At 67.3% G+C, this 227,260-nt stretch carries 203 protein-coding genes, 1 tRNA gene and 1 pseudogene (2 of these 205 only partly in view); 95 read left to right on the forward strand and 110 right to left on the reverse strand.

The features are described from left to right. From GGR46_RS11725 to GGR46_RS11745, 5 genes are all read left to right on the forward strand, one after another. Window positions 1-160: the end of a histidine utilization transcriptional repressor HutC gene (locus GGR46_RS11725; protein ID WP_183997871.1), read on the forward strand. 533 nt of this gene lie to the left of the window's left edge; 160 of the gene's 693 nt are visible here — the last part of the coding sequence; its start codon lies beyond the left edge, outside the window; its stop codon occupies window positions 158-160. A gap of 70 nt (window positions 161-230) precedes the next feature. Then, window positions 231-1,112: a LysR family transcriptional regulator gene (locus GGR46_RS11730; RefSeq protein WP_183997873.1), complete on the forward strand. Its 882-nt coding sequence runs from the start codon at window positions 231-233 to the stop codon at window positions 1,110-1,112. Window positions 1,113-1,193: 81 nt separating this feature from the next. After that, window positions 1,194-2,228, forward strand: a complete 1,035-nt coding sequence (gene dgcN / locus GGR46_RS11735) for an N-acetyltransferase DgcN (protein ID WP_183997875.1) — start codon at window positions 1,194-1,196, stop codon at window positions 2,226-2,228. A gap of 209 nt (window positions 2,229-2,437) precedes the next feature. After that, on the forward strand, window positions 2,438-4,000 hold the full coding sequence (locus GGR46_RS11740) for an N-acyl-D-amino-acid deacylase family protein (protein ID WP_183997877.1): 1,563 nt from the start codon (window positions 2,438-2,440) through the stop codon (window positions 3,998-4,000). Next, a complete protein-coding gene (locus GGR46_RS11745; protein WP_343058121.1) occupies window positions 4,000-5,241 on the forward strand; it encodes a dicarboxylate/amino acid:cation symporter in 1,242 nt (413 codons plus the stop codon). The genes GGR46_RS11740 and GGR46_RS11745 overlap by 1 nt, the downstream gene beginning before the upstream one ends. A 130-nt stretch (window positions 5,242-5,371) precedes the next feature. Here the strand turns inward: GGR46_RS11745 and GGR46_RS11750 are convergent, their stop codons facing one another. After that, window positions 5,372-6,643, reverse strand: coding sequence for an amidohydrolase family protein (locus GGR46_RS11750; RefSeq protein WP_183997879.1), 1,272 nt, complete (start codon window positions 6,641-6,643; stop codon window positions 5,372-5,374). Then, the gene (locus tag GGR46_RS11755) at window positions 6,640-8,655 is read right to left on the reverse strand and encodes a S9 family peptidase (protein ID WP_246426043.1); all 2,016 of its coding nucleotides are present in this window, start codon (window positions 8,653-8,655) and stop codon (window positions 6,640-6,642) included. Before GGR46_RS11755 ends, GGR46_RS11750 begins: the two co-directional genes overlap by 4 nt. 122 nt (window positions 8,656-8,777) lie before the next feature. On the opposite strand from GGR46_RS11755, the gene dacB reads away from it, so the two are divergent. Then, window positions 8,778-10,232: a D-alanyl-D-alanine carboxypeptidase/D-alanyl-D-alanine endopeptidase gene (gene dacB, locus GGR46_RS11760; protein WP_183997881.1), complete on the forward strand. Its 1,455-nt coding sequence runs from the start codon at window positions 8,778-8,780 to the stop codon at window positions 10,230-10,232. A 170-nt stretch (window positions 10,233-10,402) separates the two neighbouring features. Here dacB and GGR46_RS11765 read toward each other — a convergent pair whose 3' ends face one another. Genes GGR46_RS11765 through GGR46_RS11775 form a run of 3 tightly spaced genes read right to left on the reverse strand, consistent with a single transcriptional unit; the run spans window position 10,403 to window position 14,120 of the window. Further along, window positions 10,403-11,584: a dipeptidase gene (locus GGR46_RS11765; protein ID WP_183997883.1), complete on the reverse strand. Its 1,182-nt coding sequence runs from the start codon at window positions 11,582-11,584 to the stop codon at window positions 10,403-10,405. Then, on the reverse strand, window positions 11,581-12,585 hold the full coding sequence (locus GGR46_RS11770) for a serine hydrolase domain-containing protein (RefSeq protein WP_183997885.1): 1,005 nt from the start codon (window positions 12,583-12,585) through the stop codon (window positions 11,581-11,583). Before GGR46_RS11770 ends, GGR46_RS11765 begins: the two co-directional genes overlap by 4 nt. Then, window positions 12,582-14,120: an MFS transporter gene (locus tag GGR46_RS11775; RefSeq protein WP_343058123.1), complete on the reverse strand. Its 1,539-nt coding sequence runs from the start codon at window positions 14,118-14,120 to the stop codon at window positions 12,582-12,584. Before GGR46_RS11775 ends, GGR46_RS11770 begins: the two co-directional genes overlap by 4 nt. Window positions 14,121-14,379: 259 nt before the next feature. Here GGR46_RS11775 and GGR46_RS11780 point away from each other — a divergent pair, with 259 nt between their 5' ends. Genes GGR46_RS11780 through GGR46_RS11790 form a run of 3 tightly spaced genes read left to right on the forward strand, consistent with a single transcriptional unit; the run spans window position 14,380 to window position 19,841 of the window. Beyond that, window positions 14,380-17,388 carry a TonB-dependent receptor plug domain-containing protein gene (locus GGR46_RS11780; RefSeq protein WP_183997887.1) on the forward strand — a complete coding sequence of 1,003 codons (3,009 nt, stop codon included), beginning with the start codon at window positions 14,380-14,382 and terminating at the stop codon, window positions 17,386-17,388. 37 nt (window positions 17,389-17,425) lie between these two features. Beyond that, a complete protein-coding gene (locus GGR46_RS11785; RefSeq protein WP_183997889.1) occupies window positions 17,426-18,595 on the forward strand; it encodes a serine hydrolase domain-containing protein in 1,170 nt (389 codons plus the stop codon). 4 nt (window positions 18,596-18,599) lie between these two features. Beyond that, entirely contained in the window at window positions 18,600-19,841 is a 1,242-nt protein-coding gene (locus tag GGR46_RS11790; protein ID WP_183997891.1) for a threonine synthase, read from the forward strand. A 145-nt stretch (window positions 19,842-19,986) separates the two neighbouring features. Here GGR46_RS11790 and GGR46_RS11795 read toward each other — a convergent pair whose 3' ends face one another. Then, on the reverse strand, window positions 19,987-20,556 hold the full coding sequence (locus tag GGR46_RS11795; protein WP_343058124.1) for an alpha-ketoglutarate-dependent dioxygenase AlkB: 570 nt from the start codon (window positions 20,554-20,556) through the stop codon (window positions 19,987-19,989). A 128-nt stretch (window positions 20,557-20,684) separates the two neighbouring features. Here GGR46_RS11795 and GGR46_RS11800 point away from each other — a divergent pair, with 128 nt between their 5' ends. Further along, window positions 20,685-21,020 carry an ArsR/SmtB family transcription factor gene (locus GGR46_RS11800; RefSeq protein ID WP_343058125.1) on the forward strand — a complete coding sequence of 112 codons (336 nt, stop codon included), beginning with the start codon at window positions 20,685-20,687 and terminating at the stop codon, window positions 21,018-21,020. On the opposite strand, the gene GGR46_RS11805 is transcribed toward GGR46_RS11800, so the two are convergent. The 4 genes from GGR46_RS11805 to manD all read right to left on the reverse strand — a co-directional run bounded on the left by GGR46_RS11805 (window position 20,999) and on the right by manD (window position 25,369). Then, on the reverse strand, window positions 20,999-21,922 hold the full coding sequence (locus GGR46_RS11805) for a 1-phosphofructokinase family hexose kinase (protein ID WP_221262708.1): 924 nt from the start codon (window positions 21,920-21,922) through the stop codon (window positions 20,999-21,001). The genes GGR46_RS11800 and GGR46_RS11805 overlap by 22 nt on opposite strands. After that, the gene (locus GGR46_RS11810) at window positions 21,922-22,923 is read right to left on the reverse strand and encodes a P-loop nucleotide/nucleoside kinase family protein (protein WP_183997895.1); all 1,002 of its coding nucleotides are present in this window, start codon (window positions 22,921-22,923) and stop codon (window positions 21,922-21,924) included. Before GGR46_RS11810 ends, GGR46_RS11805 begins: the two co-directional genes overlap by 1 nt. Before the next feature lie 76 nt (window positions 22,924-22,999). Beyond that, the gene (locus GGR46_RS11815) at window positions 23,000-24,139 is read right to left on the reverse strand and encodes an endo-1,4-beta-xylanase (RefSeq protein WP_183997896.1); all 1,140 of its coding nucleotides are present in this window, start codon (window positions 24,137-24,139) and stop codon (window positions 23,000-23,002) included. A gap of 18 nt (window positions 24,140-24,157) precedes the next feature. After that, window positions 24,158-25,369, reverse strand: coding sequence for a D-mannonate dehydratase ManD (gene manD, locus GGR46_RS11820; protein WP_183997899.1), 1,212 nt, complete (start codon window positions 25,367-25,369; stop codon window positions 24,158-24,160). Between the two features lie 166 nt (window positions 25,370-25,535). Here manD and GGR46_RS11825 point away from each other — a divergent pair, with 166 nt between their 5' ends. Next, a complete protein-coding gene (locus GGR46_RS11825) occupies window positions 25,536-27,650 on the forward strand; it encodes an alpha-glucuronidase family glycosyl hydrolase (RefSeq protein ID WP_246426044.1) in 2,115 nt (704 codons plus the stop codon). A 141-nt stretch (window positions 27,651-27,791) separates the two neighbouring features. Here GGR46_RS11825 and GGR46_RS11830 read toward each other — a convergent pair whose 3' ends face one another. Next, window positions 27,792-28,796: a cupin-like domain-containing protein gene (locus GGR46_RS11830; protein WP_183997902.1), complete on the reverse strand. Its 1,005-nt coding sequence runs from the start codon at window positions 28,794-28,796 to the stop codon at window positions 27,792-27,794. Between the two features lie 137 nt (window positions 28,797-28,933). Beyond that, window positions 28,934-32,299, reverse strand: a complete 3,366-nt coding sequence (locus GGR46_RS11835; protein WP_221262709.1) for a TonB-dependent receptor — start codon at window positions 32,297-32,299, stop codon at window positions 28,934-28,936. A 271-nt stretch (window positions 32,300-32,570) separates the two neighbouring features. Here GGR46_RS11835 and GGR46_RS11840 point away from each other — a divergent pair, with 271 nt between their 5' ends. Genes GGR46_RS11840 through GGR46_RS11865 form a run of 6 tightly spaced genes read left to right on the forward strand, consistent with a single transcriptional unit; the run spans window position 32,571 to window position 42,030 of the window. Then, entirely contained in the window at window positions 32,571-34,022 is a 1,452-nt protein-coding gene (locus GGR46_RS11840; RefSeq protein WP_183997904.1) for a tryptophan halogenase family protein, read from the forward strand. Next, entirely contained in the window at window positions 34,019-35,440 is a 1,422-nt protein-coding gene (locus GGR46_RS11845; protein WP_183997906.1) for a tryptophan halogenase family protein, read from the forward strand. Before GGR46_RS11840 ends, GGR46_RS11845 begins: the two co-directional genes overlap by 4 nt. Beyond that, complete coding sequence (locus tag GGR46_RS11850) at window positions 35,437-36,951, forward strand: tryptophan halogenase family protein (protein WP_183997908.1); 1,515 nt, start codon at window positions 35,437-35,439, stop codon at window positions 36,949-36,951. The genes GGR46_RS11845 and GGR46_RS11850 overlap by 4 nt, the downstream gene beginning before the upstream one ends. Continuing rightward, window positions 36,951-38,453 carry a tryptophan halogenase family protein gene (locus GGR46_RS11855; protein ID WP_183997910.1) on the forward strand — a complete coding sequence of 501 codons (1,503 nt, stop codon included), beginning with the start codon at window positions 36,951-36,953 and terminating at the stop codon, window positions 38,451-38,453. The genes GGR46_RS11850 and GGR46_RS11855 overlap by 1 nt, the downstream gene beginning before the upstream one ends. After that, window positions 38,450-40,114: a glycoside hydrolase family 43 protein gene (locus tag GGR46_RS11860; RefSeq protein WP_183997912.1), complete on the forward strand. Its 1,665-nt coding sequence runs from the start codon at window positions 38,450-38,452 to the stop codon at window positions 40,112-40,114. The genes GGR46_RS11855 and GGR46_RS11860 overlap by 4 nt, the downstream gene beginning before the upstream one ends. Continuing rightward, complete coding sequence (locus GGR46_RS11865) at window positions 40,111-42,030, forward strand: glycoside hydrolase family 9 protein (RefSeq protein ID WP_343058126.1); 1,920 nt, start codon at window positions 40,111-40,113, stop codon at window positions 42,028-42,030. Before GGR46_RS11860 ends, GGR46_RS11865 begins: the two co-directional genes overlap by 4 nt. A 156-nt stretch (window positions 42,031-42,186) precedes the next feature. On the opposite strand, the gene GGR46_RS11870 is transcribed toward GGR46_RS11865, so the two are convergent. Then, a complete protein-coding gene (locus GGR46_RS11870) occupies window positions 42,187-44,583 on the reverse strand; it encodes a glycoside hydrolase family 3 N-terminal domain-containing protein (protein WP_183997914.1) in 2,397 nt (798 codons plus the stop codon). Between the two features lie 147 nt (window positions 44,584-44,730). Here GGR46_RS11870 and GGR46_RS11875 point away from each other — a divergent pair, with 147 nt between their 5' ends. From GGR46_RS11875 to GGR46_RS11885, 3 genes are all read left to right on the forward strand, one after another. Next, a complete protein-coding gene (locus tag GGR46_RS11875) occupies window positions 44,731-45,819 on the forward strand; it encodes a LacI family DNA-binding transcriptional regulator (protein ID WP_183997916.1) in 1,089 nt (362 codons plus the stop codon). A 317-nt stretch (window positions 45,820-46,136) separates the two neighbouring features. After that, a complete protein-coding gene (locus GGR46_RS11880) occupies window positions 46,137-47,537 on the forward strand; it encodes a sugar porter family MFS transporter (protein WP_183997918.1) in 1,401 nt (466 codons plus the stop codon). 172 nt (window positions 47,538-47,709) lie between these two features. Continuing rightward, window positions 47,710-49,488: an IlvD/Edd family dehydratase gene (locus GGR46_RS11885; RefSeq protein ID WP_183997920.1), complete on the forward strand. Its 1,779-nt coding sequence runs from the start codon at window positions 47,710-47,712 to the stop codon at window positions 49,486-49,488. A 325-nt stretch (window positions 49,489-49,813) separates the two neighbouring features. On the opposite strand, the gene GGR46_RS11890 is transcribed toward GGR46_RS11885, so the two are convergent. The 12 genes from GGR46_RS11890 to GGR46_RS11945 all read right to left on the reverse strand — a co-directional run bounded on the left by GGR46_RS11890 (window position 49,814) and on the right by GGR46_RS11945 (window position 60,332). Then, window positions 49,814-50,275 carry a MarR family winged helix-turn-helix transcriptional regulator gene (locus GGR46_RS11890; RefSeq protein WP_183997922.1) on the reverse strand — a complete coding sequence of 154 codons (462 nt, stop codon included), beginning with the start codon at window positions 50,273-50,275 and terminating at the stop codon, window positions 49,814-49,816. 146 nt (window positions 50,276-50,421) lie between these two features. Next, the gene (locus GGR46_RS11895; protein WP_183997924.1) at window positions 50,422-51,309 is read right to left on the reverse strand and encodes an SMP-30/gluconolactonase/LRE family protein; all 888 of its coding nucleotides are present in this window, start codon (window positions 51,307-51,309) and stop codon (window positions 50,422-50,424) included. 3 nt (window positions 51,310-51,312) lie between these two features. Then, window positions 51,313-52,092, reverse strand: a complete 780-nt coding sequence (gene xylB, locus GGR46_RS11900; RefSeq protein WP_183997925.1) for a D-xylose 1-dehydrogenase — start codon at window positions 52,090-52,092, stop codon at window positions 51,313-51,315. A 66-nt stretch (window positions 52,093-52,158) separates the two neighbouring features. After that, window positions 52,159-53,262, reverse strand: a complete 1,104-nt coding sequence (locus GGR46_RS11905; protein WP_183997927.1) for a fumarylacetoacetate hydrolase family protein — start codon at window positions 53,260-53,262, stop codon at window positions 52,159-52,161. Window positions 53,263-53,371: 109 nt separating this feature from the next. Further along, window positions 53,372-54,043, reverse strand: a complete 672-nt coding sequence (locus GGR46_RS11910) for a dTMP kinase (protein WP_183997929.1) — start codon at window positions 54,041-54,043, stop codon at window positions 53,372-53,374. A 28-nt stretch (window positions 54,044-54,071) separates the two neighbouring features. Then, entirely contained in the window at window positions 54,072-55,127 is a 1,056-nt protein-coding gene (locus GGR46_RS11915; RefSeq protein ID WP_246426045.1) for a helix-turn-helix domain-containing protein, read from the reverse strand. Window positions 55,128-55,249: 122 nt separating this feature from the next. Further along, window positions 55,250-55,765 (reverse strand): hypothetical protein, encoded by a 516-nt coding sequence (locus GGR46_RS11920; RefSeq protein ID WP_183997931.1) that lies wholly within the window; start codon window positions 55,763-55,765, stop codon window positions 55,250-55,252. Between the two features lie 65 nt (window positions 55,766-55,830). Continuing rightward, window positions 55,831-56,886 (reverse strand): sigma factor-like helix-turn-helix DNA-binding protein, encoded by a 1,056-nt coding sequence (locus GGR46_RS11925; RefSeq protein WP_183997933.1) that lies wholly within the window; start codon window positions 56,884-56,886, stop codon window positions 55,831-55,833. Between the two features lie 227 nt (window positions 56,887-57,113). Next, window positions 57,114-58,169, reverse strand: coding sequence for a peptidoglycan-binding protein (locus GGR46_RS11930; protein ID WP_183997935.1), 1,056 nt, complete (start codon window positions 58,167-58,169; stop codon window positions 57,114-57,116). Beyond that, the gene (locus GGR46_RS11935; RefSeq protein ID WP_183997937.1) at window positions 58,166-58,591 is read right to left on the reverse strand and encodes a hypothetical protein; all 426 of its coding nucleotides are present in this window, start codon (window positions 58,589-58,591) and stop codon (window positions 58,166-58,168) included. Before GGR46_RS11935 ends, GGR46_RS11930 begins: the two co-directional genes overlap by 4 nt. Then, window positions 58,588-59,928, reverse strand: a complete 1,341-nt coding sequence (fliI, locus tag GGR46_RS11940) for a flagellar protein export ATPase FliI (protein ID WP_183997939.1) — start codon at window positions 59,926-59,928, stop codon at window positions 58,588-58,590. The genes GGR46_RS11935 and fliI overlap by 4 nt, the downstream gene beginning before the upstream one ends. A gap of 11 nt (window positions 59,929-59,939) precedes the next feature. Beyond that, the gene (locus tag GGR46_RS11945) at window positions 59,940-60,332 is read right to left on the reverse strand and encodes a flagellar biosynthesis repressor FlbT (RefSeq protein ID WP_183997941.1); all 393 of its coding nucleotides are present in this window, start codon (window positions 60,330-60,332) and stop codon (window positions 59,940-59,942) included. 184 nt (window positions 60,333-60,516) lie between these two features. On the opposite strand from GGR46_RS11945, the gene GGR46_RS11950 reads away from it, so the two are divergent. The 4 genes from GGR46_RS11950 to GGR46_RS11965 all read left to right on the forward strand — a co-directional run bounded on the left by GGR46_RS11950 (window position 60,517) and on the right by GGR46_RS11965 (window position 65,297). Continuing rightward, on the forward strand, window positions 60,517-61,875 hold the full coding sequence (locus GGR46_RS11950) for a flagellar hook protein FlgE (protein WP_183997943.1): 1,359 nt from the start codon (window positions 60,517-60,519) through the stop codon (window positions 61,873-61,875). A 24-nt stretch (window positions 61,876-61,899) separates the two neighbouring features. After that, entirely contained in the window at window positions 61,900-63,981 is a 2,082-nt protein-coding gene (flgK, locus tag GGR46_RS11955; protein ID WP_183997945.1) for a flagellar hook-associated protein FlgK, read from the forward strand. 23 nt (window positions 63,982-64,004) lie between these two features. Beyond that, window positions 64,005-64,913: a flagellin gene (locus tag GGR46_RS11960; RefSeq protein WP_183997947.1), complete on the forward strand. Its 909-nt coding sequence runs from the start codon at window positions 64,005-64,007 to the stop codon at window positions 64,911-64,913. 168 nt (window positions 64,914-65,081) lie between these two features. Next, window positions 65,082-65,297 carry a hypothetical protein gene (locus GGR46_RS11965; RefSeq protein ID WP_183997949.1) on the forward strand — a complete coding sequence of 72 codons (216 nt, stop codon included), beginning with the start codon at window positions 65,082-65,084 and terminating at the stop codon, window positions 65,295-65,297. A gap of 12 nt (window positions 65,298-65,309) precedes the next feature. Here GGR46_RS11965 and GGR46_RS11970 read toward each other — a convergent pair whose 3' ends face one another. Both GGR46_RS11970 and GGR46_RS11975 read right to left on the reverse strand, forming a co-directional pair. Beyond that, the gene (locus tag GGR46_RS11970) at window positions 65,310-67,124 is read right to left on the reverse strand and encodes a hypothetical protein (RefSeq protein ID WP_183997951.1); all 1,815 of its coding nucleotides are present in this window, start codon (window positions 67,122-67,124) and stop codon (window positions 65,310-65,312) included. After that, entirely contained in the window at window positions 67,124-67,324 is a 201-nt protein-coding gene (locus GGR46_RS11975) for a hypothetical protein (RefSeq protein WP_183997953.1), read from the reverse strand. The genes GGR46_RS11970 and GGR46_RS11975 overlap by 1 nt, the downstream gene beginning before the upstream one ends. Before the next feature lie 112 nt (window positions 67,325-67,436). Here GGR46_RS11975 and GGR46_RS11980 point away from each other — a divergent pair, with 112 nt between their 5' ends. Then, entirely contained in the window at window positions 67,437-67,844 is a 408-nt protein-coding gene (locus GGR46_RS11980) for a hypothetical protein (RefSeq protein WP_183997955.1), read from the forward strand. 80 nt (window positions 67,845-67,924) lie between these two features. Here GGR46_RS11980 and GGR46_RS11985 read toward each other — a convergent pair whose 3' ends face one another. Genes GGR46_RS11985 through GGR46_RS12000 form a run of 4 tightly spaced genes read right to left on the reverse strand, consistent with a single transcriptional unit; the run spans window position 67,925 to window position 70,495 of the window. After that, window positions 67,925-68,503, reverse strand: a complete 579-nt coding sequence (locus tag GGR46_RS11985) for a MotE family protein (RefSeq protein ID WP_343058129.1) — start codon at window positions 68,501-68,503, stop codon at window positions 67,925-67,927. 35 nt (window positions 68,504-68,538) lie between these two features. Next, complete coding sequence (locus GGR46_RS11990) at window positions 68,539-68,934, reverse strand: DUF6468 domain-containing protein (RefSeq protein ID WP_183997959.1); 396 nt, start codon at window positions 68,932-68,934, stop codon at window positions 68,539-68,541. Next, window positions 68,931-69,950, reverse strand: coding sequence for a flagellar motor switch protein FliM (fliM, locus tag GGR46_RS11995; RefSeq protein WP_183997961.1), 1,020 nt, complete (start codon window positions 69,948-69,950; stop codon window positions 68,931-68,933). Before fliM ends, GGR46_RS11990 begins: the two co-directional genes overlap by 4 nt. After that, window positions 69,947-70,495: a flagellar basal body-associated FliL family protein gene (locus GGR46_RS12000; RefSeq protein ID WP_183997964.1), complete on the reverse strand. Its 549-nt coding sequence runs from the start codon at window positions 70,493-70,495 to the stop codon at window positions 69,947-69,949. Before GGR46_RS12000 ends, fliM begins: the two co-directional genes overlap by 4 nt. A gap of 113 nt (window positions 70,496-70,608) precedes the next feature. Here GGR46_RS12000 and GGR46_RS12005 point away from each other — a divergent pair, with 113 nt between their 5' ends. From GGR46_RS12005 to GGR46_RS12035, 7 genes are all read left to right on the forward strand, one after another. Further along, window positions 70,609-71,346 carry a flagellar hook-basal body complex protein gene (locus GGR46_RS12005; RefSeq protein ID WP_183997966.1) on the forward strand — a complete coding sequence of 246 codons (738 nt, stop codon included), beginning with the start codon at window positions 70,609-70,611 and terminating at the stop codon, window positions 71,344-71,346. A gap of 30 nt (window positions 71,347-71,376) precedes the next feature. Further along, a complete protein-coding gene (gene flgG / locus GGR46_RS12010) occupies window positions 71,377-72,162 on the forward strand; it encodes a flagellar basal-body rod protein FlgG (RefSeq protein WP_183997968.1) in 786 nt (261 codons plus the stop codon). Further along, window positions 72,162-72,590, forward strand: coding sequence for a flagellar basal body P-ring formation chaperone FlgA (flgA, locus tag GGR46_RS12015; protein WP_183997970.1), 429 nt, complete (start codon window positions 72,162-72,164; stop codon window positions 72,588-72,590). Before flgG ends, flgA begins: the two co-directional genes overlap by 1 nt. A gap of 25 nt (window positions 72,591-72,615) precedes the next feature. Beyond that, window positions 72,616-73,383, forward strand: coding sequence for a flagellar basal body L-ring protein FlgH (gene flgH / locus GGR46_RS12020; protein WP_183997972.1), 768 nt, complete (start codon window positions 72,616-72,618; stop codon window positions 73,381-73,383). A gap of 520 nt (window positions 73,384-73,903) precedes the next feature. Then, entirely contained in the window at window positions 73,904-74,758 is an 855-nt protein-coding gene (locus tag GGR46_RS12025; RefSeq protein ID WP_183997974.1) for a flagellin, read from the forward strand. Between the two features lie 153 nt (window positions 74,759-74,911). Beyond that, window positions 74,912-75,313 carry a hypothetical protein gene (locus GGR46_RS12030; protein ID WP_183997976.1) on the forward strand — a complete coding sequence of 134 codons (402 nt, stop codon included), beginning with the start codon at window positions 74,912-74,914 and terminating at the stop codon, window positions 75,311-75,313. A gap of 97 nt (window positions 75,314-75,410) precedes the next feature. Further along, on the forward strand, window positions 75,411-75,743 hold the full coding sequence (locus tag GGR46_RS12035) for a hypothetical protein (protein ID WP_183997978.1): 333 nt from the start codon (window positions 75,411-75,413) through the stop codon (window positions 75,741-75,743). 295 nt (window positions 75,744-76,038) lie between these two features. Here GGR46_RS12035 and GGR46_RS12040 read toward each other — a convergent pair whose 3' ends face one another. The 9 genes from GGR46_RS12040 to GGR46_RS12080 all read right to left on the reverse strand — a co-directional run bounded on the left by GGR46_RS12040 (window position 76,039) and on the right by GGR46_RS12080 (window position 85,831). Beyond that, window positions 76,039-76,809 (reverse strand): flagellar hook assembly protein FlgD, encoded by a 771-nt coding sequence (locus GGR46_RS12040; RefSeq protein ID WP_183997980.1) that lies wholly within the window; start codon window positions 76,807-76,809, stop codon window positions 76,039-76,041. Window positions 76,810-76,821: 12 nt separating this feature from the next. Then, window positions 76,822-78,270: a flagellar hook-length control protein FliK gene (locus tag GGR46_RS25725; protein ID WP_183997982.1), complete on the reverse strand. Its 1,449-nt coding sequence runs from the start codon at window positions 78,268-78,270 to the stop codon at window positions 76,822-76,824. A gap of 75 nt (window positions 78,271-78,345) precedes the next feature. Further along, the gene (gene flhA, locus GGR46_RS12050) at window positions 78,346-80,427 is read right to left on the reverse strand and encodes a flagellar biosynthesis protein FlhA (RefSeq protein WP_183997984.1); all 2,082 of its coding nucleotides are present in this window, start codon (window positions 80,425-80,427) and stop codon (window positions 78,346-78,348) included. Further along, window positions 80,427-80,585, reverse strand: coding sequence for a hypothetical protein (locus GGR46_RS12055; RefSeq protein ID WP_183997986.1), 159 nt, complete (start codon window positions 80,583-80,585; stop codon window positions 80,427-80,429). The genes flhA and GGR46_RS12055 overlap by 1 nt, the downstream gene beginning before the upstream one ends. Further along, window positions 80,582-81,922, reverse strand: coding sequence for a sigma-54-dependent transcriptional regulator (locus GGR46_RS12060; RefSeq protein ID WP_183997988.1), 1,341 nt, complete (start codon window positions 81,920-81,922; stop codon window positions 80,582-80,584). Before GGR46_RS12060 ends, GGR46_RS12055 begins: the two co-directional genes overlap by 4 nt. Continuing rightward, window positions 81,922-82,272 (reverse strand): flagellar motor switch protein FliN, encoded by a 351-nt coding sequence (fliN, locus tag GGR46_RS12065; RefSeq protein WP_183997990.1) that lies wholly within the window; start codon window positions 82,270-82,272, stop codon window positions 81,922-81,924. The genes GGR46_RS12060 and fliN overlap by 1 nt, the downstream gene beginning before the upstream one ends. Window positions 82,273-82,282: 10 nt before the next feature. Beyond that, window positions 82,283-83,890 (reverse strand): flagellar basal-body MS-ring/collar protein FliF, encoded by a 1,608-nt coding sequence (gene fliF, locus GGR46_RS12070; protein WP_183997992.1) that lies wholly within the window; start codon window positions 83,888-83,890, stop codon window positions 82,283-82,285. Between the two features lie 231 nt (window positions 83,891-84,121). Further along, window positions 84,122-84,784, reverse strand: a complete 663-nt coding sequence (locus tag GGR46_RS12075) for a FliH/SctL family protein (RefSeq protein WP_183997994.1) — start codon at window positions 84,782-84,784, stop codon at window positions 84,122-84,124. Window positions 84,785-84,796: 12 nt separating this feature from the next. After that, entirely contained in the window at window positions 84,797-85,831 is a 1,035-nt protein-coding gene (locus tag GGR46_RS12080; protein ID WP_183997996.1) for a flagellar motor switch protein FliG, read from the reverse strand. A gap of 159 nt (window positions 85,832-85,990) precedes the next feature. Here GGR46_RS12080 and GGR46_RS12085 point away from each other — a divergent pair, with 159 nt between their 5' ends. Then, a complete protein-coding gene (locus tag GGR46_RS12085; RefSeq protein WP_246426046.1) occupies window positions 85,991-88,711 on the forward strand; it encodes an NHL repeat-containing protein in 2,721 nt (906 codons plus the stop codon). A 4-nt stretch (window positions 88,712-88,715) separates the two neighbouring features. Next, on the forward strand, window positions 88,716-89,126 hold the full coding sequence (locus tag GGR46_RS12090; protein ID WP_183998000.1) for a flagellar basal body protein: 411 nt from the start codon (window positions 88,716-88,718) through the stop codon (window positions 89,124-89,126). Window positions 89,127-89,201: 75 nt separating this feature from the next. On the opposite strand, the gene GGR46_RS25420 is transcribed toward GGR46_RS12090, so the two are convergent. From GGR46_RS25420 to GGR46_RS12110, 4 genes are read right to left on the reverse strand one after another with little or no spacing between them, the layout of a single operon-like run. Further along, complete coding sequence (locus tag GGR46_RS25420) at window positions 89,202-89,873, reverse strand: endonuclease domain-containing protein (protein ID WP_246426047.1); 672 nt, start codon at window positions 89,871-89,873, stop codon at window positions 89,202-89,204. Continuing rightward, window positions 89,806-90,231: a flagellar protein FlgN gene (locus tag GGR46_RS12100; RefSeq protein ID WP_183998002.1), complete on the reverse strand. Its 426-nt coding sequence runs from the start codon at window positions 90,229-90,231 to the stop codon at window positions 89,806-89,808. The genes GGR46_RS25420 and GGR46_RS12100 overlap by 68 nt, the downstream gene beginning before the upstream one ends. Then, the gene (locus GGR46_RS12105; RefSeq protein ID WP_183998004.1) at window positions 90,231-90,551 is read right to left on the reverse strand and encodes a rod-binding protein; all 321 of its coding nucleotides are present in this window, start codon (window positions 90,549-90,551) and stop codon (window positions 90,231-90,233) included. The genes GGR46_RS12100 and GGR46_RS12105 overlap by 1 nt, the downstream gene beginning before the upstream one ends. Next, entirely contained in the window at window positions 90,551-91,633 is a 1,083-nt protein-coding gene (locus GGR46_RS12110; protein WP_246426048.1) for a flagellar basal body P-ring protein FlgI, read from the reverse strand. Before GGR46_RS12110 ends, GGR46_RS12105 begins: the two co-directional genes overlap by 1 nt. A gap of 101 nt (window positions 91,634-91,734) precedes the next feature. On the opposite strand from GGR46_RS12110, the gene GGR46_RS12115 reads away from it, so the two are divergent. The 3 genes from GGR46_RS12115 (at window position 91,735) to GGR46_RS12125 (ending at window position 94,114) form a co-directional block, all read left to right on the forward strand. Beyond that, window positions 91,735-92,157, forward strand: coding sequence for a flagellar assembly protein FliX (locus GGR46_RS12115; protein ID WP_183998008.1), 423 nt, complete (start codon window positions 91,735-91,737; stop codon window positions 92,155-92,157). Between the two features lie 185 nt (window positions 92,158-92,342). Next, the gene (locus GGR46_RS12120; protein ID WP_183998010.1) at window positions 92,343-92,756 is read left to right on the forward strand and encodes a DUF2147 domain-containing protein; all 414 of its coding nucleotides are present in this window, start codon (window positions 92,343-92,345) and stop codon (window positions 92,754-92,756) included. Window positions 92,757-92,812: 56 nt separating this feature from the next. Beyond that, on the forward strand, window positions 92,813-94,114 hold the full coding sequence (locus tag GGR46_RS12125) for an OmpP1/FadL family transporter (protein ID WP_183998012.1): 1,302 nt from the start codon (window positions 92,813-92,815) through the stop codon (window positions 94,112-94,114). Window positions 94,115-94,145: 31 nt separating this feature from the next. Here the strand turns inward: GGR46_RS12125 and flhB are convergent, their stop codons facing one another. From flhB to flgC, 5 genes are read right to left on the reverse strand one after another with little or no spacing between them, the layout of a single operon-like run. Beyond that, entirely contained in the window at window positions 94,146-95,216 is a 1,071-nt protein-coding gene (gene flhB / locus GGR46_RS12130; RefSeq protein WP_183998014.1) for a flagellar biosynthesis protein FlhB, read from the reverse strand. Beyond that, on the reverse strand, window positions 95,216-95,974 hold the full coding sequence (fliR, locus tag GGR46_RS12135; protein ID WP_183998016.1) for a flagellar biosynthetic protein FliR: 759 nt from the start codon (window positions 95,972-95,974) through the stop codon (window positions 95,216-95,218). The genes flhB and fliR overlap by 1 nt, the downstream gene beginning before the upstream one ends. Next, on the reverse strand, window positions 95,971-96,219 hold the full coding sequence (locus tag GGR46_RS12140) for a flagellar biosynthetic protein FliQ (protein ID WP_425506551.1): 249 nt from the start codon (window positions 96,217-96,219) through the stop codon (window positions 95,971-95,973). Before GGR46_RS12140 ends, fliR begins: the two co-directional genes overlap by 4 nt. 23 nt (window positions 96,220-96,242) lie before the next feature. Further along, window positions 96,243-96,560: a flagellar hook-basal body complex protein FliE gene (gene fliE / locus GGR46_RS12145; RefSeq protein WP_183998021.1), complete on the reverse strand. Its 318-nt coding sequence runs from the start codon at window positions 96,558-96,560 to the stop codon at window positions 96,243-96,245. Between the two features lie 12 nt (window positions 96,561-96,572). Then, window positions 96,573-96,980 carry a flagellar basal body rod protein FlgC gene (flgC, locus tag GGR46_RS12150; RefSeq protein ID WP_183998023.1) on the reverse strand — a complete coding sequence of 136 codons (408 nt, stop codon included), beginning with the start codon at window positions 96,978-96,980 and terminating at the stop codon, window positions 96,573-96,575. A 116-nt stretch (window positions 96,981-97,096) separates the two neighbouring features. Here flgC and GGR46_RS12155 point away from each other — a divergent pair, with 116 nt between their 5' ends. From GGR46_RS12155 to fliP, 3 genes are read left to right on the forward strand one after another with little or no spacing between them, the layout of a single operon-like run. Continuing rightward, complete coding sequence (locus tag GGR46_RS12155; protein ID WP_183998025.1) at window positions 97,097-97,333, forward strand: FliM/FliN family flagellar motor switch protein; 237 nt, start codon at window positions 97,097-97,099, stop codon at window positions 97,331-97,333. Further along, complete coding sequence (locus tag GGR46_RS12160) at window positions 97,333-97,938, forward strand: FliO/MopB family protein (RefSeq protein ID WP_183998027.1); 606 nt, start codon at window positions 97,333-97,335, stop codon at window positions 97,936-97,938. The genes GGR46_RS12155 and GGR46_RS12160 overlap by 1 nt, the downstream gene beginning before the upstream one ends. Then, complete coding sequence (gene fliP / locus GGR46_RS12165) at window positions 97,931-98,677, forward strand: flagellar type III secretion system pore protein FliP (protein WP_183998029.1); 747 nt, start codon at window positions 97,931-97,933, stop codon at window positions 98,675-98,677. Before GGR46_RS12160 ends, fliP begins: the two co-directional genes overlap by 8 nt. A gap of 86 nt (window positions 98,678-98,763) precedes the next feature. Here fliP and GGR46_RS12170 read toward each other — a convergent pair whose 3' ends face one another. The 17 genes from GGR46_RS12170 to GGR46_RS12250 all read right to left on the reverse strand — a co-directional run bounded on the left by GGR46_RS12170 (window position 98,764) and on the right by GGR46_RS12250 (window position 112,719). After that, on the reverse strand, window positions 98,764-99,132 hold the full coding sequence (locus tag GGR46_RS12170; RefSeq protein ID WP_183998031.1) for a VOC family protein: 369 nt from the start codon (window positions 99,130-99,132) through the stop codon (window positions 98,764-98,766). Window positions 99,133-99,217: 85 nt separating this feature from the next. Continuing rightward, window positions 99,218-99,907 carry a helix-turn-helix transcriptional regulator gene (locus GGR46_RS12175; RefSeq protein ID WP_183998033.1) on the reverse strand — a complete coding sequence of 230 codons (690 nt, stop codon included), beginning with the start codon at window positions 99,905-99,907 and terminating at the stop codon, window positions 99,218-99,220. An 89-nt stretch (window positions 99,908-99,996) separates the two neighbouring features. Next, window positions 99,997-100,614 carry a PilZ domain-containing protein gene (locus tag GGR46_RS12180; protein WP_183998035.1) on the reverse strand — a complete coding sequence of 206 codons (618 nt, stop codon included), beginning with the start codon at window positions 100,612-100,614 and terminating at the stop codon, window positions 99,997-99,999. A gap of 88 nt (window positions 100,615-100,702) precedes the next feature. Further along, window positions 100,703-101,155, reverse strand: coding sequence for a hypothetical protein (locus GGR46_RS12185; RefSeq protein WP_183998037.1), 453 nt, complete (start codon window positions 101,153-101,155; stop codon window positions 100,703-100,705). Window positions 101,156-101,166: 11 nt separating this feature from the next. Further along, a complete protein-coding gene (locus GGR46_RS12190; RefSeq protein ID WP_183998039.1) occupies window positions 101,167-102,021 on the reverse strand; it encodes a flagellar motor protein MotB in 855 nt (284 codons plus the stop codon). Window positions 102,022-102,023: 2 nt separating this feature from the next. Beyond that, window positions 102,024-102,359 carry a hypothetical protein gene (locus GGR46_RS12195; protein WP_183998041.1) on the reverse strand — a complete coding sequence of 112 codons (336 nt, stop codon included), beginning with the start codon at window positions 102,357-102,359 and terminating at the stop codon, window positions 102,024-102,026. Further along, window positions 102,359-102,883 carry a chemotaxis protein CheD gene (locus GGR46_RS12200; RefSeq protein ID WP_183998043.1) on the reverse strand — a complete coding sequence of 175 codons (525 nt, stop codon included), beginning with the start codon at window positions 102,881-102,883 and terminating at the stop codon, window positions 102,359-102,361. Before GGR46_RS12200 ends, GGR46_RS12195 begins: the two co-directional genes overlap by 1 nt. Continuing rightward, window positions 102,883-103,272, reverse strand: coding sequence for a response regulator (locus tag GGR46_RS12205; RefSeq protein ID WP_183998045.1), 390 nt, complete (start codon window positions 103,270-103,272; stop codon window positions 102,883-102,885). Before GGR46_RS12205 ends, GGR46_RS12200 begins: the two co-directional genes overlap by 1 nt. Continuing rightward, window positions 103,272-104,309: a protein-glutamate methylesterase/protein-glutamine glutaminase gene (locus GGR46_RS12210; RefSeq protein WP_183998047.1), complete on the reverse strand. Its 1,038-nt coding sequence runs from the start codon at window positions 104,307-104,309 to the stop codon at window positions 103,272-103,274. Before GGR46_RS12210 ends, GGR46_RS12205 begins: the two co-directional genes overlap by 1 nt. Continuing rightward, the gene (locus tag GGR46_RS12215; protein ID WP_343058133.1) at window positions 104,309-105,190 is read right to left on the reverse strand and encodes a CheR family methyltransferase; all 882 of its coding nucleotides are present in this window, start codon (window positions 105,188-105,190) and stop codon (window positions 104,309-104,311) included. Before GGR46_RS12215 ends, GGR46_RS12210 begins: the two co-directional genes overlap by 1 nt. After that, window positions 105,187-105,684 (reverse strand): chemotaxis protein CheW, encoded by a 498-nt coding sequence (locus tag GGR46_RS12220; RefSeq protein WP_183998049.1) that lies wholly within the window; start codon window positions 105,682-105,684, stop codon window positions 105,187-105,189. Before GGR46_RS12220 ends, GGR46_RS12215 begins: the two co-directional genes overlap by 4 nt. Further along, window positions 105,681-107,882 carry a chemotaxis protein CheW gene (locus GGR46_RS12225; protein ID WP_183998051.1) on the reverse strand — a complete coding sequence of 734 codons (2,202 nt, stop codon included), beginning with the start codon at window positions 107,880-107,882 and terminating at the stop codon, window positions 105,681-105,683. Before GGR46_RS12225 ends, GGR46_RS12220 begins: the two co-directional genes overlap by 4 nt. Next, window positions 107,879-108,244 (reverse strand): response regulator, encoded by a 366-nt coding sequence (locus GGR46_RS12230; RefSeq protein WP_183998053.1) that lies wholly within the window; start codon window positions 108,242-108,244, stop codon window positions 107,879-107,881. The genes GGR46_RS12225 and GGR46_RS12230 overlap by 4 nt, the downstream gene beginning before the upstream one ends. Beyond that, a complete protein-coding gene (locus tag GGR46_RS12235; protein ID WP_183998055.1) occupies window positions 108,241-108,558 on the reverse strand; it encodes an STAS domain-containing protein in 318 nt (105 codons plus the stop codon). Before GGR46_RS12235 ends, GGR46_RS12230 begins: the two co-directional genes overlap by 4 nt. Further along, on the reverse strand, window positions 108,533-109,417 hold the full coding sequence (gene motA, locus GGR46_RS12240; RefSeq protein ID WP_183998057.1) for a flagellar motor stator protein MotA: 885 nt from the start codon (window positions 109,415-109,417) through the stop codon (window positions 108,533-108,535). Before motA ends, GGR46_RS12235 begins: the two co-directional genes overlap by 26 nt. A gap of 81 nt (window positions 109,418-109,498) precedes the next feature. Then, window positions 109,499-110,323, reverse strand: coding sequence for a class I SAM-dependent methyltransferase (locus GGR46_RS12245; RefSeq protein WP_183998059.1), 825 nt, complete (start codon window positions 110,321-110,323; stop codon window positions 109,499-109,501). After that, entirely contained in the window at window positions 110,320-112,719 is a 2,400-nt protein-coding gene (locus tag GGR46_RS12250) for an HAD family hydrolase (protein WP_183998062.1), read from the reverse strand. Before GGR46_RS12250 ends, GGR46_RS12245 begins: the two co-directional genes overlap by 4 nt. 117 nt (window positions 112,720-112,836) lie before the next feature. On the opposite strand from GGR46_RS12250, the gene flaF reads away from it, so the two are divergent. Then, window positions 112,837-113,199 (forward strand): flagellar biosynthesis regulator FlaF, encoded by a 363-nt coding sequence (gene flaF / locus GGR46_RS12255; RefSeq protein WP_183998064.1) that lies wholly within the window; start codon window positions 112,837-112,839, stop codon window positions 113,197-113,199. Between the two features lie 84 nt (window positions 113,200-113,283). Then, window positions 113,284-113,562, forward strand: coding sequence for a DUF1294 domain-containing protein (locus tag GGR46_RS12260; protein WP_183998066.1), 279 nt, complete (start codon window positions 113,284-113,286; stop codon window positions 113,560-113,562). 67 nt (window positions 113,563-113,629) lie between these two features. On the opposite strand, the gene GGR46_RS12265 is transcribed toward GGR46_RS12260, so the two are convergent. Continuing rightward, window positions 113,630-115,516: a methyl-accepting chemotaxis protein gene (locus GGR46_RS12265; RefSeq protein WP_183998068.1), complete on the reverse strand. Its 1,887-nt coding sequence runs from the start codon at window positions 115,514-115,516 to the stop codon at window positions 113,630-113,632. Window positions 115,517-115,590: 74 nt separating this feature from the next. Continuing rightward, window positions 115,591-117,480: a methyl-accepting chemotaxis protein gene (locus tag GGR46_RS12270; RefSeq protein ID WP_246426049.1), complete on the reverse strand. Its 1,890-nt coding sequence runs from the start codon at window positions 117,478-117,480 to the stop codon at window positions 115,591-115,593. Window positions 117,481-117,677: 197 nt separating this feature from the next. Here GGR46_RS12270 and GGR46_RS12275 point away from each other — a divergent pair, with 197 nt between their 5' ends. Both GGR46_RS12275 and GGR46_RS12280 read left to right on the forward strand, forming a co-directional pair. Further along, window positions 117,678-119,018: an alginate export family protein gene (locus GGR46_RS12275; protein WP_183998070.1), complete on the forward strand. Its 1,341-nt coding sequence runs from the start codon at window positions 117,678-117,680 to the stop codon at window positions 119,016-119,018. Between the two features lie 174 nt (window positions 119,019-119,192). Then, window positions 119,193-119,486, forward strand: a complete 294-nt coding sequence (locus GGR46_RS12280) for a hypothetical protein (RefSeq protein ID WP_183998072.1) — start codon at window positions 119,193-119,195, stop codon at window positions 119,484-119,486. A 35-nt stretch (window positions 119,487-119,521) separates the two neighbouring features. Here GGR46_RS12280 and GGR46_RS12285 read toward each other — a convergent pair whose 3' ends face one another. Both GGR46_RS12285 and GGR46_RS12290 read right to left on the reverse strand, forming a co-directional pair. Further along, window positions 119,522-120,136, reverse strand: a complete 615-nt coding sequence (locus GGR46_RS12285) for a response regulator transcription factor (protein ID WP_183998074.1) — start codon at window positions 120,134-120,136, stop codon at window positions 119,522-119,524. Continuing rightward, window positions 120,137-122,836 carry a PAS domain S-box protein gene (locus tag GGR46_RS12290; protein WP_183998076.1) on the reverse strand — a complete coding sequence of 900 codons (2,700 nt, stop codon included), beginning with the start codon at window positions 122,834-122,836 and terminating at the stop codon, window positions 120,137-120,139. A gap of 199 nt (window positions 122,837-123,035) precedes the next feature. Here GGR46_RS12290 and GGR46_RS12295 point away from each other — a divergent pair, with 199 nt between their 5' ends. From GGR46_RS12295 to GGR46_RS12305, 3 genes are all read left to right on the forward strand, one after another. Continuing rightward, window positions 123,036-124,457 (forward strand): amidohydrolase, encoded by a 1,422-nt coding sequence (locus GGR46_RS12295; protein WP_183998078.1) that lies wholly within the window; start codon window positions 123,036-123,038, stop codon window positions 124,455-124,457. Next, on the forward strand, window positions 124,457-125,764 hold the full coding sequence (locus GGR46_RS12300) for an amidohydrolase family protein (RefSeq protein ID WP_183998080.1): 1,308 nt from the start codon (window positions 124,457-124,459) through the stop codon (window positions 125,762-125,764). The genes GGR46_RS12295 and GGR46_RS12300 overlap by 1 nt, the downstream gene beginning before the upstream one ends. Window positions 125,765-125,826: 62 nt before the next feature. Beyond that, the gene (locus tag GGR46_RS12305) at window positions 125,827-126,201 is read left to right on the forward strand and encodes a hypothetical protein (protein ID WP_183998082.1); all 375 of its coding nucleotides are present in this window, start codon (window positions 125,827-125,829) and stop codon (window positions 126,199-126,201) included. 30 nt (window positions 126,202-126,231) lie between these two features. Here the strand turns inward: GGR46_RS12305 and GGR46_RS12310 are convergent, their stop codons facing one another. Genes GGR46_RS12310 through GGR46_RS12320 form a run of 3 tightly spaced genes read right to left on the reverse strand, consistent with a single transcriptional unit; the run spans window position 126,232 to window position 127,809 of the window. Beyond that, the gene (locus tag GGR46_RS12310; RefSeq protein WP_183998084.1) at window positions 126,232-126,615 is read right to left on the reverse strand and encodes a VOC family protein; all 384 of its coding nucleotides are present in this window, start codon (window positions 126,613-126,615) and stop codon (window positions 126,232-126,234) included. Between the two features lie 28 nt (window positions 126,616-126,643). Next, window positions 126,644-127,417, reverse strand: a complete 774-nt coding sequence (locus tag GGR46_RS12315; RefSeq protein ID WP_183998086.1) for an SDR family NAD(P)-dependent oxidoreductase — start codon at window positions 127,415-127,417, stop codon at window positions 126,644-126,646. Window positions 127,418-127,428: 11 nt separating this feature from the next. After that, window positions 127,429-127,809: a hypothetical protein gene (locus GGR46_RS12320; protein ID WP_183998088.1), complete on the reverse strand. Its 381-nt coding sequence runs from the start codon at window positions 127,807-127,809 to the stop codon at window positions 127,429-127,431. Between the two features lie 53 nt (window positions 127,810-127,862). Between GGR46_RS12320 and GGR46_RS12325 the strand changes: the two genes are divergently transcribed. Further along, window positions 127,863-128,495: a TetR family transcriptional regulator gene (locus GGR46_RS12325; RefSeq protein ID WP_221262710.1), complete on the forward strand. Its 633-nt coding sequence runs from the start codon at window positions 127,863-127,865 to the stop codon at window positions 128,493-128,495. Between the two features lie 84 nt (window positions 128,496-128,579). Here the strand turns inward: GGR46_RS12325 and GGR46_RS12330 are convergent, their stop codons facing one another. Beyond that, window positions 128,580-131,069: a PhoX family protein gene (locus GGR46_RS12330; RefSeq protein ID WP_183998090.1), complete on the reverse strand. Its 2,490-nt coding sequence runs from the start codon at window positions 131,067-131,069 to the stop codon at window positions 128,580-128,582. Window positions 131,070-131,184: 115 nt separating this feature from the next. On the opposite strand from GGR46_RS12330, the gene GGR46_RS12335 reads away from it, so the two are divergent. From GGR46_RS12335 to GGR46_RS12350, 4 genes are all read left to right on the forward strand, one after another. Continuing rightward, window positions 131,185-131,757 carry a hypothetical protein gene (locus GGR46_RS12335; RefSeq protein WP_183998092.1) on the forward strand — a complete coding sequence of 191 codons (573 nt, stop codon included), beginning with the start codon at window positions 131,185-131,187 and terminating at the stop codon, window positions 131,755-131,757. Further along, window positions 131,754-132,221 (forward strand): hypothetical protein, encoded by a 468-nt coding sequence (locus GGR46_RS12340; RefSeq protein ID WP_343058135.1) that lies wholly within the window; start codon window positions 131,754-131,756, stop codon window positions 132,219-132,221. The genes GGR46_RS12335 and GGR46_RS12340 overlap by 4 nt, the downstream gene beginning before the upstream one ends. Then, entirely contained in the window at window positions 132,212-132,664 is a 453-nt protein-coding gene (locus GGR46_RS12345; RefSeq protein ID WP_221262711.1) for a hypothetical protein, read from the forward strand. Before GGR46_RS12340 ends, GGR46_RS12345 begins: the two co-directional genes overlap by 10 nt. Before the next feature lie 71 nt (window positions 132,665-132,735). Then, window positions 132,736-133,608 (forward strand): helix-turn-helix domain-containing protein, encoded by an 873-nt coding sequence (locus GGR46_RS12350; protein WP_183998094.1) that lies wholly within the window; start codon window positions 132,736-132,738, stop codon window positions 133,606-133,608. A 97-nt stretch (window positions 133,609-133,705) separates the two neighbouring features. On the opposite strand, the gene GGR46_RS12355 is transcribed toward GGR46_RS12350, so the two are convergent. From GGR46_RS12355 to gspG, 6 genes are all read right to left on the reverse strand, one after another. Next, window positions 133,706-133,945, reverse strand: a complete 240-nt coding sequence (locus tag GGR46_RS12355) for a hypothetical protein (RefSeq protein WP_183998096.1) — start codon at window positions 133,943-133,945, stop codon at window positions 133,706-133,708. Between the two features lie 151 nt (window positions 133,946-134,096). Next, window positions 134,097-136,160, reverse strand: coding sequence for a type II secretion system secretin GspD (gene gspD / locus GGR46_RS12360; RefSeq protein ID WP_183998098.1), 2,064 nt, complete (start codon window positions 136,158-136,160; stop codon window positions 134,097-134,099). A gap of 11 nt (window positions 136,161-136,171) precedes the next feature. Then, window positions 136,172-137,002 (reverse strand): type II secretion system protein N, encoded by an 831-nt coding sequence (locus tag GGR46_RS12365; RefSeq protein WP_183998100.1) that lies wholly within the window; start codon window positions 137,000-137,002, stop codon window positions 136,172-136,174. Then, on the reverse strand, window positions 137,002-137,361 hold the full coding sequence (gene gspI / locus GGR46_RS12370) for a type II secretion system minor pseudopilin GspI (protein ID WP_183998101.1): 360 nt from the start codon (window positions 137,359-137,361) through the stop codon (window positions 137,002-137,004). Before gspI ends, GGR46_RS12365 begins: the two co-directional genes overlap by 1 nt. Further along, entirely contained in the window at window positions 137,358-137,846 is a 489-nt protein-coding gene (locus tag GGR46_RS12375; protein ID WP_246426050.1) for a prepilin-type N-terminal cleavage/methylation domain-containing protein, read from the reverse strand. Before GGR46_RS12375 ends, gspI begins: the two co-directional genes overlap by 4 nt. 5 nt (window positions 137,847-137,851) lie before the next feature. After that, entirely contained in the window at window positions 137,852-138,319 is a 468-nt protein-coding gene (gene gspG / locus GGR46_RS12380) for a type II secretion system major pseudopilin GspG (RefSeq protein ID WP_281396592.1), read from the reverse strand. 51 nt (window positions 138,320-138,370) lie between these two features. Between gspG and gspL the strand changes: the two genes are divergently transcribed. The 4 genes from gspL to GGR46_RS12400 all read left to right on the forward strand — a co-directional run bounded on the left by gspL (window position 138,371) and on the right by GGR46_RS12400 (window position 142,846). Then, window positions 138,371-139,483, forward strand: coding sequence for a type II secretion system protein GspL (gene gspL / locus GGR46_RS12385; protein WP_183998106.1), 1,113 nt, complete (start codon window positions 138,371-138,373; stop codon window positions 139,481-139,483). Next, window positions 139,480-139,977, forward strand: coding sequence for a type II secretion system protein GspM (gspM, locus tag GGR46_RS12390; RefSeq protein ID WP_183998107.1), 498 nt, complete (start codon window positions 139,480-139,482; stop codon window positions 139,975-139,977). The genes gspL and gspM overlap by 4 nt, the downstream gene beginning before the upstream one ends. After that, the gene (gspE, locus tag GGR46_RS12395) at window positions 139,974-141,458 is read left to right on the forward strand and encodes a type II secretion system ATPase GspE (RefSeq protein WP_246426051.1); all 1,485 of its coding nucleotides are present in this window, start codon (window positions 139,974-139,976) and stop codon (window positions 141,456-141,458) included. The genes gspM and gspE overlap by 4 nt, the downstream gene beginning before the upstream one ends. A 161-nt stretch (window positions 141,459-141,619) precedes the next feature. Further along, a complete protein-coding gene (locus GGR46_RS12400) occupies window positions 141,620-142,846 on the forward strand; it encodes a type II secretion system F family protein (RefSeq protein WP_183998109.1) in 1,227 nt (408 codons plus the stop codon). 157 nt (window positions 142,847-143,003) lie between these two features. Here GGR46_RS12400 and gspN read toward each other — a convergent pair whose 3' ends face one another. Then, a complete protein-coding gene (gene gspN / locus GGR46_RS12405) occupies window positions 143,004-143,717 on the reverse strand; it encodes a type II secretion system protein N (protein WP_246426052.1) in 714 nt (237 codons plus the stop codon). 77 nt (window positions 143,718-143,794) lie between these two features. Between gspN and GGR46_RS12410 the strand changes: the two genes are divergently transcribed. The 4 genes from GGR46_RS12410 to GGR46_RS12425 all read left to right on the forward strand — a co-directional run bounded on the left by GGR46_RS12410 (window position 143,795) and on the right by GGR46_RS12425 (window position 146,944). Then, window positions 143,795-144,760: an ABC transporter substrate-binding protein gene (locus GGR46_RS12410; RefSeq protein WP_343058136.1), complete on the forward strand. Its 966-nt coding sequence runs from the start codon at window positions 143,795-143,797 to the stop codon at window positions 144,758-144,760. Then, window positions 144,757-145,308 (forward strand): type II secretion system protein GspJ, encoded by a 552-nt coding sequence (locus tag GGR46_RS12415; protein WP_183998113.1) that lies wholly within the window; start codon window positions 144,757-144,759, stop codon window positions 145,306-145,308. Before GGR46_RS12410 ends, GGR46_RS12415 begins: the two co-directional genes overlap by 4 nt. Further along, the gene (locus GGR46_RS12420) at window positions 145,305-146,180 is read left to right on the forward strand and encodes a type II secretion system minor pseudopilin (RefSeq protein ID WP_183998115.1); all 876 of its coding nucleotides are present in this window, start codon (window positions 145,305-145,307) and stop codon (window positions 146,178-146,180) included. Before GGR46_RS12415 ends, GGR46_RS12420 begins: the two co-directional genes overlap by 4 nt. Before the next feature lie 83 nt (window positions 146,181-146,263). Continuing rightward, window positions 146,264-146,944: a hypothetical protein gene (locus GGR46_RS12425; RefSeq protein ID WP_183998117.1), complete on the forward strand. Its 681-nt coding sequence runs from the start codon at window positions 146,264-146,266 to the stop codon at window positions 146,942-146,944. A gap of 102 nt (window positions 146,945-147,046) precedes the next feature. Here GGR46_RS12425 and GGR46_RS12430 read toward each other — a convergent pair whose 3' ends face one another. The 4 genes from GGR46_RS12430 to GGR46_RS12445 all read right to left on the reverse strand — a co-directional run bounded on the left by GGR46_RS12430 (window position 147,047) and on the right by GGR46_RS12445 (window position 153,039). Then, entirely contained in the window at window positions 147,047-148,057 is a 1,011-nt protein-coding gene (locus GGR46_RS12430; protein ID WP_221262712.1) for a heme-binding protein, read from the reverse strand. A 41-nt stretch (window positions 148,058-148,098) separates the two neighbouring features. Continuing rightward, entirely contained in the window at window positions 148,099-150,009 is a 1,911-nt protein-coding gene (locus tag GGR46_RS12435) for a flavin monoamine oxidase family protein (protein WP_183998119.1), read from the reverse strand. A gap of 314 nt (window positions 150,010-150,323) precedes the next feature. After that, a complete protein-coding gene (locus tag GGR46_RS12440; RefSeq protein WP_183998121.1) occupies window positions 150,324-151,649 on the reverse strand; it encodes a sensor histidine kinase in 1,326 nt (441 codons plus the stop codon). Continuing rightward, window positions 151,639-153,039, reverse strand: coding sequence for a sigma-54-dependent transcriptional regulator (locus GGR46_RS12445; RefSeq protein WP_183998123.1), 1,401 nt, complete (start codon window positions 153,037-153,039; stop codon window positions 151,639-151,641). The genes GGR46_RS12440 and GGR46_RS12445 overlap by 11 nt, the downstream gene beginning before the upstream one ends. A 401-nt stretch (window positions 153,040-153,440) precedes the next feature. Between GGR46_RS12445 and GGR46_RS12450 the strand changes: the two genes are divergently transcribed. The 4 genes from GGR46_RS12450 (at window position 153,441) to pelA (ending at window position 159,628) form a co-directional block, all read left to right on the forward strand. Beyond that, window positions 153,441-154,748, forward strand: a complete 1,308-nt coding sequence (locus GGR46_RS12450; RefSeq protein WP_246426053.1) for an efflux RND transporter periplasmic adaptor subunit — start codon at window positions 153,441-153,443, stop codon at window positions 154,746-154,748. A gap of 20 nt (window positions 154,749-154,768) precedes the next feature. Further along, window positions 154,769-155,449, forward strand: a complete 681-nt coding sequence (locus tag GGR46_RS12455) for an ABC transporter ATP-binding protein (protein ID WP_183998125.1) — start codon at window positions 154,769-154,771, stop codon at window positions 155,447-155,449. Between the two features lie 121 nt (window positions 155,450-155,570). Beyond that, window positions 155,571-158,066 (forward strand): ABC transporter permease, encoded by a 2,496-nt coding sequence (locus GGR46_RS12460; protein ID WP_183998127.1) that lies wholly within the window; start codon window positions 155,571-155,573, stop codon window positions 158,064-158,066. Between the two features lie 275 nt (window positions 158,067-158,341). Continuing rightward, window positions 158,342-159,628: a pectate lyase gene (gene pelA / locus GGR46_RS12465; protein WP_183998129.1), complete on the forward strand. Its 1,287-nt coding sequence runs from the start codon at window positions 158,342-158,344 to the stop codon at window positions 159,626-159,628. A 360-nt stretch (window positions 159,629-159,988) separates the two neighbouring features. Here the strand turns inward: pelA and GGR46_RS12470 are convergent, their stop codons facing one another. From GGR46_RS12470 to GGR46_RS12480, 3 genes are all read right to left on the reverse strand, one after another. Beyond that, window positions 159,989-161,851, reverse strand: coding sequence for an ABC-F family ATP-binding cassette domain-containing protein (locus tag GGR46_RS12470; RefSeq protein WP_183998131.1), 1,863 nt, complete (start codon window positions 161,849-161,851; stop codon window positions 159,989-159,991). A gap of 95 nt (window positions 161,852-161,946) precedes the next feature. Beyond that, window positions 161,947-162,023, reverse strand: a tRNA-Pro gene (locus GGR46_RS12475). A 77-nt stretch (window positions 162,024-162,100) separates the two neighbouring features. Continuing rightward, on the reverse strand, window positions 162,101-163,396 hold the full coding sequence (locus GGR46_RS12480) for an FAD-dependent oxidoreductase (protein ID WP_183998133.1): 1,296 nt from the start codon (window positions 163,394-163,396) through the stop codon (window positions 162,101-162,103). A 99-nt stretch (window positions 163,397-163,495) separates the two neighbouring features. Here GGR46_RS12480 and pnuC point away from each other — a divergent pair, with 99 nt between their 5' ends. From pnuC to GGR46_RS12495, 3 genes are all read left to right on the forward strand, one after another. After that, window positions 163,496-164,050: a nicotinamide riboside transporter PnuC gene (gene pnuC / locus GGR46_RS12485; RefSeq protein ID WP_183998134.1), complete on the forward strand. Its 555-nt coding sequence runs from the start codon at window positions 163,496-163,498 to the stop codon at window positions 164,048-164,050. After that, complete coding sequence (locus GGR46_RS12490) at window positions 164,047-164,568, forward strand: AAA family ATPase (RefSeq protein ID WP_183998136.1); 522 nt, start codon at window positions 164,047-164,049, stop codon at window positions 164,566-164,568. The genes pnuC and GGR46_RS12490 overlap by 4 nt, the downstream gene beginning before the upstream one ends. Window positions 164,569-164,786: 218 nt before the next feature. After that, a complete protein-coding gene (locus GGR46_RS12495) occupies window positions 164,787-167,093 on the forward strand; it encodes a TonB-dependent receptor (RefSeq protein ID WP_221262713.1) in 2,307 nt (768 codons plus the stop codon). 130 nt (window positions 167,094-167,223) lie between these two features. Here GGR46_RS12495 and GGR46_RS12500 read toward each other — a convergent pair whose 3' ends face one another. Further along, on the reverse strand, window positions 167,224-168,201 hold the full coding sequence (locus GGR46_RS12500) for an SH3 domain-containing protein (protein WP_221262714.1): 978 nt from the start codon (window positions 168,199-168,201) through the stop codon (window positions 167,224-167,226). Window positions 168,202-168,331: 130 nt separating this feature from the next. On the opposite strand from GGR46_RS12500, the gene lepA reads away from it, so the two are divergent. Then, on the forward strand, window positions 168,332-170,125 hold the full coding sequence (gene lepA / locus GGR46_RS12505) for a translation elongation factor 4 (protein ID WP_183998141.1): 1,794 nt from the start codon (window positions 168,332-168,334) through the stop codon (window positions 170,123-170,125). Between the two features lie 24 nt (window positions 170,126-170,149). On the opposite strand, the gene GGR46_RS12510 is transcribed toward lepA, so the two are convergent. Beyond that, window positions 170,150-172,174 carry a beta-L-arabinofuranosidase domain-containing protein gene (locus tag GGR46_RS12510; protein WP_221262715.1) on the reverse strand — a complete coding sequence of 675 codons (2,025 nt, stop codon included), beginning with the start codon at window positions 172,172-172,174 and terminating at the stop codon, window positions 170,150-170,152. Window positions 172,175-172,373: 199 nt separating this feature from the next. Here GGR46_RS12510 and GGR46_RS12515 point away from each other — a divergent pair, with 199 nt between their 5' ends. Continuing rightward, window positions 172,374-173,387 carry a phytase gene (locus GGR46_RS12515; protein WP_183998148.1) on the forward strand — a complete coding sequence of 338 codons (1,014 nt, stop codon included), beginning with the start codon at window positions 172,374-172,376 and terminating at the stop codon, window positions 173,385-173,387. A 6-nt stretch (window positions 173,388-173,393) separates the two neighbouring features. On the opposite strand, the gene GGR46_RS12520 is transcribed toward GGR46_RS12515, so the two are convergent. Then, window positions 173,394-173,966, reverse strand: coding sequence for a hypothetical protein (locus tag GGR46_RS12520; protein ID WP_183998149.1), 573 nt, complete (start codon window positions 173,964-173,966; stop codon window positions 173,394-173,396). A gap of 84 nt (window positions 173,967-174,050) precedes the next feature. On the opposite strand from GGR46_RS12520, the gene modA reads away from it, so the two are divergent. The 4 genes from modA to GGR46_RS12540 all read left to right on the forward strand — a co-directional run bounded on the left by modA (window position 174,051) and on the right by GGR46_RS12540 (window position 176,363). Next, a complete protein-coding gene (gene modA, locus GGR46_RS12525) occupies window positions 174,051-174,809 on the forward strand; it encodes a molybdate ABC transporter substrate-binding protein (RefSeq protein ID WP_183998150.1) in 759 nt (252 codons plus the stop codon). Between the two features lie 89 nt (window positions 174,810-174,898). Further along, window positions 174,899-175,051, forward strand: coding sequence for a hypothetical protein (locus GGR46_RS12530; protein ID WP_183998151.1), 153 nt, complete (start codon window positions 174,899-174,901; stop codon window positions 175,049-175,051). Between the two features lie 27 nt (window positions 175,052-175,078). Then, window positions 175,079-175,765: a molybdate ABC transporter permease subunit gene (modB, locus tag GGR46_RS12535; RefSeq protein ID WP_183998153.1), complete on the forward strand. Its 687-nt coding sequence runs from the start codon at window positions 175,079-175,081 to the stop codon at window positions 175,763-175,765. Next, complete coding sequence (locus GGR46_RS12540) at window positions 175,755-176,363, forward strand: ATP-binding cassette domain-containing protein (RefSeq protein ID WP_183998162.1); 609 nt, start codon at window positions 175,755-175,757, stop codon at window positions 176,361-176,363. The genes modB and GGR46_RS12540 overlap by 11 nt, the downstream gene beginning before the upstream one ends. A gap of 578 nt (window positions 176,364-176,941) precedes the next feature. Here the strand turns inward: GGR46_RS12540 and GGR46_RS12545 are convergent. From GGR46_RS12545 to GGR46_RS12560, 4 genes are all read right to left on the reverse strand, one after another. Beyond that, on the reverse strand, window positions 176,942-177,709 hold the full coding sequence (locus GGR46_RS12545; protein ID WP_183998165.1) for a GGDEF domain-containing protein: 768 nt from the start codon (window positions 177,707-177,709) through the stop codon (window positions 176,942-176,944). A gap of 25 nt (window positions 177,710-177,734) precedes the next feature. After that, a complete protein-coding gene (locus tag GGR46_RS12550; protein WP_183998167.1) occupies window positions 177,735-178,604 on the reverse strand; it encodes a 2-dehydropantoate 2-reductase in 870 nt (289 codons plus the stop codon). Then, window positions 178,604-179,110, reverse strand: a complete 507-nt coding sequence (locus tag GGR46_RS12555; protein WP_183998169.1) for a DUF1993 domain-containing protein — start codon at window positions 179,108-179,110, stop codon at window positions 178,604-178,606. Before GGR46_RS12555 ends, GGR46_RS12550 begins: the two co-directional genes overlap by 1 nt. Before the next feature lie 122 nt (window positions 179,111-179,232). Next, window positions 179,233-180,996, reverse strand: coding sequence for a methyl-accepting chemotaxis protein (locus tag GGR46_RS12560; protein ID WP_343058138.1), 1,764 nt, complete (start codon window positions 180,994-180,996; stop codon window positions 179,233-179,235). Window positions 180,997-181,122: 126 nt separating this feature from the next. Here GGR46_RS12560 and GGR46_RS12565 point away from each other — a divergent pair, with 126 nt between their 5' ends. From GGR46_RS12565 to GGR46_RS12575, 3 genes are all read left to right on the forward strand, one after another. Further along, window positions 181,123-182,292, forward strand: coding sequence for a carbohydrate porin (locus GGR46_RS12565; RefSeq protein ID WP_246426054.1), 1,170 nt, complete (start codon window positions 181,123-181,125; stop codon window positions 182,290-182,292). Between the two features lie 219 nt (window positions 182,293-182,511). Further along, window positions 182,512-183,438: a sulfotransferase domain-containing protein gene (locus tag GGR46_RS12570; protein WP_183998171.1), complete on the forward strand. Its 927-nt coding sequence runs from the start codon at window positions 182,512-182,514 to the stop codon at window positions 183,436-183,438. Window positions 183,439-183,484: 46 nt separating this feature from the next. Then, window positions 183,485-183,748 (forward strand): hypothetical protein, encoded by a 264-nt coding sequence (locus tag GGR46_RS12575; protein ID WP_183998173.1) that lies wholly within the window; start codon window positions 183,485-183,487, stop codon window positions 183,746-183,748. A gap of 112 nt (window positions 183,749-183,860) precedes the next feature. Here GGR46_RS12575 and GGR46_RS12580 read toward each other — a convergent pair. The 4 genes and pseudogenes from GGR46_RS12580 to rpoB all read right to left on the reverse strand — a co-directional run. Continuing rightward, window positions 183,861-184,211: pseudogene (locus GGR46_RS12580) on the reverse strand (YciI family protein); the annotation flags it as partial. Between the two features lie 101 nt (window positions 184,212-184,312). Beyond that, entirely contained in the window at window positions 184,313-184,744 is a 432-nt protein-coding gene (locus GGR46_RS12585; protein ID WP_183998177.1) for a hypothetical protein, read from the reverse strand. A 139-nt stretch (window positions 184,745-184,883) separates the two neighbouring features. Continuing rightward, on the reverse strand, window positions 184,884-189,173 hold the full coding sequence (gene rpoC / locus GGR46_RS12590) for a DNA-directed RNA polymerase subunit beta' (protein ID WP_183998179.1): 4,290 nt from the start codon (window positions 189,171-189,173) through the stop codon (window positions 184,884-184,886). An 84-nt stretch (window positions 189,174-189,257) separates the two neighbouring features. Continuing rightward, window positions 189,258-193,415 (reverse strand): DNA-directed RNA polymerase subunit beta, encoded by a 4,158-nt coding sequence (gene rpoB / locus GGR46_RS12595; protein ID WP_183998181.1) that lies wholly within the window; start codon window positions 193,413-193,415, stop codon window positions 189,258-189,260. 293 nt (window positions 193,416-193,708) lie between these two features. Between rpoB and GGR46_RS12600 the strand changes: the two genes are divergently transcribed. From GGR46_RS12600 to GGR46_RS12620, 5 genes are all read left to right on the forward strand, one after another. Next, the gene (locus GGR46_RS12600; RefSeq protein WP_183998183.1) at window positions 193,709-194,965 is read left to right on the forward strand and encodes a phage tail sheath family protein; all 1,257 of its coding nucleotides are present in this window, start codon (window positions 193,709-193,711) and stop codon (window positions 194,963-194,965) included. Window positions 194,966-195,147: 182 nt separating this feature from the next. After that, the gene (locus GGR46_RS12605) at window positions 195,148-196,485 is read left to right on the forward strand and encodes a hypothetical protein (protein ID WP_183998185.1); all 1,338 of its coding nucleotides are present in this window, start codon (window positions 195,148-195,150) and stop codon (window positions 196,483-196,485) included. A 115-nt stretch (window positions 196,486-196,600) separates the two neighbouring features. Continuing rightward, a complete protein-coding gene (locus GGR46_RS12610) occupies window positions 196,601-198,547 on the forward strand; it encodes a CocE/NonD family hydrolase (RefSeq protein WP_183998187.1) in 1,947 nt (648 codons plus the stop codon). A gap of 268 nt (window positions 198,548-198,815) precedes the next feature. Beyond that, complete coding sequence (locus tag GGR46_RS12615) at window positions 198,816-200,207, forward strand: M16 family metallopeptidase (protein WP_183998189.1); 1,392 nt, start codon at window positions 198,816-198,818, stop codon at window positions 200,205-200,207. Beyond that, window positions 200,207-201,616 (forward strand): M16 family metallopeptidase, encoded by a 1,410-nt coding sequence (locus GGR46_RS12620; protein ID WP_183998191.1) that lies wholly within the window; start codon window positions 200,207-200,209, stop codon window positions 201,614-201,616. The genes GGR46_RS12615 and GGR46_RS12620 overlap by 1 nt, the downstream gene beginning before the upstream one ends. Before the next feature lie 352 nt (window positions 201,617-201,968). Here GGR46_RS12620 and GGR46_RS12625 read toward each other — a convergent pair whose 3' ends face one another. Then, window positions 201,969-203,969 carry an acyltransferase family protein gene (locus GGR46_RS12625; RefSeq protein WP_183998193.1) on the reverse strand — a complete coding sequence of 667 codons (2,001 nt, stop codon included), beginning with the start codon at window positions 203,967-203,969 and terminating at the stop codon, window positions 201,969-201,971. A gap of 176 nt (window positions 203,970-204,145) precedes the next feature. Here GGR46_RS12625 and GGR46_RS12630 point away from each other — a divergent pair, with 176 nt between their 5' ends. The 4 genes from GGR46_RS12630 (at window position 204,146) to GGR46_RS12645 (ending at window position 206,889) form a co-directional block, all read left to right on the forward strand. Continuing rightward, the gene (locus tag GGR46_RS12630) at window positions 204,146-205,249 is read left to right on the forward strand and encodes a hypothetical protein (protein WP_183998195.1); all 1,104 of its coding nucleotides are present in this window, start codon (window positions 204,146-204,148) and stop codon (window positions 205,247-205,249) included. A 74-nt stretch (window positions 205,250-205,323) separates the two neighbouring features. Further along, window positions 205,324-205,839 (forward strand): DUF2975 domain-containing protein, encoded by a 516-nt coding sequence (locus GGR46_RS12635; RefSeq protein ID WP_183998197.1) that lies wholly within the window; start codon window positions 205,324-205,326, stop codon window positions 205,837-205,839. Between the two features lie 3 nt (window positions 205,840-205,842). After that, window positions 205,843-206,073 carry a helix-turn-helix domain-containing protein gene (locus GGR46_RS12640; RefSeq protein WP_183998199.1) on the forward strand — a complete coding sequence of 77 codons (231 nt, stop codon included), beginning with the start codon at window positions 205,843-205,845 and terminating at the stop codon, window positions 206,071-206,073. A gap of 30 nt (window positions 206,074-206,103) precedes the next feature. Continuing rightward, window positions 206,104-206,889 (forward strand): hypothetical protein, encoded by a 786-nt coding sequence (locus tag GGR46_RS12645; RefSeq protein WP_183998201.1) that lies wholly within the window; start codon window positions 206,104-206,106, stop codon window positions 206,887-206,889. Window positions 206,890-206,964: 75 nt separating this feature from the next. Here the strand turns inward: GGR46_RS12645 and rplL are convergent, their stop codons facing one another. Both rplL and rplJ read right to left on the reverse strand, forming a co-directional pair. Then, on the reverse strand, window positions 206,965-207,342 hold the full coding sequence (gene rplL / locus GGR46_RS12650) for a 50S ribosomal protein L7/L12 (protein WP_116842077.1): 378 nt from the start codon (window positions 207,340-207,342) through the stop codon (window positions 206,965-206,967). Between the two features lie 53 nt (window positions 207,343-207,395). Next, on the reverse strand, window positions 207,396-207,911 hold the full coding sequence (gene rplJ / locus GGR46_RS12655; protein WP_183998203.1) for a 50S ribosomal protein L10: 516 nt from the start codon (window positions 207,909-207,911) through the stop codon (window positions 207,396-207,398). Window positions 207,912-208,374: 463 nt separating this feature from the next. Here rplJ and GGR46_RS12660 point away from each other — a divergent pair, with 463 nt between their 5' ends. Continuing rightward, complete coding sequence (locus GGR46_RS12660) at window positions 208,375-210,897, forward strand: TonB-dependent receptor (RefSeq protein WP_246426056.1); 2,523 nt, start codon at window positions 208,375-208,377, stop codon at window positions 210,895-210,897. Window positions 210,898-210,948: 51 nt separating this feature from the next. Here GGR46_RS12660 and GGR46_RS12665 read toward each other — a convergent pair whose 3' ends face one another. Next, the gene (locus GGR46_RS12665; protein WP_183998207.1) at window positions 210,949-212,724 is read right to left on the reverse strand and encodes a hypothetical protein; all 1,776 of its coding nucleotides are present in this window, start codon (window positions 212,722-212,724) and stop codon (window positions 210,949-210,951) included. Between the two features lie 264 nt (window positions 212,725-212,988). Here GGR46_RS12665 and GGR46_RS12670 point away from each other — a divergent pair, with 264 nt between their 5' ends. From GGR46_RS12670 to GGR46_RS12685, 4 genes are all read left to right on the forward strand, one after another. Further along, window positions 212,989-213,474: a helix-turn-helix domain-containing protein gene (locus GGR46_RS12670; protein ID WP_343058140.1), complete on the forward strand. Its 486-nt coding sequence runs from the start codon at window positions 212,989-212,991 to the stop codon at window positions 213,472-213,474. Window positions 213,475-213,541: 67 nt separating this feature from the next. After that, entirely contained in the window at window positions 213,542-213,892 is a 351-nt protein-coding gene (locus GGR46_RS12675) for a hypothetical protein (RefSeq protein ID WP_183998211.1), read from the forward strand. A 45-nt stretch (window positions 213,893-213,937) separates the two neighbouring features. Then, the gene (locus GGR46_RS12680; RefSeq protein WP_183998213.1) at window positions 213,938-214,369 is read left to right on the forward strand and encodes a hypothetical protein; all 432 of its coding nucleotides are present in this window, start codon (window positions 213,938-213,940) and stop codon (window positions 214,367-214,369) included. Window positions 214,370-214,384: 15 nt separating this feature from the next. Then, complete coding sequence (locus GGR46_RS12685) at window positions 214,385-214,846, forward strand: helix-turn-helix domain-containing protein (protein WP_183998215.1); 462 nt, start codon at window positions 214,385-214,387, stop codon at window positions 214,844-214,846. Between the two features lie 141 nt (window positions 214,847-214,987). On the opposite strand, the gene rplA is transcribed toward GGR46_RS12685, so the two are convergent. Further along, complete coding sequence (gene rplA / locus GGR46_RS12690; RefSeq protein ID WP_183998217.1) at window positions 214,988-215,680, reverse strand: 50S ribosomal protein L1; 693 nt, start codon at window positions 215,678-215,680, stop codon at window positions 214,988-214,990. A 4-nt stretch (window positions 215,681-215,684) separates the two neighbouring features. Further along, window positions 215,685-216,116: a 50S ribosomal protein L11 gene (gene rplK / locus GGR46_RS12695; protein ID WP_183998219.1), complete on the reverse strand. Its 432-nt coding sequence runs from the start codon at window positions 216,114-216,116 to the stop codon at window positions 215,685-215,687. 285 nt (window positions 216,117-216,401) lie between these two features. Between rplK and GGR46_RS12700 the strand changes: the two genes are divergently transcribed. The 3 genes from GGR46_RS12700 to GGR46_RS12710 all read left to right on the forward strand — a co-directional run bounded on the left by GGR46_RS12700 (window position 216,402) and on the right by GGR46_RS12710 (window position 220,985). Next, complete coding sequence (locus GGR46_RS12700) at window positions 216,402-218,927, forward strand: TonB-dependent receptor (RefSeq protein ID WP_183998221.1); 2,526 nt, start codon at window positions 216,402-216,404, stop codon at window positions 218,925-218,927. A gap of 34 nt (window positions 218,928-218,961) precedes the next feature. Continuing rightward, window positions 218,962-220,209: a histidine-type phosphatase gene (locus GGR46_RS12705; RefSeq protein ID WP_183998223.1), complete on the forward strand. Its 1,248-nt coding sequence runs from the start codon at window positions 218,962-218,964 to the stop codon at window positions 220,207-220,209. A 128-nt stretch (window positions 220,210-220,337) separates the two neighbouring features. Beyond that, window positions 220,338-220,985 carry a hypothetical protein gene (locus GGR46_RS12710; protein ID WP_183998224.1) on the forward strand — a complete coding sequence of 216 codons (648 nt, stop codon included), beginning with the start codon at window positions 220,338-220,340 and terminating at the stop codon, window positions 220,983-220,985. Window positions 220,986-221,042: 57 nt separating this feature from the next. Here GGR46_RS12710 and cyoD read toward each other — a convergent pair whose 3' ends face one another. Genes cyoD through cyoA form a run of 4 tightly spaced genes read right to left on the reverse strand, consistent with a single transcriptional unit; the run spans window position 221,043 to window position 225,023 of the window. Next, window positions 221,043-221,393 (reverse strand): cytochrome o ubiquinol oxidase subunit IV, encoded by a 351-nt coding sequence (gene cyoD / locus GGR46_RS12715; RefSeq protein ID WP_183998226.1) that lies wholly within the window; start codon window positions 221,391-221,393, stop codon window positions 221,043-221,045. Beyond that, on the reverse strand, window positions 221,390-222,025 hold the full coding sequence (gene cyoC / locus GGR46_RS12720; protein WP_183998230.1) for a cytochrome o ubiquinol oxidase subunit III: 636 nt from the start codon (window positions 222,023-222,025) through the stop codon (window positions 221,390-221,392). Before cyoC ends, cyoD begins: the two co-directional genes overlap by 4 nt. 1 nt (window position 222,026) lies before the next feature. Next, window positions 222,027-224,027, reverse strand: coding sequence for a cytochrome o ubiquinol oxidase subunit I (gene cyoB / locus GGR46_RS12725; RefSeq protein ID WP_183998232.1), 2,001 nt, complete (start codon window positions 224,025-224,027; stop codon window positions 222,027-222,029). Window positions 224,028-224,042: 15 nt separating this feature from the next. Further along, window positions 224,043-225,023, reverse strand: coding sequence for a ubiquinol oxidase subunit II (gene cyoA / locus GGR46_RS12730; RefSeq protein ID WP_246426057.1), 981 nt, complete (start codon window positions 225,021-225,023; stop codon window positions 224,043-224,045). Window positions 225,024-225,264: 241 nt separating this feature from the next. On the opposite strand from cyoA, the gene GGR46_RS12735 reads away from it, so the two are divergent. Both GGR46_RS12735 and GGR46_RS12740 read left to right on the forward strand, forming a co-directional pair. Further along, window positions 225,265-226,593, forward strand: coding sequence for an MFS transporter (locus GGR46_RS12735; protein WP_183998236.1), 1,329 nt, complete (start codon window positions 225,265-225,267; stop codon window positions 226,591-226,593). Between the two features lie 41 nt (window positions 226,594-226,634). Next, the gene (locus GGR46_RS12740) at window positions 226,635-227,075 is read left to right on the forward strand and encodes a hypothetical protein (RefSeq protein WP_183998239.1); all 441 of its coding nucleotides are present in this window, start codon (window positions 226,635-226,637) and stop codon (window positions 227,073-227,075) included. 79 nt (window positions 227,076-227,154) lie between these two features. Here the strand turns inward: GGR46_RS12740 and nusG are convergent, their stop codons facing one another. Continuing rightward, on the reverse strand, window positions 227,155-227,260 hold the final stretch of the coding sequence (gene nusG, locus GGR46_RS12745; RefSeq protein ID WP_183998241.1) for a transcription termination/antitermination protein NusG. It continues 434 nt past the right edge of the window; only the last 106 of its 540 coding nucleotides appear in the window; its start codon lies beyond the right edge, outside the window; its stop codon occupies window positions 227,155-227,157.

Here is a 227,260-nt window from a genome sequence, read left to right on the forward strand (position 1 = left end):
CGGCGGGGCGCTCGCCAAACGACTCAAGCTCGATGCACACGCCGCCTGCCTCCAGGTCGAGCGCTGGACCTGGCGCACGGGCCGGGCGGTGACTTTCGTCCGCCAGACCTTCCCCGGAGACCGCTACGATCTGGTCGCCGAGTTCACGCCGGGCGGGTAGTTCCCGCTACGAAACGAATAGCACCGAAGCGGGGCCTTCCCCTTTTCGCGCAGTTCGATAGGCTGGCGCGATGAATTTGCGGCACATCGAGATCTTCCACGCTGTCTATGTGAACGGCTCGGTCAGCGGGGCGGCGCGTGCGCTCAACGTGTCGCAGCCTTCGGTCTCCAAGATGCTGCGCCACGCCGAGAGCCTGCTCGGCTTCCAGCTCTTCCACCGCACCAATGGCCGGCTCGTCCCCACCGAGGACGCGCACACGCTGTTCACCGAAGTCTCGGAGATCCAGGACCGCGTCTATGCGCTGCGCGAGGCGGGGCGGAACCTGAAGCGCGGCGCGGGTGGGATGCTGAAGGTCTCGGCGCTGCCGAGCCTCGCGCTCAATGCGCTGCCCACCGCGGTGTCGCGTTTCATGCGCAATCACGACGGCGTGCGCTTCGACCTGCAGACCGTCCATCATGACGACCTGCTGCGCAAGCTCTACGAGCGCGAGACCGATGTCGCGATCGCCTATGAAGTGCCGCACGCGGCGCCGATCGGCCATCGCTGGCTCGGCGAGGGCGAACTGGTGGTGCTCTATCGCGAGGAGGACATGCCCGATGCACCGCCGCGGATCGAGCTGGACCGGCTGCGCGGCCGTCCGTTCATCAGCCTCGCGAACAGCGGCCCGATCGGCCAGCTGTTCAGCCAGGAATGCGCGCGGCTCGAGCTCGTCCTCGACGAGGTGATCTCGGCGCGGACCTTCTACATCGCCACCGCGCTGGTCGCGCAGGGGGTGGGGATGACGGTGGTGGACAGCTTCACGGCGCAGGCCTCGCTCGTCCCGGGCCTGTCGATGCGGCCCCTGAAGCCGCAGCTCACCTTCGACGTCCATGCGATGTTCCTGCTCAACCGGCCGCCCACTGCGCTGGCCACCGATTTCCTCAAGACGCTCGCCAAGGTGATCGACGCCTGAGCCTGCCATAACGGCTGGCTATGCCGAGCGGCGCACTCGCTATGCGCGGTGCCGGGTGCGGGGCGATAGCGTTATCACCCAATGATACCGGCACCTTACCTCCTTTACCTCGGTCACAGCACCGATTTCGTGGGCATCAAGACGTCGCGCGGCCTCGCCGAATTCCGGCGCGGCGATTGCGTGGGCGAGTTCCGCCACGATGATTCCACCCTCACGCTCGGCCTGCCGCGCATGACCATCGAAGAAGGCGCCGCCGCAGGAGCGAAGACGCTCGTGCTCGGCATCGCCAATTCGGGCGGGGTCATGGGCGGCGACCTGGTCCGCGACGCCGTGGCCGCGCTCAATGCGGGGATGAACATCGCCGCTGGCCTCCACCAGCGTCTGCGCGACGTGCCCGAGCTGGCCGCGCTGGCCAGGGAGAAGAACCTGCAGCTGTTCGACGTGCGCGATCCGCCGGCGGACATGAAGGTCGGCAACGGCTATGCCCGCGCCGGCCGCCGCATCCTCACCGTCGGCACCGATTGCTCGGTTGGCAAGATGTACACCACGATCGCCCTGGCCGATGCGCTGAAGGCGCGCGGGGAGAAGGCCGATTTCCGCGCGACGGGCCAGACCGGCATCCTGATCGCCGGATCGGGCGTGCCGATCGACGCGGTCGTCGCCGACTTCATCTCGGGCGGCATCGAGGCGCTGGCGCCCGAGCGCACCGATGGCGGCTGGGACGTGATCGAGGGCCAGGGCTCGCTGTTCCACCCGAGCTTCGCGGGTGTCTCCACCGGCCTGCTCCACGGCGCACAGCCCGAGGCGCTGGTGCTCTGCCATGATCCGAGCCGCAGCCATATGCGTGGCCTTCCGGGCCGTGCACTTCCGGGCCTGAAGGAATGCCTGGAGGCCAACCTCCAGACCGCGCGCCTGACCAGCCCGAACGTCCGTGCCGTCGGCGTCTGCCTCAACACCTCCCGCATGGCGAAGGACGAGGCCGAGGCGCTGTGCCGCCAGGTCGAGGCCGAGCTCGGCCTTCCCTGCACCGATCCGATCGCCTTCGGGGTCGAGGCGATCATCGACGAATTGCTGTGCAGCGAACCCTCGCGGCCTGCCACGACCGCCGCGCGCTGATCCCCCTTCGCTTCTCGCGCGGGGTGGAGGCCGAGGCAGGCATGGCCAGGGTCGCGTCGCATGTGGGAGATGTTGTGATGGTCGGTCGGCCGCATGTCCGATTTCGCCGATCTTGACGGTCCGCCCCGGCTCGCCAAGGATCGGCGGGGCGGGGTCGAGGATCGGAACGGCACGCTTTGTCCGCCACTTCCGGGATTCTGGGGAACATCATGAAGATCGCGCTGCTGCTGGGGATTGCCGCCATTTCGCTGGGCGCCGCCGCGCCGCTCCCGCCGCAGAAGGTCGATCTGCTGATCCGCGGCGGCACGATCTACACGGGTTCGGATGCGCCCTTCATCGGCGATGTCGCGATCAAGGGCGATCACATCGTCTCGGTCAGCCGGCATGCCAACGTCACGGCCACGCGCATCATCGATGCCAAGGGCATGATCGTCGCGCCCGGCTTCATCGATCCGCACACGCACATGGGCGAGGACCTCGCCTCGGACGACCAGGCCAAGCGCCTGATCCCCGCTTTCCTGATGCAGGGTGTCACCACTGCGTTCATCGGCAATGATGGGGGCGGCGATCCCGATGTCACCAAGGTGCTCGGCAGCGCTTCGATCAAGCCGGTGGGCATCAACTATGCCGCCTGGGTCGGCTTCGGCGCGATCCGCGAGAAGGTGGTCGGCGAGGACAATCGCGCGCCGACCTCGGAAGAGCTGGCGAAGATGAAGGGGCTGGTCGCCTCGGCGATGTGCCAGGGCGCGCTCGGCCTCTCCACCGGCCTGTTCTATGCGCCGCAGAGCTTCGCCAAGACCGAGGAAGTGATCGCGCTGGCCAAGGAGGCCGGCAAGCGCGGCGGCAGCTATGACAGCCATATCCGCGACGAGAGCAGCTATACCGTCGGCCTGGTGGCGGCGATCGACGAGGCGATCCGCATCGGCCGCGAAGGCGGGCTGCCCGCGCATATCAGCCATATCAAGGCGCTCGGCGTCGACGTGCAGGGCCAGGCGCCGAAGATCATCGCGATGGTCGAGGCCGCCCGCGCCCGCGGCGAGAAGGTGACGGCGAACCAGTACCCCTGGTCGGCATCGGGCACGAGCCTGGTCGCGTCGCTGGTACCGCTCTGGGCACAGGATGGCGGCCGGCCGGCCCTGCTCAAGCGCTTCGACGATCCGTCGCTCAGCGAGAAGATGCATGCCGGCATGGTCGAGAACCTCCGCAAGCGCGGTGGGGCGGACAAGCTGCTGGTCGTCGAGGGCAAGTACAGGAACCGCTATCTCGATGCGGTGGCGAAGGAACTGAACCTCTCGCCGGTCGACGCTGCGATCGCGGTGATCCGTATCGGCGATCCGGGCACCGTCTCGTTCAACCAGAGCGAGGCCGATATCGCCGCCTTCATGCGGCAGCCCTGGGTGATGACCGGATCGGACGCCTCGGGCGGCCATCCGCGCGTCTATGGCAGCTTTGCCCGCAAGTACGACAAGTACGTCAAGACCGACCATGTCATCACGCTGCGCCAGTTCATCGAACGCAGCTCGTCGCTGACCGCCGACACCTTCGGACTTACGGGCCGTGGGCATCTGCGCAGCGGTGCCTTCGCCGATGTCGTGGTGTTCGATCCGAAGACCTATGCCTCGCGCGCCACCTATGAGGATCCGGCACAGCTGGCCGCGGGCGTGCAGACGGTAGTGGTCAACGGCGTCGTCGCGGTCGACAAGGGCGCGATGACCGGCAAGGCCGCGGGCCGCGCGCTGGCGCACAAGCCGACCGCCGGGAGCTGCAACTGATGGGCTGGTGGTTCGGCATCGCGCTGTGGAAGCGCGTCCTCGCCTTCCTCGTCCTCGGCGTGGTCTTTGCGCTGCTGCTGCCGCAGGGCGCGCCCTATGTGCAGTTCATCGGCGACCTGTTCGTACGTGCGATCCGCATGCTGGTCGCGCCGATCGTGCTGGTGACGATCGCCTCGGGCATCACCTCGCTCGCCGATCCCAAGCGGCTGGGCAGCCTTGGCGGGCGGACGGTGGGCATGTTCGCGCTGACCACTTTCATCGCCGTCTCGGTCGGCATGCTGGTCGCCACGATCGTCCAGCCCGGCATCGGCGCGCCGCTCGGCACCGCCGAGGCGCATGTGCTGGGCAAGGCGGTGACGCCCTATGAGCAGCTGATCAACATCATCCCCACCAACATCTTCGACGCGCTGGCCAAGGGCGACATGCTCGCGCTGATCTTCACCTCGATCCTGATCGGCTGCGGCACGGTGGTGGCGGGGGAGGCGGGCAAGCCCTTCGCCAACCTGCTGCAATCGACATCGGCGGTCCTGTTGCGGGTCGTCGGGCTGGTGATGGAGGCGACGCCCTTCGGCGTGTTCGCGCTGATCGCCAATGCCGTGGCCGCGAACGGGGCGGCAGTGTTCGTCCATGTCGGCTGGCTAGCGCTGGCAGTGGTGCTCGGCTCGCTGATCCAGATGCTGGTGGTGCACAGCCTGCTCCTGCGCTTCGTCGCGCGCCTGCCGCTGCTGCCCTTCTTCCGCGGTATCGTCGATGCGCTGGCGATCGCCTTCTCCACCGCCTCGAGCGGCGCGACGCTGCCGGTGGCGATGCGCGTCTCCGAGCAGAATCTCGGCATCGGCCGCCCGGTCTTCTCGACCGTGCTGCCCCTCGGCGCGAGTATCGGCAAGGACGGCACGGCGATGTATGTCGGGCTGCTGAGCATGTTCGCCCTGCAGGCTTTCGGCGTCCACCTGACCCCGACCGTCTATGCGACCGTGCTGTTCACCGGCGCGCTCGCGGCGTTCGGCACGGCGCCGGTGCCCTCGGCCTCGCTGTTCATGCTGGCGGCGGTGCTGAGCGCCGTGGGCGTCTCGCCCGAGCAGACTGCGCTGGTTGTCGGCTTCGTCCTGCCCTTCGACCGGCTGCTCGACATGACCCGCACGGTACCCAGCGCCTCGGCGAACCTGACGGTGGCGACTTTGGTCGCGCGCTGGGAAGGGGAGCTGGACGAGGAAGTCTACAGGGCGCCGGATCTGGCCTGAGCCGATCTCCCTCCAGAGGGTGGCCGAGCGAAGCGAGGTCGGGCGAGGGTGCGTGGCGTGCCCCGAGCGGACCGCTTGCCTCCCGCTCGCACCCTCACCCCGGCCCTCTCCCGCAAGCGGGAGAGGGAGATCAGTCCAGGCTGACCTCGCGCCCGCTAACCCAGACCCGCTTCACCGAATACAGGTCCCGGAACGTCATGTCGGGCGCGCCGCCGGTGAGCACCAGGTCCGCACGCATGCCCTTGCGGATGACACCCTCGGACCGTTTCCTTCCCATGATGTCTGCGCTCACCCGTGATCCCGCCTCGATCGCCTCCGCAGGCGTGAAGCCCAGCTCGGTCAGGATGCGCATCTCGCGCAGCGCGCCGAAGCCCGGATAGACCCCTTCGATGCCGGTATCGGTGCCCACGCCGATGCGGATCCTGGCCGCCTTCAGCCGGCGGATATTCTCGCGCATGATCGACCAGCGCTTGCTGTCATAGGGCGCGATCGCCTCGGCCTTGCCCTGTCGCGCCGCTTCGCGCGCCTGCTGGTCTGGCGTGAGCAGGGCCAGCTCCTCCGGTGCCAGCACCCGCGCCTCGAGCGGCTCATAGGTCGCCAGCGTCGCCACATAGGCCATGTGGTGCTTCTTCATCAGGCCGATCAGCTCGGCATCGACCAGCCCGTCGCCCACGCCGTGCGCCACCGAGTCCACGCCGGCCCGTGCCGCGATCTTGGCGCCCTCCAGCGTCACCGTGTGGGTCATCACCTTGATGCCCGCCTTGTGCGCGTCCGCGACGATCGCGGCCAGGGTCGGCTCGTCCATGCTCGGCCGGTCGGGCCGATCCGGGTCGCCATAGCGCCAGCCGTCGTTGAACACCTTCACCATGTCGGGCCTGAACACCAGTGCCCCGGCCATCGCCGCATGCGCCTCGGCCGGGGTGGTGACCTGGATCGTGATCGAGTTGGTGAACTGGCTCTCGGTGCCATGCCCATCGGGCACGCCCAGCCGCACCGCCAGGGTGAGGTGCGGGGTATCGGCCTGGAGCGCCCGGATTCCGGCCATCATCGCGCCCGAGACCGAGAATTCGTTCACGCTCGTCACGCCCGCCCGCAGGTACGGCACGTAGAAGCGATGCAGCGACGCGGCGTCGGCGAACGCCTCGCGCCTTGTGTGGATGTGGAGGTCGTGCAGCCCGGGGATGAGCGTCATCCCGGTCGCGTCGATCACTTCGGTGCCCTCGGGCACGCGCAGTTTCTTCCCCACCCGCGCGACCTTGCCGTCTTCGATCAGCACGTCGGCGATCTTCGCCGGCTTGCCGGTACCGTCGAACACCCGCGCGCCATGGATCAGCGTCGCGCGCTCCTGCGCCTGCGCACTGCCCGCTCCGGCCATCGCCGCCACTGCCATCAGCCACCTCATTTCAGATGTCCGTCGAAGAAGGAGATGGTGCGGCGATAGGCAGTGAGCCAGTCGGCGTAGCGGAAGAATTCGTGGCGCTCATTGGGGAAGACCAGCTCCTCATGGGGGATGCGCCGGGCCGACAGCTCGCGGGCGAGCAGCAGCGACTGGGCGAAGTCGACATTGCGGTCGTCGTCACCGTGCACCAGCAGCACCGGCGAGCGCCATTTCTCGATCGATCCCATCGGCGAGCTCTCCCACTGCTTCTGCCGCACCGTCACCTGCCGGTCGGGCGCGATGCCATTGTCGACGTTGCGGAGCAGGGTGTGGACGCCGTGGAAGTCCGCGCCGGCCTTGAACAGGTCGCTGTTCCGGGCCAGCGCCAGCGCGGTCAGGTAGCCGCCCCAGCTGCCGCCCCAGATGCCGATCTTATCCGGCGCCACATCCTTCTGCGCCGCCAGCCAGCGCCCACCGGCGAGCACGTCGCGATATTCGCTGGCGCCGTCGCGGGCGATTTCGGGCGCGTCGCGGAACGCCTGCCCATAGCCGGTGCCGCTGCGGTAATTGACCGAGAGCACGGTATAGCCCTGCGCCGCCAGCGCCTGGTTCATCACATAGGCGTTCGAATAATATTGGCTGTGGTGGAAGCCGAGCACCATCTGCCGGCGCGGCCCGCCATGGACGAAGATCAATGCCGGGCGCTGACTCTTGCCCTTGCCTCGGAACAGCTGGCCATGGACGGTCACCCCGTCCTCGGCGGCATAGGTCACCGGCTCGGGCTGGATCGCGCCCTTCAGCTCGGCGACCTCGCCCAGCGGCGCCAGGTCCTTCACCAGCACCGGATGCGCCGGATGGCTGGCATCCGCGCCGATGCCGGCGAGCAGCCCACCCGCGAACATCGGCAGGCTCTCGCTGCCCTTGCCATTGGTGATGCGCTTCGCCGTGCCGCCCTTCGCCGGCACCTGCCAGAAATGCCGCCGGTCCGCCTCATCGGCATTGGCGGCGAAGGTCACCACATCGTCGGCGCCCAGGATGAAGGTCTCGACTTCGAACTTGCCGGGCGTCAGCTCGCGCGGCTCGCCGCCCTTGGCCGCGTCGATCGCATAGACATGGAGGAAGCCGCTGCGTTCCCAGGGGAAGAGCAGCTGGCCGCCCTTGCTCCACCAGAGATTGTGCTGGCGGGTGCCGTAGTAGCGGCCGCCCATGCCCTGCGGCGCGGTCCAGACCGTGCGCGCCTTGCCCGTCGCCGTATCGGCGACGCGGAGCGACCAATAGGGACCGCCGTCCCGCGCCGCGCCCGAAGGCGGATCGAGATACTGGATGTACGCGACCTGGGTGCCATCGGGCGAGAGCGCCGGCTCGACCGAATAGCCGAGCGCCGGCTCCATATAGGTCAGCTTGCCGCCATCCATGTCGAGCAGCGCGACGAATGCGTGATCGTTGCGATTGTCGACGAACAGCAGCTTGCGGCCGTCGGGCGTCCATTTCAGGTCGGTCACCTCGCCGGGTACCGTCGCGATCCGCGCGGCCTTGCCGGCCTGCCACAGCCACAGCTCGCCGCGCCGGGTGAAGGCGATGCGCTGCCCGTCGGGCGAGAAAATGGGCAGGTGTCCGTCTCCGATCGGTGTGGGATCGCCACCGTCTTCAACGACGAACACCTGCTGCCCCGGCGAAACCGTCGCCGAGGCGGTGTTGGGAAGCTTGCCGTCCGGGAACTCGTCGTCCCCGCCGCGTACGAACGCGATGCGTCGCCCGTCGGCGCTCAGCGCCAGCTCGTAGAGCATCATGCCGTCGTCCTCGGCATAGCGGGTCAGCTGTCGCGCCTTCTGCCCCGTGTCGGCCACCCAGAGATTGCGCGCCCCGGCGCGGTTCTCCACCCAGGCGAAGCGCGGCACGTCGCGCGCGCCCGCCATCTGGCTCGCGGTCGGCAAGGCGAGCGCCGCCGCCAGGTCGTCGGTCTGGGCGCGCGCCGGCGCGGCCAGGGCCAGCGTCACGGTGCAGCTAAGGGTGAGGGTGTTCCGCAGCATCTTCATTACGCCAGCGTGCCGGGCCTATGTTGCCCAAACAATGCTGGCATGCGCGCCGGTTATGCCCGGGCGACTCCTCTGAATGATCGCGGGTTTGCACTGTGTCCGGCGAGAGTTACGCTTGCGGCATGAAGCATATCGCACTTGGTCATATCGCACTGGGCATCGCCCTTACGCTCGCCACGCCGGCGCTCGCCCAGCAGACGCTGGAACAGCGCGTCGCCGCCAAGCTTGCCGAGGCGCCGCTCGGCACGCGCTTCGGCCTGGTGGTGGTCGACGATACGGGGAAGGATATCGTCGCGATCAACCCGGATGGCCGCTTCATCCCGGCTTCGAACACCAAGATCTATACGACCGCCGCCGCCTTCGCGAACCTGCCCGGGATCAACCAGCCCGACACCGTCGGTGGCGCCACCGTGGCGCTGCGGGGCGAGGACGTGGTGCTGCGCGGGCGCGGCGACGCGCGCCTGTCGAGCGCCGATGACTGCACGGTCGATTGCCTTGCCACGCTCGCCGACGCGATCGCCGCGAAGACCAGGCATGTCCGCAACGTGATCGGCGACGACACGCTCTTCCCCGATCAGCGTTGGGGCCCCGGCATGAGCTGGAACAACATCCCCAGCTCCTCGGGCACGGGCGCCTCGGCGCTCACCCTCGACGACAACGAGCTGAAGCTGACCATCACGCCGGGCAGGGCGGGGGAGCCTGCCCGTGTGGAGCTCTGGCCCTATTTCACGGTCGACAACCAGGCCAGGACGGTGCCCGGCGCCGAGACCGAGCTGGGCTGGGACCGCGATCCCAATGGCAAGCAGCTCCGCATCACCGGCACGATCGGCGCGGATGCCAAGCCCAGGACCTGGCAGCTCGGCATCGACGATCCCGCCGATTATGCCGCCTGGCGCCTCAAGGCGCTGCTCGAGGCGCGCGGGGTGAAGGTGAAGGGCCAGGTCCAGGTCCGCCACCGTGCACTGACGCCGCAGGACGATCCCGACTATCGCCAGAAGAAGGGGCTGCCGGTGGTCCAGGCGGCGCCGGGCGAGCCGGTCCTCGCCAGCCTGACCCCGCCGCCGTTCGCGGAGAATCTCAAGCATATCAACAAGGTCAGCCAGAACCTCCACGCCGAGCTGACCCTGCGCCGTGTCGCATCGCTCCAGGGCAGCGGCTCGATCGCGGACGGTGTGGCGCAGGTCGAGAAGATGCTCGATACCGCGGGCGTGCCGCGCACCGCCTGGGACTTCTCGGACGGGTCGGGCATGTCGAGCTACAACCGCGTTGCGCCGCGCGGCACGGTGAAGCTGCTGCGCTGGATCGCCGTCCAGCCCTGGGGCGCGCAATATCGCGAGACGCTGCCGATCGGTGGGGTCGACGGCACGCTGCGCAATCGCTTCAAGGGCACGCCGCTGGAGGGCAAGGTCTTCGCCAAGACCGGCACGCTCAACGCCACCAACGCGCTGGCCGGCTATTTCACCGGCGCAAGCGGCAAGACCTACACCTTTGCCTTCTACGCCAACGACGTGCCGCGCGACGCGAGCGGGACGAAGTACATGGACGACGCGCTGAACATCGTCGCGGCGGGGAATTGAGCCATTTCTCCCTCTACCGCTTTTGCGGGAGAGGGACGGCTCGCAACGCGAGCCAGGGTGAGGGTGTGTGCTGGCCGCGAAGACCTTGCTTGCCTCCCGCACTGACCCTCACCCGGTCTCGCTGAAGCTCGACCACCCTCTCCCGCGAAAGCGGGAGAGGGTTTTGAGGATCACTTCTTCGCCGCGCCGTCCTCCACGGCCTTCAGCACGCGCAGCACGTTGCCGCTCCAGATCTTCTCGATGTCCGCATCGGAGAAGCCTTCCTTGCGGAGGCGCGCGGTGACCTTGGGCAGCGCGGTGATGTCCTCCAACCCGCGCACGCCGCCGCCGCCGTCCCAGTCGGCGCCGATGCCGACATGGTCGACGCCCATCACGGCGATGCAGTGGAGCAGGCTCTTCATGAACAGCTCGAAGTCCGCGCCCTGATAGGGGTTGGTCGCGTCGGCCTTGGCCTTGTCGGCGATCAGCTTCTTCTGCTCGGCATCGGACAGCGCGTGCCAATTGTCCTGGCGGTCGGAGATCTTGTTGCGCTCGGCGTCATGGTCGCCTGCGACCAGATAGACGCTGTTCACCTGCAGCACGCCGCCCGCCTTGGCGAGCTTGCGCATGCGCTCGTCGTCCAGGTTGCGCGGGTGGTTGAAGATCGCCCTGGGACCGGAGTGCGAGGCGATGAACGGCACCTTGGACAGGGCCAGCACCTGGTCGAACACATCGTCCGACGAGTGGCTGACGTCGATGATCATGCCCAGCCGGTTCATCTCGGCGACCCATTGCTTGCCGAGTGGCGACAGGCCGTTCCATTTGGGCTTGTCGGTGGCGCTGTCGCCGAACTGGTTGTTGCGGAAATGGATCGGCCCGGCCATCCGCACGCCCTGGTCGTAGTACCATTTGAGCAGCGTCAGGTCCTCGCCCAGCGGATAGCTGTTCTCGATCGACTGGAAGACGATGCGCTTGCCGGCCTTGTTGATCCGATAGGCATCCTCGGGCGTGGTCGCGAATTCCATCTTGTCGGGGTTCGCCGCCACGACGCGCTGGATCCACATCTCGCGGGTCAGGGCGCCGTCGCGCGCCTTGGCATAGCCTTCGGGGGTCAGCGGGCCCTGGCCGGTATAGACCGCGAAGAAGCCGCCATCGAGCCCGCCCTGCTCCATGCGCGGCAGGTCGATCTGGCTCTTGTCGAAGTCGCGGTCGTGCCACTCGTCGAACTTCCAGCCGGGATGTTCGAACAGCTCGGGCGTGTCGATGTGCGTGTCGAGGACCAACATCTGCTGGTGCGCCAACCGGTCGGCGGGGGAGGGGGTGTCGCCATCGGGCCCGGACAGGGCGATGGCGAGGGCGAGTAGCGAGATCATAGGGCCTCCCAGGCGTTGATGACGGCATCCCCCGTCGCGGGGCGCAGCACGAAGATGCCGCTGTCGAAATGGCGCGTCGGGTGGACGCGGTTGGTGAGCAGGGTCCAGGCGAGGCCGCGCTCGAAGTCGATCCACAGGCCGGTGCCGGTGAAGCCCGTATGGCCGATCGTCTCGTCCGAACAGGCCTGGCCGCCCGACCAGCCGGCGAACTTGCGCTCCCAGCCGCAGGTGCGGTGGCTGTATTGCGGGGTGCGGATCGCCTCGAGCATGCCCGCCGAGAAGCTGCCGCCCAGCACCCCATGCGCGAAGTCGAGCACGCCGGCGACGGTGCCGAACAGCCCGGCATGGCCGGTCTGCCCGCCCATCGCCCGGCAATTCTCGTCATGCACCTCGCCCTTGAGCACGCGGTTCTGCCACATGCAGCGCTCGGTCGCGACGGCGGGACCGGGCGGCGGGCCATAGCTCAGCCCTTGGCCCAGCGGCCATTCGCCCAGCGGCTTGCCGGTGATCCGCTCGATCGCGATGCCGAGCAGCAGGAAGTTGATGTCCGAATAGACCGGCTCGGCGATGTGCTTCCATTCGCGCTGCAGCACGAAAGCCCTGAGACGGTCCGGATCGTCGCCATAGGTGTAGATCGGCTCGACCGCGGGGAAGAGCGTCCGGTGCGCTAGGCAGTCGCGGAAGGTGAGCGTGCGCTCATAGGCACCCGCCACGTCGTACTGGCGCAGGTCCGGGATCGCCGTGGTCAGCGGCGCGTCGAGATCGAGCCGCCCTTCGTCGGCAAGGCGCAGGATCATCGTCGTGGTCGCCACCACCTTGGAGACCGAGGCGAGGTCGAACCAGTGATCCAGCGTCAGTTCCTCGGGCTCGGGGACCAGCGCCGCCATGCCGGTGTGGGTCACCCAGCGCCGCCCGTCCGCGGCGACCACTCCCAGCGTCGCGCCCGGGATAAGGCCCGAGGCGACTGCCTCGGCTGCCGGTGCGAAAGCCGCCTCGATCATGCCGCCGCCTCGTCGGGACGCGCCTTCGCCCGCACGATGAAGGGCACGAAGATCAGCGCCGCGACGCTCATCGTGCCGGCCATGATGAAGAACCCGTCATAGCCGATCGCCTTCTGGAACACGCCGGACAGGCCCGCGAGCAGCCTGGGGATCAGGAAGGCGAGCCCCGAGAGCAGCGCATATTGCGTGCCCGGGAAGCGCGGGTTCACCAGCATCGACAGATAGACGACGAACACCGCCCCTTCGAAGCCATGCCCGAACTGATCGAGTGCCATCGCCAGGTAGAGGTCGAAATCGCCTGCCGTCACCTGCACGCCGAGCAGCGAGAACCACACCGGTCCGCCGGGGGTCTGGTATGCAAGCCAGGCGAAGATCCAGTTGCTCAGCGCCGACATGATCGCGCCGATCACCAGCGCCCAGCCCATCGGCGCCTTGGCCGCCAGCCAGCCGCCCAGCGCCACGCCGAACATGCTGGAGAGCAATGCCACCGCGCCATCCGCGACAGCGATTGCCTCCAGGCTATAGCCAAGCGCGTTGAACAGCGGGTGGGACAGGGTGAGCGCCATCACATCGCCCATCCGGTAGACCGAGACGAACAGCAGGATCGGGATCACCACCAGCCCGAAACGCCAGGCGACGTTGAGATAGGGGGCCAGTGGCGAACTGGTGAGCAGCCGGTGGTTGCCGGGCAGTCCCTTGATCCACGGCACTGCGACGCCGAGCGCGACGAACGGGAGCAGCGCCACCGCGAACACCCAATATTTGACGATGTCCGGGTTATCGAGCCCGACCGACCCCATCGCGGTCAGCAGCGTCCAGCCGACCGCCGCAGCGATCACCAGGCTCCCGCCGAGCACCACTGCGCTTGCCAGGATGCCGGTGACGAGCGCGGTGCCGCGCCCGCCGCCACGCTCCGCATCGGGGCGCATGCAGGCAAGGATCGGGAAGGGCAGGAAGGCGGCGGCCGCGATCACCAGATAGGCGGTGGTCCAGTCGCTCTTCGCCGCGATGTAGATCGCGCCGCTGCCTGCTGCGACCATCGCGCTGCGATAGCCCCACAGGTTCGCCGCCACCATCGGGCCCTGCTGCTCCGCGGTCGGCGCCAGCTCGATGCGCCACGCGTCGGCGGCGACTTCCAGCGTGGTGGTCCAGAAGGCGAGCAGCACCGCGAACAGCGCGGTCACCTGCAGATTGGCGTCGGACGAGGTGAACGCCATCGCCACGGTGGAAAGGAAGATGCCGAGCTGGGAGAGCATGATCCAGCCGCGGCGCTTGCCCCAGAAGCGCCCGAAGCCGGGCACGTCATATTTGTCGAGCAGGGGCGCCCAGGCGAACTTGAAGGTCGGCAGCAGCGCCACCCAGGCGAAGAAGCCGACCGTCACGATGTCCACGCCATGCTTGGCCAGGCGCAGCAGCAGCACCGCGTTGAACATGTAGAAGGGCAGGCCCGCGGCGAAGCCGAGCAGCAGGTACAGCGCGAGCCGTCCGAAGCCCGGGCGGACCGCCGGAACGGTGGGACTCGGGGCTTCAGTCACGCAGCATCACGGGATGAAAACGGGTCATGCAGGGCTTCCTCGTCCTGGTTTCGCCAACGGTCGGACGGGGCGCTCGCGCAGTCAATGGCGATGCTGACAGGCTTGTGTTGCAGTCGTGTCACGCTTTGACGCGTATTCGTCACATTTGATGCCGCCGGGTTATGGCGCGGGGAACAGAAACTATGGCGCGACGCAACATTCTTGGTACCTAATGCCCTCTCACCGCGCGGGATATTGCGGACTTCAGGGGGTTTGAGACATGATCGAAGCAAGGGCGTTCAAGAAGGTACTGGCCAGCAGCTCGGCGTTCGCGGCGATTGCGCTCGCGATGCCGGCCTGGGCGCAGACCACCGCTCCGACCACGCCGGAAGCCGCGCAGACGGCACCGGCCGCGGAAGGCGAAATTCTCGTCACCGGCACGCGCATTCGCCGCGATGGCTTCCAGGCGCCGACGCCGCTCACGGTGCTGACGCAGCAGGACATCCAGAACACGTCGCCGACGAACAACATCGCCGACTTCGTCAACCAGCTGCCGCAGCTCGCCGGCTCGACCAAGCCTGCCAACTCGCGCCTCAACCTGTCGAACGGCTCGGCCGGCATCAACGCGCTCAACATGCGCAACCTCGGTGAAGGCCGCGTCCTCGTCCTGCTCGATGGCCGCCGCTCGGTCGGCTCGACCATCTATGGCTGGGTCGACATCAACACGATCCCGCAGGCGCTGGTCGATCGCGTCGAAGTCGTCACCGGCGGTGCCTCTTCGGCCTATGGTTCGGACGCCGTCTCGGGCGTGGTCAACTTCATCCTCAACAAGAAGCTCGAAGGCCTCAAGATCGAAGCCGATACCGGCGTCACCACCTATGGCGATGGCGGCAATTATTCGGGCAGCATCGCGGGCGGCAAGTCGTTCGCCGGCGGCCGCGGCCACATCCTGCTGAGCGCCAATGTCGATCACCAGGACGGCATCTTCGAGGTCGGCCGCGAGCGCGAATGGAATCACACCGGCTATGTCCGCGCCGAGAACCCGGCCTGGGTGTCGGGCGTCAGCACCTTCAACCGCTACTTCACCACGCTGCGCAATGTCGGCGCGTCCAACTCGACCCCCGGCGGCCTGATCACCGGTTCGGCCGGCACCACCGCCAATGCGCTGCGCGGCCTGTATTTCGGCCAGGGCGGCGCGGTGAACACCTTCGACTATGGCTCGTTCACCTTCCCGGCGTTCACCCGCGCGTCCGGTTCCTCGGCGCCGAGCGTCACCCAGAACGGATCGTGGCAGGTCAATGATTCCGGCCGTCGCATCGGCCTGATGCCGAAGGACGATCGCTGGGGCGTGTTCGGCCGGCTGAGCTTCGAGGTCGCCGACGGCATCGAGCTGTTTGCCGAGGGTTCGTACAACAAGCAGAAGGTCTTCTTCAACGCGGGCCCGAACCTCTCGACCGGCATCACCTACAACACCACCGGCTGCACCACCGTGCCGGTTCCCGTGACCTGCAACGCCTTCGCGCTCCAGGCGCTCGGCGCGTCGCGGCTCGCCGGCGTCACCAGCGTGACGGTGGCGACCACCGCCGCCGACCTGCCGTTCCGCGCGATCGACAATGAGCGCAAGGTCCAGCGCTACGTCGTCGGTGCCAATGGCGACTTCGATGCGTTCGGCAAGCCGGGCCACTGGGAAATCTACGCCCAGTACGGCCGCTCCGACGTGCGCGAGCAGCTCCGCAACGTCATGCACAACACGCGCATGGCCAATGCGACCGCGGCGGCGTTCGCTCCGACCGGCAATGCCCGGGGCTATACGGTCGGCTCGATCCAGTGCCTGATCAACGTCGACGCGAGCACCACCAACGACGATCCGAACTGCGTGCCGCTCAACCGCCTCGGCGTCGGCGTCGCCGATCAGGCCGCGATCAACTATGTGCTCGGCAACCCGTATCGCGATCAGGTGCTCGAGCAATATGTCGCCGGCACCAACTGGTCGGTCACGCCCTTCGCCACCTGGGCCGGGGACGTCAGCGTCTCGGTCGGCGGCGAAGTCCGCAAGGAGAAGATCCGCGGCACCGTGCCGAAGGAATATCAGCCCGTCATCAACGCCAATGGCACCACCACCAATGCCTGGTCGGTGGGCAACTACCTGCCCTTCACCGGCGAATATAGCGTGAAGGAAGCCTATCTCGAGACGGTGGTCCCGCTCGGCCTGGGCCTGGAGTTCAACGGTGCGGTCCGCGCCACCGACTATTCCAACGCCGGCTATGTCACCACCTGGAAGCTGGGTGCGACCTGGGCGCCGATCCCGGACATCCGTTTCCGCGTGACCCGCTCGCGTGACATCCGCGCGCCCAACCTCAACGAGCTGTACCAGGCGGGTACCGCGAACAGCGACTCGGTCCGCAACCCGAAATATACGTCCGACGGCCTGAACGGGCCGCAGACCTTCGGCTATTCGGGTCTCGTCACCGGCAATCCGAACCTGCGTCCGGAAATCGCCAATTCGTGGAACATCGGCGCGGTCGTCTCGCCGCGCTTCCTGCCGGGCTTCACCGCTTCGGCGGATTACTTCCGCATCGATCTCGAAGGGGCGATCGACTCGATCAGCGCCCAGGAGATCATGAATCGCTGCGCCGAGGGCATTGCCGAATATTGCGCCGCGATCACTGACGATCCGGTCCGTTCGACGCCGACCGCGCCGTACAAGCTGATCCGCAGCCAGCCGTTCAACTTCGTGCGCAAGCTGGTGCGCGGCATCGACTTCGACGCGGCCTATCGGATCCCGGTGGGTGCGGGCAGTGCCTTCACCATCAAGGGCGTCGCGACCCGCTATATCGAGAACCTGTCGGATACCGGCATCGTCGGCCAGGTGGCGGTGAACACCGTCGGCGCCAATGGCGGCCAGGCCAGCACGCCGAAGTGGATCTTCCGCGGCAGCGCCACCTATGAGTCGGAGACCTTCTCGGCCACCATCACCGGCCGCGGCGTCAGCGCCGGCAAATATTCGGCGACCGGCATCGAGTGCACCACCAGCTGCCCGGTCACCACCACCACCTCGACGTTCCAGACCTATGACAACAACCGCGTCTCGGGCCTGTTCTACGTCGATCTCAACCTGAGCCAGACCGTGCCTTTCGGCGACAACAAGGCACAGTTCTTCATCAACGTGACCAACCTGTTCAACCGCTGGCCGCTGCTGGTGCCGGAAACCGGCCTTGCCGCGAACAGCACCTATTCGGACATGCTCGGCCGTCAGTTCCGCGCCGGCATCCGTATCAGCCTGAAGTGATCCTCGTGCCGGCTCCATCTCTCATGGTGGAGCCGGCATGATCGCCACCGCGCTCCTGCTGGCGGCGGCAGCGGACCCCGTCGCCGCGGTCCGCGTGACATTCGATAGGAGAGGGGAGACGTCGGTCAGCCTGAAAGGGCTGGCCGACGTCGCTTCGTCCAGGCCCGTCACCGCCGACGATCCGGTGCGCATCGCCTCCATCTCGAAGCTGGTCGTCGCGATCGGCGTGTTGCGGCTGGTCGAGCAGGGCAGGCTCGATCTCGATGCGGACGTCTCGCGCTATCTGGGCTGGAAGCTCCGCAACCCGGCTTTTCCCGATGCGCCGATCAGTCTGCGGCTGTTGCTTTCACACCGATCGAGCCTCACCGACCGGGTCGATTACGCCCTGCCGCTCGACGCCGACATGCGCGCCGTGCTCCAGGATCCCAAGGCCTGGGACGCGGGGCATGCGCCCGGCAGCTGGTGGGCCTATACCAACTTCAACTTCCCGGTGATCGCCGCAGTGATGGAGCGCGTCACCGGCGAGCGTTTCGACCGGTTGATGGATCGCCTGGTGATCCGGCCGATGAAGCTCGATGCCTGTTACAACTGGGCGAGCTGCGCGCCGGCGACTGCCGCCCGCGCGATCGTCCAGTATCGCGAGGGCCAGCCGGCCAAGGACGACAATCGCGACGCCGCGCCCGCCTGTCCGGTCACGCCGGCCGTGGATGGCAGCTGCGATCTCTCGACCTGGCGGCCCGGCAGGAACGGCGCGATCTTCTCGCCCCAGGGCGGCCTGCGCATCTCGGCGCGTGGCCTTGCCCGGGTCGGGCGGATGTTCCTCGGCAATGGCCGGCTCGACGGCGTGCGGATCCTGCGCCCGTCCTCGGTCCGCCTGATGGAGACGCCGCTCTGGACCTTTGACGGGCATAATGGCGATATCGGCGGCGACATCTCGGTCGCGGTGCCGACGGGAGGCGCGACCTGCGGCTATGGCCTCGCGGTGATGTTCACCGCCACCGGCGCGCCGGGGTGCCGCGACGATCCGGTCGGCGACGGCCGGCGGCGCTTCGGCCATTCGGGCGACGCCTATGGCCTCAAGTCGGGCCTGTGGATCGATCGGGCGGCGGGGAAGGGCATGGTCTATTTCGCCACCGATGTTCCGGATGTGCCGGGGAAACGTTCGGCCTATACGCCGGTGGAGGAATCGCTCGCCCGACCGGAGTAGTCACTTGCGCCACGACACCAATCTCAGCACCGACCGCCAGACCTTCGTCACCCATCTCGAATGCTCGATGACCGGAGAGCGCTATGAGGCGGACCAGCTGCACGGCCTGTCGCGCGTGGGACGGCCGCTGCTGGTGCGCTACGATCTCGAAGGCGTGAAGGCCGCGCTGCCGAGGGACGAACTCGCCCGCCGTCCCGCGGACCTGTGGAAGTATCGCGAGCTGCTGCCCGTCCGCCGGACGGAGAATATCGTCAGCCTCGGCGAGATCGCCACGCCGATCATCCCGCTCGATGCCGTGGCACGCGCGGCCGGCGCGAAGCATCTCTGGGTCAAGGACGAGGGGCGCCTGCCCACCGGCTCGTTCAAGGCGCGCGGGCTGGTCATGGCGATCGCCATGGCCAGGGAGCTGGGCGTCAAGACGATCGCGATGCCGACCAACGGCAATGCCGGCGCCGCCGCGGCCGCCTATGCCAGTCGGGTCGGCATCGAGTCCGTCATCTTCTGCCCGGCGGACACGCCCGAGGTGAACGTCCGCGAGATCGCGGCGCAGGGCGCGCGCGTCTACCGGGTGAACGGCTTGATCGACGATTGCGGCAAGCTGGTGGGGCAGGGCGCGAAGGAACGCGGCTGGTTCGACCTCTCCACCCTCAAGGAGCCCTACCGGATCGAGGGCAAGAAGACGATGGGCCTGGAACTTGCCGAGCAGCTCGATTGGGAGCTGCCCGACGTGATCTTCTATCCCACCGGCGGGGGCACCGGGCTGATCGGCATGTGGAAGGCGTTCGCCGAGATGGAGGCGCTGGGCTGGATCGGTGCCAGGCGCCCGCGGATGATCGCGGTCCAGGCCGAGGGCTGCGCCCCGATGGTCCGTGCCTTCGAGGCGGGCGAGCGCCACGCGACCCGCTGGGAGGATGCGCACACGATCGCGATGGGCATCCGCGTGCCCCAGGCGGTCGGCGACTTCCTGATCCTCGATGCGGTGCGCGAGAGCGGTGGCGTGGCGATGGCGGTGAGCGACGAGAGCATCGCCCGCGCGGTGGACGATGCCGCCCGGCAGGACGGGCTGCTGCTCTGCCCTGAAGGCGGCGCGACGCTCGCGGCCTGGCGCAAGGCGCTGGCCGAGGGGCTGGTCGCTCGGCACGAGAAGGTGGTGCTGTTCAACTGCGCGACCGGGCTGAAATACCCGCTCGCCGACCAGTCCCGGTTCCTCGACAAGGACGGACCGGTGGATTTCGCGGCTCTCTAAATTCCTCCCCGAGCTTTGTCCGGGGAGGGGGACCGCCGCCGACGGCGGTGGCGGAGGGGCCGGCGCAACGCGCCGGTGCCCGGCACGCCCCTCCACCATTCGCTTTGCGAATGGTCCCCCTCCCCCAGGCAAGCTGGGGGAGGAATTAGGAGGCCAAGCTCCGGAACGTCACCGACCAGCGCGCCGCATCCATTGGCGTGATGCTGTGTTCCCATGCATGCCGTGCCTCGCCGGAAAGGTGGTAGGCTCCGCGCGGCTCCAGCGGTAGCTCGGCCCGGTCGAACTTCCCGTCCGCCCGTCGCCTGCGAAGCCGCAGCACTGCCGGGGCGCCCAGCGACACGCCGACGACATGCTCGAACACCGGCCGGTCCCGGTGCCAGCCGATGCCGGCACCCGGATCGTACCGGATCACCAATGCCTGGACGAGCGCCTCCGCCGCCAGCCCGGCGAATTCCGCCGCTCTTTCGCGCAGCGGCAGCAGCCAGTCCGGAAGCGCCTCCACTTGCGCGAAACTTGAATCGGTGAAGTCGTAGCGCCAGCCGAAGCTGCGCGTCAGCCGCTTCCCCTCCCATTGCTGAAATCGGAACGGCTCCAGCCCGGCTATGTCGATGGCCCGAATCAGCTCGGCTTCTTCCATAGGCGAAATGATATTCTTGGCCTGTTCGATTCCGGGCGGAACGGCCTTTTCGAAAAGTATGGGAAACAGTGTGGACACGCCCCGGATATGGGAATGCCATCTATTCCCTTCCAGTCTAGGAAGACTTCACATTCGAATGGAATTCCTATGTCTTTCCCGCGAGATAGCGGTTGCAACCAGAGGCGTCCCTCCCTAGCTGTCCGCCCGTGAAGAATGAAATGATTGCAGTAGTCGATCGTGCCTCCGCGTTCCTGAAGGCACTATCGGGTCGAAGCCGTTTTCTGCTGTTGTGCCACCTTCTCGATGGCGAGAAGTCGGTGGGCGAGCTCGCGCGCCTTACCGAGGCACGTGACACCGCCGTGTCGCAGCAGCTTGCCCTGCTCCGCCGCGAAGGGATGGTCGCCGCACGCCGCGACGGCCAGATGATCTTCTATACGCTGGCGAGCGAAGAGGCGCGCCAGATGCTCGAGGCGATGTACGACCTGTTCTACAAGCAGGACGCGGCCGAGGTGCAGCAGGTTCAGGAAGCCATCCCGGCGTAAAGCCGTTCGACGTCCTCCCGGTCCACCAGTTCGGTCGCGGGAGTCATCAGCGTCGCCGCGCTGGCGGCGATGCCGTAGCGCAGCGCATCCTCGATCCCCTTGCCCTGCGAAGCGGCGAGGGTGATCGCGGCCACCATCGAGTCGCCGGCACCCACCGTGCCCTTGGCTTCCACTGGCACCGCCGCCACGCGCAATTCCTTGTCCTTGCCGACCAGCAGCGCCCCGCGCTCCGCGAGCGAGACCACCACCCATTCGGCAAAGCCGCGATCGCGCAATTCCTTCGCCGCCGCGGCTTCGTCCGCCTCGCCGGCGATCTCGCGGCCGAGCAGGTCGGCGGCTTCGCGCAGGCTCGGCTTGATCAGCCAGGCACCCGCGCCCTCGCAGGCGGCGAGCGCCGGCCCCGAGGTATCGATCACCAGCTTCGCCCCGGCGGCGTGGCAACGCTCCGCGATCCGCTTGAGGATCGCCGGATCGCAACCCGGCGGCAGGCTGCCGCTCACCACGATGTGGCTGACCTCCACTATTCCGAACAGCGCATCGACCAGTGCCGTCAGTTCGTCGTCATGCAGCTCGGGCCCGGGCAGCACGAAGCGATACTGGTCGCCTGGCCGATCCTCGTCGACGGTGAAGCTCTCGCGCACCGCACCGGCGATCGGCACCGGCAGGATCGGTATCTTCTTGTCCTCGAGCAGCTTGACGATCATCCCGCCCGCCGGCCCGCCATTGGGGAACACCGCCGTCGCCATGCCACCGAGATGCGTCACCACCCGCGCCACGTTGATCCCGCCGCCGCCCGGATCGAAGCGCGGATCCGAGCAGCGCAGCTTGTGGTGGGGGCGAACCTTCTCGGTGCAGGTCGTCACGTCGAGCGCCGGGTTGAGCGTCAGCGTGGCGATCGCCATCAGCGCGCGCGATCCAGCGCGGCACGCGCGGCGGCGACGATCAGCTCCTGCGGGCGGTTCACCCGGATGCGGTGCCAGTGGATCTCGCCGACCGAGCGGCGCGACTGCTCACGCACGACCTTCTCGGTCGCGTCCGACGCGTCGTTCTCGCGCGCCTTCACTCGGGCGATGCGATCCTTTTCCGGCGCTTCCAGCCAGATGCCGGTGAAGCTCGCCCGGTAGCGATCGGCCAGCGCCTCCACCACGTCGCGCTCGCTGCGCGCCATGAACACCGCGTCGAGGATCACGCTGTTGCCGCAGGCCAGGTGATCGTCGGCCGATTCGAACACTGCCTCATAGGTTTCGTCGTCATTGCGACGGGTATAATGCCTGGGCGGCAGCCGGGTTTCCGGGTTCACTCCTGCAAGGCGTTTCCGGAACACGTCGGAGCGCAGCACCCGCGCGCCGGGCAGGCGGCCGATCCGGCTGCCCAGCAGCCGTGCCAGCGTCGACTTGCCGGTGCCCGACAGCCCTCCGATCACCACCAGCCGTGGCCTGGCCGGGGCGAGCAGGCTCTCGGCCAGATCGGAATCCCCCTCGGCGCTCGCGCGCAGCGAAAGGTAGAGCGGCAGCAGCGCCCAGCCGGTCGCCCCCTGCGGGGCGATGTCGAGATAGCGGTTGGCCAGCGTGTTCGCCTCGCCAGCCATGCCGCCGCGCATCACGTCGAGCACGGGGCGGGCAAGGTCGTAGAGCAGGTCCATTGGCTCGCCCATCACCGCGCGGACGCGGCCGGCGGCGATGCGGCGGGCGATCGAGTCCTGGTGCGCGGCAAGCTCGGCCCGCTGCGCCTCGCTGGTCGCGGCGAGGGCAAGCGTCTTGCGGAAGGCGGCACCGTCGCCCTTGGGCGCGGCGACGTGGCCTGCGGCGATGCGGTCGGCAAGGGCGTGCAGCTGGCCCGTATCAAGGTCGCCGGACAACAGCGCCTCGAAGCTCGGTTCCTGGCTCGCGGCTGCCGCCGCCATCGTTCCACTCCCGCAATTAGGTCCGTCGAATCAGCCCCTAGCACGAGTTTTCTGAACGATCTTGGACAAGATCGACTTATCGCGCCGGGGCACCCGCAAAGGCATCCCGGATCACGCCGTACAGTGCCTTTGGCTGGTACAGGTCATTATAGGGCGTGGCGCGCTGCAGGGTCTTGTCCTTGCGCGGCTTGAAGCCGTTCAGCCAGGTGAAGCGGTCGCACATGCCCCAGGCCAGCACGTCCCTGAGCTGCGGATAGGAGACCATGATCTCCAGATAGGCCGCTGCATAATTGGCGACGATCCCGTCGCGCAGCTTGGCGTCGGTCGGCAGCAGATGGTCGTCCACGTCGAACTCGGTGATCGCCAACTTGTAGCCCATCTGCGTGGCGGTATCGAGGAAGGTCCGCCACGGCTTTTCCTGCCGGCTCACCAGCGCCCCCACCGTGCCGTCGCCGGTCAGCCCGATATGCGATTGCACGCCCAGCGTGTCGCAGGGCACGCCGCGCTTGCGGAACCCCTCGAGCAGCTTGAGCACGCCGTAGCGATGCCCCTCATTGCCCGGCTCCCAGCTCATATAGTCGTTGTAGACCAGCTCGACGCCCGGGGCGTGCTCGCGGGCGGTGTGATAGGCGAAGTCCAGCATCGCCTCGGTCCCGCCGAACGCCTTGGACAGCGACGAAGTGCGCAGCGCGCCCGTGCCTTCCTCCACCGTCTCGTTGACCACGTCGAAGCTCACGATCCGGTTGCCATAGAGCTTGCAGAGCGTGCGGATATGCGTGCCGAGGATCTTCTCGGCTTCCTTCACCGGGCTGGCGCCGAAATCATGGTCGTTCAGCCATTTCGGGAAATATTGCGTCTTGTGCCACAGCAGGGTGTGGCCGCGCATCGCCATGCCGTTGGCCTCGGCATAGTCGAGCATGTCGGAGAAATGATCGAGGTTGAAGGTCTTGGCGTCGGGCCGGATCGCCTGCCATTTGAACTCGTTCTCGGGCACCAGCACGCCGCAGTCGCGCTTGAGCAGTTCGGCGTACTTCGGATTGGTGAAGGAGCCGCGGTCGGCGCCCGGAGGACCCCAGGCGAGGCACGAGCCGAAGCGCATGCCCCTGGCTTTCGCCACGACGTTCAGCCCCTCGGCTGCCTGGGCGATCGAAGGAAAGGGCAGGGCGGCCATCGCGGCTCCTGCGCCCAGCAATCCACGGCGCGTAATCTCGGTCATCCGCAAGCCTCTCCCCGCTTACCAGTTGAACAAAGTTCCGTCCTCGAGCCGTGCGACGGGGAGATAGGCGCGCTTATATTCGTATTTCGCCGCCAGTGCCTCGTCGATCTCGACGCCCAGCCCGGGCGCGTCGCCCGGATGCATCATCCCGTCCTTGAAGGAATAGGCGTGCGGGAAGACTTCGTCGGTCTTCGCCGTGTGCGGCATCAACTCCTGGATGCCGAAATTGGGCACCGACAGGCCGAAGTGCAGCGCCGCGGCCATGCACACCGGCGACAGGTCGGTCGCGCCGTGGCAGCCGGTGCGCACCTGGTACAGGTCCGCGAAGGACGCGATCCGGCGCATGTGCGTGATCCCGCCCGCATGCACCATCGTCGCGCGGACATAGTCGATCAGCTGTTCCTCGATCAGCTGCTTGCAGTCCCAGATCGTGTTGAAGATCTCGCCCACCGCCAGCGGGGTGGTGGTGTGCTGGCGGATCAGGCGGAAGCCGGCCTGGTTCTCCGCCGGCGTCGCATCCTCCATCCAGAACAGGCGGTACGGCTCCAGCTCCTTGCCCAGCCGGCCTGCCTCGATCGGGGTCAGCCGGTGATGGACGTCGTGGAGCAGGTGCACGTCCCAGCCCAGCACTTCACGCGCCTTGTCGAACAGCGGCGCCACCGAGCGGAGATACTTCTCTGTAGACCACAGGCTCTCGGTCGGCAGCGCACCGTCGGCCGGCTCGTAGCGCTGGCCCGGCTTGGCGACGCCGTAGGTCGATTTGAGTCCCGGCACGCCCGCCTGGAGACGCACGGCCTTGTAGCCTTGCTCGACGTGGCGGATGGCTTCCTCGATCGTCTCCTCGATCGTCGCGCCGTTCGCATGGCCATAGACCATGCAGCCCTCACGGCTCGCGCCGCCGAGCAGCTGATAGAGCGGCAGGCCCGCCACCTTGGCCTTGATGTCCCACAGCGCCATGTCGACCGCGGCGATCGAGCACATGGTCACCGGGCCGCGCCGCCAATAGGCGCCCTTGTAGAGATACTGCCAGATGTCCTCGATCCGGTGCGCGTCGCGCCCGATCAGGCAGGGGATGACGTGATCCTGGAGATAGCTGACCACCGCCATCTCGCGCCCGTTCAGCGTGGCGTCGCCGATGCCGGTAATACCGTCCGCCGTCTCGATCTTGAGCGTCACGAAGTTGCGGTCGGGGCAGGTAACGATCACGCGCGCGGATACGATCTCGGCCATGAAGTCTCTGCTTCCCCATCCTGTTCCGGCGCATCGCTCGGCGCGCTTCTGTCCTTGGTAGCGCTACCATTGTTGCCCTGTTACAAGCTTGTCAACGGCGGCGTATGACCGTTTGCAGGTAGGAAGAGCGATGCTTCGGAAATTGCTGACTATTTTGTCTGCGTTTATGTGTTTCGGCCTTGCGAATCAAGCGCATGCCGAGGACGGATACGACCTCTGGCTGCGCTATCAGCCGCTCGAATCCGCGGCGAAAGCGCGCGTTGCGCCGGCGGTTCGCTACTTTGTCGCTTCCACGGATCGCCCGATCATCGCCGCGGCAGCGGACGAGCTGAAGCGCGGGCTGGCCGGGATGATCGGCGCTGCGCCGAGCCAGCGCGAGAAGATCGACCAGGCTGGCGGTATCCTGATCTCCACGGATGAGGTGGCCTTCGAAGTCGCCGGTCGTCCGTCGGGTCTGGGCGATGAAGGCTATGCGATCCGCACCCGGAACGTATCGGGCAAGCCCACGATCTTCATCGTCGCGCACAGCGATGTCGGTGTGCTCTACGGCGTCTTCCGCTTCCTCAGGCTGCTCCAGACCGGCCAGTCGATCGACAATCTCGACATCATCGATGCGCCCAAGCTCAAGGTCCGCGTCCTCAACCATTGGGACAATCTCGATCGCCATGTCGAGCGGGGCTATGCCGGCCTGTCGATCTGGGATTGGCAGAAGTTGCCGCTCCACAAGGACCCACGCTATGTCGACTATGCTCGCGCCAATGCCTCGATCGGCATCAACGGCACGGTGCTGACCAACGTCAACGCCAATGCCGATATCCTGCGCCCCGACTATCTCCAGAAGGTGAAGGCGCTGGCGGAGGTCTTCCGGCCCTATGGCATCAAGGTCTATCTCACCGCGCGTTTCTCGGCGCCGATCGAACTGGGCGGACTGAAGACCGCCGATCCGCTCGACCCTGCGGTTCAGGCCTGGTGGAAGGCCAAGATCGACGAGATCTACACGGTGATCCCCGATTTCGGCGGCTTGCTGGTCAAGGCCAATTCGGAAGGCCAGCCCGGCCCGGCCGATTACAAGCGCACCCATGCCGAGGGCGCCAACATGATGGCCGATGCGCTCGCCCCGCATCACGGCATCCTGATGTGGCGCGCCTTCGTCTATGCTGCCGAGAATGCCGAGGACCGGCACAAACAGGCCTATACCGAGTTCCAGCCGCTCGACGGCGAGTTCCGCGACAATGTCCTGGTCCAGGTCAAGAACGGCGCGATCGATTTCCAGCCGCGCGAGCCCTTTCATCCACTGTTCGGCGCGATGCCCCGGACGCCGCTGATGATGGAATTCCAGATCACCAAGGAATATCTCGGCTTCGCTACCCACCTCGCCTATCTCGGCACGATGTGGGAGGAAGCGCTGCAGAGCGATACCTTCCGCCCCGCCAGGGGCAGCACCGTTGCCAAGGTGATCGAGACGCCGATCGATGCCGGTGCCGCCACCGGCATGGCCGGGGTCGCCAATATCGGCAGCGACCGCAACTGGTCGGGCTCGCAGTTCGACCAGGCCAACTGGTACGCCTTTGGCCGTTTCGCCTGGGATCCGGATGCGAAGGCTGGGCCGATCGCGCGCGACTGGGCGCGGATGACCTGGGGCAATGATCCGGCGGTGGTCGAGCCGGTGGTCGGCATGATGATGGGCTCGCGCGAGGCGGTGGTCGACTACATGACGCCGCTCGGTCTCGGCCATCTGATGGCGACCGGGCATCACTATGGTCCGGGACCCTGGGTTTCCGACCTCGCCCGCCCCGAATGGAACCCGGTCTATTACCACAAGGCCGATGCTGCCGGCATCGGCTTCGACCGGACCGCCAGGGGCAGCGACGCGCTCGGGCAATATGCTCCCGAGGTCGTGGAGGCCTGGGGCAATCCAGAGACCATCCCCGAGAAGCTGCTGCTCTGGTTCCATCACGTGCCCTGGGACTATCGCACCAAATCCGGCCGCATCCTGTGGGACGAGCTCGTAACCCGCTACGACGCCGGCGTCGGCGCGGTTGGCAAGATGCAGGCCGACTGGGATGGTCTGCGCGGCAAGGTCGATACGGCACGCTGGGCCGAGGTACGCGATTTCCTGGCGATCCAGCACCAGGAAGCGACCTGGTGGCGCGATGCCTCGATCGCCTATTTCCAGTCGATCTCGAAGCGCCCGCTGCCAGCGGGCCACAAGCCGCCCGCGCACGACCTGGAATATTACAAGGCGATCACCAATCCCTACGCCCCGGGCCAGGCGAAGTGACCTTCGCCCCAATTCCCTCTCCCGCCTGCGGGAGAGGGTGTGTGGGGGCCGCTAAAGCGTCGCTTACGTCCCGCACTGACCCTCACCCGGCCTCGCTTCGCTCGGCCACCCTCTCCCGCAAGCGGTAGAGGGTTGATTGCCTCAAGGCCTCTGCAACCCCCGCATCAGATACTGCTTGATATACTGCCGCAGCTGCGGCGTCGGCTCGCCCAGCACGCTGCGATGCTCCAGCGCCAGATGCGCGGCCGGATCGCCATGTTCCTGGAACACGAAGGCGTCGAAATATTCCGACCAGGCCGCCCGCCGCTCCGCCGGCAGGCGGCTGAGCGTCAGCACCGCATAGACCATCGCGTCGAACCGCGCGTCCTGGTCGGGCGAGTCCGTCCACCAGAAGTTCACCAGCGCGTTGAAGTCCGACAGCGCCTCGACATGGTGCCACCAGAGCGCAGGGATGTAGATCGCGTCGCCCGGCTCCAGCTCCGCCGTCTGCGCCACTGCCAGTGCGTCGCGGAAGCGCGGGAAGCGCTCGAAGTCGGGCTCGGCGAGGTCGACCATGCTCAGCGGCTGGCCGGCGACATTATGGTCGAGCGGGCCGATATAGAGGTTCGCCGTCTGGTCGGGCGGGAAGATGGTGAAGCGCCGCCGCCCCGCCGCGACCACCGCGATATTGTCCGACGCATCGAAATGCGTGCTGATGCTCGTCCGGTTGCCCACCCAGATCCGTGGCTCCGCGCCCATCCCGAACAAGGCGGGCAGCTGGTTGGCGCCTGCGAACCCCGGCAGCGCCTGCGCCGTCTCGACCGCGCCGGCATAGACGGCGGGCATGTCCTCGCGCCCCTGCAGCTGCAGCAGATATTTGAGCAGGTCGGCGAACCGTCCCTTGCGCCGCTCGAAATTGAAGCCGCGCATGTCGTCCGAATAGAAGAAACGGCCCTTGATCGAGGGCGGGCCGACGAACGCCTCGGCTGCCGCGCCCTGGTCGAAGCCGAGCAGATAGTCGCACGCCGCCTGCGCCGATACCGCGCCGGCCTGCACCAGCGGCCAATCCTTCGCCACGCCGCGCAGCACGACCGGCGCATAACCCTGCACCAGAACCCGTAGCCCCGCCGCGTCGAGCGGCCCCTCGATCTCCCGCAGCGATGTCATTCGAAATTGTCCCGGCAATGCACGGGCCATGCTTCCCGCGGTTGATGTCCCTGGCATGTCCGGGTTTTCTCCGCACGCCATACAAAAAATGGCGCCGCCGGCGGGAACCGGCAGCGCCAGGCAGGGTGTTTTTCAGATCAGAAGTTGAAGCGCATGATCGCGGCGAAGCGCCGGTCGTTCATGTACCAGCCGCGCGGCACCTCGACATTCTTGCCGTTCGCATCGGTCACGATCGCGGTGGTGCGCACCACTTCGTTGAGCAGGTTCGACGCCTGCACGCCGATCTTCACCTGCGGCGAGAAGGAGTAGAAGATCGACGCGTCGAGCTGGCCGGTCGCCTTGTTGATGATCGGGTCGTTCGGCACGATCACGTCGCGGATGGTCAGCAGGAAGTCGGAGCGCCAGGAATAGGTCGCACGCAGCGACAGCGGGCCATAGTCGAAGAACGGCGTGATGTTCACTTGGTGCTTCGACAGGCCCTGCAGCGGTAGGTCCTGCAGCCGCACCGTCGTCACGCGGCCCGCGCCCACGTCCGGATCGGTTTCGGACAGCGTGCTCTGCGGCACGCCGCTCGATTCGATATAGGTGTAGTTGGCCTGCAGGCCGAGGCCCTTGAGCGGCCCCGGCAGGAAGTTGAAGGTCTGCTGATAGGCGACCTCCACGCCCTTGATCGTGCCGGTCGCCGAGGCATTTTCGGGCTTGGTGTAGACCGCGTCGAAGGTCTGGCTGTTGTTGCTCAGCTGGATGCGCTGGGTGCTGTTGGTCACCACGTTCTTCAGGCGCTTGTAGAAGCCCGAGACGGTCAGCTGGCCGACGCTGGAGAAATACCATTCCGCCGTCAGGTCGAAATTGTCGGCCTCGACCGGCATGAGGAAGGGGTTGCCGCGGTTGACGTCCGCCTGCAGGCGGAAGCTGCCCTGGATCGGCGTGCCATCGGGGTTGGTGTTCTGCACCGCGTTGACACGGATGTCGCCATAGTTGCGGATCAGGCCGGTCGACGGCAGCGAGATACCCTTGAAATAGGCCGCGCGGAACTGGAGCCCGCCGCCCACTTCGAGCTTCAGGTTCACGCTCGGCAGCCAGTAGCTGTACTTGGTCTTGCCCGGGTTCGGCACGATCGCGCCGTTCTGGAAGGCGCGCACGGTATCGCGGATCGCCTTGGGCTTGGCGCAGAAGCCCTGGACGATCGCCGATGCGTCTGCCGGCGGTGCAAGGCAGGTCGCCTCGGTCGGCAGATAGACGCTGTCATAGGTGTATTGCTGCACACCCTGCGAGTCGCGGTTGGTGGTGGTGTAGCGCACGCCGGCATTGCCGGTCAGGTGCAGGCCGCCGAGCTGCGTGTCGAAGCGCGCCATGATATAGGCGGCCTTGTTCGTCTCGCGGATCGGGTTGATCTCGCTCGGCAGGAACGGGGTGCCGGCAATCACGCCGCAGCGTGCGGCCAGCGCGTTCCAGCCGCCGTTGCGCACGACGCTGTTTGCCGGGCTATCCGACGGGCAGTTGGCGACGCCCGGCTGCCATTCGCGGCTCACCATGTTGGCATAGGCGATGTACGCGGCGTAGTCGGCGGTCGAGTTCGGCGCGTAGAACAGCCGGCCCTGGCCGGCGAGCGGGTTCGGCGCCTTGCCCTGGAAGAAGTTGCTGAAATAATAGGGCGCGTTGTAGTTGCCCAGCACCGCCGAGCCGCCATTGCCGCCGGTCGTGCCGTCGACATTGTCGCTCAGCCAGACCGGGCCGCCATTGCCCCACTGCTCGGAGAGCACGCCCCAGTTATAGGCCGAATAGCGCGAGATCTGGTCGCGGTCGGCATAGCGGCCGCCGACGCGGATCGACTTGAGGAAGCCGTTCTCGGGCAGCGTATATTCCAGGTCGAGGCGGAAGGCGTCGGAATTGCCGTCGCTGTCCTCGATATGGTCCATCGCCGCGCGCGGGAAGCTATTGTACGGATCGGTGAAGCTGGTGTGGCCCGCGCCGTAATAATTGGGCGAATATTGCGAGCCTGGCGCAGCCGCCGGGCGGCCGCCGAAGCCCGCGCAATCGTTATCGGTGCCCGGCGGGTCCTGCGAATTGGCGGCCGGGCCGCTGCACACCTGGGGCGGCAGGAACTGCACGTTCGGATAATCCTTGCCGCGCAGCTGGATCGAGGCGTTCTGATAGGTCGAGTTCCACAACCCGTTGTCCATCAGGTTGGTCTTCGAATCGACGTGCTGATAGTCGACGGTCACGCCCAGCCGGTCGCTGACGTCCCATTTGAAGTTGAAGCTGTAGTCGTCGGTCACCAGCCGCTCGTCATGCGCGCGGGCGATGATGTTCGATTGCAGGCCGAGCATCGGCACGCGGGCGTCGGTTCCGCTGTTCTGGTCGGCGCGCCAGCCGGTCGGGCCGGTGATCGTGCCGCTGGTGAACATGCCGTCGCTGTCGAAGTTGAGCGTGGTGCCCGGCACGCGCCGCGAGTCGCCGTTCGACGAGACGTTGTCGGTCGCGATCTCCATGGCGTGCTCGGTCCAGGCCTGGCGCGCGTCGGAGCGCAGGAACTGCGCCACCGCTTCCATCGACCCGTCATTGCTGCGCCACTGCGCCGCGGCCGAATAGCCGTAGCGGGTGCGGTCGAATTCCTGGCTGCCCAGTGCCGCGCCGCGCGGGAACAGCACGCGCTTGTTCACGGTGGTGCCGCCATTGGCGTTCACGTCGCCGTCCGAATAGAGGTTCCGCAGGCGGAAGCTCGAGATCTGCAGGCGGTCCGCACGGCTCTTAAGGTTCGAATAGGACGCGCTGGCCAGGAAGCCGAACTCGCCGATCGGGGTGTTCCAGCGATTGCTGATCACGGCCGACAGGTTGGCGCCCGGGTTCTTGGCGAAGTCGCCGTAATTTACCTCGGTCGAAGCGGCGATCACCAGGCCCTTGGAATCGAACGGCTTGCGGGTGCGCAGGTTGACCACGCCGGCGATGCCGCCCTCGATGCGGTCGGCCGAAGGCGATTTGAACACATCGACGCCGCCCATCATCTCGGCGGGGACGTCGGCGAAGCTCAGCGAGCGGCCGTTATTGGCGCTGAACGCCTCGCGGCCGTTGAACTCGGAGCGGACATAGGTGAGGCCGCGCACCACCACGCCCGAGCCTTCGACCGAGAAGTGGTCGGGGTCGACGCCGGCGGCGAAGCGGTTGATCGACACGCCCGGGATACGCTGCAGCGTTTCGGTCACCGAGCGGTCGGGAAGGGCGCCGATGTCCTCGGCGGTCACCGAGTCCACGATCACGTCCGAATTCTTCTTCAGCGCCTGCGCGTTCTGCAGCGACTGGCGATAGCCCTGGACGACGATCGTGTCCTCGGTGGGCGTGTCCTGCGTGTCGGTTTTGGCGGGCGCCGCCTGGCTATCCTGCGCCCAGGCAGGGGCTGCGACCGAAAGGCAGGCGAGTGCCGCCGCCGAGACGCCGGCCCGCAACGCCCCCGTGCGGAACCGTCCGGCCATGTCGACATGATGAATGGAATCGTGCTTGCGCATCGAGCTGTCCCCTCCTGTTGTTAGCGCTATCATTTGAATGCGCGTTTCTTGTTTGTGTCGAACCTAAAGTAGGAGTTATGAAAAGATCAAGCATCTTGTTGCAGTTATGCGAAAACCGCTGATTTCCTGCACTTTGCAATGATTTCGCTGCATTGCAGTATGATTTCTGCAAATGCGAAAGGGCCGATCCGGCCTCGAATCGCCCTGTCTTTCGATTGACCATTTCTCAACGGGAGCGCTAACATTCGTGTCGGAGAGGGGCATCGCAAGAATGCTGGTGGGGCGCATACTCGTGGTAGGCGGGGGCACCGCGGGGTGGATGGCCGCCGCCGCGCTCACGCATAAATTCGCCGGGACGAAGCTGGCGATCACGCTGATCGAATCGGCGGAGATCGGCACCGTCGGCGTGGGCGAGGCGACGATCCCGCACATCCGCCATTTCAACGCGACGCTTGGCATCGACGAGGCCGATTTCCTCGCCGCGACCAAAGGCACCTACAAGCTCGGCATCGAGTTCGTCGACTGGGGGCGCAAGGGCGACAGCTACATCCATCCCTTCGCCCAGTTCGGCGATCCAGTGGACGGCGTGCCCTTCCATCATCAATGGCTGGCGACCGAAGGGGCGGGGGCGTTCGAGGACTATTCGCTCCCCATCCAGGCCGCCCGCCGGGGCCGTTTCCGCCGGCCCGAGGGCGATCCCTACAACTATGCCTATCAGTTCGATGCCGGGCTCTACGCCAGGTATCTCCGCACCTATGCCGAGGCGCGCGGCGTCGTCCGGCGCGAGGGCAAGGTGGTCGATGTCGCGCTCGACGGCGAAAGCGGCTTTGTCCGTTCGGTCACGCTCGAAAGTGGCGAGACGATCGAAGCGGACCTGTTCGTCGATTGCTCGGGCTTTCGCGGGTTGCTGATCGAGCAGGCGCTGCACACCGGTTATGAGGAATGGACGCACTGGCTGCCTTGCGACCGCGCCATAGCCATTCCCTGCGCGAATAGCGGACCGCTCGCGCCGCTCACCCGCGCCGCCGCCAAGCAGGCGGGCTGGTGCTGGCGCATCCCGCTCCAGCACCGCACCGGCAACGGCCATGTCTATTCGAGCGGCTTCCTGGGCGACGATGAAGCGCTGGAGGTGCTGCTCGAACAGCTCCCGGCCGAACCGCTCGCCGATCCCAACAAGCTCCGCTTCGTCACCGGCAAGCGGCGCAAGCAATGGGTCGGCAACACCGTCGCGATCGGCCTGTCCTCGGGCTTTCTCGAGCCGCTGGAGTCAACCTCGATCCACTTGATCCAGGTCGCGATCGGCAAGCTGCTCGACCTGTTCCCGACCGGCGACTGGGATCCGCTCGACGCCGCCGAGTTCAACCGAGCGATGGCGCTCGAATATGAGCGCGTCCGCGACTTCCTGATCCTCCACTATCACGCCACCGAGCGCGACGATTCCGAGTTCTGGCGCCACTGCCGCAACATGATTCTGCCGGACTCGCTGGCCTACAAGCTCCAGCTGTTCCGCGAGCGCGGCGTGGTCGTCCAGTACCGTGAGGGCACCTTCCTCGAGCCGAGCTGGCTCGCCGTCTATCTCGGTCAGCACGTCACCCCGCGCCATCCCGATCCGCGGGCGGGCGGGCAGGGCGTCGCCGCCGCGCTCGCCGCGATGCGTGCGGAAATCGCCGCGGCGGCCGAGGCGATGCCGCGTCATGAAACGGCGCTGGGGATGGGCGCATGATCCGCAGCATCGGCATCGTCGGCGCGGGTGTCGCCGGCTGGATGGCGGCGCTTGCACTCCGCCGCGCGCTGCCCGGCGCACGTATCTCGGTGATCGAGACCGAAGGGCCGGACTGGAGCCTAGGTCCCTTCGGCCCGGGCGAAGCCAGCCTGCCGGGCCTCGAGAGCTGGCTCGCCGATCACGGCGTCGAGGAAGGCGCGCTTCTCCGCGCCGCACGTGGCGGCTTCTCGCTCGGCACCGCCTTTTCCGGCTGGGCGGGGCAGGAGGCGGACTGGTTCCTGCCTTTCGGCACGATCGGCGCGCCGATCGGCACGGTCGCCTTCCATCAGCTCGCCGCCCGCCTGCGCGCGGCCGGGCATCCACTCCGCCTCGCCGATTTCTCGCTCGCCGCCATCGCCGCCGCTTCGGGTCGCTTCGCCCGTCCGAGCCCCGATCCGCGCTCGGTGCTGTCGAGCTACGGATACGGCCTGCACTTCGCTCGCGCCGGCTTGGCTGAGGTGCTCCGCCTTGCCTCGGGTCTCGCAACCGCCGGCAGGTTCCGCCGCGCGCTCGGTGATGCCGGGATCACTGCCATCGAGATCGAGGACGGCGCCCAGGTCAGCGCCGATCTCTGGTTGGATTGCTCCGGCCCCGCCGCGCTGCTCGCCGGCCGGCTCGACAGCGGCTGGGAGAGCTGGTCCGAATGGCTCCCCTGCGACCGCGCGGTCGAGAGTTGGAACGAAGTGGAGGGCGTGCCGCCACCCTATGCCCATGCCGGCGCCTTCGAGGGCGGCTGGCAGCGCACCGTGCCGCTGGTCGGCGGGCAAAGCGGGGCGCTGCTCTACGCTTCGGCATTCCTCGCGGAGCAGCCCGGCGCCGTCCCCATCGCCCAGGGCCGCCGCACCCGCGCTTGGACCGGCAATGTCGTCGCCCTGGGCGCCGCCGCCGCGTTGGTCGAGCCGCTCCATGGCCATAACCTCGCTCTGCTCCAGAATGCGCTCACCCGCCTGATCAGCCTGCTTCCCACCGCGCCGGACGGTCCCGAGCCCGCCGAGTATAACCGCCTGACCGCCAGCGAAGCCGACCGCGTCCGCGACTTCGCGATCCTCCACTACAAGACCAATGGCCGGGCCGGCGATCCGCTCTGGGATCAGGCCCGGGCGATGCCCGTACCCGAGACGCTGGCCCACAAGCTCGACCTGTACGCCAGCCGCGGCCGCCTGCCGGTCTATGACGAGGAGCTGTTCGATCCGGAGGAGTGGATCGCGGTGCTCGACGGTCAGGGCGTCCGCCCGCGCCGCCACGATGCGCTCGCCGACGCCATCCCCGAGCCGCAGCTCCGCGCCCATGCCAGCCGCATCCGCGAAGTCATCGTCGACGCGGTCCGCGGGATGCCGCACCATGGTGCGACGCTCCGCGAGGAAGGATTGCTGGCATGACCGCCCCCGCGCCGATCCGCAGCATCGTCATCGTCGGCGGCGGCACCGCCGGCTGGATGGCCGCCGCCGCGCTCACCCGGCTGATCCCCGCCGGCGTCTCGGTGACCCTGGTCGAGTCCGACGAGATCGCCACCGTCGGCGTCGGCGAGGCGACGATCCCGCCGATCCGCAGCTTCAACGCACTGCTCGGCATCGACGAGAACGACTTCCTCGCGAAGACCCAGGGCACGATCAAGCTCGGCATCGAGTTCGTGAACTGGACCCGCGACCAGCATCGCTACGTCCACCCGTTTGGCGAGTTCGGCTTCGATATCGAGGGCGTGAAGTTCCACCAGGTCTGGCGCAAGCTGCGCGAGGCGGGCCGGGCCGAAGCGATCGACGCCTATAATGTCTGCGCGCTGGCCATGACCGCCGGGCGCTACCAGCCGCCGGTGACCGATCCCGGCTCGATCCTGTCGCGCATGGCGCATGCCTATCAGTTCGACGCCGGGCTCTACGCGAAGTACCTCCGCGGCTATGCCGAGGATCGCGGCGTCGTCCGCATCGAGGGCAAGGTCGCGCACGTCCCCCTGCGCGCCGCGGACGGCTTCATCGAGGCGGTGATCCTCGAAGGCGATCGCCGGATCGAAGGCGAGCTCTTCATCGACTGCACCGGCTTCCGCGCGCTGCTGATCGAGCAGACCCTCCACACCGGCTGGGAGAGCTGGGCGCACTGGCTGCAATGCGACCGCGCCGTAGCGGTCCCCAGCGCGAGCCCGGGCCCGGAGATCACCCCCTTCACCCGCGCGACCGCGCACAGCGCCGGCTGGCAATGGCGCATCCCGCTCCAGCACCGCGTCGGCAACGGCCATGTCTATTGCAGCGCCGACATCTCCGACGATGCGGCCCGCGAGACGCTCCTCGCCAATCTCGACGGCGCGCCCCTGCGCGATCCCTTCATCCTCCGCTTCGAGGCCGGCCGCCGCAAGCGCGCCTGGGAGAGGAACTGCATCGCGCTCGGCCTGTCCTCGGGCTTCCTCGAGCCGCTGGAGTCGACCAGCATCCACCTGATCCAGTCGGGCATCCACAAGCTGATGGCGCTGCTCCCCGACACGGGTTTCAGCGCCATCGAGCGCGACGAATATAACCGCCTGACCGATATCCAGCTCGAGCAGGTCCGCGACTTCATCATCCTCCACTACCACGCCAACCAGCGCAGCGATGGCGACCTCTGGCGCCGCATGCGCGAGATGGCGATCCCCGACACGCTCCGCCGCAAGCTCGACCTGTTCCGGAACCGCGGCCGCTTCTTCCGCTACGAGGACGAGCTGTTCGCCGAATCGAGCTGGATCGCGGTGCTGCTGGGGCAGGGGATCCTCCCCCAGGGCTGGGATCCGCTCGCCGACGCCTTCGACGACGACAAGCTCGCCTTCAGCCTTTCCCGCATCCACGAGATGTTCGCCCGCGCCGCCCAGGCGATGCCTCGCCACGAGGACTGGCTCGCCCGCAACGCGCCCGCAAGGACCCCCTGATGACAGACCGCAACATTCGCTCGATCCTCATCGTCGGCGGCGGCACCGCCGGCTGGATGACCGCCGCCACGCTCTCGCGCATCCTCGGCCCCGACTATGCGAAGATCACCCTGGTCGAGTCCGACGAGATCGGCATCATCGGCGTCGGCGAGGCGACCATCCCCCAGATGGCCACCTTCAACCGCATGCTCGGCCTCGACGAGGACCAGTTCGTCCGCGAGACCAAGGGCAGCTTCAAGCTCGGCATCCAGTTCGTGAACTGGGGCCGGGCCGGCCACCGCTATTTCCACCCGTTCGGCAAATACGGCCTCGACATGAAGGGGGTGTCCTTCCACGCCTATTATCTCCGCCTGCGCCAGCTCGGCGAGGCGCCCGACGTGGACGAATGGTCGCTCCAGGCGATGGCGGCGCGCGACGACAAGTTCATGCGGGCGATCGACGCGGGCAATTCGCCGCTGTCCGACATCGCCTATGCCTATCATTTCGACGCCGGACTCTATGCGAAATTCCTCCGCCGCTATGCCGAGGACAAGGGCGTCACTCGCCGCGAAGGCAAGATCGTCGACGTGAAGCTCCGCAGCGAGGACGGCTTCGTCCAGTCAGTCCAGCTCGAGGACGGCTCCCATCTCGAGGCCGACCTGTTCATCGATTGCTCGGGCTTTCGCGGCCTGATCATCGAACAGGCATTGAAGGCCGGCTATACCGACTGGTCGCAATATCTCCCCTGCAACCGCGCCATCGCCGTGCCCTGCGCCAGCGTAGATGCCTGGACGCCCTATACCCGCAGCACCGCGCACACCGCCGGCTGGCAATGGCGCATCCCGCTCCAGCACCGCATCGGCAACGGCCATGTCTTCTGCTCGGATTACATGTCCGACGACGAGGCGACCGCCATCCTGATGTCGAACCTCGACGGCGAGCCGCTCGCCGATCCGCGCACCGTTCCCTTCAAGACCGGCCACCGCAACCGCATGTGGGTCAAGAACTGCGTCGCCATGGGCCTGTCGGGCGGCTTCCTCGAGCCGCTCGAGAGCACCTCGATCTGGCTGATCCAGTCCGGCCTGTCGCGCTTCCTGACCATGTTCCCGGACCGTGACTTCAACCAGGCCGATATCGACCGGTACAACCGCATCATGCAGACCGATTACGAGGAGATCCGCGACTTCCTCGTCCTCCATTACCACGCGACCGAGCGCACCGATTCCCCCTTCTGGGACTATTGCCGCACGATGGAGATCCCCGAGCGGCTCGCCGAGAAGATGCGCGTGTTCCGCACACATGGCCGCGCCTTCCGCGAGAATGAGGAGCTGTTCAACGACACCAGCTGGTTCGCGGTGATGCTCGGCCAGTTGATGGAGCCGGCGTCCCACGATCCGGTGGCCGATGTGATGCCCCTCGCCGAGACCCGTGAGCGCCTGGCCCATATCCGCGAGGCGATCGCCAATTCCGCCGACTACATGCCCAAACACCGCGATTTCATCCGGGAGCACTGCGCAGCATGAACCGTTTCCTGACCATCGCCGCCACGCTGCTCGCCGCGGCTCCCGCCACCGCCCAGCCGGTCGCGACCTTCTCCAGCTTCACCTATAGCGGCAAGGACGCCTCCGATGTCCTCACCGCCGGCCCGAACGAGTATCGCAACCCGGTCCTCAAGGGCTTCTACCCCGATCCCAGCGTCACCCGCGTCGGCGACGACTTCTACCTGGTCAATTCCACCTTCAGCTGGTTCCCCGGCATCCCGGTCTTCCACAGCCGCGACCTCGTCCACTGGACCCAGATCGGCAATGCGATCGATCGTCCGGGCCAGCTCGATTTCAAGCAGCTCGGCCTTTCGCGCGGCGTGTTCGCGCCGTCGATCCAGGCGAAGGACGGCATCTTCTACCTGCTCAATACCTGCGTCGATTGCGGCGACAATTTCCTGCTTACCGCGAGGAACCCGGCAGGCCCCTGGTCAGATCCGATCTGGCTGCCCGATCTCAAGGGCGGCATCGATCCCTCGATGTTCTTCGACGATGACGGCCGGACCTGGGTGGTCAACAACGGCCCGCCCGAAGGCACCCCGCTCTACCAGGGCCACCGCGCGATCTGGGTCCAGGAGTTCGACCGCAAGACGAACAAGACCTTCGGCCCGCGCAAGGTGCTGGTGAACGGCGGCATCGACCTCTCGAAGAAGCCGATCTGGATCGAGGGGCCGCACATCTTCAAGAAGGACGGCTGGTATTATCTCAGCTGCGCAGAGGGCGGCACCGCCGAGGGCCATAGCCAGGTCATCCTGCGCTCGAAGAACGTCACCGGCCCGTACGAGGCGTGGAACGGCAATCCGATCCTCACCCAGCGCGATCTGCCGCGCGACCGGGCGATGCCGATCACCTCGGCCGGCCATGCCCAGCTCGTCACCACGCCGGACGGTAAATGGTGGGCGACCTTCCTCGCCGTGCGTCCGTACGAGGGCGATTTCTACACCACCGGCCGCGAGACCTTCCTGCTGCCGGTGGAATGGAAAGACGACTGGCCGGTGATCCTGCCGCCCGCCACGCCGATCCCCTGGACACACGCGAAGCCGGCGCTGCCCCAGGGCAAGGCGCCGATCCCCACCTCGGGTGCCTTCACGATCCGCGACGATTTCCGCGGCAAGCTCCCCAGCTACTGGATGATGCTGCGCAACCCGCAGGGCGACTGGTACCGCACCGGCGCCGCCGGCCTGATGCTCAAGGCGCGGCCGGCGGGGCTGGGCGACAACGCCAATCCGTCGTTCCTCGCCCGCCGCCAGCAGCACACCAATGCCGTTGCCGAGACCGTGGTGCAGTTCGCGCCGGAGAAGGACGGCGACCGCGCCGGCCTCGTCGTCCTCCAGAATGACGATTACTGGTTCTTTGTCGGCCGCAAGCGCATCGGCGGCAAGGATATGATCACCGTCGACCAGCGCGAGGGGCCAGCCAGCCCGAAGCTCGGCAAGACCCTGTTCACTGCCGCTGCCCCCACCGGCGCGCTTCGCCTCCGCATCGCCGTGCAGGGCCGCAGCTACAGCTTCAGCTATGCCGCCCCCGGCGCGAAGCCGGCCTGGAAGCCGCTCGGCAAGGTCGAGACCGACGGCCTGACGACGAAGGTGGCGGGCGGTTTCGTCGGCTCGGTGTTCGGGTTGTTCGCCGGGGCAGGGGAGTGAGGTTCTCTCCAAATCCTCCCCCGGAGGGGGAGGGGGACCAGCGAAGCTGGTGGAGGGGTATTATCCGCGAGCGTTCCGCCAGTGGCGCGCTACCCCTCCACCACCGCTTCGCGGCGGTCCCCCTCCCCCTCCGGGGGAGGGTTTGGGTTCTCGCCCCCTGGATATTCCTAACCGCCGCCGCCCCGCAGGGCCCGGCCATCAATCTCAACCAGCTCGGCTTCGAACCCGCCGACCCCAAGACCGCGATCGTCGAAGCCGAGGGCGGCCCGCTCGACTGGCAACTCCTCGACGCTGCCGGCAACACCGTCGCCAGCGGCAAGGCCCAGTCCTTCGGCCCGGACGCGGCATCCGGCGCCACGATCCAGCGCATCGACTTCTCCGGCTTCCGCGCGCCCGGCAACGGCTATCGGATCCGGATAGGTGCCAGCGAGAGCGCACCCTTCGACATCCGCCCGAACCTCTACCGCCCACTCGCCCGCGACGCGCTCGCCTTCTTCTACCACCAGCGCGCCGGCGTCCCGATCGAGGCCCGCATCGTCGGCGAGAAATGGGCACGTCCCGCCGGCCACCCGCACGAGATCGCCACCTGCTTTGCCGGCAAGGACGAGCGCGGTACCGAATGGGCGGGCTGCCCGTACAGCCTCGACGTCACCGGCGGCTGGTACGATGCCGGCGATCACGGCAAGTACCTCGTCAACGGCGGCATATCGCTATGGACGCTGCTCGACGTGGTCGAGCGCAATCCCAAGGCGCTGCCCCAGGCCGCCGGCGGTGCCCCGGGCGTGCTCGCGGAAGCCCGCTACGAGATGGAGTTCCTGCTCCGCATGCAGGTGCCCGAGGGCACGCAATTGAGCGTCCCGGTCGGCAAGCCCAAGCCGGTTCCGGGCAAGCCCGTCTGGGAAACCGCGCCGCCGCCCTTCGCCGCGATCGACGCATCGGGCATGGCGCATCAGAAGGTCGCCGATCGCTGGTGGACCGCGCTCCCCACGCCGCCGCACAAGGATGATCGCGAGCGCCGGCTCTATCCGCCCACCACTGCCGCGACGCTCAACCTCGCCGCCACCGCGGCCCAGTGCGCCCGGATCTGGCGGAAGGCGGACCCAGCCTTCGCCGCGCGGTGCCTCGCCGCCGCCGAACGCGCCTATGCCGCCGCGAAGCGCAACCCCGATGTCTATGCCACCAACAGCTTCACCGGTTCGGGCGGCTATGGCGACAATGACGTGTCCGACGAATTCTTCTGGGCCGCGGCCGAGCTGTTCACCACGACCGGCAAGGCGGCGTACCGCGCGGCGGTCGAGGCCTCGCCGCATTTCCGCGGCGAAGCCGGCGCACCCAGCTGGCCGCAGGTCGCGACGCTCGGCACGATCGTGCTGGCAACGCGCCCCTCGACACTGCCACCGGCCGAGGTGCAGCGCCTGCGGGCCAGTCTGGTCGCCGCCGCCGATCGCTTCCTCGCCGATGCGCCGGCTAATGGCTACCGGATCCCGTTCCCGAACCGCTATGACTGGGGCTCCAACTCGAACCTGCTCAACCGCGCGATGCTGCTCGGCCTGGCCTTCGACCTGACCGGGAACGAGAAATACCGGGCAGGGGTGATCGACGTCGCCGACTATCTGCTCGGCCGCAACCCGAACGGCGTGTCCTATGTCAGCGGCTATGGCACGCGTGCGATGCGCAACCCGCACCACCGCTTCTGGGCGCCGTCGCTCGACCCGAACCTGCCCGGCCCGCCGCCCGGCGTGCTGTCGGGCGGCCCCAATTCCACTGCCATGGTGGATCAGGTGGCAATGAAGCTGAAGGGCCACTGCGCGCCGCAACGCTGCTGGGCCGACGACGTCCACGCCTATGCGCTGAACGAAGTCGCGATCAACTGGAACGCCCCCCTGGTATGGGTGGCGGCGTGGTTGGCTGAGTAATTTCTAATTCCTCCCCCAGCTTGCTGGGGGAGGGGGACCGCTCGCGAAGCGAGGGGTGGAGGGGCGCGCCGGGCACCGGCGCGTTGCGCCGGCCCCTCCACCAAGCCGCTGCGCGACTTGGTCCCCCTCCCCGAAACAAGCTCGGGGAGGAATTGACTACCGCACAGTGAGAACAGTGCTCTTCAGATCCACCGAATTCGGCCCCGCCGAGATCGTGAACGTCCCCGGCTCCACGACCCGCTTCATCGCCACGTTCCACAGCGACAAATCCTTCGGGGTCAGCTCGAACGACACGGTCTTCTTCTCGCCCGGCTGCAGCGTCACCCGCTGGAAGCGCTTGAGCTCGATCAGCGGCCGGGTGACGCTCGCCTCGTCGTCGCGCACATAGAGCTGGACCACTTCGTCGCCGGCGCGCTTGCCGGTGTTGGTCACGTCCACCTTCACCGTGACGTTGTCGGCGATCCCGATCGTGCCCGTGCCGAGCACCGGCGCGCCAACCTCGAAGCTCGAATAGGACAGGCCATAGCCGAACGGATAGAGCGGGCTGGTGTCGCCGAACAGATAGCCGCGCCGCGCGGTCGGCTTCCTGTTGTAGTAGATCGGCAGCTGGCCGACGCTGCGTGCGATCGACACCGGCAGCTTGCCGCCCGGGTTGAACCGGCCGAACACGACGTCCGCCAGCGCGTTGCCGGTCTGCTCGCCCAGGTACCAGCCCTCGATCAGCGCCGGCGCCTTCTCGGCGAGATAGTTGACCGCATAGGGCCGGCCGTTGAGCAGGATCACCACCACCGGCTTGCCCAGCGCGAAGATCTCCTTCGCCAGCTGGTCCTGCGGCCCGGGCAGGTCGAGCGTGTCGCTGTCGCCGAGATGCTCGTCGGCCCAGGCCTCGCGGCTCAGCGCCTCGTTGCCGCCCAGCACCATCACCACGACATCGGCGTCCTTCGCCGCCGCCACCGCATCGGCGCGCAGCTTGTCGTTGGTCGCCGCGTCGGTGGGCACCACCTTGTCCTGCGCCCACACATGGCCTTCGGTCAGGCGCACACCCTCCGAATAGTCGACCTGGAACTTGCCCTTGCCCTCGGTCTGCATGGCCTCGAGCACCGAGACGACATGGTTCGGCACGTCCGAATAGCCGCCGATCGGGGTGTCGCGGGCGTGCGTGCCGATCACCGCCATCTTCCTGATGCCAGTCGCGTCCAAGGGAAGCAGCCCGGACGAATTCTTGAGCAGCACCACGCTCTCCCGCGCCGCCTGGCGGGCGAGGGCGATGGCTTCCGGCGTGTTGGTCTTCTTCGCCGCGGTCTTCACATCGGCATAGGGGTTCTCGAACAGCCCGCCCTCGAACTTCATCTCGAGCACGCGGCGCACCGCATTGTCGATCTGGCCCTGGCTCACCTTGCCCTCGCGGACCAGCTCGATCAGGTGGTTGAAACCCTCGCCGTCCGGCGTCTCGACATCGACGCCCGCGTCGATCGCCCGCGCGCCGGCGTCCTTGACGTCCTTGAACATCTTGTGGCGCGTCACGAGCTCGCGCACCGCGAAATAATCGCTGACCACCGCACCCTTGAAGCCCCATTCGCCGCGCAGCACGTCATGCAGCAGCCACTTGTTGGCATGGCTCGGGATGCCGTCGATCTCGTTGTAGCTCGCCATCACCGCGCGCACCGGCAGCTGGGTCACCGCGCTCTCGAACGGCGGGAAGAAGTCCTCGCGCAGCGTCCGCTCGCCCAGCGAGGCGGGGCCGATATTGGTGCCGTTCTCCGGCTGGCCGTGCCCGGTCATGTGCTTGAGCGTGACGAACACCTTGTCCCTGGCGAGGGGCAGCGTCGTGCCCTGGAAGCCGCGGATCGCCGCCAGCCCCATCTCGCTGACCAGATAGGGATCCTCGCCATAGGTCTCCTCGATCCGGCCCCAGCGCGGATCGCGCGCCACGTCGACCACCGGCGCCAGCACCAGGTTGGCGCCGCGCGCCCGCGCCTCGGACGCCGCGACGCCGAACACCTTCTCGAGCAGTCCCGGATCCCAGGTCGAGGCGAGCGCGATCGACTGCGGGAAGCTCGTCGCCCCCGGCGCCACCAGCCCGTGCAGCGCCTCCTCGTGCATGATCATCGGGATGCCGAGCCGGGTCTTCTCCAGCGCCCATTTCTGCGCCGCGTTGATATAGGTCGCGGTATCCGCCGGATTGCGGTTGCCGACGCCCACAGCCGCGCCCGCCGCGCCATTGGCCGCCGGCGTCACGCCGCGCCGGTCGGACGGGCGCGAGACCATGCCGAGGCCGTTCGGAAAGGCCTGGCTCGCCTTGGCCGGATCGAAATCGCCCGCCGCGGTCTGGATCCTGTCCTTGTGCTCCCAGATCGCCACCAGCTGCGCGACCTTCTCCTCCAGCGTCATCCGGGCGAGCAGGTCCTCGACCCGCGCGTCGACGGTCTGGCTGGCATCCTTGTAGAGCGGCCGATCCGCCCTGGCGGTCTGGGCCTGCGCCGCAGGTGCGATGACGGGTGTCAGCGCCGTGGCGGCGATGGCAAGCGCGACGATGCGGCGGAAATTACGCACGTTCCTCTCCCTCTTTGGATCGCGGCGCTCGGGCGCCGGCCTATTTCGAATTATGGTAGCGCTATCACTATCAGCGCCAGTCCGAACAGGTCAACCGGCACGCACGCGCGATTGCATTATTGCTAATCGCGGAATATCCCCAAAACGATGAGCAGACCCAGCCGCAGAAGCCGAGGCACAGTCACCGTACAGGATGTCGCGCGCGCCGCTGGCGTGTCGGCGATGACGGTATCGCGTGTCGTCAATGGCGGCTCCAATGTTAGGGAAACAACCCGCCAGGCCGTTCTCGAGGCGATCGCGAAGCTCAACTATTCGCCCAACAGCGCCGCGCGCAGCCTGGCGGCGGGCGAGGCGACCCAGATCGGCCTGCTCTATTCGAACCCGTCGGCGGCCTATCTCTCGCAATTTCTGATCGGCGCGCTCGCCGCCGCCCGCCGTGCCGGCTGCCACCTGGTGCTCGAGGCCTGTGAAGGCGAGCGGGCGGACGAGCAGGCCGAGGCGACCCGCCAGTTCGCCGCCACCAGCGTGGAGGGCGTGATCCTGCCGCCGCCGCTGTCCGAGGCCGCGCCGGTCCGCGCCGAGCTGGAGGCCGCCGGCATCCCCTGGGTGTCGGTCGCCATGGGCCTGCCGCCCGAGCGCAGCCTCAACGTCCGCATCGACGACGCCGCCGCCTCGGCCGCGATGACCAAGCACCTCATCGACATGGGCCACCGCAGCATCGGCTTCATCCGCGGCAATCCGAACCAGACCTCGTCCGCCGAGCGCCATCGCGGTTTCGTCGAGGCGATCGAGGCCGCCGGTCTCGACGTCAAGGCGATGCCGGTCGAGCAGGGCTATTTCACCTTCCGCTCGGGCATCGTCGCCGCCGAGCGGCTGCTCGATCGCAAGGAACCGCCCACCGCGATCTTCGCCTCGAACGACGACATGGCCGCCGCTGCGGTCGGCGTCGCGCATCGCCGCGGGCTGCACGTCCCGCAGGACATCAGCATCGTCGGCTTCGACGATACCTCGCTCGCCACCACCATGTGGCCCGAGCTGACCACGGTCCGCCAGCCGATCGCCGCCATGGCCGAGAGCGCGCTGGCGCTGCTGCTCGCCCGGCTGCGTGCGCACCGGGCGGGCACCACCGACAAGCTCGAGGAGCAGGTGCTCGATTTCGAGCTGATCCAGCGCGAATCCTGCGGCCCGCCTCCCGGCGCGGGCAAGCCGGCGCCGGCGAAGAAGAGCTGGCGTTAAGGCTCAAGCCCTCAGGCTCGAATACCAACGGATCGTCACCCCCGCGAAAGCGGGGCCCATCTCGTGGGCGATCGGCAAATACAACCGGTGCGTTACGGGATGGTCTGGGAGATGGGTCCCCGCTTTCGCGGGGATGACGGAGGCGCGGGTAGCGCAGGCGATCAAGGGGACTTGGCCCCCGGCCCAAACAGGTCCAGCATGACAACGCGGGACAGAGTCGCTCCTCCGGCGTAACCCCACTTGCTTTTCCCGTCGGATCGAGCCACCGTTACCGCTAACAATTCGCCCGACCGGGGCGTAATGGAGGGGATGAGTGCATGAATGATACGGCGCAGAAGGCCAATATCGGCCTGATCGGCGCCATCGTCGCGGTGGCGACGATCGGCGGCCTGCTTTTCGGCTATGACAGTGGCGCGGTGAACGGCACGCAGGAGGGCCTTAAGCACGCCTTCGCGCTCGACGAGGCGGGCCTCGGCTTCACCGTCGGCTCGCTGCTGATCGGCTGCGTGTTCGGCGCCTTCTTCGCCGGCACGCTTGCCGATGCGATGGGTCGCCGCAACGTCATGCGCCTCGCCGCCATCCTCTTCCTCGGCGGCGCGATCGTCCAGGGCATCGCGCACGATCACACCATCTTCGTCATTGCCCGCATCATCGGCGGCATCGCGGTCGGCGCGGCCTCGGTGCTGTCCCCCGCCTATATCTCCGAAGTCGCCCCCGCGAACATCCGCGGCCGGATGACCACGGTCCAGCAGATCATGATCATCACCGGCCTCACCGCCGCGTTCGTGGTCAACTATTATGTCGCCCAGGCCGCCGGCAGCTCGCTCGGCCAGCTTGGTGGGATCGAGGCCTGGCGCTGGATGTACCTGATGCAGGCGATCCCGGCCGCCGTCTTCCTCGTCGCCCTGTTCTTCATCCCGGAGAGCCCGCGCTACCTCGTCGCCAAGAAGCGCAACCCCGAAGCGCTCAAGGTGCTCACCAGCCTGTTCGGCGCCACCGAAGGCGGCCTCAAGCTCGCCGAGATCCAGGCCAGCTTCTCGACCGACCATCGTCCGCGCCTGGCCGACATCTTCGCGCCCGGCGGCTTCCTTGGCGTCCGCGCGATCGTCTGGGCGGGCCTGCTGCTCGCGGTGTTCCAGCAGCTCGTCGGCATCAACGTGATCTTCTATTACGGCGCCACCCTGTGGCAGCTCGCGGGCTTCACCGAGAATGACGCGCTGCTGATCAACATCGTCTCGGGCGCCGTCTCGATCGCCGCCTGCTTCGTCACCATTGCGGTGATCGACAAGATCGGCCGCAAGCCGCTCCTGCTGATCGGCTCGGCCGGCATGGCGGTCACCCTGTTCGTGATGGTCTATGCCTTCAGCCAGGGCGCGCTGGTCGACGGCAAGCTGGTCCTGACCCCCGAGCTGGGCATGGTCGCCGTCGTTGCCGCCAACCTCTATGTGATCTTCTTCAACGTCAGCTGGGGCCCGGTGATGTGGGTGATGCTCGGCGAGATGTTCCCCAACCAGATCCGCGGCTCCGCGCTGGCGGTCTGCGGCTTCGCGCAGTGGGGTGCCAATTACGTCATCGCCCAGACCTTCCCGAGCATGGCCAAGTGGAGCCTCACCGGCGCCTATACCTTCTACGGCGTCTGCGCGGTGATCAGCTTCTTCCTCGTCCAGAAGTTCATCCACGAGACCAAGGGCAAGGAACTGGAAGCGATGGAGGGGTGACCAATTCTCCCTCTCCCGCTTGCGGGAGAAGGAAGGGGCCCATCGCGCAGCGATGGGAAGGGTGAGGGTGAGAGCTGGCCGCGAGTAGTTCGCTTACGGCCAGCTCTCACCCTCACCCCAACCCTCTCCCGCAAGCGGGAGAGGGAGATTGCATGAGTAGAGGTTTGACTAGATGACCACCCGCACCCCCGTCCGCCCCTTCCGATCGCGCGAATGGTTCGCCGCGCCCGGCCGTGCCGACATGGCCGCGCTCTATCTCGAGCGCTTCATGAACTACGGCATCACGCCCGAGGAGCTGACGTCGGGCAAGCCGATCATCGGCATTGCGCAATCCGGCAGCGACATCGCGCCGTGCAACCGCATCCACCTCGAGACCGTGAAGCGCGCCCGCGCCGGCATCCTCGCGGCGGGCGGCGTGCCGATGGAGTTTCCGCTCCACCCGATCTTCGAGAATTGCCGCCGGCCGACGGCTGCGCTCGATCGCAACCTCGCCTATCTCGGCCTGGTCGAGATCCTCAACGGCTATCCGATCGACGCGGTCATCCTCACCACCGGCTGCGACAAGACCACGCCCAGCTCGCTGATGGCCGCCTCCACCGTCGATATCCCGGCGATCATCCTGTCGGGCGGCCCGATGCTCGACGGCTGGCACGAAGGCGAGCTGGTGGGTTCCGGCACCGTCATCTGGCGGTCGCGCCGCAAGATGGCCGCCGGCGAGATCGACGAGGCCGAATTCCTCAAGCGCGCGATGGAAAGCGCCCCCTCATCCGGGCACTGCAACACCATGGGCACCGCCTCGACGATGAACAGCATCGCCGAAGGGCTCGGCATGTCGCTCCCCGGCTGCGCGATGATCCCCGCGCCGTACCGCGAGCGCGGCCAGATCGCCTATGAGACCGGCAAGCGTATCGTCGAGATGGCCTATGAGGACCTGCGCCCATCGAAGATCCTGACCAAGGCGAACTTCCTCAACGCGATCAAGCTGCTCACGGCGATCGGCGGCTCGACCAACGCCCAGCCGCACTTGGTGGCGATGGCCCGCCATGCCGGCGTCGAGATCACCCCGGACGACTGGCGCTCAGGCTACGACCTGCCGCTGGTCGTCAACATGCAGCCGGCAGGCGAATTCCTCTCCGAGCGCTTCCATCGCGCCGGCGGCATCCCCGCCGTGCTCACCGAGATGCTCGCCAACGGCGCGCTCGACGGCGACGTGATGACCTGCACCGGCAGGACGCTTGCCGAGAATGTCTCCGGCCACGGCGTCACCGATCGCGCGGTGATCTTCGATTGGGACAAACCGCTCAAGGAGAAGGCCGGCTTCCTCGTCCTGTCGGGCAACCTGTTCGACATCGCGATCATGAAGACCAGCGTGATCGGCGAGGATTTCCGCGCCCGTTATCTCTCGCGCCCCGGCCATGAAGGCGTGTTCGAGGGCCGTGCGATCGTGTTCGACGGCTCGGACGACTATCACCACAACATCAACGATCCGGCACTGAACATCGACGAGAACTGCATCCTCGTCATCCGCGGCTCGGGCCCGATCGGCTGGCCCGGCTCGGCCGAGGTGGTCAACATGCAGCCGCCCGATCACTTGATCCAGAAGGGCATCATGAGCCTGCCGACGCTCGGCGACGGCCGCCAGTCGGGTACCTCGGACAGCCCGTCGATCCTCAACGCCTCGCCCGAAAGCGCGGCGGGTGGCGGGCTCGCCTGGCTGCGCACCGGCGACACCATCCGCGTCGATCTCAACAACGGCACCTGCGATGCGCTGGTGGATGCGGACGAGATCGCCCGCCGCAAGGCCGAACCGGCCCCGCCGATCCCGGAGAGCAACACCCCCTGGGAAGAGCTCTATCGCGAAAAGGTCGGCCAGCTGGGCGAGGGCGGCGTGCTCGACTTCGCGCTCAAGTACCGCAAGACCAGCGAAAAGGTGCCGCGGCACAACCACTGATCCTCCAAATTCCTCCCCCAGCTTGCTGGGGGAGGGGGACCGCCGCCGAAGGCGGTGGTGGAGGGGCCGCCGGCGCAGGCGGCGTCCCGCCAGCCCCTCCACCCCGACGCTTCGCGTCGCGGTCCCCCTCCCCGAGACAAGCTCGGGGAGGCATGATGCTCCAGCACCGCCCGCTCCAAACCCTCACCAGCCCCAAACCGTCATCCCGGCGAAAGCCGGGATCTCAGGCGAAGGCGCGAGACAGGAGCCGCACGAGATCCCGACTTTCGTCGGGGTGACGGTAAGAGGCCGGGCTGCGTGAGGGGCAGGCAGGACGGCAAAAGCCTCAGTCCTCCACCTCGCCACGCCCGATCTCGATCAACTCCGCCAGCACCTCGCGGGCGTGCAGCACCCGCGCGTCCCCCATCCGCACGAGCAGCTCGGCATCGATCGCCTCGCGCGCTGCCTTCTGGGTATCCGCCGCTGCCTGCCCGCGCTCGGTCAGCGTCACGGTCAGCCGGCGCCGGTCCTGCGCGTCGATCTGTCGGTCGAGATAGCCGCGCAGCACCAGCGCATCGACCAGCTGTCCGGCCGCCTGCTTGGAGACGCGCAGCTCGCGGACGATCTGGCTCAGCGGCGCCTCGCCCAGTGCCAGCGCGCCGATCACGTACAGCCCGTTGCCGGGGATATCATCATAGCCGCGCGCGGCCAGCGCCGTCCGCATCGCCGCGCCATAGGTGTGCCGGGCATGACGCAGCAGCGCGGGAAGCGCGACTTCGAGGAGTGGGGAGGGGGTATCGTCGGACATTGGACAAGCTTCCTTCCGTCATCCCCGCAAGGGCAGCGATGACGAGAAAGATTTACAGTCCCGAATATTGATAGTCAACTAAATTGACTAAAAATGCCCGCCCAAATACCCTTTCGGCGCAACCTTGGCCAACTTGGGCGTCCGCTTCAGACCCCTTCGCGGATCAGCGTCCCCGCCACGCCGGGCACCGAAACCTCGAAGCGGAACAGGTCCCCGGCCCGCGGGTTCGCCGCCCTGGCTTCGGCGCTCAGATGCTTGTTGGCGGTGGTGGCATAGACCGTCTTGAGCTCCGGCCCGCCAAAGGCGATCTTGGTGATCGCGTCGACGGGGAAGGGGACCACCTCCAGCAGCTCGCCGGCCGGCGAATAGCGCCGCACCGCCGATCCCATGTACAGCCCGATCCACACGCAACCCTCGGCATCCACCGTCGGCCCGTCGGGATAGCCTTCTTCATTGGGGATGCGGGCGAATTCGCGCCGGTTGGTCAGGCTGCGGTCCTCGGCGACGTCGCAGGCATGGATTACCCCGCCCAGCGTGTCGACATGGTAGAGCGTCCTGCCGTCGGGGCTCAGCGCCGGGCCGTTGGTGATCGAATAGGGCGGGCTGGAGGGCACGCAGACGCCGTCCGCGCCCAGTCGGTGGATCGCCCCGGTCTCGGCCGCCTCGGCATCGTCCATCGTCCCGAACCACAGCCGGCCGTCGGGGCAGACGGTGCCGTCGTTCAGCCGGTTGCCGGGCAGATGCGGCTCGGGATCGGTGAGGGGGGTGAAGCTGCCGGTCTCGGGGTCGAAATGGGCCAGGCCGGTCTGCAATCCGGCCACGAACCCGCCGCGCTCGGCCGGCAGTACGAATCCCACCTGCGCCGGCGCCTCCCAGCTGCTTTTGTCCCCGGTCTCGGGGTCATAGCGATGGACCTTGTGGCCCTTGATGTCGACGAACCACAGGGCGGCGTCCCGCGCCACCCAGACCGGCCCTTCGAGCAGTGGTGCGGCAAGCGACCAGACACTCTCCGGTGCCGACGTCACCACGCTCATATGTTACCTCCAGCCTGCGTCGACGAAATACTCGTGGCCCGTGATAAGCCGTGCGTCGTCAGAGGCAAGGAACAGTGCCATCGCCGCGATGTCGTCGGGCACGAGCCGGCCCTTGAGGCACTGGGCGGCGACGATCTCGGCCTCGCCCTCGGGCGTGTACCATTTCATCTGGCGCGGGGTCTTCACATTGCCCGGCACGATGCAGACCGAGCGGATATTGTCCGGGCCCAGGTCGCGGGCGAAGCTGCGGGTCATGCCCTCGATGCCGGCCTTGGCGGTCTGGTAGAGCGTCAGCCCTTCGAGCGCGAGGTGCCAGGAGATCGAGCCCAGGTTGATGATCACGCCCGCGCCCTTGGCCTTCATCCCCGGGATCACCGCCTGGGCGCAGAAGAACAGGTGGCGCAGGTTCACGTTGAGCCGGTTCTCCCAATAGTCTTCCGTCACTTCCTCGATGGTGTGGCGGTCGTCATTGGCAGCGTTGTTCACCAGGATATCGAAGCTGCCATGCTCCTCGATCAGCTGCGCGATCACCGCCTTGGCCGACTTGATGTCGGTCAGGTCGACGTTGCGATAGGTCGGCGCCTTGCCCACGGCCTCGAGGCTGGCGACCAGTTCCTGCGAATCCGCGTCGGCAATGTCGAAGAAAGTGACGTCCGCGCCCTGGCGGACGAAACCCTCGACAAGGCCGGCACCAATCCCGGAGCCGCCGCCGGTGACCAGCACGCGCTTGCCCTTCAGGCTGGGATAGATGGCACGCTGATCGCGAGTCTGGGTCACGTGCATGGGATCAGCTTCCGACATGAGAATGAATTACCTTGGAAAACATAGAGGAGTGGCCGCGCGCTGCGCTCACAGCAGGCCGCGGCCCGCCAGGTTGCGCACCAGTGCGCGGATGCCGAAGGTCCAGGGCGCGGCGGCCTTGGAGGTGGTGACCCGGTTGACCAGCGCGCCGAGCTTGGGGCTCGAGATGCGCACCACGTCGCCGTCCTTGTGCGTGAAGCCGCGGCCGGGGTGGTCGCGATCCTGGATCGGGGCGAACAGGGTGCCGAGGAACAGCGCGAAGCCGTCCGGATACTGGTGCTCGCTCAGCGTCTGGCGGACCAGGTCGGTCGGGTCGCGGCTGATCTGGCTCATCTTGTTGGTGCCCTCGAGGCGATAGCCTTCGGGCCCGTCGATGACCAGATCGACCTCGGCCGCGCGGACATCGTCCATCGTGAAGCCGGTATCGAACAGGCGGATGAACGGCCCGATCGAGGTCGAGGCGTTGTTGTCCTTGGCCTTGCCGAGCAGCAGCGCACTGCGTCCCTCGAAATCGCGCAGATTGACATCGTTGCCCAAAGTCGCGCCCCGCGGCGTGCCGGTCTTGTCGACGATCAGCACCACTTCGGGCTCGGGATTGTTCCAGTCGCTGTCCGAGCGGACGCCGATATCGGCACCCCAGCCCACCGCTGAGAGGACGGGTGCCTTGGTGAACACCTCGGCATCCGGGCCGATCGCGACTTCGAGGTACTGCGACCACATCCCCGCCTCGATCAGCGCGGCCTTGAGGTTCGCCGCCTCGGGCGTGCCCGGCACCACCGAGCGGATGCCCGATCCGACCTTGGCTTCCAGGTCGCCGCGGATCTCGTTCGCCTTGTCGGCATCGCCGCGCGCGCGCTCCTCGATCACCCGCTCGATCGCCGAGAGCGCGAAGGTCACGCCGCATGCCTTGACGCACTGCAGGTCGATCGGCGCGAGCAGGACAGGGCCGTTATCGCTACCAAGATCGGCCACGGCGCCGATGTCGGCGCCGGTCACGCTCGCCGGATCGGCAAGGTCGAGCAGGTCGGATACGGTCGCGGCGCTGGCCGAGACGTCGTAGATTCGTCCGCCGCGCAGGATCACGGGGCTTGGGCCCGCTTCCGTCAAGATACGGCCAACCAGAATTGCCTGCTCATGATCGACAGGCAGCATTTCCGCCGGGGACGCTTTCAAAATCCTCTCGCCTCGATATTTGATTGTGATAGCGCTACCATGCTGCGGCACGGGTGGCGCTGTCAAGCATATCGCGACGCTTTAGGGGTTATTTCGGAACCGCTTCCAGCAGGGCGACGATCTCGCCGACGATATCCGCGGGCGGGCGCATTGCCCCGTCGGTGCTGGCGTGCACCATCCGCCACGGCCCGAGTAGGCCGGCAGCTACGATCGACTCGTAATTGCCTCGTACGCGCTGCTGGAGTGCGACATCGGCTTCATATTCGTCGAAGCTCTTCGCGGTATAGCTGCGCTCGGCCTTCTGCAGGATCAACGCGCGGGCAAGCTCCCAGGGCGTGTTGAGATAGATCGACAGGGCGGGAGCGGGCAGGGCGAACTGGCCGGTCTCGAGCGCCAGAATCCATTCCATCAGCGCGCGGCTCTCGTCCGCCGGCACGCGGGCGCCCTGATAGGCCATGTTCGACGCGACATAGCGGTCGAAGATCAGCACGTCATGTGCCTCGACCGCGGCGAGGACCTGGTCGCGCCACTCGAACCGGTCGAGCGCATAGAGCGTCGCGGCGGCGTGGGGGCTCACCGGCACGGGCATGTCCCCGGCCAGGTAGCGACCGATCGTCACCCCGGCGACGGTCTCGCCATAGCGCGGGAAGCCGATCACCGTGGCGGTCTTGCCCGTGGCCTGGAGCGTCTCGCACAACAGCCTGGACGTGGTGTTCTTGCCGACGCCGTCGGCGCCTTCGATCGCGACAATGATCCCCATGGCCCGCGCCCTAGCACGGGCGCCGCGATCAGAGGAAGACGGCGGAGACGATCGCTGCGAGGCTCGACGGATCGCAATCGTCGAGCGGGACCTCCATGTCCGGGTTGACGCTGTAGCCGATCATCCGGCCGTCGCGATCCGAAGCGACCGAGAGCAGCCGCCAGCTTTCGCCTTCGCGCAGCGCCGCGAGCCCGCCGGGTAGCGGCAGGCGATCGGGATCGGCGACCACCGTCGCCTGGGCGGGCAGGCCGCCGCCCAGCGTCGCGCGGCAGACCTTGAGGCCGAAGGCGCGCGGCCCGGCGATGTGCGGCGCTTCCACCGTCTCGCCGGTCGGCTGGTGGCCGATCAGCCCCTGGGGCAGCGCCAGGCCGAAGATCGGCACCAGCCGGATCGCGCTCACCGGCGTGCCGGGCAGCGGCAGCGGCATCGATGCCAGCACGGGCGGCGCTTCCTCGTTCAGCGCAGTGACGAGCTCGGCCACGCGTTCGCGCGTGCGGGTGATGCGCGTCTCGGGATTGGCGATGGTGGCGAGGAAGGGCGCCAGTGTGCCGGCCTGGTGGCGCTGCTCCACCTCGGCGCGCAGTTCCGCTTCGTCGGCGACGTCGAACAGGGCGAACAGCGCGGTGTGGATCGCCGCGTTCCAGCGTCCGAACGGCTTCTGCGCATTCTCGACGCGGGAGAGGTTCACCGGGGGCAGGCCGAAGTCGCGTTCGATCACCGCGATGGTGAGCGCCGGATCGAGCGTGCGGCGGGCGCGGAGCGCGGCGCCGAGCAGTACCGCGAAGCGCTCCTCGTCCTGGTCGAGCACGGCGCCGTCGCTGAACGGCTCGGCCCAGACAGCGATGTCAAAATCGGATGCGTCGATATCCAATAACAATTCGGTCGGTGCCAGGTCGAGCGCCGCGGCGATGCGACGCAATTCGTCGGGCCGCGCCACGACTTCGCCGCGCTCGATCTTGGAAAGACGAATATAGGGTATCTCGGGAATCTTGGTCGAGAGACGGAGCAATTTGGCAAAGCCGCGCCGTTGACGCTGCTCACGCACGCGGTTCGGAAAGACAATTGCACGATAGAAGTCGATCATGGGTTCGCCTGCGGTCCCCGGCCGCATCTTACCCTTTCCGTTGGCGCTTGCCATGCTCAATCCCCAGAGACTCGGGGCATCTTGAAGCAATTCAAGGATAATACAAGGTAAACGACATTCCGTTAATGGAACGATCCTGCCGACTGGCTGCCCGAAAGCAGGCCACAGGAACCGGCCGGATCCAGGTCCAGGATCATCGCCAGCGTGCTCTCGCCGATGGCATGGCGCAGCAGCCAACCCTCGGCCGAAGGCGACGGATGATCGGGCGCGAAGGCCACCCCGGTGCCGTCGGTGATCACGCCGAGCGCCGCCGGCGGGCTCGGCCAGCGACCGGCAAGATAGTCGAGCAGCGCGGCGGCGGCGTCCTGCAGAGCGCCTTCGTCGCTGTCTTCCGGGCAGAAAGCGTCCGGTGCGGCCGAGATGGTGGCGACGCGCTTGAAGTCGCGCTGGCGCCACCAGATCAGGTGGATCTCGCCATCGGACGAGGCTTCCAGGCCCAGGATCAGATCATTGCCGGCGGGCAACAGCGGCTGGGCCAGTCGCGCCACGTCCTGCGCGAGGGCGGTCAGGTGGCGATTGGGGCGCGGCAGCGAGCCATGTGCTTCTCCGCTGCCGTTCCAGTCGAAATTGCGATGCATCGGTTCCTCCTACCCTCTCAGGGGCATTATAGGATGGGTTTGAAACGCGGGGCGTTCCGATGCGATCAGTGGAACGAAGCCGTCGACGGGGCAGGGGCCGCGATGAGCTGGACTGCCTCGACCTGCTGCACGGCAGGCGTGGTGATAACCGGCGAAAGCGTGGTCGGGTCCACGGCGCGGACGCTCGCCAGGCGGTTGTGCGGCAGGCTGGCGTCCGGAAGGATCGGCGCGGTGCGCGCAGCCGGGGCCGGGCGACGCTTCGGGGTGCCGGGCTGGCCATATTCGGCCATCACGGCGAAGCGCGGATCCTTGGCGGCGATATCGGCGATCGCCTTGGCGGCGCGCTTGGTGATCTGGCGGACGCGCTCCTTGGTCACGCCGGTCTCGAGCGACAGGTCGTCGAGCGTGGCGGTCTGGAACACGCGGCGCTCCACGATCTCGCGGTCGCGGCTGAGCTTGGCCTCGAGCTTCTCCAGCTCGGCGGGATCGATGCCATAGGTGGCGGTGCGCAGGCGCGGACCCTCGGCGCGGCGCAGCGCGGCTTCGGCGCGCTTCGGGCGGGGACGGCGACGCAGCGCCTCGACACCGACCTTGCGGAGCTGGTCGACATAGGCGTCGATGAGTTCGGAAACGGCGCCCTCGGCGAGATAGTCCGAAGCCGCGGCCTCGGTGCGCTCCAGGGCGAATTCGTCCTCGATCATCGCCTCGGGGCTGATCTCGTCGCCGTCGGGCGAGGTGGCGAGGGCGCTGAGCGAAACGGTGGTCGCCTCGACCTTCTTCGCCGACGGGCGCTGATCGGTCATCAGGCGGAAGCGCAGGCTCTGCAGCTCGCCGCGGATCTGCCAGTTCACGAAGGTGGTGAACTGCGCCTTGGTGGGGTCATAGCCCTCGATCGCGCGGTGCACGGCAATGGCGCAGCACTGCTCGGCATCTTCCCAATGGGCGGTCAGGCCGTACTGGCGGACGAAGTGGCGGATGCGCGGGGCGATCAGCTTGAGGATCTGGGCGAAGGCACGGTCGACATAGACGCGCTGGCGGTTCGTACGAGCGGCGCCGTCCTGCGGCGTATTCTCGATGACGGTGGCGACGGCTGCTTCCAGCGCGATCGTGATCTTCGACATTGCAAATCCCCTGTTTGTCCTGGCCAGCCGGGTCTCGGCCGCCGTTCACAGGGGCAACATGGTCTCTAATCCTTTAACAGAACCCTTAAATTCCTATATGTAGTCCTACCAATCGCACATTCCCCTACGGAAGGGGGAATATGGTTAAAACTCAGAAACTACGAGTTTTTATGCGGTTTCCGCCATTTCGGGTACCCGCGGACAATCCATTATAGGATAAAAATAATTTAGCCGGCGAATTGTTCCGGACGGATTCGACGATCGATGAATCCGAGCAACCACTGGCGGTGCGCCTGGGTTGCGTTGCCTGCCGCGGCGATTCGCTGTTCGGCCGCGCCGCCGCCGATCTGGGCGGCCAGCAGCATGCGGGCGCGGCCCGGATCGATGCCGCCGGCCAGGAACTTCTTGGCGTCGCCCAGCCCGAGATGGTGCGAGAGATAGGCCGACTTGGCCAGCGTCTCGGCATCGGTGTTCACCCGGATGCCCGATTGCTCGAGCTTGGTGAGGTTGACCTTGGCGAAGTCGGCGACGGCGAGGATCGAGGCCTGGCCGTCATAGCGCAGCGCCAGCAGCTCGCTGCGCGCGCCCGCCACGACCTTGCCGCGCCCGTCGAGCCAGCCGCGCTCGGAGGCGACCTGGTTCAGCCAGGTGCCCGAGGTCTCGGCGAGATGCTCCCAGGTGCCGCTCAGGAACTGGCCGAGGCCGGCAGCGCTGGAGCGCGGATTGCGCGACATGGTGTTCCAGCTGCCGTCGCGGCCCTTGGCCGCCTCGGCATCGACGATCGCGGCGAGCGCGGTCGCGGGAATGCCGGTGCGTGCCTCGGCCATGGCCAGGGCGGGGCCGAAGCGGCTGTTGGCGCCCAGCGCCAGGCCGGAATCCATCGCCCCCTTGGCGACCGAGACGGTCGCGTTGGTGCTCATCATCGCCGCCATCCGGCGGCTGCCCTGCTCGGCGGAATCGCCGATCGCATCACGCAGGTCCTCGACGCAGTCGTTGGCGAAGCTCGCGCTGGTGGGCTTCTGGTGGCACGAGCAGGCACAGGCGCAGTGGCAGCCCTGCTGCACGCCGCCCGGCTGCATGCCGTTCTGCTTGCCGAGCAGCTCGAGCAGCGAATCCCCGGCCAGGCCGTTCTGGCCGATGCCGCCATTCTTCTTGTCGTCGCGGTCGCCATCGCCCAGCGCTGCGCGCCACAGCCGGCTCGCCAGCTCGGTCTGCGCCTCGCTGTAGATCACCTTGGCGCGGTTGGCCGGGCTCAGCGATGCGAGTTCTGCGCGCGGGATCATGCGTTGCGCTCCGCAGTGCGGCGCGCGATGACCAGCTTCGCGGCGGCGATGTCGTCGATCATCGACTGCTCGGCGCCGGCGGCGATGCGCTCGGCCTCGTCCTTGAAGCGGCCGGCTGCGCCTTCGATGGCGCGCATCGTGCCATAGACCTCGACGGCCTGGGCACGCAGATGGGTGAGTCGCAGGTTCGCGATCTGGGACTGCTGGTCCAGCCGCGCACGCTCGGCCTTCATCCGCAGCCGCCAGGCATCGCTGGCGACCGGTACGGTGATGGCGAGCGCGCGTTCCTCGCGCATGCGGATCTCGTGCGCCCGGGTCTGGTGGTCGAGCGTGGTGATCGTCTCGATCTCGACGCTGATCGACACCTTCACGGCATCGACTTCGCGGCGCTTGACGCGCAGGGCGGTGTCGAACGGAGTCATTCGTCCATCATCTCCATGCTCAGCGCGACGATCTCGCCGAGTGCGGCGAAGGCGGCGTCGGCGCTGCCCTGGTCGTTCTTGCCCTGGTTGAGCATCGCCTCGATCTGCGGGGCGAGCGCCACGGCGCGGTCGACCTCGGGCGAGGAGCCGGCCTTGTAGGCGCCCAGGCGGACCATCTCTTCCATGTCCGAATAGGTCGACAGCAGCTTGCGCGCGCCGACGCGGATGTCGTTCTGCTCGTCGTTCATGCAATGCGGCAGGGTACGCGAGACCGACTTCAGGATGTCGATCGCCGGATAGCGGCCGCGCTCGGCGATCGCGCGGCGCATCACGACGTGGCCGTCGAGGATGCCGCGCACCGCGTCGGCGACCGGCTCGTTATGGTCGTCGCCGTCCACCAGCACGGTGAACAGCCCGGTGATCATGCCCTTGCCCGGCGCGCCGGGGCCGGCGCGCTCGAGCAGGCGGGGCAGCTCGGCGAAGACGGTGGGGGTATAGCCCTTGGTCGCCGGCGGCTCGCCACTGGCCAGGCCGATCTCGCGCTGCGCCATGGCGAAGCGGGTGACCGAGTCCATCAGGCACAGCACGTTGAGGCCCTGGTCGCGGAAATGCTCGGCGACGGCGAGGGTGGTCCAGGCGGCCTGGCGGCGCATCAGCGCCGGCTCGTCGGAGGTGGCGACGACGACGACCGAGCGGGCCATGCCCTCGGGACCCAGATCGTCCTCGATGAATTCCTGCACTTCGCGGCCGCGCTCGCCGATCAGGCCGATCACGGCAACGTCGCACTGGGTCCAGCGCGCGAGCATCGAGAGCAGCACCGACTTGCCGACGCCCGAGCCGGCGAACAGGCCGAGGCGCTGGCCGCGGCAAAGCGGCACGAACAGGTCAAGCGTGCGCACGCCGGTCTCGATCCGCTCGGCGACGCGGGCGCGATTGGCGGCGGCGGGGGGCGGGGCCTTGATCGGCTGCGGATCGGCGCCATTGGGCAGCGAGCCGAGCCCGTCCACCGGCTGGCCGAGGCCGTTGATCATCCGGCCTAGCCAGGCCTTGGAGGGGCGGACGCTGAACTGGCCGGCGCCGAGTTCGGCGCGCGCGCCCAGGCCGACGCCCTGCGGGTCGACGAACGGCAGGCACAAGGCGACTTCGCGATCGAGCGCGGTCACTTCGGCCTGGACGATGCCGTTGGGCGAGGTGATCTCGATGCGGCTGCCGATCTGGGCGGCACCGGCGAGCCCTTCCACTTCGATCAGCGCGCCGCGCACGGCGACGACCCGACCGAAGCGGCGATCGGGGATCATGTCCCGGATCGCACGGGCTGCGCTGGCGAGCGTCTGCACCTTATCGTTCCTCAGGCCGCCTGCTGGGCGACGACGGCGTCTTCGAACGCGATCACTTCGCGGGCGCTGCCGAGAGCCTTGTAGTATTCGCCCTGGGCGATCTCGCCGGCGAAGCGGATGCAGGCCGCCTTGGCCTCGGCCGTGCCGAGCGCGGCGATCAGCGCGCCGACCAGGCCGACCACGGCCTCGTGGTGGCTGTCGCGGCTGGCCGGGTCGATATAGGCGAGCATGGCGGCGAAATAGAGCTGGCGCGCCGGGGTGGTGGCTTCCTCGGGGCGCATGATCTCGCTCCCGCGCAGGATGGACACCTTATTCTCTATGGCGATCTGGGTGCGGCCCACCGCGCGGATCACCGCGCCGTTGACGATCGCCTTCTCGCCGTCGCGAAGCGTGATGCGGAGCATGGGGATACAGCCTTTCGTTCGTTTGGCTGCATTATAGGATGCCTTTCGCATCGCCGGCGGCGCACCCGGCAATTTTTGCCCAGCAGAATCTTATTTGAGGCTTTGTTGGGGTCTGTGCCGCGCTCATCCTACAATTGGGGCGTGGGCCCGTGCGCGTTTCGCGGGCATCGAGGGAGTATTCGTCTTGAGCCTCTATTCCGCTCTCTATGCCGGCGTTTCCGGTCTCAACGCGCAGTCCAGCGCGATGGCAGCGGTTGCCGACAACATCACCAACATCAACACCATCGGCTACAAGGGCGTCGAAGCCCAGTTCAAGACGATGGTCACGGACGGCCGAGCCCGTTCCAGCTACTCGGCCGGCGGCGTCGTCGCGGCGCCGACCGCAATGATCTCGAAGCAGGGCATGATGCAGGCTTCGAGCAGCAGCACCGACATCGCCATCGACGGCAAGGGCTTCTTCGTCACCCGCACCGCCTCGGGCGGCCAGGGTGAAGTCGCCTTCACCCGCGCCGGTTCGTTCCGCGCGGACGAGGAAGGCTTCCTGAAGAACCCGGCGACCGGCCTGTACCTCTATGGCTATCGCCTCGATGCCGAGGGCAAGTACAACAACACCGGCAACATCGACGATCTCGAAGCGATCCGCGTCAGCGACCTGACCGGCACCGCGGCGGCGACGTCGCGCATCCAGGCGCGCATCAACCTCAACACTGCGACCGACGTGTCGCCGGCCGCTGCCGGCTACACCAAGGGCGACCTGGCGAAGTATGCGGCGAACAACAGCTACACGCCGAAGACCGAGAACCAGTTCCAGCGCTCGTTCACCGTCTATGACCAGCAGGGCGGTTCGCACACGCTCAACATGGCCTTCATCAAGACCGGCCCGAACGCATGGAAGGCGGAAGTCTATTCGGTCCCGGCCAGCGACATCATGGACACCAGCGTGACTCCGGCGGTGCCGAGCACCAACGGCCTCATCGCCGGCGGCGACGTCAACTTCAAGCCGGACGGCAGCCTCGACCTCCCGTCGGGCAGCTGGCTGAACAGCGCGCTGAACATCACCTATGCCAACCAGGCGTCCTCGGTGCCGATCAAGCTCGAACTGGGCAGCGACGGCAAGATCGACGGTCTCACCCAGTTCGGCCAGCCGAGCTCGCTGATCTCGGGCAACACCGATGGCGGCACCCTGGGCAACCTGTCGCAGATCGAGATCACCAAGGAAGGCGTGGTCAATGCTGTGTTCGACGACGGCACCACCCGTGCGGTCTTCCAGCTCCCGCTGGCGACCTTCCAGAACCCGGACGGCCTCACCCGCGTGTCGGGCAACGCCTACACGGCCAGCCGCACCTCGGGCGGCTTCACGCTGAACGAGCCGGGTGAACTCGGCGCGGGCGCAATCGCGCCGAACTCGCTCGAAGCCTCGACGGTCGATCTCGCCAGCGAGTTCACCAACATGATCCGCTTCCAGCGTGCGTACAGCGCCTCGTCGAAGATCATCACGACGGTGGACGACATGCTGCGCGAAGTCAGCGACCTGAAGCGCTAAAACTCTAACTGAACGCAGGGGATCATGGCGCTCAACGACATTCTCGGTACCGCGATTTCCGGCCTGAACGCTGCTCAGGCCGGACTTCGCTCGGTTTCCAACAACATCGCGAATGTCGGGGTGGCCGGCTATGCGCGCGAGCGCGTCAGCCTCACCACGGGCGTCGTCGGGGGACAGGTCAGCGGCGTGGTGGTGGGCGAGCCCACCCGCGTCGCTGACAAGTTCCTCGAAGCGACGGTCTACAGCCGCGCGGGCGATTTCGGCCGCTCGGAAGTGGTCTCCAACTATCTCGATCGCATGCAGGCGCTGCTCGGCCAGCCCGGCAGCAAGTCCGGCCTGTCCGCGCGCCTCGACGACGTCTCGGCCTCGGCTGTGGCGATGACGGGCTCGCTCGCCTCCACGCAGACGGTGGCGCAGTTCACCAACGACGTGCAGGATGCGATCACCTCGATGCAGCAGATGGACAAGGACGTGTCCCAGCTGCGCTCCGACGTGGAGTCGGAAGTCGGCTTTTCGGTCGACAAGATCAACACGCTGCTCCAGCGTATCCACGACCTGAACGGCACGATCGCCCAGGCGACCGGCCTCGGCCGCAGCGCCGGCGGTGCCGCCGATCAGCGGATGAGCGCGCTCGAGGAGCTGAGCGGCCTGATGCAGGTCAACATCCGCGAGCAGCCGGATGGCCGCGTCTCGATCGAGACCGCCAATGGCCAGACCCTGCTCGACAAGCGCCTGCGCCAGCTCAACTATCCGAGCAGCGGCTCGGTCTCGCAGGCAACCTATCCCCCGATCGAGATCCGCCTGGCCCAGCCCGATGCGGCGACCGGCGACAAGATCGATTCCGCCGCGATCGGCGGCAAGCTCGGCGGCCTGCTCGATCTGCGCGATCGTGCGCTGCCGGCGGTCCAGGAGCAACTCGGCACGCTGTTCACCGGCCTGTCCCAGGCGTTGAACGCGGTTTCGAATGCCAGCAGCACCGTGCCGCCGCCCGCCAGCCTCACCGGCCGCAACAGCGGCCTGATCGGGGCCGACCGGCTCGGCTTCACCGGCGCGGCCACCTTTGCGGTGACCAAGGCGGACGGCACGCTCGTTGCCAGCACCAAGATCGATTTCGATGCGCTAGGTCCCACCGCGACGGTCGATGACATGGTCAACGCGATCAATACGGGCCTGGGCGGCGCCGGCACGGCGAGCTTCGTCGACGGCAAGCTCACCATCACCGCTGCGGGCGCGGGCAACGGCGTGGCCGTCGGCCAGGACGCGACCAAGCCCAGTGCGCGCGCCGGGCAGGGCGTCTCGCAATATTTCGGACTCAACGATCTCGTCCGCAGCGACAGCAGTTCGCTGGTCCCCTCGGGTCTCGCAAGCAGCGACCCTCACGGCTTTGCTGCGGGCGAGACCGCACAGATCGTGCTGCGTGACAGCTCGGGCCGGGCGCTGACCAGCTACACGCTGTCGCCCGCCGCCGGCGGCACCGTCGGCGACATGGTCAACGACCTCAACGCCAGCCCGCTCGCCAATTTCGGCACCTTCTCGCTCGACGATGCCGGCCGCATGCGCTTCCAGCCCTCGGCCAACGTCGCGGGCGCGACGCTGTCGATCCCGGCGGACTCGACCAATCGCTTCGGCACCGGCCGTTCCTTCTCGCAGATGATGAACCTCACCGGGGCATCGAGCGGGCTGGGCATGGCCCAGGTACGTCCGGACATCCTCGCCGATTCGTCCAAGCTCGGCCTGGCCCAGCTGCAGGACGTCGCGGTCGGCGCCAAGGCGCTCGGCTCGGGCGACACCCGCGGCGCGACTGCGTTCGTCAACAAGCTCGGCAGCGCGATCGATCTCGGCAAGGACGGCAAGTCCACGGTCGATGCCTTTGCCAGCAACCTGATGGGCCGCATCGGCCTCGACGCCAACCAGGCCCAGGGCAGGCTCGCCGATGCCTCGGCGCGCAGCGCCGATGCGATCAACCGCCGCGACAGCTTCGCCGGCGTCAACATCGACGAGGAACTCTCGCAGATGGTGGTGCTGCAGAACAGCTATTCGGCCGCCGCGCGCGTGATCTCCACCGCCAACGACATGTACGACACGCTCCTCGGCATGCTCCGCTAAGGGCCAGAAAGAAGGGAAGACCCATGACCCGCGTCGCCACCATTCCGCTCCAGAGCACCATGTCCAGCGCGATCATGCGCGCGCAGGAGAGGCTCGCGAACACGCAAACCCAGCTTTCGACCGGCAAGAAGGCCGCGACCTTCGCCGATCTCGGCACCGAGTCCGTGCGCAACCTGTCGGCGCACACGCTGCTCGCGCGCCAGGAAGCGCAGTCGACCGTCTCGAAGCGCGTCGGCACCACGCTCTCGCTCTACCAGGCGAACATGGAAGGTATCGAGGACGCTACCACGGACCTGCGCACCAGCCTGATGAACGCGGTCGGCACCGGCGATGCCGCCGGCCTGCAGGAAGCGATCCAGCAGGCGTTCGACCAGTTCCGCACCTCGCTCAACGCCTCGGAGGGCGGCACGCCGCTGTTCGGCGGCAGCCAGATCGACCAGGCGCCCTTCTCGGTGGACACGCTGGCCGATGCGGCCGCGACCCCGGGCAGCGCCGCCTTCCACAACGACACTGTGCGCGCCAATGCCCGTGTCGGGGAAGGCGTGGACGTGAAGTACGGCGTCGGCGCCAGCGAGATCGGCGCCAATCTCTATGAAGCGTTCCGCACGCTCGGCGGCGCAGGCGCGATCGGCACCAAGCTGACCAGCACCCAGCTCGACGCGGTCAAGCAGGCGGTGAGCCAGCTCGACACCGGCCTGGGCGACCTGCGCGCGGTCAACGCGGAGAATGGCCGCAAGCAGAACCAGGTCGACACGCTCGCCTCGCGCGGCGAGGAGCGCGGGCTGGTGCTCAAGAATGTGATCCAGGAGAATGAGGACGCCGATCTCGGTCAGGTCGCGATCGACCTCGCCCAGCAGAAGAGCGTGCTCGAGGCGAGCTACTCGGTGTTCGCCCAGCTCTCGGGCCTGAACCTGACCGCCTATCTGAAGTAAGACGCTTCTTCGGATGGAAGCATAATGGACCCCGGAGGCTAGCGCCTCCGGGGTTTTCCTTTGGCCGCTCCGGGGCCTGGGATGCCCCTCCAGGAGGTTGTTGCTGCCGATCGTCGTGCAGCCTCAGGCCCGTCGATCTGGGCTTTGCGAGGACGCACACCGACGTCGGTGCTGGTCTATTCGGATGCGCCGATCGCGCGTGAAGTGCAGGACGGGCTGTCGTACCACGCCACCTTTGGCGCGTCTTTTCCCAGGAGCCGGCGCGCGCTTCGCTTCGCGACGGACGTGCTCGGCCATGACCGCGACAGGCGGAGTCTAATCGTGCTGCTGGCACCCGACACGCCGATCGACTCGATCGCGTGCGAGGCATTCGTCACCGCATAGGACGGATCGGCCTCAGCCCCCTGCGTCGAGCAAGTCGCCGATCGATCCCGCCGGGCTCGCTTCGGGGATCGCGCCGATCGCGGCGTCGAGCTTGGCCGGATCGATCCTGTCGATGCTGGCGGTCAGCATGTCGAACGCGCCGGCGGTCGGCAGGCCCTTGAACGCGGTGGCATAGCGGCCGTGCAGGCCGCGCAGCTTGTCCTCGCGGTTGAGCATCGCCAGCGCCACGGCATAGCGCAGCACGGCGGCCTGTTGCGGCGCGGCCATGGCCGTCTTGGCGCCGGGCAGGCTCTTCTCGCTCTCGGTCACGAAGGCGCCCCAGTCCTGGGTGCGCCAATGGATCTCGGCGCGCACCGCCGCGCCGTCCGGCACGCCGTCCAGCGCTGCCGCAGCGGCTTCGTCCTTGCCGAGCCGATGGAGCGCCACGGCTTCCATCCGCTTGCGATCCCAGCGCATCTGCTCGGAATAGCTCGGCTGCTCGGTGGTCTGCAGCGCCTTAAGCGCCAGGTCCGGGCGGTTGGCCAGGATCTGCAGCATCGCCACGCGCACCGAAAGCGGGCCCTGCGCCACGTCCTGCGCGCGCTGGGTCAGCTGGTAGGAGAGCAGCTCGGCGGCGCGGGCATAGAGGCCGGCGGCCTGGAGCCGGTCGGCCAGGCGGTTGGCGAGTACGTCGCCGTCACCGCCGGCGGGAGCCAGCTCGCGGAAGTCCCAATAGAGGCCGGCCGCCTGGGGCAGCGGCACGCCGCTCTCCGGCGCCAGCACCGCGTTCAGCGTCTGCTGCAGCTCGGCGAACATCGGCCCCGCCTGGGCGCCCATCTTGAAATAGCGCAGCAGCGTGGCGCCGCTCTTCAGCTCGGCGCGCAGGTCCTGCGCTTCCTTGGCCAGGCCATATTCGATGGTCAGCGCGCGGCGCTCGACCGCGCCGCCGCGCCAGCCGAAGCGGAGCGCATCGAGCTGCTTGATCGCATCGGGCGGAGAGACGGAGTGGCCGGCGATCGCTACTTCGATCGCACCGAGCTTCGCGCCGGCCTTGACCTCGGGCGAGCCGGTGAGCGCGGCGCGCTCGAAGCGCAGGCGCGCGCCGGCCAGATCCTTCTGGGCCAGCAGCGCGCGGCCGCGCAGCAGGTTGGCGTCGGGATTGCGGTCGCTGAACAGCTGGAGCCATTGCAGCGCCGGCTGCGGCTGGCCGATATCGATGGCGGCGCCGGCGGCGGCGAGCATGAAGGGCACGCGGTCGCGCGGGACGCGGGCGTTGATCGCGCCGCGGGCGCATTCGATCTGGCCGACGGCCTCGGGCGCGGCACCCGAATGGGCGAGCGCGCGCATCCGCCAGGCACAGGCCTCGGCATTGCCGACCAGCTCGGCCGAGCTCAGCGATTCCACCGCCTCGGCATCGCGGCCGAGCAGGGTCAGCGCCGCGCCGCGGGCGAGCTGGAAGGGGGCGACCAGCGCCAGGTCGGGATCGGCGAGGCGCATCGCCTCGAGCACGCCCATTGCCTCGCCGCCGCGTTCGGTGCGGATCAGGCCCTTGGCATAGTTCCAGCGGATCGACTGGCGATTGTCCGGCGTCGCGGTGGCGAGCTGGTGCCAGGCCTCGGTGCCGGTCACGCCGCTCCAGCCGTCACCGCCGGTGATCATCGGCATCTGGGCGAGGGTGGCGGCGAAGCGGGGCAGGGCCACACTCGGGATCGTCGCGGCCGGCGTGGCGGCGGCATGCGGCGTGGCGGCAGCGCCCGGCGTCGCGGCGGGGGCGGGCGTGCCGTGCGGCGCGACGGTCGGCGCCGTGGTGGTCGCGCCGGCGGCAAGGGCAAGGAACAGGGTGCGCATCAGCCGAGCCCGAACGGACGGACCACGATGACGGCAACGCCGCCGCCGATGCACGCGAGCAGGAAGAGGATGGCCTGCATCATCGGCAGCGCGACCTTGACGGGCACGGCGGCCGGAGAGGCCTTCGGACGCACGACTTCGGCCGTGCCTTCGATGGTGGTCCGCACATTGGGGTGCCCCGCGTCACGGACGACACGCATCTTTCCCGGGCGTTGATCGTGGCTCAACTCATCACCTGCTCACTGATTCCATTCTATTATAGAGGAGTGGGTGCCGATGCGGCGCCGGTGCACCGATATCGGGAGACAGGATTTGCGACGCGAAACGCTGGTTGCGTTGGGTCTGGCGGCATTGCCGCTGGGAGGTGGTGCGCAGGCTTCGGGCGGGGGCGCTGGCGCCGCCGGCGAGGGACTGCACCTCGTGCCCATGGAAGAAGTCACCGTGCCGATCATCGATTCCGATCGGGTGAACGGCGCGCTGCGCTTCAAGGTGGTGATCGATGCCGGCTCGGCCGAGGTCGCCACCAAGCTGAACGGCCAGATGCCCGTGCTGCGCGCCGCGACGGTTGCCGCCGGGCTCGAATTCGCCCGCCTCAACGCCTCGGCACTGCGCGCGGTCGACGCCCAGCAGCTCGACCATGACCTCACCGCCGCGCTGAAGGTCGCCGAGCCGGGTCTGGTCCGCGTGCTGATCGTCGAGGTCGAAGCCCGCACCGGCTGACGAATTGCCCCGAAACGGATACGAAAAAGCCCATCCCGTCGCGGTGCCGGGATGGGCTTTTTCTTGACCTCGGTTCTGGCCTAGCGCCGCGCCGCCTGTGCCGGACCCATCTGCTGGCCGGCCTGCGGACGCGCTGCCGCGCCCTGGGGCTGAGGCTGTGCCTGGGGACGCGCGCCGGCGTTGCGCCGCGCCATCGCCATGCTCAGCGCCGCCGCGCCCTTGGGCGTCATCGCGGCCATGATCATCGCGGTCGAGCGCTCGCGCATGCGCTGCGCGACCTTCATCTGCACTTCCATGTCGAGCTGCTCGAAGACCACTGCGGCGGCCTTGGGCTTCATCGCCTGGTAGATGCGGGCGAGCCCGTCGAACTGCGAGTCCGCGGGGTTCGGCGCGCCAGGCATGCCGCCGCTCGGGCCGCCGGCCATCTGCTGCTGCGCCTCGTCCTGCTTCTTGCGCGCCTCCGCATCGGCGGCGAGCCGCGCCGAGGCTGCCTTGGCCGCCTGCTCGCGCAGGTCGAGCCCGCGCTTGCGGCGTGCAGCGGCAGCGTCGCGGGCGCTCATGTCCTGGGTGATCTCGTTGCCGAGCCGGGTCTGGTTGCCCGTGTCCTGCTGCCCGGTCGCGATCGTCGCCGCATTGGCGACCACCGCGAGCCCGGTCACGCCGGCCGTGAGGAGAAGAAGCGAGGGGCGGGCCATTACGCGGCCGCCGCCATCGGGGCGTCGCTCTCGACCTCGGCCTGCTCGGCCTCGATCTCGCCGTCGTCGTCGCGCTGGGCATTGGCCATGCCGACCGCGCTGACGATCCGCTCGGCGGCGGCGTCGGCGATGCCGGTCATCAGGCTCAGCTCGTCGCGCAGCTCACGGGCGCGCTCGACCAGCTGGGCATGGCGGGCGCAATCGGTGCCCAGCGTGTGCTTCATGTCCGACAGCACGGCACGGGCCTGGACGGTGGCGATCTGCAGCGCCTCGACCACCTGGGTCAGCGCGCCGTCCTTCACGGTGCGAAGGCTCTTCATCATCCGCACGCTCTGCACGAGCACGGCCATGCACAGGATGATCGTCAGCACATTGGCGAGTAGCGCGATGCTCATTGCTTCACCTTCTTGTCGGAGGAAACGTCGTTGACCAGGCGGACGGCGACCTTGCCGTTGCGCTGGCCGATCTGGCCCTGGGCGAGCTTGACGCCGCCACAGGCGATATCGAGGGAATCGTCGGGGCTCTTGTGGAGCGCGATGGTCTGGCCGATCTCGAGGCTGCGCAGCTCGGCGATCGACATCGCCTTTTCGCCCAGCAGCACGCTCATCGAGACATTGGTCTTGCGCACCTCGGCGGCCATGTGCGCCTCCCAGATGCTGTCGCGGCCGCTCTTCTCGCCCATGAAACGCTGGAGCAGCTTGTCGCGTACCGGCTCGAGCGTGGCGTAGGGAAACACCAGGGTGAACCGCCCGCCGCGCCCGTCCATGTCGACGCGGAAGGTCGCGGTGGCGCAGATGTTCGAGACACCGGCGATCGCGGCGAAGCGCGGATTGGTCTCGATGCGCTCGAGGTTCATGTTCACCGGCTCGATCGGCGCAAAGGCCTCCGAGAAGTCGTTCAGCGCCAGCGTCAGCATGCGCGAGACCAGGCCGGTCTCGATCGTGGTGAAGGCGCGGCCGTCGATCATCATCGGCGAACCGCCGCCGCGGCCGCCGAGCAGCGCGTCGACGACCGAGTAGATCAGGCTGGAATCGACCGTGACGATGCCATAGCTCTCCCATTCCTCGATCTTGAACACGCCCACCATCGCCGGCAGGGCGACGCGGTTCATGAACTCGCCGAAGCGGGTGGAGGTCACTTCCTCCAGGCTGACGTCGACGCCGTCCGAGGTGAGGTTGCGCATCGAGCTGGCGAAGGTGCGGACCACGCGGTCGCACACCACTTCGAGCATCGGCAGACGCTCGTGGCTGATGACCTTGGATTCGATGACGGCGCGCAGGCCCTTCTTGCCCACCGTGGGCCCGAAATCGCCGAACAGCGCATCGATGTCCGCCTGGTCGAAGCTGCCGCCGACCATGTCCCCGGGAGGGGCGGGCGGATCCGGAAGGTCGAAATCCTCGAGATCGATCATTGCTGCACCAGATCCTGGATCAGAATGTCCTTCACCTGGCCGTCGCCCAGCGTGGCGGTGGCGCGGACCATCATCTCTTCCTTGATGCGGAAGACGGCGGCCGAGCCGGCCAGGTCCTCGGGGCGCAGCTCGCGCAGGAAGGGCTGGAAGCTGTCGAGCACCAGCGGCAGCTTCTCCTTGAGCGCGTCCGGGGTGACGCCGTCGCCCGGCACGATCATGAAGTGCAGCTTCAGGAATCGCGTCTGGCCGTCGGGCGAGCGCAGGTTCACCATCATCGCAGGCACGTCGACGAACGCGTCCTTGCCGGCCTCGGCACCTTCGCCGTGACCGCCCTCGGCGCTCTTCTCTTCCGTCTTCGCGCCATGCGCGCCCTTGGCTTCCTCAGCCTTGGCGCTCGAGCCGGAGAACAGGAAGGCGGCACCACCGCCGCCGCCGAGCAGGAGCACGCCCGCCGCGGCACCGATGATGATGAGCTTCTTCTTCGACTTGGGCTTGGCTGCCTTCGCAGCCTCCGCGCCCTCCTCGATGATTTCCGGAGACGACATTCCCTGGTGACCTTCCGAAATCTGCACGCCGACACCGCGTCGGTGCATTTCCCTCTATTATAGGATCAGCGCCCGGCAATTGTTGCCTAGTGCGAATTTTTGAGGATGGTCCGGTGGACATTTCTTCCTACGTGCTGCTCAGCCAGGAAACGGCGCTTCGCCGTCGCATGGATGTGGCGGCGAACAACCTCGCCAACATGAACACGGTTGGCTTCAAGCGCGAGCAGCCGGTCTTCCGCGAATATGTGGAGAAGACGGACAGCGCGGTGAAGCCGGCGAACAAGACGGCGTTCGTGCTCGACTACGGCGCGGTCCATGATTTCAGCCAGGGTGGCTTCCAGGTCACCGGCAACCCGCTCGACGTGATGATCGAGGGGCAGGGCTATCTGTCGGTCGAGGCGCCGGACGGTTCGACCGCCTATACGCGCGCGGGCCAGCTCAAGATGCTGCCCTCGGGCGAACTCGCCACCTCGAGCGGCAATCGCATCCTGGGCGAGGGCGGCAAGCCCATCGTGATCCCGGCGGAAGCGGCCAACCAGGTGACCGTCGGCAAGGACGGCACGATCAACGGCCCGGGCGGGCCGTTCGGCCGCATCACCGTCACCCAGTTCGACGAAGCCGGCGTGGATCCGCGCGGCGACGGCCTGTTCGACGGCACCGGCGGCCGCGAGCTCCCTTCGGGCGAGACGCATCTGCAGACCGGCGGCCTGGAAGGCTCGAACGTCAACGCGATCCAGGAAACCACCGACATGGTGGAGATCCTGCGCGCCTATCAGACCAGCCAGAACCTCTCCCAGAGCATGAACGACATGCGCAAGTCCGCGATCGACAAGCTCAGCCGGGTCGGCTGACCCCACGCCATAAGCACAAGGAACTGATCCATGCGTACGCTTTCCATCGCCGCGACCGGCATGCTCGCGCAGCAGACCAATGTCGATGTGATCTCGAACAACATCGCCAACATGAACACCACGGGCTTCAAGCGCCAGCGCGCCGAGTTCCAGGACCTTCTCTACGAGCAGGTCGTGCGTCCCGGTTCGGCGACCAGCGCCCAGACCCGCAGCCCCACCGGCATCCAGATCGGCTCGGGCGTGAAGACCGGCGCGATCTACCGGATCAACGAGCAGGGTTCGACCCAGCAGACCGACAACCAATATGACCTGGCGATCCAGGGCCATGGCTATTTCCAGATCACGCTGCCCGACGGCTCGACCGGCTATACCCGCGACGGCTCGTTCGGCGTGTCGGACCAGGGCGAGCTGGTGAACTCGGACGGCTTCCCGGTCCAGCCGGGCATCACCGTGCCGCAGAACGCCGTGAGCGTCAGCGTCTCGAAGACCGGCCAGGTCGACGTCGTCCTGGGCGGCGCCGATCCCACCCCGCAGACCATCGGCCAGCTCCAGCTCGCCACCTTCGTCAACGAAGGCGGCCTGGAGGCCAAGGGCGGCAACCTGTTCCTCGAGACCGCCGCTTCGGGTGCGCCGATCGCCGGCACCCCGGGCGATCCGGGCTTCGGCACGCTGATGCAGGGCTTCGTCGAAGCCTCGAACGTCAACCCGGTGGCCGAAATCACCGCGCTGATCACCGCGCAGCGCGCCTATGAGATGAACAGCCGCGTCGTGAAGACCGCTGACGAGATGCTGGCCACCACCAGCCAGCTGCGCTGATGATCAGCATCCTCGGCCTCGCGCTGCTCGCCTTCGGCACGCCCGAAGAAGTGCCGGTCGCCGTGCTCGGCCATGCCGTGCAGAAGGGCGACCGCATCGAGGCGGGCGATTTCTCGGTCGAGCAACGTCCCGCCGCCGCGGCGCGCGGCGCGCTCACCGTCGATCAGGCCGCGGGCATGGAAGCCACGCGCAACCTGCCGGCGGGCACCGTGGTGCGCCAGGCCGACCTGATGCGTCCCCAGATGATCCGCCGCGGCGAGCCGGTGACGATCCGTATCGTCAGCGGCCCGCTGATCATCACCTCGGCGGGCCGTGCGCTCGCCGGCGGCTCGAAGGGCGATGCCGTGCGCGTCGTCGCCAATGCCACCAACCGCACGCTGGACGGGGTCGTCGAGGCCTCGGGCGTCGTGCGGATCGTCACGCCTTGAACTTGCAGCTTACAGGGAAAGTAGCATGCGTAAGATCATTCTGATTGCGGCGATGGCCGCCACGCTTTCGGGTTGCGGCGCCGTCGGGCGCCTGAAGCAGGTGGGCAAGGCCCCCAAGCTCTCGGAGATCCAGCCGGTCGAGGCGCCGGAGATCGAGCCGTCGCTGGCGATGCCGTCGGAGCGTATCCGGGGTGCGACGACCAACGGCACCGTGGCGATGCAGCAGCAGCCGCAATCGGGAGGCAGCGCCTCGCTGTTCCGCACCGGCGCCGGCGCGCTGTTCCGCGATCAGCGCGCGAACAAGCTGGGCGACATCCTGACGATCAAGATCAACATCGCCGACAAGGCGGACCTGGGCAACAACACCTCGCGCACCCGCGGCGGCAGCGAGAGCGGCGGCCTGGGCGGCCTGCTCGGCATCAGCCCGGTGAAGAAGCTGCTCGGCGCCGACGCCAATGCGGCGCTCGAGACCAATTCGGGCTCGAAATATGCCGGCGGCGGCACCACCGCGCGTTCGGAGAACATCAACATGACGATGGCCGCCATCGTCACCCAGGTGCTCCCCAACGGCAATCTGATGATCAAGGGCCGCCAGGAGGTCCGCGTGAACTTCGAGATGCGCGAGCTGATCATCACCGGCCTGATCCGGCCGGAGGACATCGCCCGCGACAATTCCATCCGCCACTCACAGATTGCCGAGGCACGCGTGATCTATGGCGGCAAGGGCCAGCTCACCGACGCGCAGCAGGCGCGCTGGGGCCAGCAGATCTACGACGCGCTCTTCCCCTTCTGAGCCGTCTAGCAACGCAAGAGGATCGCCTCGCAGCCCGTGCTGCGGGGCGATTTTCGTTTCTCGGTCTCTCCTGAAGCGGAGAGGGCAGGGAGAGGGGCTGTCGAGGACGCTTGCCCATGCTCCTCTCCCCGACCCTCTCCCCGCCAGCGGGGAGAGGGAGATGCAGCCTTCCTATCACCCCAAATCGTCATCCCGACGAAAGTCGGGATCTCGTGCGGCTCCCGTCCCGCGCCATCGCCTGAGATCCCGGCTTTCGCCGGGATGACGGGGTAGGGCTAACCCCTGAAATCCCGACTTAGCCGCGATGACGGGTGGCGCTAAGTGCCTGGAATGGCAGGGGCAACGGACCCGAAGCCTCCATTAACCTTTCGGTAACCATTTAAATTCGCAGGACAATTTTGGTCCTCCTATAATTCTTCCCACAATGGAAGTGCGGGGCATACCGATCATGCTCTCGTCGCGAACCGGCGTCTCCGGTTCGGGCCGCAGAAGCAGCCCTTGATCCAAGAAGGAATTTACAATGGCATTTTCGGTTAACACCAACGTCGGTGCGATGGCGGCTCTCCAGAGCCTCAACGAGACCAACAAGGGCCTGTCGCAGGTTCAGAGCCGCATCAACACCGGCCTGAAGGTTGCGTCGACCAAGGATGACTCGGCTTCGTACACGATTGCTCAGGGCCTGCGTGGCGACATGGGCGGCCTCAACGCCGTTTCCTCGTCGCTGAGCCGCGCCAAGAGCGTGACCGACGTGGCGGTGGCTGGCGCCGAGCAGATCTCGGACGTCGTGAACCAGATGAAGGCAAAGGCCTACCAGGCTGCTGACGCCGGCATCGACACGGCGACCCGTGACGCGCTCAACAGCGACTTCGTTGCGCTGCGCGACCAGATCACCACGATCGTGAAGTCGTCTGACTTCAACGGCACCAACCTGCTGAAGGCTGGTGGTGGCACCGTGACGGCTCTGCAGTCGCTGCAGGACTCGAACAGCGCCTCGACCACCTGGGATCCGGATTCGCTCAGCGTTGCGAACCAGGGCCTCGACCTCGGCGGTTCGACCGTGACGATCGCTTCGGGCGCCACCATCAGCACCCAGGCGACTGCTCAGGCGATGATCGACACGATCACCACCACCCAGGGCAACCTGAAGACCAGCCTGAGCACGCTCGGCGCTGCCTCGCGCAAGATCGACGCCCAGTCGACCTTCACGAGCAAGCTGTCGGACGTGATCGAAGGCGGCATCGGCAACCTCGTCGACGCCGACCTGGCGAAGGAATCTGCAAAGCTGCAGGCCCTTCAGGTCAAGCAGCAGCTCGGCGTGCAGGCTCTGTCGATCGCCAACCAGGCGCCGTCGACCATCACGTCGCTGTTCCGTTAAGGCCAGACTTTTCCCTGGAGTCTATGGCCCTGACGAGGAGGCCGGGACGCAAGTCCCGGCCTCCTTTTTTTGTGCCCATTGGGTCGGTTTCGGCGCGTTCGCACGTCTATCTTGGTTGATGCCTCTATAATGATCCTAAGAGGAGAATAGGTCTTGTTTCCCAGGATCAGAGAGATAACCGACGCATTCGGCGGCCGTCTGCAGGTGAGCGTGGAGGAACATCCCTCGGGCGCGCTCGTCGTGCTCGAGCGTCCGGACATCACCGGCCGGCCGCGCATCATGCTCGACGGCTACGGCGTGGACGTGCTGTCGGGCTATATCATGTCGGCGCGCCTGGCCGTGCCGCACGAGCTTCCGGACGAGCATATCGACGGCGTGTTCGCCACCCGCTTCCGCCTGGGGCTCGATCCCTGCGCGCAGCTCGCGCTCAACCAGTCGGGCGGTCCGGCGCTGGACATCCCCGCGCCCTTCTGGGACCGGCTCTATGCCGAGCTCTGCCTGGTCGCGGCGCATGCCCGCGAACTCGGGCGCCGCGCCGAAGCGCGAGTCCATTGATTCCGCAAAACCACATACGGGCTTGCCCGTACTACGCCGGGGGCCGCATTTGCGGCATCTAGATACGAGTTCACACGAACGGGTCAGGGGCAGACAAATGGTCGTTAGTGATATGGCGTACAGTTCGGGTGTTTCGAGCAGCTTCACGGTGTCGCTCACCCTCAAGGTGGAGGATGCACGCGCGCTCTGGGCGGCAGCTGCCGACCGCGCGCTGGCGGCTCCGGGAATGACGCTTGCCGACGTGCTCGACACGATCGGTCCGCGCGAGGATCCGTCGATCGCCGAGTGCATCGCGATGCTCACCGCGCCGGTCGCGCTGCCGGGCTGCGTGCTCGACGGCTATGACGTCGCCGAGAGCGATGTCGATCTGGCGCCGGTCCAGATCATCCAGCTGCCCACGCAGCCGGTACTGCGTGCCGCGCACGCCTGAATAATTCTTCCCCAGAACAGAACAACGAACGGGGCCTTTCGGGGCCCCGTTTTCATTTGCCCGGACGAGATCACTCCCTGCCGCCGCCGGCGCCGCGTCGCGCGCGCACGAAAAAAGACGGGCCGGTGGAGGAGGAACCGGCCCGTCTATTCTTAAGCGAAAGGAAAACAGGGCGCCGAGGCGCCGGCTGAGAGGCGAGCGGATCGCGAGGGGATTGATACGTCCGCCCGCCTCTCTTCTTTCATTATAGGAAAAGAGGGGAGGCGCCCCAAACGGACCCGCCTCAGGAAAACCCCTATGCCCCGGTCTCGGTCTGGCTGTTGGTGCCGCCACCGCTGGTGCCGCCGCTGTTGCTGCCGCCACCGGAGCTGCCGCCCGTGCCGCCATTGCCGGCGGCCGGCGCCACGCCGATGCGGATGAGCTTGCTCGAATCCACTTGGCTGCCGTTCACGGTCACCAGGACCGAGCCGTTGGCAAGCTGCACGTCGTTCACCACGCCGATGCTGTGCACGGTGGTGTTGGTGATCTCGGTGCCCGAGGCGTCGGTCGCCTTGATCGACAGCGAGTATTTGCCCGCGGGCATTTCCTTGCCGTCGGAGGTCAGCCCGTCCCAGGCCAGTGTGCCGGTGTCGCCCTTGACCTCGATGGTGCGGGTGTCGACCACCTTGCCCGAGGAGTCCTTGATCGTCGCGACGATCGAGGTGGCGTTGCGCGGCGCGGTCCAGCTCCACTGGGCCGCCTGGGTGTCGGTCATGCCCGCCACCGGCGAGTCCACTTCCACCGCGCGGCCGATCAGCGACGAGGCCTGGGTCAGGTTCTGCGTGCCGAGCGTCGACAGGATGTCCTTCAGCGTCGAGGTCTGCGCCATCGACTGCTCGACCTGCGAGTACTGGACCAGCTGCTGGGTGTACTGGCTGGTGTCCATCGGGCTCAGCGGGTCCTGGTTCTGCATCTGCGTGGTCAGCAGCTTCAGGAACATCGTGAAGTCGGCGTTCAGGCCCGTGCTGTTCGGATTGGCCGTGTTGTTCGCCGTGTTGGTGGTGTTGTTCGTATTGACGGTAGTCATGCTGAAGCGCTCCTAGGCGAGGAGATCGACCTGGCCGTCACCGCGGATCTCGCGATAGGCCGGCTGGGTGGTTTCGGGTTCGTCGTTGCCGGCGAGCTGGTCGCCGCGATGGTTCTGGCCCTGCTGGCTCTGCGCCTGGCCATTGCCGCCTTCGCTGCGGCTCTCGAAGCGGAAGCTCTGCGCGTCGGCGCGGATACCCGCCTGGTCGAGCGCGCGGTTGAGGTCCGGCGCGTCCTGGCGGAGCAGGTCGAGCGCATGCGCGCTTTCGGCGCGCACCGTGGCGTGCATCTTGCCGCTATCGTCGAACGACAGCGTGACCTCGACCTTGCCGAGATTTTCCGGGCTCAGCCGGACGCGAAGCGTATCCTCGCCAGCTTCCACCTTGCGCGCGATCTCGACGCCCATCTGCTGGCCGAGATGGCCCGGACGCGCGGCGATCACCGACTCCGCGGCGGCCGGCACGGCGGATGCCGTCTGGGTGCGGGCGGCTTCGGCGGCGTGATGCGTGGGCGTCGGCCCCGCAGTTGCATCCTGGCGCAGCGTGAACGCCGGTGCCTGGCCGCGCTCGTCGCCGGCTGCATTGTCGTTCTTCTGGCCGGACTTGCCGGCGATCGCCGAGGTCGCGGCGTCGATCTTGTCGTTGCCGGTCGCCGCTTCGGCACCCTGCGCGTTCGCCGAAGCCGTGCGGGCATCGGCCTTTCGGGTGCCGGTCGAGACTTCGCCGATCTGGCGGCCGGACGAAGGCTGCGGCTTGGCCGCGATTTCGGGCCGGACCGGCGCCTGGACGACGGCGACCGCGACCATGTCGGCGGCGGGCGCATCGGCCGGGATCACGGCCGGATCGGCTGCCGGCAGTTCGGCATTGTCGCCGGCGAGACGCGGGCCGCGCTTGACCGGCGCCTTGGGGCCTTCCGTCGGTGCCTCGGCCTTCACCTCGCCCGTCGGTTCGGCCGGGACATCGGGCGTGGCGATAGCGGGCTTCGCTTCCGCAACCGGCTTGCCCGGCTTGGCGGGCTTCGCGTCGACGGGCGGCTTCTCGACGACCGGCTTGTCCGGCGTCGCGGGAAGGGTGGCGGCAGGTTCCTCGGTCACCAGCGGCAAGGCGTCGGTCGGCGCCTGGGCGTTCGGCGCGGCGGGCCCCTCGGGCAGCGCATCGGCTGCCGGCGCGGGCATCGCCGTTGCAGGCGCATTTGCCGTCGCCGTCGCCGTAGCGGCCGGGGCTGCGGTAGTGAGCAGCTGTGCCATGCTCAGCGACGCGGCCGGAGCAAGCATGTCATTGGCTGCCTGTGGGGGCGTGGCCCCCATGGCGGGGACGGTGCCCGTGGCGAGGGGTGTCCCGGCGGGATTGGCCGGGGTGCCGAGCATCAGCCCGAGCGTCTGTGCAAAGCCGGTACCCACGGTGCCGGGGTTGGCACCGCCTGCACCGAGAAGACCCGCGAGCCCGATATTGTTTATCTGCATTCAGGCGCCTCATGGGCGGGCATCTGGGCCCGCAATATTCCTTATAGGACGGTCGCGACCAACCGGGTCAGGACCTCATCCAATTGTCCCGAGCGCACGGATGCGGGCGCGGGCATGGATCTCGTTCTGCGACAGCACCACCGTCGCCGGGCGCACGCGCTCGATGATCGAGCGGACGAACGGGCGGATCGCCGGGCTGGTCAGCATGCAGGGGATCTCGCCGTCCTGCGCCAGCCGGTCATAGGTCTCGCGGACGTGCTGGATGAACTTGTGGAGCGAGGAGGGCGCCATCGCCAGCTGGCGGTCGTCGCCCTGGCCCAGGATGCTCTCGGCGAACTCCATGTCCCATTCGGGCGACAGGGTGACCACCGGGATCGCCTCGCCGCGCACCTGCGACGCGCTGATCTGGCGGGCCAGGCGCGAGCGGACATGCTCGGTCATCTGGGTCAGGTTGCTGGTCAGCGGCGCGGCCTCGGCGATGCCTTCCAGGATCGTCGGGATGTCGCGGATCGAGATGCCTTCCGACAGCAGGTTCTGCAGGATGCGCTGCACGCTCGAGACCGAGACCTTGCTGGGGACGATGTCGGCGACCAGCTTCTCCGATTCCTTGTGGACTTCGGTGAGCAGCTTCTGCGTCTCGGTGTAGGAGAGCAGGTCGGCGATGTTCTCCTTGACCAGCTCGGTCAGGTGGGTGGTGATGATCGTGCCGCACTCGACCACGGTCAGGCCGCGGAAGCCGGCTTCGTCGCGCAGCTCGCGATCGATCCACAGCGCAGGGAGGCCGAACACGGGCTCCTTGGTCGGCTCGCCGGGCAGGCCGGCCGGGCCGCCGCCCGGATTGATCAGCAGCAGCTTGTCGATGCGGATCTCGCCGCGCGCCGCTTCGGTCTCCTTGATCGTGATGACGTACTCGTTGGGCTTCAAACCCATATTGTCGATGATGCGCACCGAGGGGAGTACGAATCCGAAATCAGTCGCCATCTGGCGGCGTAGCGCGCGGACCTGGTCGTCGAGGCGCGGCTCGCGCTCGGCCTCGTTGATCATCGGCAGCAGGGCATAGCCGATCTCGATCCGGACGGCGTCGATCGCCAGCGTCTGCGAGATGGGCTGCTCGACCACCGCGGCGGCAGCATGTTCCTGCGCCTCGGCGAGCTTCTCCATCGCGGCCTTGGCGGCGGCGTTGCGGCTCATCTTCCACGCGGCGAAGCCCGAGGCGGCCGAGAAGATGGCGAAGGGCAGGAAGGGCATGCCCGGCATGATCGCCAGCGCGCCCATCAGGAACGAGACCATCCCGAAGGCCTTGGGGTAACGGCCCATCTGCTCGCCGAGCGCGGTGCCGGTCTTGCCCTTCACGCCGCCCTTGGAGACGAGCAGGCCCGCGGCGATCGAGATGATCAGCGCCGGGATCTGGCTGACCAGGCCGTCGCCCGCGGTCAGCACGGTATAGGTGTGGAACGCCTCGCCGATCGGCACGCCGTGCGAGACGACGCCGATGGTCAGGCCGACGACGATGTTGACCGCGGTGATCAGCAGGCCGGCGATCGCGTCGCCCTTCACGAACTTCGAGGCACCGTCCATCGCGCCGTAGAAGCCGCTCTCGGCCTCCACTTCGGCGCGGCGGGCCTTGGCTTGGTCCTCGTTGATCATGCCGGCCGAGAGGTCGGCGTCGATCGCCATCTGCTTGCCGGGCATCGAGTCCAGGCTGAAGCGCGCGGCGACTTCGGCGATACGGCCGGCGCCCTTGGTGATGACGACGAAGTTGATGACGATCAGGATGATGAAGATGGTGAGGCCGATGATGACCTCGCCGCCCATCAGGAACTCGCCGAACGCCCCGATCACGCCGCCCGCCGCATCATGGCCTTCATGGCCGTGGGTCAGGATCAGGCGGGTGGAGGCGAGGTTGAGGCCGAGCCGCAGCATCGTCGCGACCAGCAGGATCGTCGGGAAGGCGCTGAGCTCCAGCGGCTTCTCGATGAAGAGCGCGGTCATCAGGATCATCACCGAGACGGTGATCGACAGGGCGAGGCCCAGGTCGAGCAGCCAGCCCGGGATGGGCAGGATGAGCATCGCGATGATCGCGATCACGCCGCCCGCGAGCGCCATGTCGCGGTTCGCACCGATCTTCTGCAGGAAGTTGACGATCACGGGAGGCATCAGGGGCGAGCTTTCCAAACAGCCTTGGCCGGCGCCGAGGGCGACTGGCCGAGCGTGAAGCGATGGCAGAGCGCTGCGTTGGGCAGGCCCTGCGGCAGGTCAGCCTCCGCCTGGGGCAGGCGGAGGCTCTGGATGGCGAAGAGCGGCCGCGGGCTCATGCCGCGGGCGGCACGGCGATGCCGCCTTCGATGAAGGTGCGCAGCTTGTTTCGCATCGTGCGCACCGAGATGCCCAGGATGTTCGAGGCCGAAGTGCGGTTGCCCTGGCAGCGCTCCAGCGTGCCGAGGATCAGCTCGCGCTCCACCTCTTCCACGGTGCGGCCGATCAGGCTGTCGACTTCGATCCGGCCGTCGGCCGCGGGCAGCGACACGATCGCTTCGAGCGGTGAGCCGTCGGCGCGGGTCAGGTCCTCGGCTTCGATGCGGTTCCCGCGCGCCAGCAGTGCGGCGCGGTGGATGCATTCCTTGAGCTCGCGGATGTTGCCCGGCCAGCCATAGGCGCGCAGCACGGCCATCGCGGCGGGCGAGAGCGGGCGGGCGGGGAGCCCGTCGGCCTCGGCGAACTGCTCGACGAAATGCTCGGCCAGCGCCGCGATGTCGTCGCCATGCTCGGTGAGCGGCGGCACTTCGATGCGCGCTAGGCTCAGGCGGACGAGCAGGTCCTCGCGGAAGCTGCCGGCTTCCACCGCCAGCTCCAGGTCCATGCTGGTCGAGGCGATCAGGCGCGCGCCGAAAACGACGTCCTCATTGCCGCCGACGCGGCGGAAGCGCTTCTCGATCAGCGCGGCGAGCAGCCGGGCCTGGGTGGCCGGCGACAGCGCGCCGACTTCGCGCAGGAAGATCGTGCCGGTGCGGGCGCTTTCGAGCCGGCCGACGCGGCGGGCGGCGGCGCCCGGAAAGGCGCCGGCCTCGTGCCCGAACAGCTCGGATTCCAGCACGTCGGCGGCGACGCCGGCGCATTCGACCGAGACGATCGGGTCCGTGCGGCCCGAGAGCCGGTGGATCTCGCGTGCCATCATTTCCTTGCCGCTGCCCTTGCCGCCGGTGACGAGCACCGGGGAGGCGCTCGGCGCGACCGCGGCGCCCAGCGCCATGGCCCGTTCGAGCACGGGATGGCCGCCGATGCGCACCTGGGCCTGGCGCTCCACCACCGAAGCGATGGCAGCGGCGATCAGCTCGCGTTGCGGGGGCAGGGGAACATAGTCGCGGGCGCCGGCGCGGATCGCCGCCACCGCGCGCTCGGCCGGGGCGGAGATGCCGCAGGCCAGCACGGGAACGACGAAGCGCTCGCGGCGCAGGTCGCCGAGGAAGCCGACAGCGTCTTCCAGCACGTCGATCATCACCAGGTCAGCACCCTGCTCGCGTAGCGTCTCGAGGGCGGGCGCGGGCGCGTCGGCCATGGTGACCTCGGCGCCGGCGCCCTGCGCCAGCTCGGCGGCGCGGCGAAATTCGCTGCCCGGCGCGCCGATCAGCAGCATCCGGATCGGTCCCATCATCAATGCTCGGCCCGCACGATCTCGGTGAGGGTCACGCCGAGGGCATTGTCGATCAGGACGACTTCGCCGCGGGCGATCAGGCGATCGTTGACGAAGATGTCCACCGGCTCGCCGACGCGGCGGTCGAGCTCGACCACGGTGCCGGAGCCCAGGTGCAGCAGCTCGCCGATCGGCATGCGGGCGCGGCCCAGCACTGCCTGTACGCGCACCGGCACGTCATGGACGGCCTCGAGGCCCTCGGTGCCCTGCGGTGCTTCGCCGCTCGGGTTGATGTCGAAATCCTCGAACACGGGCGCGGGCTGGTCCGCGGTGGTTTCGGTCGGGATGATGTCGTGGGGTTCGATATCCATGGTCACAGTCCTATGCGTTCATCCACTGACGGATCACCGAGGCCGCTTCGGGCGGGCTGGCGGAGATCGCGTCCCCGATGCGCTTGAGCGCGGAGAGTTTGATGCGGCCGTCGACCTGGGCGAGCGCGATCTCCTGATCGAGCTGCGGCACGTCCGGGGTCATCGCCTCGAGCTGGGCCATCGCCTCGGTATCGCCGTCCGCGGCGCGCTCGGCGAGCGCGAGCATCTCGGGCGAATGGGTCGGGGCAAGCGTGGCCTGGGCTTCGGTGGCGTCGAGCGGAGCGACGACCTTCGGCTTGAGCATGCGGATGGCGATAAGGCCGACCACACCGATCACGACGAGCTGGAGCAGGCCCCAGATCCGGTCCATCGGCAGCGAGGAGAGGAAGCTCGTCGTGGCGTCGGCAGGTGCCTCGCCGGTGTTGAACTTCATGCTCTCGACGACGACGCTGTCGCCACGCTGGGTGTCGGCGCCCACGGCATTCTCGACCAGGCGCTGCAGGCGGTCGATCTGCGGCTGGGGCAGGCCCTTGTCGCCGCCATCGACCATCACCGCGACGCTCAGGCGGGTTACCTTGCCCGGTGTGCGGACGGTGACCGTCTTGGTCGAGCTGTTGTCGTAGGTCGTGTCTTCAGACGTCTGGTTGCTGCCCGACTGGCGCGAGGTGCCCGGCGCATTGGCGGCTGCGGTCTGCGCGGCGGGCAGCTGGTTGCCGACCGAGGCAGTCTGCTGACCGGCGTCGGTCTCGCGGTTCTGCTCGCCGGTCTCCACGCTCACCTGGCGCGAGATCACCTGCTTGTCGGGATCGAAGACGTTCGATTCCTCGCGCGACTGGTCGCGGTCGATCTGGGCCGACACTTCGGCGCGGACCTTGCCCTGGCCGACGATTGGTTCGAGCAACGACTCGATCTCGTCGCGCAGCTTGCCTTCTACCGCCTGCTGGCGCTGGTCGGCATCGCCGGCGCTGGCCGTGCTGGGATCGCCGGCACGGGCGAGCAGCGCGCCGGTCTGGTCGACGACCGAGACGGCATCGGGCGAAAGCTCGGGGACCGAGGAGGAGACGAGGTAGCGGATCGAGGCGACGGTCTCGCTCGGGATGCGGCCGCGCGTCTTGACGGTGACCGCCGCGGTCGCCTTGCGGCTCTCCTCGGCGAACATCGCGCGCTCGGGCATCACGATATGGACGCGGGCGGCGCTGACGTTCTGGATCGTCTGGATCGACTTGGCCAGCTCGCCCTCGACCGCGCGGGTCTCGTTCATCTTGGCGCGGCTGGCGGAGACGCCGAAGGGCTGCTCCTCGTCGAGCACCTCATAGCCGATCTTGCCGCCCAGCTTCTCGCCGGCCATGCCCATGCGGAGCTCGGCCAGCTTGTCCTGCGGCGCCATGATCGAGGTGCCGTCGGCCGAGAGCTGGAACTCGACATTCTGCGCCTTGAGCTTCTCGGTGATCGCCGCAGCGGCCGAGGGATCGAGGTCGGTGTAGAGATAGCCCATGCTCGGGTTCGAGCCGCGGGTAGCGACGAAGGCCAGGGCAGCGAGCAGCGCGAGCGCCACTCCTCCCATCAGCATCAGCCGCTTGGGGCCGATCTGGCCCACCAGGTTTTTGATCGCTTCCAATGTCGCCCCGTTGGGTAGAACTGGTGAGGCGGATGCCCCTTGCGATCATTATAGAGGGGTGGGGGAGGCGGCAGTTTTTGCCGGGGGAAATTTTTGCCTAGTGGGTTCTACCCACGCGCTTTTCCTCAGAATCGTCATCCCGGCGAAAGCCGGGATCTCGTGCCGCGGGCCGTACGCCTGCCGCCTGAGATCCCGGCTTTCGCCGGGATGACGGATGTTCAGTTGGAGAGCTTACGCCGCCTTGAGCAGCGTCTCGAGCTCGCCGAGGACTGCCGCGCGGCGCGCGGTGGCGTCGAGGGCGAGGCCGCCTTCTTCCCAACCGATACGGGCATCGCCCACCGGGATCGTCTCGTCGGGCACCACCATCAGGTTGAGCTTGCGGCGATCGCGCGACTGGCGGTCGGCGATGCGCCCCTCGATATCGTCGAGCAGGTCGGGATGGACGCGGATCTGCAGCTCGGTGCCGCGCGCGACCTGGCCGAGCGCCCGGCCGATCGCCTCGTCGATCGCCAGGCCCGGCGCCACTTCGAGCGCGCGGCCGGCGATCAGCTCGGCGGCGGCGAGCGCCACTTCGGCAGCCTCGCCAGTCACCCGCTCGGAGACCTGGCCGAAATGGGCCTCGATGCCCTCGATCCCGGCCTGCAACGCATCGACCGCGCTCAGCAGCGCCACTTCGCGCTCGTTGCGCGCCTGGGCGAGCCCGGCCTCGTAGCCTTGAGCCCGCGCCAGCGCGAGCGACGATTCCTGCTCGGCGCGCAGCAGCGCCAGTTCGGCGCGCAGCGTCGCGACCTCGAGCGTGGCGTCGGGCCCGATCGGCCCGCCCTTGCCCGGCGGCACCGCGAAGATGCGGTCGAAACCGAAACGCTCGACATTCACATGGGCGTGCATGCTCATCGGCTATGTTCCTTAGATGATCATCGCATCGTCGGACTTGGGGTCGACGAGCAGAATCTCGCCGCGGTCCGCCAGGTCCTTGGCCAGGCGCACCAGCGCCGACTGTGCTTCCTCGCAATCGCGGGCACGCACCGGGCCCATGCCCGCCATGTCCTCGCGCAGCAGCTTGGCGGCACGCTCGGTCATTGCACCGAAGAACAGCTGCTTCAGGCTGTCCGGGGCACCCTTCAGGGCCAGCGCCATCTGGCGCTTGTCGGCGCTGCGGACGATCGCGGCGATCGCCGGCGGCAGCAGGTTGCCCAGGTCCTCGAAGGTGAACATGAGGGCGCGGATCCGCTCGGCGCTTTCCGGCGCCCTGTTGTCCAGCGCGTTGAGCATCGCTTCCTCGGTCGAGCGGTCGAGCGAGTTGAACAGCTCGGCCATCGCCTCGTGCGGATCGCGCTTCTGCGAGCGCGACAGGTTGGTCATGAACTCACTCTTCAGCGTCTGTTCGACCTGGTTGATCACGTCCTTCTGGACCGTCTCCATGCGCAGCATACGCATCACCACGTCGACCGAGAATTCACGCGGCAGCTCGGCGAGCACGCGGGCCGAATGGTCGGGGCGCAGCTTGGAGAGGATCACCGCCACGGTCTGCGGATATTCGTGCTTGAGCGCGCCGGCGAGGACGCTTTCCGAGACGTTGGACAGCTTGTCCCACATCGTGCGACCCGAGGGACCACGGATGTCCTCCATGATTTCCTTCACCTTCTCGCTCGGCAGGATGCCGGCGAGCAGGCGCTCGGTGGTCTCGTAGCTGCCGTGCATCGACGACATCGAGGCGATCTCACTGGTGAACTGGACGAGCAGATGCTCGACGACCGGCGCCGGAATCCGGCCGAGCCCGGCGATGGTCGAGGACAGTTCCTTCACCTCGTCGGTGGTCAGCTGCTCCCAGATCGGGGCGCCATGCTCCTTGCCAAGGGCCAGCATCAGCGCGGCTGCGCGCTGCGGGCCGCTGAAGCGCTTCAGTTCGGGCGGTTCGGCAATCGGCGCCATCACGGTCATTTTTTTCGTTTCCCTCGCGAAAAAATTGCGCCCGTACACACGGATGGGGGCGGCTTTCCCTCTATTATAGAACCGAGCAAAGCGAGGCGGAGCGCGATGACGGTTAATTTATCTGGTAGTCTGATCGGCTTAAGTATTCTGACGGGGTCGAGTTCGACGATGACCTCGGCGGTCTCCGCGATCACCTATGACAGCAAGGCCGTGCGCGCGGCCAAGGCGGCGTTCACCACCGCGGCCACCGTCGCGCCGTGGAAGAGCGGCACTGCGCTGCCGGTCAACGCCAGCCAGGTCGCCTCGATCACCGCGCTGCGCACGATCATCACGCCCGCGACCACCGACAGCAGCGGCAGCTATCTTCCCAAGGACATCCAGACCAGCTTCACCGCCTATCAGGCGCTCGACAAGCTGCGCGTGCTGGCCGAGACGGCGAGCTCCAAGACGACTTCGGATGCCCAGCGCGCCGCGCTGCAGAAGACCTTCCTCAAGGGGCTGGACGATCTCCAGACCTATCTGAGCACTGCGCCGTCGGACCTGGTCAAGCTCGCCTATGGCAAGCCGGCTTCGACCGCGACGTCGAACAAGCTCGCCGCGACCGACGTCTATGCGACCGAGGGCAAGGGCCTGGTCAAGGCGCGCACCGATGCGATCCCGGGCCTCACCGGCACCGAGACCTTCTCGATCACGCTGAGCAAGCCGGGCGCCGCTGCGCAGACGGTCAATGTCGATCTGTCGACCGGCCCGCAGCCGCCGACGCTCGATTCCGTCGCGGCCCAGTTCAACGCCGCGATCGGCGCGATCCCCAATCTCCAGGCCGACGGCACGCCGCAGCTCGATGCGAACGGCAATACCGTGCCGCGCTGGAAATCGACCTTCAAGGTCACCAACGAGAGCGGCAAGTGGGGCTTCAGCCTGTCGAACCCGACGGGCATCGAGCAGGTCACGCTCGACCAGACCAACGCCAAGGATGCGATCGTCGTCGCGACCGGCCAGACCGCGCTCGACGCGCCCAGCTCGACCCAGCTCTTCCGTCTCGACGATCCCACCGGCGCCAACACGCGCACTGCGATGGGCACGATCCAGGCGCTCGATCGCCAGGCGACCGCGCAGAATGTCGCGGCCAAGAAGACGACCACCGTCACCACGACCACGACCGATCTCGATGGCAAGGTAAAGACGGTCAAGACCGAGACGAGCAACGTCTACGCCAATACCGATGCCGCCTCGGTCGTCACCGATGCGCAGGGTAACAGCTATATCGTCGGCACCACCAAGGGCGACCTTGGCGCGAACCTGTCGGACGGCGACAACAACCTGTTCCTCACCAAGGTGGACGGCGCGGGCAATGTCGTGTGGCAGCGCAGCCTGGGCGCCACCGGCTCGTCGACCGGCGCGGCGGTCAGCCTCGGGGCCGATGGCAGCATCGTCGTGGCCGGCACCGTCACCGGCAGCTTCGGCGGCGCTTCCACCGATGGCGACATGGTCGTCGCCAAATATGCGGCGAACGGCGACGAGAAATTCTCCACCGTGGTCCGTTCCGGCGGCACCGACGTGGCCAAGTCGGTCGCGGTCGGTGCGGACGGCTCGATCTATGTCGGCGGCCGCATCGCCACCGGCAATGACGGCTTCATCGCCCGCATCGATACCAGCGGCAAGATCGCCGAGCGCCGCACCATCACCGGTGCGGGCAGCGACAGCGTCAACGCGCTGGCGGTCGACAATGACGGCAACGTCCTCGCGCTCGTCTCGCATGACGGCAATGCCGAGCTGATGAAGATGCAGGGCGGGGCGCTCGGCACCGATCTCGGCAGCATCAGCCTGGGCGCCGCCGATGCACGCGTGCTCGCCGTCGCCGATGACGGCACGATCGGCGTGGGTGGCGCGACCTCGAGCGCGCTCTCGGGCAGCCAGGTCAACGGGATCAGCGGCAACCGCGACGGCTTCGTCACGCGGATCGACGCCAATCTGTCGAACGCCAGCACCACCTATATCGGCTCCTCGGCCGACGATCAGGTTGACAGCATCGCCTTCATGAACGGCGAGCTCTATGCCGGCGGCCGCACCACCGGCGATCTGGCGACGACCCGTCGCGGCCCGACCGACGGCTTCGTCACCCGCATCGACGCGTCGACCGGCGCTGTCGAGAACACCACCCAGTTCGGCCAGGCGCTGCTGCGCACCGAGCCGGTCCGCATCTCTGCCGACACCGGCGGCGCCAGCGCGGTCTCGGCGCTGGGCTTCGGCCGCGGCACGATCAACGCCGTCGCCTCGAGCAAGGTGACCACGCAGACCGGGCTCAAGGCCGGCGACTATTTCTCGTTCAAGGCCGATGACGGCGCGGTCCGCAAGCTGACCATCCTCGCCGACGATACGCTCCAGTCGATCGCCACCCGCATGTCGGGCATGCTCGGCGCGTCGAAGGGCAGCGTCACTGCCACCACGGTCGATGGCGTCCAGCAGCTGCGCATCACGATGAAGGCGGGGCATTCGCTTCAGCTTCTGCCCGGTACCGGCGAAACCGACGCGCTGGCCAAGCTCGGCATCGATCCGCAGCGCATTGCCACCCAGGCTCCGGTCTCGAGCAACGCGCCCAAGGTCCGCCCGGGCGGCAGCTATGGCCTCGATCTCGGCGAAGGGCTCAGCCTGACCAACCTCGACATGGCCAAGGTCGCGCTCGGCAAGATCAACGACGCGATCTCGATGACCCAGACCGCCTATCGCTCGCTCTATTGGGACGATGCGAAGACGACTTTGGTCGATGGCACCAAGCGCAATACCGCCACCGGCACGCAGAGCACCGCGATCGTCAACGCGCAGCTCGCCAATTATCAGGCGGCGCTCGATCGCCTGACCAGCTCCACTCCTTCCTCTTACGGATTCTGATCGCATGGACATGCCTCCGATCCTCGCCGGCATCCGCCGCCAGATGGACAATCTCTCCGATCGCCAGCGCGTGATCGCCCAGAACATCGCCAACAGCGAGACGCCGGGCTTCAAGGCGCGCACGGTCGAGGACGCCGATTTCTCCGACCTGGTCGGCAGCAGCGGCGGCATCACGATCGCCAAGCCGCGCGTGCAGCTGACTGCGGGCATGAAGGGCCTGGGCGCGATCCAGCCGGCCGGCGCCGGCATCGTGCTCGACAAGGACATCAGCGAGACCAAGCCCGACGGCAACAACGTCACGCTCGAAGACCAGCTGCTCAAGCTCGGCCAGGTCCAGGCGGACTTCACCGCGATGACCAACCTGTACCGCAAGCAGATCAGCATGCTGAAGACCGCGGTGGGCAAGGGCGGCTAAGCGCTTCTTTCGGTTGAGGAAACGAGAAGGCCCGCGAGCGATCGCGGGCCTTTTCTTTGTCTTAGCCCTCTCTTCTTAGCCCTCTCCCGCTTGCGGGAGAGGGTTGGGTGAGGGTGAGAGCTGGGCGCCAGGCATTGCCGCTAGCTTGAGCCGAATGGCCTCCACCACCCCGTCTAAATTCTCGATCACATCGCTGTTCCAAAACCGCACCATCGAATAGCCGGCGCGTTCCAGATAGGTCGTCCGTTCCCGATCTACCTGTTCGCCATGCTGGCTACCGTCCAGCTCCACCACCAGCCGCTTCTCCACGCACAGGAAATCGACGACGAACGGACCGATCGTCGCCTGGAAGCGGAACTTGTGGCTATCGAGCTGGCGGTTGCGAAGCGCGGCCAGAGCAGGCGCTCGACATCGGTCGCCTCTTTTCGCAGGCGCCGGGCATGCGGATTGGTGGGCCGTATCGCGGGCACCTGGGCAGAGTAACCCAGCTTGCACCCTCACCCAACCATCATCAGGTAAACAGCGCCCCGCGCTGTTTAGGTCATGCCGGGGGCATGACCGACCTGATGATCCCGCAAGCGGGAGAGGGCTTTTAGTTGGCCGAAACGCCAGAAACCCACCGAAGCCCGTTTGTGGCGAGCCCGGTGGGTATCGCGACCCTTGGGAACTTTGGCGCCGCTTACAGCCGCGCGTTGATCGAGATCGGGGCGGGGGCCTCGCTCGCCGCCAGGCCGCCGCACGCGCCATAGACGGTGTTGCGGGTACCAGTCAGGCGCTGCGCCTCGGCGGCGATCGCGCCCATCATGTCGGTCGAGAGCTCGATCTGGCGCTTGAGAATCTGTGCGTTGACGCTCGAGGCGTCGCGCAGGCAGCGGCTCGCCTCGGCGAGCTGCTCGCGTGCCTCGGGTGCGAGCCGCTCGGCCCAGTCGTCCGGCGCCTCGCGCTTCATCCGCGCCACCTCGGCCTCGATCCGGCCGGTGAGGCGCAGCTTGACCTGGGCGATCTCGGGCATTTCGGGGAAATAGGGCGCCTTGGCCAGCTGCTCGCTTTCCTCCTCCATGATGTGGGTGAGGGACACCATCGCGTCGATGAGCTGCTCGGTCATTATTTGTTACCCTGCTGGAGCTTGATGATCTGGTCGAGCACGACCGGCGCCAGGCCGATCCCGCCCCGGTTGGCGATCGAGGCGCCGAGCTTCTCGGCCATGATGCCGCGGAACATCTCTTCGCCGTGACCGCCGGAGAATTCGCCATCGCCCTGCGGCACGCTCTCGAGCATGATCTGGGTCATCTGGCCGAGGAACACCGCCTCGAAATTCTTCGCGGTCTCGCGGTTCTTGGCGTCGGCCTTGGACTCGGGGGCCTTGGGACCGGTCGCCGCCTGCGGCGGGAGCTGCGGCCCCTGCACGGAAGTCACGTCGCGCATCACTGCACCTCGATATCGGCCTGGAGGGCGCCGGCGGTCTTGATCGCCTGAAGGATGGTGATCAGGTCGCGCGGGCTGACGCCCAGCGTGTTGAGCCCGCTCACCAGCGTCTGCAGGCTGGCGCCGTCGACCATGGCGAGGCTGGCGCCGTTGCCGTCGTTCACCTGCACGTTGGTGCGCGGCACCACCGTGGTCTGGCCGTTGGAGAAGGGCGCGGGCTGCGAGACCTGCGGGCTCTCGGTCACGGTGATGGTCAGGCCGCCCTGGGCGATCGCCACCGGGGTGATGCGGACATCGGCGTTCATCACGACGGTGCCCGAAGCCTCGTTGATCACCACACGGGCCGGCTGGTCGACCTTGATCTGCAGCTCGCCGATGCGAGTGACCAGATCGATCACGTTGCCGACGAAGTTCTGGCCCGGAGTCAGCTGCACCGTCGCCGGATCGAGCACCGTGGCGCTGCCGGGATATTTGGCGTTGATCGCCGCCGCGATGCGGTCGGCGGTGGCGAAGTCGGGGTTCTTGAGGGCGAGCTTCAGGCTGCTGGCGGAGAGCAGCGAATAGGGGACCTCGCGCTCGATGATCGCCCCGCCGGCGATGCGCGCCGAGGTGGTCACGCCGCGGCTGACATTGGCTGCCGCGCCCTGCGCCTTGAAGCCGGAAACGGCGACATTGCCCTGGGCGACCGCATAGATCTCGCCATCGAGGCCGCGCAGCGAGGAAACGATCAGCGTGCCTCCCTGCAGGCTGGTCGCGTCGCCCAGCGCCGAGACCTGGACGTCGATGTGCGAGCCGGCGCGCGAGAAGGGCGGCATCGTGGCGGTGATCGAGACGGCGGCGACGTTCAGCGTCTTCATCTCGGTGCCGCGGATGTTCACGCCCATGCGCTCGAGCATGGCCTGCATCGATTCCTCGGTGAACGGCGTGTTGCGCAGGCGATCGCCCGTGCCGGCGAGGCCGACGACGAGGCCATAGCCTACGAGCTGGTTGTCGCGGACGTTCTCGACATTGATCACGTCCTTGATGCGCGTCTGCGCCATTGCGGCGGGCGTGGTGCCCAGCATGGCAAGCAGGGCGATCATGGGAGCGGCGAAGCGCAGCATATAACCCCTGGAAGTGGAAAATTTCCGATAATTCTCTTATAGGATAGAGGTAGGCAAAAAGTGCCCGAGGACGAGATTTCGTGCGTATCGAGAACCTTCAAGCGCCCCTGCTGAACAGCCTGATGGCTGCGCTGCCCAAGGTCGCGTCCGGCTTCTCGGTGAAGGAGGGCGAACTGCCCGCCGCGCCGGCGCCCGTACCCCAGGGGACCAACGCCGCCCAGGCGCTCAACCCCTCGGTCGCGATGCTCGTCACGCTCGCCGCCGCCGATCCCGCGATCGAGCGCCGCCGCAAGCAGGCAGTCGACGCCCAGCGTGGCGTCGACATGCTCGACGGGCTCCACCGCGAGCTGGTCGCGGGCGTGGTCGCGCCGGAGCGGCTGCAGCAGATCGTCGAATGGTCGGAGAGCTTCCAGCATTCCGACGATCCCGTACTGGCCTCGATCCTGTCGGACATCGAGGTGCGTGTCCGAGTCGAGCTCGCCAAACTCGATCTTCAGGCCTGATCGGCGCGGCGGACTGCCGCTACGGCATCTGCGGCTTTTCCGTTTCAAATCAGAACCTAATTGCATACCCGGTTTTGGGAACCTAGGGAGTCTCCAGCGGTGTCGCGTTCGAAAGGGCGATACCGTTCCTTCCCATGACCGCCCGGCAGAGTGCGGCATGGAGACCCCTCGAGGAGAGTATGCCTATGTTGGCTTTGTTGTTGGGGCTCGCCGTCGCAGCCGCCCCTGCACCCCAGTCCGGCGACGCCGTGGTCGGCCGCTGGAAGACCCCCGTCCATAACGGTATCGTCGAGATCTCGCGTTGCGGCGCCTCGATCTGCGGCAAGATCGTCGGATCGGACAAGCTGCGCACCAATCCCAATCTCGCCGACGCCCGGAACAGCGACACCTCGCTGCGCAACCGCCGGCTGATGGGGCTGCAGATCCTGGGCGGCTTCAAGCTGCAGGGTGCCGGCTGGTACGGCGGCAAGATCTACAATGCCGAGGACGGCAAGACCTACAGCGCCGAGATCACCATGTCGGGCAACGACACGCTCAACCTGCGTGGCTGCGTGTTCAAGCCGTTCTGCCGTACCCAGACCTGGACCCGCGTGCGTTAACACGCGTTTCCGAGTTTCAGCGTTCGAGTTCAGTACCGCGTACAAGGATTACCCAAATGTCCCCCTACAAGACTTCGCTTGCCGCCGGCAGCGCGCTGTTCGCGCTTCTCGGCTTCTCTCAGGCTGCCCATGCCCAGGCCTTCTACCTCCAGGAACAGTCCGCCCGCGGCGCAGGCCGCGCCTTCTCGGGTGAGGCGGCCGACACCGGCTCGGCCTCGATCTGGTGGAACCCCGCCGCGATCGGCGGCCTCGAGGACGGGGACGCGACGATCTCCGCATCGGTGATCCTGCCGCGCGGCGAAGTCGTCGACAGCGGCACGCTGATCGTCCGCCCCGGCCAGCCGGCCGCGCCGATCGGCGGCAACGGCGTCACCCGCAATCCGATCAACAACGGCGTGCTCCCCTCGGGTGCCATCGCGATTCCGATCACCAACCGCATCGCCTTCGGCGTGTCGGTCACGTCGCCGTTCAGCTTCACCACCGATTATCCGGCCGACAGCTGGGCGCGCTACAGCGCCGACAAGACCCGGCTGCGCACGATCGACATCCAGCCCACCGTCGCCATCGCGCCGACCGACTGGCTGCGCCTCGGTATCGGCCTCAATGTCGAATACACCGAAGCGAGCCTCGGCAATGCGCTGCCCAACCTCGCGGCGACGCTGCCCGACGGGCACCAGGAGCTCAAGGGCCATGGCTGGGATACCGGCTGGAGCGCCGGTGCGCAGGTTCACACCGGTCCGATCACCCTGGGCCTGAGCTACAAGTCCTCGATCGAGCATAACCTGACCGGCGATCTCGCGATCACCGGCCTGGTCGGCCCGTTGGCCACCTCGAACCTCCAGCTTTCGAATGTCTCGGCGCGCTTCTTCACCCCGTCGCAGGCGATCGGTGCGGTGCGCTTTGCCGCGACGAACAAGCTGACGCTCAACGCCCAGGTGATCCGCTATGGCTGGGACAAGTTCGACGCGATCCGCCTCGGAGTGCCGCTCAACACCGCGATCCCGGAGAATTACCGCACGAGTTGGAGCTATGCGGGCGGCCTCGACTATGCGGTCTCGCCCAAGCTGACGGTGCGCGCCGGCGTCCAGCGTGCGCTGACCCCGACCCAGGACGGCGAGCGTGATGCCCGTGTGCCGGATTCCGATCGCTGGAATTTCGGTCTGGGCGGCAGCTACGCGGCGAGCCGGAAGCTCGCGTTCGATCTCGCGGCGAACTATGTGACCTTTGCCGATGCGCCGATCGACCGCGTGACGGCGGCCTATGCGGGCACTGCCGCGCAGACGCCGATCCTCACCAATGGCGAGCTGCGCAACGCCAGTGCGGTGGTGCTCACCGCCGGGGCGCGGCTGAAGTTCTGAACCGATCTGAAGGATCGCGGGGAAGCGGCGCTCAGGCGCGCTTCTTCGCGATCTTCAGGACGTAGCTGATCACTTCCGCCACCGCCGCATAATGCTCCACCGGGATCGGGCGATCCAGGTCGGCGCTGGCATAGAGGGCGCGGGCGAGGGGGCGGTTCTCGACGAGCGGGATGTTGTTCTCGGTCGCGATCTCGCGGATCTTGAGCGCGATCGCGTCGACGCCCTTCGCAACCACCACCGGGGCGGCCATCTGGCCGTGATCGTACTGCAGCGCGACGGCATAGTGGGTCGGGTTGGTGATCACCACGCTCGCCTTGGGCACGTTCTGCATCATGCGGTTGCGCGAGCGCTGCATCTGGATCTGGCGGACCTTCGCCTTGATGTGCGGATCGCCCTCGCTCTGCTTGTGCTCGTCCTTGATCTCCTGGAGGCTCATGCGCATCCGCTTCATGAAGGCGCGGCGCTGCCAGATGAAGTCGAACAGGGCGAGCGCACCCACCAGCATCGCGATCGGGCGCAGCATCGAATAGACGATGCCGTGCGCCGCGGTGCCCACCTGCTGCAGGTCGGCCCCCACCATGGAATCGATCGTGGCGGCATGGGGCCATGCCAGATATGCCGCCACGCCACCGATCAGGCAGAGCTTGGCGAGCGTCTTGGCGAACTCGACCATCGCCTGCTTGCCGAACAGGCGCTTGGCGCCGTTCACCGGATTGAGCTTCGACCATTTGGGCTTCACCCGGCTCCAGCTGAGCATCGGCCGGCCCTGCAGGATGCCTCCGATCAGCGCGATGCCGAACAGGGTGGCGAGGATCGGGAGCAGGGCATGGGCAACCGCGCTCATCACGCCGGTCGCGAAATCCTCCGCACCCTGCGGCTCCATCCGGAAATCGTCGGCACTGCCCCATAGCCGCACGAACAGCGTGCCCATCAGCTGGAGCGTATAGACGCCCATGCCGCCCATCACGACGAGCATGCCGATGAACATCGCGGCATGCTTCATCTCGGGGGCCATGGGTACGTCGCCCTTCTCGCGGGCGTCCTCCAGCTTCTTGTCTGTTGGGTCGTGTGTCTTGTCTTCCTGGTCGCCGCCGCCGGACATCACCAGCCTCCCTGCATCGCGTCACCCATCGCACCGGCGAAGAAGGTGAGCATGGTGCCGAGGGTGGCGGCGGTCAGGCTGAGGCCGAGCAGCAGGTTGAGCGGCTGGGCGATGAAGAAGACCTGGATGGCGGGAGCGACGCGTGCGGAGACGCCGAGCGCGACGTTGAAGACGATGCCGTAGATGAGGAGCGGCGCGGCCAGGCTGACGCCGAGCATCATCGAGCGGGTGATCGCCTCGACCGCGAGCATCGCGAAATCATGGGCCGGCGGCATGCCACCGACCGGGAAGCTCTGATAGCTGTGGACGATCGCGCCCAGCCAGAGATGATGGACCTGCATGCCCATGCAGACCAGCGCAGCCGCCATCGCGACGAACTTGGAGAGCATCGGCGCGCTGCCGCTCTGCGCGGGATCGAAGATCACTGCGGAGGTCAGGCCGATCTGGGTCGAGATGATCGAGCCCGCCATCGAGACGGCGAAGAAGAGGATCTTGACGATCATGCCCATCGCCAGGCCGGTCATCAGCTCGGCGACCAGTATGGCGGGCAGGGCCGCGCCGGATTCCACCACCGCGCGGGCAGGCGCGCCGACCAGGCCGTACATCGCCGACGAAAGCCCGAAGGCGATCAGCAGCCGGATGCGGCCGGGGATCGCCTCGTCGCCGAAGACGGGCAGCAGCATGAGCACTGCGCCGACCCGGGCGAAGACGATGAAGAAGGCCGAGGCCTGCAGGGCGAGATCGGGTGGAAGCGTCATCCGCCGGTCACGATCAGGCCGCTGATCTTGGTCATGAAGTCGTTCAGGGCCGCGCCGATCGTCGGCAGCATCAACAGCAGCACCAGCCCCATCGCCAGAAGCTTGGGGACGAAGGTGAGCGTGGTTTCCTGGATCTGCGTCAGCGCCTGGAGCAGGCCGATGATGGTGCCCACGATCAGCGAGGTCAGCAGCAGCGGACCCGCGACGGTGAGCACCAGCATCAGCGCGCTCTGCGCCAATTGCATGACCTGCGACGGCAGCATCGTGGTTAGATCTGCATCCGCATGATGTCGGAATACGCGTTCACCACGCGGTCGCGCACGGCGACCATCGTGTCGAGCGCGGTCTCGGCGGCGCCGATCGCGGTGACCACGTCGATCAGGTCGCCCTTGCCGGCAACCTGCTGGGCCGAGGCCTTTTCGGCGGTGCGAAGCTGGTCGGCAGTGCCGGTGACCATGTCCTCGACCATCGCGCCGAACCCGCCGGCGCTGCCGCCCGACTTGATCGGGTCGGTCTTGCTGTTGGTACCGCCAATGCCGGCGACGCGGCCATAGGCCGACATCGCATCAAGTGCTCCGATGGACATTCCCTGTATCCTTTACTTGAGGAGATCGATGGTGCGCATCGTCAGGCTCTTGGCGGCCTCGATGGCATTGAGATTGGCTTCGTAGCTGCGCTGCGCCGCCTTCATGTCGGCCGTTTCGATCAGGCCGTTGACGTTGGGCTTGAGGACGTAGCCGTCCTTGTCCGCGGCCGGGTGGCCGGGCTGATAGACCTTGGTGAAGTCCGACTTGTCGTTCTCGATCGCCTTGACCTTCACGCCCATGCCGCCGCTCGAGCGATCGACCTCGGCCTTGAAGCTGGCGACGCGGCGGCGATAGGGATCGCCGCCCGGCGTATCGGCAACCGAGTCCTGGTTGGCCAGATTCTCCGCGATCACGCGCATGCGCAGCGACTGCGCGCGCAGGCCCGAGGCAGAGATGCCGAGCGAGGTCTTGAGGTCCATGATCGTCCTTCCCGAAGGCCCCGCAGGGCCGTTTCCTCCATTGTAGGCAAAAATTGCCGGGGTGGTCGCAGGGCACGGAAAAAAGGTTCCTATAAGTCATCCAGAAAGGAACACGCATGTCAGTGCTCGAAGGAATTATGGTCGAGATGTCGATCGTGCTGGGCTCGGCCAATGTGCCGATCCGCCAGGTTCTGCAGATGAGCCGCGGCGCGATGATCCCGCTGGAAAGCAGCCAGGACGATCCCTCGCTCGTGTACGTGAATGACGAGCTGGTCGCGAAGGGCGTGGTCCTGGTCGATGGCGAAGTGATGTCGCTCGAGATCACCGAACTCGTGAAGAAGCAGCGCCACTAATGGATATCCTGTCGATGCTGCGCACCATCGGTGCGCTCGGAATGGTGCTCGGCATGCTCGCCGGCGCCCTGTGGTTCGTGAAGCGCTATGACGTGAAGCTGCCGGGCCGGGTGACCAACTCGCGCCGCAAGCGGATCGAGATCGTCGAGCGCCTGTCGGTCGATGCCAAGCGCTCGGTCGCGCTGATCCGCCGCGACGGCATGGAGCATCTCGTGATGTTCGGCCCCGAGGGACAGTCGACGATCGAGACCGGCATCGCCGCGCCCGTGCCCGTCGAGCCGGAGGTGGCAAAGGAGCCGGAGCCGGTCGCGAACCTCGCCGAGGATCTCGCGGCGCTGCGCGGCAACTTCGCCAAGCTGGTCGAGCTGCCCAGAAAGATCGACCTGCCCAAGATCGAGCTCCCCAAGATCGAGCTTCCGACGAAGTTCGAGCTGCCGGCCGCCGTGCGCCGCGCCGCCAAGACGCCGGTTGCCGCCAAGGTGCGCCCGGCCAATGTCGTCGCCGCAGCCGCCCAGCAGCCGCCGCGTGCCCCGAAGCGGGTTCGCGAGCAGCGCAACACCACGCGGTGGAACCGCGCAGCGGTCCGGGCCGCACTCGATGCGTAAGCTCCTCGCGGCGCTGGTCGTCGCACTCGTCCTCCTGCCGGCTGAGGCTTTCGCCCAGTCCAAGGGGACGACGATCAACATCGGCGGTGCCGGCACCGGCGCGGATGGCGCGCTGTCGGCCAAGGCCATCCAGCTGGTGCTGATGCTGACGGTGCTCAGCCTGGCCCCGGGCCTGCTGATGACCGTCACCAGCTTCACCCGCATGGTGGTGGCGCTGTCGCTGCTGCGCACCGGCATCGGCGCGCCCGGCGTGCCGCCCAACCCGGTGATCATCAGCCTGGCGCTGTTCCTCAGCTTCTTCGTGATGGCGCCGACCTTCAACAAGGCATGGGAACAGGGCGTCGATCCCTATACCAAGGGCAAGATCACCGAGCAGGTCGCCTTCGAGCGGACCGCCGAGCCCTTCAAGAAGTTCATGCTCAGCCAGGTGCGGGACAGCGATCTCAAGCTGTTCGCCGATCTGGGGGGCAAGCCGATCCAGAACCGTGCCGAGACGCCGCTGACCACGCTGGCGCCGGCCTTCATGATCTCGGAGCTGCGCCGCGCCTTCGAGATCGGCTTCCTGCTGCTGCTGCCGTTCCTGGTCATCGACCTGGCGGTGTCGGCGGTGCTGATGGCGATGGGCATGATGATGCTGCCGCCACCAACGATATCCCTGCCGATGAAGATCATCTTCTTCGTGCTGGTGGATGGCTGGGCGCTGGTCGCCGGGTCGCTGGTCAAGAGCTTCGCGACATAGCGCGGAGCGGCCAAAGTTCAGGGAAGAAGGGCGGGTGCCGGGGGGCGCCCGCCCTTTTTGCTATGCGGAAGGCGAGGGCGCCTCGATCATGCTGCCGGCGGTGCGAACACGCGCAGCCGATGCCCATCGGGATCGCTCGCGACGAAGGTAGTGCCGAAGTTCATTGCAGTCGGCGGCTGGAGGATGCGCAGGCCGCGCCCCGCCCAGTCGGCATGGGTTGCCTCGACCGCCGCCTTGTCGGCCACGGCAAAGGCGATCTCGCTGGCGCCGGATTGGCCGCTCGCCGGCTCGACGGTTTCCTTTCCCCACAGGCCCAGGGTGACGCCGTCGCGCAGGGGCAGCATGGTGAAACCCGGCCTCTGGTCGAGGATCGGGGTATCGAGCAGCGAGCTGTAGAAGGTTGCGCTCGCGGCAGCGTCTTCGACGTGCAGGAGCAGGAAGTTGAAATTCGGCATGGAAATTCTCCTCATATCGGCGGCACGCGGGAGCGGCGCCGGCAGGGGAGGCCTAGAAGAACATGCTGTCAGTTATTGTCAGTAGTCATTGCTCAGGGATGCCGCGAAGGATGCGCCATTCCTTGAGCAGCACGGCACGGCGGCGTGGATAGCGCTCTGACGACGTCTCCAGTGCCGCGATGCGGTCGCATCTGAAATGGCGATAGCCGTCGCGCAGCTCGCACCAGGCGACGATGACCCGCACGCGATCGAAAAAGGCCAGCGCAACCGGCCAGACCGTCCGCTGCGTCGCATTGCCATGCTCGTCGGCATAGTCGATCCGCAGCTTGCGCTCGGTGCGGATCGCCTGGCGGATCGCGGCGAGTTCGTGGTCGCCGACCGCGATGGGTTCGCCGGGGCCGATCAACAGGCCCGATGCATCGATTCCATATTTGAGGTCATCGGGCAGCACGGCGCCGATCTTGGCCAGCACGTTGCGGGCCGCCTTGCCCAGTATCCCGTCGGCTCTATCCGATACCCAGCGCGAGCCGAGCACGAGCGCCTCGATTTCTTCCTCGGAGAACATCAGCGGCGGCAGCATGAAGCCCGGACGCAGGACATAGCCGATGCCCGCTTCGCCATCGATGTGCGCGCCCTGCGCCTTCAGGGTCTCGATGTCGCGATAGAGGGTGCGCAGGGAGATGCCGAGTTCCTCGGCCAGCACCGCGCCCGCGACGGCCCGGCGGTGTCGGCGCAGCACCTGGATCAGGTCGAGAAGGCGCTGTGCACGGGACATGGCTTGCTCTCACGGGATGGCGGAGAGAAGCATGCTGCCATAAATTGGCAGCGGGCGATATCCATTCGGATCGCCGGTCGGCCGAACGCTCAGCCGCGCGCGGCGGGACTGTCGAGCCAGGCCGAGAGCTCGGTATAGGAAATCGGATCGTGGAAGGCGACGCCGGCGAATTCGTCGTTGCTCCAGCGTGTGGTGCAGCGGCGCGTCGGCAGGCCCGGGATCATCAGGATCACCTCGCTGTCGGCGCGCAGGGTGCGCTGCAGGCGCAGGCAGGCGCCGCCCTGGGAGAGGTCGACGACGACGACATCGATCGAGCGGCCCAGCGAGTTGATCCGTGCCGGGATCTCGGCGGCGAAGCGCGGCGAGCGCGGGCGGACCGTCGCCGCCTCGATCTGCGGCTTGCCGAGGATCGCGTTGACGTCGGCCGGGGTGTCGAAGCGCACGCCGGCGCGGCCGCCCTTGGTCCAGGCGATCGCGCCCGTAAGCGTCTGGCCGCCGCGCAGCTCCACGCTGATCCGCATCGCCGGCAGCAGCGACGCGATCGTGTCGATCTGCATGCCCTGCTCGGAGATGTTGCGGACGCGGCAGAGCTGGCCGGGATTGCCCTCGTGGCTGAGCTTGCCGACGAGGAGGGTGGCTACGGCCCGCGGGGCACGCTCGATCCACTCGTCGCGGGTCTCGGCTGCGCTGGCGGGGTTGGCTTCCACGTTGTCCTCGATCGAAGTTGCGGGGTTCTTCGTATACTATAGCAGCGCGACCGGCCGGGCCGGGCGTTAACCACATAAAATACGTAGTTTACGCCGGGGTAGCCTGAGTGATCGCGACCTTGCGGACGACGCCGGCGCCGAACGCCTCCGCGGCCGAAGCCTCGACGACCTGGCGGAACTGCTCGAGGCCGGGCAGCAGCCCGTCCTTGCCCGCCGCCATCGGGGTCTTGAAGGTGCGCATGTTGATCGCGTGCAGCAGCAGCGGCAGGCGCTGGGTCACCTCGGACGACTTGTCCCTGGGTACCTCGAGGTTGAACTGGAACTGGACATAGCCGGTCAGCCGCCCGTCATCGGCGGAGACCAAGGGCGCGAGCAACTTGTCCACCGGCACGAACGTCGTCTCCACCGATTCCTCCGCCGCGGGCGCCTTGGCGGCCTGGGCGGGACGGGGGCCGAGCACCATCAAGGTGGCGAGCGCGGCGCCGCCGCCCAGGCCGATGCCGGCCAGCACGACGACGATCAGGAACAGGATCTTCTTCATGGCGCGGCTACTCAGAACTTGAAGCTGCTGTCGCTGGGCAGCGACGAGGCCTCGGCCTTGAGGACGATGGTGATCCGCCGGTTCTCCGGCCTATCGGGCTGGCCCGGGAACACCGGGCGCGTGCCGCCCATCGCGACGACCTCGGCGAAGCGGTCGGGCGTCATGCCCGATGCGATCATCGCCCGGCGCGCGGAAAGGGCGCGGGCGCCCGAGAGCTGCCAGTTGGCATCGCTCTGGCCGCCGCCCGAGGCATCGGTGTGCCCCTCGATCGCGATCTGGCCGCCCTGCTGGGCGAGCTTGGTCGCCGTCTTGGCGAGCAGCGCGCGGGCGAAGGGGTTGAGCTCGGCGGTGCCGGGGCGGAACATCGACTGCTTGTCGGTGTCCATCAGCGTGATGCGCATGCCGTCCCGGTCGGACTCGACCGCGACGTTCTTGCGGCCCTGGTCCTGCGGCGTGCTGTCGAGCGCGACCATCAGCTCGCTGGCGAGGACGCGCATCGAAGTGTCGGGCACATTGGCGGTGCCGCCGCGCGAGGCGCCGTTGGTCGCCGCCTCGGTGGTCGGCGTGCCGTTGGCGCGGCTGCTGTCGTTCGACGAGCGGCGCGCCTGGCCACCGGCGCCCTCGGACGTGCCCATGACGGGGGTCGAGGGCGCGGTGTCCGACACGGTCGGCGAGAAATAGGCGGCAAGGCCCTTGAGCCGCTGCTTGTCCGGGTTGGCGATGAGCCACAGCAGCATGAAGAACGCCATCATCGCGGTCACGAAGTCGGCATATGCGACTTTCCAGGCGCCGCCGTGGTGGGCGCCGGCGACCTTCTTGATCCGCTTGATGACGATCGGGCGATCATTGCTGCCGGGCATGGGCATCGTCAGGCGCTCCCGAGCGCGTCGCGCATGCGCTGCTGCACGGCGCCGAGGCGGATATGGCTGATCGCCGAGAGCGAGTCCTCGCCGCCCGCGATCCGCTCGAGCAGGTTCACGCACTCATCCGCATGCTGGATGAGATAGTCGAAGTCCTGCAGCTGCTCGAGATAGGTGCTCGCGAAATGCTCGTCGCAGACGAGCACTTCGGCGAGCGCCTCGAGCTTCATGCGCATCTCGCGGATCTCGCCGGCGATCACGCTGTGCAGCGTCGACGAGAAAGGGTCGAAGCCGGGCATCGTCTCGGTGGCGGAGAGCTGCGAGGGGATGGGCATGCAGGACATCAGAACAGCTCCAAATCGCCACCGGAGACCGGGGCCTGAACAGGGACCGGCGGCCGTTCTGGCACGCGGTCCGTAACCTTGACGCAGCGGCTGCGACCTTCATGCGGCAGGAACTCGATCTTGCGCGCGCTCGTGCCACCCAGGTCGCTATGGGCGACCGTGATGCCTTCGGTGTCCATGAAGCGCCGCGCGAAGGCGGCGTTCGAGGAGCCGATCGAGCCGAGCCCGGAGACGATGTTGGCACCACCATAGAGATGGGCCATCAGCCGGCCGCGGATCGCGCCCTTCTTCATCATCTCGTTGATGATGACTTCCATTGCGTGCACGCCGTAACGCGCCATTTCGGTGGCACCGACGCGCTGGTCCGCGCTCGGTTCGCCCAGCAGGAAATGGTTCATCCCGCCGACCCGGGCAACCGGATCGAAGAGGCACGCGGAGACGCAGCTGCCGAGCAGGGTGGAAACGACCACCCCGGGCTCGGCCACCACGGCATGCTCGCCCTGGACGATGGCGAGCCGGCGCATCAGGTGAGCTCGCCGAAGACGCGCTCGATCTTCTCCTTCAGCGCCGCCGGCGCGAAGGGCTTCACGACATAGTTGTTCACCCCGAGGGCCGCGGCCTTCTGGACGATCTCCTTGTCCGACGAGCCGGTGAGCATGATGAACACCGTCTTGCCGATCACCGCGTCGGTGCGGACCGCTTCCAGGAACTGGAGGCCGTCCATTTCCGGCATGTTGTAATCGGAGATGATCAGATGGACGCGGTCAGCCTTGACCGCCGCCAGTGCCTCCGGGGCGCTGGGCTTGTCACGTACGTCCTTGAACCCGAGATCCTGCAACGCGCGACGGATCATCGCGCGCATGCTGGTCTGGTCATCGACCACCATCACCTTGATCGCTGCAGCAGCAGGCATCAGACGCTCCCAACTTTCTCGCGGCATGCCTTGAGGATCGCCTCAGGCATGCCAGACAAACCAACTTCATGTTCCACCGCACCCAGCTCCTTTGCCGAGCGCGGCATTCCCCAGACCACGCAGGTTTCCCTGCTCTGGCCCAGCGTGCGGGCCCCGGCCTGGCGCATGGCCAGAAGGCCCTGCGCGCCATCGGCACCCATGCCGGTCAGGATCACGCCGACCGCGGCTTTGCCGAGCGGCGCCACCGAGTTGAACAGCGTGTCCACCGAGGGCCGGTGGCCGGAGACGGGGTCGCCGTCCCGCAGCTTGATGTGGCCACGGATGCCGCCGCGCAGCTCCATGTGGCGCTGCCCCCCAGGAGCAATATAGACGGTTCCCGGCAGTACCGGCGCGCCATCCGTAGCTTCCACAACATGGACCCGGCATTCGCCGTTCAGCCGCTCTGCGAAATTGCGCGTGAACGCGGCCGGCATGTGCTGGACGACCAACACCGGCGGGCAGTTCTCCGGCAGCGCCGGCAGCAGCGAGAACAGCGCCTCGACGCCGCCGGTGGACGAACCGAGCGCGATGATGCGATCGCCGACCGCGCCGGCCGCGAGGGTCGGCTGGGCGGGCAGGCGCTGCGGCCCGGCGCGGGCGACCGAACGGGCGGCCGCCTTCACCTTCTCGCATAGCAATACCGCGTCGCGCTCGATGTCCTCGGGCGTGCCGCTGGGCTTGGTGACATAGTCGACCGCGCCCAGGCGGAGCGCCTCGATCGTCACTTCGGCGCCGCGGGCGGTCAGCGTCGAGCACATCACCACCGGCATCGGCCGGAGGCGCATGATGCGCTCGAGGAACGACAGCCCGTCCATCCCCGGCATCTCGACGTCGAGCGTCAGCACGTCGGGGTTGAGCGTCTTGATCATCTCCCGCGCCGCGAACGGCTCGGGGGCCATGCCGACGACCTCGATGGCCGGATCGGCGGAAAGCATGCGGTTGAGCGTCGCGCGCATCGAGGCGCTGTCATCGACGATCAGCGTGCGTACGGGTGCCATCAGTGCACCTCCGGCTTCTGGTAGATGGTGTGACCGCACGAGCGCATGTGGCGCGCCGCCGGCCCGATCAGCCGCTCGGAATGACCGATATACAGGTGGCCGCCCGGCATCAGCTGGTTGACGAAGCCCGCCTCCAGCTCTTCCTTCGCGGGATCCCCGAAATAGATCATCACGTTGCGGCAGAAGATCACGTCGTACGCGGCCTTGAGCGGCCAGGGCTCGAACAGGTTGAGCACCTTGGCTGTCACCAGCGACCGCGCTTCATCGGCCATCTGGTAGCCGCCCTGCACGGGCTTCATCCACAGGCTGCGATAGGGCTCGGGCACGGCTTCGGCGACATTGTCGGCATAGAAGCCGCGACGCACCGATTCCACCACATGCGGCGCGATGTCGGTCGCCAGCAGGCGGACATCGGCGTTGCGCAGCCAGGACGCGGACGAACGGTCCGTCCCCAGCAGGCACATGGCGATCGTATAGACCTCCTCGCCCGACGAGCATCCCGCCGACCAGATCCGCACCGGGCCCTGCTTGCGCTTCAGCACGGGCAGGACGGTCTCGCGGAAATGATCGAAGTGATGCGGCTCGCGGAAGAAATGCGTGTGGTTGGTGGTCAGGGCCACCACCATCGCATGGCGTTCCACCGGGTCGCTCTGCACGAGCGCGACATAGTCGGAGAACTTGGCCAGGCCATGCTCGCGCAGCCGGCGCCCCAGGCGCGACTGGACGAGCGTGGTCTTCGCCTCGCTCAACGCGATGCGCGCATCCTCGTGCATGATCGCGGCGATGGCGGCGAAGTCGCGGGGCGTGAGCTCCGCGTTGCTCGCTGCCGACATGGCCGATGCGGCGCCGGCAGGCGCCAGGGCGCCCCCGGCGGCGGTCACGCTGCGAGATCCAGGTGCTTGGTCAGGCTCAGCGCGTCGAGGTCGAGCAGCAGCACCATGGTGCCCTTCTCGTCCCGCGTGCCGTCCTTCTGGCGCGTGGCGATGCGGACCAGGCCGGCGATCACGCTCGGCTCGATCGTCTCGACCTCGGGGGCCGGCTGGATCTCGGTCTCGCCGATCGCGACGATGTCGTTGACTTCGTCGACCAGGAAGCCGGCCTGCTTGCCCGCGATGTTGACGACCAGCACGCAGGAGCGGGCATGGATCACGCTCGGCTCCCAGCCCAGGCGCTCGGCGAGGCCGACCACCGGGATCACGTTGCCGCGCAGGTTGGTCACGCCCTTGATGAAGCCCGGGACGTTGGGGAGCGGGGTCGGCTCGTCCCATTCACGGATCTCGATCAGCGCGCGCATGTCGATCCCGAAGGTCTGCTGGGCGAGCGAGAAGGTGACGATCTTGCGGTCGGTCCCGGCGTTGTCGTTGGTGTCGGTCATGCTGCCATTCCTTTGGGGGTGTAGCGGTTGGTGGAGGCGACGAGCGCCTCGATGTCGAGGATCAGTGCGATCGAGCCGTCGCCAAGGATGGTGGCGCCGCCCAGGCCGCGGATCGGGTGGAGGTTCTGGTCGAGGCTCTTGATCACCACTTCGCGGCGGTCATCGATGGTATCGACCACCAGGCCGACCTTGCCGTGCGCCTCGCTCTCGACGATCACGACGAGGCTGTCCTCGACCGCGCGGTCGTCGTTGAGGCCGAAGATCTCGGTCGCACGCTTCACCGGCACATATTCGCCGCGCATGTCGATCACTTCGCTGTCCGGCGAGGTGCGCTTCACCTGGCCCGCTTCCGGCTGGACCGTCTCGAGCACATGCGCGAGCGGCAGCACGAAACGCTGGCCGGCGAGGCGGACGATCATGCCGTCCAGGATCGCCAGGGTGAGCGGCAGGATCATCGTGAAGGTGGTGCCTTCACCCGGGACCGAGTGGATTTCCACGCGGCCGCCCAGCGCCTCGACGTTCGAGCGGACCACGTCCATGCCCACGCCGCGGCCCGAGATGTTCGAGATCGTCTCCGCGGTCGAGAAGCCCGGCGCGCAGATCAGCTGGTCGATTTCCTCGTTGGAGAGGACCGCGTCGGGCGAGATGATGCCCTTCTCGATCGCCTTGGCCTTGACGCGCTCGCGGTTGATGCCGCGGCCATTGTCCTGGACGCGCACGAAGATGCGCGCGCCGCGCTGCTCGGCCGAGAGCTTGATCGTACCGGCCGGATCCTTGCCCGCCGCGATGCGCTCTTCGGCGCTCTCGAGGCCATGGTCCGCGGCGTTGCGGATCATGTGGGTCAGCGGATCGCCGATCTTCTCGATCACGCCCTTGTCGACTTCGGTGGTCTCACCGTACGTCTCGAGGTTGATCGTCTTGCCGGTCTCGACCGAGAGGTCGCGCAGCATGCGCGGCACGCGGCTGAAGGCCTGCTTGATCGGCTGGGCGCGCAGCGACATGACATTGTCCTGGATCTGGCGCGTCAGGCGGGCCAGTTCCGGGAGTTCCACGCGCTGGCGATCGGCCGGCGAGAGCCGGTCGGCCAGGATCGAGTTGCGGATCACCAGCTCGCCGACCAGGTTGAGCAGCAGGTCGAGCTTGCCGAGATCCACGCGGATCGTCTGCTGGGCCGCGTCGCCGCCCGCCTTGGGGGCGATGGCGGGGGTCTCGACGCTGCCGACCGGCGGCGACGCCGCGGCGATCGTCTCGACGACGCGCTGCATCTCGGCGGCGAAGTCCTCGATCGGCGCGCTCACCGGCACGAAGCCGAACTCGTCGGCGCCGGTGTCGGCGGCGGGCGCCTCGGCCACCGGCGCGGCGGCCGGGGCAGGGGTCTCGTCACGGCGGACCTCGACGACCGAATCCGGCGCGACGAAGTCGAAGCAGTCGTTGATGTCGCCCTCGGTGACTTCGCCCGGAACGCGCAGCGTCCAGGTGAAATAGGCGTCCTCGGGATCGAGGTCGCGCAGCGACGGCACCGTCCCGGTATCGACCGCGACGATCTCGGCGCCGAGCGTCTCGAGCTCGCGGATGATCAGCAGCGGTTCGCCGGCATTGGCGAGCGCGGCGCGCGACGGCTTGAACGTCACGATCCAGGCCGCGTCGGCCGCGGCCGGAGCCTCGGCAGGCGCGTCGAAATCGTCGAGCGACACGGCCATCGGCAGGAAGCCATATTCGTCCGCTTCCTCGGCCGCGGGCGCGGCAGGAGCCTCCGCCACGACAGGGGCGGCCGGCGCCGGGGCGCTGGCGACAGGGGCGCCGTCATCGGCACCCTTGTTCGCAAGGACCTGCTCGAGCGCGGCCAGCGCGGCCTCGTCGGCCGGGCGCGGGGCCAGGCCCTTGGCGGATTCGACATGGTCCGTCAGGATGTCGAAGGCGCTCAGCATGACCTTGACCACGCCGGGGCTCGGCGGGATCTTGCCGCCGCGCACTTCGTCGAGGACGTTCTCGAACTTGTGCGCGAAGGCGGTCAGGTCGGCATGGCCGAACGCGCCGGCACCGCCCTTGATCGAGTGGACTGCGCGGAACACGCCCGCGATGACTTCGGCCGAGACGTCACCACCCTGCATGGCCGAAAGGCCCTGCTCGGCGGTGGTCAGACCTTCGGCGCATTCTTCGAAGAAGATCGCCTGGATTTCGTCGAGTTCGTCGCTCACGGGCACACCCGGCGGATGGCCGCCCCCAGCTTGGTGGCTTCGAAGGGCTTGGTGATCCAGCCGGTCGCGCCGGCCGAACGGGCACGCGACTTCTTCTCGTCCGAGAATTCGGTCGAAAGCACCAGGATCGGCGTGCCGCGGAACTCGTTCAGCGCACGCACCGCCTCGATCAGTTCGAATCCGTCCATCTTAGGCATGTTGATGTCGGTGATGAGCAGGTCGGGCTTCACTTCGTGCATGCGCTCGAGGCCGTGCTCGCCGTCATTGGCGCTCTCGATGCGAAAGCCCTGCGCGGTCAGCGACGTCTTGAGCAGCATGCGCATGCTCGCCGAATCGTCGACGGTAAGAATCAACTTGCTCACAGGACGTCTCCGGTCTCGAGGCCGATCGCCGCGCCGAGCTGGCAGCGGTTCACGCGATCGACGAATGCAGGGCTAGGGTTGGCGATGCGGAATTCCTGGCCGCCCGACACTGCCTCGGCGCGCGCGGCGACGAGGAGCTGGAGGACGGCCTGGCCGACGCTCTCGACTTCCGACGCATCGATCTCGATGGCGTCGTCGAGGTCCGCGGCGAGCACGAGGCGCACCCGCAGATCTTCGGCCGTAACGGTGGTGCCGTGGGCGGGGAGGCGCAGTGCGCGCTCCTCGGCGTCAGGCAGCTGCAGGGGCTGGTCCATTCTTGGCCTCGTCAAGTGCGGTTTCTAGTTGCTGGAAGCTCGGCGAATAGGCCGACGGCGTCATGCGGCGAGCGATCTCGATTGCCACCTGAACCGGCTGGTTCTGGGCATAGGCGACGATCGCGGTCTTCACGATCTGGAAGGGCTTGCAGTCGGCGTCGATCGTCTCGAGCAGCTTGGAGGCGAGCGGACCCACCACGCAGTAGCTGAGCAGAACGCCGAGGAAGGTGCCGACGAGCGCGCCGCCGATCATCGCGCCGAGGATCTCGGTCGGCTGGTCGATCGAGCCCATGGTCTTGATGACGCCCAGAACCGCGGCGACGATGCCGATCGCTGGCAGGCCGTCGGCCATGATCTGGAGCGCGTGCTGCGGGCCGGCCTCTTCGTGGTGATGCTTCTCGATGTCCGCGTCCATCGCGGCCTCGATCTGATGCGGGTCCTCGAAGTTGACCGTCATCATGCGGAGATAGTCGCAGATGAACTCGATCAGGTGATGGTCCTTGAGCAGGCGCGGATAGGGCGTGAAGAGATTGCTCTCCTCCGGCTTGTCCAAGTGCGGCTCGAGCGCCGTGGCGCCACCCTTCTTGAAGGTGGACAGCACGGTGAACATCAGGGTGAGCAGGTCCTTGTAGTCCTGCGCCTTCCACTTGCCGCCCTTGAACGAGCGCATGATGCCTGCACCGGCCTTCTTCACCGTCGACAGCGAGTTGGCGACGATGAAGGCCCCGACGGAGGCCCCCGCGATCGCCATCATCTCGTGCGGCAGCGCGTGCGCGATGATCTCGAACTTGCCGCCGGACATCATGAAGCTGCCGAACACGCAAACGAGAATGATGATGAAACCTACGCCGTTGAGCATGGCGGTTCGCCCGATGTCCCTGTTGTTTCCAGAATTATAGGAAGGATTTGCCGGGGCGGTGCGACCGCACCGGCAAATTGGTTAAGCGGCAGCGCGCCCGGCGGTGCGGTCCTGCCAGTCGATGACGGCGAGGTAGTTGCTCAGCCGGTTGGTCTCGAGCGCATGGAGCAGCTTGTTGTTGTGCCAGGGCATGATCATCTCGGCGAGCGCGGGCGCCCAGGGGGCCGCGCTGTCGAACAGGATGCCCAGGCCGAACACCGCGGGGACGTGCGCCCAGGCGAGCGGACGCTCTTCGGTGCGCGTCTCTTCAAGGAAGTCCTCGACCGCGGTCAGCACGCCGTTGCGCGGCCCGCCCTCGTGCAGCGCCCAGGCGAAGCTGCCGCAACCGCGGAAGCCGCGGCCCTCGTGCAGCTGCGGATCGCCAAGGGTCACGCCTGCTTCATAGCTATAGGGGTGGCGATGCTCGGCCGGGATGCGGTCGGGCGCATAATAGCAGTCGCGGCGGGCGCACGGCCAGGAGACGTCGTGCATGAGCGCGAACAGGTGCTTGCCGTCGCGGAGCGCCAGCCGGTTGGCGATGCGGAGCTCCTCGATCACGGTGTAGTAATTGTGATCGCCGTCGATCACCCAGGCGTCGATGTTCGACAGCTTGGGCATCGCGTCGTGGCTCGCCTCGGGCATGTGGCGCACCTCGGGGGTCTGCGCCACCCAGGCGAGGAATTCGTTCTTCGGTGCCGGATCGATGCTGGTCAGGCTGCCGCCGGTCACGCGCGCATAGGCGGCGAGCTGCTGCGAGGTGCCGCCGAACTCGGCGCCTACCTCGGCGATGTTGCGGACGCCGGCGATCTGCAGGGCGTGGAGGATGATGTCCGAGAATTCCGACATGGAATGGATCAGAAGAGTCATGCGTGGGCTCCTGCGAAGATATGCGGTGCGGTCTGGGTTGCCGCGGCCTGGCGGGCGGCGATCGGGCGGAATACGAGGGCGAGCATCATCGGCCGGCCGTCCTGCCGCTGCGGCGGCGGGACCATCATGAAGCCGAATTCGTTCTCGCAGCGGAAGAGGTGCGGGGCGACCTGCTCCATGCCCTCGAGCGAGGGCGCGGCATCGACTTCCTCGTTGCCATCGGGATGCGGCTCGTCGCTCAGGAAGCGTTCGACCGGCATGAAGCTGGCGCTTTCCACCTGCAGGTAGTCATAGAGCTGGCCGAACTGCACGCCGACCGAGAAGCGGCTGTCGCCGATCGGAATGGGCGCGAGGTAGTAGCCGTCATGCGTCGGCGTGGCGGTGACCGAGCCGGTCGAGACCTGGTTGCCGTCGGCGACGATCAGCGGCAGCGCGATCGTGTTGTCGACGAAGTCCTGGTACTTGAGCGGCAGCGAGAAGCGGCGCTGGGCCAGCAGGCTCAGCTTCACTGCCAGGCCTTCGCCGTGCAGCTCGGCCGGCAGGTACATCCGGTCGGCGCTCTTCATATAGCTCAGGCCGCGCTGGCGCAGGCCGCGGCGGGCGATGCTCTGGTCGAACAGCGAAACCGTGTTGTCCACGCCCATGTTGAGGTCGTGCTCGAACGCGCCGAGCACTGTCAGCTCGCTTTCGAGCGGCACGTACATCAGCCGGCCGAGCACGCCGGTGGCGGCGCGGCGCCACATGGTCGCGAGGTCCGCGGGCGGCACGGCGCGGATCACTGGGCTGCCCTCGTCGCGCACGAAGCGCAGGCAGCCTGCCTGGACGCGGTCGCGGACCGCCGACTGGAGCGACTTGATCGAGCTGCCGCGGCGGATCGAGGTGCCGTCCGGCTCGTAGTCGACGACCGAGCCCTGCGCCGCGGTGCAGAGCTGCTCGAGCACGGCGACGTTCGCGCACAGCGCCTCGAGCGCGGCGCAGTCATAATGATCGTCGCCGATGAAGCCCTTCTTGTCCAAGCCGCTCAGCGACTGTTCGCGGAACAGCAGATAGCGGCCGGCGACCTTCACGCCGAGTTCGCGGGCGAGCAGCGCCTCGACATCGTTCTGGACCGAGCCGTTATAGCCGAGATCGACCAGCATCAGCGTGTCGCCCGGTGCCGGGTTCACGGTCTTGCGGACATGCGCGATCATCCGCTCGCCAAAGGCGCGCGAGGCGGCGGTGATGCGGCGCATGCGCTGCGGCTCCTGGATCGCCTTCAGGAAGGCGCCGGGGCGGGGGAAGTCCTTGACCAGCTTGGCCGCCTCCGGGGCGGGCAGCATCAGCTGCTTCGCCACCGTGGCCAGATCGCCCATTATCTCGCGCTGCAGGTAGCGCTCGACTGCCTTGGTGTCGGTGAGCGAGACGGCGGTGCCGGTCGCGCGGCTGATCTCCACGGCGTGGCCGGTGCCGCCGCGCGCCTGGTGGACCAGCTGGGGCAGATAGCCGTCGCGCATCAGGAACACCGAATGGACAGTGCCGCCGTGCCGCGCCCGCAGCGCCTTGGCCTCGTCCTCCAGCCAGCGGTCGAAGCCGTTCAGCACCGGACCCAGCGTGACATAGCCCAGGGCCTCGGCGGGATCGGCCAGCTGCGGCTCGATCGCCGAGATCGTCGCGCGGTGCGGCTGGTGGGTGAGCGCCACGCCCGCCTCGGTCGGGTGGAAGAAGCTGCTGATCGCGCTCTCCAGCCGGATGCGCTGTTCGCTGTCCCGGGTGAACTGCTTCAGGTGCAGCGTGTTGACGCCGAACGGCGCCACGCCGTTCACGTCGGCATTGAAGTTGTCGCCGATGTGCAGGATCTTTTCCGGCGCGATCTTCAGCGCCTTGAGCACCGGCTCGTACAGGCCTTCGCCCTTGGCCTTGCCATAGTGCGACGAGCAGAAGATGCGGCCGATCAAGCCGGCGACTTCCTCGCCCGCCGCCTTGGCGATCAGGCCGCGCAGCTGCTTGTCGTCCAGATAGGTGTCGGAGACGATGATCGTCTCGATGCCGCGGGCCTTGGCCACGCGCATCAGCTCGACGGTGGGCTTGAAGGCGAAGCAGTGACGGGCTTCGGTGTCGATCTCGTTCTGCACGGCGGCGCGGCGCTCGGCGATGCTCGCATTGGGCATCAGCTCGGCATAGATCTCGTCGATATGGACTTCGTTGCGCTTGTGGCGGACTGCGGCGGTGCTCCGCGCGGTCTTCTCGGCCCAGCCGCGCTGGAGCAGGTTGGCGTCGCCCAGCGCGCCGAACAGGTCGCGCGGGGCGTGCACGTCGCGCCACAGCAGCGTGTCGAAACAGTCGAGCGACAACAGGGTCACGCCGGGATAGGCGTCCAGCGCAGTCGGCAGCGCGTGCGGAATTATGGTGTTGGCCAATGATTTTCCCCGGATGCGCGCCCACATTTTCGGGAGGGCGCACTAATCTTATAGGATGTTCGCACCCGGAACGGTCGAAACCGTCCTAGAATGAAGGGTCAAGCAAATGGAGCGAGCATGACCCTTAATGCCTATCAGGCAGCCCGTGCCCGGGCTGAAACGCCGCGCTCGGCAGAGCTCAGGCTGTTGGGCGAGATCACCGGCGAGATGATGGAAGCGGAAGAGCGTGGCCTGAAGGGCGCGCTGCTGATGCCGGCGCTGCACCGCAATCGCCAGATGTGGAACGCCTTCTCCAACGATTGCAACGATCCGAACAACGGCCTGCCGCGCGATCTGCGCGCCCAGATCGTCTCGATCGGCCTGTGGGTGGATCGCTTCACCAGCGACGTCATTGCCGGTCGCGAGCGGATCCGCGAGCTGATCGAAGTCAACCGCACGATCATGGAAGGTCTGCGCGTCCCGCAACGCGTCGCCGCCTGATCTCACGATCCTGCTCAAAAAGGGCGCCCGGCGAAAGCCGCGGCGCCCTTTTTCGTTGTGGTCGATAGCGGCTAGGAGCAGCCGATGCTCGTCGCCGCCTTCACCTGGATACTTCTCGTCAATTTCTGGACGATCCTGCGCTTCTGGCAGGACAAGAGGCGCGCGATCGCCGGTGCGCGGCGCATTCCCGAAGCCGATCTGCTCGGCCTCGCCCTGATCGGCGGATCGCCGGGGGCCCTCGCCGCGCGGCGGCTGTTCCGCCACAAGACCCGCAAGCAACCCTTCACCACCTGGCTCTGGCTGATCGCGCTGGCGCAGATGGGGTGCGGGGCAGGGTTGCTGGCCTTCATTCTGCGGGGCTGAGCCGCCAAGGAAAAGGGCGCCCCGGCCGAAGCCGGGACGCCCCCATTTCCTGCGTCGAGGACAGGGCTCAGAAGCTCGCCCAGTCGTCCCCGCCGTCCATCGCCGCGGCCGGAAGGGCCTTCACCGGCGAAACATAGCCACCGGCCTTCTTCGCGGCCGGCTTCGGCGCGCGCGTGGCGGGCGTCGGGGCCGGACGGGCCGCCGGGCGCACCGCCGTGGCGGCGCCGACGGTGAAGCGGCTGGCCTGTTCCGAAAGCGCATTCACTTCCGTGTTCAGGTTGCGCGCCGCCGCCGAGGTTTCCTCGACCATCGCCGCGTTCTGCTGCGTGGTCTGGTCCATCGTGCCGATCGCAGTGCTGATCTGGGTGATCGCAGCCGACTGGGCCTGGTTGTCCGCGGCCATCTCCGCGAGCAGCGTGTGCACTTCGCCCACGTCGCTCGAGATGTTGGCCAGGGCACCGTCGACCTTCTGCACCGCGTCCACGGCCGAGACGATGTCGGTCTGGGTGGCGGTCAGCTGATCACGGGCGCGACCAGCTTCTTCCTCGGCGCGCATGGCGAGCGCCGAGACGAGATCGGCGACCACCGCGAAGCCGCGGCCGGCTTCACCGGCACGGCCGGCTTCGACGGCGGCATTCATCGCGAGGACGCGGGTCTGGAAGGCGATCTTGTCGAGGCCTTCGATGACCGAGTCGATGCCCTTGGCGCTGTCGCTGACGCGGGTCATCGCCTGCATCGCCTCATCGGCGATCGCGCGGCCGCCCGAGACAGTGCTGATCGCGCCGTCCGCGCGCTCCACGGTGCGGCTGGACGAGCCCGCCATCACCTTCAGGCGCTCGTCCATCTGGCTGATCGCGGCCGAAGTCTCCTCGAGCGACGCCGCGTTGCTCTCGGTGCGGCGGGCGAGATCTTCCGAAGCCTGGGCGATCTCGGTCGAGCCGGTGTTGATCGTCGCGGCCGATTCCATCACCGAGCCGATCAGCGTGCGCAGGCTGCCGACAGCTTCGTTGAAGTTGGTCTTGAGCTGGATGTACTCGCCCGTGAACTCACGGCTGATCGTCGCGGTCAGGTCACCCTTGGCGAGCTCGCCGAGATTGTGGCCGAGCGTCTCGACGACCATCTTCTGCTCCGCATCGGCCTTGGCCTTGGCCGCTGCGGCAGCTTCCTGCGCCTGGGCGGTGTCACGGAAGACCAGCACGGTCTTGGCCATTTCGCCCAGCTCGTCGCCGCGATCGGTGCCCGGCACCTCGACGCGGTTGTTGCCGCCGGCAAGGGTGCGCATCGTGTCCTGCAGGCGTGCCAGCGGCTGGGTGATACCTGAGCGCGACACGACAAAGGCGATGCCGATCGCCAGCAGGGTCGAGATGATGCTGATCGTCAGCATCAGCGTCGAGGTCGCGTCCGCCGAGGCCGAAAGCTTGTCGGATTCGGTCTTGCTGTCGGCGATGATCGAGTCGTTGAACTTGACCATGTCCGTCGCGAGCGCTTCGACCAGCGGGTCCATCTCGGCCAGCGTTGCGCGTGCTTCGACGTCCTGGTTGCGCAGGCCGTACTGGATGGCGCGGGCGGCGAGTTCGTGAACCTTGGTCATCCGCGTGCGGAAGTCCTCGACCTGCGGCTTCAGGTCCGGCTGGAGCTGGATCGCGCTGTCGAACAGCTTGTTCGCCGATTCATAGTTGCTCTTCTCGATGCCAACCGTGTCGCGGGCGATCTGCGTGCTGCCGTCATAGGCGAGCGCGCGATAGGCGGTGTAGGCGATGTCCGTGCCGCGGCGATTGGCACGGGCCATCGCAGTGGAGACGGGCATGCGCTCCTCGACCAGCGCCGAATATTTGCCGGTGATCGTGTTGAGGGCGTTGGTGCCGAACAGCGACACGGCGAAACCCACCGCCGCGATCATGATCACGAGCGCGAGGATCTTGGTTGGAATCTTGAACTTCGCGAGAAGGTTCATGTCTTTACTCCTGCGAAGAAGCGGGCTCCGAAAAGCCCGCTTCCTCAGTTAACTAGGGTCGATGCGTCATGGCGTCAGAACGAGGTCCAGTCCTCGTCACCGCCACTGGCAACAGGCGTGGCGATGGGCAGGGCCTTCACCGGCGAAACATAAGTCGAGTTGTTCCTGGCGACCGGCTTGGCCGGCCGCGAAGGGGAGGGCGTGGGGGCAGGGCGCGCCGCCGGGCGAACCGCGGTAGCGGCGCCGACGGTGAAGCGGCTGGCCTGCTCGGCGAGCGAGCTGACTTCCGAGCTCAGGTTGCGCGCGGCGGCTGAGGTCTGCTCGACCATCGCGGCATTCTGCTGGGTGCCCTGGTCCATCGTGCCGATCGCGGCGCTGATCTGGGTGATCGCAGTCGACTGGGCCTGGTTGTCGGTCGCCATTTCGGCGAGCAGCGTGTGCACTTCGCTCACGTCGCCCGAGATGTTGGCGAGCGCGCCATCGACCTTCTCGACCATCTCCACCGCCGCGACGATGTCGGTCTGGGTGGCGGTCAGCTGATCGCGAGCGCGGCCGGCTTCTTCCTCGGCGCGCATCGCGAGGGCGGAAACCAGGTCGGCGACGACGGCGAAGCCGCGGCCCGCCTCGCCGGCACGGCCCGCTTCCACCGCGGCGTTCATCGCGAGGACGCGCGTCTGGAACGCGATCTTGTCGAGGCCCTCGATCACGCTGTCGATGCCCTTGGCGCTGTCGGCGACGCGGGTCATCGCCTGCACGGCTTCGTCGGCGATCGCGCGGCCGCCCGAGACGGTGCTGATCGCGCCGTCGGCACGCGCCACGGTGCGGTCGGCCGAACCGGCCATCGCCTTCAGGCGCTCGTCCATCTGGGCGATCGCGGCCGAGGTTTCCTCGAGGCTGGCGGCATTGGCTTCGGTGCGGCGCGCCAGGTCCTCGGAAGCCGAGGCGATCTCGCTCGAGCCGGTGTTGATCGCGGCGGTCGATTCCATCACCGATCCGATCAGCGTGCGCAGGCTGGTCACGGCTTCGTTGAAGTTGGTCTTCAGCTCGGCATAGGCGGCCGGATAGGCAGCAGTGATCTCGGCGGTCAGGTCGCCGCGGCTCAGCGCCTGCAGCGTCTCGCGCAGCGTATCCATCACTTCGCGCAGCTCGGCGGCCGAGCGCGCATCGGCTTCGGCGCGGGCCTTGGTGCCCAGGCGGAACTGCTCGACGGCATTGGCGATCTGGCCCAGCTCGTCCTTGCGGTCACGGCTCGGTACCTCGGCCTCGCCACCCTGGGCGAGCACGGTGGTGGCTTCGGTCAGCTTGGCCATCGGATTGGCGACGGTGCGGTTGATCGCGAGCCAGATGCCGATCAGGCCGCCGAAGGAGACGAGCGACAGCAGGATCGTCATGATCAGCGCCAGGGTCGTCTGGCTCTGGCCATATTCATTGTCCTTGGCCGAGCGATCGCGGGTGCGGGTCAGCAGGTTGTCGGCGGCCTCGATCGCGTCGTGCGACTTTTCCTTGCCGACGCCCTTGATCGCCTTGACCGAACCTTCGAGGTCGTTTGCGGCGCGCAGCTCGAAGATGATCTTGTTCGCGGCGATCAGCTCGGTCGCGCGAGCGCGCAGTCCATCGACGTCGGCGCTGAAGTCATCGCCTGCGACTTTGCGATAGGCGTCGATGTCGGCGAGCAGCTTGGCTTCGCCCTTGGCGCGGCGTTCGACCAGGCTCGCGGCGTCCTTAGGGGTCGCGGCGTTGTAATAGCTGTAAACGATGATGCGCAGCTCGCGGATGTCGGCGAGCACGTCGGTCAGGCCGGAAAGCCCGGTGATGCCGTTTTCGACGTGCCGGGTGGCTACGCCGCTCAGGGTCTTGTTCGACACATAGCCATTGATGCCCAGGCCGAGGACCAGGGTGCCGATCAGGGCGAAGGCCACCAGCATCTTCTTTGCGAGGGGCCAGCTGTTTATTGTGCCGAGCATTCTGAATTCCACTAGCTTCCGGCCCCCTTCGTGATGGGCGCCGCGATTGAGAGGGGAGCCCTGGCGGGCGCGAAAATACCCCCTCATTATAGGACGATCGGCGACCCCGTTCCCGGACTGCGTAGTTTCCACAGGGTGGTCTCTGTAGTTTACGGATCATCCTATAATTTCTCGGGTAACCATTTCCGGAGTTTCCCGTGGCCCGTTCTGTTCGCATTTCCCTCGCCTGCGCAGCGATCCTGCCTTTCGTTTCCGCCGCGCCGGCCCTTGCGCAGGACAAGGTCAAGGTCAGCCTGACCGGCAGCGTCCGTGCCCGCGCCGAGACGATCGCCGGCCAGTTCCGTCCCAACACGCCGGAGCATGACAGCTTCCTCTCGTTTCGCACCGTGGTGGCGGCGAAGGTCGATGTCGGCGCCTTCACGCTGATGGGCGAAGTCGTCGATGCGCGCGGCTATGGCGAGGATGACCGCAGCTCGGTGCGGACCAGCGAAATCAACGATCTCGAGCCGGTTCAGGCCTATCTCGCCTGGCGTCCGGTCAAGGGCGTGCAGGTCACCGGCGGCAAGTTCTCGATGGACATCGGCGCGAGCCGTCTGGTCGGCCGTACCGACTTCCCGAACGGGGTGCCGACCTATCTGGGCGCCAAGGTCGAGGCGAAGGACAAGAACAAGAACCAGTTGATCCTGTTCTGGACGCGCCCCTTCACCGCGCTGCCCGAAACGCCCGCGGATATCTACGACAACAAGGTCCAACTCGACCGCGCGGCGGAAAACATCGAGTTTTTCGGCGGAAATGCGATGCTCGCCAAGTTCTATGGCAACACCTCGCTCGAGACCTATGGCTTCCGCCTGATCGAGCATGACCGCACCACCCACCCGACGCGCAATCGCCGCCTTGTTACCTTCGGCGCGCGCCTGCGCCGGGCGCCCGCCAAGAATGCGCTCGATTACGAAGTGGAAGGGGCGCTGCAGCGCGGCCTGGTGCGCGCCACCGCCGCGGTCACCGATGTGCGCGATCTCAAGGTCCGCGCCGGCTTCGTCCATGCCGAGACCGGCTGGACCTTCGATGGCAAATGGGCGCCGCGCGTCGCTGCGTTGTTCGACTATGCGAGCGGCGAGACGGCCAACCCGAACACCTTCACCCGCTTCGACACGCTGTACGGCGCGCGCCGTGCCGATTTCGGCCCTCTCTCGCTCTATGGCGCGCTCGGCCGGGCCAACATCGTCTCGCCGGGCGTGCGCTTCGAGGCGCGCCCGTCGAAGCGGCTCGACCTCATGGCGTCGGTGCGCGGTGCCTGGCTCGCCTCGGCGATCGACAGCTTCGCCTCGACCGGCGTGATCGACCGGACCGGCAGGACCGACACCTTCGGCGGCGTCCAGTTCGAGCTGCGCGCGCGCCGCTGGCTGGTTCCCCAGAAGCTGCGCCTGGAACTGGGTTCGGCCTGGCTCGCCAAGGGGGCATTCCTGCGCGACGCGCCCAATGCGCCGCGCACCAGCGACACCAAGTTCGTCCACACCGACCTGACCCTCAGCTTCTGATCCGGCTTTGCGGCCAAACCTTTAGGTAGAAGCCCCGGATGGCCGGATATGCAGGATTTCGCATATTTCGGTCATCCCACGGGCATCAAGTCCGGGTCGCGAATGTCAGGAAGGCCAGGTGAGCCCGTGTTCCCATTGCTGGTGCTGATTGTGCGTGAGGCGGGCCTCCGCAGCATGTTGATCGCGCGTCTGTCGATGGCCGGCGCCGATCTCGTCACCCTCGACAATATCGACGATCCCAGTGTCGAACGCTGGCTCGCCAAGGCGCCCGTGCTGATCATCGACGAGGTCGCGCTGGCCGGACGAGAGGGCGGCGAGGCCGCGTTGCGCGCCGATCCGCGCTGGCGCGGGATCGCGGTGATCGGGGGAGCGGCGGCCGATCCGGCCATGCCTGCCCGCATAGCCCGTGAGGATGCTGCTGCCGCGATCGAGGCGATGCTGCCCGGCTGGGGCTATCCGGAGCCCTGACGGCCAGGGTCCGTGCGGACCCCGGCCCTGATTCTTCAGTTCTTGGGGAACATGCCCGCCGCAAAGGCGATGCGCAGCGCTTCGGAAAGGCTGCGCACTTCCAGCTTTTCCATCAGGTTGGCGCGGTAGATCTCCACCGTGCGCGGGCTGATGTCGAGTTCATAGGCGATGATCTTGTTCGATCGCCCTTCGATCAGCCCCTTGAGTACGTCCCTCTCGCGCGGGGAGAGCTTGCCGATCTTGGTTTCGGCGACATTGACCCGGCTTGCCGCCTCATTGCCTTCCTCGAGGCGCGAGAAGGCGAGGTCGATCGCCGTCATCAGGAATTCGGCCTCATAGGGCTTCTCGATGAAATCGAGCGCGCCGGCCTTCATCGCCTGCACCGCCAGCCCGACATTGCCCTGCCCGGTGAGGATGATCGCGACGAACTTGGGATCGTTGCCCACCGACTGAAGCACGTCCAGGCCGGTCGATCCCGGCATGTGGAAATCGAGCAGCAGCACGCCCGGATCGAGGTCCGGCAGCGATTCCAGGAAAATGTCGCCCGAGCGGAAGGCCCGGATCACCAGATCTGATCGGAGAGAAAGGAGGCTGTGCAGCGAGGCACGGACGGCATCGTCGTCGTCCACGATATAGACCGTTTTTGTCATCTACTCTCCACCCTGTTCCGTGGTGGGCAATGTGAAACGGAAAACCGCGCCACCCTCTGGCCGGTTCTCCGCACTCAACGTCCCACCATGCGCTTCGATGATACGCTTGCTGATGGAAAGTCCAATACCCATTCCTGCGCCTTCTTTTTTCGTCGTGGTGAAACGAGAAAAGAGTTGGTCGAGCATTGGTTCCGGTATGCCCGGGCCGCTATCGGCAATCTCTATTGCAATCATGTCTTCACTGGACTTGCGCGAACTTACCGTGATCCGGCGGTCGCTCGCGTCCTGTTTGCGAAGAACGTCTATAGAATTGCGCAGAAGATTGACTACGACTTGCTGCACCTGCACACGATCCGCGAAGACGCAGGGCACGTCGGGATCGAGATCGTAAGTCAGCCTGATATTGAACTGGCTGGTTCCTATAAGCACCAGATCGGCGGCATCTCTGATCGTTGGCGCCAGCGGTGTAACCCGCAGGTCGACATCGCCGCGCATCGTGAAGCTGCGTAGTCGCCGGATGATCTCGCCCGCCCGCAAAGTTTGCTCGTTGGCCATGCGGAGGAGTTCGGCGATGCGTTCGAAATCCTCTCCTTTGTCGAGCAACATACGCGCTGCGGCGAGGAAATTTGAGGTCGCGGCGAGCGGTTGGTTGAGTTCGTGCGCCATGTCCGCCGCCAGCTCGCTCATCGCCGACTGGCGGCCGACATGGGCGAGCTCGGCGTTGAGCTCGCTCAGCCGCTCCTCCGCCTCGAACTGGTTGGTCAGGTCGCGCGCGAACAGGGTGTAGAGCAGGTGCCCGTCGATCTGCGCGACGCCGGCCCGGACCTCCATCGGGAAGCGGTGGCCGCCGCGGTGCAGGCCGGCGGCGGCGATGGTCTGGCCGGGATCGAGCGGCTTGCCCTCCTTCAGGAAGGCGCTCAGCCGCGATTCCGCCCCGCCCTCTTCCCCCGCATCGTCGCGCGGATAGGGAGTGAGCATCGAGAAATTATGGCCCAGCACTTCATGGGCGCGATAGCCCCACAGCTCCTCCGCGGCGGTGCTGAACACCCGGATCGTGCCTTCCTCGTCCACGCCGAGCATCGCCTCGGGCACCGTCTCGATGATCGAGCGGAGCTGCGCCTCGCGCCGGCGCAGCGCGGACTCGCGCTCCTCGCGCTCGGTGACGTCGAGCATCGCGCCGATCGTCCGGGTGAGGTTGCCCTCGGTATCGTAGAAGGCGCGCGAGGACCCCTCCACGGCGCGGACCGTCCCGTTGCGCTCCTTGAACCGGTAGCGGAAGCTGAACCGCGGCGCGCGATCGGCAACCGCCAGCTCGATCGTCTCGATCACCGCCTCGGCATCCTCGGGCTCGATCTGGTCGCGCCAGCCGTTGAAGGTGGTGACGCTGCCCGGCACCAGCCCCAGCCGCTCCTCGGCGCCGGGCGCCCAGCTGAGCTTGCCCGAGGCGACGTCCCATTCGAACACGCCCACTTCGTGCGTGGCGGTGGCGATGGCGAGCCGCTCCTCGCTCTCGCGCAGCTCGGCCACGGTGTGGGCGCGGTCGGAGATGTCGGTCATCTTGTGGATGATCACCGGCTCGCGGCCGACGATCTCGACGCGGTGGACGCGCTCGAGAATGGCGATCTCCCGCCCGTCCCGGGTGAGCTCCACCAGCTCCTGCGCCTCGCCCTGGGGGCGGCGGGGCAGGCTGGTCTCGGCGCTTTCGCAGCGCGAGCGGAGCAGCTGGTATTTGTTCTGACCGCACGCCTCCTCGGCGCTCCAGCCGAACAGCTGGGCGGCGCCTTCGGACCAGTGGACGATCCGCCCGTCCGGCGCGGTGAGCGCCATGGTGGTCACGTCGATCGCCTCGCTGAGCTCGACCTGCACGGATTGCTCGCGCGCCACGCGGGTGACCGCCCAATAGGCAATGGTGCCGACGATCAGCACATTGCCGAGCATCGCCAGCAGCTGGCCGGGGGCGGCGGCGAACACCATGCGCCGCGCCAGCACCAGCTCCAGCGCGGCGGGCAGCACCGGCAGGATCAGCGCGGCGGGCAGCAGGATCTGCAACACGCGGCGATTGCCGGGATCGCGCGCCAGCTCGCGCATCCAGGTGAAGCCGCTGTTCCAGGCGATCGCCGAAAGGGCCAGCGAGATCGAGATCATCGCGGCGGGCAGCGACGTGGTGAGCAGCGGCACGCTGGGGCTGGAGCCGGGATGCGAGAACAGGATGATGATCGCCGCGGCGGCGGCAAGCCCCAGCGCGATCATCGCGACCAGGCTGCGCATCTCCTTGGCCACCAGGTCGCGCACGCACTGGCCGAGCCCGGCCAGGCCGAGCACCAGGAACACCGCTGCCGGGTTGATCCCCACCCGGCCCGGCGTGGGAAAGGCGAAATCGACGACCTGGTTCGGGAACAGCAGCCGGTCCACCCCGAGATCGATTTCCGTCCAGCGCTCGAACAGCGAGACGAAGGCGATCAGCAGCGGAATGGCGAGCAGATGCATCGCCACGCGGCGGCGATCGAGGAAGGAGGCGAGGAAGCCGAGCGACAGGCCGGCATAGCCGATCGCGGTCCAGGGCCAGATCGGGAAGTCGTTGAAGCCGAAGCCGCGCAGGTCTGGAATCGCGAAAATCCAGCCGGCGAAAGAGGTCAGGCTGCACGCCAGTCCGAAGCTGGCAAGCCCGATCGCGACCCGCCGGTTTCCGGGGGCCGTCACGCGAGACGGCTCGGCAGGGTCAATTGCTACGCGCAACGATGCACCTTCCCCTTCCAGGAACTGTCAATAACACCAATCAAGCCGAGGAGAAAATGGGGATAGTCCAGAGTGGTTCAGTTTCTTCCAAGCAAAGGAGTTACTTGCCAAGTGGCCTTCACCTGCGCGATCACCGGACCATTACGCAAGGGGGAGGAATCGCTTGATCCGCTCGTTAATCATCTTTGGGGCGCTGGCCGGGCTGACAGCCTGCGATTCCAGCAGCACCAGGGCGCAATCGGCATCGTCCGAGCCGGCCACGTCGACCAGCGGACCGGGCAAGGGCAAGGGCTATAGCCACGATCCCTATCCCTCGACCTATCATGCCTATCCCGGCGCGCCGACGCTGCTGACCAACGTCACCGTGCTCGATGGCGAGGGCGGGCGGATCGACAATGGCCAGGTGCTTTTCCGCGACGGCAAGATCGTCGCGGTCGGCCAGAACCTGGATGCTGCCGGCGCCACCGTGATCGACGGCAAGGGCAAGTACGTCACCCCCGGCGTGATCGACATCCACAGCCATCTCGGCGACTATCCCTCGCCCGGCGTGCAGGCCAATTCGGACGGCAACGAGATGACCGGGCCGGTGACCGCGGATGTATGGGCCGAGCACAGCGTCTGGCCGCAGGACCCCGGCTTCGGCCGCGCGCTCGCCAATGGCGGCGTCACCACGCTCCAGATCCTTCCCGGTTCGGCCAACCTGATGGGCGGCCGCTCGGTCGTGCTCAAGAACGTCTATGCCCGCACCATGCAGGGCATGAAGTTCCCCGGCGCGCCTTATGGCCTCAAGATGGCCTGCGGCGAGAACCCCAAGCGCGTCTATGGCTCGAAGGGCCGCATGCCCTCCACCCGGATGGGCAACATCGCGGTCGACCGCGCCACCTGGGCGCGCGCCGTCGAGTACAAGCGCCGCTGGGACCGGTATGAGGAGAAGGGCGGCGAGGCGCCGTCGCGCGACATCGCGATGGACACGCTGCGCGGCGTGCTGGACGGCGAGATCCTCGTCCAGAACCACTGCTACCGCGCCGACGAGATGGCCATCGTCATGGATATGGCCAAGGAGTTCGGCTACCACGTCTCGGCCTTCCACCACGCCGTGGAAGCCTACAAGATCGCCGACCTGCTCAAGGCGAACAACACCTGCGCCGCGGTCTGGGCCGATTGGTACGGCTTCAAGATGGAAGCCTATGACGCCGTCCCCGAGAACCTCGCCATCCTCGACAAGGAAGGCGCCTGCGCGATGATCCATTCGGATGACCAGAACGGCATCCAGCGCCTGAACCAGGAAGTCGCCAAGGCCCGCGCCTCGGGCATCAAGGCGGGCATGAACATCAGCGAGGAACATGCCTGGACCTGGCTGGCGATCAATCCGGCCAAGGCGCTGGGCATCGCCGACAAGACCGGCAGCCTCAAGCCCGGCAAGATGGCCGATGTGGTGCTGTGGAACGGCAATCCGTTCAGCATCTACACCCGGCCCGAGAAGGTCTGGGTCGATGGCGCCCTGATGTTCGACGCCCAGGATCCGAAGCGTCGCCCGGTTTCCGATTTCGAGCTCGGCCAGCCGGGCGAGGGGGATGTGAAGTGATGACGAAGCAGCTCCTTCTCGCCGCCACCGCGGCGCTCGCCTTCAGCACCCCCGCCCTGGCCCAGACCGTGGCGATCACCAATGCCAAGCTCGTCGTGGGCGACGGCGGCCAGCCGGTCGATGGCGGCACCGTCGTGATCCGTGACGGCAAGGTCGTCGCCGCCGGTCCGGGCGTCGCGGTGCCCGCCGGCATCCGCGTGATCGACGCGGGCGGCAAATGGGTCTCGCCCGGCATCTTCGCCGGCTTCACCCGCATGGGCATCGTCGAGGTCGACGGGGTCGACGAGACCAACGATACCGGCGCGAGCAGCGCACCCTTCCACGCGGCGATCGACGTGACCCCGGCGGTCAATCCCAAGTCGACGCCGATCGCGATCAACCGGGCCGAGGGCATCACCCGCGCCGTCGTCGCGCCGGACAATCGCGGCTCGATCTTCGCCGGCCAGGGCGCGATCATCGATCTGGGATCGGACATGGACGCGGTCAGCAAGCCGCGCGCCTTCCAGTTCATGGAATGGGGCGAGGCTGGCGCACGCGCCGCGGGCGGCAGCCGTCCGGCGGCCTATGCCACGCTGAAGAACGTGCTGTTCGAGGTCCGCGACTATATCCGCGCGCCGGGCAGCTACACCGATCGCGGCAAGGACGCCTTCCTCACCCGCGCCGATGCCGAGGCGCTGGTGCCGGTGGTGCAGGGGCGCATGCCGCTGGTCGTCCATGTCGAGCGCGCGTCGGACATCCTGGTGCTGCTGCAGCTCAAGAAGGAGCTTCCGTCGCTCAAGCTGGTGTTCGTCGGCGCGACCGAGGGGTGGACCGTCGCGCCGCAGATCGCGGCCGCCGGCGTGCCGGTGATCGCCACCGCGCTCAACGACCTGCCCGAGAGCTTCGAGCAGCTCGCCGCCAGCCAGTCGAACATCGGCCGCATGGCCGCGGCGGGCGTGCTGGTCGGCATCGGCACGATCAACCAGGACGAAGCCCGCCAGGCCCGCTGGGAGAAGCAGTATGCCGGCAACCTGGTCGCGCTGACCAAGGTGCCCGGTGCCACCGGGCTCGACTGGGGCGCGGCCTTCGCGGCGATCACCTCCAGGCCCGCCGAGGCACTGGGCCTGGGTGGCGAGTTCGGCTCGCTCAAGCCCGGCCGCCGCGGCGATGTGGTGATCTGGGACGGCGATCCGCTCGAGATCGGCACTTCGGTGGTCAACGTCTTCATCGACGGGGTCGAGCAGCCGCTCGAGAACCGCTGGACGCGCCTGCGCCAGCGCTATCTCGATCCCAAGGAAGGCGCGTTGCCCAAGGCCTATCAGCGCTGACAGGAACAATGGTTACGGTCCCGCATTGATTGCGGGACCGTCCTTTTTCGAAGGAAACCGTGATGCGGATTATCGTTCCGATGCTCGCCGCTCTTGCGCTCGCCGGCTGCGGAGGCGGGAGCCCGACCAACCTCACCGCCAATGACGCGGTGAACGCCGAGCCGCTCAACGCCGCCGACGAAGTCGCTGCGGACAACACTGCGGAGGTCAACTACAGCGCAGCCGTGCTCGCCCAGAATGATGCGCAGCGCGGCGCGACCTTCATCCGCGCGCTGCAGGATGCGCCCTTGCCCTGCGACCATGTCGACAGCTCGACCCGCATCGCCGACCAGGACGGCGTGCCGACCTGGCGCGTCACCTGCAAGGGCGGCACGAACTACATGATCGGCATCCCGAAGAACGGCGTGGCGAAGATCATCAGCCGCACGGATCGCTAAGGGCTGCGCTGATATCCCCGGAAGGGGCTTTTACGCGGCGCCTCCGCCCAGCGGATCGGCGGTGAAGAACTCATAGCTGTTGCCGTCACCGTCCCAGACATAGATGCCGCGCCCGCGATTGTGACGGTTGATCCTCTGGTCGCGGGCGAACGGCGCCGATCCGAATGGCAGGCCCCGGGCCAGGACGCGCGCCTGGATCGCGTCGAAGTCCCGGTCCGCGACCAGGAAGGCGAAATGGCCGAACACGAAGGCGCCTTCGTCATAGAAGTCGAGCGTCAGCCGATCGTTGACCCGTACCGCCGCGAAGGGGCCCGAAGCCTGCACGGGCGGGGCGTCGATCAGCTCGGCGAAGAACCGTGCTGCCCCGGCCTTGTCGGTGCAGCGGACGATGGCGTGGTTGAGTTCGAAACCCATGTCGCGAGTGCCTTTCGGGGATTGGCAGTCAGTGCATCAGCCGCCCGCCGGCGATGTCGAGCGTCGCGCCGGTGAGCCAGCCGGCGCTTTCCGACGCCAGGAACAGTGTTGCCGCCGCGACGTCGGCGGGAGTGCCGAGCCGGCGCAGCGGATGGGCATCGGCGATTTCCTGCCGCATGGCGGGCGGCATGCGCTCTTCGGTGCGGTCGGTGAGCACCGCGGAGGGCGATATGCAGTTCACCCGCACGCCGTCGGGCCCCAGGTCCTGGGCGAGCTGCTGCGTGAGCAGGATGATCCCCGCCTTCGCGACGCCGTACCCCAGTGGCGCTGCGGACGGCGCCCGGCCCGCGGTGGAGGCCATGGTCACCGCTGCACCGTGTCCGCTCTTCCGCAGGTCCGGAACGAACGTCCGCAACGTCAGGAAGGTGGCAGTGAGATTATGGTCCAGGCTCGAATGCCAGTCGCTCTCGGTCACCTGTTCGATCGGGGCGGGCCGGCTCGTACCCCCACCGGCAAAGGCGACCAGGATGTCGAGGCCACCCTGGCGCTCGATCAGCGTGGCGCGTGCTGCCTCGAGCTGGTCGGCGCTGGTGCAATCGAGCGCGATCGCAGCGTGCACCGGCGAGATGGCCGCGAGCGAGGCATGGACGCTGTCGAGCCGTGCCTGGTCGCGCCCGGCGATCGTCACTCGGGCGCCGTTATGCGCGAACCAGCGCGCCGTCTCGGCACCGATCCCGCCGGAGCCGCCGGTGATCAGCACGGTCTTGCCGATGAGGTCGAGAAAAAGGGGAATGGCGGACATCGCGGTTTCCTTCAGACGTAACGGGACACGGCCATGCAGATGATGGTGACGATGAGCAGCACGGCGGACGCGCGATAGCCGCCGGCAACGCGCCGCGACGCCTCGCCGGAGCGCAGGGCCGGGCGGACCAGCGCGAGCTGGAGCAGCAAGGCGAGGATCGCGGCCGCGGCGCCGGTCGCGAGGATCTGTTCGACCAGCTGGAAGCTTCCGCTGTGGAGCAGATGCCAGAGCAGCAGTCCCGACAGGACCGCGACGCCAGCGGCGCCGGTCTGCGGGCGGATCAGCCCGCTGGCGCCCCGGCCGCCATTGCGAGCGAGGACGAAGGTCGATCCCGCCCAGAAGATCGACGACAGGACATGGACAGCAATGGTGAGGATCAGCAAGACTTGCACGTGCACAGCTCCGGATCGACGGCTCAACTCAGATTCGATATACAGGTTGTATAGTGAATATTCCCGGCAAATCGTCAAGGCCCTATGCGACCGAAAAACGCGATGCGAAGGCGGCGGAGACGCGGGCGCGCCTGCTGGACGCCGCGCTGGTCATCCTGCGCGAGTCCGGCGGGCAGGCGCTGTCGCTCGATGCGACGGCCAGGGCCGCGGGGGTTACCCGGCTGACGGTCTACAACCAGTTCGGCTCGCGCAACGGGCTGCTCGAGGCCGCGTTCGATGCGGTTGCCGAGCAGGGCAATCTGGCCAGCCTGGCCGAGGCGATGGCCACACCCGATCCGCGCGCCGCGCTCGCCCGGGTCGTCGGCATCTTCTGCGATTTCTGGATGGCGCATGACGGACTGGGCGGCATCTTCGCCGCGGCGGCGATGGATGCCGAACTGGGTGCAGCCCTGGCCGCGCGGAACGAGCGGCGGCGCGCCCTGCTGGGTGTCCTGGTCGATCGCCAGGGTATTGCCGTGGGACGGGCGAGGGCGGACGCGGTCGATCTGCTGTTCACGCTCACCAGCTTCGCGACGTTCACCAGCCTGCGGGGCGATCAGCGGGATGGCGCGGCGGTGTGCACATTGCTGCTGCCACTCTGCGACCGGATCCTCGCAGGCCAGGCCGATCCCGCACAAGGCCGATAGCCCGCGACCGGCAGCGTGGGGGCTGCAACGAAAAAGGGAGGCCCCCTCGCGGGAGCCTCCCTCTCTGTTCCGCCGATCCGAAGATCAGAGGCCGACGATACCGCCGTCATTCTTGGTGATGATCACGATCGCCGAGCGCGGACGGACCGTGGCGCCGGCGGTGCCGGTCGCCTGGCTGTCCGGCCAGTGGCTGGTCGGGGCATTCGGATTGCCGCCCGGGAAGGTCGCGGCGCCTTCACCCGGGTGCTGGATGCCCACGAACAGCGTGCGGCCGTCCGGCGTCGAGTCCACGCCGGTGATCTCGCACTCGACCGGGCCGACCAGGAAGCGCTTCAGGTTCGCGCCCGGTGCCGCGCCGATGCGGGTCGCCTGGGTCGCGGTCGCGCCGCCCGCGCCGGTGTTGGTGATCGTGCGCGCGCCGCCATCGCCCACGCCGCCCGGCTGGCCGACCAGCATCATGCAGTTGGTGACGTCGGTATAGGCGCCGTCGTCGGTCTGGATCCACAGCAGCGGCTTGACCAGGCCCGAGGCGTTGCTCGAGCGGCCGAACCACAGGCCGTCGGGCGACGAGAAGTCGTTGTCCGCGGTCAGGCCCGACAGGTTGATGTTGGTCGCATCGAGATCGGCACCGGCACCAAAGGCATAGATGTCCCAGGTGAAGGTGAGCGACTCGGTGCTGGTTTCCTTGATGCGGATGATGTGGCCGTTCGGATTGCCGAACTGCGCGGTGCCGGCGGTGCCGAACGGATCGTTATAGTGGCGCGGATTGGCCGCATCGGTGCCGTTGAGCGGGCGCAGCGTCGCGTTGTTGTTGGTGAGGGTGAGGTAGACCTCGCCGGTCACCGGGTTCACCGCGGTCCATTCCGGACGGTCCATCGGGGTTGCGCCGACCACGTCCGCGGCGAGGCGGGCGTTGACGAGCACGTCCGCCTGGTCCGCGAAGGGATAGATCGCGCTGGCGGCGGTGATGCCGTTCTGGCCGAACACCAGCGCCACCCAGCTGCCGGTGCCGTCGGCGGCGAACTTGGCGACGTAGAGCGTGCCCGCGTCGAGATACTTGTCACCGATCGCGAGGCGGTCGGTCGCCGTGGCGTCGGCGGCGGCCCAAGCGGTGTTCGACACGAACTTGTACATGTACTCGCGGCGCGAATCGTCGCCCATGTACCAGGCGGGCTTGGTGCCGGCGACGAACTTGCCCGGCCAGCAGCCCTCATGGCCCAGACGGCCGAGCGCGGTGCGCTTCCGCGGCGCCTTGCTCTTGTCGTAGGGGTCGATCTCGACGACCCAGCCGAACTGGTTCGGCTCGTTGCGCCAGTCGGTCGTCGCGGTGCCGCCGGTGGTGGCGCGCGCGTCCCAGCGGCGGAAGGTGGTGTTGGTGCCGTCGGCCGGAACCACGGTCGACCAGCCATAGCTGCCCGAGCTGCTCGTCACGCCATAGCGGCTGAGCGAGGTCAGCTCCTTGGCGGTGCGGGCGGCATTGTCGCCCGAACGGCGGAAATAGCCGGCCCAGTTCTCTTCGCAGGTCAGCAGCGTGCCCCAGGGCGTGTAGCCGTTGGCGCAGTTGTTGATCGTGCCGCGGCCCGCGACGCCGGTCGTCGAATAGGGGGTCTTGATCAGGTCCGAACCGGCCACCGGGCCGTTGAACACCACCGGGGTGTTCGGCGTGATGCGGCGGTTGAAGGTCGAGGTGGACGAGAAGGTCCAGGCGCGGTTGGCGCCTTCCGAATATTCCACGACCGAAACGCCGTGGCACTCGATCTCCTTCAGCGCTTCCGTCTCGGGGCGGACGCCGCCGGGCTGGCTGGCGCCGGCAGCGTGGAGATACTGCTGATTGATGTTCTCGTGGTTCTGCACGATCAGGCCGCGGATCGAGCTGGTCTCGTCGCGGGTGCCGGTGCTGCTCAGGCCGAACCAGTAGAGCGCATCGCCATGGTCGCCGATGCGGTTGGCGAAGCCGGCGTCGGTGCCGTCATTCTTGTAGGCCGCGGCGCCGCCGGTGATCGGGTCTCCCAGGCGCGCGCCGATCTGCACGGTGTAGCCGGCAGGCACGGTCACCACGTCGTTCTTGTTCTTGGCGACGGCGGCGAAGCCGATCGCGGCCGGGCTGACGGTGATCGTGGTCTGCGCGACCGAGGGCTTGTTCGACGCGTCGGCGGCAGCGAACTGGAACACCAGCGGCGTGGCCGCGGCGACGCTCGGCGCGACGAAGGTCACGGTGTTGCCGGTGCCGGTCAGGGTCACGGTCGGGCCGCTGACCTGGCTCCAGGCGGTGGCCAGGCTCGCGCCGCCGGTGGCGGTGCCGGTAAGGGTGACGGTGCGGCCCGAATTGGTGGCCGCATTCGCGCCGGCGCTCACGGTCGGCGCCGGGCCGGTGTCCTCGACCTTGCTGTCGCAGGCCGCGAGGACCGAGCCGCCCATGGTTGCCGCGACGATCGCCGTGCCACCGCGCTGCAGCGTCTGGCGGCGCGAATAGCGCAGGTCGGCCAGCTCGTTCAGCGACGGGCCGGTGTTGTGGATGTTCTGATCGACGTCGCCGTCGGTATAGCCGAAGCCCGTCTCGGTGAGATTGGTCATGGAAACCCCCAAGCAGCCGAGTCACTGGCGACCCGGTCGCCCGGTCCTTGGAAGCGCGAAATGACGCCAGCATGCGATTGTCGTTTCGTTAACGTGACTTTTATGTTTCCGCCGCGTGACGCTTTGCGCGGAGCGGCGGCAGCGGCTAGGCAGGCGCGCGATGGACGCCGGCAAGCCCGATACCGACACGCTCACCCCCCAGGCGGACAGCCTGTCGCACCGCCTGTCCGCGGCGCTGGCCGGGCTGCGCCTGCCGGCGGGTGGCTGGAGCGTGGCGGCGGCGTTCGGTGCACTGCTCGCCGCCGGGCCGCTGCTCACCCTGGCCGGCGCGAACATGCTCGCCCAACATGAAAAACGCGCGACACTTCGGTTGCAGGCGCAAATCGCCCCGCGCCTCCAGGCCGAGGCCGCTGCCCGCGAGGCGCGCGCCGCGCTCGCCAATGCCGCCGGCCGCGCCGCGCCGGGCGTGGTGCTCGAGACGCTGGCCGGCACGCTGCCGCCCGAGGCGAAGCTTACCCGCGTGGAACGCACCGCCGATGGCGGGCTGGAGCTCGACGTGACCGGCGGCGACCCTGACGGACTGCGTGCCGCGATCCGCCGCGCCCCCGAATTCGCCGGCATGCGCAACACCAGCCAGCGCCGCACCGATTCGGCGATGATCGTCTCGATGCGCGAGGATGCGCAGTGAAGGTACCTGCGATGCTGGTGGGCGGGATCGCCGGCCTTGCGGTGGCGCTGCTGCTCGCGCCGGCCACCGGCACCGCGCTGGGCGACCTCGCCACGGCGCGTGCCGAGCGTGCGAAGCTTGCCGCGCTGGCGGCCAGCCCCGCGGCTCCGCCGCCCTTGCTCGCGCCGGGCCTTGGCCTGCACGTGGCGGATCCGGCGACGGGCCGCGCGGCGATCATGCAGCGCGTCCATGGTCTCGCCCAGCGGGGCGGCGTGCTGGTCGAGGAGATCGCCGCGGCCCCGGCGCCCGCCGGTGTGGTCGCGCTGCGCATCCGCATCTCCGGCGCCGAGAAGGCCGTGGTCGCGCTCACCGACGCGCTGGAGCGCGGCAAGCCGCTGATGCGCCTGCGCAGCTGGCGGATCGAGCCGATCCCGGAAGGCGGCGGCGTGCGGCTGATCGGCGAGGTTGTTGCGGCATGGCAGTGAAGCCGCGCCCCGAATGGATTGCGCTGGCCGTGGCCGGGGCGTTCGCCATCGGCATGCCGATCGCGCTGCTGCTGCCAGGCAAGGCGGGGAAGGGGGCTGCCCAGGCGCCGGTGCCTGCCCCGATCGGCGCCGGCACGATGCCCGATCTCGCCCGTGCCTATGAGCGCCCGCTGTTCGGCGGCACCGAGCCGGCCGAGGCGCCCGCCGACGCCCCGCAACTGGTCGGCATCGTCGGCAGGCTGAACGTCGATGCGGTCGCGCTGGTCAAGGCCAGCGACGGCGCTACCCGCACGCTGAGGATTGGGGAAAGCATCGACGGCTGGAGCCTCGCCAGCCTGGCGATCGACGCGGCCTTCTTCACCCGGGGCGCCGAACGCGTCCGCGTGCCGTTGCCGATCGGGCCGGACGGGGGCGAGGCGGCACCGGGCGAAGCGGGCCAATAGCTTCCCGGCGCATGACGGCGTTCCAAATAAATTGGCGTGCGCGCCCCGCGGAATGCGGCGAAGAAACGCACATGGAACAACGGCTCCAAACCGAATCCGCCAGCCCGCGCATTTCCGCCAATCTCTCGGAAATGGAGCGCCGCATTCTCGAGCTGCTGGCGCGCGGCCACACCGTGAAGAGCATTGCCAGCGAGACCGGCTGGACGGTCGTCTCCATCAACGAAAGATTGCGGAACGCGCGCCGCAAGACCGGCGCGGCGAGCAGCCGGGAGCTTGCCCGCCTGTTCGTCGAAAGCAGCGACCCCGAAAAAATCGATCTGGCGCCACCGGCGGCCCTCCCTTCCGATATCGCCACCTCCTCGTCATCCGAGAAGGCAAGTCGATATGCGAAAGGTCTTGCGATGCTGGCTCTGTTTCTACTGACGATTACCGGTGTTGGCGGCGTGCTCGTTCAGGGCAATGCGGTGGAGTCCGCCGAAAGCACGATGTCCCTTCACGATCCGCTGATCGACGACATGCTCGCCACCCTGGACCGTCGGCCCGAACTGCCCAATTCCCCCGAGCATGCCGGGCAGCTGCTCGAGCGGGAGGGCGCCGTCGCGCTGGTGCGCAAGCTCCATGGCATCGCCCGGGCGAAGGGCGGGGAGGACGCGCGGCATGCTGCCAGGGCATTCGGTGCCATCCTCACCGATCTCGCGCATCGCGGCGGTGCCACCGGGCAGGCGCGGGTGACCTGCTCGGCGAGCGTGTGCGAGCTTGCGATGAAGACCAGTGCGCCGCTTCCTTCCGCCGGGATCGTTCCCGGTGACGCCCGGGCGGACGACGCCGAACTTCGGCGCGCTCTGGCAGGCGCCGGCTTTTCGGAGGTCATTACGCTGCGGGGCAGGGTGGGCGGCGGCAATAGCGGCTATGCGGGATACTGGATGAAGAAGGCCGCTTCCTGAGGCGTCTTCGGCCCGCATCTCCCTGCGCGCGGTCGATGACTGTCGCGCAGGGACTGCGGCCGATGCCCGGCTTGGCGATCCGATGGTTGGGGCCTGGCTAATATTCCATCCGCAGAGCAGCCCGGAGCGTGCAGACTATCTGGAGCAAAGCCACGCATCCGAACACGGCGAACGCAGTCATCAGATAGCTGCTGCCGAAATCGCCGCGAAGCATGCCGGCCACGCACACCAGCCAGGCCGGCAACCCTATCAGCACCGTTACCGCCTTCACCCAGTGGGGTAGCAGGCGCCAGTGGCTGTCACGGCCAGTGGGGAAATCCTCGTCTTCGGTTGGCATCCCGAGAGGGTCGCACAGCATGAAGGATGCCCACAACCCGCTGCATCAGCGGAGCTCCGCCGGGAGTGGTGACTAGACGCCGTCCGTGCGCGGATAGGGCAGCGTCAGGTCTTCGCGTTCCAACGCAGCTCCACCTCGGCCATGGTTCCCCTCAGTAGATCCCGTCGATCTCCACCGTCAGGCGCGGCGTCGGCGGGGCGAGGAGGAGGCTGCCGCGCTTGGCGTTGGCGATCTCGTCCGCCCGGAGCCGGTTGTAGCGGTCCTTCGCCGCGGCGGCGGCATCGGCGCCGTCGCGCAGGATCGTCGGCTTGAGGAAGATGAACAGCGTGCGCTTCTGGTGCTGCTCGCGCCGGCTCTTGAACAGCTCGCCGACGATCGGGATGTCGCCCAGGATCGGCACCTGCTGGCGGGTGTCGATGTAATCGTCCGCGGTCAGGCCGCCGAGCACGATCGTCTGGCCGTTGTCCGCCAACACCGTGGTGGTGATCGCGCGGCGATTGGTGACCAGGTCCGATGCCGCGGCGGTCTGCGCGGCGGCGATCGACGAGGCCTCCTGGTTGACCTGCAGCCGGATCGTGTCGCCGGCATTGACCCGCGGCAGCACGCGCAGGGTGATGCCCACGTCCTTGCGCTCGATCGTCGTGTACGGGTTCACCGTCGAGCTGTCGGTCAGGATCGAGCCGGTCAGGAACGGCACGTTCTGGCCCGAGACGAACTCGCCCGCGACATTGTCGAGCACGGTGATCTGCGGGGTGGAGAGCAGGTTGGCCCGGGTCGAGCTGCCCAGCGCCTGCACCAGGATCGAGAAATCGTCGCCGATCGTGACATTGGCGCTGAGCCCGGTGCCGAGCACCTTGCCCGCCGGCACGCCCAGCGCGGTGAGGATCGTGCCGAGCGACGGCCCGGCGGCGTCGAACGAAGTGCCGCCGCCCTTCACCCGGTCGAGCACGGCGCCGCTGGTGCCCAGCTGCACGCCCAGCTGCTCGGCATCGTCGCCGGTGATCTCGGCGATGGCGGCCTCGATCAGGACCTGGGGGCGGCGCACGTCGAGATCGGTGATCAGCGGCTCGATCGCGGTGATGGCGGCAGCGGTGCCGCGCACCACCACGGCGTTCAGCTCCGGCGCCGGCTGCACGTTCAGTTCGGGCGTCGAGAAGCCCCTGGGCGTCGGCGTCTGCACGTTCTGCATCGTCGTGCCGGTGGTCTGTGCGCTCTGCATCGCGCTGCCGATCCCGCCGCTGGTCGAGGCGGCGCTGTTGGGCAGGGCCGAGAGGTTCTGGTTGCCCTGGCTCAGCCGGGCGAAGGGATTGGAGCTGCCGCTGCCCAGGCTGCGCGCCACCGGATTGTCGGCGCTCTCGCCCTGGCCGAGCACGCCGCGCAGCACGTCGGTCACCGTCTCGGCATCGGCATAGTTGAGGCGGAACATGCGGGTGATCGGCGTCGCGCCGCCCGGCTGGTCGAGCGAGACCAGCATCTTGCGCGCCTCGGCGACCGAGGCGGGGGTGCCGCGCACGATCACCGTGTTGCTGCGCCCGTCGGCAGCCACCCGCGTGCCTTCGCCCAGCACCGCCTGGAGCGACTGCGCCACGTCGGTCGCATTGCCGTTCTTCAGCGAGAAGGTGATGAAGGTCGCGCCGCTGCCGCCGTCGAGCTGGCGGGCGATCGCCTCCACCCGGCGGACATTGTCGGCATAGTCGGTGATGACCACGGCGTTGGGCGTGCTCAGCGGCTCGACGCTGCCGAAGGTGGCGACCAGCGGGCGCACCACGCGGGCGACATCGGCGGCGGGCACGTTCTGCAGGCGGACCATACGGGTCACCAGCTCCTGGCCGGATACGCCGCGGCTCGGGATGCCGCCGTCGCGCACCGCATTGGCCGCCGGCACGATCCGCCAGGCCCGGCCCGAGCGCACCGCCGCGAAGCCGTTTGCCCGGAGGACCGACTGGAACAGCTCCCACACGCCCGAGGGCGACAGCGGGCTCGACGAGGTGACAGTCACCACGCCCTTCACCGCCGGATCGAGGATCAGCGTGCGCCCGGTGATGCGCGAGATCTGGTCGGCGACGTCGGAGATTTCGATGCCGCGCATGTTCACCACCACATCGCCGGTGCCGGCATCCTGCGGCGCAGGAGCGGGCGCCGTCTGGGCGATGGCAACCGTGTCCAGGGCGATCCCGGCGAGCGCGAGTGCGGCGATGGCGGAGCGAATCTTCACGGGAGCACTTTCTAACGGAGCGGCACGGTAAGCGTCAGCCGCTTCCCGTCGCGCAGGACCTGGATCTGGGCGGAGCCGCTCGACTGGGCCGCCGCAAGGGCGCCCTGGGCGGCAGCGGGGTCGGACAGCGAGGTGCCGTTGACCGACTGGATCACGTCGCCCGCCACCATGCCGGGCGGGCCGTTCTCGCCGATGCGGTAGCCGCCCTGCACGGGCGACGCGTCGAAGCGCTGGAGGATGCCGGCCATGCTCGCCTGGGGCGGTGCCGGCGGAGGGGCGGGCGGGGCGCCCGGCGTGCGCGAGGGCGGTGCTCCCACCGGCGCGGTCACCGGATTGGCCGGCGCGGCGACGGGCTGGCCCGAAGCCGCGGCCTGGCGCTGCTCGGGCGTCAGGGTCGGGTCGGGGAAGGCGAGGAACTCGTTGCGGCCGCCATTGGCCAGGATCACCCGGTCGCGCAGGATCGCCTGGATCGTCGCGCCGTTGAGGTTGTCGCCGACCTTGTACGCCTTGGCCGGCTGGCCGCTCACCGAGATGAACGCACTGGAGAGCTCGGCCGGGCTGGCGGCGATCACGCCCTTCAGCTCCAGGGGAAGCGCGGTCGCCTGGCCCGCTTCGGAGACCGAGGACTTGCCGAACGGCGCCAGCGCCACCGCCGCGCCGATATCGGGCGCCACCGCCGGGCCGCTGGTGCCCGACGGGACGGTGATCGCGCCGGTGCCGGCATGGCCGGCGATCCGCCAGGTGAGTCCGGCGAGCGCCACCGCCACCGAGACGACGACCGCGCCGGTGAACAGGTTGAGCCCGATGCGCGCCTGGCGCGGCGTGAGGGTGAGCGCGGTCATTACAGCTTCCGTCCGTCCACGAAGCCGTCGAGCGATGCAAGCGCGCTCTTCTCGGCGCCGGGGAACACCTGGATGCGGACACGCTCGATCTCGGGATCGTCGGTCCGCCTCTTCTCCACCGCGATGCGCCATTGCTGGCCCATCATCTCGACCTGGTCGCTGCCCGGCGCATTGGCCTGCAACTCGGCCATCCGGTTCTCGGCGACCCACATGGCAGTGGTGCGGCGCTCCATCGCCCGGGTCGAATCGATATGCGATTCGACGGTGCGCATCAGTCCGACCGTCGCGATGGCGAGGACGGCGAGCGCGACGAGCGCTTCGATCAGGGAAAATCCGTCATCCCGGCCACGATCCGTCACAGCTTCAGCGCTCCCACCGGAAACGCCCGCACGGTCATCCCGTCATAGACGACCGTCCAGCGCCGCGGGCCGCTCTCGATCACCGCCTGCATCGGCTTGCCCGCGCCGTCGACGCCCAGCACCACCGGCGGCTTGACGCTCAGCGTCATCACCATGCCGCCGGGCAGCTTGTGGAAGCCGAGCGCATCGTCGGTACGCGCCACCGCCTTGCCGTCGCTGCCGATCGTCGCGAAGCCATATCCGTTCTTCTGCACGGTGAAGGCGATCGTCCGGTCGCCGAGCATCGCATCGTCTGCCGCCGCCTGGAGCCGGGTCGCGAGGCGCCGCGCCTCGGTCTCCACGCTCGGCGCGCGCGTCACCGATCCCATGCCCAGCGCCACGGCGCCCGCCATCACGCCGATGATGACCAGCACGATCATCATCTCGATCAGCGTCATGCCGTCCTCCGAGGGGCGACGACGCATCGCGATGTCGGCCCCCCGCATGCGGATCAGCCCTTGCCGTCGATATCGGCGTCCACGCCTTCGCCGCCCACCTTGCCGTCCTTGCCGAGCGAGCGGATCGTGAAGCTGCCACCTTGCGAGGTATATTCGTAAGGCTTGCCCCAGGCATCGAGCGCGGGGGCGGAGAGATAGCCGCCCTGCGGGAAGGTTGCCGGCAATGGCGGCGTCGTGGTCTTCTCGACCAGCGCCTTCAGTCCCTGCTCGGTGGTGGGATAGTCGCCATTGTCGAGCCGGTACATCTTGAGCGCGCCGGAAATGGCGGCGATGTTGCTCTTGGTTGCGGTGGCCTTCGCCTCGTCCGGACGGCCCATCACGTTCATCGCGACAAGGCCCGCGACGATCGCGATGATCACCAGCACGATCATCATTTCGATGAGGGTCAGACCGGCCTCGCCCTCGGGCACGGCGTGCTTGCGGTTATGCACCTGAGGTGCGATGTCATGGAACTGTTTCAAAACTATGCGCATCCCCGCCCCATGCGTCCTGCCCATGAAGCAAATGTGACAATGAGCCCAAACGCCCCGGGTGCGCCCGACCCTTATGAACCGCCCGCCGCGGGCGTCTGGACGCTGACGGGGGATCGCCTGATCATAACCGTGCGCGACTGGCCCGCAACCATTCTCGTCCCGACCGACCAGGTGCGCCTGCTCGCGGTCGACCTGCCGCTCCCCAGCCACGCCAAGCGGGTCGCGGCCTTGCCCTTCGCGATCGAGGATCGAATCGCCGAGCCGGTCGATTCGGTGCATCTCGCGCTCGGCGAGCAGGTCGCGCCGAACCGCTATCTGGTCGGCGTGGTCCGGCACGAGGTGATGGCCCGCTGGGTCGCCCAGGCGGAGGAAGCCGGGATCGGCAACGCCGCGATGGTCCCCGATGTGCTGACCATGCCGCGCCCTGCCGAGGGCTGGGCGGTGTCGCAGTCCGCCGGCCGTGCCGCTGTCCGCGATGCCGAGGGGACCGGTTTCGAGGTGCCCGCCGCGCTGCTGCGCCCCGCCTGGGAAGCCGCCGGGCGCCCCGCGGTCACCAGCTATGGCGAGACGCTGCCCGACGACATGCAGAAGGGATCGGCAACGCTCGATCCCGCTGCGGTGGGCCCCGCCGCCGGTGCCGCGATCGCCACGCTCAACCTCCGCCAGGGTGCCTATGCCGTCCGCAAGACCGGCGGTTCCGGCCTGTGGCGCAAGTTCGCCTGGGTCGCCGCGTTCGGCGTCGCCGCACATGTCGTGATCGGGCTCGGCGATGTGATAATGCTACGCAATATCGCGGATCGGCGCGAGGCGGAGACCCGCGCGACCGCCGCGCTCGCGGCGCCCGGCGTGGCGCTGGGCGACGATCTTGCCAATTCGATCGCCGGCATGCTGCCGAGCGGCGGGGGAGGGCAGGTGCCGCAGGTCTTCCTGCCGCTGGTCAACCGCGTCTCGGGTGCGCTCGGGCCGCTTTCCGGCTCGATCGCGGTCCGCGCGATGACCTTCGAGGGCCGGCTGCTCACCCTCGATCTCGATGCTTCGAGCGACGCGGGCCTGCCCGGCCAGATCGAAGCCGCCCTGAAGGGCGCCGGGGTGGGGGCGCAGGTCGTGCGCTCGCCCGAAGGCGCGATCCGTATTACGGCGAGTGCCGCATGAGACTGATTCTCGCCCGCATGCCGGCGCTCGACGCCGCGCTGATCCGCTTCGATAGCTGGTGGAGCGGCCGCAGCCGCCGCGAGCAGGTGATGCTCGGCGGCCTCGCCCTGTTCCTTGCCGCGCTGGTGCTGATCTTCGGCATCGTAAAACCGCTTCAGTCCGCCCGCGCCGCCGCGCTGCAGGACATCCGCACCTATGAGACGCTCACCGCGCGCATTCGTGCCGCGGGCACGCTGAGCGCCGGCCAGCCCCAGCGCCGCCAGGGCTCGCCCAACGACGTGATCACCGGCTCGGCGCCGGGCTTCGGCCTCACCGCCACCGTCTCCGCGATCCCCGGTGGCGCCCGCGCGACGATCGCGGACGGCAGCTATGACAGCGTCATGGCGTGGCTCGCCGACCTGTCCGCAACCTCCAGCCTGCGGATCAAGCGCGTCGATCTCCAGAAGGCCGCCGCGCCCGGCCATGTGGGCGCCACCGTGGATTTCGGCGGATGAACGAGATGCTGATCCTCACCGACGATGCGCCCACCGCGCTGCCCTATGGCTTCGCGCGCCGCAACGGCGTGCTGCTGCGCGTCACCGATGCCGGCGTCGAATGCGTCCACAAGGCTGGCGCCGCGCTCGACGGCCTGCTCGAAGTCCAGCGCCTCGCCCCCGCCGCGCGCTTCGTCACCGTGCCCGACGACCAGTTCGAGGCCGCGCTCAGCGCCGCCTATTCGGGTGCCGGTGCCGCCGCGGACATCGACCTGGGCGACATGGACCTGGCCGCCCTCGCCGACAGTGCCGCGAGCGTCGACGACCTGCTCGACACGCGCGACGACGCGCCGGTCATCCGCCTGATCAATGCGCTGCTGCTCGAGGCGGTGCGCGAAGGCGCGTCGGACGTGCACATCGAGACGCAGGAAAAGCGCCTGGTCGTCCGCTTCCGCATCGACGGCGTGCTGCGCGACATGATCGAGCCGCCGCGCGCGCTCGCGCCGCTCCTCGTCAGCCGCATCAAGGTGATGGCCAAGCTCGATATCGCCGAGCGCCGGATCCCGCAGGACGGCCGCGTCACCCTCCGCATCGGCGGCCACGACGTCGACGCCCGCGTCTCGACCATCCCGACCCAGCATGGCGAGCGCGTCGTGATGCGTCTGCTGGAGAAGGGCTCGCTCCGTCTCGACATGGAAGTGCTCGGGATGAGCGAGCGCGACCGTAACGTCTTCACCCGCCTGCTCGAGCGCCCGCACGGCATGCTGCTGGTCACCGGCCCGACCGGTTCGGGCAAGACGACTACGCTCTACGCCGCGCTCAACAAGCTCAACGACCGCAAGCGCAACATCATGACGGTCGAGGATCCGATCGAGTACGAGCTGGCCGGCATCGGCCAGACCCAGGTCAATCCGCGCACCGACATGACGTTCGCGAGGGGCCTGCGCGCGATCCTCCGCCAGGATCCCGACGTGATCATGGTCGGTGAGATCCGCGACCAGGAAACCGCCCAGGTCGCCGTCCGCTCGTCTATGACCGGCCATTTCGTGCTCTCGACGCTCCACACCAACAGCGCGGTCGGCTCGGTGACGCGCCTGATCGACATGGGCGTCGAGCGCTATCTGCTCGCCCCGATGGTGGTCGGCCTCTGCGCCCAGCGCCTGGTCCGCAAGCTCTGCCGGAACTGCGCGAAGCAGGACGACGCGACCGAGGCGGATTCGCTCCTGCTCGGCGGGGCGATCAAGCCGGGCAAGAAGGTCTGGCGGGCGGTAGGCTGCGCGGAATGCCACGGCGAAGGCTATCGCGGCCGCGCCGGCCTCTATGAAGTCGTCGCGGTGGACGACAAGTTCCAGAAGCTGATCCACGACGGTGCGTCCGAGGCCGAGCTCGAAGTCCATGCCCGCAAGGAAAACCCCAGCCTGCTCGACGACGGCATCGCCAAGGTGAAGGCCGGGGTGACGACGGTCGAGGAAGTGGCGCGGGTGGTCCGCGATGAGGGCTGAGCCAACCCAAATCCTCCCCCAGCTTGCTGGGGGAGGGGGACCGCTCGCGCAGCGAGTGGTGGAGGGGCCGCCGTCGCAGACGGCGGTGTTCCACCGCCGCCCCTCCACCACCGCTTCGCGGCGGTCCCCCTCCCCGAGACAAGCTCGGGGAGGATTTTAGGATGCCCGCCTATGCCTACCGCGCCGCCGACAAGGCCGGGGCCGCCAGGAAGGGCATCATCGAGGCCTCCAGCCCCGCTGCCGCCCGCGCGCTGCTGCGCGAGCAGGCGCTGCTGCCGCTATCGGTCGAAGTCGCCGCCGAGAAGGGCGCCAGCCTCGGCAGCATCCAGCTTCCCAAATTCCGTCGTGGCACGATCTCGTCCAAGGCGCTCGCCACCGTCACCCGCCAGATCGCCACGCTGGTCGGATCGGACATCGCGATCGAGGAATCGCTGCGCCTCGTCGCCACCCAGTCCGAACAGGCGGCGACCAGCTCGCTCCTGCTCGACGTCCGCTCCGCGATCCTCGATGGCCGCAGTTTCGCCGCCGCGCTGTCCCAGCACCCCAAGGCCTTCCCCGAATTCTACCGCGCCTCGGTCGCGGCGGGCGAGGCGTCGGGCAAGCTGCCGAGCGTGCTCGAGCATCTCGCCGAGTTCGTCGAGAACCGGCAGGCGAACGGCCAGAAGCTCCAGCTCGCCCTGATGTACCCCGCGCTGCTCGCCTTGGTGTCGATTGGCATGATGGCGCTGCTGCTCGTCTATATCGTGCCGGACATCGTGAAGGTGTTCGTCTCGCGCGGCGCCGACCTGCCGTTCCTCACTCGCCTGCTGATCGCGGTGAGCTGGTTCCTCCAGAATTTCGGGTTGTACCTGATGCTCGGCATCGCGGTGATCGGCCTGGTCTTCGGCCGCTGGGCACGCGTGCCGGCCAATCGCCTCCGCATCGATCGTTTCTTTTCCGAGCGTCGCCCGTTCCGCCGCTTCAGCCGCCAGCTCAGCGCCGCCCGCTTCGCCGGCAGCCTCGCCACGCTGGTGGGCAGCGCGGTGCCGCTGGTCGATGCGCTTCACGCTGCCGCCGCCGTCACCCCCAATCGCTGGGTCCGCGAAAAGGCGCTCGGCGTCGCGACGCGGGTGCGGGAAGGCATCAGCCTGCGCGCCGCGATGAGCGAGGCGGGGGTCTTCCCCTCGATGCTGGTGGCGATCGTCGCCTCGGGCGAGAGCTCGGGCCGCCTGGCCCCCGCGCTCGGCCGCGCCTCGGACGAGCTGCAGCGCGAGCTCGACGCGCTGGTCGGTACCCTGGTCGCGCTGGTCGAGCCGCTGGTGCTGCTGGTGATGGGCGGGCTGGTGCTGATGATGGTGCTGGCGATCCTGCTGCCGATCATCAATCTGAACAATCTGGTGGGGCTGTAAGCCAATAAATCCTCCCCCAGCTTGCTGGGGGAGGGGGACCGCTCGCAAAGCGAGTGGTGGAGGGGCCGCCGTCGAAGACGGCGGACTGCGTCCGCCGCCCCTCCACCGGCCTGCGGCCGGTCCCCCTCCCCGAGACAAGCTCGGGGAGGATTTGAAACTACATCTGCCCCTGCACCGTCGCCCCGCCGGGCAGCCCGACGAACGGCAGCACCGCCGCGCCCTCCGGCGTCATCGAGATGTCCAGCGCCCCGTCCTCGCGCAGCACCGCGGTCATCAGCGTCTTGAGCCGCTGGGCCGAGGGCGCCACGCGGAACGTCGTGCGGTCGCCGACATGCTCGGCGGTGATCAGCAGGGCGGGGACCGCCACCGGCGCGCCGGTCTTCGCCCGGCAGCTGCCCGGATCGGTGGTCACCTTGCCGTCCGCCATCCGCGCGCCGCCCCCCGAAGCGATCCGCTGCATCTCGATCTGCATCGTCAGGTTGCAGGTGAAGGGCAGGTTCGGCTGCAGCGCCTTGAGCAGGTTCGCATCCGCCGATCCGCTGACATGGTCGAGCACCGTCCGCCCGCCGAGATGCTGGACCATCTGTCCGCCCAGATCGGTGTCCGGCCCCGTCGCCTTCCAGTCCGCGGCAAAGGCCAGGCTGGTCAGCGAGCGCAAAGGCGCCATGTGCCATGCGAAGGTCGCGCCGCCGGCGATGCCGACTTCGCCGTTCCACACCGTTCCCGCCACGCCGGTGCGCCAGCTGGTGTTCTTGAAGATCACGCTCGCCGGCATCGTCACCAGCAGGGCGAGCAGATATGCCGCTATGCCGATCAGGGCGAAGAGGATAATAGACCGCCGTGCCCCGCTACCCCCTTCGAGAGTCGGCAATGGATCGACGGACCCTGCTGAAGTCACTGCAATCAGGCCTGGTCGCGTCAGCGGCATCGGTCGTGCTTCCCTCTGTCGTGTTCGCAGCCGACAAGAAGAAGGACAAGCGCCCGATCGCCCTGCTGCTGCCGCTCACGGGCCCGCGAGCGCGGCTGGGGCTTAGCATGCGGCAGGCGGCGTTGCTCGCGGAAAACAGCGCCTTCGTCCAGAGCTTCGACACCGGCGGTACCGCCGCCGGCGCCGCCGCCGCCGCGGCCCAGGCGTTCAAGATCAAGCCCGCGCTCATCCTCGGCCCGCTCAGCGCCGAGGAGGTTCCCGCCGTCTCCAGCACCGTCGCCGGCCGCGTCCCCGTCATCGCGTTCAGCAACGACAGCGTGCTGCGCGCGCCCGGCACCTGGATCTTCGGGATCACCGCCGGCCAGGTGACTACCGCGATCCTGCGCTATGCCCGCACCCGCGGCGTGAAGACCGTCACGATGATCGATGACGGCTCGCCCTGGAGCGCCGCCGCCACGATCGCCGCCGGCAAGAGCGAGAGCGAGATCGGCATCACCGTCAACATCCTCCAGGTGAAGCCCGGCCAGCCCCTGCCCAGCCCGGGCGAGGCGCCCGACGCGGTGCTGCTCCCCGGCGCCGGGGAGACCGTCCTCGCCGCCGCCCGCGCGCTCAAGGAGACCGGCGTCCAGCTGCTCGGCACCTTCCAGGCGCTGGACAGTCGCCCACAGGCGCTGGCCGCGCTCGACGGCGCCTGGCTCGCCAGCCCCGATCCCAACGCCTTCGGCACCTTCGCCAGCGCCTTCCAGGCGCGCAACGGCGGCGATCCCGGCACGATCGCCGCGCTCGCCTATGATGCCGCCGGCATCGCCAACACGCTGCGCGCCGACAACCGGCTCGGCATGGAGGGGCTGATGGACGCCAAGGGCTTCCACGGCGTCACCGGCCCCGTCCGCTTCCGCACCGACGGCTCGGTCGCCCGCGATTTCGCCATCCTGGTCGCCGGTCCCACCGGCTATACTCCGGTGGCATCGAGCTCGGGCTCGTGAAACCGCGCTCCGAAGCCGGCGAAACCGGCTTCACCCTGATCGAGCTGATGATCTCGATGGGCCTGTTCGCGCTGATCGCGGTGGCGGGGCTCGCGCTGGTCGACGGCATCATCAAGGTGCAGGGGCGCACCGAGAAGCGCATGGACCGCCTCGCCGATCTCCAGCGCGCGATGTTCGTCGTGTCGAGCGACATCGACCAGATCTCGTTCGGCCAGGTCTCGGGCGGCGGCGAGAAATTGAACTTCACCCGCGCCGCGCCCGGCTTTGGCGGACCGGCGGTGCCGCTGCAATATTCGGTGGCCAACGGGAACCTGGTCCGCGGATCGGGCGCGATGGTGCAGACCGTGGTCGGCGGCGTCGCCAATGTCCGCTGGCGCTTCTTCGACGGCAGCGCCTGGCTCGATCGCTGGCCGGCCCGAGACGAGGACAAGGACAAATGGCCCCGCGCCATCGCGGTCGACCTGCAGGCGGTCGGCCCGGGCGGCACGCCGGGGGCGCTGCGCCGCGTCGTCACGCTGCCCGACCAGGCGGAGTATCCCAAGCAATGAGCCGCCGCGAAGACGAAGCGGGGATGATCCTCGTCAACGTGCTGATGTTCGTCGCGATCGCGTCCGGACTTGTGCTATTGCTAATCAATCGCGAAGAATTGGCGCTCGATCGGGCCCTGCGGACGCGCGAGGCGGCGCGTGCGCTGTCGGTGGTCCGCGGCGGCGAATTGTCGGCGGTGGTCGCGCTCCGCCGCGACATGGTCACCGCGCCCAACGAGGACAATCTCACCGAGCCCTGGGCCAAATTGTCGGAGAAGGGTGCGCCGATCGAGGGCGGCACCTTCGATCTCGCCATCGCCGATGCCGAAGGCCGGTTCAACCTCAACAGCCTGCGCGCGGGCGATGCCGGCGCGATCGTGCTGTTCCAGACGATCGCCAAGGAAGTCGGCCTGTCGAACGACGATGCGATCAAGGCGGTCACCTATGTCCGCCTCTATGGCCCGCTCACCGATGTCCGCCCGATCCGACTGGCCGGCTTCGAGCCCGAGGCGGCGGCGCGAATGGAGCGGCTGGTGACGGCGCTGCCCGGCACCACCACGATCAACCTCAATGCCGCCGACCCCGAGATGCTGCGGGTTCTGTTCCGCGATCCGCTCGTCGCGCAGCGCCTCGTCGAGATCCGCCAGCGCAACGGCAAGCTCACGCTCAAGGACCTGAGCGACCAGAACCTGTCGCAGCCCTGGGGCACCGGTTTCCGCTCCGGCACCTTCTGGGTGCGCACCCGGGTGACCATCGGCAGTACCAGCCAGCAGGCCGCGGTGCTGATCCAGCGGGTGCAGCGTCCCGACGGCAAGATCGCGGTCGGCGTGGTCGAGCGCTGGCGCGGGGCGTCGGTACCGCCCGAGGCGCCGGCCTTCCCCGCATCGCGATAGTCGGACCGCCCCGGCGCCGAAATATTTGTACAAGTCAGGTTATAACTTATACGTTTCCTTTCGCTGAATGGGAGGAGGCGCGCATGAATTTCTCACGGTTCCATATGCTTGGAACGCTCGCCTGCTTCGCGTTCGGCACCGTCGCGCTTGCTGCTTATGCCCGACAGCAGGAGAAACCACAGGACAGCGACGGTGCGCTGGTGGTCACCGGCAAGCGGGACGAGCGGCGCCTGCGGGGCGGGGAGTGGAACATCAGCCTCTCCCGCGCCTATCGTTCGGGCCATCTTGGTGACACGTCGCCGGTGGGCAGAGACAGGACCTGGAAATTCTGCCTCGGTGACGCGGATGTCGAGCCGCTGATGCGGATACTGGTGGGGGAGGGGCGCACCGCATCGTCGGCCACGACGACCTGCTCGCCGCTCACCATCCGGCTCGGCGATGGCCGGCTCCGCGGTTCGCAATCCTGCCGTGGCGGATCGATGCAGCCAGTGGAAGTCGAGACGCACCAGGGCGTTGGCTCGCTCGCGTCGCGGAGCGGGGGCGGGGGTGGTGGTGGATCGGCCAGCAGTGCGACGGTTCCTGCCAAGAGCAGCTTGACGGTCACCGGCCGCTATGGACGCGACAAGCTCGTGATCGATTTCCACGACGTCCAGGAACCGGTTTTCCCGGACAAGTCCTATCTCACCCGGCCGGACGTGCTGCGCTGGTCCATCAAGGGCCAGCGCGTCGGCGACTGCCAGCTCGAGCCTGCGCCCGGCAAATAGCCGGGCTTCGCGCACCGCTGCCGCCCTTCTGGTCGGGGCGGAGTGGATGGAGCGTGTCACGATGGATCGCGACACGCCCCGATCCTTGCACGCCGCCGGCGCTCACATGCTCGCGAACAGTTCGATCTTGTCGTCGGGGGCGCTCTCGACCTTGCGCATCGTATTGATCGAGATGTGCGGCCAGATGATCCGGCCGGGCAGGCCGCTCGTCCGCGGATCGAAATCGAGCATCACGATCTGGAGATATTGCAGGCGCAGCTTCGGCCTGCCCTGGCTGTCGGTCTCCGCGAGCTCCTGGATCCAGAAGGTCGAGCGCATCGAAGAGGCGTTGGCCTGCTTCACGACGAAGGGGATGTTGTGGATCCCCCCGGTCTCCGCCTCGGTATCGACCGAGAGCGTCGTCGTGCGCAGGATGTCGACCCCTTCATTGGCCCGCTTGAGCAGCTCGGCCGGGTGGACTGGATCGAACACGCCTTCGAACAGGTTCTCGTGGAAATGCTTGTAGGGGGCGAGGTAGGGGCTATCGAGGTCCTGCTTCACCTTCAGCGGCAGGCCGCTGACATCGGGGATGACCGGCGCGCCGGGCGTGACCGGAACGCTGCGGCCGAGCGCGAGCAGGGCATCGCCGTGCGGAACGCTGCCCAGCCGCGCGATGTCGTACCCGTCGGTGATCTGGTCGAGCATGTTGAGCCACAGGCCGGGCTCGTGATGGATCGTGTTCCCCGGCGGGCTGGTCGGCCCCAGCACCGTGCTCTGGGGGAAATCGGCCGTCGCGATCTGGTCGGTGACCTGCTCGTAATCCATCGCCATCAGCGACTGGTCGGCCTGAATCCCCGCGGTCAGCCCGCGATTGGGCACGCCCTTGTCGACCAGGTCGAAGACGAGCGTCTCGTTATACTGGTTGAGCAGCAGGCGATAATCGAGCGTCGAGCCCGGGCGCGTCTCGAAGGGCAGGGCGATCATGTTCCAGCCATGGCCCTCGAGCCCGTCCTCGTTCCGCCAGACGCCCGGCAACAGGGCGAGCGGACCGAGAAGCTTCTCCCCCCGCTTGGCCGCCTGAAGGACACGGCCGCCGTCCTTCAGGGCCATGAGCGTTGCTCGACTGAATGCCATCACTGCCTCCCCTTGCTGTTCCGGTCGGAATTGCTTCGCGCCTAGACGCCTTCGACCAGCAGCCTGGTGTCCGGCAGCTTGTCGAGATACGGAATCTCGAGGTCCGGCCGGGCCATGCGGGTCAGGGCGTTGAGCGCCGCGGCGATCGCGCCCTCCTGCCAGCCCGGCAGCGAGGACAGCTGGTCGCCGATCACGAAGAACACCGGATCGGACAGCTTGCCCTTTGCATCATGGACGCCGGTGCCCTGGCTCAGGATGTTGAAGTGCTTCACGGCATCCTTGCCGACCGACTGCCAATAGGCCCAGCCGCCCTTGATATAGGGCATGTTCTGCCAAGCGATCGCGAGCCCGTCGTGCAGCCCGTTGCCGAAGCGCTTGCCGAATTGCCGCGCGCCCTCGCGCGCCAGGTCGAGCCGCTGGCCTACCGGCTTGTTGCCCCACTCATAGGCGGTCTGGCTGAAATTATACGCGCCGGTCAGCACGCCCTTGCGGTCGTGATAGCCATTGGAGGGATACCAGATCTGGACGATGGGATGCGAGGTCCAGCTGATCCCGCCGAAGATCGGCACGACGCCCTCCTCGCTGTCGGGCGCGACCAGCGTGTTGAGCTTGAGGTCGTCCTCATGGTCATGGGTGATGAGCTTGCCCTGCCACAGCGTGCGGTCGCCCTGCCAGCCGACCTTGGTCGTCACGGCCAGGAACTTGTCCTGATACTTGCCCTCGGCGGTGATGCGCGGCCGGGCTTGCGCGGCATAGACTGCCTTGAGCCCCTTCTTGAACGGGAGCGCGAAGCCTTCCTTGTCGCCGCCGCCCTGCAATCCCTTGGACAGCAGCTTCTCGAGGAACGGCATCGCGATGTTCGAGAAGCAATAGTCGGCGCGATACTCGGTCGTCTCCTTGCTGCCGATCTTGGCGACCTGCACGACGAACTCGCGCTTCTTCGGATCCCAGTCGATCGAGGTCACCGGGCTGTTGAGATGGACCGTCCCGCCCAGCGTCGCAATCTGGCGGGCAAAGGCACGCTGGACCTGGTCCATGCCGCCGACCGGCTGGAAGATCGTCTGCTGCCAGAGAAAGTCGACCGGCTGATAGAACCGGGTCTGCGCCCAATATTCCGACGCGAGCAGGTCCTGGAGCTTGATCGCCTCGGCAATCTCGCCCACCGCCACGCCGGGCAGCACGTCGAACCCGGCGCGCGAGATCGCATTCTCGAAGCCCGCATTCCCGGCGGTGGGCGCATAGCGGCCTTCATCATCCAGCTCGCCGAAGCTCACCATCAGCGACTTGAGCTTCTCGGCCAGCGCCTCTTGCTGGTTCTTGGGGATCGCCACGCTGGGCGTTTTGATCAGTTCGGCCGCATGCTCGTGCACCAGTTGCGCGATCCAGCCGCGCAGATTGTGGTCGATCTGCCGATAGATCTGAGGCTTACCCTTGAGCGGCCCCGTGTCCATGTGGACGAGGTTCGACATCGAATTCATCACATAGACTTCGACCGCGACCCCGAATTCGCGAAGATAGTTGAGCAGCCGCTTGTGCGCCGAAGGGATACGGCCGGGGCCTGCGTTCAGATAGGGCTCGGAATCGCCGACCGGCCATTCGAAGCGGACGACCTGGGTCTCGCCTGGCTCCGACCCGAACAGCGCATCGTCCTTGTCCTCGGTCAGCGTGTCGCCGGTGCGCAGCGAGAGACACCGCCCGCCGGTGCGGCTCTGCGCCTCGAGGATCGTGACTTCCATGCCGGTTTTGTGGAACAGCAGCTCATAGGCCGTGGTCAGCCCGCCGACGCCGGCGCCGAGGATGAGCGCGCGCTTGCCCTTGAAGCTGCCTTCCTCCAGCTCGATCGGACCCGGCGTGATCCGCATCTGCGCGTTGGTCGCGTCCGCGAGCTCGGCCCATGCGGATGCCTTGGGGTGCGACCGCAGATAGTCCGCGCGGCTGATCCTGATCGTCATGTCGTTCCCCCATCTGGCCGTAAGGACCCTAGGTCGAACGCCATCCGCCCGATCGGACATCATCCGCTGGTCACTACGTCATTACTGCGATTCGTGGAGTGAACATGCCCTATCGGGCGTGGAGTGCAAAAGTAGTTATGTCGGCAAATAGTCCAAAATGAACCAGAATGATGACTTAATGTGCAAGTATCCGAATGATGAACTTCGCGTTCTGGTGGTGTGTTTTTGGATAATCGTTCGTATACTGCCAAATCGGTGGAAATTACTGCCCTGTCAAACCGAAGTCCGACGAGCCTGGCCGCCGGCAGCTGGTCCTAGAGCAGGATCCGGAAGAGTGCTCCGCCTTCGGGCGCGTCCGAGATTGTGATCGTGCCGCCATGCGCCACCACGATCTGCCGGGCGAGGTTCAGTCCGACGCCGGTGCCCGTCGCGCGGGTGGTGAAGAAGGGCAGGAACACGTCCTGGCGCAGCCCCTCGGGCACGCCGGGGCCATTGTCCTCCACTTCGATCACCAGCGCTTCGTGATCCTCGAACAGCCGTAGCGCCAGCGCCGGCGGGCGTTCCTGCCCGGCCATGGCCTGGGCGGCGTTCTGCAGCAGGTTGATCAGCACCTGGGCGAGCAGGTCGGGATCGGCGTCGATCGCCAGCCGCGCCGGCACCACGTCGATCGCCAGCGGCACGTCGGGCTGGCGGGTGGCGAAGATGCGGCCCAGCTCCTCGGCCCAGGGCTGGGCGGCAAAGGCCTGGCGCTTGATCTCGGGCGTGTGCGCCACCGCGCGATAGGCCTCGATGAAATGCCCCAGCCCATGCGCGCGCCGGGCAAGGGTGGAGACCGCCGCCCGGGCGTCGCCGATCCGCGGATTGCCCGCCAGCTCGGGATCGTCGAGCAGGTCCGCTGCCGTCGCCGCCAGCGACGTCACCGGGGTCAGCGAGTTGAGGATCTCATGGGTCAGCACGCGCACCAGGTCGGTCTGCGCGGCCATCTCGACGGCGTCGAGCGTGCCCTGGATCGGCTGCACCGTCACCGCGCGGATGCTGCGCCCGAGCCGCTCCAGCGTGCCCGAGCGGACCAGCACGCGCTGGGTGCGTCCCTCGATCGCCAGCAGCAGGATTTCCTCGGCCGCGTCGCCGCCCGCCAGCCTCTTGGCCAGCGTCGCGCCATAGACGGCATAGTCCTCGGCCCGGGTGCCGCCGACGCCACGGAACAGCCGCCGCGCCGCCTTGTTGGCCGGCTCGACATGGCCTTCGCCGTCGATGGTGAGCAGCGCGACCGGCATGTCGTCGACCAGCGCCTCGAGGAAGCGCGCCTCGGAGGCGGCCTTGGCCTGGCGCTCGCGCATCCGGTCCATCGCGCCGTCGAGCGCGGTGCCCAGCGCCTCGAACCCGCCGCCGCTCGATCCACCGAAGCGCGCGGCACTATCGCCGAAGTGCAAAGCCTCGACGAAGCGCGCGATCACCGCATTGGTGCGCGAGACGTGCTGCCACAGGCCCCAGATCGCGCCGGCGACGAGCAGCAGCGCGACGATCCGCGCGGCGCCAAGTCCCGGGGAGAAGGACGCCAGCACCGCGCCGGTCAGCGCGATCGCCAGCGCGACCACCCAGGCGATCAGGCCCTGCGTGAAGCGCCGGTCAAAGCCCATGCTTCTCCATCCGGCGATAGAGCGCGGCGCGCGACAGGCCGAGTTCGCTGGCGGCGAGCGAGATGTTGTAGCCGTGCTTCTTCAACGCCTCCTCGACCAGCCGGCGCTCGACCCGCTCGAGGTTGAGGTCGTCGCTCTGCCGGGGCTGGGGCGGCGCCACCGCGGCGACGGGCACGATGCGGGGCATCGCCTGGACCAGCGCGAAGTCCTCGGGCTCCAGCGCCGCGTCGCGCGCCAGGATCACCGCGCGTTCCAGCGCATGGCGCAGCGCACGGACATTGCCCGGCCAGTCATGGTCGAGCAGCGCCATCCGCGCGGCAGGGCTCAGGCTCGGCACCGGCCGGCCATAGCGCTTGGCGTAATGCTCCAGATAATGCTCGATCAGCTGCGGCACATCCTCGCGGCGGTCCCTCAAGGGGGGAAGGTCGATCTCCACCGTGTTGAGGCGGAACAGCAGGTCCTGGCGGAAATGGCTCTCGTCGCGCAGCTTCTCGGGGGGCAGGTTGGTCGCGGCGATCACCCGGATGTTGACCGGCACCGGCTTGTTGGCGCCCACCGGAGTCACCTGGCGCTGCTCGAGCACGGTGAGCAATTTGGGCTGCAACCGCAGCGGCAGATTGCCGATTTCGTCGAGGAACAGGGTTCCCCCGTCCGCAGCCTGGATGCGGCCGACCCGGTCCGTACGCGCATCGGTGAAGGCGCCCTTCACATGGCCGAAGAGTTCCGAATCGATCAGCTCCTCGCTCACCGCACCCAGGTCGACGGTCAGCATCACCTGGTTCGCCCGCAGCGACTGGCGGTGCAGCTCGCGTGCGACCAGTTCCTTGCCCGTGCCGTTTTCGCCGAGCACCAGCACGTTCGCATCGGTCGGCGCCGCGCGGCTGATCAGCGAGTGCACCCGCGCCATCACCGGCGAGTTGCCGAGCAGGGGAGAGGACCCGGCCTGGATCGCCGGGGCAGGGACTGCGCCGGTGCCCCCTGAAACCGCCCGGCGCGAGCGGCGCAGCGAGGCGGCGGTGCGCACCGTCGCCAGCAGTTTCTCGTTCGACCAGGGCTTGGAGACGAAGTCGGTCGCCCCGCGCTTCATCGCCGAGACCGCCACCTGCACCCCGCCATGCGCGGTGATCATCACGACCACCATCTCGGGATCGATGCCGAGCAGCTTGTCGAGCCAGGCCAGGCCCTCCGCCGCATTGGTCGCCCCGCGCGCGAAATTGGCGTCGAGCAGCACCGCGTCGGGCGCGCGCGCCTGGATCAGCGGCAGCGCCTCTTCGGGGCTGCGCACCGCCTCCACATCCTTGAACAGCCGTCGCAGCAGCAGCCGCGAGGCCATCAGGATGTCGTCGTCGTCGTCGATCACGACGCAGAAATCGAATTCCGGATCCCCCATAATGGCCACTCCCGTACATGCACTGTGCGGAACCGGACAATCAAATTGCGTGCCAAGCCCTGGTCCCCCCTGAAGCCGCAATTGGCACGGCTCATGCTGACACTCCGATGAACGGCGCGGGTGCCGGAGGAGGAAATCGTGCAGCTTCGGGGGAGCCTGGTTCGGAAGGGAGCGGTCGTCGCGGCGGCGCTTCTCCTCCTGTGCCTGCCCCGCGGGCCTGTCGGTTTCGACCTGCGGATGGACGCTGCCGGCAGCCAGGCCGTGCTTCGGCTCGGCATCATATCGTTACGGGTGGCGTTCGATTCCGGACGCCTCTGTCCGAAATCGAACACTTGCCGCGCCGCCAGCGCCACGCCGCCCGAGGAAGCGCGGCTGGCACGGCAATTGCGAGGATAGGGGGCATGACAGTGCTACGGATGCAGAAGGACAGGGGGGCAGGCGCCGTCTCGGGCAGCGGGATGGACCTGGTCGTCGAGAAGCGCAGCCTGTCGCTGCGCGTGAAGATCGCGCTCGGCGTCGCCGCGGCGCTGCTGGCTGCATTCGGCTTCTGGTGGTTCGCCCCCACCGGCGCCAGCCAGACCGTGACCATGGACCGGGTGACCGTCTCCACCGTCACCAAGGGCACGTTCGACGATTTCATGCCGCTGCGCGCCCGCGTCACGCCGCTGCTCACCGTCTATATCGATGCGGTCGAGGGCGGCCGGGTGGAGAAGATGCTGGTCGAGGACGGCGCCACCGTCGCCGCCGGCCAGCCGATCGCGCTGCTGTCGAACGCCGAGCTCCAGCTCTCCACCCTCGCCCGCCAGACCGAGGTCGAGCAGCAGATCAACAACATGCGCAGCCAGGAGCTGTCGCTCGCCCAGACCCAGCTCTCCAACGAGCGCGCCGTGCTCGCCGCCCAGACCACTTATGAGAAGGCCCGCCGCCAGTATGAGCGCGAGAAGCCGCTCGCCGATCGCGGCTTCGTCTCGGGCAAGCAGTTCGCCGACACCCAGGCGGATTACGAGCTCAGCCAGCGCAACCTCGCCGCGCTCAAGCGCAGCCAGAGCACCGATGCGCGCCTTCAGGGCAGCCAGCTCACCCAGCAGCAACAGGCTGCCAGGTCGATGCAGTCCGGCCTCGCCATCGCCCGCGCCAATCTCGACGCGCTCCAGCTGCGCGCGCCGGTCGCCGGCCAGCTCTCCGGCTTCTCGGTCCAGGTCGGCCAGTCGCTCTCCCGCGGCGAGCGCGTCGGCCAGATCGACAGCCCGGGCCGCAACAAGCTGATCGCCGGCGTCGACGAATTCTACCTCGGCCGCGTCCAGCTGGGCCAGCAGGCCGCGCTCGACTGGGGCGGCAAGCGCTACGCGGCCAAGGTCACCAAGATCTATCCGCAGGTGCAGAACGGCCAGTTCCAGGTCGACCTGCAGTTCGCCGGCGCCGAGCCGCCCCAGCTCCAGCGCGGCCAGACCATGCAGGCGCGCCTCACCCTCGGCGATCCGGCGCCCGCGCTGCTGATCCCGAACGGCGCCTTCTACAACGACACCGGCGGCGCCTGGGTGTTCGTCGTCGCCCCGGGCGGCGGCAGCGCCGAGAAGCGCACCGTTCGCCTCGGCCGCCGCAACACCGATTTCGTCGAGGTGCTCGAAGGGCTCGAGCCCGGCGAGAAGGTGATCACCTCGCCCTATACCGGCCTCACCGACAAGACGCGCCTGGACCTGACCAAGTGACCGAAAAGAAAGGGAATCCGATGCTGCATATGCGCGAACTCTCCAAGGTCTACCGCACCGACACTGTGCAGACGACGGCGCTCGACGCGATCGACCTCGAAATCGCCCAGGGCGAATTCGTCGCGATCATGGGCCCGTCCGGCTGCGGCAAGTCGACCCTGCTCAACATGATCGGCATGCTCGATAGCCCGTCCTCGGGATCGTACATGTTCAACGGCCAGGAAGTCGCCGGGCTCAGCGAGAGCAGGCTCGCCGATGTCCGCAAGGAGAATATCGGCTTCATCTTCCAGAGCTTCAATCTGGTCGACGAGCTGAGCGTCCGCGACAATGTCGAACTCGCTTTGCTCTACCACAATGTCCCCGCCGCGGAGCGCAAGCGCCGCGTCGACGAAGTGATGGACCGCACCGGGATCGCGCACCGTGCCCGCCACCGGCCCAGTCAGCTCTCGGGTGGCCAGCAGCAGCGCGTCGCGGTCGCCCGCGCGCTCGTCGCCTCTCCGAAGCTGATCCTCGCCGACGAGCCTACCGGCAATCTCGACACCCAGCATGGCGAGGAGGTGATGCACATGCTGCAGACGCTCAACGCCGAGGGTTCGACGATCGTGATGGTCACCCACTCGCCCGCGCACGCCGACTATGCCGGCCGCATCGTCTCGATGCTCGACGGCCGCGTCCTCCAGGAACGCCGCCGCGCGGCATGATGCAACGCCTTCTCCCCGCTTGCGGGGAGAAGGCAGGGGAGAGGGGGATTGATCCCTAGCGCCCCTCTCCCCGATCCCCTCCCTGTCCGCGGGGAGGGGGAGAACGAGAAGGAAGAAGCCCATGTGGCGCAACTATCTCACGGTCGGCCTGCGCGCGCTCGCGAAGAACCGCACCTATGCCTTCATCAACCTGTTCGGCCTGGCGATCGGCCTCGCGGCGTGCCTGCTGATCCTGCTCTACGTCCAGTATGAGCGCAGCTACGACCGCTGGCTGCCCGACAGCGACCGCACCTATCAGCTCCAGGTCTATTATCAGAGCAAGACCAACGGCGATAAGTACGACAACCAGGGCGCGCCCTATGTGACCAAGGCGGCGCTGCTCAAGGATTTCCCGCAGATCGAGAGCGCCACCTATTTCGGCGGCCCGCGCCTCACCCTGCTCAAGGACGGCCAGGCGACCGAGGTCGAGGACGGCCGGCTGGTCGACAGCGCCTTTCTCGATACGATCGGGCTGCCGATGGTGCAGGGGGACCACAAGGCGCTCTCGGCCCCCGGCACGGTGGCGCTGAGCGAGACCGAGGCGACCCGGCTGTTCGGCACCACCAGCGTGGTCGGCCGCACCCTGACCCTGCTCGTCGCGGGCAAGAAGGCCGATTACCGGATCACCGGCGTGTTCAAGGACCTGCCGAAGAACTCGCACATGGCGATGCGCATGCTCGCCCGTGCCGATTTCCCCAGCATGTTCCCCGAGGATGACGGCTATCTCACCAGCTGGGGTTGGACCTCGGGCTATGTCTATGTGAAGCTGCGCCCGGGCGTCGATGTGAAGACGATCAATTCCCAGATGCCGGCCTGGGAAAAGCGCAACATCCCCGACGAGAATTTCAACGGCAATCGCTACAATGCCGGCGACGAACGCACCTTCAAGCTGGTCGCCGCGCCCGACGTGCACCTCGGCATCGCCAGCAATTCGGGCATGACGCCGGGCAATGACCTGCAGACGATCACCACCTTCGCGGTGATCGCCCTGCTGATCCTGGCCATGGCCTGCATCAACTTCACCAACCTCGCCACTGCCCGCGCCAGCCAGCGCGCCCGCGAAGTGGCGCTGCGCAAGGTGCTGGGCGCCACCCGCCGCCAGCTGATGACCCAGTTCCTGGGAGAGTCGGTCCTGCTCGCCACGATCGCGATGCTCCTCGCGCTCGCGGTGGTCGAGATCGTGCTGCCCTGGTTCGGCAACTTCCTCGATGCCGATCTGGAGCTCCATTATTTCGGGCAGGACGGGCTGATCCTGCCGATGATCGCACTGGTGCTGCTCGTCGGCGCGGCGGGCGGCCTCTATCCCGCCTTCTACCTGTCCCGCTTCCAGCCCGCCCGCGTGCTCAAGGCGAACAAGTCGGCGGCGGACGCCGAGGGCTCGGGCCGGCTGCGCAGCGCGCTCGTCGTCATCCAGTTCGCGGTATCGATCGGGCTGATCATCTGCACCGCGGTGGTCTATTCGCAGAATGTCTACGCCCGCACCGTCGATCCGGGATACAAGCGGGCCGGGCTGCTCCAGCTCCAGGGCATCGGCTCGAAGACGCTCGAGCCCCAGGCCGATGCACTGACTCGCGAGATCGCCAAGGTGCCGGGCGTCGAATCCGCCGGCCGCACGATGATCGGCGTCGTCACCGGCCAGACCTCGACCACCTCGGTGGTGCTGCCCGGTCGCCCCGATCCGGTGGATCTCGGCGTCTACTCGGTCGATGCCGGCTTCTTCCCCACCATGGGCATCCGCACCACCGCAGGCCGCGTGTTCGACGAGCGCGCCGCCGACGACATGACCACCCCGCGCCCAGAGGATCCGGCGGCGGAGCGGGTGCTGGTCGCGCGCGGCGGCCATGTCGTGCTCAACGCGGCGGGCGTGAAGCGCCTCGGCTTCAAGAGCGCGCAGGAAGCGATCGGCAAGACGATCCGCTACGGCGTGAAGGACGAATATGGGGGCATCATGGACCTCACCATCATCGGTGTCGTCGCCGATGCGCGCTTCCGCACGGTGAAGACCGCGATCGAGCCGACGATGTTCCTGCTCGACAAGCACAACGTCAACTGGCTGGTCGCCCGCTTCCACGGCGATCCGCGCCCGGTGCGCGAGGGGATCGAGCGGGTCTGGCGCCGCCATGCCCCCGACGTGCCGTTCGACGCGATCCTTGCCGACGAGGTGATCGCCAAGGCCTATGAGCGGCTCGATGCCCGTGCCCAGATGTTCGGCCTGTTCGCGGTGCTCGCGGTGGTGATCGGCTGTCTCGGCCTGTTCGGCCTCGCCGCCTTCACGGCGGAGCGGCGGACCAAGGAGATCGGCATCCGCAAGGTGTTGGGCGCCCGTACGATCGACATCGCGCGGCTGCTGGTCTGGCAGTTCACCCGCCCGGTGGTGCTCGCCAACATCATCGCCTGGCCGGTCGCCTGGTGGCTGATGCGCGAGTTCCTCAACGCCTATGACGCGCGCATCTCGCTCACCCCGGTGCCGTTCCTCGCCGCGAGCCTGCTCGCGCTGGCGATCGCGGTCCTCACCATCGGCGCCCACGCCTTCCGTGTCGCGCGCACCAATCCGGTTCATGCCCTGCGCTACGAGTAGGCGCGTCAGTTCAGGGTCATGGGAGCGGGCGGGGAGGCAACTCCCCGCCCGTTTTTCGTATTAATTCCTCCCCGAGCTTGTCTCGGGGAGGGGGACCGCGCGACGAAGTCGCGTGGTGGAGGGGCCGGCGCCACGCGCCGGTACCCGGCGCGCCCCTCCACCACCCGCTTCGCGGGCGGTCCCCCTCCCCCAGCAAGCTCGGGGAGGAATTTGAGGGGGATGGACGCAAACCGCCACCGCGCTATCCTCCGCCAACACCAAAATCGGGAGGGGATATGATTCGTATCGCAAAGATCGCTCTGTTCGCAGCTGCAGCGATGACACCGGTGGCATATGCGGCGATCGAAGTGATCGGCCAGATGACGCCCGCCGAACCGATCACCCATGCCCGGATCGCCACGCTTCCCATCGGACAGCAGCGCGCCTGGAACGTCTATCTCGACAAGTCGGCCGAGCTGAAGCAGGCCGACAAGGCTGCGCTCGCCGCGGAGCGCCAGGGCCTCGCCACCATCCCCGCGCCGCCGCCCTCGGGCAAGTCGGGCGGCAGCGGCATGGAGGCCAACAAGGCCGCCGCCTTCTACGCCACGCCCGAGGCGCGCCGCGTCGCCGACAACATCGTCAGCTTCCAGACTCCGGCAGGCGGCTGGGGCAAGAATGTCGATCGCGACGGTCCGGCCCGGGTGAAGGGCCAGCATTATGTCCCGGTCGAGCATCTCGCCGCCAATGCGCGCACCGCCGGCGACGACGAGGAGTGGAGCTATGTCGGCACGATCGACAACAACGCCACCACCTCCGAGCTGCGCTTCCTCGCGCGCTTCCAGGCCGGGCTGCCGGGCGCGGAGGGCGATCCCTATCGTGCCGCCTTCCTCAAGGGCGTGCGTTATCTCCTGAATGCGCAGTTCCCCAACGGCGGCTGGCCCCAGATCTACCCGCTCCAGGGCGGCTATCACGATGCGCTCACGTTCAACGATGATGCGCTCTCTTCGGTGGCGGGTGTGCTCGCCGACGTCGCCCGTCGGCAGAACGATTATGGCTTCGTGCCCGAAGCGCTCGCAGCGGAAGCGAAGATTGCCTGCAACCGCGCGATCCAGCTGATCCTGAAGACCCAGGTCCTCGTCGACGGCAAGCGCACCATCTGGGGCCAGCAGCATGACGCGCTCACCCTTGCGCCGGTGGGTGCCCGCAACTTCGAACCGGCCGCACTGTCCTCGGATGAGAGCGCCGACCTTCTGATCTTCCTGATGAAGCAGGCGGGCCGCTCGCCCTCGGTCGATGCGGCGGTGCAGGACGGGGTGGCCTGGCTCAAGGCGCATGCCTTTCACGGCGTGATCTTCACGGACGGCGCCGATGGTCGCAGGCTGCGCGACAAGCCCGGTGCCGGCCCGATCTGGTCGCGCTACTATGACATCAAGACCGGCAAGCCGATCTTCGGCGACCGCGACCGGTCGATCCACACCGACGTCAACGAGATCAGCGCCGAGCGCCGCAACGGCTATAGCTGGTACAATGCCGGCCCCGCCAAGGCACTGGCGACCTATGACAAATGGGTGGCGAAGAAATAGCGCCCAGGCGTCATCCAAGCCTCAAACTGTCACCCACCCCAAACCGTCATCCCGGCGAAAGCCGGGATCTCAGGCGGAGGCGCGGGGAAGGAGCCGCACGAGATCCCGGCTTTCGCCGGGATGACGGATGGGCGTGCGGGATGCAGCTCAAGCCTGTCCTACAGGCAAATGTTCTGCTAATGTTCCAAGAGGCTGCCGCAAGGCCGCTCTTTGAACCGTAAGCTCAGCGCATCCGCGCCAACATCCGCGTGCGAAACCGTCCGTTCGTGCGTCACGCCGCTCTCGCGGAACTGTATCGCGGAGCGCTTCGGCAAGCGTGTGCTCCGCGTAACCTGTGCCAATATCCGCGTCCGCAGGTGTCTAGTTCGCCGATTCCAGCGTCTCGGTCGCCCGCAGCCAGGTCGCCTCGGCCTCCTCCAGCTCCGACTCGACCTCGCCGCGCCGCTTCATCAGGTCGCCCATCGACAGCGCCTTGAGCCATTTGGGCGGCTTGCCGGCCAGGGCTGCGTCGATTTCCGCTAGCGATTTCTGTGCCTTGGAGATGCGGTCCTCGGCATCGCTCACTGCCTTGCGCAGTCCGGACGAGCCTTCGCGCGCCTGGGCCGCGGCGCGGCGCTCTTCCTTCTTGTCGGCAGGGGCGGGGGCGCTGCCGGGTGCCGGCTTCCCCGATACGACGAAGGCGGCATATTCCTCGATCGTCCCGTCGAACTCGCGGGCGGTGCCGCCATCGACCAGGAACAGCCGGTCGGCGACCAGTTCGAGCATGTGGCGGTCGTGGCTGACCAGCACCACCGCGCCCTTGAACTCGGCCAGCGCCTGGACCAGCGCCTCGCGGGTATCGACGTCGAGGTGGTTGGTCGGCTCGTCGAGGATCAGCAGGTGCGGCGCGTTATGGGTGACCAGCGCCAGCGCCAGCCGCGCCCGCTCGCCGCCCGAAAGCTTGCCGACCTTGGTCAGCGCCTTGTCGCCCGAAAAGCCGAAGCGGCCGAGCTGGCTGCGCACCTGCACCGGCGTCGCGCCCTTCATCACCCGGCCCATCGTCTCCACCGGGGTGGCGTCGGGATCGAGCTCTTCGACCTGGTACTGGGTGAAATAGCCGACCGTCAGCTTGGTGGCGGTGGTCATCTCGCCGGCCATCACCGGAAGCTCGCCGGCGATCATCCGGGCGAGCGTGGTCTTGCCGTTGCCGTTGCGGCCGAGCAGCGCGATGCGATCATCGGGATCGAGCCGCAGCCCCAGCCGCGAGAGGATCGGCTTGCCTTCCTCATAGCCGACGGCGGCGTGATCGAGCGTCAGCAGCGGCGGACGCAGGCCCTGCGGATTGGGGAAGTCGAAGCGCATGCTCGGATCCTCGGCCACCGCCGCGATCGGCTGCATCCGCTCCAGCGCCTTGACGCGGCTCTGCGCCTGCTTGGCCTTGCTCGCCTTGGCCCGCCAGCGATCGACGAATGCCTGCAGCTTCTCGCGCTCGGCCACCTGCTTCTCGCGCGCTGCCGCCTGCTGCGCCATCCGCTCGGCCCGCTGCCGCTCGAACGCGTCGTATCCGCCGACATAGAGCGTGGTCTGGCCGCGATCGAGGTGGAGGATATGGTCCGCCACGTTGTTGAGCAGGTCGCGCTCATGGCTGATCAGCAGGATCGTGCCGCGATAGGCGCGCAGGAACCCCTCGAGCCACATCACCGCTTCCAGGTCGAGGTGGTTCGAAGGCTCGTCGAGCAGCAGGATGTCGGGGTTGAGGAACAGCAGCGAGGCCAGGGCGACGCGCATGCGCCAGCCGCCCGAGAAGCTGTCCATCGGCCGCGCCTGCATCGCCTCGTCGAAGCCCAGGCCCTTGAGGATGCGGCCCGCACGGGCAGGGGCCTCATATGCGTCGATCTGGTCGAGCCGTTCATAGATATGGCCCAGCCGGTCGGGGTCGGTCTGCGTCTCGGCTTCGGTGAGCAGTTCGGCGCGCTCGATATCGGCCTCCAGCACCGTATCGAAGGCGCTGGTCTGGCCGCTCGGCGCATCCTGGCGGAGATAGCCGAATCGAGCGCTGCGGGGAATGTCGACCGAACCATTGTCGGGCTCGATCATCCCGGCGATCGCCTTCATCAGCGTCGATTTGCCGGCGCCATTGCGCCCGATGAAGCCGACGCGCGCGCGCTGCGGGATCGCCGCAGAGGCGCCCTCGATGATCGCGCGGCCGCCAAGCCGGATGGTGATGTCACGGAAAGAAAGCATATGCGGGCGCCTAGCAGCACTCAGGCGGGCGCCCAAGTGCCCTGTGACCCCTGGCGGTCACTTTACCTAAAGTGTTGAAATAAGCGGGAATAAATTGGTCGGGGAAAGAGGATTCGAACCTCCGGCCCCTGCCTCCCGAAGACAGTGCTCTACCAGGCTGAGCTATTCCCCGACCGGCGCCTCCGGGGCGAACCCCGACTGCGAGGGGGCGCCTATAACCACGCTATTTGAGTCACGCAAGCCACTGAATCAGCTTTTCCGCGCACCCAGCATCGCATCGACCGAAACGAACTTCTCGCGCGGGGCCCCGATACGGGCCGCGGCGATCTCCGCCGCGTCGATCTTCAGCCAGTCGCGGAAGGTCACCGCCTCCACCCCGCGCTCTTCCAGCAGCGCATCCAGCCCCGGTCGCCCGGGCTTGCCCGCACCCTCGCCAATGTCCTCGGAAATCTTCTCGGCGATGTGGAAACCGTCGGGCCGGTTGGTGCCGATCGTCCCCGTCGGCCCGCGCCGCGCCCAGCCGACCGCGTAGAGGCCGGGCAGCACCCGCCCGTCGAGATTCGCGAATCGGCCCGCCTTGTCGTCATAGGGCACGCCCTCGATCGGCGGCGTGCGATAGCCGATGCAGCTCACCACCAGGCTCGCCGGCACCGCATAGGTCTCGCCCGTGCCGTGCGCATTGCCGTCCAGCCCCAAGGCGGTACGCTCCACGATCACCCGCTCGACCCTGCCGTCGCCCTCGATCGCCACCGGCATGGCGAAGAAGTCGAAGACGATGCGAATCGGCTTGTCGGGCATGCCCTGGGCATAGCGGCGCAGATGCCCGACCGACTTGCGCTGGCCGGGATCGAGGACGCCATCGTCCTCCACCGGCGGGAAGTCATGGGGATCGACCACCGGAGTCGCGTGGGCCAGATCGCCCAGCTCGCCCAGCTCCTTGGGCGTCATCGCGATCTGGTGCGGTCCACGCCGCCCGAGCAGGGTGATGCTGTGCACCTTCGAGCCGTGCAGCGAATCGAGCGCATGCGCGACGACATCGGAGGCTTCCAGCTCGTCCTCGGCCTTGGCGAGCACCCGCGCGACGTCGAGCGCGACATTGCCGTTGCCGATCACCACCGCCGGCCCGTCGAGCGGCGGGTTGAGCGCGGCATAGTCGGGATGGCCATTGTACCAGCCGACGAACGCCGCCGATCCGACCACGCCGGGCAGTCCGGCACCGGGGATCTCCAGCTTGCGGTCATGTGGCGCGCCGGTGGCCAGGACGACCGCGTCGTACAGCTCGCGCAACTCGTCGATCGTGACGTCCTTGCCAAGCGTGACATTGCCGACGAACCGGACATTGTCGGTCTGCGCCACTGCCTCGTAGCGCCGCGAGACGCCCTTGATCGACTGGTGATCGGGGGCAACCCCAGTGCGGATCAGCCCGAAGGGGACCGGCATCCGGTCGATGATGTCGACTCGAACCTGGTCGCCGAACACCTTCTGGCACGCTTCGGCGGTGTAATATCCCGCCGGACCCGAACCGATCACCGCGACATGACGCATGGGCCTCTCCTCCCGCGATCCTAGGCCGTTACCGTAGCGGCAAGTGGGGGGAGGGCAAGCCTCTCGACGGCCCGGCCAAGTTGTTGCTAGGCCGTAACCGTGAGCCCGATCGAAGCGACTGCGAGCCTGCTCGGCCTGATCAACATCCTGCTGGTGGTCCGGCGCAGCATCTGGAACTACCCCTTCGCGCTGGCGATGGTCTCGCTCTACGCGTGGATCTTCTTCCACGAGAAACTCTACAGCGACGCGCTGCTCCAGCTCTTCTTCTTCGCGGTCAATCTCTATGGCTGGTGGAACTGGGCGCGTTCGCGGGCCGAGAGCGGAGAGGTCCGCGTCCGCACGCTGGGCCGGTCCGAGCGCGCAGGCTGGGCGGCGGGCAGCATCGCGGTGATCGCGCTGTGGGGCTATGTGATGCACCGGCTGACCGATGCGGCCTATCCCTGGTGGGACGGCAGCATCGCGGTGCTGAGCATCGCCGGGCAGATCCTCCAGTCGCGCCGCAACTGGGAGTGCTGGCTGCTGTGGATCCTGGTCGATCTGCTCGCAATCCCCCTGTTCGCCGTGAAGGAATTGTGGCTTACGGCGGGCCTGTACTGCGTATTCCTGGCCCTTTCGATCTGGGGGCTGTTCGATTGGCTGAAGGCACGGGAATGAAGCTGCGCACCATCTGTCTCCACGGACCCGAGAGCACCGGCAAGTCCACGCTGGCGCCGCGCATCGCCGAGTATCTCGGTGGCGAGGTGGTCGACGAATATGGCCGCGAATATGCCGAGGCGCGCGGCATCGACTTCACGATGCGCGACCTGCTCGAGATCGCCAAGACGCACGATGCCGGTACCCGCACGATGGTCGCTGCCGGGCTCAAGCCGCTGGTGCTCGACACCGATCCGCTGATGACCGCGGTCTGGGCCGACATGCTGTTCGGCGATCGCGATCCCTGGTTCGACGAATGGCAGGGCTATGCCGACTTCTACCTGCTGTTCGACATCGACATGGCCTGGCGCGCCGATGGCACGCGCATGTTCGGCACGCCGGAGCTGCGGCAGAGGTTCTTCGACCTGTCCAAGGCCGAGCTGAAGCGCCGCGGGGTGCGCTGGGCGCTGGTTTCGGGGCAAGGCGAGGAGCGCTACGCCAATGCGATCGCGGCTATCGAGGCAGTGCAGGCGGGCTGAGTCCTGCGCCTTTTCGCAATTGCGCCTGGTGCATGCTGCATTGCGAAAATTTAATGTTCTCTGTCATAGTTCGTACACAATCCGATCCTACCCGCCCTGCGCAGGGGGCACCGAAAAGCCCTCCGATAACTAGAATGCCTGGCGTGCCGAGAGCGCGATTCCGCCGTTGTGGAATCGTGGCCAATTTCGTGCGCGGGCAAACGACAGGGAACAACCACATGAAGATTCGGATGACCAAGTCCGTCCTTTTCCTGGGCGCCGCGTTCAGCGCGCTCGTGATCGGCGGTACCGCCCAGGCGCAGGACAGCGCCGCCGCGACCGCCACTGCCGACGAGCCTACGGCCGAGATCGTCGTCACCGCCGAGCGTCGCCCCGAAACGCTGCGCAACACCCCGGTTTCGGTCGCGGTGATCGGCGGCCAGGACGCGCGCGACTTCACCGCCTCGGGCGATGACACGCTGCTCTCGCTCTCGGGCAAGGTGCCGAGCTTCTATGCCGAGACGACCACCGGCCGCATCTTCCCGCGCTTCTACATCCGCGGCCTGGGCAATATCGACTTCTACCTCGGCGCTTCGCAGCCGGTGTCGATCGTCCAGGACGACGTGGTCCTCGAGCATGTCGTGCTCAAGTCGAACCCGGTCTATGACCTCGATCACGTCGAAGTGCTGCGCGGCCCGCAGGGCTCGCTGTTCGGCCGCAACACCACTGCCGGCATCGTCAAGTTCGACACCGTCCGCCCGACGCTCGATCGCCTCGATGCGCGCGGCACGCTGAGCTATGGCAGCTACAACAGCATCAACCTGGACGCCGGCATCGGCGGTCCGCTGGGCGACAACATCGCGGTTCGCGTCTCGGGCCTGATCCAGCACCGCGACAATTATGTCGACAACGCCTATGCCGGCGTGAGCCAGGACGGCACCAACGGCCCGCGCAAGAACGCCATGGGCGGCTTCGACGAGCGCGATGCCCGCATCCAGGTGCTGGTGAAGCCGACCGAAGGCTGGACCTCGCTGTTCTCGGCGCACATGCGCAACTATAACGGCACCTCGACCCTGTTCCTGCGCCAGGCGCTGAAGAAGGGCTCGAACGACGTCAGCAACGTCTCGCGCACCACGGTCCGCTACGACGAGGCGATGGACAATCCGCAGGACTACGACACCTACGGCATGTCGTGGAACAACAGCTTCGATTTCGGGCCGGTCACGCTGACCTCGATCACCGCCTATGAGACCTCGTCGGGCTACAGCCGCGGCGACACCGATGGCGGTGCAGCGGCCGACTATCCGGTCGGTGGCGTGCCCAATGGCTTCGGCCAGTCGATGGGCCGTCTGGCCGATCTCGACCAGTGGACCCAGGAAGTCCGCCTTGCCAGCAACGGCGACGGCCCGTTCAAGTGGCAGGTTGGCGGCATGTACTTCGACAGCCGCGACATCACCGAGTTCTATCAGCGCGCCTGGTTCCTGACGACCGCAGCCCGCAACCCGAACAACTGGGTTCGCCTGCACGACGTCAACACCAGCTGGGCGCTGTTCGGCCAGGCGAGCTACCAGCTCACCCCGAAGTTCCGCCTCACCGCCGGCGTGCGCGTGACCGAGGACACCAAGACCACCGACCTGCTCAAGACCGCCAACACCGTGGCGAATGTGTCGACCTATACCGGCCGCCGCCACGTCCGCCTGTCGGACACCCAGCCCAGCTGGGACGTGAGCGCGCTCTATGAGGTGAACGACGATCTGAGCCTCTACGCCCGTGTCGCCCGCGGCTTCCGCGGCCCGACCATCCAGGGCCGCTCGGCGGTGTTCAACTCGGACTTCACCACTGCCAACTCGGAGACGATCGTGTCGTACGAGGCCGGCCTCAAGTCGAGCCTGTTCGACAACAAGGTCCGCTTCAACCTGACCGGCTTCTACTACACGGTCGACGACATCCAGCTGAACGGCAATGACTCGAACGGCAACGGCGTCCTGTTCAACGCCGACAAGGCCGAGGCATACGGCGTCGAAGCGGAGCTGAACGTGCGTCCGGTGCGCAACCTTGCCCTCTCCTTCGGTGCCAGCTGGCTCCACAGCGAGATCAAGGACAAGCGCGTCTACGCCCAGGTCTGCGCGCTCAACGGCATCGTGGTCTGCACGGTCAACGATCCGGTGAAGCAGGTCGGCGCCAACTATTTCGCGCAGATCGACGGCAACCCGCTGCCGAACGCGCCGAAGTACAACCTGAACGCGACGGCACGCTATGACATCCCGGTCAGCGACAGCGGCCGGGCGTTCATCTCGACCGACTGGAACATCCAAGGCTACACCAACTACGTCCTCTACAAGACCAACGAGTTCTACTCGGACGGCAACTTCGAGGGCGGCCTGAAGGTCGGCTACACGGGTGGCAACGGCACCTGGGAAATCGCCGCCTTTGCCCGCAACATCACGAACGAGAAGAACCTCAAGGGCGTGATCGAGAACTACATGGCCGCCGTGCTCAACGAGCCGCGCGTCATCGGCATCTCGCTGACGGGCCGTACCCGCTAAGCGGCATCAGCCTCTCGGCAAGTCATTCGGGCCCGGTGGAGTCAGCTCCGCCGGGCCCGTTTCTTTCCAGGACAAGAAAAAGGGCGGGTGCCGATGGCGCCCGCCCTTTTTCGTCAACGATGCCGGGGCGTCAGTTCGACGGCGCCAGCTTGGTGTTCAGCACCCAGCCGACATTGTCGTTCTCGTCGGCGACTTCCCACCACAGGCCGTTCTTGTTGCCCGTGGGATAGACGATCGAGCCGACCGGCAAGGTGCGGATGACCTTGCCCGTGGCGGCCGGCGTGGTGCGCATCGCGACCGGCGCCTGGGCGGTGAAGGTCTTGGCGGGTGCAGCCTGGGCGGTGCCGGCATCGCCCGGCTGGACCAGGCCTAGCTCGGTGACCATCTTGGCATAGGCCTGGATGAACGACAGCGTCACGATCCGGCCGATATCGGTGTTCTCATAGCCGCCGCCGACCGCACCGAGCGCGCCGCCGAAGACGCCGACGCCCGCGCCGGCGCCGAAGCCGATGTCGTTCTTGGCGGCATAGCCTTCCTGCACGGCGATCGTCTCGGTCGTGCGGACATTGGTCAGCGAGAGCACGGTGTTCGCTTCGAGCTTGCGCGACTTGACGCCGCCGATCAGCCCGCCGACGCGTCCACCGACCAGACCACCGACGATGCCGCCCACGGCGTTGCCGCTGGCATTGCTGTTGGCGCCCTGCACCTCGGCGACGAGGACATAGTCGGCGGCCTTGATCTGGCCCTGGCCAACGTTCGAGCCGCGCTGCAGACCCAGATTGCCGCCGATCGCGCGCTCACGCGACGCGGCCTGCAGGCCCGAGCCGCGATCGACGAGGTTGAAGCAGCCCGAACGCTGCACCAGTACCTTCAGCAGCTTGGCGGGCGGTGCGAGCTGGTATTGCGTCCAGCCGATGGGATCGTCGCCATCGACGATCGAGAGGGTGCCGAGCTTGCGCGAACAATGCGGCACGTCGTTGACTGCAGCCTGTTGCAGCTTCTGCCCCTTGGTCGGCTTGGCCTGCTTTTGAGCATAGGCCTGAGTCGCGCCGAACAGCGCGGCCGAGGCCATTAGAATCTTTGCGATCGACGCGGTCTTCGAGGTCATGACTTTCCCCACGTTACTGAACCCGCGCGTCGGATAACCCCAAAAGCGTTTCGGAGGAACAACAGAAGTCGCGAAAGGGATGCTGCGAGTGCTTTGGCTTTTGCGTGCAAGCTGCTAACGCGCGCCGATCATGGCGACCGAACTTTCCAAGATCCGCAACTTTTCCATCATCGCGCACATCGACCACGGCAAGTCGACCCTGGCCGATCGGCTCATCCAGCGCACCGGCGGGCTCTCCGACCGCGAGATGTCCGCGCAGGTGCTCGACAACATGGACATCGAGAAGGAGCGCGGCATCACCATCAAGGCGCAGACCGTGCGCCTGGAATGGAAGGGCCATATCCTCAACCTGATGGACACGCCGGGGCACGTCGACTTCGCCTATGAGGTGAGCCGCAGCCTCGCCGCCTGCGAAGGCGCGCTGCTGGTGGTGGACGCCGCGCAGGGCGTCGAGGCGCAGACCCTGGCGAACGTCTACCAGTCGATCGAGCACGACCACGAGATCATCCCGGTGATCAACAAGATCGATCTCCCCTCGGCCGAGCCCGAGAAGGTGAAGAACGAGATCGAGGAGATCATCGGCATCGACGCGTCGAACGCGGTGCTCGCCAGTGCCAAGTCGGGCATCGGCATCGAGGAGATCCTGGACGCCGTCGTCGAGCGTATCCCGGCGCCCAAGGGCGATGCCGATGCGCCGCTCAAGGCGATGCTGGTCGATAGCTGGTACGACCCCTATCTCGGCGTCGTGATCCTGGTCCGCGTGATCGACGGCACGATCAAGAAGGGCCAGCAGATCAAGTTCATGGCGGCCGGGACGACCCATCTGGTCGACCGCGTCGGCGCGTTCACGCCCAAGATCGAGCAGCTGCCCGACCTGGGGCCGGGCGAGATCGGCTTCATCACCGCGCAGATCAAGGAAGTGGCCCAGGCCCGCGTCGGCGACACGCTGACCGACGCCAAGCGGCCCGCGCTCGAACCGCTGCCGGGCTTCAAGGAAGTCCAGTCGGTGGTGTTCTGCGGCCTCTTCCCGGTCGACGCCAACGACTTCGAGAAGCTGCGCGAGAGCATCTCGAAGCTGCGGCTCAACGACGCCAGCTTCTCGTTCGAGATGGAGACGTCCGCTGCGCTGGGCTTCGGCTTCCGCTGCGGCTTCTTGGGCCTGCTCCACCTGGAGATCATCCAGGAGCGGCTGATGCGCGAATATGATCTCGATCTGATCACCACCGCGCCGTCCGTGGTCTATCAGATCGAGCTGACGCATGGCGGCGGGCATATCGAGCTGCACAATCCGGCCGACATGCCGGATCCGAACAAGATCGAGAGCATCGCGGAACCCTGGATCCAGGCCGTGATCTATGTGCCGGACGAGTATCTCGGTTCGGTGCTGAAGCTGTGCCAGGACCGGCGCGGCATCCAGAAGAACCTGACCTATGTCGGCGGCCGTGCGCAGGCGACCTATGAGCTGCCGCTCAACGAGGTCGTGTTCGATTTCTACGACCGGCTGAAGTCGCTGTCCAAGGGCTATGCCAGCTTCGACTATGAGCAGATCGGTTATCGCGAGGGCGACCTCGTCAAGATGGGCATCCTGGTCAATGAGGAGCCGGTCGATGCGCTCAGCATGATCGTCCACCGGTCGACCGCCGAGGTGCGTGGCCGCGGCATGGTCGAGCGGCTGAAGGAGCTCATCCCGAGGCACCTGTTCAAGATCCCGATCCAGGCGGCAATCGGCGGCAAGGTGATCGCCCGCGAGACGATCAGCGCGATGCGCAAGGACGTGACCGCCAAATGCTATGGCGGCGACGCGACGCGTAAGCGGAAACTTCTGGAGAAGCAGAAGAAGGGCAAGGCGAAGATGCGCGAGTACGGCTCGGTCAGCATCCCGCAGGAAGCCTTCATCGCGGCGCTGCGGATGGGCGAGGAGTAACGACGCCGCTCGAAGCGGCGCCGGCTAGGTCTTCTTCGCCACCGGAAAACTCGTGATCCTGAGCTTCGGCGCGGCATAGGGCATCAGCACCAGCTTCTCCGGCTCGCCTTTCACCACTGCCGTCGCCGGGGGCGGGGCGGCGGCATTGTCCTGCTCGTCCCAGTCGGCGGCGGTCAGGCGATAGCCTTGCGTCACCAGCACCACCGGCGGGCTGCGGCGCGAGAAGGGCACCGGCCCGATCGCGCGCTCGACCCGCTCGATCGGCGCATCTCCGGCCAGCGCATAGCGCCACTCGCCCTCGGGCAGCACCGCCCAGTCCGCGGTCAGCCCGCGGTCGCGCAGCTTCTGCCATTTCTCGGGGATCGGCAGCGAGAACACCAACGGCCCCTGCTCGACGAAGCTGCCATGGGGCGAGGCGACACGGCGCGGCTCGGCGGTGAAGCGCAGTTCGATCCTGTCTCCGGCCTTCCATTCGCGATCGACCCTGGCGAATTGCCCCGCGGTGGCGCCGGCGATTGCCTTGCCATTGACTCGGATGCTCGCCGTCCTCGCCCAGCCGGGCACGCGCAGCGCCACCGGGAAGCGGGTCGGCCGGGCCGGATCGACACGGATCGTCACCCGGTCGCGGAACGGATAGTCGGTCTCTTCGCGCAACGTCACAGGCACGCCGCCGACAGCGGTGGAGACTTCGCACGGGCCGTAGATCGTCTTCGCCAGCCCGCCCTCGGCGCTCGCCATCCACAGGCTCGCGACCAGCTTGGGCCAGCCCTGATGGAAATTGGCGGTGCAGCAGCCGAAATTGGGCTCCAGCCCGAACAGGTTCGATTCAGAGCCGTTGGTCGTCCACGGGCCCTTCTCGTGCGCGCAGCGGATCTGGTTGGGCTGCTGGTCGTACTGGTGCGCCCACATGTCGTCGGTGAAGGTCGCCTGCAGCGCATTGTAGGCGATGCGCTCGATCCGATCGCCCAGCACGGCGTCACCGGTGATGGCGAGGCCGAGCTCGAGCGAGTACATCGCCTCGACGATCGCGCACAGCTCAACGCCCTGGCTCGGGCTCCGCCCGGCAAGATGCTCGTCGGCCGAATAGATGCCGATCGGCAGGCCGTGATAGCGGTCGAGGATCGCCAGCTGGTTGTGGATCGCCTTGCGATCCTCGGCGCTGCCCGAAACCACCGCCCATACCGGCGACGCCTTCAGCGCCTGCGCATTGTTGACGCCGTGCAGCGTCTGCGCATGGTCCGCGAGCCCGTTGGCGGTGCCCTCCGCGCCGGTCTTGTCGAGGCCGACCTCCGCCTTGATCGTCTTGGTGCGATAGGGATAGTCCGGCCCGAACAGCCCTTGCCAGTCGGTGCCCTGCCGCTTGAGCAGCTGGGCCAGTTCGAGCAGCTTCGCATCGCCGGTGCGGTTGTAGAGCCAGATCACCGACACGACTTCGTCCTGCCAGCGCGACCGGCCCCAGTCGCGCAGCGGCCGGCCCGGCATCTCCGCCAGCTGGTGATGGAAATAGCGGGTCATCACCGGGATGACCCGCGGATCCTGGGTCAGCTCATGATATTGGGTGAGCACCTTCAGCATCACCATGCGCGGCCACCAGTCGTTGTTGCTGCGCGGGCCGATCATCCCGTTGGGGGCGGGGTTGTCGAGCGTCCAGTCGATGAACTTCATCGCCTTGGCCTTGAGCGGTGCGGAGTCGAGCATCCATGCCAGCGGCACCAGCCCGTCGAGGAAATAGGGGCCGCGCTCCCAGCTCTCGCCCTTGCCGCCCAGCCAGCCGCTGTCGGGGCCGAGATCGGGCCAGGTCTCGTCGATCCGCCCGCCCATGCCATCGGCCTGGATCTGCAACTGCTTGCGCAGCCATCCGCCCGGCCGGACCGCGCCGGTCGGCAACGGATAGAAGGGCTGGGGCGCGAGTGGCGCGCGATTGGGTGGTGGCGACGCGGCGATCAAGGGGGCAGCAGGCCGCGCGGCGGCCGGTACGCCAGCTGCCGTGGCCGCGACGGCGGCGGTGCTGCCGAGGAACTGGCGGCGATTGGTGTGATGGCTGCGCAAGGCGTCGCTCTCCCGGCTTATCTGACTTATATGATTCGTTGGGGAGAATGGCCGCTGCTCTGCTGCCGTTCAAGTATCTGCGGCTTTTCGATTGCGAACCCGATGGGAGAACCACCGGCGCAGGTGGGCGCTTGTCGCGCGACTGTCATCGATCCGTCGCACTGCGTTTATAGGGGCGGTTCGAAACGAAGGGGATCCCATGCTGCTTGCCACGCTGATGCTGCTCCAGACCGCGCCCGTCGCTGCTGCCGTGCAGGAGGTGCCGACGGCCGAGGTGAAGGCGGTCGGCGAGACGACAGCGGTGGCGAGCCTGGAGGATGCGGCGGACGATCCCGCGATCTGGCGCAACCCGCGCGATCCCCGGCAGAGCCTGATCGTCGCGACCGACAAGAAGGCCGGGCTCAACGTCTACGACCTGTCGGGCAAGCTGCGCTCGACGCTACCGGCGGGGCGGGTGAACAATGTCGACCTGCGCCTATGGGGCGGGCAGGTGATCGTCGCGGCGAGCGATCGCAACGACAAGGCGGCGGCCAAGCTGGCGCTCTACGCGCTGGATACGAAAGCGGCGACGCTGCGCGAGATCGGGCGCTTCGATGCGGGGGCGGGCGAGGCGTACGGCCTGTGCATGTACGCGCCGCGCGGGGGCAGGCTCTATGCGTTCGTCGTGCACAAGGCGGGCACGATCGTGCAGATGGAAGTGCTGCGCGAAGGCGGCGCGATCAAGGCGGATCGGGTGCGGACGATGAAGCTGGCGACCCAGTCCGAGGGCTGTGTGGCGGACGACCGTACCGGCCAGCTGTTCGTCGGCGAGGAGGATGTCGGCGTGTGGCGCTTCGGCGCGGGCGCCAGGGACGCGGTTGCCGGCGAGAAGGTGATCGTGGCGGACGGCAAGCGCCTGGTGGCGGACGTCGAGGGCGTGGCGATCGCGGCCGAAGGCGCGCGGGGCGGCTATCTGGTCGTGTCGAGCCAGGGCGACAGCGCCTATGGGCTGTGGCGCCTGAGCGACATGGCCTATGCCGGGCGCTTCCGGATCGCTGCGGGCAAGTTCGGGGCGACGAGCGAGACCGACGGGATCGAGGTTTCGACTGCAAGCTTCGGGCCGGGGCTCGCAGGTGGGATCATGCTGGCGCAGGACGGCGACAATGCTCCGGCCGCGCAGAACTTCAAGCTGGTCCGCTGGGCCGATGTGCGCAAGGCGCTGAAGCTGCGCTGACGCGTCCTATCCTGCCCGCATGATCGCAAGCAGATCGGCCATGCGGGCATCGATCGGGGCAAGGCGCTGCTGGTCCTCGGGCGCGAACAGCGGCAGCATTTCGATGCCGGGCCGCCAATAGCGATCGGTGATGTCGCGCCGGGCGGCGGCGAGCGCGATATATTCGCGCGCGGCGGCGTTGCCGGCATCGGGCGCCATGATGTTGCGGCGATAGGTCGCCGGATCATAGACCGCATCGGGTTGGGACAGGAACAGGATTCGGGGCGGCGCGCCGGTCTGCGGGGTGACGTCGACCAGCGTGCCATCGGGCGATCGCCAGACGGCATGATGCTCGGCTTCGAAATAGCGGCCGGGCCAGCGCCAGATCGCCCAGCCATAGGCCGCCGATCCGCCGTGGCGGCTGGCCTGCGTCTCCGAATTCTCGAAGCAATGGATGAATTTCGCACCGGGCGCCGGCTGCACCGGCACATAGACGGGCTCGGCCGGCGAGATCGCCGCGCAGAAGGCGCGCGTTTCGGCGTCGATCTGCTCGGGCGGACCGAGGATGAGCGCGTCATCGGAGGCGGGGGACTGGTCCATGGCCCAAGGGCTAGGCGTTCGCCGGGGGCGGTGCAACGACTGGTTCGCCTTGTGCGGCGGCGCCCATGTCCGCATACCCCGGCCATGACCAACCGGCGTGAACTGCTCTTCGGCATCCTGGCAACTTCGCTGGCCGGGCCGCGCATGGCGCTGGCGAGTGCGAAGGCGCCGCTGGTGCTGGCCGCGGCGAGCCTGCAGGAATCGATGACCGCGGCGGCAGATGCCTGGGCGGCGAAGGGCCGCGCGCGGCCGGTCTGCTCCTTCGCGGCCTCCTCGGCGCTGGCGCGGCAGATCGCGGCGGGGGCGGCGGCGGACCTGTTCGTCTCGGCCGACGAGCCCTGGATGGACGATATCGAGAAGCGCGGGCTGATCGTGCCGGGCACGCGCGCGCCCTTTCTCGGCAACCGGCTGGTGATCGTCGGGCCCGCCGGCGCTCCGCGCGCACGGCCCCAGGACGAGTTTCGCGGGCTCGGGACGACGCGGGTGGCGATCGCCGATCCGGATGCGGTGCCGGCCGGGCGCTATGCCAGGGCCGCGCTCGAATATGGCGGGCGCTGGGCGGCGGTGGCGCCGCAGCTGGTGCGGGCGGAGAGCGTGCGCGCCGCCCTGGCGCTGGTCGAGCGCGGGGCGGTGCCGCGCGGTATCGTCTATGCGACGGACGCCCAGGCATCGAAGCAGGTGCAGGTGGTGGCGGTCTTCTCCGAGCGGAGCCATCCGCCGATCCGCTATCCGCTCGCCCGGCTCAAGGCAGCGACCAGCCCGGACGCCGAGCCCTTCCGCCGCTTCCTGCTGAGCGGCGAGGGGAAGGCGATCTTCCGGCGTTTCGGGTTCCGGACGCTCTAGGAGGCTGCGCGGCGGCGCGGTTGACCCGGACCGTCGCCTCGCCTCTAGTGCGGCATCGTCGGTTAGACGCCGATAATCGGGGGCATGGCATGAGCAAGAACGGTTCGATCGGGTTCGCTGCGGGCGTGTTTGGCGGGATCATCCTGGGCGCGCTGATCCACAATATGGCGATCGGCCTGCTGATCGGGTTCGCAGTCGGCTTCGGCCTGCTGAAGTTCCCGGTGAAGCGCGGCGACGCCTGACCGACCGCAGGCGGGAGACGAGGAGCCGTGACTCCCGAGCTTTGGGGCATCGTCTGGCTGTCGCTCAAGGTGGGCGGCGTGGCGGTGCTCGGCTGCCTGCCGGTGGCGTTCGCGCTGGCCTGGCTGCTGGCGCGGGGGCGGTTTCCGGGGAAGCTGCTGCTCGACGGGCTGGTGCACCTGCCGCTGGTGGTGCCGCCGGTGGTGACCGGTTGGCTGCTGCTGCTCGCCTTCGCACCTGCGGGGCCGATCGGTAGCTGGCTGGAGAGCTGGTTCGGGGTGAGCGTGCTGTTCCGCTGGACCGGCGCGGCGATTGCGAGCGCCGTGATGGCGCTGCCGCTGATGGTGCGGGCGATGCGGCTGTCGATCGAGGCGGTGGACCGCCGGCTCGAACAGGCGGCGGCGACGCTCGGTGCGGGGCGCTGGCGCGTCTTCGCCAGCGTGACTCTGCCGCTGAGCCTACCGGGTGTCCTTGCCGGCACGGTGCTCGGCTTCGCGAGGGCGCTGGGCGAGTTCGGCGCGACGATCACCTTCGTCTCGAGCGTGCCCGGCGAGACGCAGACGCTGCCGCTCGCCATCTATGCCGCGCTGCAGATTCCGGGCGGAGAGGCGCAGGTGCTGCGGCTGGCGGGCATCTCGGTGCTGCTCTCGCTGGCGGCGCTGCTGGTTTCCGAGCTGATCGCCCGGCGCGCGGGCAGGGGGCTGCATGTCCTTTGACGTCGACCTGACCAAGCGGCTGGGCGAGGCGGAGATCGCGTGCCGGATCGAGGCAGGCGAGGGGCTCACCGTGCTGTTCGGTCCTTCAGGGGCCGGGAAGACCAGCGTGCTCAACATGGTCGCCGGGCTGGTCGAGCCCGATGCCGGGCATGTGCGGGTGGCGGGCGAGACGCTGTTCGACGGCGGCGCCGGGCTCGACGTACCGGTGGCCGAGCGTCGCGCCGGCTATGTGTTCCAGGAGCCGCGACTGTTCCCGCACCTGCGGGTACGGTCGAACCTGCTCTATGGCCGGCGCGCGGATGACGGGCTCGATGTGGACGAGACGATCGCGCTGCTCGGCATCGCGCATCTGCTCGATCGCTGGCCGCGCACCCTGTCGGGCGGCGAGGCGCGGCGGGTGGCGATCGGGCGGGCGCTGCTCTCCGACCCGCGTTTCCTGCTGCTCGACGAGCCGCTCTCTTCGCTCGATAGGGCGCGGCGCGAGGAGATCATGACGCTGATCGAGCGGCTGCGCGACACGATGAAGCTGCCGATCCTGATGGTGACGCACGACCGTGAGGAGGCGGCGCGGCTGGGAACGCGGATCGTGGAGATCTAGGGGGCGGCTTTCGCCCTGAAATCAGGCACCAGGGCGAGTGCCTGGTCGTTGTCCCGTGGAGTGAGGCGCGACCGAGCGGCTACCCGTTTCTTGCCTGGTCCAATCGCGGTGCGCCGGATTGCACCGTTTCAGATCATATAATCTGCGTACATATTGTGCGCAGGCGCGAAAAATGGTGCCCTTTCGACCGGCGAATTGTTCGCCGAAGCTGGAGACTGCCTATGTTATTCATGGCCGTTGCACTGATGCTTGCAGGAGATGACCTGCCGAATTGCCTTGATGAACTGGTTCCTCCCGAGCTCGTGGGCAGCCCCGACTTCCCCGGTGGCCATTGCGATCCCATGGGGGTTCCTCCTCCCCCGACGTCCCCTATCGATCCGCTCGATCCGCGTGTGAACCCGCCGGCACCACCGCCGCCGCCTCCTCCCCCGCCGCGGCCCTACGATCCCAGCTACACCTGACACTTTCAACGACAGCGCGGGCTCCATGGGCTCGCGCTGCCACAACAGGCACGCCACAATTCCCGGAGCGGAATTGTGGAGCCGTGGTTCCTCCCTTCCGGGAAGGGGCTCCAGCCGTCAGCCTTCCAGCTCCGGCCCGTAGACGCGGAAGGATACGCCTTCGCTGCGCTTGGCGGCGTAGAGGGCGAGATCGGCGCGGCGGGTCAGCTCCACGGGGGTGAGCTTCTCGGCGCGGGACAGGGCGATGCCGATGCCGGTGCCCACGTGGAGCGTGCGTCCCTCGACGAAGACCGGGCGGGCGATGCTCTCCGCGAGCCGGCCGGCGATCAGCTTGACGATCTCGGGATTGGCGAGACCGGGGGTGATCACCGCGAACTCGTCGCCGCCCAGCCGCGCGGCGGTGTCACCCTCGCGCACGGCGCCGGCGATACGATCGGCGACCACGCGCAGCAGTGCGTCTCCCATGCCATGGCCATGGGTGTCGTTGATCGCCTTGAAGCCATTGAGATCGAGCATCAGCACTGCATGCAGGCCGCTGGGGCTGAGCTTGGCCAGTGCCTCGTCAAAGGCGCGGCGATTGGGCATGCCGGTGAGCGCGTCGTGATAGCCGAGGTCGCGCGCGCTGCGCTCAGCGGCGATCCGCCGGTCCCGCTCGCGTCCCCGGGCGCGGTGCTGGTTCAGGCCGTAGCTGAACAGCAGCAGGATCAGTGCCGAGGCGAAGAGCAGGAATTCGTCCAGCTCGATGCGCAGCTTGCGGTCGGTTACCGAGGAGGTCTCGTCCCGGAAGATGTCGAACGCGAAGATGCCGTAGAGCCCGGCCATCGCCAGCAGGACGACGAACCAGACGCTCCGATTGGATAGCAGCGCACGAATCCCGGGTTCCATGCGCCGGAATCTGCACCCGTAACGGTTAACGTGGGGTAGAGGCGGCGCTCAGTAGAGATGCGAGTGCGCGATTCATCGGCGCGTCGATCCCGTGCTTCTCGCCCAGGCGCACGATCACCCGGTTCCGGGCGTCGACCTCGGTCGTGCGGCCGGCGACGTAATCGGCGTGGAGCGAATTGACCGACTCCGGATGCGCCAGGGTGGTCCATTTCACCACCTGGTCGGCGAGCTTGTCGGGCAGGTCGGCGCCTTCGGCCCGGCCCACCGCGATGCATTCGCGGACCAGCGCGCGCATCACCTCGGCGACGCCTTCGTCATTGGCCACTTCGGCGGGGCGCAGGGTGAGCGCGCTGACGATGCCCGAGCAGTTGATCGCCAGCTTGCGCCAGGCGGCGGTGAGGAAGTCGGGGGTGGTCTGCGCGTCGATCGGCGTGTCGGCGAACAGCGCGACCAGTGCCTCGCCGGCTTCGCCCTCGGGCACATGGATGGTGCCGTTGCGGCGCTGGACGATGCGGCCGGGGGCGCCGCGCTCCGCGGGGAGGTCGATGATCACCGGTACGGTGCGCTGGGCCGGCACCTGCGGGAAGCGATCGCGCTGCTCGACGCCGTTCTGGATCACCGCGAGCCGGGTGCTGGCGCCCATCAGCCCGGGCAGCCAGGCGGCCGCGGCGGCGCAGTCATAGGTCTTGGTGGTGCAGAGCACCCAATCGACTTCGGTCGCTTCGGCCGGATCGGTGAGGATGCGCGGCGTGGCGCGGATCAGGCCCTCGGGCGTCTCGACCTCGAGATCTTCGAGCGGCGAGCGTGCGCAGACCGTTACTTCGTGACTCTGGGCCAGCCAGGCGGCGAGGGTGCCGCCAATGGCACCCGCGCCGATCACCGCGACACGGACCATCAGATGCCGCCCAGATAGTCCATCTTGCCGAGCGGCGCGCCCTTGTGGCGCAGGATCGCGTAGGCGGTGGTCATGTGGAAATAGAAGTTCGGCAGCGCGAAGGCGGTGACGTAGGGCAGGCCCTTGAAGTGGAAGCTGCGGTTGGGGGTCTTCACTTCGATATCGGCATCCTCGCGCCCGTCGACCGCCTCGCGCGGGACCGACTTGAGGAACTCGACCGTCGCGGCGATGCGCGCCTGGAGCTCGTCGAAGCTCGTCTCGGTGTCGGGCATCGCCGGGGCGTCGAGCTGGCCGAGGCGGGCCAGGGCGAACTTGGCGCCATCGCTGACGCGCTGGATCTGCGAGCTGAGCGGGGCCATGTCGTCCGCGAGCCGCGCTTCGAGCAGCTCGGCATGCGGGACGCCATTCTCGTCGGCCCAGGCACGCGCCTTGTCGAGGAAACTGGCCATCGACTTGAAGCCGCGGAGGAAGGCGGGGACGGTGAGGTCGTAGAGTTCAGTCGTCATGGCCGCGGAAATAGGCGCTGGCCGGGCATGGCGCAACGGTCCTTGCGGTTTCGCAATGGACCGAAACGGGAAGAGCCGGCGAGGTGTGTGTCCCGCCGGCTCTTCTTGTTCGGGGACTGGGCTCAGTGCACCGTGGTGCCGTGCAGCGCCGGGCGCTGCGGGGCGGGGCGATGGCCGCCCTGTGGCGCGTCGATGGTGAAGGTCGCGGTGCTCTCGGCGAGCGAATTCACCTCGAGGGTGAGGTTGCGCGCGGCGGCCGAGGTTTCCTCGACCATCGCGGCGTTCTGCTGGGTGCCGCGATCCATGTCGCCGATCGCCTCGCTGACCTGGCTGATCGCGTGGCTCTGGGCATTGTTGTCCTCGGCCATGGTGCCGATCAGGGCATGGACCTGGCCGACATCGCCCGAGATGTCGGCGAGCGCGCCATCGACCTTCATCACGGCTTCCACCGCGGTGACGACTTCGGCCTGGGTGTGGGTGAGCTGGTCGCGGGCGCGGCCGGCTTCTTCCTCGGCCCGCATGGCGAGGGCGGAGACCAGGTCGGCGACGACGGCGAAGCCGCGGCCCGCCTCGCCGGCGCGGCCCGCTTCCACCGCCGCGTTCATCGCGAGGACGCGGGTCTGGAACGCGATCTTGTCGAGGCCCTCGATCACGCTGTCGATGCCCTTGGCGGATTCGCTGACGCGGTTCATCGCCTGCACGGCTTCGTCGGCGATAGCACGGCCATTGCCGACCACGGCGATGGCGCCATCGGCGCGCGACAGCGTCTCGTTGGCCGAGAGCGCGACCGACTTGAGCCGGTGATCGATGGCGTTGACCGCGGCGTTGGTCTCCTCGAGCGTCGCGGCGTTGCGTTCGGTGCGGCGGGCGAGATCCTCGGAGGCCGAGGCGATCTCATTGGCGCCGGTGCGGATATTCTCGGTGCCGGTAACGACGGTGCCGATCAGCGACCGCAGGCCGCCTGCCGCATCGTTGAAGCTGCGCTTGAGCGCGGCGAAGGGGCCGGTGAGATCGGCGTCGATCTCGACGCTGAGATCGCCGCGCGCCATCGCGTCGAGGCTGGTGCCGATCGTATCGACGATCAGGCGGGTCTGCGTCTCCTTGGCTTCCTCGGCGGCCTTGAGCTTGTCGCGGAAGGCGTCGATCGCCTGGGCCATGCCGCCCAGCTCGTCCTCGCGGTTCGCATGCGGCACCTTCACCGACAGGTCGCCGCCGTCCAGCGCGCGCATCGTGCCGGCAAGGTCGAGCAGCGGGCGGATGAGCAGGCGGCGCGCGGTCTGGGCGAGCAGCAGCGCGGCGGCCAGGCCGGCGAGCAGGGTGAGGAACAGGATCACCATCGCGATGGTGCCGAGCGTCGCCGAGCTGGCCGCGACCTGCTTGGCGTGATTCTCGATCGCTTCCGAAGCTGCGGCCATCGATTCCTCCAGCGCACGGAACTGCTGGAGGAAGGTGGGAAGCTGGTTGCGTGCCGCTGCCGGATCGGCGCCGGCGGCATCGACGATCTTCTGCGCGGCGGCGGCATAGCTGACCACCGGCGCCTTGAGCTTGCTGGTTGTCGCGACGATGCTGTCGACACCCTGGAAGGCGGCATCCTCGTCGATCGCCTTCGACAGCGTGTCGAGGTGGTCCTTGAGGTCGGCGAGGGTTTCGCGCCGGGCGGCATCGTCGCCGCCGACCAGTGCGGCGAGCACGTCGGCGCGGACCGCGTCGTGCATCATGTCCGCTTCCATATGGTTCTGGAGCAGGCTCGCCGCAGCGGCCTGTTCGGCGATCGCGGCATTTTCCTTGGCAACGATGAACAGACCGGTGCCGCCCGAAAGCGCGGTAATGCCGATCAGGACGGCGGCGGCTTGCGTCGTCGCCTTGTTGAGTGACGTGATCTTCACGGAAGTCTCCCGCACGGAAGCCTCCGCGGCTCCGTCCCCGAAGCCAATTATAGGGTGAATCGAACCGCTATGGTCTGAACCGTCTATTATTGTGTCCGGGGATGTCGCGAACTGGGGTTTTTGGACATGCGTGGGACTTTCGGCGGGGCCTCGACGGCGCTCGCCCTGCTTTTCTCGACTTCGGCCTATGCTCAGGACTCCGAAGATCCCGCGCTCGATATCGGCGCGACCTATCGGGCGGACCTGGCGGGCGTGGCTGCCGACGGGCGCAAGATGCGCAGCTTCGGCCTCGACGATCTGAACATCGAGGCGAATGGCGATCTGGAGCGGCTGGTCGGCTGGAAGGGCGCGAGCTTCCATGTGGACGTGCTCAACAACCTTGGTGACCGGCCCAACGACGTGGCGGGCACGCTGCAGGGCGTCGACAATATCGAAGTCGCCTCGCCCAAGCTGCGCCTGTACGAGCTCTGGCTCGAGCAGAAGGTCGGCGCCGCCACCACGCTGCGCGCCGGTCTCTACGACCTCAACAGCGAATTCTATGCGAGCGATGCCTCGGGCCTGCTCATTGCGCCGGCCTTTGGCGTGGGATCGGAGATCGCCGCGACGGGTCCGAACGGCCCCTCGATCTTCCCGACCACCGCGCTGGCGGTGCGCGTCGAGCAGCGCTTCGGCGGCGCCGGCTTCGCGCGTGTCGCGGTGCTCAACGCCACGGCCGGTGCGCTGGGCGACGATCGCGGCTCGGCGCTCGACTTCCATCACGGCGCGCTGCTCATCGGTGAAGCCGGTGTGGAGAAGGACGGCAACAAGCTCGCCGTCGGCGCCTGGGGCTATAGTCAGAAGCAGGACGACATCGTCGAGACGGACGGCGCAGGCGATCCGATCCGCCGCAAGGCACGCGGTGCCTATGTGATCGCGGAGAAGGCGCTCGGCGACCAGGACGGCCCCTTCGCCACCAGCCTGTTCGTCCGGGCCGGCATCTCCGACGGCAAGACCACGCCCTACAAGGGTGGCTGGCAGGCGGGGGTGCTCGCGGCGCACGTCGTGCCGGGCCGCGACGACAGCCAGGTCTCGATCGGCGTGAACCAGGCCTATCTGTCGAAGGGCTATCGCGATCTGCTGCGCGGGGACGGGATCCACACTGCCGCGGCGGAGAACGCAGTGGAGTTCACCTTCTCGGACAAGATCACCAAGTTCCTGACTTTGCAGCCGGATCTGCAGTTCATCTGGAATCGTGGAGGCGATGCCGACGCCCGGCGCGTCACCGTGGCCATATTGCGCGCGACACTGGAGTTCTGACTTCCGGATAGCTCCAATATGGTGTGAGTATATCCGTAAAACTGGGGAGTTGAGTGGAGAGGATGCTCTCCCTAGGATTCGACGGATATTGATGCATGCGGGCATGGCACTTGGTTATGCCTTGCATGCATCTCGATAAGACTTGGCGTGAATTGCCAATTGACGCTGGTGTGTTGCGTTAATAGTTCACCTCGCCTCGGCCATGTAGGACCTGTCGAAATGCCCGTTACCTTTGCGCCGGCGTCTGCGTCGGCGACGTCCCCGCGCAAGCTGCGCGAGATGCACAATCATCATTTCGATTCGACCGTTTGGAACGATGTGGCCTTCCGCCGGGACGATGTGGTGGTCGCCACCTATGCCAAGGCGGGCACGACCTGGACGCAGCAGATCGTCGCGCAGCTGATCTTCAACGGCGATCCTGAAGTGTCGATCGCCGAGATCTCGCCCTGGGTCGATCTGCGCGTGCCGCCGGCGCTGGCCAAGCTCGCCACGCTGGAGGAGCAGACCCACCGGCGGATCATGAAGACGCACTTGCCGGTCGACGCGCTGCGCTTCAGCCCCCAGGCGAAATATCTCTATGTCGCGCGCGACGGGCGTGACATCGCGTGGAGCCTGCACAACCATCATTTCCACGCGACCGACGACTGGTACGCGGTCCTCAACGACACGCCCGGCCGGGTCGGCCCGCCGATCCCCCGCGCCAATCCGGACGTGGCGGCCTATTTCCGTGAATGGCTCGACGCCGACGGCGCGCCGTTCTGGCCGTTCTGGGAGAATGTCCGCAGCTGGTGGGCGGTGCGCAACCTGCCCAATGTCCATCTCGTCCATTTCGAGGCGCTGAAGCGCGACATGGCCGGCGAGATCCGCAAGATCGCCCGGTTCCTGGAGATCGACGTGGCGGCCGGGACCTGGCCGCGCGTGCTGCGCCACTGCAGCTTCGACTGGATGAAGGCCAATGCCGGCCAGGTCGCCCCGCTGGGCGGGGTGTTCTGGGACGGCGGCGCCGAGACCTTCATCAACAAGGGCACCAATGGCCGCTGGCGCGATGTCCTCACCGCCGAGGACATTGCCCGCTACGAGGCGACCGCGCTGGCCGAGCTCGGCCCGGAATGCGCCGCATGGCTTGCGAGCGGCGAGGCGGCGTAACTGCCACCCGCTTGCAGATCGAGGTCCATGCGCCGAAGTAGGGCGCATGGACCTTGATGCACTGCTCGCCCATTATTTCGGCACCGACGAACCCGAAGCGCTGGACGCAACCGTCCGCGAACGCGGCGAGGAGCGGCTGCGGATCGATTTCGGCGTCGAGCAGGAACCCTCGCGCAAGTTCGCGCTCTGGGTGGTGATGGAAGGGCTCGGCATTGCTCCGTTGCCCGCCGAAGCGTTCGACGAGGAGCCTGCGCTCAAGACGGCGGCCGAGAAGTATCTGGACGCCGCCTGGAAGCTGGAGCGGGACTAGCGCCTGTTTCGATCCTCCCCCGCCAGGGGGAGGATTATAGGAGTCAGCCCTCGCTCTGCGCGCGCAGCCGGGCCTCGCGCTCGGCGATCTCCGGGGTGAGCTCCGGGCCGAAATCGGTCATCTCGTAGAAGGGACGGATCTCGAGTTCGCTCGGGCCGGGCATCGGATTGGGGCAGCGCTTCGCCCAGGCGATCGCCTCGTCCATGTCCTCGACCTCCCACAGCCAATAGCCGGCGACGAGCTCGCGGATCTCGGCGAAGGGGCCGTCGATCACGGTGCGGCCCGGCCCGTCGAATGCGATCCGCTTGCCCGCCGAGGAGGGCTTGAGCCCGTCGCCGCCCTTCATGATGCCGGCCTGCACCAGCGCCTCGTTATACTGCATCATCGCATCGAGCAGCTCGGTGGAGGGCATCAGGCCCGCTTCGCTGTCCTCGGTCGCCTTCACCAGCACCATTACCCGCATCGTTCCTCTCCTCATGGTTCGCGCGCAGCGCCATTGCCTCGCATCCTGACGGCGAACGGTCCGAAGGGAAATCGGCGGGGCGGAATTATCTTCCTGGCCCGTCAATCCTTGCAGACCTGCACCAGCGCCAGGCGCATCGGCTCGCCGCCAAAGCCGGGGAAGAGCTGGTTCTCCACTATGATGTTGCGGCACGGCTTGCCCTGCCTGTCGAGGATAACCTTCCTGGCCGTGCGAGCAGGAGCGGGGGCCTTCGCGGCGGTCCCTGGTGCGGTTGCGCGGGTGGCAGGGCAGTCGCCCTGGGCGACGAGCCGGCGGTAGCTCGCCTCTTCCTGTGACTTCGCCCAAGCATTGGCAGCCGCCTTGCCCTGGCGCTTGTACCGGGCGGTGTAGCCGTCGATCAGCCGGCGCTTCTCGGGCTCGGGCAGCGAGTCGATCGAGCAGCGCCCGGCCTTTAGCGCCTGAGGGGCAGGAAGGGCTTCGGCGGACGGCGTCGGGCCGAAGAACAGCAACGCGATCGGCATATGTCGAAGCATGGAGTCTCCCCTCGAAACGGCGGCTGCACAACGCGCATTGGCCGCCGGGCGTTTCCCGGAACTCCAAAAGAAAACCGCCGCCCGGTTGCCCGGACGGCGGTGTTTCTAGTCAGCGCTGAGAGCGGCTGAACTCAGGCGATCACTCGCCCGCGTTCAGATAGTCGCCGGCGTCCGCATCGGTGCCGTGGCCGCTCTGGACGACCGAGGCGAGCGGATCGCTGCCGGTGCCTTCGGCGTCACGTGCCGAGCGGGCGTGCTCAGCGGCGCGCTCCTCGGCGGCCGAGTTCGGCGCCACCAGCGCGTTCTGCAGCGCACGCTGCTGGACGCGGAGGGCGGCGTCGCGGCTCGTCGCGGCGACACGCAGACGGTTCATGCCCGCGCCGGTGCCGGCGGGGATGAGACGGCCGACGATCACGTTCTCCTTGAGGCCGATCAGCGTGTCCTGCTTGCCCTGGACCGCCGCCTCGGTGAGGACGCGGGTGGTCTCCTGGAACGACGCCGCCGAGATGAAGCTGCGGGTCTGCAGCGACGCCTTGGTGATGCCGAGCAGGATCGGCTTGCCCTGTGCGGGGGCCTGACCCGGAGCCAGCTTCTCGTTGGTCTCGTCCATCTCGGTACGGTCCACCTGCTCGCCGGGGAGCAGGGTGGTGTCGCCGGCTTCGGTGATCTCGACCTTCTGCAGCATCTGGCGAACGATCACCTCGATGTGCTTGTCGTTGATCTTCACGCCCTGCAGTCGATAGACTTCCTGGATTTCCGACACGAGATATTCCGCGAGCGGCTCGATGCCGAGCACCTCGAGAATGTCGTGCGGATCGGGCGAGCCGCCGATCAGGTTGTCGCCACGCTTGACGTAGTCGCCTTCCTGGACGTCGATCACCTTCGACTTCGGAACCAGATACTCGACCACATCGCCGCCGTCCTCGGGCATGATGCCGATCTTGCGCTTGGCCTTGTAGTCCTTGCCGAACACGACACGGCCCGAGACCTTGGCGATGATCGCATTCTCCTTCGGCTTGCGGGCCTCGAAGAGCTCGGCGACGCGCGGCAGACCGCCGGTGATGTCGCGGGTCTTGGCGGACTCGCGAGCGACACGGGCGAGAACGTCACCGGCCTGCACGGTCGCACCGTCCTCGACCGAGAGCACCGCGCCCGGCGCCAGCATGTAGCGGGCGGCTTCGGCGGCACCTTCGCCGGTCAGGGTCAGGCGAGGACGCAGATCCTCCTTCGACTTGCTGGCCGCGCGATACTCGGTGACGACGCGCTGGGCGATACCCGTCGCTTCGTCGACCTGCTCGGTCAGCGTCTTGTTGTCGAGCAGGTCCTGGTACTTCACGACACCGCCGGTTTCCGTGATCACCGGCATGGTGAACGGATCCCACTCGGCCATGCGATCGCCCTTCGAGATGATATGGCCGTCGTCGAACAGCACATACGCACCGTACGGGATGCGATCGACCGCAAGCTCGCGACCATCCATGTCGAGGATGGCGATCTCGCCCGAGCGGCTCAGCACCACGCGGCGGCCACGCTGGTCCTCGATGAGGCGCAGGTCGCGGAACTCGACGGTACCGTCGACAGCCGCCTCGAGGTTCGAGGTTTCGTTCAGCTGCGCCGCACCACCGATGTGGAAGGTACGCATGGTCAGCTGCGTGCCCGGTTCACCGATCGACTGCGCCGCGATGACGCCGACGGCTTCGCCGATGTTCACCGGGGTACCGCGGGCGAGGTCACGCCCGTAGCACTTGCCGCAGACACCGATCTTGGCTTCGCAGACCAGCGGCGAACGGATCTTCATGCCCGGAATCTTCAGGGCTTCGATCTTCGCCACGGCCGGCTCGTCCAGCAGGGTGCCGGTCGGGATCACCACATTGCCGTCCTTGTCGACCACGTCCTCGGCCGTGGTGCGGCCCAGGATACGCTCGCCAAGCGAAGCGATGGTCGAGCCGCCCTGCACGATCGCGCGCATTTCCAGCGCCCGCTCGGTGCCGCAGTCCAGCTCCATGATCACGCAGTCCTGCGACACGTCGACCAGACGGCGGGTCAGGTAACCCGAGTTCGCCGTCTTGAGCGCGGTGTCGGCAAGGCCCTTACGGGCGCCGTGGGTGGAGTTGAAGTACTCGAGGACGGTCAGGCCTTCCTTGAAGTTCGAGATGATCGGCGTTTCGATGATCTCGCCCGACGGCTTGGCCATGAGCCCGCGCATGCCGGCAAGCTGCTTGATCTGCGCCTGCGAACCACGCGCACCCGAGTGGGCCATCATGTAGATCGCGTTGATCGGCTTCTCGCGGCCCTTGTTGGGGCCGTCTTCGTAGCGCTTCACAGCCTTGATCTCGTCCATCATGGCGCCCGCCACCTGGTCGCCGCAACGGCTCCAGGCGTCGATCACCTTGTTGTACTTCTCCTGCTGCGTGATCAGGCCGTCCTGATACTGCTGCTCATAGTCCTTCACCAGGGCGCGGGTCTCGTCGACCATCGCGGTCTTGGCGTCCGGGATGATCATGTCGTCCTTGCCGAACGAGATGCCCGCCTTGAACGCGTGACGGAAGCCGAGCGCCATGATCGCGTCGGCGAACAGCACGGTCTCCTTCTGGCCGGTGTGGCGATAGACCTCGTCGATCACGTCGCCCACGTCCTTCTTGGTGAGCAGGCGGTTGACGGTGTCGAACGGCACCTTGTGGCTCTTCGGGAGGCACTCGCCGAGCAGCATGCGGCCCGGGGTGGTCTCGAAGCGCTTCAGGTACTGCTGGCCCTGCTCGTCGGTCTGCGGGACGCGGCTGATCACCTTGGTGTGCAGGGTGACGGCACCGGCCTCGAGCGCCTGGTGCACTTCGGCCATGTCGCCGAGGAGCATGCCCTCGCCGGGCTCGCCTTCCTTGAGCATCGACAGATAGTAGAGACCCAGCACCATGTCCTGCGACGGCACGATGATCGGCTTGCCGTTCGCGGGCGACAGGATGTTGTTGGTCGACATCATCAGGACGCGCGCTTCCAGCTGGGCCTCGAGGCTCAGCGGAACGTGCACGGCCATCTGGTCACCGTCGAAGTCGGCGTTGAAGGCCGAGCAGACCAGCGGGTGGAGCTGGATCGCCTTGCCTTCGATCAGCACCGGCTCGAACGCCTGGATGCCCAGACGGTGGAGCGTCGGCGCGCGGTTCAGCAGAACCGGGTGCTCGCGGATCACTTCGTCCAGGATGTCCCAGACTTCCTTGCGCTCCTTCTCGACCCACTTCTTGGCCTGCTTGAGGGTCATCGAGAGACCCTTGGCGTCCAGACGGGCGTAGATGAACGGCTTGAACAGCTCGAGCGCCATCTTCTTCGGCAGGCCGCACTGGTGCAGCTTGAGTTCCGGACCGGTCACGATGACCGAACGGCCCGAATAGTCGACGCGCTTGCCGAGCAGGTTCTGACGGAAGCGGCCCTGCTTGCCCTTGAGCATGTCGGACAGCGACTTGAGCGGACGCTTGTTCGCACCCGTGATGGTGCGGCCGCGGCGGCCGTTGTCGAACAGTGCGTCGACGGCTTCCTGCAGCATGCGCTTTTCGTTGCGGACGATGATGTCCGGCGCACGCAGCTCCATCAGGCGCTTCAGGCGGTTGTTACGGTTGATCACGCGGCGATACAGATCGTTCAGATCCGAAGTCGCGAAGCGGCCGCCGTCCAGCGGCACCAGCGGGCGCAGCTCGGGCGGGATGACCGGAACGACGTCCAGGATCATCCACTCGGGGCGGTTGCCCGAATCGATGAAGCTCTCGACGACCTTCAGGCGCTTGATGATCTTCTTCGGCTTCAGTTCCGACTTGGTGACCGCCAGCTCCTCGAGGAGCTCCTTGCGCTCGCCTTCCAGGTCGAGATCCATGAGCATGATCTTGACCGCCTCGGCGCCGATGCCGGCCGAGAACGCGTCTTCGCCATACTCATCCTGCGCGTCGAGCAGTTCGTCCTCGGTGAGGAGCTGGAACTTCTCGAGCGGGGTGAGGCCCGGCTCGGTGACGATGTACGACTCGAAGTACAGCACGCGCTCGAGCTGCTTCAGCTGCATGTCGAGCAGCAGGCCGATGCGCGACGGCAGGCTCTTCAGGAACCAGATGTGCGCGACCGGGGCGGCCAGCTCGATATGGCCCATGCGCTCGCGGCGGACCTTCGAGACGGTGACTTCGACACCGCACTTCTCGCAGACGATGCCCTTGTACTTCATGCGCTTGTACTTGCCGCACAGGCACTCGTAGTCCTTGATCGGACCGAAGATGCGCGCGCAGAACAGGCCGTCACGCTCGGGCTTGAACGTGCGATAGTTGATGGTTTCCGGCTTCTTGATCTCGCCGAACGACCACGAACGGATCCGATCCGGCGATGCGATGCCGATCTGGATCTGGTCGAAGGTTTCCGGCTTGGCGAGCGGGTTCGCGAAGTTGGTAAGTTCGTTCATATTCTTTCGTCCCTCAGGAGGGTCAAATCTTCTGGGCGGGGAGGGGAGGGCCCCTGTCTTCGGGAGACAGGGGCCGAAGGTTCCTTACTCCGCCGCCTCCGCCAGCTTGTTGCCGTCCTCGTCCACCTCATCGATGGCCTTGAGTTCGACGTTGAGGCCGAGCGAGCGCATTTCCTTGACGAGCACGTTGAAGCTCTCGGGGATGCCGGCCTCGAAGGTGTCGTCGCCCTTGACGATCGCTTCGTAGACCTTGGTGCGGCCGACCACGTCGTCCGACTTCACCGTCAGCATCTCCTGCAGCGTGTAGGCAGCGCCATACGCCTGCAGGGCCCAGACCTCCATTTCACCGAAGCGCTGGCCACCGAACTGCGCCTTGCCGCCCAGCGGCTGCTGGGTGACGAGCGAGTACGGCCCGATCGAACGCGCGTGGATCTTGTCGTCCACGAGGTGGTGGAGCTTCAGCATGTAGATGATGCCCACGGTCACCTGGCGATCGAACTTGTCGCCCGTGCGTCCGTCGAACAGGTCCGACTGGCCCGAGGTGTTGAGACCCGCCAGCTCCAGCATGTCCGAAACGTCCGCCTCACGCGCGCCGTCGAACACCGGAGTGCCCATCGGGATGCCCGTGCGGATGTTGTGGATCAGCTCGTTGACCTGCTCGGGGCTGCGCGCCTCGATCTCGTCGGCATAGTGATCGCCATAGACCGTCTTGAGACGATCCTTGACCGCGTCGGGCATCACGCCCGGCTGCGCGTCCGGATTGTTCTCGCGCCACTCCTCGAGCTGCTTGGCGACCTGCATGCCCAGGTTGCGGGCAGCCCAGCCAAGGTGGGTCTCGAAGATCTGACCGACGTTCATGCGCGAAGGCACGCCGAGCGGGTTCAGCACCAGGTCGACCGGGGTGCCGTCCTCGAGGAACGGCATGTCTTCCTGCGGCAGGATCCGCGAGATGACGCCCTTGTTGCCGTGACGGCCGGCCATCTTGTCGCCCGGCTGCAGCTTGCGCTTCACCGCGACGAAGACCTTGACCATCTTGAGCACGCCCGGCGGCAGCTCGTCGCCCCGCTCCAGCTTCTCGCGGCGGTCCTCGAACTTGTCCTTGATGCGCTTCACGGCCTCGTCATACTGGCCCTTCACCGCCTCGAGGTCGCCCTGGACCTTGTCGTCGGCGACGGCGAACTTCCACCATTCGTGACGATCCACGCTGTCGAGCAGGTCGCCGTCGATCTCGGCACCCTTCTTCAGGCCCTTCGGCGTCGCCGTGGCGACCTGGCCCAGCAGCATCTCGCGCAGACGCGACCAGGTCGCGCGGTTGAGGATGTTGCGCTCGTCGTCCGAATCCTTCTTCAGACGCTCGATTTCCTCGCGCTCGATGGCCAGGGCACGCTCGTCCTTGTCGATGCCGTGACGGTTGAACACGCGGACGTCGACGATCGTCCCGGCCACGCCCGGGGGCAGGCGGAGCGAGGTGTCGCGGACGTCCGAGGCCTTCTCGCCGAAGATGGCGCGGAGGAGCTTCTCTTCCGGCGTCATCGGCGATTCACCCTTCGGGGTGATCTTGCCGACCAGGATGTCGCCCGGCTCCACTTCGGCGCCGACATAGACGATGCCGGCCTCGTCGAGGTTGCGCAGCGCTTCCTCGCCGACGTTCGGGATGTCGCGGGTGATGTCCTCCGGCCCGAGCTTGGTGTCGCGGGCCATCACTTCGAACTCGTCGATGTGGATCGACGTGAACACGTCGTCCTTCACGATGCGCTCGGAGATCAGGATCGAGTCTTCGTAGTTGTAGCCGTTCCAGGGCATGAACGCGACGAGCGCGTTGCGACCCAGGGCCAGCTCGCCGAACTCGGTCGACGGACCGTCGGCGATGGTGTCGCCGGCGTTCACGATTTCGCCCACCTTCACCAGCGGACGCTGGTTGATGCAGGTCGACTGGTTCGAGCGCTCGAACTTCATCAGCGTGTAGATGTCGACGCCGCTCTCTTCCGCCGAGACCTCACCGGTCGCGCGGATGACGATACGGGTCGCGTCGACCTGGTCGACGATGCCCGCACGCTTGGCGGCGATCGCCGCACCCGAGTCACGCGCAACCGTCTCTTCCATGCCGGTGCCGACGAAGGGCGCTTCCGCCTTCACCAGCGGCACGGCCTGGCGCTGCATGTTCGAGCCCATCAGTGCGCGGTTCGCGTCGTCGTTTTCCAGGAACGGAATGAGCGACGCTGCGACCGAGACCAGCTGCTTGGGGCTGACGTCCATCAGCGTCACCGTCTCCGGCAGCGCCATCAGGAATTCGCCGGCCTGGCGGGCCGAGATCAGGTCCTCGGTGAAGCGGTGATCGGCATCGACCTCGGCCGAGGCCTGCGCGATCGTGTGCTTCGCCTCTTCCATCGCCGACAGATAGACCACGTCGTTGGTCACCTGGCCGTTGTTCACCTTGCGGTACGGCGTCTCGATGAAGCCGTACTTGTTCACGCGGCTGAACGACGCGAGCGAGTTGATCAGACCGATGTTCGGGCCTTCCGGCGTTTCGATCGGGCAGATACGGCCATAGTGGGTCGGGTGAACGTCGCGGACTTCGAAGCCCGCGCGCTCACGCGTGAGACCACCCGGCCCGAGCGCCGAGACGCGACGCTTGTGCGTCACTTCGGAGAGCGGGTTGGTCTGGTCCATGAACTGCGAGAGCTGCGACGAGCCGAAGAACTCGCGAACCGCGGCAACCGCCGGCTTCGCGTTGATCAGGTCGTTCGGCATCACGGTCGACACGTCGACCGAGCTCATGCGCTCCTTCACGGCGCGCTCCATGCGGAGCAGGCCGACGCGGTACTGGTTCTCAAGCAGCTCGCCCACCGAACGCACGCGACGGTTGCCGAGATTGTCGATGTCGTCGACTTCACCCTTGCCGTCCTTCAGGTCGACCAGGGTCTTCACCACGGCGAGGATGTCCTCGGTGCGCAGCGTCGTGACCGTGTCCTCGGCGTCGAGGTCGAGGCGCATGTTGAGCTTCACGCGGCCGACGGCCGAGAGGTCATAGCGCTCCGGATCGAAGAACAGGCCGGCGAACAGCGACTCTGCCGTCTCGAGCGTCGGCGGCTCGCCGGGGCGCATGACGCGGTAGATGTCGGCCAGCGCCTGCTGACGCTCCTCGGCCTTGTCGGCGGCGAGGGTGTTGCGGATCCACGGACCCGTCGAGATGTGATCGATGTCGAGCAGCTCGAGCTTCTCGATGCCGGCCTTGTCCAGCTTCTCGAGGTTCTCGGCCGAGACTTCGTCACCGGCTTCGATGTAGATTTCGCCGGTCTTCTCGTTGATCAGGTCGAACGCGCTGTAGCGGCCGAAGATTTCCTCGGTCGGGATCAGCAGCGTCTCGAGACCGTCCTTCTGCGCCTTGTTGGCGGCGCGCGGGCTGATCTTCTGGCCGGCCGGGAAGATCACTTCACCCGACTTGGCATCGACGATGTCGAACGACGGCTTGGCGCTGCGCCAGTTCTCGGGCGCGAACGGGATCTGCCAGCCGTTCGGACCGCGGACGAAGGTCACGCGGTTGTAGAAATAGTTGAGGATGTCCTCGCCGTTCAGGCCGAGGGCATAGAGCAGCGTCGTCACCGGCAGCTTGCGCTTGCGGTCGATACGGACGTTGACGATGTCCTTGGCGTCGAACTCGAAGTCCAGCCACGAGCCGCGATACGGGATCACGCGCGCGGCGAAGAGATACTTGCCGCTGGCATGGGTCTTGCCGCGGTCATGGTCGAACAGCACGCCCGGCGAACGGTGCATCTGCGACACGATCACGCGCTCGGTGCCGTTGATGAAGAAGGTGCCGTTGCCCGTCATCAGGGGCATGTCGCCCATGTAGACGTCCTGCTCCTTGATATCGAGGACCGAACGGGCTTCGGTATCGGGATCCACCTCGAACACGATGAGGCGCAGGGTAACGCGCATCGGGGCCGCGTAGGTGATGCCGCGCTGACGGCACTCTTCCACGTCGAACTTCGGATTCTCGAGCTCGTAGTTCACGAAGTCGAGCTCGGCGGTGCCGGCGAAGTCGCGGATCGGGAAGACCGAGCGCAGGGTCTTCTCGAGGCCGGAGACGTAGCCGATCGAGGGATTGGACCGCAGGAACTGCTCGTAGGATTCGCGCTGAACCTCGATCAGGTTCGGCATCTGCACCACTTCGTGGATGTCGCCGAACACCTTGCGGATGCGGCGCTTGAACGTGCCGCCCTCGATTGCCTTGGTTGCCATGGGTGTTTTTGCCTCGTCAGCAGTAAATTCGGTGCCCCTGATCCGGGGCCGGGACGTGCGGAAAGACGCAGAAAAAGCCGCGCGACTCCCATTTCGGGTTTCGGCAGCTTTCAGCGTCTTATGAGACCACGAAACCAATTCGACCGATGCGCTGCGCGACGACGCATCATTTCCCGGAACCGTGGTGAGGAGCGGGATATAGGGTTCGTGTTGGATTCTGTCAAACCGGTGCAACCTCAGGTTGGTCGCGCCGGGACGGCGGGCTAGCATCGGCGCACATCAGGGAGTGGTACATGGCCGAGGTGACAGCCAGCTATCTCAATCGCGCAACGCCCGGCGTCCATGTCACCGAGATTGATGCGTTCGGCACTGGCGTCGTCGGGGTCGAAACCGCGGTGCCGCTGTTCGTCGGCTATACCGAGTTCGCCGGCGACCCGGTTTCCGGCACCTCCATGTACGACATGCCGGTGCAGATTGCGTCCGCCGCCGACTATGCCGGCTATTTCGGTGGCGCGGCGCCGGGTGGTGGCTTCAATCTGGCTGCGCAGATCCAGCTCTTCTACGCCAATGGCGGGGCGAACTGCTACATCCTGTCCGTTGGAAGCTATTGGCGCGATCGGCGGCCTTTCTCGTCGCCGGCGCCGGCGGACTGGGCGCTCGATGCGATTGCCGCCGATGCGCTGGTCGCCGGACTTGCCAAGGCCGCGCTCTTCACCGGGCCTACACTGCTCGTCGTGCCGGAGGCGTGCCTGCTCGACCAGGCCGGCTATGCGCAGGTCATCCAGGCAATGCTGCGCCAGGCGGGCAGCCTGAAGGACCGGATGGCGATCCTCGATCTGCCGGGCTGTATCGGTGCAGCCGACATCGCCGCGCTCGAGACCTGCCAGCAGAATCTTTGGAATGCGGTCGGGCCGGAGATCGCGCATGCAAGCTATGGCGCGGTCTATGCCCCGGCGCTTGTGCTGCCCGACGGCACGATTCAGCCGCCAAGCGGCGCGATAGCAGGCATCTATACCGAGAACGATGCGATGCAGGGAGTGTGGACGGCGCCGGCCAACATCCCGGTCGCTGGCATTGCCGGGCTGCGCTTCAATATGAACGATGCCGAACAGGCCGGCTTCAACGTGCCTGTCAACGGCCAGGCGATCAACGTCCTGCGGGTCCAGCCCGTTCGCGGGGCGGTGGTCTGGGGCGCGCGGACGCTCGACGGCAACAGCAACGACTATCGCTATATCCAGGTGCGCCGCACGCTCATCTATGTCGATCAGTCAATCAGGCAAGGGCTCGCCACCTTTACCTTCGCCGCCAACGACGGGGGCACCTGGCAGGCGGTGATCGGATCGATTTCGACTTTCCTCCTCGGGCTCTGGCAGCAGGGCGGGCTGATGGGCAGCAAGGCTGCCGATGCCTTTACCGTGTCCTGCGGGATCGGCACGACGATGACGGAGCTGGACGTGCTGAACGGGTATATGATCGTCAGCGTGAACCTGCAGCTGGCGCATCCGGCGGAGTTCGTGGAGCTGAGCTTCACGCAAAAGATGCAAGGCTGACCATTTCGCAGCCGAATTGACAGTCGCGCTTAAATATAACGTAGCCGTTCCAATTGCCTGAACGCTGAATTAACGGCGTTGTTCGTCGTTTCCGACAAACAATTCATCGCAGTTTCGAGCCTCCTTCGCGACGGAATCCGGGTTCCATTCATTGAACCTGCGACATGAAGGAGAGACCTGTAATGCGTACCATCCGTGCCGCGCTGTTCGTCAGCGCCGCTTTCCTTGCCCTGCCCGCCCAGGCGCAGGACACTCCCCAGCAGGTGACGCCGCCGCCGATCATGACGACGCCGGCGCAGGAGGCTCCCGCGCCCGCGCCGCAGGCGCAGGTGGTGATCCAGCCTTCCGCGCCGGTCGTGCAGTCGGTTCCCTCGGTAGAGGAGCAGCAGCGCGGTGCCGCCGCGGCCGACGCTCCGGCCCCGGCCGAGCGTCGTGCTGTCCGCACCACCACGACGCGGACTACCGCAACCCGCGCGGCTCCGGCGCCGGCTCGCGAGGCCGCGCCGGCCCGCCAGGCTGCCCCGGCGCCCGCCGCCGAGACGCCGACTGCCCCGCCGTCGCCGCCGATCGACACCTCGGCCCCGGCGCCCGCGCCCTTGCCCCAGGCCGAGACCGCTCCGGCCCCGGAAGCCGCGGCGCCGGTGGCCACGGAAACCACCACCACGCAGAGCAGCGACACCAGTATCGCCTGGCCCTGGCTGATCGGCGGCCTCGCGCTGTTGGCGCTGGGCGCGATCGCGTTCCTGTTCACGCGCCGCCGCCGCAATGATGAGGCGACGACCACCGACGCGACCTATGTCGAGCCGGCCTATGTCGCCCCCGCAGTTGCTCCCGTTGCCGCTGCGCCGGTAGTGATCGAGCCGGTCGTCGCGCCGCATGCCGCCGTCATCGCCGAGGTGCCGCCCGCCGACGAGCGGATCGTGCGCCGCGAGCCCAGCCCGGTGATCGCGCCGGTTGCCGCTGCCGAGCAGGTCGAGGAAGCCGAGATCGCCGATGCCAGCAAGGACGACCTCGCCGGTGTCGCCGATGCCGCAGCGCCGGTTGCGCATCGTCCCTGGATCGAGCTCGGCCTGCGCCCGGTAAGCGCCGGCACCACCGAGGAAGAGGCGGTGGTAGATTTCGAGCTGACCGTCGGCAATTCGGGCGACACCCAGGCGCGCAACGTCCGCATCTCGAGCTTCATGCTCGCCGATGAGGCGGAGGGCACCGAGATGGAACGGATGCTCACCGAGCGCCGCGCCGACACGATCGTCCCGCCGGTCTCGATCGAGCCGGGCGACGGCGCCCGTGTCGATGCGCACCTTGCGGTGCCCAAGGGCGACCTGGGCCGTGTGTTCAATCCGGTCGTCGTCGCCGAGGCCCGCTACACTCTGCCGGACGGTAGCGAGGCGCGCACCGCTGCGGCGTTCAGGATCGGCCGCCCGGCCTATGAAGGCGGCATCGGTGCGATCGGCGCGTCGCGTCCGCACGTGACCGACGATCTCGCTGCCGAGCTTTACGGCGAGCCCGAGCACGCCTGATTCCTGACATATCGGGGACACAGGAGCCCGCTTCTTCCGAAAGGGAGGGGCGGGCTCTTTCCTTGCGGATGGATTTGGGCTTATCGAACGCCATTCCTCAGGGAGATAACATCACATGAAGAAGTCGTTGCTCGCACTGGCCGCCGGGACCGCGATCCTCGCCGCCACCGCCGTCCAGGCCCAGGAAAACCCGGCCCCGGCCCAGGCGCCCGCCGCGTTCAACGACATTCCGCCGAACTTCAATCCGCCTTCGCTGCCGGCCGATTACATCAAGCGCGAAGTGATGATCCCGATGCGCGACGGGGTGAAGCTCTACACGGTGATGATCATCCCGAAGGGCGCGAAGAACGCGCCGATCCTGTTCACCCGCACACCCTACAACGCCGCGGGCCGCGTCGTCCGCACCGAGAGCGGCAAGATGATCAACACCCTGCCCGAGGGCGACGAGGTGTTCGTCAAGGCGGGTTACATCCGCGTGTTCCAGGACATCCGCGGCAAGTACAAGTCGGAGGGCGATTACGTCATCACCCGCCCGCCGGTCGGCCCGCTCAACCCGACCAAGGTCGATCACATCACCGACGCCTATGATTCGATCGACTGGATGGTGAAGAACGTCCCCGAGACCAACGGCAAGGTCGGCATGCTCGGCTCGTCCTACGAGGGCTTCACCGTGGTGATGGCGCTGATGGGCCCGCACCCGGCGCTCAAGGTCGCCGCGCCCGAAAGCCCGATGATCGACGGCTGGATGGGCGACGACTGGTTCCACCACGGCGCGTTCCGTCTCGCCAATATCGGCTGGATCGGCTCGCAGACCGGCTACAAGGGCGCCGGCAAGGCCCCGCCGCGCCCGGACTGGGACGATTACGAGACCTTCCGCAAGGTCGGCTCGGCCGGCGACTGGGCCAAGCAGTTCGGTTACGACCAGCTGCCCGCCTGGAACAAGATGAGCCAGCACGTCTCCTACGACAAGTTCTGGCAGGGCCAGGCGCTCGACAAGCTGCTCGCCGCCAACCCCTCGAACATCCCGACGCTCTGGGAGCAGGGCATCTGGGATCACGAGGACATGTACGGCGCGATCCACGCCTGGGAGGAGTTGCAGAAGACCCCGCAGGCCAGCAAGAATTTCCTGCTGATGGGGCCGTGGCGCCATTCGGGCTTCAACTATAACGGCTCGACCCTCGGCCAGCTCAACTTCGAGGGCGACACCGCGCTCCAGGCTCGCCGCGACATCCTGCTGCCCTTCTTCAACGCGTACCTCAAGGACGGCGCGCCGCCCTTCACCCCGGCCAAGGCAAGCTTCTACAACACCGGCGAGAACCGCTGGGAATTCCTCAACAAGTGGCCGCTCGCCTGCGAGACCGGCTGCGACGCCAAGCTGACCCCTATCTACCTCAAGCCCGCCGAGGGCCTGGGCTTCGAGAAGCCCGGCGCCGGGTCTGACAGCTATGTCGCCGATCCCGCCAAGCCGGTGCCGCATCTGCCGCGCCCGGTGAACTTCCAGGACGGCCGCTGGTCGACCTATCTCGTCACCGACCAGCGCTTCGTCGATGGCCGGCCGGACGTGATGACCTATGTCACCGACGTGCTGACCGCGCCGGTCCGCGTCTCGGGCGCGCCGCTGGCGGACATCTTCGCCAAGACCACCGGCACCGATGGCGACTTCGTGGTCAAGGTGATCGACGTCTATCCGGACGATTACGTCACCAAGAAGGAAATGGGCGGGTTCCAGCTGCCGATCGCGATGGACATCTTCCGCGGCCGCTATCGCAACTCGTTCGAGCACCCGACGGCGATCCCGGCGAACAAGGTCCAGGAATACAAGTTCCGCCTGCCGACGGTGAACCACGTCTTCCAGCCGGGCCACCGGATCATGGTGCAGGTACAGTCGAGCCTGTTCCCGGTCTATGACCGCAACCCGCAGAAGTTCGTGCCCAACATCTTCTTCGCCAAGCCGGAAGACTATCAGAAGGCGACGGTGACGCTGATGTATGGCGGCGCGAATTCGAGCAGCGTGCTGCTGCCGGTCGTCCCGCTCGACCAGTCGGCCAACCAGCAGAAGTGAGGCGAAGCGGGGAAGGGGGCGCCCTGCCTCCTCCCCCGCACCCCGCGCCATCGTCATCCCGCATCCACCGTCGTCATCCCGGCGAAAGCCGGGTTCTCATGCGGCTCTCGTCCAACCTTCCGCGCCATCGCCCGAGATCCCGGCTTTCGCCGGGATGACGGGGTGCGGCGCGGCCCAAGGATCGGCCGTTTCGGATGCGCAAGCCTCTTCCCATCACGGTGTGCCGATGGAATAACTCACCTGCGACTCATCCTTCGGGGAGGAATTGATGCCTAAATGGAGCCTCGCGCTCGCTCTGGCCGCGACCGCGCTTCCGGCGCTCGCCCATGCCCAGGCCGCCGCACCCGCCGCGGCGAGCAAGCTGCATGTCGACACGCAATATTTCACCCTGCCCAACGGCCTGCGCGTCGTCCTGACCAGGGACACGATCGCGCCCACGGTGACGGTCGGCGTCTATTACGGCATCGGCTTCCGCGTGGAGCCCAAGGATCGCACCGGCTTCGCCCACCTGTTCGAGCATCTGATGTTCCAGGGATCGAAGCACGCGCCCAAGGGCGTGTTCGACACCACGATCACCAATTCGGGCGGCATCAACAACGGCTCAACCCGCTTCGACTTCACCAATTATTTCGAGATCGTCCCTTCGGGTGCGCTCGAGCGGATGCTGTGGCTCGAGGCTGACCGGATGGAAAATCCGGTGATCGACGATGTCGTGCTGAAGAACCAGCAGGGCGTGGTCGGCAACGAGGTCAAGGTCAACGTCCTCAACCAGCCCTACAGCACCTGGCCGTGGATCGACCTGCCGATGCTGGCCAACACCAACTGGTACAACAGCCACAATTTCTACGGCGATCTGAAGGAGATCGAGGCGGCGACGGTGCCTGATGCCCAGGCCTTCTCCAAGGAGTTCTACCGGCCGAACAACGCCGTGCTCGTGATCGCCGGCGACATCGATTACGCCGCCACCCGGGCGATGGTGGAGAAGTATTTCACCCCGATCGCGTCCGCGGCGCCCGTCGCCCAGCCCGACATCTCCGAGCCGCGCCAGACCGCCGAGAAGTTCAAGAGCCGGGTCGATGCGCTTGCCCCCAAGCCGGGCTATGCCGCCGGCTATCACGTGCCCGATCGCGGCACGCCCGAATGGTACGCAATGGGGCTGATCGATCAGATCCTGCTTCAGGGCGACGACAGCCGGCTGTTCAAGAAGCTGGTGTCCGACACCGGCATCGCCGGCGAGCTGTCGGGCGGGATCAACGGCGATCTCGGCAACATGTTCAACTATCGCGGGCCGATGCTGTGGAGCTTCAGCTTCACCCATGATCCGACCCACACCACCGCTCAGATCACCAAGGCGGTGGACGAGGTGATCGAGGAATTGCGGACGAAGCCGGTGACCGCCGCCGAGCTGCAGCGTGCCCGCACCAAGATGCGCTCGGACCTGTACGGCACGATCGACGGGGGAGGGCGGGTCGGCCTGATCGACCTGCTCGCCGTCTATGCGCTGTTCGACAATGATCCCGCCGCGGTGAACCGGATCGAGGAGGGCTTCGCCAAGGTGACGCCCGCGCTGATCCAGAAGACCGCCCAGGAATATCTCCGCAAGACCAATCGCTCGGTCTACGTCATCGAGCCGGGTGCCCAGCCCAAGGGAGGCAAGTGATGAAGCGCATGCTCCTCGCATCGGTGGCGTTGCTCGCCGCCACGCCGGCCCTGGCCCAGGACAATTTCCCGCCCGCGCCGCCGATCGCCGATCCCAAGCCGTTCACGCTCCCGGCGACCGAGACCTATACGCTGCCCAACGGACTGCAGGTCACGCTGATCCCCTATGGCATCGCCCCCAAGACGGTCGTGTCGCTGCGCGTGCGCGCCGGCGCGGTCAATGAAGGCGACGCGGTGTGGCTCTCCGACGTCACCGGCGCGCTGATGAAGGAAGGGGCGGCGGGCAAGACCGCAGCCGGTCTCGCCGCCGCGGCGGCGGGGATGGGCGGCCAGCTCAACGTCAGCGCCGGCATGCAGTCGACCACGGTCGGCACCAATGTCCTGTCCGAATATGCGCCCGAGGCGATCCAGCTGGTCAGCGACGTCGCGGTCCGCCCGACCCTGCCGGCGAGCGAGCTGGCGCGGGTGAAGGCCAATCTCGGCCGCCAGCTCTCGGTCGCACTGTCGCAGCCGGGCACGCTGGCGGACGTGGCGCTGGGCCGCACCATCTACGGCGCGGACCATCCCTATGGCCGGCAGATCCCGAGCGCGGCCCAGCTCCAGGCCTATACGATCGCCCAGGTCCAGGCCTTCCACGCCGGCCAATTCGGCGCGAAGCGGGCGCATCTCTATGTCGCCGGCCGGTTCGACACGGTGGCGGTGAAGGCGGCGATCGACAAGGCGTTCGCCAGCTGGAAGGGCGGTCCCGATCCGGTGGTGCTGCAGAGCCCGCACAATCCGGGCCCGCGGATCGTGCTGGTCGACCGTCCCGGCGCGCCGCAGACCACGCTGCGCCTGAGCTTCGACGCCAGCCGCGCGGGGACCGAGGGGGATATCCCGCAGCGCGTCACCAATGCGCTGCTCGGCGGCGCGTTCAGCTCGCGGATCACCCGCAACATCCGCGAGGACAAGGGCTATACCTATTCGCCCGATTCCGATGTGGAGTTCACGCCCGAACAGGCGCTGTGGACCTTCCAGGCGGACGTCACCACCGAGCACACCGGCGACTCGCTCAAGGAAGTGTTCAAGGAAATCCGCCGGATGCAGACCGAGCCGGTTGCGCCGGACGAGGCCAAGGGCATCCGCACCTATCTGGCCGGTCTATTCGCGATCCAGAATTCCACTTCGGGCTCGGTGATCGGCACGCTGGCGACGCGCGACATCCTCGGTCTGCCAGGCGACTGGACCGAGCGCTACGTGCCTGCGGTGCTGGCGGTGACGCCGGAGCAGATGCGCGCCTCGGCGAACAGCGGCTATCCGCTGGGCAAGCTCACCCTGGTGGTGGTCGGCGATCTCAAGACCGTCGTCCCCCAGCTCAAGGCCCAGCCCGAACTGGCCAATGTGCCGACGACCACGGTGACGGTGCCCTGAGCATCCAATTCCTCCCCCAGCTTCGCTGGGGGAGGGGGACCATTCGCGCAGCGAATGGTGGAGGGGCCGCCGCGAAACGCGGCGATAGCCCGCCGCCGGCCCCTCCCTTCAGGGAGGGGAGCCGGTGCGCTTGCAATGTAGGATTTCGCCTGCTTGGCTGGAGCGGTCGGACCCCGGCGTCCGGCCGCTCTTTGTCTTGTTGGAAGAATAGGATCACACGCTCGCAAGGATATTGCGAGATGCGGTGGGTTTGCGGGAACTTGGTCAACCTAAGACGCGACGAAATCCGTGCTGGGCACGAACTTAGTGAACTTCCGCGAGTCGCCCGCCGCGGCGCTGTTGGAGCGGCGGGTCAGCGAACGCCCAATATGGTCCGCTTCAGATCGGCATAGATCAGGTCGTTGCCCAGGCCGCTCGGATGGTCGCCGTCGAAGAACAGTGGCCGCCCGCCGGGCAGCGCCTCGCAGGTCTGGCCGGGGCAGAAGATCGGCAGCGGGTCCCACAGGATCGTCGGCTTCTCGCTGGCGACCAGCGCGCTCATCGCGCGCATCACGTGGCGGCGACGCTCGAGCATCGTCTCGCGCCCGATCGTCAGGCCGTGGCAGGCCGGATTGGTGCGGTTGAACCAGTCGGCGCAGCGGAAGGTCGGGCTGGGAAAGGTCGGCTTGGGCGCCTCGAGCACCAGCCGCGCGCCGCCGGCGGCAAGCTGCTGGGTGATCCCCTGCGCCTCGGCGAGCGCGGCGTCGGACACCGTGTCCGCACGGGCACCGACCAGGTCGCGGTCATTCTCGAACTGGTTGGCCAGGCGGGTGACGCGCAGCCCGGGCAGGAACACGACATCGCCCGGCTTCGAGCGGGCGGCGATGTCCTTCTCCACCCCCTGGTACCAGCCCGCGCATTTCGGGCGGGAGGCATGGGTCTGGATCAGCTTGAGATAGGGGCAACCCGGCTTGAAATAGAGGCGCACGCTCGCGCCTGTCTCGGCGGCCAGCCGGCGCAGCGCCGGGGTATAGGCCAGGCCGTGCGAGTCCGCCGGCACGAACAGGGTGAAGCCTTCCGGCCGCGCGCAACGCGGGGTCCACAGCGCGACCTTGCCGCCCGCCACCCATTCCTCGCCATCGATCGGCACGCAGCCGGTCAGGTCGAGGGGGAGCGGCCGGCCGGGCTCGGCGTACCAGGCGAAGCGGTCGCGGGTGACGCTCAGCGTGATGCGGTTGTGCGCCGCGATCAGCAGCTGCCCGCCCAGCATCGCGACCAGCACCCCGGCCAGCGCGACCGCGACGACCCGTCCGCGCGGCCAGCCGGCGAGCAGGCGGCTGGCGCGCGGCGGCTTCTCGACGAGGAAATAGGAGAAGATCGCCAGGGCGACGGCGATGACCAGGGCGGCAAGCTGGAGCTTCAGCGCGTGCAGCCCGACGGTCCAGCGGAACAGCACGAACACCGGCCAGTGCCAGAGATAGAGCGAGTAGGAGAGCAGTCCCACCGCGACCATCGGCCGGCTGCCCAGCGCGCGCGGTGCGGTGCCGCCCAGGATCGCCATGATCACCAGCGCGGTGCCCGCCACGGGCAACAGAGCGCCGGGGAAGGGGAAGAGCGGTCCTTCGGGAAGTGCGAAGCCGGCGGCCACAAGCAGCGCGCCCAGCGGCGCCAGCCAGTTTTTGCCCGCCGCCCAGGGCTGCCAGCGCTCGCGGGTGAGGCAGAGCAGCATACCGGTGCCCAGCTCCCAGAAGCGGGGGAAGATCAGGTAGAAGGCGAACTTGGTCGCGAACAGGCCGAGCACTGCGCAGAGCAGCAGCGAAAGCCCGGAGAGGATCGCCACCAGCCGCACCGCCCTGGCGCCCGATTGCAGCTTGTGGTGCCACCAGAGGAGGAAGGGGAAGAACAGGTAGAATTGCTCCTCCACCCCCAGCGACCAGCTGTGGGTGAAGGGGTTGTAGGCAGCCTGGGGGCCGAAATAGCTGTCGGTATCCGTCGCCAGCACCACGTTGCTGAGGCCGAGAAAGGCGAAGCGGCCGACCTGGGGCAGGCTGTTGCTCAACCAGGAATCGGGGATGAACAGCTGTGTGGCGAGCAGGGTGACGAGCAGCATCGCCACCAGTGCCGGCATGATCCGCATCAGGCGGCGGGCATAGAAATAGCCGGCAAGCTGTCCCAGGCTGGCGAACTCGCGGCCCATCAGCGATCCGGTCACGACGAAGCCGGAGATCACGAAGAAGACGTCCACCCCGGTGAAGCCACCGGGCAGCGTCCGGGGCCAAAGGTGGAAGAGGATGACCGAAGTGACGGCAATGGCGCGCAGCCCGTCAATCGCCGGAATGTAACCGGAGCCCTGCCCCGCTCGCTCGCCCGCCACCAAAATCTCCCCAGTGTTTCGCCGCTGTAAGGGACGGAGACGGCAGGGACAATCCGCCCTCGACATGCGGCGAACGGCGCGCAATGTGCAGCCATTGTTCAGCTTCGAAGCGTCAGGAAAAGGCCGTGAACGCAGGGAGGCTCAGGACTGGTTGGCTGTGTGGCCTGGCCGCGGCGATGCTCGCTGCGCCGCTGGCCCGCGCCCAGGATGCGCCGACGTCGAGTCCGAGCCCCGTGGTAGTGCCCTCGCAGCGCCCGCAGACGCTGCCGGGGGTGATCCCCGAGCGCTTCAACCTCGCGCCGTCGCCGACTCCGACGGCCACGCCGCTGCCGCCGCCAACCCCGCTCCCGACTGCACGGGCGACCCCGGCGGCGCAGCGTCCGGTGCCGGCGGCGCGGCCTGTCCAGACGCCGCGCGGTGCCGCGCCGGTCGTGGCCACCCCGACGCCTTCGGCTTCCCCGACTGCTGCTCCGGTCGCCACGCCGGCTCCAGCGCCGGTCACGACTGTACCTCGGCCCGTCGCGCCCGCTGAGCCCGCCGGCGAGCCGGCGTCGTCCGTGCCGCCCTGGCTCTGGGCCGCGGCGGGGGCGGGCGGCACTGCGTTGCTCGGGCTGGCCGGCTGGCTGCTGCTTCGCAGGCGGCGCCGTGAGGACGATGCGGAGGAGCGCTTCGAGAGCGTGCCCGTCGAGGCCGTGCCTCCGCCGCCTCCGATCCAGCCACCGCCCGGCCTGACGTCCGCGGTGGCCCCGGCTCCGGAGCCCGTAAAGCCCATCGTACAAGCCGGCGAGCCCTTCGAACTGGCGCTCCACCCGCGTCGCATTGCCTTTGGCGAGGAAGACGTGCTGCTCGAGTTCGAGCTGCTGATCGGCAACCTCTCGGGTGCCTCGGCGGACAATATCCGCGTCGCCTTTGCGGCGATGAGCGCGCATGCCCAGCAGGATGCGGTGATCGCCGGCTTCCATGGCGGGCCGCCGGGCGAGCCGGGCGGGGCGCCCTTCGACCTGCCGGCGGGCGGAGGCGGGCGGATGCCCGTGCGCCTGGCGATCCCGCGCAGCGGGGTGAACGTGGTGCAGGTCTCCGGGCGCCCGATGTTCGTCCCGATCGTGCTGATCGACCTGCGCTGGCGTGGCGGGCTCAGCATCCGCCGGTTCGGCGCGGACTTCATGCTGGGCACGGCGGGACAGGGCGACAAGCTGGGCCCGATCTGGCTCGACCGACCGGCACCGAGCAGCACGCTGGCCGCGCACCGCTATCACGCCAAGGCCGCGGTTGCCGCCTAGGCATATCGAAATTCGATAAATATATTGCCGTTTATCGCAAATAGCCTTATCGAATTTCGATAAGGAGGCGGAACATGCGCGACTCGATGATCGGCGGAACGCGGTTGCTGGTCCAGGCACTGAAGCTGCTGAACCTGCTCGTCGGCATCGGCTTCGGCATCACGCTGCTGGTCAGCTTCTGGGAGCACGGCCCGCTGGTGGCGCAGCTGGTCCTCAAATATGGCGCGGCGCATGCGGGCCCGATCCTGACCGGCATGCGGGTTATGCTCGCCGCCGGTATCCTCGCCGTCGGAGTCGCCTATGTCTTCCTGCGCCTGCTCGCCGAGATCCTCGCGACCGTGGCCGCCGGCGACCCCTTCATTGCCGAGAATGGCGTGCGGCTGCGGCGCATGGGCTTCGCGCTGCTCATCTACCAGCTCGGCGACCTCGCGCTCGGCGTGATCGACCACTGGCTCGACCTGCTCGGGGCGGACACCGTGCCCTGGTTCCCGTCGCTGGGCGGCTGGCTGGTCGTGCTGCTGCTCTTCGTGCTCGCCCGCGTCTTCGCGGTCGGTGCCGCGATGCGCGACGATCTCGAAGGGACGGTCTGAGCGATGCCGCTGCTCGTCCGCCTCGATGACCAGCTGCATGCCCGGCGCATGACGCTGACCGAGCTTTCCGATGCGGTGGGCATCACGCTCGCCAACCTCTCGATCCTCAAGACCGGCAAGGCCAAGGCGATCCGCTTCTCGACGCTCGAGGCGATCTGCCGGGTGCTCGAATGCCAGCCGGGCGACATCCTCGCCTATGACCCCGAGGGGGAGGCGCAAGACCCCGCGCCCTGACGATCCGGGCGCCGACGAAGGAGTGACAGGATGACGACATTGGTGGACGCCGGCGCACGCGCGCCCGGCGAACGGCTCGACGCGCGCCCGGCACGGAGCCCCCTGTATCGGTTCGCCGGACTGTGCCTCGACCTGTACCGCCGCGGCGGACGCGCATTGTGGATCGCCACGCCCCTGGCGGCGCTGGTGGTGGTGCCGGAGTTCCTCCAGCACATCGTCGAGATCAAGATCGGCATGTTCGCGTCCACCGAGGCGTTCCGCGCCCATGCCCTGGATCCGCTGCGCATGGGCTTCGGCGTGGCCAAGGTTGCCGGGCTGGTGCTGGCGATGCTGGCGATCGCGCGCTTCTGGTGGACCGGCTCGATCGGCGCCGCCCTTCGCATGCCGCCACGGGCATTGCTGCGAACCGCATTCGCCGTCGCCCTGGTGTTCGCGCTGGAACTACCGTTCGACCTGCTGCGCCGGGTCGTGCCGGCCGGCCCCGGCATGGCGCTCGCGGTGGCGGCATTCCTGATCCAGGCCTTCGCGTTCGTCTATCTGGTTGCCGCCCTGCTCGACGACCGGACGATGACGCTGCGCCGCACGCCCGCCCAGTGGCGGGCCGCCCTGCTGATGATGGTCCTGCTCGTGCTCGCCTATGGCCCGTGCTTCGCGCTCCACATGGCGACGCACAAGCTGGCGCTCGGCCTGCCGGAGCTGGCGGTCTGGGCGATCATGACCTTCGACGCGCTCGTCGTCGGCCTGCTCGCCGCGCTCGCCGGCACGGCGCTGGCGCTCGGCTATGCGGCGGGCACGGGGCAGCGGCTCGCGCGCTGAACGGCCAAAAGAAAAGGGCGGCCCGTTGCCGGACCGCCCTGATCTGTTTCGCTGAGTAGCGAGAAGCTAAGAAGCTTACTTGACCTCGACGGTCGCGCCAGCTTCCTCGAGCTGCTTCTTGATCTTCTCGGCCTCGTCCTTGTTGACGCCTTCCTTGACAGCCTTCGGAGCCGACTCGACGAGAGTCTTGGCTTCGGTCAGGCCCAGGCCGGTGATGGCGCGGACTTCCTTGATGACGTTGATCTTCTTGCCACCGTCGCCGGTGAGGATCACGTCGAACTCGGTCTTCTCTTCGACAGCCGGGCCGGCGCCAGCGCCACCAGCCGGAGCTGCAACGGCGACGGCAGCGGCGGCCGAGACGCCCCACTTCTCTTCGAGAAGCTTCGAGAGCTCAGCGGCCTCGAGGACGGTCAGTTCCGAAAGCTGGTCAACAAGCGCGTTAAGGTCAGCCATGATAAACTCCAATCAATTCAGATGTTTAGGGATAAATAAACTGCAAGATCCGCTTACGCGGCGTCCTTGTCCGCATAGGCGGCGAAGACGCGCGCGAGCTGCGCTGCCGGAGCCTGGGTAATCGTCGCCAGCTTGGTAGCCGGTGCAACGATGAGGCCCACGAGCTTGCCACGCAGTTCGTCCAGCGACGGCAGCGAGGCGAGCGCCTTGATGCCTTCCTGGTCGAGCACCTGCGTGCCCATTGCGCCGCCGACGATCTCGAGCTTGTCGTTCGTCTTGGCGAACTCGACCGCCACCTTGGCCGCAGCCACGGGGTCGATCGAGGTGGCGAGCGCCGTCGGACCCGTAAGCAGGTCGGCGATCGCCGCGTAATCGGTGCCGTCGGCAGCGATCTTGGCAAGCTTGTTCTTCGAGACCTTGTAGCTCGCGCCGGCCTCACGCATCTTGTTCCGGAGGTCCGTCGACTGCTTGACGGTCATCCCGAGGTTGCGGGTGACAACCACCACGCCAACCTCGCCAAAGGTGCGGTTCAGCTCGGCAACGGCATCAGCCTTCTGGGAACGATCCATGCCGGTCTCCTCGTTATGAGCATCTCCCTTTCGGGAAGCGCCCGGTTACAAAATGTCCGAGGGGAAGGATCGTCCTGCCCGGTTATCCCTGGGCATGACCCGAACGCTCCGCTTGGCGGAACGCCGGTGAAAATCTGTCCCCGTCTAGGCAAGAGATTAAGCGGGGCAAATTCCCCGCACTTGCTGTCTCGGACGGTCTCCTCCCGAAGGAGGAAGGCGCGCCAATAGCGATATTCGTGGATAAGTCAATCGTCGCGCGGGTAAGACAGGGGCTGGCGCTCCGCGATTGTCTTCAAGGTTTCACATTTGTGTCCCGTAGATTTCGCGCAAGCACAACAGCATTGCCACAAGCGCCTCCTAGGGCCCGTGCTGCGGCGCAACGAAGCCGCGATCCCAGGGGGAATGAATGATCGTTCGTCACGCGCTTCGCGCAACCGTTTGCGCTGCAGTTCTCGCCACCGCCATGTTGGCGACTCCGGCACTTGCCCAGGACCAGACCCAGGCCGCGCCTGCCGCCGATGAAGGCGCCCCGGAAAATGCCGGCGACGGCACGATCCTGGTCACCGCGAAGCAGACCCGCTCGGCCACCGCGATCCCGGCGAGCGAGATCCAGAAGATCCTGCCGGGCGTCTCGCCGCTCAAGGCGATCCAGACCCTGCCCGGCGTGCTCTATGTGACGGCCGATCCCTGGGGCAACAACGAGCAGAACGCCCAGATCTTCATCCATGGCTTCGCCGGCAACCAGCTCGGCTACACGATGGACGGCATTCCGCTCGGCGACCAGAGCTACGGCAACTACAACGGCCTGTCGCCGCAGCGCGCGGTGATCTCGGAGAACGTCGCCCGCGTCGTCGTGTCGGCCGGCGCCGGCGATCTCGCCACGCCGTCGAACAGCAACTTGGGCGGCACGATCGAGACCTATTCGTCCGATCCCACCCCGGCGTTCGGCCTGACCGCCAACCAGACGATCGGCAGCTACAACACCTCGCGCACCTTCCTGCGCGTCGACACCGGCAATTTCGGCGGCGATGGCAGCACCAATGCCGGCTATCTCTCGGTCGCGCGCCAGAAGGCCAAGGCCTGGGACTTCAACGGCTGGCAGGGCGGCTGGCAGGCCAATGCCAAGTTCGTCCATGACGATTCGGTCGGCAAGCTGACGCTGTACTTCGACTATAACGACATGACGCAGCCGAACGAGGACGCGACCGTCTTCTTCAAGCCGACCCCGCCCGCCACGGCCAGCGCGGTGCAGCTCTACACGCCGTACACCAAGCCGTTCTTCTATTCGGACTTCGCCGGCTATCGCAGCTATATCAACGCGCTGGGCAATTCGCCCGCGGCGCAGGGCGGCAACTACCGCAACTATTATTCGGATGCGCAGCGCACCGACTATCTCACCTATGCGCGCTATGACGCGAAGATCGCCGACAATGTCACGCTGTCGAACACGATCTACTTCCATCACAATGACGGCGCCGGCGTCGTCGCTGGCCCGCTCGGCCAGTCGATCACGACCGCACAGCCCTATCTCGATCCGAACTATGCCAGCCTGCCGACCAATTGCCGCTTCGGCGCCAATGGCAATGGCGTGCGTCCGACTGCCTGCACCGGGCTGACCGACGCCCAGGCAGCGGCGGCCGGTGCGGCGCTGGTCGCGGCGACCGGCGGCTCGGGGCTGATCACCCGCACCACCGAATATCGCATCGACCGCGGCGGCGCGATTGCCGCGCTCAACGTTGACCTTGGTGACCACAAGATCGAGCTGGGCGGCTGGTTCGAGCACAACAGCACGACCCAGTGGCGTCGCTGGTACGCCGTGCCGGTCGGCAATCCGCGCCTGAGCACCCCGTACATCCGCCCGCTCGAAGTGATGCAGCCGCTGTTCACCCAGTATCAGGGCGAGGCGCGGATCAACGAGCTGCAGCTCCATGTCCAGGACACCTGGCAGGTGTTCGAGCCGCTGCTCGTCCAGTTCGGGTTCAAGACCAGCGCGCAATGGGCCAATGGCTGGTTCCCGGTGCAGCCCAAGCTCGGCTCGCTCTCGGGCCTGACCGGCAAGCTGCCCGAGGGCAAGATCAACACGCTCAAGTGGTTCCTGCCGGCGATCGGCGCGACCTATGACTTCAACGGCCATGAGCAGGCCTATTTCAACGTCCAGAAGAACCTGCGCCAGTATCAGGCATATCTGGCCGGTGGCGGCGGTCCGTGGTTCACGGGCAGCCAGACCGCGTTCAACGCCTTCGCCAATGACGGCAAGCCGGAGAGCAGCTGGACCTATGAGGCCGGCCTGCGCACCCATCGCAGCTTCGGCGGCGGCATCGGGCTGGACGCGCAGATCAACTATTATCACGTCGACTTCAGCGATCGCCTGCTGGCGATCTCCACCAACCCGGGCGGCATTGCCGGCGGCCAGATCGCCGGCGGCACCTCGATCCTGGTGAACGTGGGCGATGTGCGCACCAACGGCGTCGATGCGGCCTTCACCCTGCGCTTCGGCCGCGCCTTCTCCTTCTACAATGCCGCGTCCTACAATCTCTCCAAGTACCGGAGCGACTATAGCTCGGCGGCGACCGGCATCGGCGCGGCGACCAACAGCTGCATCGGCGGCTATGTGGTCTCGGGCGGCGTGGTCCCGACCTGCGGCAAACAGCTGCCCGGCACGCCGAAGTGGATGAACAAGAGCGTCGCGACGCTCAACATCGGCCCGGTCGAGGCGCAGCTGGTCGGCGACTATGTCGGCAAGCGCTATGCGACCTTCTCCAACGACGCCAGCGTCGGTTCGTACTTCCTCACCTCGCTCAGCGTCGGTGTGGACCTGCCGGCCGAGCGGCTGGGGATGAAGAAGGCGAAGCTCAGCCTGAACGTCACCAACCTCGGCGACATCAAGGGCGTGTCGACGCTCTCGGTGGGCTCGGCGACGAACAGCTACTCGGCCTATCCGATCCCGCCGCGCCAATGGTTCCTGACCTACGCCTCGCAGTTCTGATCGGCGTTCGATGAAAGGGAAGGGGCCGGGGCATCGCCCCCGGCCCCTTTTCTATTGCCCGAGGCTGGCGAGCAGCGCGCGGGCCGGGGCCGTCTCGGGCGAATCATAGGCGCCCTTCGCCACCGGGATCAGCGCCGCGCGTGCCGCACCGGGGTTGCCGCGGCCGGCCAGTGCCTCGCCAAGCAGCAGCCGGGGTGCTGGAGCCGCGGGGACGGCATCGGCCGCCTTCATCAGTCCCTCCAGCGCGACATCGGGCGCCATCTCACCGGCATCGGCGAAGCTGCGGTAGAATGCGAGCAACGGCACCGGGTTCTCGGTATCGGCGCGATTGGCCTGGGCGATCGTCTGGCGGGCGGCCTTGAGCAGGGCGGTACGCTCGCCCGCCGGCGCGGCCCGTGCCAGCCGGGCCTGGCCGCTGCCCTTCCAGGCGAGCGCGTCGCTGTCTCCGGGCGCGAGGGTGAGCGCCCGGTCCGCGACCGTCACGCATTCGGTGCCGTTGCCGCTGCGGCATTCGGCCTCGGCGAGCAGCAGCTGTGCCTGGACATTGGCGGGGTAGCGGCCGGCATCCTTGCGCAGGTTCTCCAGCCAGCGGTTCCGCGTGGTGATCGCATCCTCGCGCGCCGTGTCGCCGGGCGGGGGCAGGTCGATCTGCGCGCCGAGCTCCAGCCGGCCCTTCACGAACGCGGCTTCGCCCAGTGTCAGCTGGCGGACGATCGGTCCTTCGGCGCGGCCGGCCGGATAGGTCATCTGCTCATAGGGGATCTTGCTGGCGCCATAGGCGGCCAGCTCGCGCTGGAACCTGTCCAGGTCGCCGAACGCTTCCGCGGCCTTCTCCATCGATCCGCCTGCCGCGATCGTGGCGAGATAGGCGTGGAGCTGGCCCCTTCGCTCGTTCGAGAAGAACAGCATGTGGGTGAGCGCCCAGGCGTGATAGGGCGTCCAGCGTTCCCGGGCCTTGCGATCCTTTAGATAGCGGCCGGTGAGGATGTCGGCGATCGGCAGGCGGGCATAGCGGTCGAGCACCTTGCGATAGCCGTCCGGTGCCCGACCATATTCGATTCGGGCATCGCCCTCGATCGCCAGGGTCGCGAATATCTCGCCGAAGCCGTCGACATACCAGCGCGGATAGGCGTGCGGGAAATAGGTGGTGAGGAAGTGGCGGGCGTAGCCGGCATAGATGCGCCCTTCCGCCGATTGCGGCACCGATTGTTCGTTGACCGAGAGGGCCAGAGGATCGTCGCGGCCGAAACGTGCGATCGAGCCGGCATAGCTGGCGGCGAGAGCGGTGGTGGTGCCGGGATTCTCGCCGGTCACGCCGGGTGCGCCGACGGTCTCGGGCGTGGTCGCGCGCACCAGGTCGGGCAGCAGGCCGGCGAGCGACTGGCCGCGCTCGAGCAGGATCTTGCGGTCGAAGCGACTCGCGGCGAACACGGCGCCGTCCTCGCGCGGGTCGTAATAGGCCGGTTCGGGAAAGGCGCGGGCAAAGGGGCCGGGCGAGTAGCGCAGGTTCCTGAGGTCTATCGCGTCGAATTCGGCGCCGTCGCCGACCAGCGTGACTCGCAGCTTGCGGGTATTGTCGGGCCGATCGATTCGGTTGAGCAGCACCGAAAGGAGGAAATGGAGCCGCTCCAGGTTGTGGGCGATCCGCACCAGCTCCTTTTCGCTGCCGTCGCTGATCACCACGATATGATCGGTCTCGGCCTGGCGCCAGTTGCTGGGCCGATCTCGCGTGCCCTGAACGACGATTGCCGATTCCCGCGCCGGGAGATTCGATTCTTGCGCTTGGACGGATGCGGGAAGTCCGAAGAGCGCAAGTACCAAAATCATTCGGGTACTATGCATATCGCCTATCCCCCATCGTTATACGTGCGTTACTATGCGTGTTACGTCGGGGGGAAGGAAGCGCGCTATGGCGGTTCGGCTGAGCCCGGAATCGCAAGGGGGCAGGGAGTGGAATGGGAAGCCATTTTGGCTGGATTCTCATTCATCTGTGGCCAGTTTCTTCTATACGCGGCCTGTGATCGCGCTTGCTGAAAATAACACCAACTCGGTTGGATTCGCGCGCGCGTCAGCTAAAAGCAGGCGGCGATGGTGACCGGGACGATCGAGCAACTCACAGCACGTGAACGCGACTGCCTGCGGCTAGTCGCGCGTGGAATGTCGTCCAAGGAGATCGCCCTTGCCCTGGGCCTCTCCCCGCTGACGGTCGACGGATATCTCAAGGAAGCGGTGCGCACGCTCGGGGTTTCGAGCCGGCGCGAGGCCGCGCGGGTCCTTGCCTCGCACGAGCAGCACGGCCCGAACGGCGCTTTGCCGGAGGCGGAAATGCCCCCCCAAAATTTGGGGGGCGAGCCGCAGGACCTTGCCGAAACGGTGCATTCGGAGGTTCCATTGCCACCGAAACGGTCTGAAGCCGAACCGCGGTTTCGGGTTCCGTTTCTGAGGCAGGGGAAGCAAGTAAATGATCTGGACCCGCTCCACCGGTTGATGTGGATCTTTGGTCTCGCGCTGCTGATGCTGATCGCGGTGGCCAATTTCCTCAACGGTCTGGGCGCGCTCTGGCGCATCACCGGCTAACTCAGCTTCTCTCGACCAAATGACACTGAACCCCGTCGCAGCCCCCTGGCTGCGCGAAGGAGGACCTATGACGTCTCCGAAGAAGATCGCCGCCGTCCGTATCGCCCGTTCGCTCCAGCCCGCCGAGGTCGCCATGAACGAGGCGGCGCTCAAGGTGCTCGCCATGGGCACCGCCGTGCTCACCGCGCGTGCCGATGGTACCTTCCACCCGCTCGAGGCGCAGGGCGCCGTCGATTATGTCGGCGCGGCCACCGCCAAGGTCTTCGGCGCGATGTCGGACATCAAGCGGGCGCATGGCGAACTGCGCGGTGTGGGCATCCGCCACCAGGTGCTGGGCGCCGGCGACATTTTCGAAACGCCCGAACATGACACCCCTCGCGGCGAAGCGGAAATCACGCCGTTCGTGATAGCGGCATGAAAGGGCCGTTGACTTGGCCTGGGTTCGCTGGTGCGATCATGCGTCATGAACGTAGTGATCTATCTCGCCTTGCTGCTGGTTTGTTGTCTCTACGCTTCGGCGAGGGGCGGCACGCCGGAGCGCCTGGCCGTCGCAATCCTGATTGCGGCGATCGTCGCCTCTCACTTCGTGCCTCCCGCCGGTCCGGTGCGCTTCCAGCAGATGGAGCCCGGCCTGCTGATGGTCGATGCGGGAATGTTCCTCAGCACCATGCTGCTCTCGCTCAAGGCGCAACGCTATTGGACGATCTGGCTGTCCGCGGTGTATCTCAACATCGTGCTGACGCATCTGCTGATGCTCACGCCTTCGCTGATGCCCTGGTCCTATGCGGTGGCAAACGCCGCCTGGAACTGGCCGGTGCCTTTGCTGATCGCGATCGGCGCGGCACGGCATCGCCAGCGAATCGCGCGCTACGGAGCGGATCCCGCCTGGTCCTGACGGGGGAGGTGCGTCATGGCTGACGCGGATAACTCCTATCGCCTGCGCGAGCGGCCCACGCTCCCGCCGCGCCCGGCCGGCGGCGGCGTGGCCTTCACCGGAAAGGCGGCGGACCTGGTCGAGGGCATCTATCGTTCCCGCAGGCTGCGCGACGATGCGTTCGGGGAGATTGCGGGCCAGTTCCGCGAGCCGACCTGGGACATATTGCTCGATCTCTACCTCGCTGCCGCCAAGGGCCGCCCGGTATCGGTGAGCAGTGCCTGTATCGGCAGCGGCGCTCCGCAGACCACGGCGATCCGCCACCTCGCGCTGCTCGAAAGCGCGGGTCTGGTGGTTCGCTCGCCCAATCCGATGGACAATCGGGCGGGCATCGTCACGCTCACCGAGGACGCGATCCGCAAGGTCGATGACTGGGCGCGGCGCGTACGCAGCGTATGGAAGGCGGAAACGCCTTTGCCGGGCGATCCGGCGATCTGAGGCGCCCCTTTCTTCGGGGGAGGCAGAAAGGGGCCGGGAGCAGCGTTTCCGGCCCTTTTTCACGCCCGGGTGGGGCGGGCAAAAGAAAAGGGCCGAAGGATCGCTCCTCCGGCCCCTGTTCTGTTCAGCGAGGACGCTGGATCAGACGGTCGCGACTTCCGCGACGTCGACCTTCACGCCCGGGCCCATCGACGAGCTCAGGGCGACCTTCTTCAGGTACTTGCCCTTGGCGCCCGACGGCTTGGCCTTGACCACTGCGTCGACCAGCGCGTCGAAGTTCGCGCGCAGGTCTTCCGCCGGGAACGACGCCTTGCCGATGCCCGAGTGGATGATGCCGGCCTTCTCGACGCGGTACTCGACCTGACCGCCCTTGGCGGCCTTGACGGCCTCGGCGACGTTCATGGTCACGGTGCCGAGCTTCGGGTTCGGCATCAGGCCCTTCGGACCCAGCACCTTGCCGAGACGGCCGACCAGGCCCATCATGTCCGGGGTCGCGATGCAGCGATCGAACTCGATCTTGCCGCCCTGGACGATCTCGAGCAGGTCCTCGGCGCCAACGACGTCCGCACCAGCTTCGCGAGCTTCGTCAGCCTTCGCGCCCTTGGCGAACACGCCGACGCGCACGGTCTTGCCGGTGCCCTTCGGCAGCGTGACGACGCCGCGGACCATCTGGTCGGCGTGACGCGGATCGACGCCCAGGTTCAGCGCGACTTCGATCGACTCGTCGAACTTGGCGGTGGCGTTGGCCTTCACCAGGGCGATCGCCTCGTCCACACCGTGCAGCTTCTCTGCGTCGATGGTCCAGGTCTTCTGCTTCTTGGTCAGCTTTGCCATGTCGTTAGCCCTCCACAACCTGGAGGCCCATCGCGCGGGCCGAGCCCTCGATGATGCGGGTGGCCGCCTCGATATCGTTAGCGTTGAGGTCCTTCATCTTGACCTCGGCGATCTTGCTCAGCTCCGAACGGGCGATCTTGCCCGCCGAGACCTTGCCCGGCTCCTTCGAGCCCGACTTCAGGTTCGCGGCCTTCTTGATCAGATAGGTCGCCGGCGGGGTCTTGGTCTCGAACGAGAACGAGCGGTCCGCATAGACGGTGATGACGGTGGGGAGCGGGGTGCCCTTTTCCACGTCGCCGGTCTGGGCGTTGAACGCCTTGCAGAATTCCATGATGTTCACGCCGCGCTGACCCAGGGCCGGGCCGATCGGAGGCGAGGGGTTTGCAGAGCCGGCCGGCACCTGCAGCTTGATATAGCCGGTAATCTTCTTTGCCATGTCACTCTCTTTCGCGGGGCCTTCGCGCGAAGGCTCTGGCCCCTGATCAAGTCGAGCGGTGTAGCGGCCGTGCGAACACGACCTCCCGCGGATTTCCGTAGCTGTTGCTTTGGAAGGGCGCGCGCCTAGCGCAAATCGGGTTGCAGTGCAATTGCTTCCGTGCGGATCTGCCTCAAACCGGCGTCTTCGATCCCGAAATCGTCGGACATTAACTTTTGGTAATGTCCGTTAACTGTCATTTCCGCGTCGCAACGGGCGGCCTTCCATCCCAGGGGGGACCACCAAATGCGCACCGCGAAGATCCATTTCCTCGCGCGTCCGGCGCTTACCGCGCTGGTATTGAGCATTGCCGCGCCTGCCTTCGCGCAGGAGCAGGCTGCGACCGCGGCCGAGGCGCAGGAGATCGTCGTCACCGGTCAGCGCGCCGCCCAGCGCGCCGCGAATCTCGAGAAGCGCGATGCCGACAACACGGTCGAGACGTTGCACGCCAATGACGTGGGCAAGCTGCCCGACCAGAACGTCGCCGAGGCGATCAAGCGCCTTCCGGGCCTGTCGGTCGCCAACGACCAGGGCGAGGGGCGCTACGTCATCATCCGCGGCATCGATCCCAACCTGATCAACGTCACGCTGAACGGCCAGACGCTGCCGGCGCCCGAGCCCGCCGGCCGCCAGGTCAAGCTCGACGATCTGCCCTCGGGCATGATCCAGTCGGTCACCGTCAGCAAGTCGCTGCTTGCCAGCCAGGACGCCAATGCAGTGGGCGGCGAGATCAACATCAAGACCAAGACCGGCTTCGACAGCCGCAACCCCTTCTTCTTCGACGCGCGCGGCGCCATTGGCCGCTACGACATGAACCACAAGGCGCCGTGGGAACTCGACGCCACCGTCGGCGGCCACACGGACACGCTCGGCGCAGTCGTCTCGGTCAATTATTCGCGCCGCCCGATCGAGACGGAGAACTATCAGGGCTCGTCGGCCTGGAACGCCGCCGGCACGCCCGACGGCAACGGCCTGCGTGACTATAACCTCACCCGCACCCGCCTGGGCGTGGTCGGCAATTTCGACTGGCATCCGAGCGACGGAGTGAAGCTGTACCTGCGCACCAGCTACTCCAAGTTCCAGGACCACGAGACCCGCGACCAGAACCGCCTGGCGATCACCACCTTCACCCCCGGCGCGCTCAAGGCGACCGGCACGATCCTGGTCCGCCACCGCGAGGAGGACGACAACACCAAGTCGGCCACGCTGGGCGGCGAGTTCGACCTGGGCGGCGGCAAGCTCGAGGCGTCGGGCGGCTGGACCCGCGCAGTGAAGATCGATCCGATCCGCAGCGAATTCACCTTCGGCACAACCAAGGGCGCGGTGTTCGCGACCTTCGACAACAGCACCGACCCCTATACGCTGGTGCCCAGCGGCACCTCGACCGGTCTGTTCGGCGATCCCAGCCAGTTCAAGCTGACCAAGTTCAACTACGAGACCCGCCAGGCCAGCGAGGATCTGTGGCAGGGCCGGCTCGACTACACGCTGCCGATCTCGGTGGGCGAGGACAGCGCGATCAAGGTCGGCTTCAAATATCTCGACCGCCGCAAGAAGAACAATCAGGACAAGCGGAACTACAAGAACGGCGCCACGGCCTGGGCGGTGACCAACGTCGCCTATGCCGCCGATCCGAGCTTCTATGACGGCCAGTTCCACTTCGGCGAGCGGATCGATTACGGCGCCGCGCTTGCCTATGCAAACGCCAATCCGGGCGTCCTGGCGATCGACAATGCAGGCACGCTCGCGGACTCGCTGTCGAGCGACTATGACGTGCACGAGAAGATCACCGCCGGCTACGCGATGGCGACGCTGCGCTTCGGCGCGCTGACCCTGATCCCCGGCGTCCGCGTCGAGCATACCGACGACGACACCGGGGCGAAGATCGTCCGCCCCGGATCGACGCTGGCGGACGGCTACAACAGCCATGGCGAGAATGGCTATACCGACTTCTTCCCGGGCCTGAACGCCAAGTTCGAGATCGCGCACAACCTGTTCCTGCGCGGCGCGGTGACCACGGCGATCGGCCGGCCGAATTATGCCGATCTCGCGCCCTACATCACCGTCGACAGCGGCGCGTCGCCGACCGCGATCGCGCTCGGCAATCCGGATCTGAAGCCCTATCGCGCGGTCAGCTACGACGCCTCGATCGAATATTATCCGACGCCGGACAGCCTGTTCGTCGCCGGCTTCTTCCACAAGGACATCGACAACCCGATCTACAAGACCGGCAACGTGGTGGCCAACGGCGTCTATGGCGGGGTGACCTATGCCAGCGCGCTCGTCACCAAGCCGATCAACGTCGACAGCGAGACGCTGAGCGGCGTCGAGTTCAACCTCCAGACCCAGTTCACCTTCCTGCCGGGCGCGCTGAGCGGCTTCGGCGTCTCGGCGAACTTCACCCATGTCTGGGGCCATGCGAACGGCCTGCCGGGCCGCGCCGGTGACATTCCGCTCGGCTTCCAGTCGAAGAATGTCGGCAACGTCCAGCTCTTCTACGAGAAGTATGGCTTCGCCGCGCGCCTGGCCTTCAACTATCGCTCATCGTATCTCGATACGCTGGCGGCCACCGCCGCGGCCGACCAGTTCACCGATGGCAATGGCCAGCTCGACCTGCACGTCAGCTACCAGATCATGCCGGAAGTGACGGTGTTCGGCGACGCGGTTAACCTGACCAACGCGCCGTGGCGCCGCTATATCGGCACCAAGCCGTTCCTGGTCGAGCGCGAGCAATATGGCGCGCTGCTGCGTGGCGGTGTGCAGCTGCATTTCTAGGACGAGAGGACTGGTAGGTCGGGAGGACTGGGTGATGCGCAAGGCGATGATGTTCCGCACGCTGCTGGGCGGTATCGCCCTTGTGGTCAGCCTGGGCGGCAATGGGCCCGCCGGGCCTGCCGCCGACGCCCCGCCGCCAGGGCTTGGCGTGGACCGCGTCGTGCTGCTGATGCGACACGGCGTGCGCCCGCCGACCAAGGCGCAGCCCATGCCCGCGGGCGCGGCCGCCGATGCCTGGCCGAGCTGGCCGGTCGCGCCGGGCTGGCTCACCCCGCATGGGGGCGAGGCGGTCGGCCGGCTCGGCAGCTGGGATGGCGCGCGGCTGCGCCGGCTGGGTGTGTTGCCCGCCACCGGTTGTCCGGCGCCCGGCGCGGTTGCCGTGGTCGCCGACAGCGATCAGCGGACCATCGCCACTGCCGATGCCTGGCTCGCCGCGCTCGCGCCGGGCTGCTCCATCCCCAACCGGCACCGGCCGCAGGGCGAGGACGATCCGATCTTCTCGGCGATCGAGCAGGGGCAGGGCGGCTATGATCCCGCCGCGGCCGATGCCGGTGTCGCCGCGGAAGTCGGGCCGGGCGGCATCGCTGCGGTAGAGGCGCGCCACCACGCATTGCTGGTTTCGCTCGACAGGATCCTGTGCGGTGCCGCGAAGAACGGCTGCGGCGTGTCGGGCGAGGCTTCGAGCATCGCGCCCGCCGCTGCCGGCAAGCGGCCGAAGCTCGGCGGTGCGCTCGACCGTGCCTCCACCGCCGCGCAGATCCTGCTGCTCGAATATGGCGAGGGCAAGCCGATGGCCGAGGTCGGCTGGGGTCGCGCCACCGCGCGCGACATCGCCGCGCTCTCGGCCTTCCATGCGCTCGAATTCCGCCTGCTCGCCCGGCCCAGGGCGGTGGCTGCGGCGAACTTGAGCGGCATCGCACCGATCCTGCGGGCGGGGCTGACCGGCAGCGCGCCGGTCACACTCGTCTCGGGGCACGACACCAATGTCGCCAATCTGGGCGGGCTGCTCGACGTCCACTGGCAGGTGCCGGGTATCGCCGCCGACGATCCCGCGCCGGGCGGGGCGATCGTGCTGGAACGACTGCGCGACGCGAAGGGCGCGCTCTATGTCCGCGCGCTCTATCGTTCGCAGACGCTCGACCAGATCCGGAGCGCGACGGCGCTGGGCGCGGACGCGCCCTATCGCGCGGTGCTGGCGATCCCGGGCTGCGATGCGCGGGGGATCAAGGGCCTGTGCACGCTCGCCCAGTTCGAGGCGAAGCTGGCGCCGGCGATGCGCTGACACCTTTTCCGATCAATTGTGCCTTGCCAATTGGCCTGACCATGCTCAGTCTGGCCCAACCGGCGGCATGAGCAAAAGCTCCCACGAGACCAGCCGGGGCAACCCAGGAGGCACCTGGAGAAGATGCCATGTTCAAGCATAATCGCACGGCTGCGCTCGCGGCCACCGGTCTGATCCTCGCCACCGCCGGGGTCGCCTGGGCCTACACGACTGACGTCGATGCCCGCGGCAGCATTACCAATATCGGCGGCGGCAAGCGGTTCACCATCCAGCAGCGGACCGACAGCACCCCCGGCAGGGCCGAGCTGCGCGGCACGTCGAGCACAACCGGCGTCTCGGCGAGCGGGCGGTTCAAGCTGGTGAGCGGCGGGAAATATGTGAGCGTGATGCAGGTGCTCAACGTCGTCGCGGCGGGCGCTACCTCGGGTCCCTCCGAGCCTATCACCCAGCTCGCGGTGCGGCCCAAGTCGGGCGGCAATTTCGAATTCTACGTGGTGCAGGGCGGGCAGGTGTGCAGCGGCGCGCCGACCGTGATGATCGGCAGCTCGTACGACGTCAGCGTATCGGTGAGCACCGGGCAGACGCCGGAATATCGGATCAACGGCGTGGTCTGCAAAAAGACGAACCCGGACGGGGACAAGGCGGGAACCGTCTTTGACGGCAGCCTGAAGAGCGGGCGCCATTTCTACCCGAAGATGGGCGCCTACAACACGAGCAGCAACCAGTCCCAGAGCGGCGGCAACTCGACGATCGAGTGGACCGAGATCGCGATCTGAAGGGGTAGGGGGATCGGCCGAGCCTAGATGGTCGATCCCCCATAAGGAACGGCCTCCCTAGTGGCCGTTCCCCATATCCGGCATCGGCATCATGTTGGCGTTGAGGTGGTACATCACCCACACCGAGCCGCCGATCGTCAGGATGACGATCACCGCCGTGAACAGGAAGGCGAGCAGCGTCCATCCGCCCTCGGACCGTGTGTCGAGGTGCAGGAAGAAGACGACATGGACGATGATCTGGACGATCGCGAAGGCGAAGATCGTCGCCACGGTCCAGCCGGGCGAGAGCGGCGAGCCGTTCATCACCAGCCAGAACGGGATCACCGTCAGGACGATGGCGAGCAGCGAGCCGATGCGGTGGCCATTGCCGTGCCCGCGCGTGTCGGGCGTTTCGTGCGGGGTGCTCAACGGATCACTCCATACAGATAGACGAAGGTGAAGACGCCGATCCAGATGATGTCCAGGAAGTGCCAGAACATCGAAAGGCAGATCAGGCGGCGCCTGGTCGCGGCGTTCAGGCCGTGCTGGCCGAGCTGGATCAGCATGGTGACGATCCACACCAGGCCGATGGTCACATGGGCGCCGTGGGTGCCGACCAGGGTGAAGAAGGCCGACAGGAAGGCGCTGCGGTCCGGCCCGGCATTCTCGGCGATCAGGTGCGCAAACTCGTAGAGCTCGATCCCGACAAAGCCCGCGCCGAGCAGCCCGGTGAGCGCCAGCCAGAAGCGGACGGGGCCGACCCGCCCGGCTTCCATGTGCGGCATCGCTTCCCCGAAGGTGATCGACGAGGCGAGCAGCAGGCCGGTGTTGAGCGCGACCAGCTTCAGGTCGAAGATCTCGCGCGGGACCGGGCCGCCGGCATAGGCGCTGGCCACCACCCCGAACATCGCGAAGAGCGAGGCGAAGATGAGCGCGTCGCTCATCAGGTAGATCCAGAAGCCCAGGATCGTGGGACCGGCGGCCCCGTGATCGTGATGCCCCTCTTCCTCGGTCAGGTACCAGGTCGGCTCGGCCTGGGGTTCCAGTGCGTGGTCGGTCATGTCAGGCCCCCTGCGCAAGCAGCGTGGTGCGCTTGTCCTCGGTTGCGGCGACTTCCTCGGCGGGAATGTAATAGTCGCGCTTGAAGTTGAAGGTGTGGCCGACGGCGACCGCGAACAGGCCGGCGAAGCTGAGGGCGGCGAGCCACCAGATGTACCAGATCATCGCGAAGCCGAAGACCAGCGCCAGGCCAGACAGGATCACGCCCGCGCCGGTGTTCTTCGGCATGTGGATCGGGCGGAAGCCGCTGGTCGGGCGCGCATAGCCGCGGCTCTTCATGTCGTACCAGGCATCCAGGTCGTGGATGACGGGGGTGAACGCGAAGTTGTAGGCGGGCGGGGGCGACGAAGTCGACCATTCGAGCGTGCGGCCCTCCCACGGATCGCCGGTGGTGTCCTTGAGCTGGTCGCGCTTCAGGAAGCCGACGAGGATGCTCATCACGAAGCCGAGGATGCCGACCAGGATGATCACCGCGCCGATCGCCGCGATCACGAAGTATGGCTGGAAGCTCGGGTCGTCGAAATGGTTCACGCGGCGCGTGGTGCCCATCAGGCCGACGACGTAGATCGGCGTCCAGGCGACCCAATAGCCGATCACCCAGCCCCAGAAGGCGACCTTGCCCCAGAAGTCGTCGAGCTTGAAGCCGAAGGCCTTGGGGAACCAGTAGACCATGCCGGCGAACAGCGCGAACACGACGCCGCCGATGATCACATTGTGGAAGTGCGCCACTAGGAACAGCGAGTTGTGCAGCACGAAGTCGGCCGGCGGGATGGCGAGCAACACGCCGGTCATACCGCCCACGGTGAAGGTGAGCATGAAGGCGACCACCCACATCATCGGCAGCTCGAAGCGGATGTTGCCGCGGTACATCGTGAACAGCCAGTTGAAGATCTTCGCGCCGGTCGGGATCGAGATCACCATGGTGGCGATGCCGAAGAAGCTGTTGACCGTCGGGCCGGCGCCCATGGTGAAGAAGTGGTGCAGCCAGACCAGGTAGCTGAGGATGGTGATGACCACCGTGGCGTAGACCATCGACGAATAGCCGAACAGGCGCTTGCCGGTGAAGGTGGAGGTGATTTCGGAATAGATGCCGAATGCGGGTAGGACGAGGACATAGACCTCCGGGTGACCCCAGATCCACACCATGTTCCAGTACATCATCGGCGCGCCGCCGAGCTCGTTGGTGAAGAAGTGCGTGCCGGCATAGCGATCGAGCAGCAGTAGGAAGAAGGCCGCGGTCAGCGCCGGGAAGATGGCGATTGCGAGGACGTTCGAGCAGAGCGCGGTCCAGGTGAAGACCGGCATCTTCATCATCGTCATGCCGGGCGCGCGCATCTTGATGACGGTGGCGACCATGTTGATCGCCGAGAGTGTCGTGCCGACGCCGGCTATCTGCAGGGACCAGAGATAATAGTCCACGCCCGTGTCTGGGCTGTACTGCAATCCGGCCAGCGGTGCGTAGCTCAGCCAGCCGGTCCGCGCGAACTCGCCGACGAACAGTGAGAGCATCACCAGCAACGCGCCCGCGACCGTCAGCCAGAAGCTGAGGTTGTTGAGGAACGGAAAGGCGACGTCGCGCGCGCCGATCTGGAGCGGCATCACGAAGTTGACGATGCCGACGACCAGCGGGATCGCCACGAAGAAGATCATGATCGTCCCGTGGGCAGTGAAGATCTGATCATAATGGTGTGGCGGCAGGTAGCCGGGGTTGTCCCCGAACGCGATCGCCTGCTGGGCACGCATCATCAGGGCGTCGGAGAAGCCGCGCAGCAGCATCACGATGCCCAGGATGATGTACATGATGCCGATCTTCTTGTGATCGACGCTGGTGAACCACTCCTTCCAGAGATAGCCCCAGAGCTTGTATTTGGTCACCACGCCGACCAGGCCGAGGCCGAGCAGCGCGACGACGATGAAGGTTCCGAGCAGGATCGGCTCGTGCAGGAAGGGTAGGGACTCCAGGGACAGGCGTCCGAACACCGTCTTTGTCAGGGTGTCAGTCATGGCGGTTCCGATCGCTCAGGCCTGGGCGGCGCGCGGTGCGCCGGGCGTGCGGATGGGGGTGAGGGCGGACATACCCGGGTGGTGCTTGTCCGTGGGCTGGGCCTGGGGCTGGCCGGGCGGCTGCCCCTCCGCCGGCCGGGCGTGGCCGGGCTTGGCGCCGCGCATCATGTCGCCGCGCATCACGTCGACCATGCAGGGCTTGCCGGGCTCGGCGCACTGGTTGACGATCCTGTCGAACAGGCCCGGCGCCACGGTGGAGAAGCGCATCACCGGCACCTTCTCGCTGGGCTTGGCCAGTTCGAGATAGGCGGCGGTATCGAGATTGCCGCCGGCCTTCACGCCCGCGACCCAGGCGTCGAACTCGGCCTTGTCCACGCCGCGCAGCTTAAAGCGCATGTCCGAATAGCCGCGGCCGGTATAGTTGCCCGAATAGCCCCAGCTGTCACCGGCCTTGTTGAGCACCGCGTGCAGCTCCGACTTCATCGTCGGCATCGCATAGATCATGCCGGCGAGGGTGGGGGCGTAGAAGGTGTTGAACTGGTCGGTCGAGGTGATCGAGAAGTGCACCGGCTGGTCGACCGGCAGCGCCAGCTCGTTGACCGTGGCGATGCCGAGTTCCGGATAGATGAACAGCCATTTCCAATCCATGCCCACCGCCTGGACCTCGAGCGGCTTGGTCCCCACGGGAACCGGCTTGCCCGGCGCGATGCGCTCGAGCGGGCGGAAGGGATCGAGCAGATGGGTGCTCGTCCAGGTCACCGCGCTCAGCGCGATGATGATCAGCAGCGGGCAGGTCCAGATGATCAGCTCGAGCGTGGTCGAGTGATCGAAGTTCGGATCATAGGTCTTGTTCGGGTTGCTGCGCCGGTATTTCCAGGCGAACCAGATAGTCAGCGCCATCACCGGCACGATGATCAGCAGCATCACGCCTGTAGAGAACAGGATGAGATTGCGCTGTTGAACGGCGATGTCGCCGGTCGGGTTCATGACGACCATCTTGTCGCATCCACCCAGAATCAAGGGCAGGGCAAGAATGGAAAGGCCCCCAAAGGCCCGGCGAAGCAGCTTGGATCCTGGTCTCAGCATGCGCCCCAGCTATCCTCCCGATGCTCTTCTGCCTTTGACCGATGTCAAAGGCACGCGACTGACCATGAGCTAGGCGGGAAACTATCATGGAACTACACCGTTGCGCATCCGTGCCCGTGCAATGCGCATTGCAATGGAAGAGGACTGAGGGATGGTGGCCACGCTGAGCACCACGAATTCGACGACGCTCGAACGCGACGCCCGCCTGATCAATGCCCGCGGGCACGAAGTACGTCCGTCCGACATCGCGGTCGGCGTGATCATCGGGCGCGCATCGGAGTTCTTCGACTTCTTCGTCTATGCGATCGCGTCGGTGATCGTCTTCCCGGCCGTCATCTTCCCCTATGTCGATGCGCTGACCGGCACGCTCTATTCCTTCGCGGTGTTCGCACTGGCCTTCATCGCCCGTCCGTTCGGCGCGCTGCTGTTCGTCTGGCTCGACCGCAAGCACGGCCGCGGGGTGAAGCTGACCATCGCGATGTTCCTGCTCGGCGGATCGACTGCGGCGATGGCCTTCCTGCCGGCCTATGCCCAGGCGGGCGGCTTGGCGGTGGCGCTGCTCGCATTGTTCCGGCTCGGCCAGGGCTTCGCCCAGGGCGGCACCTGGGACGGTCTGCCCTCGCTGCTCTCGCTCAACGCCCCGCACGAGAAGCGCGGCTTCTATGCGATGATCCCGCAGCTCGGCGCGCCGATCGGTCTGTTCGTGGCCGCCGCCGTCTTCGCCTTCCTGCTCACCGCGCTGAGCCCGGCCGACTTCCTCGACTGGGGCTGGCGCTATCCCTTCTTCGTCGCCTTCGTGATCAACGTGGTGGCGCTGTTCGCCCGGCTCCGCCTGATCTCGACCCCCGAGTTCGAGCGGCTCTACGAGAGCCAGGAACTGCAGCCGACCCCGGTGGGCGAGCTGTTCCGCGAGGAAGGGCGCACCGTGATCCTGGGCGCCTTCGCTCCGCTCGCCAGCTTCGCGCTGTTCCACCTCGTCACCGTCTTCCCGCTTTCCTGGGTGGTGCTGAAGGGCGAGCCGGCCGAGCATTTCCTGGTCATCGAACTAGTCGGTGCCGTCGTCGGCCTGATCTCCGTGGTGCTCTCCGGCTATATCGCCGACCGGATCGGGCGCCGCACGCTGCTCGGCGTCTCGGCTGCCTTCATCGCCGCCTATAGCGGCTTCGCACCACAGCTGCTCGGCACCGGATCGACCGGCGAATGGGTGTACATGATCGTCGGCTTCATCCTGCTCGGCCTGTCGTTCGGCCAGTCCTCGGGCGCGGTGAATTCCAGCTTTTCGGCTAGGCGGCGCTATACCGGGGCCGGCACCACGGCGACTGCGTCCTGGTTCATCGGCGCCGGTTTCGCGCCGCTCGCCGCCTTGTTTCTGGCGAGCCATTTCGGGCTGCTCTCGGTCGGCGCCTATCTGCTCTCCGGCGCGGTCTGCACGCTGGCGGCGCTGGGGCTCAACCGCGAATGGGGCGGCAAGGAAGCCTGATTCCGCCGGATACAATGCGCCCGGCCGCGCATTGATGGGTGATGAGCCCATATGACGAGCTGCAGCGGCTGCACGCGGAGATACGGACCCAGCTCGACGAGCTTGAGGCGCTGACGGCCCGCCCGGAGCCGCCCATGCAGGAGCTCTCGGCGGTACGCCTGGCGCTCACCCGTGCCAGCCGCGCGCGGACGATGCTGCTGGACCGGCTCTATCCCGATCTGATCGCCCGGGCGGGCCAGCAGGAGCGGACCGACCTCGATGCGCTGCGGGAAGGGGCGCAGCACGACCGTTTCGCCTCGACCAAGCACATCTCGAGCTGGACGATCCGCGAGATCACCACGCGCTGGGACGATTATCGCGATGCTTCCCGGACGATGCGCGCGGCGATGCGCGAGCGGATCGGGCGGGAGGTCTCGACGGTCTATCCGCTGCTCGCCGAAACAGGCACGGCGGACGCGGAAATTCGCCCAGGTCGGGCGTAGCGACGCCTCAACGGCGAAGACAACGAAAAAGGCCGGAGCTTTCGCCCCGGCCCTTTCGTGATCCAAAAGTCGCCTGCGCTTACTTGATGCGCTCGACGTCCTCGAAGCCCAGCTCCAGCGGCGTGGCGCGGCCGAAAATCGAGATCGAGACCTTCACGCGGCTCTTGTCGTAGTCGAGCTCCTCG

Origin of the sequence: Sphingomonas kyeonggiensis (genome assembly GCF_014196745.1) — a bacterium.
Classification (GTDB): Bacteria; Pseudomonadota; Alphaproteobacteria; order Sphingomonadales; family Sphingomonadaceae; genus Sphingomonas; species Sphingomonas kyeonggiensis.

Excerpts from the sequence above, each read along its gene's own strand:
- GGR46_RS12520 (WP_183998149.1), bottom strand. The coding sequence starts at position 173,966 with ATGGACCAGTCCCCCGCCTCCGATGACGCGCTCATCCTCGGTCCGCCC.
- GGR46_RS11835 (WP_221262709.1), bottom strand. The coding sequence starts at position 32,299 with ATGCGCAAGCACGATTCCATTCATCATGTCGACATGGCCGGACGGTTC.
- cyoB (WP_183998232.1), bottom strand. The coding sequence starts at position 224,027 with ATGACTGACACCCTGACAAAGACGGTGTTCGGACGCCTGTCCCTGGAG.
- GGR46_RS12685 (WP_183998215.1), top strand. The coding sequence starts at position 214,385 with ATGGCTGACGCGGATAACTCCTATCGCCTGCGCGAGCGGCCCACGCTC.
- GGR46_RS12310 (WP_183998084.1), bottom strand. The coding sequence starts at position 126,615 with ATGGGTTTCGAACTCAACCACGCCATCGTCCGCTGCACCGACAAGGCC.
- GGR46_RS12245 (WP_183998059.1), bottom strand. The coding sequence starts at position 110,323 with ATGACTCTTCTGATCCATTCCATGTCGGAATTCTCGGACATCATCCTC.
- manD (WP_183997899.1), bottom strand. The coding sequence starts at position 25,369 with ATGGCCGAGATCGTATCCGCGCGCGTGATCGTTACCTGCCCCGACCGC.
- GGR46_RS12460 (WP_183998127.1), top strand. The coding sequence starts at position 155,571 with ATGTGGCGCAACTATCTCACGGTCGGCCTGCGCGCGCTCGCGAAGAAC.
- GGR46_RS12710 (WP_183998224.1), top strand. The coding sequence starts at position 220,338 with ATGTTCAAGCATAATCGCACGGCTGCGCTCGCGGCCACCGGTCTGATC.
- GGR46_RS11845 (WP_183997906.1), top strand. The coding sequence starts at position 34,019 with ATGATCCGCAGCATCGGCATCGTCGGCGCGGGTGTCGCCGGCTGGATG.
- GGR46_RS12140 (WP_425506551.1), bottom strand. The coding sequence starts at position 96,219 with ATGCAATTGGCGCAGAGCGCGCTGATGCTGGTGCTCACCGTCGCGGGT.
- GGR46_RS12530 (WP_183998151.1), top strand. The coding sequence starts at position 174,899 with ATGAGCAAGAACGGTTCGATCGGGTTCGCTGCGGGCGTGTTTGGCGGG.
- GGR46_RS11925 (WP_183997933.1), bottom strand. The coding sequence starts at position 56,886 with ATGTCGAAGATCACGATCGCGCTGGAAGCAGCCGTCGCCACCGTCATC.
- GGR46_RS11780 (WP_183997887.1), top strand. The coding sequence starts at position 14,380 with ATGATCGAAGCAAGGGCGTTCAAGAAGGTACTGGCCAGCAGCTCGGCG.
- GGR46_RS12495 (WP_221262713.1), top strand. The coding sequence starts at position 164,787 with ATGAAGATTCGGATGACCAAGTCCGTCCTTTTCCTGGGCGCCGCGTTC.
- GGR46_RS11905 (WP_183997927.1), bottom strand. The coding sequence starts at position 53,262 with ATGCTGCCTGTCGATCATGAGCAGGCAATTCTGGTTGGCCGTATCTTG.
- GGR46_RS12490 (WP_183998136.1), top strand. The coding sequence starts at position 164,047 with ATGAAGCTGCGCACCATCTGTCTCCACGGACCCGAGAGCACCGGCAAG.
- fliM (WP_183997961.1), bottom strand. The coding sequence starts at position 69,950 with ATGATCGATCTCGAGGATTTCGACCTTCCGGATCCGCCCGCCCCTCCC.
- flhB (WP_183998014.1), bottom strand. The coding sequence starts at position 95,216 with ATGTCCGGCGGCGGCGACCAGGAAGACAAGACACACGACCCAACAGAC.
- GGR46_RS12600 (WP_183998183.1), top strand. The coding sequence starts at position 193,709 with ATGGCCGAGGTGACAGCCAGCTATCTCAATCGCGCAACGCCCGGCGTC.
- GGR46_RS11895 (WP_183997924.1), bottom strand. The coding sequence starts at position 51,309 with ATGAGCGTGGTGACGTCGGCACCGGAGAGTGTCTGGTCGCTTGCCGCA.
- GGR46_RS12155 (WP_183998025.1), top strand. The coding sequence starts at position 97,097 with ATGTCAGTGCTCGAAGGAATTATGGTCGAGATGTCGATCGTGCTGGGC.
- GGR46_RS11945 (WP_183997941.1), bottom strand. The coding sequence starts at position 60,332 with ATGCTCCGCATCACGCTTCGCGACGGCGAGAAGGCGATCGTCAACGGC.
- GGR46_RS25420 (WP_246426047.1), bottom strand. The coding sequence starts at position 89,873 with ATGGCGCGTGCGGCGGCCTGGCGGCGAGCGAGGCCCCCGCCCCGATCT.
- GGR46_RS12620 (WP_183998191.1), top strand. The coding sequence starts at position 200,207 with ATGAAGCGCATGCTCCTCGCATCGGTGGCGTTGCTCGCCGCCACGCCG.
- GGR46_RS12170 (WP_183998031.1), bottom strand. The coding sequence starts at position 99,132 with ATGCCGAATTTCAACTTCCTGCTCCTGCACGTCGAAGACGCTGCCGCG.
- GGR46_RS11840 (WP_183997904.1), top strand. The coding sequence starts at position 32,571 with ATGCTGGTGGGGCGCATACTCGTGGTAGGCGGGGGCACCGCGGGGTGG.
- GGR46_RS11810 (WP_183997895.1), bottom strand. The coding sequence starts at position 22,923 with ATGGCGGCGGCAGCCGCGAGCCAGGAACCGAGCTTCGAGGCGCTGTTG.
- dacB (WP_183997881.1), top strand. The coding sequence starts at position 8,778 with ATGAAGCATATCGCACTTGGTCATATCGCACTGGGCATCGCCCTTACG.
- GGR46_RS12615 (WP_183998189.1), top strand. The coding sequence starts at position 198,816 with ATGCCTAAATGGAGCCTCGCGCTCGCTCTGGCCGCGACCGCGCTTCCG.
- fliN (WP_183997990.1), bottom strand. The coding sequence starts at position 82,272 with ATGGATATCGAACCCCACGACATCATCCCGACCGAAACCACCGCGGAC.
- GGR46_RS12220 (WP_183998049.1), bottom strand. The coding sequence starts at position 105,684 with ATGACCGACACCAACGACAACGCCGGGACCGACCGCAAGATCGTCACC.
- GGR46_RS12185 (WP_183998037.1), bottom strand. The coding sequence starts at position 101,155 with ATGAAGAAGATCCTGTTCCTGATCGTCGTCGTGCTGGCCGGCATCGGC.
- GGR46_RS12080 (WP_183997996.1), bottom strand. The coding sequence starts at position 85,831 with ATGACCGTGATGGCGCCGATTGCCGAACCGCCCGAACTGAAGCGCTTC.
- GGR46_RS12455 (WP_183998125.1), top strand. The coding sequence starts at position 154,769 with ATGCTGCATATGCGCGAACTCTCCAAGGTCTACCGCACCGACACTGTG.
- GGR46_RS11915 (WP_246426045.1), bottom strand. The coding sequence starts at position 55,127 with ATGATCGACTTCTATCGTGCAATTGTCTTTCCGAACCGCGTGCGTGAG.
- GGR46_RS12375 (WP_246426050.1), bottom strand. The coding sequence starts at position 137,846 with ATGCGGGGGGCCGACATCGCGATGCGTCGTCGCCCCTCGGAGGACGGC.
- GGR46_RS11890 (WP_183997922.1), bottom strand. The coding sequence starts at position 50,275 with ATGTCCGACGATACCCCCTCCCCACTCCTCGAAGTCGCGCTTCCCGCG.
- GGR46_RS11960 (WP_183997947.1), top strand. The coding sequence starts at position 64,005 with ATGACCCGCGTCGCCACCATTCCGCTCCAGAGCACCATGTCCAGCGCG.
- GGR46_RS12120 (WP_183998010.1), top strand. The coding sequence starts at position 92,343 with ATGTTGGCTTTGTTGTTGGGGCTCGCCGTCGCAGCCGCCCCTGCACCC.
- GGR46_RS12680 (WP_183998213.1), top strand. The coding sequence starts at position 213,938 with ATGAACGTAGTGATCTATCTCGCCTTGCTGCTGGTTTGTTGTCTCTAC.
- GGR46_RS11745 (WP_343058121.1), top strand. The coding sequence starts at position 4,000 with ATGGGCTGGTGGTTCGGCATCGCGCTGTGGAAGCGCGTCCTCGCCTTC.
- GGR46_RS12235 (WP_183998055.1), bottom strand. The coding sequence starts at position 108,558 with ATGGACCAGCCCCTGCAGCTGCCTGACGCCGAGGAGCGCGCACTGCGC.
- GGR46_RS12345 (WP_221262711.1), top strand. The coding sequence starts at position 132,212 with ATGGCAGTGAAGCCGCGCCCCGAATGGATTGCGCTGGCCGTGGCCGGG.
- xylB (WP_183997925.1), bottom strand. The coding sequence starts at position 52,092 with ATGCACGTGACCCAGACTCGCGATCAGCGTGCCATCTATCCCAGCCTG.
- GGR46_RS12125 (WP_183998012.1), top strand. The coding sequence starts at position 92,813 with ATGTCCCCCTACAAGACTTCGCTTGCCGCCGGCAGCGCGCTGTTCGCG.
- GGR46_RS12635 (WP_183998197.1), top strand. The coding sequence starts at position 205,324 with ATGCGCGACTCGATGATCGGCGGAACGCGGTTGCTGGTCCAGGCACTG.
- gspL (WP_183998106.1), top strand. The coding sequence starts at position 138,371 with ATGAGCCCAAACGCCCCGGGTGCGCCCGACCCTTATGAACCGCCCGCC.
- GGR46_RS12110 (WP_246426048.1), bottom strand. The coding sequence starts at position 91,633 with ATGATCGCCCTGCTTGCCATGCTGGGCACCACGCCCGCCGCAATGGCG.
- GGR46_RS12100 (WP_183998002.1), bottom strand. The coding sequence starts at position 90,231 with ATGACCGAGCAGCTCATCGACGCGATGGTGTCCCTCACCCACATCATG.
- GGR46_RS11860 (WP_183997912.1), top strand. The coding sequence starts at position 38,450 with ATGAACCGTTTCCTGACCATCGCCGCCACGCTGCTCGCCGCGGCTCCC.
- fliR (WP_183998016.1), bottom strand. The coding sequence starts at position 95,974 with ATGACGCTTCCACCCGATCTCGCCCTGCAGGCCTCGGCCTTCTTCATC.
- GGR46_RS11880 (WP_183997918.1), top strand. The coding sequence starts at position 46,137 with ATGAATGATACGGCGCAGAAGGCCAATATCGGCCTGATCGGCGCCATC.
- GGR46_RS12705 (WP_183998223.1), top strand. The coding sequence starts at position 218,962 with ATGCGCAAGGCGATGATGTTCCGCACGCTGCTGGGCGGTATCGCCCTT.
- GGR46_RS12330 (WP_183998090.1), bottom strand. The coding sequence starts at position 131,069 with ATGACCAATCTCACCGAGACGGGCTTCGGCTATACCGACGGCGACGTC.
- GGR46_RS12480 (WP_183998133.1), bottom strand. The coding sequence starts at position 163,396 with ATGCGTCATGTCGCGGTGATCGGTTCGGGTCCGGCGGGATATTACACC.
- GGR46_RS12260 (WP_183998066.1), top strand. The coding sequence starts at position 113,284 with ATGCTCGTCGCCGCCTTCACCTGGATACTTCTCGTCAATTTCTGGACG.
- GGR46_RS11910 (WP_183997929.1), bottom strand. The coding sequence starts at position 54,043 with ATGGGGATCATTGTCGCGATCGAAGGCGCCGACGGCGTCGGCAAGAAC.
- rplL (WP_116842077.1), bottom strand. The coding sequence starts at position 207,342 with ATGGCTGACCTTAACGCGCTTGTTGACCAGCTTTCGGAACTGACCGTC.
- GGR46_RS11770 (WP_183997885.1), bottom strand. The coding sequence starts at position 12,585 with ATGATCGAGGCGGCTTTCGCACCGGCAGCCGAGGCAGTCGCCTCGGGC.
- GGR46_RS11920 (WP_183997931.1), bottom strand. The coding sequence starts at position 55,765 with ATGCATCGCAATTTCGACTGGAACGGCAGCGGAGAAGCACATGGCTCG.
- GGR46_RS12315 (WP_183998086.1), bottom strand. The coding sequence starts at position 127,417 with ATGTCCGCCATTCCCCTTTTTCTCGACCTCATCGGCAAGACCGTGCTG.
- GGR46_RS12425 (WP_183998117.1), top strand. The coding sequence starts at position 146,264 with ATGAATTTCTCACGGTTCCATATGCTTGGAACGCTCGCCTGCTTCGCG.
- pelA (WP_183998129.1), top strand. The coding sequence starts at position 158,342 with ATGATTCGTATCGCAAAGATCGCTCTGTTCGCAGCTGCAGCGATGACA.
- cyoA (WP_246426057.1), bottom strand. The coding sequence starts at position 225,023 with ATGGTCGTCATGAACCCGACCGGCGACATCGCCGTTCAACAGCGCAAT.
- GGR46_RS12430 (WP_221262712.1), bottom strand. The coding sequence starts at position 148,057 with ATGGCATTCAGTCGAGCAACGCTCATGGCCCTGAAGGACGGCGGCCGT.
- GGR46_RS11885 (WP_183997920.1), top strand. The coding sequence starts at position 47,710 with ATGACCACCCGCACCCCCGTCCGCCCCTTCCGATCGCGCGAATGGTTC.
- GGR46_RS12200 (WP_183998043.1), bottom strand. The coding sequence starts at position 102,883 with ATGCGCCGGCTCGCCATCGTCCAGGGCGAGCATGCCGTGGTGGCCGAG.
- GGR46_RS12025 (WP_183997974.1), top strand. The coding sequence starts at position 73,904 with ATGGCATTTTCGGTTAACACCAACGTCGGTGCGATGGCGGCTCTCCAG.
- rplK (WP_183998219.1), bottom strand. The coding sequence starts at position 216,116 with ATGGCAAAGAAGATTACCGGCTATATCAAGCTGCAGGTGCCGGCCGGC.
- GGR46_RS12365 (WP_183998100.1), bottom strand. The coding sequence starts at position 137,002 with ATGACCGCGCTCACCCTCACGCCGCGCCAGGCGCGCATCGGGCTCAAC.
- gspE (WP_246426051.1), top strand. The coding sequence starts at position 139,974 with ATGAACGAGATGCTGATCCTCACCGACGATGCGCCCACCGCGCTGCCC.
- GGR46_RS12585 (WP_183998177.1), bottom strand. The coding sequence starts at position 184,744 with ATGCTTCGACATATGCCGATCGCGTTGCTGTTCTTCGGCCCGACGCCG.
- GGR46_RS11825 (WP_246426044.1), top strand. The coding sequence starts at position 25,536 with ATGTGTTTCGGCCTTGCGAATCAAGCGCATGCCGAGGACGGATACGAC.
- GGR46_RS12175 (WP_183998033.1), bottom strand. The coding sequence starts at position 99,907 with ATGTCCCGTGCACAGCGCCTTCTCGACCTGATCCAGGTGCTGCGCCGA.
- GGR46_RS11930 (WP_183997935.1), bottom strand. The coding sequence starts at position 58,169 with ATGATCCCGCGCGCAGAACTCGCATCGCTGAGCCCGGCCAACCGCGCC.
- GGR46_RS11850 (WP_183997908.1), top strand. The coding sequence starts at position 35,437 with ATGACCGCCCCCGCGCCGATCCGCAGCATCGTCATCGTCGGCGGCGGC.
- dgcN (WP_183997875.1), top strand. The coding sequence starts at position 1,194 with ATGATACCGGCACCTTACCTCCTTTACCTCGGTCACAGCACCGATTTC.
- GGR46_RS11830 (WP_183997902.1), bottom strand. The coding sequence starts at position 28,796 with ATGACATCGCTGCGGGAGATCGAGGGGCCGCTCGACGCGGCGGGGCTA.
- GGR46_RS12570 (WP_183998171.1), top strand. The coding sequence starts at position 182,512 with ATGCCCGTTACCTTTGCGCCGGCGTCTGCGTCGGCGACGTCCCCGCGC.
- GGR46_RS12285 (WP_183998074.1), bottom strand. The coding sequence starts at position 120,136 with ATGACAAAAACGGTCTATATCGTGGACGACGACGATGCCGTCCGTGCC.
- GGR46_RS12545 (WP_183998165.1), bottom strand. The coding sequence starts at position 177,709 with ATGGAACCCGGGATTCGTGCGCTGCTATCCAATCGGAGCGTCTGGTTC.
- GGR46_RS11970 (WP_183997951.1), bottom strand. The coding sequence starts at position 67,124 with ATGCGCACCCTGTTCCTTGCCCTTGCCGCCGGCGCGACCACCACGGCG.
- GGR46_RS11855 (WP_183997910.1), top strand. The coding sequence starts at position 36,951 with ATGACAGACCGCAACATTCGCTCGATCCTCATCGTCGGCGGCGGCACC.
- GGR46_RS12555 (WP_183998169.1), bottom strand. The coding sequence starts at position 179,110 with ATGACGACTGAACTCTACGACCTCACCGTCCCCGCCTTCCTCCGCGGC.
- GGR46_RS11990 (WP_183997959.1), bottom strand. The coding sequence starts at position 68,934 with ATGAGCATCGCGCTACTCGCCAATGTGCTGACGATCATCCTGTGCATG.
- GGR46_RS12630 (WP_183998195.1), top strand. The coding sequence starts at position 204,146 with ATGCTCGCTGCGCCGCTGGCCCGCGCCCAGGATGCGCCGACGTCGAGT.
- GGR46_RS12440 (WP_183998121.1), bottom strand. The coding sequence starts at position 151,649 with ATGGGCTTTGACCGGCGCTTCACGCAGGGCCTGATCGCCTGGGTGGTC.
- GGR46_RS12740 (WP_183998239.1), top strand. The coding sequence starts at position 226,635 with ATGAGCCCATATGACGAGCTGCAGCGGCTGCACGCGGAGATACGGACC.
- GGR46_RS12645 (WP_183998201.1), top strand. The coding sequence starts at position 206,104 with ATGACGACATTGGTGGACGCCGGCGCACGCGCGCCCGGCGAACGGCTC.
- GGR46_RS25725 (WP_183997982.1), bottom strand. The coding sequence starts at position 78,270 with ATGCAGATAAACAATATCGGGCTCGCGGGTCTTCTCGGTGCAGGCGGT.
- GGR46_RS12085 (WP_246426046.1), top strand. The coding sequence starts at position 85,991 with ATGACCTCGGCGGTCTCCGCGATCACCTATGACAGCAAGGCCGTGCGC.
- GGR46_RS12445 (WP_183998123.1), bottom strand. The coding sequence starts at position 153,039 with ATGGGGGATCCGGAATTCGATTTCTGCGTCGTGATCGACGACGACGAC.
- GGR46_RS12210 (WP_183998047.1), bottom strand. The coding sequence starts at position 104,309 with ATGGCACCCGTACGCACGCTGATCGTCGATGACAGCGCCTCGATGCGC.
- GGR46_RS11730 (WP_183997873.1), top strand. The coding sequence starts at position 231 with ATGAATTTGCGGCACATCGAGATCTTCCACGCTGTCTATGTGAACGGC.
- GGR46_RS12400 (WP_183998109.1), top strand. The coding sequence starts at position 141,620 with ATGCCCGCCTATGCCTACCGCGCCGCCGACAAGGCCGGGGCCGCCAGG.
- GGR46_RS12055 (WP_183997986.1), bottom strand. The coding sequence starts at position 80,585 with ATGAGCCCGCGGCCGCTCTTCGCCATCCAGAGCCTCCGCCTGCCCCAG.
- GGR46_RS12665 (WP_183998207.1), bottom strand. The coding sequence starts at position 212,724 with ATGATTTTGGTACTTGCGCTCTTCGGACTTCCCGCATCCGTCCAAGCG.
- gspM (WP_183998107.1), top strand. The coding sequence starts at position 139,480 with ATGAGACTGATTCTCGCCCGCATGCCGGCGCTCGACGCCGCGCTGATC.
- flgA (WP_183997970.1), top strand. The coding sequence starts at position 72,162 with ATGATCAGCATCCTCGGCCTCGCGCTGCTCGCCTTCGGCACGCCCGAA.
- GGR46_RS12060 (WP_183997988.1), bottom strand. The coding sequence starts at position 81,922 with ATGATGGGACCGATCCGGATGCTGCTGATCGGCGCGCCGGGCAGCGAA.
- GGR46_RS12105 (WP_183998004.1), bottom strand. The coding sequence starts at position 90,551 with ATGCGCGACGTGACTTCCGTGCAGGGGCCGCAGCTCCCGCCGCAGGCG.
- GGR46_RS12605 (WP_183998185.1), top strand. The coding sequence starts at position 195,148 with ATGCGTACCATCCGTGCCGCGCTGTTCGTCAGCGCCGCTTTCCTTGCC.
- GGR46_RS12470 (WP_183998131.1), bottom strand. The coding sequence starts at position 161,851 with ATGCTTTCTTTCCGTGACATCACCATCCGGCTTGGCGGCCGCGCGATC.
- GGR46_RS12350 (WP_183998094.1), top strand. The coding sequence starts at position 132,736 with ATGGAACAACGGCTCCAAACCGAATCCGCCAGCCCGCGCATTTCCGCC.
- GGR46_RS12300 (WP_183998080.1), top strand. The coding sequence starts at position 124,457 with ATGACGAAGCAGCTCCTTCTCGCCGCCACCGCGGCGCTCGCCTTCAGC.
- GGR46_RS12420 (WP_183998115.1), top strand. The coding sequence starts at position 145,305 with ATGAGCCGCCGCGAAGACGAAGCGGGGATGATCCTCGTCAACGTGCTG.
- rpoC (WP_183998179.1), bottom strand. The coding sequence starts at position 189,173 with ATGAACGAACTTACCAACTTCGCGAACCCGCTCGCCAAGCCGGAAACC.
- flgG (WP_183997968.1), top strand. The coding sequence starts at position 71,377 with ATGCGTACGCTTTCCATCGCCGCGACCGGCATGCTCGCGCAGCAGACC.
- GGR46_RS11740 (WP_183997877.1), top strand. The coding sequence starts at position 2,438 with ATGAAGATCGCGCTGCTGCTGGGGATTGCCGCCATTTCGCTGGGCGCC.
- GGR46_RS12640 (WP_183998199.1), top strand. The coding sequence starts at position 205,843 with ATGCCGCTGCTCGTCCGCCTCGATGACCAGCTGCATGCCCGGCGCATG.
- GGR46_RS12550 (WP_183998167.1), bottom strand. The coding sequence starts at position 178,604 with ATGGTCCGTGTCGCGGTGATCGGCGCGGGTGCCATTGGCGGCACCCTC.
- flgK (WP_183997945.1), top strand. The coding sequence starts at position 61,900 with ATGGCGCTCAACGACATTCTCGGTACCGCGATTTCCGGCCTGAACGCT.
- GGR46_RS12500 (WP_221262714.1), bottom strand. The coding sequence starts at position 168,201 with ATGACCTCGAAGACCGCGTCGATCGCAAAGATTCTAATGGCCTCGGCC.
- cyoC (WP_183998230.1), bottom strand. The coding sequence starts at position 222,025 with ATGACCGACCACGCACTGGAACCCCAGGCCGAGCCGACCTGGTACCTG.
- GGR46_RS12270 (WP_246426049.1), bottom strand. The coding sequence starts at position 117,480 with ATGCTCGGCACAATAAACAGCTGGCCCCTCGCAAAGAAGATGCTGGTG.
- GGR46_RS12090 (WP_183998000.1), top strand. The coding sequence starts at position 88,716 with ATGGACATGCCTCCGATCCTCGCCGGCATCCGCCGCCAGATGGACAAT.
- GGR46_RS11755 (WP_246426043.1), bottom strand. The coding sequence starts at position 8,655 with ATGAAGATGCTGCGGAACACCCTCACCCTTAGCTGCACCGTGACGCTG.
- flaF (WP_183998064.1), top strand. The coding sequence starts at position 112,837 with ATGACCCTTAATGCCTATCAGGCAGCCCGTGCCCGGGCTGAAACGCCG.
- flgC (WP_183998023.1), bottom strand. The coding sequence starts at position 96,980 with ATGGACCTCAAGACCTCGCTCGGCATCTCTGCCTCGGGCCTGCGCGCG.
- motA (WP_183998057.1), bottom strand. The coding sequence starts at position 109,417 with ATGCTCAACGGCGTAGGTTTCATCATCATTCTCGTTTGCGTGTTCGGC.
- GGR46_RS11975 (WP_183997953.1), bottom strand. The coding sequence starts at position 67,324 with ATGCGTGTCGTCCGTGACGCGGGGCACCCCAATGTGCGGACCACCATC.
- GGR46_RS11805 (WP_221262708.1), bottom strand. The coding sequence starts at position 21,922 with ATGGCGATCGCCACGCTGACGCTCAACCCGGCGCTCGACGTGACGACC.
- GGR46_RS12735 (WP_183998236.1), top strand. The coding sequence starts at position 225,265 with ATGGTGGCCACGCTGAGCACCACGAATTCGACGACGCTCGAACGCGAC.
- GGR46_RS12075 (WP_183997994.1), bottom strand. The coding sequence starts at position 84,784 with ATGAGCATGCACGCCCATGTGAATGTCGAGCGTTTCGGTTTCGACCGC.
- lepA (WP_183998141.1), top strand. The coding sequence starts at position 168,332 with ATGGCGACCGAACTTTCCAAGATCCGCAACTTTTCCATCATCGCGCAC.
- GGR46_RS11765 (WP_183997883.1), bottom strand. The coding sequence starts at position 11,584 with ATGATCTCGCTACTCGCCCTCGCCATCGCCCTGTCCGGGCCCGATGGC.
- fliE (WP_183998021.1), bottom strand. The coding sequence starts at position 96,560 with ATGTCCATCGGAGCACTTGATGCGATGTCGGCCTATGGCCGCGTCGCC.
- GGR46_RS12435 (WP_183998119.1), bottom strand. The coding sequence starts at position 150,009 with ATGACGATCAGGATCAGCCGCGCGGACTATCTGCGGTCGCACCCCAAG.
- GGR46_RS12515 (WP_183998148.1), top strand. The coding sequence starts at position 172,374 with ATGCTGCTTGCCACGCTGATGCTGCTCCAGACCGCGCCCGTCGCTGCT.
- GGR46_RS11935 (WP_183997937.1), bottom strand. The coding sequence starts at position 58,591 with ATGACTCCGTTCGACACCGCCCTGCGCGTCAAGCGCCGCGAAGTCGAT.
- rplJ (WP_183998203.1), bottom strand. The coding sequence starts at position 207,911 with ATGGATCGTTCCCAGAAGGCTGATGCCGTTGCCGAGCTGAACCGCACC.
- rpoB (WP_183998181.1), bottom strand. The coding sequence starts at position 193,415 with ATGGCAACCAAGGCAATCGAGGGCGGCACGTTCAAGCGCCGCATCCGC.
- GGR46_RS12265 (WP_183998068.1), bottom strand. The coding sequence starts at position 115,516 with ATGAACCTTCTCGCGAAGTTCAAGATTCCAACCAAGATCCTCGCGCTC.
- GGR46_RS12540 (WP_183998162.1), top strand. The coding sequence starts at position 175,755 with ATGTCCTTTGACGTCGACCTGACCAAGCGGCTGGGCGAGGCGGAGATC.
- modA (WP_183998150.1), top strand. The coding sequence starts at position 174,051 with ATGACCAACCGGCGTGAACTGCTCTTCGGCATCCTGGCAACTTCGCTG.
- fliP (WP_183998029.1), top strand. The coding sequence starts at position 97,931 with ATGCGTAAGCTCCTCGCGGCGCTGGTCGTCGCACTCGTCCTCCTGCCG.
- GGR46_RS12195 (WP_183998041.1), bottom strand. The coding sequence starts at position 102,359 with ATGTCCTGCATGCCCATCCCCTCGCAGCTCTCCGCCACCGAGACGATG.
- GGR46_RS12040 (WP_183997980.1), bottom strand. The coding sequence starts at position 76,809 with ATGACTACCGTCAATACGAACAACACCACCAACACGGCGAACAACACG.
- GGR46_RS12610 (WP_183998187.1), top strand. The coding sequence starts at position 196,601 with ATGAAGAAGTCGTTGCTCGCACTGGCCGCCGGGACCGCGATCCTCGCC.
- GGR46_RS12305 (WP_183998082.1), top strand. The coding sequence starts at position 125,827 with ATGCGGATTATCGTTCCGATGCTCGCCGCTCTTGCGCTCGCCGGCTGC.
- GGR46_RS12280 (WP_183998072.1), top strand. The coding sequence starts at position 119,193 with ATGTTGATCGCGCGTCTGTCGATGGCCGGCGCCGATCTCGTCACCCTC.
- GGR46_RS12000 (WP_183997964.1), bottom strand. The coding sequence starts at position 70,495 with ATGTCGTCTCCGGAAATCATCGAGGAGGGCGCGGAGGCTGCGAAGGCA.
- GGR46_RS12565 (WP_246426054.1), top strand. The coding sequence starts at position 181,123 with ATGCGTGGGACTTTCGGCGGGGCCTCGACGGCGCTCGCCCTGCTTTTC.
- GGR46_RS12700 (WP_183998221.1), top strand. The coding sequence starts at position 216,402 with ATGCGCACCGCGAAGATCCATTTCCTCGCGCGTCCGGCGCTTACCGCG.
- GGR46_RS12035 (WP_183997978.1), top strand. The coding sequence starts at position 75,411 with ATGGTCGTTAGTGATATGGCGTACAGTTCGGGTGTTTCGAGCAGCTTC.
- rplA (WP_183998217.1), bottom strand. The coding sequence starts at position 215,680 with ATGGCAAAGCTGACCAAGAAGCAGAAGACCTGGACCATCGACGCAGAG.
- GGR46_RS12675 (WP_183998211.1), top strand. The coding sequence starts at position 213,542 with ATGACGTCTCCGAAGAAGATCGCCGCCGTCCGTATCGCCCGTTCGCTC.
- GGR46_RS12205 (WP_183998045.1), bottom strand. The coding sequence starts at position 103,272 with ATGCCTGCTGCTGCAGCGATCAAGGTGATGGTGGTCGATGACCAGACC.
- GGR46_RS11875 (WP_183997916.1), top strand. The coding sequence starts at position 44,731 with ATGAGCAGACCCAGCCGCAGAAGCCGAGGCACAGTCACCGTACAGGAT.
- GGR46_RS12355 (WP_183998096.1), bottom strand. The coding sequence starts at position 133,945 with ATGCCAACCGAAGACGAGGATTTCCCCACTGGCCGTGACAGCCACTGG.
- GGR46_RS12160 (WP_183998027.1), top strand. The coding sequence starts at position 97,333 with ATGGATATCCTGTCGATGCTGCGCACCATCGGTGCGCTCGGAATGGTG.
- GGR46_RS12660 (WP_246426056.1), top strand. The coding sequence starts at position 208,375 with ATGTTGGCGACTCCGGCACTTGCCCAGGACCAGACCCAGGCCGCGCCT.
- GGR46_RS12575 (WP_183998173.1), top strand. The coding sequence starts at position 183,485 with ATGGACCTTGATGCACTGCTCGCCCATTATTTCGGCACCGACGAACCC.
- GGR46_RS11750 (WP_183997879.1), bottom strand. The coding sequence starts at position 6,643 with ATGAGGTGGCTGATGGCAGTGGCGGCGATGGCCGGAGCGGGCAGTGCG.
- GGR46_RS12450 (WP_246426053.1), top strand. The coding sequence starts at position 153,441 with ATGACAGTGCTACGGATGCAGAAGGACAGGGGGGCAGGCGCCGTCTCG.
- GGR46_RS11815 (WP_183997896.1), bottom strand. The coding sequence starts at position 24,139 with ATGACCGAGATTACGCGCCGTGGATTGCTGGGCGCAGGAGCCGCGATG.
- GGR46_RS11785 (WP_183997889.1), top strand. The coding sequence starts at position 17,426 with ATGATCGCCACCGCGCTCCTGCTGGCGGCGGCAGCGGACCCCGTCGCC.
- flgH (WP_183997972.1), top strand. The coding sequence starts at position 72,616 with ATGCGTAAGATCATTCTGATTGCGGCGATGGCCGCCACGCTTTCGGGT.
- GGR46_RS12190 (WP_183998039.1), bottom strand. The coding sequence starts at position 102,021 with ATGCCCATGCCCGGCAGCAATGATCGCCCGATCGTCATCAAGCGGATC.
- flhA (WP_183997984.1), bottom strand. The coding sequence starts at position 80,427 with ATGCCTCCCGTGATCGTCAACTTCCTGCAGAAGATCGGTGCGAACCGC.